230 protein-coding genes, 2 tRNA genes and 2 pseudogenes (1 of these 234 running past the window's edge) are annotated in these 225,872 nt (G+C 71.8%); 75 read left to right on the forward strand and 159 right to left on the reverse strand.

Annotated features, from left to right (window positions below; genetic code table 11):
- Together KV557_RS09760 and KV557_RS09765 are read left to right on the forward strand one after the other, a co-directional pair.
- Nucleotides 1–225: pseudogene (locus KV557_RS09760) on the forward strand (M56 family metallopeptidase); the annotation flags it as partial.
- 190 nt (nt 226–415) lie between these two features.
- Nucleotides 416–1,924 carry a helix-turn-helix domain-containing protein gene (locus KV557_RS09765; RefSeq protein ID WP_218199407.1) on the forward strand — a complete coding sequence of 503 codons (1,509 nt, stop codon included), beginning with the start codon at nt 416–418 and terminating at the stop codon, nt 1,922–1,924.
- Here KV557_RS09765 and KV557_RS09770 read toward each other — a convergent pair.
- A complete protein-coding gene (locus KV557_RS09770; RefSeq protein WP_218199408.1) occupies nt 1,843–2,343 on the reverse strand; it encodes an SsgA family sporulation/cell division regulator in 501 nt (166 codons plus the stop codon). The genes KV557_RS09765 and KV557_RS09770 overlap by 82 nt on opposite strands.
- Nucleotides 2,344–2,651: 308 nt before the next feature.
- Here KV557_RS09770 and KV557_RS09775 point away from each other — a divergent pair, with 308 nt between their 5' ends.
- The 4 genes from KV557_RS09775 (at nt 2,652) to KV557_RS09790 (ending at nt 6,515) form a co-directional block, all read left to right on the forward strand.
- On the forward strand, nt 2,652–3,800 hold the full coding sequence (locus KV557_RS09775; protein WP_218199409.1) for a hypothetical protein: 1,149 nt from the start codon (nt 2,652–2,654) through the stop codon (nt 3,798–3,800).
- Nucleotides 3,801–3,969: 169 nt separating this feature from the next.
- Complete coding sequence (locus KV557_RS09780; RefSeq protein ID WP_308129832.1) at nt 3,970–5,178, forward strand: TerD family protein; 1,209 nt, start codon at nt 3,970–3,972, stop codon at nt 5,176–5,178.
- Nucleotides 5,179–5,268: 90 nt separating this feature from the next.
- The gene (locus KV557_RS09785) at nt 5,269–5,757 is read left to right on the forward strand and encodes a GNAT family N-acetyltransferase (RefSeq protein ID WP_218199410.1); all 489 of its coding nucleotides are present in this window, start codon (nt 5,269–5,271) and stop codon (nt 5,755–5,757) included.
- A 164-nt stretch (nt 5,758–5,921) separates the two neighbouring features.
- The gene (locus tag KV557_RS09790; RefSeq protein WP_218199411.1) at nt 5,922–6,515 is read left to right on the forward strand and encodes a Uma2 family endonuclease; all 594 of its coding nucleotides are present in this window, start codon (nt 5,922–5,924) and stop codon (nt 6,513–6,515) included.
- A gap of 653 nt (nt 6,516–7,168) precedes the next feature.
- Here KV557_RS09790 and KV557_RS09795 read toward each other — a convergent pair.
- Entirely contained in the window at nt 7,169–7,675 is a 507-nt protein-coding gene (locus tag KV557_RS09795) for a hypothetical protein (protein ID WP_218199412.1), read from the reverse strand.
- Between the two features lie 141 nt (nt 7,676–7,816).
- A complete protein-coding gene (locus KV557_RS09800; protein WP_218199413.1) occupies nt 7,817–8,950 on the reverse strand; it encodes a helix-turn-helix domain-containing protein in 1,134 nt (377 codons plus the stop codon).
- Between the two features lie 409 nt (nt 8,951–9,359).
- Here KV557_RS09800 and KV557_RS09805 point away from each other — a divergent pair, with 409 nt between their 5' ends.
- A complete protein-coding gene (locus tag KV557_RS09805) occupies nt 9,360–9,602 on the forward strand; it encodes a helix-turn-helix domain-containing protein (RefSeq protein WP_218199414.1) in 243 nt (80 codons plus the stop codon).
- A 261-nt stretch (nt 9,603–9,863) separates the two neighbouring features.
- On the opposite strand, the gene KV557_RS09810 is transcribed toward KV557_RS09805, so the two are convergent.
- The 3 genes from KV557_RS09810 to KV557_RS09820 form a co-directional block, all read right to left on the reverse strand.
- Entirely contained in the window at nt 9,864–10,358 is a 495-nt protein-coding gene (locus KV557_RS09810; protein ID WP_218199415.1) for a hypothetical protein, read from the reverse strand.
- An 814-nt stretch (nt 10,359–11,172) separates the two neighbouring features.
- On the reverse strand, nt 11,173–12,357 hold the full coding sequence (locus KV557_RS09815; RefSeq protein WP_218199416.1) for a helix-turn-helix domain-containing protein: 1,185 nt from the start codon (nt 12,355–12,357) through the stop codon (nt 11,173–11,175).
- Nucleotides 12,358–12,456: 99 nt separating this feature from the next.
- On the reverse strand, nt 12,457–13,086 hold the full coding sequence (locus KV557_RS09820; protein ID WP_218199417.1) for an HAD family hydrolase: 630 nt from the start codon (nt 13,084–13,086) through the stop codon (nt 12,457–12,459).
- Nucleotides 13,087–13,144: 58 nt separating this feature from the next.
- On the opposite strand from KV557_RS09820, the gene KV557_RS09825 reads away from it, so the two are divergent.
- Nucleotides 13,145–13,405 (forward strand): hypothetical protein, encoded by a 261-nt coding sequence (locus KV557_RS09825; RefSeq protein ID WP_218199418.1) that lies wholly within the window; start codon nt 13,145–13,147, stop codon nt 13,403–13,405.
- A 292-nt stretch (nt 13,406–13,697) separates the two neighbouring features.
- Nucleotides 13,698–13,994 (forward strand): hypothetical protein, encoded by a 297-nt coding sequence (locus tag KV557_RS09830; protein ID WP_218199419.1) that lies wholly within the window; start codon nt 13,698–13,700, stop codon nt 13,992–13,994.
- 260 nt (nt 13,995–14,254) lie between these two features.
- Here KV557_RS09830 and KV557_RS09835 read toward each other — a convergent pair whose 3' ends face one another.
- The 9 genes from KV557_RS09835 to KV557_RS09875 form a co-directional block, all read right to left on the reverse strand.
- A complete protein-coding gene (locus KV557_RS09835) occupies nt 14,255–14,488 on the reverse strand; it encodes a hypothetical protein (RefSeq protein ID WP_218199420.1) in 234 nt (77 codons plus the stop codon).
- Nucleotides 14,485–14,736: a hypothetical protein gene (locus tag KV557_RS09840; RefSeq protein WP_218199421.1), complete on the reverse strand. Its 252-nt coding sequence runs from the start codon at nt 14,734–14,736 to the stop codon at nt 14,485–14,487. The genes KV557_RS09835 and KV557_RS09840 overlap by 4 nt, the downstream gene beginning before the upstream one ends.
- 1 nt (nt 14,737) lies before the next feature.
- Nucleotides 14,738–16,171 (reverse strand): GH25 family lysozyme, encoded by a 1,434-nt coding sequence (locus KV557_RS09845; RefSeq protein ID WP_218199631.1) that lies wholly within the window; start codon nt 16,169–16,171, stop codon nt 14,738–14,740.
- Nucleotides 16,171–16,551, reverse strand: coding sequence for a DUF1003 domain-containing protein (locus KV557_RS09850; RefSeq protein ID WP_218199422.1), 381 nt, complete (start codon nt 16,549–16,551; stop codon nt 16,171–16,173). Before KV557_RS09850 ends, KV557_RS09845 begins: the two co-directional genes overlap by 1 nt.
- Nucleotides 16,551–17,015, reverse strand: a complete 465-nt coding sequence (locus KV557_RS09855) for a hypothetical protein (RefSeq protein ID WP_218199423.1) — start codon at nt 17,013–17,015, stop codon at nt 16,551–16,553. Before KV557_RS09855 ends, KV557_RS09850 begins: the two co-directional genes overlap by 1 nt.
- A 67-nt stretch (nt 17,016–17,082) precedes the next feature.
- Nucleotides 17,083–17,547, reverse strand: coding sequence for a hypothetical protein (locus KV557_RS09860; protein WP_218199424.1), 465 nt, complete (start codon nt 17,545–17,547; stop codon nt 17,083–17,085).
- On the reverse strand, nt 17,547–18,080 hold the full coding sequence (locus KV557_RS09865) for a hypothetical protein (protein ID WP_218199425.1): 534 nt from the start codon (nt 18,078–18,080) through the stop codon (nt 17,547–17,549). The genes KV557_RS09860 and KV557_RS09865 overlap by 1 nt, the downstream gene beginning before the upstream one ends.
- A gap of 12 nt (nt 18,081–18,092) precedes the next feature.
- Entirely contained in the window at nt 18,093–20,942 is a 2,850-nt protein-coding gene (locus KV557_RS09870; protein WP_218199426.1) for a hypothetical protein, read from the reverse strand.
- Nucleotides 20,943–20,951: 9 nt separating this feature from the next.
- On the reverse strand, nt 20,952–23,753 hold the full coding sequence (locus KV557_RS09875) for a phage tail tape measure protein (RefSeq protein ID WP_218199427.1): 2,802 nt from the start codon (nt 23,751–23,753) through the stop codon (nt 20,952–20,954).
- A gap of 234 nt (nt 23,754–23,987) precedes the next feature.
- Between KV557_RS09875 and KV557_RS09880 the strand changes: the two genes are divergently transcribed.
- Nucleotides 23,988–24,275 carry a hypothetical protein gene (locus tag KV557_RS09880; RefSeq protein WP_218199428.1) on the forward strand — a complete coding sequence of 96 codons (288 nt, stop codon included), beginning with the start codon at nt 23,988–23,990 and terminating at the stop codon, nt 24,273–24,275.
- Here KV557_RS09880 and KV557_RS09885 read toward each other — a convergent pair.
- The 33 genes from KV557_RS09885 to KV557_RS10040 form a co-directional block, all read right to left on the reverse strand.
- Nucleotides 24,272–24,730, reverse strand: a complete 459-nt coding sequence (locus KV557_RS09885; protein WP_218199429.1) for a hypothetical protein — start codon at nt 24,728–24,730, stop codon at nt 24,272–24,274. The two genes, KV557_RS09880 and KV557_RS09885, sit on opposite strands and share 4 nt — an antisense overlap.
- The gene (locus KV557_RS09890) at nt 24,723–24,944 is read right to left on the reverse strand and encodes a hypothetical protein (RefSeq protein ID WP_218199430.1); all 222 of its coding nucleotides are present in this window, start codon (nt 24,942–24,944) and stop codon (nt 24,723–24,725) included. The genes KV557_RS09885 and KV557_RS09890 overlap by 8 nt, the downstream gene beginning before the upstream one ends.
- A 26-nt stretch (nt 24,945–24,970) precedes the next feature.
- Nucleotides 24,971–25,312 carry a hypothetical protein gene (locus KV557_RS09895; RefSeq protein ID WP_218199431.1) on the reverse strand — a complete coding sequence of 114 codons (342 nt, stop codon included), beginning with the start codon at nt 25,310–25,312 and terminating at the stop codon, nt 24,971–24,973.
- Nucleotides 25,313–25,422: 110 nt separating this feature from the next.
- Nucleotides 25,423–26,595 (reverse strand): phage tail tube protein, encoded by a 1,173-nt coding sequence (locus KV557_RS09900; protein ID WP_218199432.1) that lies wholly within the window; start codon nt 26,593–26,595, stop codon nt 25,423–25,425.
- A gap of 3 nt (nt 26,596–26,598) precedes the next feature.
- On the reverse strand, nt 26,599–26,826 hold the full coding sequence (locus tag KV557_RS09905; RefSeq protein WP_218199433.1) for a hypothetical protein: 228 nt from the start codon (nt 26,824–26,826) through the stop codon (nt 26,599–26,601).
- Nucleotides 26,827–26,894: 68 nt separating this feature from the next.
- Nucleotides 26,895–27,395: a hypothetical protein gene (locus KV557_RS09910; RefSeq protein WP_218199434.1), complete on the reverse strand. Its 501-nt coding sequence runs from the start codon at nt 27,393–27,395 to the stop codon at nt 26,895–26,897.
- Nucleotides 27,392–28,066, reverse strand: a complete 675-nt coding sequence (locus KV557_RS09915) for an NUMOD3 domain-containing DNA-binding protein (protein WP_218199435.1) — start codon at nt 28,064–28,066, stop codon at nt 27,392–27,394. The genes KV557_RS09910 and KV557_RS09915 overlap by 4 nt, the downstream gene beginning before the upstream one ends.
- Before the next feature lie 45 nt (nt 28,067–28,111).
- Nucleotides 28,112–28,780 (reverse strand): hypothetical protein, encoded by a 669-nt coding sequence (locus KV557_RS09920; protein ID WP_218199436.1) that lies wholly within the window; start codon nt 28,778–28,780, stop codon nt 28,112–28,114.
- Nucleotides 28,781–28,783: 3 nt separating this feature from the next.
- Complete coding sequence (locus tag KV557_RS09925) at nt 28,784–28,990, reverse strand: hypothetical protein (protein WP_218199437.1); 207 nt, start codon at nt 28,988–28,990, stop codon at nt 28,784–28,786.
- 71 nt (nt 28,991–29,061) lie between these two features.
- Entirely contained in the window at nt 29,062–30,444 is a 1,383-nt protein-coding gene (locus tag KV557_RS09930) for an SU10 major capsid protein (protein WP_218199438.1), read from the reverse strand.
- 137 nt (nt 30,445–30,581) lie between these two features.
- A complete protein-coding gene (locus tag KV557_RS09935; RefSeq protein WP_218199439.1) occupies nt 30,582–32,084 on the reverse strand; it encodes a DUF6582 domain-containing protein in 1,503 nt (500 codons plus the stop codon).
- 2 nt (nt 32,085–32,086) lie between these two features.
- A complete protein-coding gene (locus KV557_RS44025; RefSeq protein ID WP_218199440.1) occupies nt 32,087–32,470 on the reverse strand; it encodes a hypothetical protein in 384 nt (127 codons plus the stop codon).
- Between the two features lie 12 nt (nt 32,471–32,482).
- Nucleotides 32,483–33,286 (reverse strand): hypothetical protein, encoded by an 804-nt coding sequence (locus KV557_RS09945; protein ID WP_218199441.1) that lies wholly within the window; start codon nt 33,284–33,286, stop codon nt 32,483–32,485.
- Complete coding sequence (locus KV557_RS09950; RefSeq protein WP_218199442.1) at nt 33,283–33,552, reverse strand: hypothetical protein; 270 nt, start codon at nt 33,550–33,552, stop codon at nt 33,283–33,285. Before KV557_RS09950 ends, KV557_RS09945 begins: the two co-directional genes overlap by 4 nt.
- Nucleotides 33,553–33,563: 11 nt before the next feature.
- Nucleotides 33,564–33,725 carry a hypothetical protein gene (locus KV557_RS09955; protein ID WP_218199443.1) on the reverse strand — a complete coding sequence of 54 codons (162 nt, stop codon included), beginning with the start codon at nt 33,723–33,725 and terminating at the stop codon, nt 33,564–33,566.
- Entirely contained in the window at nt 33,682–35,280 is a 1,599-nt protein-coding gene (locus KV557_RS09960; RefSeq protein ID WP_218199444.1) for a phage portal protein, read from the reverse strand. Before KV557_RS09960 ends, KV557_RS09955 begins: the two co-directional genes overlap by 44 nt.
- On the reverse strand, nt 35,259–36,857 hold the full coding sequence (locus KV557_RS09965) for a terminase family protein (RefSeq protein WP_218199445.1): 1,599 nt from the start codon (nt 36,855–36,857) through the stop codon (nt 35,259–35,261). The genes KV557_RS09960 and KV557_RS09965 overlap by 22 nt, the downstream gene beginning before the upstream one ends.
- Nucleotides 36,781–37,239, reverse strand: a complete 459-nt coding sequence (locus KV557_RS09970) for a hypothetical protein (protein WP_218199446.1) — start codon at nt 37,237–37,239, stop codon at nt 36,781–36,783. Before KV557_RS09970 ends, KV557_RS09965 begins: the two co-directional genes overlap by 77 nt.
- An 18-nt stretch (nt 37,240–37,257) precedes the next feature.
- Entirely contained in the window at nt 37,258–37,563 is a 306-nt protein-coding gene (locus KV557_RS09975; protein ID WP_218199447.1) for a hypothetical protein, read from the reverse strand.
- Nucleotides 37,564–37,597: 34 nt separating this feature from the next.
- On the reverse strand, nt 37,598–37,873 hold the full coding sequence (locus KV557_RS09980) for a hypothetical protein (protein WP_218199448.1): 276 nt from the start codon (nt 37,871–37,873) through the stop codon (nt 37,598–37,600).
- A gap of 249 nt (nt 37,874–38,122) precedes the next feature.
- Nucleotides 38,123–38,524, reverse strand: a complete 402-nt coding sequence (locus KV557_RS09985; protein ID WP_218199449.1) for a DUF6221 family protein — start codon at nt 38,522–38,524, stop codon at nt 38,123–38,125.
- Nucleotides 38,521–38,748, reverse strand: coding sequence for a hypothetical protein (locus tag KV557_RS09990; protein WP_218199450.1), 228 nt, complete (start codon nt 38,746–38,748; stop codon nt 38,521–38,523). Before KV557_RS09990 ends, KV557_RS09985 begins: the two co-directional genes overlap by 4 nt.
- Nucleotides 38,749–38,805: 57 nt before the next feature.
- Complete coding sequence (locus KV557_RS42445) at nt 38,806–38,937, reverse strand: hypothetical protein (protein ID WP_256177191.1); 132 nt, start codon at nt 38,935–38,937, stop codon at nt 38,806–38,808.
- Nucleotides 38,938–39,027: 90 nt separating this feature from the next.
- A complete protein-coding gene (locus KV557_RS09995) occupies nt 39,028–39,198 on the reverse strand; it encodes a hypothetical protein (protein WP_218199451.1) in 171 nt (56 codons plus the stop codon).
- Nucleotides 39,195–39,389 carry a hypothetical protein gene (locus tag KV557_RS10000; protein WP_218199452.1) on the reverse strand — a complete coding sequence of 65 codons (195 nt, stop codon included), beginning with the start codon at nt 39,387–39,389 and terminating at the stop codon, nt 39,195–39,197. The genes KV557_RS09995 and KV557_RS10000 overlap by 4 nt, the downstream gene beginning before the upstream one ends.
- On the reverse strand, nt 39,386–39,565 hold the full coding sequence (locus KV557_RS10005) for a hypothetical protein (protein ID WP_218199453.1): 180 nt from the start codon (nt 39,563–39,565) through the stop codon (nt 39,386–39,388). Before KV557_RS10005 ends, KV557_RS10000 begins: the two co-directional genes overlap by 4 nt.
- A gap of 132 nt (nt 39,566–39,697) precedes the next feature.
- Nucleotides 39,698–40,489, reverse strand: coding sequence for a hypothetical protein (locus KV557_RS10010; protein ID WP_218199454.1), 792 nt, complete (start codon nt 40,487–40,489; stop codon nt 39,698–39,700).
- Nucleotides 40,489–40,899, reverse strand: a complete 411-nt coding sequence (locus KV557_RS10015; protein WP_218199455.1) for a hypothetical protein — start codon at nt 40,897–40,899, stop codon at nt 40,489–40,491. The genes KV557_RS10010 and KV557_RS10015 overlap by 1 nt, the downstream gene beginning before the upstream one ends.
- Nucleotides 40,900–40,913: 14 nt before the next feature.
- Nucleotides 40,914–41,585, reverse strand: a complete 672-nt coding sequence (locus KV557_RS10020; RefSeq protein WP_218199456.1) for a hypothetical protein — start codon at nt 41,583–41,585, stop codon at nt 40,914–40,916.
- A 2-nt stretch (nt 41,586–41,587) separates the two neighbouring features.
- Nucleotides 41,588–41,734, reverse strand: coding sequence for a hypothetical protein (locus KV557_RS10025; RefSeq protein WP_218199457.1), 147 nt, complete (start codon nt 41,732–41,734; stop codon nt 41,588–41,590).
- 11 nt (nt 41,735–41,745) lie between these two features.
- A complete protein-coding gene (locus KV557_RS10030) occupies nt 41,746–42,729 on the reverse strand; it encodes a hypothetical protein (RefSeq protein WP_218199458.1) in 984 nt (327 codons plus the stop codon).
- A gap of 44 nt (nt 42,730–42,773) precedes the next feature.
- Nucleotides 42,774–43,247 carry a hypothetical protein gene (locus KV557_RS10035; protein ID WP_218199459.1) on the reverse strand — a complete coding sequence of 158 codons (474 nt, stop codon included), beginning with the start codon at nt 43,245–43,247 and terminating at the stop codon, nt 42,774–42,776.
- 54 nt (nt 43,248–43,301) lie between these two features.
- Nucleotides 43,302–43,715 carry a hypothetical protein gene (locus tag KV557_RS10040; protein WP_218199460.1) on the reverse strand — a complete coding sequence of 138 codons (414 nt, stop codon included), beginning with the start codon at nt 43,713–43,715 and terminating at the stop codon, nt 43,302–43,304.
- A 93-nt stretch (nt 43,716–43,808) separates the two neighbouring features.
- Between KV557_RS10040 and KV557_RS10045 the strand changes: the two genes are divergently transcribed.
- On the forward strand, nt 43,809–44,090 hold the full coding sequence (locus KV557_RS10045) for a hypothetical protein (protein ID WP_218199461.1): 282 nt from the start codon (nt 43,809–43,811) through the stop codon (nt 44,088–44,090).
- A 124-nt stretch (nt 44,091–44,214) separates the two neighbouring features.
- Here KV557_RS10045 and KV557_RS10050 read toward each other — a convergent pair whose 3' ends face one another.
- The 29 genes from KV557_RS10050 to KV557_RS10185 all read right to left on the reverse strand — a co-directional run bounded on the left by KV557_RS10050 (nt 44,215) and on the right by KV557_RS10185 (nt 58,555).
- A complete protein-coding gene (locus tag KV557_RS10050) occupies nt 44,215–44,850 on the reverse strand; it encodes a hypothetical protein (protein WP_218199462.1) in 636 nt (211 codons plus the stop codon).
- A 67-nt stretch (nt 44,851–44,917) separates the two neighbouring features.
- The gene (locus KV557_RS10055; protein ID WP_218199463.1) at nt 44,918–45,112 is read right to left on the reverse strand and encodes a hypothetical protein; all 195 of its coding nucleotides are present in this window, start codon (nt 45,110–45,112) and stop codon (nt 44,918–44,920) included.
- Nucleotides 45,109–45,528, reverse strand: a complete 420-nt coding sequence (locus tag KV557_RS10060; RefSeq protein ID WP_218199464.1) for a DUF6221 family protein — start codon at nt 45,526–45,528, stop codon at nt 45,109–45,111. The genes KV557_RS10055 and KV557_RS10060 overlap by 4 nt, the downstream gene beginning before the upstream one ends.
- Nucleotides 45,525–45,665 carry a hypothetical protein gene (locus KV557_RS10065; RefSeq protein ID WP_218199465.1) on the reverse strand — a complete coding sequence of 47 codons (141 nt, stop codon included), beginning with the start codon at nt 45,663–45,665 and terminating at the stop codon, nt 45,525–45,527. The genes KV557_RS10060 and KV557_RS10065 overlap by 4 nt, the downstream gene beginning before the upstream one ends.
- Entirely contained in the window at nt 45,662–46,054 is a 393-nt protein-coding gene (locus KV557_RS10070; protein WP_218199466.1) for a hypothetical protein, read from the reverse strand. The genes KV557_RS10065 and KV557_RS10070 overlap by 4 nt, the downstream gene beginning before the upstream one ends.
- Nucleotides 46,051–46,473, reverse strand: coding sequence for a response regulator transcription factor (locus KV557_RS10075; protein WP_218199467.1), 423 nt, complete (start codon nt 46,471–46,473; stop codon nt 46,051–46,053). Before KV557_RS10075 ends, KV557_RS10070 begins: the two co-directional genes overlap by 4 nt.
- Nucleotides 46,470–46,634: a hypothetical protein gene (locus tag KV557_RS10080; RefSeq protein WP_218199468.1), complete on the reverse strand. Its 165-nt coding sequence runs from the start codon at nt 46,632–46,634 to the stop codon at nt 46,470–46,472. The genes KV557_RS10075 and KV557_RS10080 overlap by 4 nt, the downstream gene beginning before the upstream one ends.
- Nucleotides 46,631–48,115: a DNA cytosine methyltransferase gene (locus KV557_RS10085; protein ID WP_218199469.1), complete on the reverse strand. Its 1,485-nt coding sequence runs from the start codon at nt 48,113–48,115 to the stop codon at nt 46,631–46,633. Before KV557_RS10085 ends, KV557_RS10080 begins: the two co-directional genes overlap by 4 nt.
- Nucleotides 48,116–48,140: 25 nt before the next feature.
- Nucleotides 48,141–48,329, reverse strand: a complete 189-nt coding sequence (locus tag KV557_RS10090) for a hypothetical protein (RefSeq protein ID WP_218199470.1) — start codon at nt 48,327–48,329, stop codon at nt 48,141–48,143.
- Nucleotides 48,326–48,565, reverse strand: a complete 240-nt coding sequence (locus KV557_RS10095) for a hypothetical protein (RefSeq protein ID WP_218199471.1) — start codon at nt 48,563–48,565, stop codon at nt 48,326–48,328. Before KV557_RS10095 ends, KV557_RS10090 begins: the two co-directional genes overlap by 4 nt.
- A 77-nt stretch (nt 48,566–48,642) precedes the next feature.
- A complete protein-coding gene (locus KV557_RS10100; protein ID WP_218199472.1) occupies nt 48,643–48,984 on the reverse strand; it encodes a hypothetical protein in 342 nt (113 codons plus the stop codon).
- 88 nt (nt 48,985–49,072) lie between these two features.
- Nucleotides 49,073–49,714 carry a hypothetical protein gene (locus KV557_RS10105; RefSeq protein WP_218199473.1) on the reverse strand — a complete coding sequence of 214 codons (642 nt, stop codon included), beginning with the start codon at nt 49,712–49,714 and terminating at the stop codon, nt 49,073–49,075.
- A 3-nt stretch (nt 49,715–49,717) separates the two neighbouring features.
- The gene (locus tag KV557_RS10110) at nt 49,718–50,029 is read right to left on the reverse strand and encodes a hypothetical protein (RefSeq protein WP_218199474.1); all 312 of its coding nucleotides are present in this window, start codon (nt 50,027–50,029) and stop codon (nt 49,718–49,720) included.
- Nucleotides 50,026–50,526 carry a DUF6011 domain-containing protein gene (locus KV557_RS10115; protein ID WP_218199475.1) on the reverse strand — a complete coding sequence of 167 codons (501 nt, stop codon included), beginning with the start codon at nt 50,524–50,526 and terminating at the stop codon, nt 50,026–50,028. Before KV557_RS10115 ends, KV557_RS10110 begins: the two co-directional genes overlap by 4 nt.
- Entirely contained in the window at nt 50,523–50,774 is a 252-nt protein-coding gene (locus tag KV557_RS10120) for a hypothetical protein (RefSeq protein ID WP_218199476.1), read from the reverse strand. The genes KV557_RS10115 and KV557_RS10120 overlap by 4 nt, the downstream gene beginning before the upstream one ends.
- Nucleotides 50,771–51,025: a hypothetical protein gene (locus tag KV557_RS10125; RefSeq protein ID WP_218199477.1), complete on the reverse strand. Its 255-nt coding sequence runs from the start codon at nt 51,023–51,025 to the stop codon at nt 50,771–50,773. The genes KV557_RS10120 and KV557_RS10125 overlap by 4 nt, the downstream gene beginning before the upstream one ends.
- Nucleotides 51,022–51,249 (reverse strand): hypothetical protein, encoded by a 228-nt coding sequence (locus KV557_RS10130; protein WP_218199478.1) that lies wholly within the window; start codon nt 51,247–51,249, stop codon nt 51,022–51,024. The genes KV557_RS10125 and KV557_RS10130 overlap by 4 nt, the downstream gene beginning before the upstream one ends.
- 10 nt (nt 51,250–51,259) lie before the next feature.
- The gene (locus tag KV557_RS10135) at nt 51,260–51,961 is read right to left on the reverse strand and encodes a hypothetical protein (protein WP_218199479.1); all 702 of its coding nucleotides are present in this window, start codon (nt 51,959–51,961) and stop codon (nt 51,260–51,262) included.
- Entirely contained in the window at nt 51,958–52,839 is an 882-nt protein-coding gene (locus tag KV557_RS10140; RefSeq protein WP_218199480.1) for a hypothetical protein, read from the reverse strand. Before KV557_RS10140 ends, KV557_RS10135 begins: the two co-directional genes overlap by 4 nt.
- An 83-nt stretch (nt 52,840–52,922) precedes the next feature.
- Nucleotides 52,923–53,138 (reverse strand): hypothetical protein, encoded by a 216-nt coding sequence (locus KV557_RS10145; protein ID WP_218199481.1) that lies wholly within the window; start codon nt 53,136–53,138, stop codon nt 52,923–52,925.
- A gap of 139 nt (nt 53,139–53,277) precedes the next feature.
- Nucleotides 53,278–53,481, reverse strand: a complete 204-nt coding sequence (locus KV557_RS10150; protein WP_218199482.1) for a hypothetical protein — start codon at nt 53,479–53,481, stop codon at nt 53,278–53,280.
- Nucleotides 53,481–54,365, reverse strand: coding sequence for a hypothetical protein (locus KV557_RS10155; protein ID WP_218199483.1), 885 nt, complete (start codon nt 54,363–54,365; stop codon nt 53,481–53,483). Before KV557_RS10155 ends, KV557_RS10150 begins: the two co-directional genes overlap by 1 nt.
- The gene (locus KV557_RS10160; protein ID WP_218199484.1) at nt 54,362–55,081 is read right to left on the reverse strand and encodes an exonuclease domain-containing protein; all 720 of its coding nucleotides are present in this window, start codon (nt 55,079–55,081) and stop codon (nt 54,362–54,364) included. Before KV557_RS10160 ends, KV557_RS10155 begins: the two co-directional genes overlap by 4 nt.
- Nucleotides 55,078–55,605: a hypothetical protein gene (locus KV557_RS10165; protein WP_218199485.1), complete on the reverse strand. Its 528-nt coding sequence runs from the start codon at nt 55,603–55,605 to the stop codon at nt 55,078–55,080. Before KV557_RS10165 ends, KV557_RS10160 begins: the two co-directional genes overlap by 4 nt.
- Nucleotides 55,602–56,642, reverse strand: a complete 1,041-nt coding sequence (locus KV557_RS10170; RefSeq protein ID WP_218199486.1) for a hypothetical protein — start codon at nt 56,640–56,642, stop codon at nt 55,602–55,604. The genes KV557_RS10165 and KV557_RS10170 overlap by 4 nt, the downstream gene beginning before the upstream one ends.
- Nucleotides 56,643–56,694: 52 nt before the next feature.
- A complete protein-coding gene (locus KV557_RS42450) occupies nt 56,695–56,826 on the reverse strand; it encodes a hypothetical protein (RefSeq protein ID WP_256177192.1) in 132 nt (43 codons plus the stop codon).
- On the reverse strand, nt 56,823–57,347 hold the full coding sequence (locus tag KV557_RS10175; protein WP_218199487.1) for a hypothetical protein: 525 nt from the start codon (nt 57,345–57,347) through the stop codon (nt 56,823–56,825). The genes KV557_RS42450 and KV557_RS10175 overlap by 4 nt, the downstream gene beginning before the upstream one ends.
- The gene (locus KV557_RS10180) at nt 57,344–58,207 is read right to left on the reverse strand and encodes an ORF6N domain-containing protein (RefSeq protein ID WP_218199488.1); all 864 of its coding nucleotides are present in this window, start codon (nt 58,205–58,207) and stop codon (nt 57,344–57,346) included. Before KV557_RS10180 ends, KV557_RS10175 begins: the two co-directional genes overlap by 4 nt.
- A 102-nt stretch (nt 58,208–58,309) precedes the next feature.
- The gene (locus KV557_RS10185; protein WP_218199489.1) at nt 58,310–58,555 is read right to left on the reverse strand and encodes a helix-turn-helix domain-containing protein; all 246 of its coding nucleotides are present in this window, start codon (nt 58,553–58,555) and stop codon (nt 58,310–58,312) included.
- A gap of 515 nt (nt 58,556–59,070) precedes the next feature.
- On the opposite strand from KV557_RS10185, the gene KV557_RS10190 reads away from it, so the two are divergent.
- The 3 genes from KV557_RS10190 (at nt 59,071) to KV557_RS10200 (ending at nt 61,540) form a co-directional block, all read left to right on the forward strand.
- Entirely contained in the window at nt 59,071–59,493 is a 423-nt protein-coding gene (locus KV557_RS10190; protein ID WP_218199490.1) for a hypothetical protein, read from the forward strand.
- Nucleotides 59,494–59,630: 137 nt separating this feature from the next.
- The gene (locus tag KV557_RS10195) at nt 59,631–59,936 is read left to right on the forward strand and encodes a hypothetical protein (protein ID WP_218199491.1); all 306 of its coding nucleotides are present in this window, start codon (nt 59,631–59,633) and stop codon (nt 59,934–59,936) included.
- A gap of 14 nt (nt 59,937–59,950) precedes the next feature.
- A complete protein-coding gene (locus KV557_RS10200; protein WP_218199492.1) occupies nt 59,951–61,540 on the forward strand; it encodes a tyrosine-type recombinase/integrase in 1,590 nt (529 codons plus the stop codon).
- A 131-nt stretch (nt 61,541–61,671) separates the two neighbouring features.
- On the opposite strand, the gene KV557_RS10205 is transcribed toward KV557_RS10200, so the two are convergent.
- From KV557_RS10205 to KV557_RS10220, 4 genes are all read right to left on the reverse strand, one after another.
- Nucleotides 61,672–62,601 carry a proline dehydrogenase family protein gene (locus KV557_RS10205; RefSeq protein ID WP_218199493.1) on the reverse strand — a complete coding sequence of 310 codons (930 nt, stop codon included), beginning with the start codon at nt 62,599–62,601 and terminating at the stop codon, nt 61,672–61,674.
- A 168-nt stretch (nt 62,602–62,769) separates the two neighbouring features.
- A complete protein-coding gene (pruA, locus tag KV557_RS10210; RefSeq protein WP_218199494.1) occupies nt 62,770–64,398 on the reverse strand; it encodes an L-glutamate gamma-semialdehyde dehydrogenase in 1,629 nt (542 codons plus the stop codon).
- Between the two features lie 204 nt (nt 64,399–64,602).
- A complete protein-coding gene (locus tag KV557_RS10215; protein WP_218199495.1) occupies nt 64,603–65,829 on the reverse strand; it encodes an FAD-dependent oxidoreductase in 1,227 nt (408 codons plus the stop codon).
- Nucleotides 65,826–66,422, reverse strand: coding sequence for a PadR family transcriptional regulator (locus KV557_RS10220; protein ID WP_218199496.1), 597 nt, complete (start codon nt 66,420–66,422; stop codon nt 65,826–65,828). The genes KV557_RS10215 and KV557_RS10220 overlap by 4 nt, the downstream gene beginning before the upstream one ends.
- Nucleotides 66,423–66,565: 143 nt before the next feature.
- On the opposite strand from KV557_RS10220, the gene KV557_RS44030 reads away from it, so the two are divergent.
- Nucleotides 66,566–68,167 carry a PucR family transcriptional regulator gene (locus tag KV557_RS44030; RefSeq protein ID WP_305148978.1) on the forward strand — a complete coding sequence of 534 codons (1,602 nt, stop codon included), beginning with the start codon at nt 66,566–66,568 and terminating at the stop codon, nt 68,165–68,167.
- Nucleotides 68,168–68,189: 22 nt separating this feature from the next.
- On the opposite strand, the gene KV557_RS10230 is transcribed toward KV557_RS44030, so the two are convergent.
- Nucleotides 68,190–69,383 carry a hypothetical protein gene (locus KV557_RS10230; RefSeq protein WP_218199497.1) on the reverse strand — a complete coding sequence of 398 codons (1,194 nt, stop codon included), beginning with the start codon at nt 69,381–69,383 and terminating at the stop codon, nt 68,190–68,192.
- A gap of 137 nt (nt 69,384–69,520) precedes the next feature.
- On the opposite strand from KV557_RS10230, the gene KV557_RS10235 reads away from it, so the two are divergent.
- Nucleotides 69,521–69,964 (forward strand): VOC family protein, encoded by a 444-nt coding sequence (locus tag KV557_RS10235; RefSeq protein ID WP_218199498.1) that lies wholly within the window; start codon nt 69,521–69,523, stop codon nt 69,962–69,964.
- A gap of 15 nt (nt 69,965–69,979) precedes the next feature.
- On the opposite strand, the gene KV557_RS10240 is transcribed toward KV557_RS10235, so the two are convergent.
- A complete protein-coding gene (locus KV557_RS10240; RefSeq protein WP_256177193.1) occupies nt 69,980–71,605 on the reverse strand; it encodes a hypothetical protein in 1,626 nt (541 codons plus the stop codon).
- Nucleotides 71,606–71,917: 312 nt separating this feature from the next.
- Between KV557_RS10240 and KV557_RS10245 the strand changes: the two genes are divergently transcribed.
- Nucleotides 71,918–73,249 carry an MFS transporter gene (locus KV557_RS10245; RefSeq protein WP_218199499.1) on the forward strand — a complete coding sequence of 444 codons (1,332 nt, stop codon included), beginning with the start codon at nt 71,918–71,920 and terminating at the stop codon, nt 73,247–73,249.
- Between the two features lie 79 nt (nt 73,250–73,328).
- Here the strand turns inward: KV557_RS10245 and KV557_RS10250 are convergent, their stop codons facing one another.
- The 10 genes from KV557_RS10250 to KV557_RS10295 form a co-directional block, all read right to left on the reverse strand.
- A complete protein-coding gene (locus KV557_RS10250) occupies nt 73,329–74,069 on the reverse strand; it encodes an AfsR/SARP family transcriptional regulator (protein ID WP_218199500.1) in 741 nt (246 codons plus the stop codon).
- Nucleotides 74,070–74,163: 94 nt separating this feature from the next.
- Nucleotides 74,164–74,817, reverse strand: a complete 654-nt coding sequence (locus KV557_RS10255) for a hypothetical protein (protein WP_218199501.1) — start codon at nt 74,815–74,817, stop codon at nt 74,164–74,166.
- Nucleotides 74,818–75,000: 183 nt separating this feature from the next.
- Nucleotides 75,001–75,384, reverse strand: a complete 384-nt coding sequence (locus KV557_RS10260; RefSeq protein WP_218199502.1) for a metal-sulfur cluster assembly factor — start codon at nt 75,382–75,384, stop codon at nt 75,001–75,003.
- 21 nt (nt 75,385–75,405) lie between these two features.
- Nucleotides 75,406–75,858 carry a Fe-S cluster assembly sulfur transfer protein SufU gene (gene sufU, locus KV557_RS10265; RefSeq protein ID WP_218199503.1) on the reverse strand — a complete coding sequence of 151 codons (453 nt, stop codon included), beginning with the start codon at nt 75,856–75,858 and terminating at the stop codon, nt 75,406–75,408.
- Between the two features lie 19 nt (nt 75,859–75,877).
- Nucleotides 75,878–77,125 carry a cysteine desulfurase gene (locus KV557_RS10270; protein WP_256177209.1) on the reverse strand — a complete coding sequence of 416 codons (1,248 nt, stop codon included), beginning with the start codon at nt 77,123–77,125 and terminating at the stop codon, nt 75,878–75,880.
- A 23-nt stretch (nt 77,126–77,148) separates the two neighbouring features.
- Nucleotides 77,149–77,913, reverse strand: a complete 765-nt coding sequence (gene sufC, locus KV557_RS10275) for a Fe-S cluster assembly ATPase SufC (protein ID WP_218199505.1) — start codon at nt 77,911–77,913, stop codon at nt 77,149–77,151.
- Nucleotides 77,914–77,919: 6 nt separating this feature from the next.
- Nucleotides 77,920–78,237: a bifunctional 3-phenylpropionate/cinnamic acid dioxygenase ferredoxin subunit gene (locus KV557_RS10280; RefSeq protein WP_153463212.1), complete on the reverse strand. Its 318-nt coding sequence runs from the start codon at nt 78,235–78,237 to the stop codon at nt 77,920–77,922.
- 5 nt (nt 78,238–78,242) lie between these two features.
- Entirely contained in the window at nt 78,243–79,502 is a 1,260-nt protein-coding gene (gene sufD, locus KV557_RS10285) for a Fe-S cluster assembly protein SufD (RefSeq protein ID WP_218199506.1), read from the reverse strand.
- A 55-nt stretch (nt 79,503–79,557) separates the two neighbouring features.
- Nucleotides 79,558–80,973 (reverse strand): Fe-S cluster assembly protein SufB, encoded by a 1,416-nt coding sequence (sufB, locus tag KV557_RS10290; RefSeq protein ID WP_218199507.1) that lies wholly within the window; start codon nt 80,971–80,973, stop codon nt 79,558–79,560.
- A 9-nt stretch (nt 80,974–80,982) separates the two neighbouring features.
- Nucleotides 80,983–81,825: a helix-turn-helix transcriptional regulator gene (locus KV557_RS10295; RefSeq protein ID WP_218199508.1), complete on the reverse strand. Its 843-nt coding sequence runs from the start codon at nt 81,823–81,825 to the stop codon at nt 80,983–80,985.
- A gap of 164 nt (nt 81,826–81,989) precedes the next feature.
- On the opposite strand from KV557_RS10295, the gene KV557_RS10300 reads away from it, so the two are divergent.
- Together KV557_RS10300 and KV557_RS10305 are read left to right on the forward strand one after the other, a co-directional pair.
- Nucleotides 81,990–82,931: an ABC transporter ATP-binding protein gene (locus KV557_RS10300; RefSeq protein WP_218199509.1), complete on the forward strand. Its 942-nt coding sequence runs from the start codon at nt 81,990–81,992 to the stop codon at nt 82,929–82,931.
- Nucleotides 82,932–82,978: 47 nt separating this feature from the next.
- Nucleotides 82,979–83,713 carry an ABC transporter permease gene (locus tag KV557_RS10305; protein WP_256177210.1) on the forward strand — a complete coding sequence of 245 codons (735 nt, stop codon included), beginning with the start codon at nt 82,979–82,981 and terminating at the stop codon, nt 83,711–83,713.
- A gap of 86 nt (nt 83,714–83,799) precedes the next feature.
- Here the strand turns inward: KV557_RS10305 and KV557_RS10310 are convergent, their stop codons facing one another.
- On the reverse strand, nt 83,800–84,504 hold the full coding sequence (locus KV557_RS10310; protein WP_218199511.1) for an LAETG motif-containing sortase-dependent surface protein: 705 nt from the start codon (nt 84,502–84,504) through the stop codon (nt 83,800–83,802).
- 424 nt (nt 84,505–84,928) lie between these two features.
- Between KV557_RS10310 and KV557_RS10315 the strand changes: the two genes are divergently transcribed.
- Complete coding sequence (locus tag KV557_RS10315) at nt 84,929–85,849, forward strand: COX15/CtaA family protein (protein WP_218199634.1); 921 nt, start codon at nt 84,929–84,931, stop codon at nt 85,847–85,849.
- A gap of 70 nt (nt 85,850–85,919) precedes the next feature.
- On the opposite strand, the gene KV557_RS10320 is transcribed toward KV557_RS10315, so the two are convergent.
- Nucleotides 85,920–86,258, reverse strand: a complete 339-nt coding sequence (locus tag KV557_RS10320) for a hypothetical protein (RefSeq protein WP_218199512.1) — start codon at nt 86,256–86,258, stop codon at nt 85,920–85,922.
- A 72-nt stretch (nt 86,259–86,330) separates the two neighbouring features.
- On the opposite strand from KV557_RS10320, the gene KV557_RS10325 reads away from it, so the two are divergent.
- Entirely contained in the window at nt 86,331–86,972 is a 642-nt protein-coding gene (locus KV557_RS10325) for a DUF2461 domain-containing protein (protein ID WP_308129833.1), read from the forward strand.
- Nucleotides 86,973–87,062: 90 nt separating this feature from the next.
- On the opposite strand, the gene KV557_RS10330 is transcribed toward KV557_RS10325, so the two are convergent.
- Complete coding sequence (locus KV557_RS10330) at nt 87,063–88,010, reverse strand: heme o synthase (RefSeq protein WP_218199514.1); 948 nt, start codon at nt 88,008–88,010, stop codon at nt 87,063–87,065.
- A 451-nt stretch (nt 88,011–88,461) separates the two neighbouring features.
- On the opposite strand from KV557_RS10330, the gene tkt reads away from it, so the two are divergent.
- From tkt to pgl, 5 genes are all read left to right on the forward strand, one after another.
- Nucleotides 88,462–90,561, forward strand: coding sequence for a transketolase (gene tkt / locus KV557_RS10335; protein ID WP_218199515.1), 2,100 nt, complete (start codon nt 88,462–88,464; stop codon nt 90,559–90,561).
- A gap of 86 nt (nt 90,562–90,647) precedes the next feature.
- Complete coding sequence (gene tal, locus KV557_RS10340) at nt 90,648–91,787, forward strand: transaldolase (protein ID WP_218199516.1); 1,140 nt, start codon at nt 90,648–90,650, stop codon at nt 91,785–91,787.
- A 64-nt stretch (nt 91,788–91,851) separates the two neighbouring features.
- Nucleotides 91,852–93,402, forward strand: a complete 1,551-nt coding sequence (gene zwf, locus KV557_RS10345) for a glucose-6-phosphate dehydrogenase (RefSeq protein ID WP_218199635.1) — start codon at nt 91,852–91,854, stop codon at nt 93,400–93,402.
- Complete coding sequence (gene opcA, locus KV557_RS10350; protein ID WP_218199517.1) at nt 93,399–94,475, forward strand: glucose-6-phosphate dehydrogenase assembly protein OpcA; 1,077 nt, start codon at nt 93,399–93,401, stop codon at nt 94,473–94,475. The genes zwf and opcA overlap by 4 nt, the downstream gene beginning before the upstream one ends.
- Nucleotides 94,472–95,260, forward strand: coding sequence for a 6-phosphogluconolactonase (gene pgl, locus KV557_RS10355; protein ID WP_218199518.1), 789 nt, complete (start codon nt 94,472–94,474; stop codon nt 95,258–95,260). Before opcA ends, pgl begins: the two co-directional genes overlap by 4 nt.
- Nucleotides 95,261–95,407: 147 nt before the next feature.
- Here pgl and KV557_RS10360 read toward each other — a convergent pair whose 3' ends face one another.
- The 11 genes from KV557_RS10360 to uvrA all read right to left on the reverse strand — a co-directional run bounded on the left by KV557_RS10360 (nt 95,408) and on the right by uvrA (nt 108,479).
- Nucleotides 95,408–95,743, reverse strand: coding sequence for an RNA polymerase-binding protein RbpA (locus KV557_RS10360; protein WP_035841977.1), 336 nt, complete (start codon nt 95,741–95,743; stop codon nt 95,408–95,410).
- 157 nt (nt 95,744–95,900) lie between these two features.
- A complete protein-coding gene (gene secG, locus KV557_RS10365; RefSeq protein WP_218199519.1) occupies nt 95,901–96,137 on the reverse strand; it encodes a preprotein translocase subunit SecG in 237 nt (78 codons plus the stop codon).
- An 87-nt stretch (nt 96,138–96,224) separates the two neighbouring features.
- Nucleotides 96,225–97,010, reverse strand: coding sequence for a triose-phosphate isomerase (gene tpiA / locus KV557_RS10370; RefSeq protein WP_218199520.1), 786 nt, complete (start codon nt 97,008–97,010; stop codon nt 96,225–96,227).
- 5 nt (nt 97,011–97,015) lie between these two features.
- Entirely contained in the window at nt 97,016–98,221 is a 1,206-nt protein-coding gene (locus KV557_RS10375) for a phosphoglycerate kinase (protein WP_218199521.1), read from the reverse strand.
- A gap of 154 nt (nt 98,222–98,375) precedes the next feature.
- Nucleotides 98,376–99,380 carry a type I glyceraldehyde-3-phosphate dehydrogenase gene (gene gap, locus KV557_RS10380; protein WP_218199522.1) on the reverse strand — a complete coding sequence of 335 codons (1,005 nt, stop codon included), beginning with the start codon at nt 99,378–99,380 and terminating at the stop codon, nt 98,376–98,378.
- Between the two features lie 299 nt (nt 99,381–99,679).
- Nucleotides 99,680–100,660: a DNA-binding protein WhiA gene (gene whiA, locus KV557_RS10385; RefSeq protein WP_218199523.1), complete on the reverse strand. Its 981-nt coding sequence runs from the start codon at nt 100,658–100,660 to the stop codon at nt 99,680–99,682.
- The gene (locus KV557_RS10390) at nt 100,651–101,748 is read right to left on the reverse strand and encodes a gluconeogenesis factor YvcK family protein (RefSeq protein WP_218199636.1); all 1,098 of its coding nucleotides are present in this window, start codon (nt 101,746–101,748) and stop codon (nt 100,651–100,653) included. The genes whiA and KV557_RS10390 overlap by 10 nt, the downstream gene beginning before the upstream one ends.
- 64 nt (nt 101,749–101,812) lie before the next feature.
- A complete protein-coding gene (gene rapZ / locus KV557_RS10395) occupies nt 101,813–102,697 on the reverse strand; it encodes an RNase adapter RapZ (RefSeq protein WP_308129834.1) in 885 nt (294 codons plus the stop codon).
- Nucleotides 102,698–102,815: 118 nt separating this feature from the next.
- Entirely contained in the window at nt 102,816–104,873 is a 2,058-nt protein-coding gene (uvrC, locus tag KV557_RS10400; RefSeq protein ID WP_218199524.1) for an excinuclease ABC subunit UvrC, read from the reverse strand.
- Nucleotides 104,874–104,945: 72 nt separating this feature from the next.
- On the reverse strand, nt 104,946–105,392 hold the full coding sequence (locus tag KV557_RS10405; protein WP_218199525.1) for a Rieske (2Fe-2S) protein: 447 nt from the start codon (nt 105,390–105,392) through the stop codon (nt 104,946–104,948).
- 138 nt (nt 105,393–105,530) lie between these two features.
- Nucleotides 105,531–108,479, reverse strand: a complete 2,949-nt coding sequence (uvrA, locus tag KV557_RS10410) for an excinuclease ABC subunit UvrA (protein ID WP_218199526.1) — start codon at nt 108,477–108,479, stop codon at nt 105,531–105,533.
- Between the two features lie 266 nt (nt 108,480–108,745).
- Between uvrA and KV557_RS10415 the strand changes: the two genes are divergently transcribed.
- Together KV557_RS10415 and KV557_RS10420 are read left to right on the forward strand one after the other, a co-directional pair.
- Nucleotides 108,746–109,480: a maleylpyruvate isomerase family mycothiol-dependent enzyme gene (locus KV557_RS10415; RefSeq protein ID WP_218199527.1), complete on the forward strand. Its 735-nt coding sequence runs from the start codon at nt 108,746–108,748 to the stop codon at nt 109,478–109,480.
- 45 nt (nt 109,481–109,525) lie between these two features.
- Nucleotides 109,526–110,179 (forward strand): MBL fold metallo-hydrolase, encoded by a 654-nt coding sequence (locus tag KV557_RS10420; RefSeq protein ID WP_218199528.1) that lies wholly within the window; start codon nt 109,526–109,528, stop codon nt 110,177–110,179.
- A 69-nt stretch (nt 110,180–110,248) separates the two neighbouring features.
- Here the strand turns inward: KV557_RS10420 and KV557_RS10425 are convergent, their stop codons facing one another.
- The 7 genes from KV557_RS10425 to zapE form a co-directional block, all read right to left on the reverse strand.
- The gene (locus KV557_RS10425; protein ID WP_218199529.1) at nt 110,249–111,229 is read right to left on the reverse strand and encodes a TerC family protein; all 981 of its coding nucleotides are present in this window, start codon (nt 111,227–111,229) and stop codon (nt 110,249–110,251) included.
- A 198-nt stretch (nt 111,230–111,427) separates the two neighbouring features.
- Complete coding sequence (locus tag KV557_RS10430; RefSeq protein WP_218199530.1) at nt 111,428–112,006, reverse strand: TerD family protein; 579 nt, start codon at nt 112,004–112,006, stop codon at nt 111,428–111,430.
- Between the two features lie 253 nt (nt 112,007–112,259).
- A complete protein-coding gene (gene uvrB / locus KV557_RS10435; protein WP_218199531.1) occupies nt 112,260–114,350 on the reverse strand; it encodes an excinuclease ABC subunit UvrB in 2,091 nt (696 codons plus the stop codon).
- 44 nt (nt 114,351–114,394) lie between these two features.
- Nucleotides 114,395–114,703, reverse strand: a complete 309-nt coding sequence (locus KV557_RS10440) for a helix-turn-helix domain-containing protein (protein ID WP_218199532.1) — start codon at nt 114,701–114,703, stop codon at nt 114,395–114,397.
- Nucleotides 114,700–115,077, reverse strand: a complete 378-nt coding sequence (locus KV557_RS10445; RefSeq protein ID WP_218199533.1) for a type II toxin-antitoxin system RelE/ParE family toxin — start codon at nt 115,075–115,077, stop codon at nt 114,700–114,702. The genes KV557_RS10440 and KV557_RS10445 overlap by 4 nt, the downstream gene beginning before the upstream one ends.
- A gap of 57 nt (nt 115,078–115,134) precedes the next feature.
- The gene (locus KV557_RS10450; RefSeq protein ID WP_218199534.1) at nt 115,135–115,599 is read right to left on the reverse strand and encodes a hypothetical protein; all 465 of its coding nucleotides are present in this window, start codon (nt 115,597–115,599) and stop codon (nt 115,135–115,137) included.
- Entirely contained in the window at nt 115,596–116,666 is a 1,071-nt protein-coding gene (gene zapE, locus KV557_RS10455; RefSeq protein WP_218199638.1) for a cell division protein ZapE, read from the reverse strand. Before zapE ends, KV557_RS10450 begins: the two co-directional genes overlap by 4 nt.
- Nucleotides 116,667–116,753: 87 nt before the next feature.
- Between zapE and KV557_RS10460 the strand changes: the two genes are divergently transcribed.
- The 4 genes from KV557_RS10460 (at nt 116,754) to msrB (ending at nt 119,998) form a co-directional block, all read left to right on the forward strand.
- Nucleotides 116,754–117,545: a pyrimidine reductase family protein gene (locus KV557_RS10460; protein WP_218199535.1), complete on the forward strand. Its 792-nt coding sequence runs from the start codon at nt 116,754–116,756 to the stop codon at nt 117,543–117,545.
- 51 nt (nt 117,546–117,596) lie between these two features.
- The gene (locus KV557_RS10465) at nt 117,597–118,058 is read left to right on the forward strand and encodes an indole-3-glycerol phosphate synthase (RefSeq protein ID WP_218199536.1); all 462 of its coding nucleotides are present in this window, start codon (nt 117,597–117,599) and stop codon (nt 118,056–118,058) included.
- A 127-nt stretch (nt 118,059–118,185) separates the two neighbouring features.
- Nucleotides 118,186–119,568 carry a UDP-N-acetylmuramate--L-alanine ligase gene (gene murC / locus KV557_RS10470; RefSeq protein ID WP_218199639.1) on the forward strand — a complete coding sequence of 461 codons (1,383 nt, stop codon included), beginning with the start codon at nt 118,186–118,188 and terminating at the stop codon, nt 119,566–119,568.
- Between the two features lie 22 nt (nt 119,569–119,590).
- Nucleotides 119,591–119,998 (forward strand): peptide-methionine (R)-S-oxide reductase MsrB, encoded by a 408-nt coding sequence (gene msrB, locus KV557_RS10475; RefSeq protein ID WP_218199537.1) that lies wholly within the window; start codon nt 119,591–119,593, stop codon nt 119,996–119,998.
- 58 nt (nt 119,999–120,056) lie between these two features.
- On the opposite strand, the gene KV557_RS10480 is transcribed toward msrB, so the two are convergent.
- From KV557_RS10480 to KV557_RS10520, 9 genes are all read right to left on the reverse strand, one after another.
- On the reverse strand, nt 120,057–121,247 hold the full coding sequence (locus KV557_RS10480; RefSeq protein ID WP_218199538.1) for a cytochrome P450: 1,191 nt from the start codon (nt 121,245–121,247) through the stop codon (nt 120,057–120,059).
- Entirely contained in the window at nt 121,244–121,939 is a 696-nt protein-coding gene (locus tag KV557_RS10485; RefSeq protein WP_374106611.1) for a GTP-binding protein, read from the reverse strand. The genes KV557_RS10480 and KV557_RS10485 overlap by 4 nt, the downstream gene beginning before the upstream one ends.
- A complete protein-coding gene (locus KV557_RS10490) occupies nt 121,917–122,270 on the reverse strand; it encodes a DUF742 domain-containing protein (RefSeq protein WP_218199539.1) in 354 nt (117 codons plus the stop codon). The genes KV557_RS10485 and KV557_RS10490 overlap by 23 nt, the downstream gene beginning before the upstream one ends.
- A complete protein-coding gene (locus tag KV557_RS10495; RefSeq protein ID WP_218199540.1) occupies nt 122,267–122,698 on the reverse strand; it encodes a roadblock/LC7 domain-containing protein in 432 nt (143 codons plus the stop codon). The genes KV557_RS10490 and KV557_RS10495 overlap by 4 nt, the downstream gene beginning before the upstream one ends.
- A complete protein-coding gene (locus KV557_RS10500) occupies nt 122,695–124,515 on the reverse strand; it encodes an ATP-binding protein (RefSeq protein ID WP_218199541.1) in 1,821 nt (606 codons plus the stop codon). Before KV557_RS10500 ends, KV557_RS10495 begins: the two co-directional genes overlap by 4 nt.
- Before the next feature lie 64 nt (nt 124,516–124,579).
- On the reverse strand, nt 124,580–125,599 hold the full coding sequence (locus KV557_RS10505; RefSeq protein WP_218199542.1) for an MBL fold metallo-hydrolase: 1,020 nt from the start codon (nt 125,597–125,599) through the stop codon (nt 124,580–124,582).
- A gap of 219 nt (nt 125,600–125,818) precedes the next feature.
- A complete protein-coding gene (locus KV557_RS10510) occupies nt 125,819–126,157 on the reverse strand; it encodes a hypothetical protein (protein WP_218199543.1) in 339 nt (112 codons plus the stop codon).
- Between the two features lie 374 nt (nt 126,158–126,531).
- Nucleotides 126,532–127,980, reverse strand: coding sequence for an IS1380 family transposase (locus KV557_RS10515; RefSeq protein WP_218199544.1), 1,449 nt, complete (start codon nt 127,978–127,980; stop codon nt 126,532–126,534).
- A 154-nt stretch (nt 127,981–128,134) separates the two neighbouring features.
- Nucleotides 128,135–129,064: a GNAT family N-acetyltransferase gene (locus KV557_RS10520; RefSeq protein WP_218199545.1), complete on the reverse strand. Its 930-nt coding sequence runs from the start codon at nt 129,062–129,064 to the stop codon at nt 128,135–128,137.
- Between the two features lie 291 nt (nt 129,065–129,355).
- Here KV557_RS10520 and KV557_RS10525 point away from each other — a divergent pair.
- The 3 genes and pseudogenes from KV557_RS10525 (at nt 129,356) to KV557_RS10535 (ending at nt 132,614) form a co-directional block, all read left to right on the forward strand.
- A pseudogene (locus KV557_RS10525) lies at nt 129,356–130,632 on the forward strand (DUF692 domain-containing protein).
- A gap of 32 nt (nt 130,633–130,664) precedes the next feature.
- Nucleotides 130,665–131,753 carry a TIGR04222 domain-containing membrane protein gene (locus tag KV557_RS10530; protein ID WP_218199546.1) on the forward strand — a complete coding sequence of 363 codons (1,089 nt, stop codon included), beginning with the start codon at nt 130,665–130,667 and terminating at the stop codon, nt 131,751–131,753.
- Between the two features lie 78 nt (nt 131,754–131,831).
- Nucleotides 131,832–132,614, forward strand: a complete 783-nt coding sequence (locus KV557_RS10535; protein WP_218199547.1) for a TIGR04222 domain-containing membrane protein — start codon at nt 131,832–131,834, stop codon at nt 132,612–132,614.
- A 50-nt stretch (nt 132,615–132,664) separates the two neighbouring features.
- Here KV557_RS10535 and hemQ read toward each other — a convergent pair whose 3' ends face one another.
- From hemQ to hemE, 4 genes are all read right to left on the reverse strand, one after another.
- Nucleotides 132,665–133,390 carry a hydrogen peroxide-dependent heme synthase gene (gene hemQ, locus KV557_RS10540; RefSeq protein ID WP_218199548.1) on the reverse strand — a complete coding sequence of 242 codons (726 nt, stop codon included), beginning with the start codon at nt 133,388–133,390 and terminating at the stop codon, nt 132,665–132,667.
- Entirely contained in the window at nt 133,387–134,820 is a 1,434-nt protein-coding gene (gene hemG / locus KV557_RS10545; RefSeq protein ID WP_218199549.1) for a protoporphyrinogen oxidase, read from the reverse strand. Before hemG ends, hemQ begins: the two co-directional genes overlap by 4 nt.
- A gap of 33 nt (nt 134,821–134,853) precedes the next feature.
- Nucleotides 134,854–135,426, reverse strand: coding sequence for a Uma2 family endonuclease (locus KV557_RS10550; RefSeq protein ID WP_218199550.1), 573 nt, complete (start codon nt 135,424–135,426; stop codon nt 134,854–134,856).
- A gap of 136 nt (nt 135,427–135,562) precedes the next feature.
- A complete protein-coding gene (gene hemE, locus KV557_RS10555) occupies nt 135,563–136,576 on the reverse strand; it encodes a uroporphyrinogen decarboxylase (RefSeq protein WP_256177220.1) in 1,014 nt (337 codons plus the stop codon).
- A 236-nt stretch (nt 136,577–136,812) separates the two neighbouring features.
- On the opposite strand from hemE, the gene KV557_RS10560 reads away from it, so the two are divergent.
- The 5 genes from KV557_RS10560 to KV557_RS10580 all read left to right on the forward strand — a co-directional run bounded on the left by KV557_RS10560 (nt 136,813) and on the right by KV557_RS10580 (nt 143,667).
- The gene (locus KV557_RS10560) at nt 136,813–137,475 is read left to right on the forward strand and encodes a DUF3000 domain-containing protein (RefSeq protein ID WP_218199552.1); all 663 of its coding nucleotides are present in this window, start codon (nt 136,813–136,815) and stop codon (nt 137,473–137,475) included.
- Nucleotides 137,476–137,796: 321 nt separating this feature from the next.
- On the forward strand, nt 137,797–138,513 hold the full coding sequence (locus tag KV557_RS10565) for a response regulator transcription factor (protein ID WP_218199553.1): 717 nt from the start codon (nt 137,797–137,799) through the stop codon (nt 138,511–138,513).
- 278 nt (nt 138,514–138,791) lie between these two features.
- Complete coding sequence (locus tag KV557_RS10570; protein WP_218199554.1) at nt 138,792–140,036, forward strand: HRDC domain-containing protein; 1,245 nt, start codon at nt 138,792–138,794, stop codon at nt 140,034–140,036.
- A 236-nt stretch (nt 140,037–140,272) separates the two neighbouring features.
- Nucleotides 140,273–141,517, forward strand: coding sequence for a thiolase family protein (locus KV557_RS10575; protein ID WP_218199555.1), 1,245 nt, complete (start codon nt 140,273–140,275; stop codon nt 141,515–141,517).
- Nucleotides 141,518–141,519: 2 nt separating this feature from the next.
- Entirely contained in the window at nt 141,520–143,667 is a 2,148-nt protein-coding gene (locus tag KV557_RS10580) for a 3-hydroxyacyl-CoA dehydrogenase NAD-binding domain-containing protein (RefSeq protein WP_218199556.1), read from the forward strand.
- Between the two features lie 85 nt (nt 143,668–143,752).
- Here KV557_RS10580 and KV557_RS10585 read toward each other — a convergent pair whose 3' ends face one another.
- The 3 genes from KV557_RS10585 to KV557_RS10595 all read right to left on the reverse strand — a co-directional run bounded on the left by KV557_RS10585 (nt 143,753) and on the right by KV557_RS10595 (nt 148,780).
- Nucleotides 143,753–145,279 carry an ArnT family glycosyltransferase gene (locus KV557_RS10585; protein WP_308129835.1) on the reverse strand — a complete coding sequence of 509 codons (1,527 nt, stop codon included), beginning with the start codon at nt 145,277–145,279 and terminating at the stop codon, nt 143,753–143,755.
- A 147-nt stretch (nt 145,280–145,426) separates the two neighbouring features.
- On the reverse strand, nt 145,427–147,367 hold the full coding sequence (gene dxs / locus KV557_RS10590) for a 1-deoxy-D-xylulose-5-phosphate synthase (RefSeq protein WP_218199557.1): 1,941 nt from the start codon (nt 147,365–147,367) through the stop codon (nt 145,427–145,429).
- A gap of 219 nt (nt 147,368–147,586) precedes the next feature.
- Nucleotides 147,587–148,780 (reverse strand): ROK family transcriptional regulator, encoded by a 1,194-nt coding sequence (locus KV557_RS10595; RefSeq protein WP_218199558.1) that lies wholly within the window; start codon nt 148,778–148,780, stop codon nt 147,587–147,589.
- A gap of 342 nt (nt 148,781–149,122) precedes the next feature.
- Here KV557_RS10595 and KV557_RS10600 point away from each other — a divergent pair, with 342 nt between their 5' ends.
- A complete protein-coding gene (locus KV557_RS10600; RefSeq protein WP_218199559.1) occupies nt 149,123–150,928 on the forward strand; it encodes an outer membrane protein assembly factor BamB family protein in 1,806 nt (601 codons plus the stop codon).
- A 159-nt stretch (nt 150,929–151,087) separates the two neighbouring features.
- A complete protein-coding gene (gene pepN / locus KV557_RS10605) occupies nt 151,088–153,682 on the forward strand; it encodes an aminopeptidase N (RefSeq protein ID WP_218199560.1) in 2,595 nt (864 codons plus the stop codon).
- A gap of 90 nt (nt 153,683–153,772) precedes the next feature.
- Here the strand turns inward: pepN and KV557_RS10610 are convergent, their stop codons facing one another.
- Nucleotides 153,773–154,003 (reverse strand): hypothetical protein, encoded by a 231-nt coding sequence (locus tag KV557_RS10610; RefSeq protein WP_218199561.1) that lies wholly within the window; start codon nt 154,001–154,003, stop codon nt 153,773–153,775.
- A 165-nt stretch (nt 154,004–154,168) separates the two neighbouring features.
- Nucleotides 154,169–156,250: a 4-alpha-glucanotransferase gene (gene malQ / locus KV557_RS10615; protein WP_374106613.1), complete on the reverse strand. Its 2,082-nt coding sequence runs from the start codon at nt 156,248–156,250 to the stop codon at nt 154,169–154,171.
- 438 nt (nt 156,251–156,688) lie between these two features.
- Between malQ and KV557_RS44035 the strand changes: the two genes are divergently transcribed.
- Nucleotides 156,689–160,669: a beta-N-acetylglucosaminidase domain-containing protein gene (locus KV557_RS44035; protein WP_308129836.1), complete on the forward strand. Its 3,981-nt coding sequence runs from the start codon at nt 156,689–156,691 to the stop codon at nt 160,667–160,669.
- Nucleotides 160,670–160,775: 106 nt separating this feature from the next.
- Here KV557_RS44035 and KV557_RS10625 read toward each other — a convergent pair whose 3' ends face one another.
- Entirely contained in the window at nt 160,776–161,420 is a 645-nt protein-coding gene (locus KV557_RS10625; RefSeq protein WP_218199563.1) for an HNH endonuclease, read from the reverse strand.
- A gap of 426 nt (nt 161,421–161,846) precedes the next feature.
- Here KV557_RS10625 and KV557_RS10630 point away from each other — a divergent pair, with 426 nt between their 5' ends.
- The 12 genes from KV557_RS10630 to KV557_RS10685 all read left to right on the forward strand — a co-directional run bounded on the left by KV557_RS10630 (nt 161,847) and on the right by KV557_RS10685 (nt 175,168).
- Complete coding sequence (locus KV557_RS10630; RefSeq protein WP_218199564.1) at nt 161,847–163,016, forward strand: mechanosensitive ion channel family protein; 1,170 nt, start codon at nt 161,847–161,849, stop codon at nt 163,014–163,016.
- Nucleotides 163,017–163,281: 265 nt separating this feature from the next.
- Nucleotides 163,282–164,472, forward strand: coding sequence for an ROK family transcriptional regulator (locus KV557_RS10635; RefSeq protein ID WP_308129837.1), 1,191 nt, complete (start codon nt 163,282–163,284; stop codon nt 164,470–164,472).
- Between the two features lie 129 nt (nt 164,473–164,601).
- Complete coding sequence (locus KV557_RS10640) at nt 164,602–165,957, forward strand: ABC transporter substrate-binding protein (protein ID WP_218199565.1); 1,356 nt, start codon at nt 164,602–164,604, stop codon at nt 165,955–165,957.
- Between the two features lie 49 nt (nt 165,958–166,006).
- On the forward strand, nt 166,007–167,005 hold the full coding sequence (locus KV557_RS10645) for a carbohydrate ABC transporter permease (RefSeq protein ID WP_218199566.1): 999 nt from the start codon (nt 166,007–166,009) through the stop codon (nt 167,003–167,005).
- 57 nt (nt 167,006–167,062) lie between these two features.
- Nucleotides 167,063–167,974: a carbohydrate ABC transporter permease gene (locus KV557_RS10650; RefSeq protein ID WP_218199567.1), complete on the forward strand. Its 912-nt coding sequence runs from the start codon at nt 167,063–167,065 to the stop codon at nt 167,972–167,974.
- Entirely contained in the window at nt 167,974–169,287 is a 1,314-nt protein-coding gene (locus KV557_RS10655; RefSeq protein WP_218199568.1) for a 6-phospho-beta-glucosidase, read from the forward strand. Before KV557_RS10650 ends, KV557_RS10655 begins: the two co-directional genes overlap by 1 nt.
- Nucleotides 169,288–169,411: 124 nt before the next feature.
- A complete protein-coding gene (locus KV557_RS10660) occupies nt 169,412–170,431 on the forward strand; it encodes an N-acetylglucosamine kinase (protein ID WP_218199569.1) in 1,020 nt (339 codons plus the stop codon).
- A 173-nt stretch (nt 170,432–170,604) separates the two neighbouring features.
- Nucleotides 170,605–171,183 (forward strand): hypothetical protein, encoded by a 579-nt coding sequence (locus tag KV557_RS10665; RefSeq protein ID WP_218199570.1) that lies wholly within the window; start codon nt 170,605–170,607, stop codon nt 171,181–171,183.
- Nucleotides 171,184–171,195: 12 nt separating this feature from the next.
- The gene (locus tag KV557_RS10670) at nt 171,196–171,816 is read left to right on the forward strand and encodes a hypothetical protein (protein WP_218199571.1); all 621 of its coding nucleotides are present in this window, start codon (nt 171,196–171,198) and stop codon (nt 171,814–171,816) included.
- Between the two features lie 29 nt (nt 171,817–171,845).
- Complete coding sequence (locus KV557_RS10675) at nt 171,846–173,066, forward strand: MFS transporter (protein ID WP_218199572.1); 1,221 nt, start codon at nt 171,846–171,848, stop codon at nt 173,064–173,066.
- 85 nt (nt 173,067–173,151) lie between these two features.
- Complete coding sequence (locus KV557_RS10680) at nt 173,152–173,643, forward strand: hypothetical protein (RefSeq protein ID WP_218199573.1); 492 nt, start codon at nt 173,152–173,154, stop codon at nt 173,641–173,643.
- A 436-nt stretch (nt 173,644–174,079) separates the two neighbouring features.
- Nucleotides 174,080–175,168: a hypothetical protein gene (locus KV557_RS10685; RefSeq protein ID WP_218199574.1), complete on the forward strand. Its 1,089-nt coding sequence runs from the start codon at nt 174,080–174,082 to the stop codon at nt 175,166–175,168.
- A gap of 101 nt (nt 175,169–175,269) precedes the next feature.
- Here KV557_RS10685 and KV557_RS10690 read toward each other — a convergent pair whose 3' ends face one another.
- Both KV557_RS10690 and KV557_RS10695 read right to left on the reverse strand, forming a co-directional pair.
- Entirely contained in the window at nt 175,270–175,929 is a 660-nt protein-coding gene (locus tag KV557_RS10690) for a response regulator (RefSeq protein ID WP_218199575.1), read from the reverse strand.
- Nucleotides 175,926–177,098, reverse strand: coding sequence for a sensor histidine kinase (locus tag KV557_RS10695; protein WP_218199576.1), 1,173 nt, complete (start codon nt 177,096–177,098; stop codon nt 175,926–175,928). The genes KV557_RS10690 and KV557_RS10695 overlap by 4 nt, the downstream gene beginning before the upstream one ends.
- 134 nt (nt 177,099–177,232) lie before the next feature.
- Between KV557_RS10695 and KV557_RS10700 the strand changes: the two genes are divergently transcribed.
- Together KV557_RS10700 and KV557_RS10705 are read left to right on the forward strand one after the other, a co-directional pair.
- Nucleotides 177,233–178,150: an ABC transporter ATP-binding protein gene (locus tag KV557_RS10700; protein WP_218199577.1), complete on the forward strand. Its 918-nt coding sequence runs from the start codon at nt 177,233–177,235 to the stop codon at nt 178,148–178,150.
- The gene (locus tag KV557_RS10705; protein WP_218199578.1) at nt 178,147–179,013 is read left to right on the forward strand and encodes an ABC transporter permease subunit; all 867 of its coding nucleotides are present in this window, start codon (nt 178,147–178,149) and stop codon (nt 179,011–179,013) included. Before KV557_RS10700 ends, KV557_RS10705 begins: the two co-directional genes overlap by 4 nt.
- Nucleotides 179,014–179,052: 39 nt before the next feature.
- Here the strand turns inward: KV557_RS10705 and KV557_RS10710 are convergent, their stop codons facing one another.
- The 3 genes from KV557_RS10710 to KV557_RS10720 all read right to left on the reverse strand — a co-directional run bounded on the left by KV557_RS10710 (nt 179,053) and on the right by KV557_RS10720 (nt 180,950).
- Complete coding sequence (locus KV557_RS10710) at nt 179,053–179,622, reverse strand: DUF4291 domain-containing protein (RefSeq protein ID WP_218199579.1); 570 nt, start codon at nt 179,620–179,622, stop codon at nt 179,053–179,055.
- On the reverse strand, nt 179,619–180,089 hold the full coding sequence (locus KV557_RS10715) for an NADAR family protein (protein ID WP_218199580.1): 471 nt from the start codon (nt 180,087–180,089) through the stop codon (nt 179,619–179,621). The genes KV557_RS10710 and KV557_RS10715 overlap by 4 nt, the downstream gene beginning before the upstream one ends.
- 129 nt (nt 180,090–180,218) lie before the next feature.
- Nucleotides 180,219–180,950: a tyrosine-protein phosphatase gene (locus tag KV557_RS10720; RefSeq protein ID WP_218199581.1), complete on the reverse strand. Its 732-nt coding sequence runs from the start codon at nt 180,948–180,950 to the stop codon at nt 180,219–180,221.
- Nucleotides 180,951–181,113: 163 nt separating this feature from the next.
- On the opposite strand from KV557_RS10720, the gene KV557_RS10725 reads away from it, so the two are divergent.
- Complete coding sequence (locus KV557_RS10725; RefSeq protein WP_218199582.1) at nt 181,114–181,947, forward strand: GntR family transcriptional regulator; 834 nt, start codon at nt 181,114–181,116, stop codon at nt 181,945–181,947.
- 290 nt (nt 181,948–182,237) lie between these two features.
- Complete coding sequence (locus KV557_RS10730) at nt 182,238–183,092, forward strand: class I SAM-dependent methyltransferase (RefSeq protein WP_218199583.1); 855 nt, start codon at nt 182,238–182,240, stop codon at nt 183,090–183,092.
- 146 nt (nt 183,093–183,238) lie between these two features.
- Here KV557_RS10730 and KV557_RS10735 read toward each other — a convergent pair whose 3' ends face one another.
- The 5 genes from KV557_RS10735 to KV557_RS10755 form a co-directional block, all read right to left on the reverse strand.
- Nucleotides 183,239–185,734, reverse strand: coding sequence for a protein kinase domain-containing protein (locus tag KV557_RS10735; protein WP_218199584.1), 2,496 nt, complete (start codon nt 185,732–185,734; stop codon nt 183,239–183,241).
- Between the two features lie 2 nt (nt 185,735–185,736).
- Complete coding sequence (locus KV557_RS10740; protein ID WP_218199585.1) at nt 185,737–187,956, reverse strand: protein kinase domain-containing protein; 2,220 nt, start codon at nt 187,954–187,956, stop codon at nt 185,737–185,739.
- 551 nt (nt 187,957–188,507) lie between these two features.
- Nucleotides 188,508–190,172, reverse strand: a complete 1,665-nt coding sequence (locus KV557_RS10745) for an FAD-dependent oxidoreductase (RefSeq protein WP_218199586.1) — start codon at nt 190,170–190,172, stop codon at nt 188,508–188,510.
- A 66-nt stretch (nt 190,173–190,238) separates the two neighbouring features.
- The gene (locus KV557_RS10750; RefSeq protein WP_218199587.1) at nt 190,239–191,180 is read right to left on the reverse strand and encodes an AurF N-oxygenase family protein; all 942 of its coding nucleotides are present in this window, start codon (nt 191,178–191,180) and stop codon (nt 190,239–190,241) included.
- A 240-nt stretch (nt 191,181–191,420) separates the two neighbouring features.
- A complete protein-coding gene (locus tag KV557_RS10755) occupies nt 191,421–192,467 on the reverse strand; it encodes an alpha/beta hydrolase (RefSeq protein WP_218199588.1) in 1,047 nt (348 codons plus the stop codon).
- A 344-nt stretch (nt 192,468–192,811) separates the two neighbouring features.
- Between KV557_RS10755 and KV557_RS10760 the strand changes: the two genes are divergently transcribed.
- Entirely contained in the window at nt 192,812–193,099 is a 288-nt protein-coding gene (locus tag KV557_RS10760; protein WP_218199589.1) for a hypothetical protein, read from the forward strand.
- Here the strand turns inward: KV557_RS10760 and KV557_RS10765 are convergent.
- Together KV557_RS10765 and KV557_RS10770 are read right to left on the reverse strand one after the other, a co-directional pair.
- Entirely contained in the window at nt 193,091–194,329 is a 1,239-nt protein-coding gene (locus KV557_RS10765) for an RNA polymerase sigma factor (protein WP_218199590.1), read from the reverse strand. The two genes, KV557_RS10760 and KV557_RS10765, sit on opposite strands and share 9 nt — an antisense overlap.
- Nucleotides 194,326–194,706 carry a YciI family protein gene (locus tag KV557_RS10770; RefSeq protein WP_218199591.1) on the reverse strand — a complete coding sequence of 127 codons (381 nt, stop codon included), beginning with the start codon at nt 194,704–194,706 and terminating at the stop codon, nt 194,326–194,328. Before KV557_RS10770 ends, KV557_RS10765 begins: the two co-directional genes overlap by 4 nt.
- A 282-nt stretch (nt 194,707–194,988) precedes the next feature.
- Between KV557_RS10770 and KV557_RS10775 the strand changes: the two genes are divergently transcribed.
- Nucleotides 194,989–196,368, forward strand: a complete 1,380-nt coding sequence (locus KV557_RS10775) for a hypothetical protein (protein WP_218199592.1) — start codon at nt 194,989–194,991, stop codon at nt 196,366–196,368.
- A gap of 244 nt (nt 196,369–196,612) precedes the next feature.
- Here KV557_RS10775 and KV557_RS10780 read toward each other — a convergent pair.
- Nucleotides 196,613–196,696: transfer RNA gene (locus KV557_RS10780), tRNA-Leu, on the reverse strand.
- A gap of 58 nt (nt 196,697–196,754) precedes the next feature.
- Entirely contained in the window at nt 196,755–196,955 is a 201-nt protein-coding gene (locus KV557_RS10785) for a DUF397 domain-containing protein (RefSeq protein ID WP_218199593.1), read from the reverse strand.
- Nucleotides 196,956–197,427: 472 nt separating this feature from the next.
- Here KV557_RS10785 and KV557_RS10790 point away from each other — a divergent pair, with 472 nt between their 5' ends.
- Nucleotides 197,428–197,994 carry a hypothetical protein gene (locus KV557_RS10790; RefSeq protein WP_218199594.1) on the forward strand — a complete coding sequence of 189 codons (567 nt, stop codon included), beginning with the start codon at nt 197,428–197,430 and terminating at the stop codon, nt 197,992–197,994.
- Nucleotides 197,995–198,323: 329 nt separating this feature from the next.
- On the opposite strand, the gene KV557_RS10795 is transcribed toward KV557_RS10790, so the two are convergent.
- The 3 genes from KV557_RS10795 to KV557_RS10805 form a co-directional block, all read right to left on the reverse strand.
- On the reverse strand, nt 198,324–199,106 hold the full coding sequence (locus tag KV557_RS10795; RefSeq protein WP_218199595.1) for an alpha/beta fold hydrolase: 783 nt from the start codon (nt 199,104–199,106) through the stop codon (nt 198,324–198,326).
- A gap of 249 nt (nt 199,107–199,355) precedes the next feature.
- The gene (locus tag KV557_RS10800; RefSeq protein WP_218199596.1) at nt 199,356–199,886 is read right to left on the reverse strand and encodes a hypothetical protein; all 531 of its coding nucleotides are present in this window, start codon (nt 199,884–199,886) and stop codon (nt 199,356–199,358) included.
- A 32-nt stretch (nt 199,887–199,918) separates the two neighbouring features.
- Complete coding sequence (locus tag KV557_RS10805; RefSeq protein WP_308129838.1) at nt 199,919–200,710, reverse strand: SDR family oxidoreductase; 792 nt, start codon at nt 200,708–200,710, stop codon at nt 199,919–199,921.
- A 117-nt stretch (nt 200,711–200,827) separates the two neighbouring features.
- Here KV557_RS10805 and KV557_RS10810 point away from each other — a divergent pair, with 117 nt between their 5' ends.
- Nucleotides 200,828–201,742, forward strand: a complete 915-nt coding sequence (locus KV557_RS10810; protein WP_308129839.1) for a sigma-70 family RNA polymerase sigma factor — start codon at nt 200,828–200,830, stop codon at nt 201,740–201,742.
- A gap of 62 nt (nt 201,743–201,804) precedes the next feature.
- On the opposite strand, the gene KV557_RS10815 is transcribed toward KV557_RS10810, so the two are convergent.
- Both KV557_RS10815 and KV557_RS10820 read right to left on the reverse strand, forming a co-directional pair.
- On the reverse strand, nt 201,805–202,323 hold the full coding sequence (locus KV557_RS10815; RefSeq protein ID WP_308129840.1) for a DinB family protein: 519 nt from the start codon (nt 202,321–202,323) through the stop codon (nt 201,805–201,807).
- A 38-nt stretch (nt 202,324–202,361) separates the two neighbouring features.
- The gene (locus KV557_RS10820) at nt 202,362–202,937 is read right to left on the reverse strand and encodes a nucleosidase (protein ID WP_256177197.1); all 576 of its coding nucleotides are present in this window, start codon (nt 202,935–202,937) and stop codon (nt 202,362–202,364) included.
- A gap of 310 nt (nt 202,938–203,247) precedes the next feature.
- On the opposite strand from KV557_RS10820, the gene KV557_RS10825 reads away from it, so the two are divergent.
- The 10 genes from KV557_RS10825 (at nt 203,248) to KV557_RS10870 (ending at nt 216,760) form a co-directional block, all read left to right on the forward strand.
- Nucleotides 203,248–204,720 carry a hypothetical protein gene (locus KV557_RS10825; protein WP_218199599.1) on the forward strand — a complete coding sequence of 491 codons (1,473 nt, stop codon included), beginning with the start codon at nt 203,248–203,250 and terminating at the stop codon, nt 204,718–204,720.
- Nucleotides 204,721–204,735: 15 nt separating this feature from the next.
- Nucleotides 204,736–205,695 carry a glutamate ABC transporter substrate-binding protein gene (locus KV557_RS10830; RefSeq protein WP_218199600.1) on the forward strand — a complete coding sequence of 320 codons (960 nt, stop codon included), beginning with the start codon at nt 204,736–204,738 and terminating at the stop codon, nt 205,693–205,695.
- 214 nt (nt 205,696–205,909) lie between these two features.
- The gene (locus KV557_RS10835; protein WP_218199601.1) at nt 205,910–207,262 is read left to right on the forward strand and encodes a hypothetical protein; all 1,353 of its coding nucleotides are present in this window, start codon (nt 205,910–205,912) and stop codon (nt 207,260–207,262) included.
- 5 nt (nt 207,263–207,267) lie between these two features.
- Nucleotides 207,268–209,817, forward strand: a complete 2,550-nt coding sequence (locus tag KV557_RS10840; protein ID WP_218199602.1) for a serine/threonine-protein kinase — start codon at nt 207,268–207,270, stop codon at nt 209,815–209,817.
- Between the two features lie 3 nt (nt 209,818–209,820).
- A complete protein-coding gene (locus tag KV557_RS10845) occupies nt 209,821–211,143 on the forward strand; it encodes a protein phosphatase 2C domain-containing protein (RefSeq protein ID WP_218199603.1) in 1,323 nt (440 codons plus the stop codon).
- A 140-nt stretch (nt 211,144–211,283) separates the two neighbouring features.
- Nucleotides 211,284–212,639, forward strand: a complete 1,356-nt coding sequence (locus KV557_RS10850; protein ID WP_218199604.1) for a vWA domain-containing protein — start codon at nt 211,284–211,286, stop codon at nt 212,637–212,639.
- A 350-nt stretch (nt 212,640–212,989) separates the two neighbouring features.
- Nucleotides 212,990–213,829, forward strand: coding sequence for an FHA domain-containing protein (locus KV557_RS10855; RefSeq protein ID WP_256177199.1), 840 nt, complete (start codon nt 212,990–212,992; stop codon nt 213,827–213,829).
- Between the two features lie 162 nt (nt 213,830–213,991).
- Nucleotides 213,992–214,909 carry an ABC transporter ATP-binding protein gene (locus tag KV557_RS10860; RefSeq protein ID WP_218199606.1) on the forward strand — a complete coding sequence of 306 codons (918 nt, stop codon included), beginning with the start codon at nt 213,992–213,994 and terminating at the stop codon, nt 214,907–214,909.
- A 177-nt stretch (nt 214,910–215,086) separates the two neighbouring features.
- Nucleotides 215,087–216,253 carry an ABC transporter permease gene (locus KV557_RS10865; protein ID WP_256177200.1) on the forward strand — a complete coding sequence of 389 codons (1,167 nt, stop codon included), beginning with the start codon at nt 215,087–215,089 and terminating at the stop codon, nt 216,251–216,253.
- A gap of 102 nt (nt 216,254–216,355) precedes the next feature.
- Complete coding sequence (locus KV557_RS10870; protein ID WP_218199607.1) at nt 216,356–216,760, forward strand: globin; 405 nt, start codon at nt 216,356–216,358, stop codon at nt 216,758–216,760.
- A gap of 10 nt (nt 216,761–216,770) precedes the next feature.
- Here the strand turns inward: KV557_RS10870 and KV557_RS10875 are convergent, their stop codons facing one another.
- The 5 genes from KV557_RS10875 to KV557_RS10895 form a co-directional block, all read right to left on the reverse strand.
- Entirely contained in the window at nt 216,771–217,463 is a 693-nt protein-coding gene (locus tag KV557_RS10875; protein WP_218199608.1) for a hypothetical protein, read from the reverse strand.
- A 38-nt stretch (nt 217,464–217,501) separates the two neighbouring features.
- Nucleotides 217,502–218,020 (reverse strand): acyl-CoA thioesterase, encoded by a 519-nt coding sequence (locus KV557_RS10880; RefSeq protein ID WP_218199609.1) that lies wholly within the window; start codon nt 218,018–218,020, stop codon nt 217,502–217,504.
- 109 nt (nt 218,021–218,129) lie between these two features.
- Nucleotides 218,130–219,794 carry an energy-dependent translational throttle protein EttA gene (gene ettA / locus KV557_RS10885; protein ID WP_218199610.1) on the reverse strand — a complete coding sequence of 555 codons (1,665 nt, stop codon included), beginning with the start codon at nt 219,792–219,794 and terminating at the stop codon, nt 218,130–218,132.
- Nucleotides 219,795–220,012: 218 nt separating this feature from the next.
- Complete coding sequence (locus KV557_RS10890; protein WP_218199611.1) at nt 220,013–221,455, reverse strand: Cys-Gln thioester bond-forming surface protein; 1,443 nt, start codon at nt 221,453–221,455, stop codon at nt 220,013–220,015.
- 354 nt (nt 221,456–221,809) lie between these two features.
- Entirely contained in the window at nt 221,810–222,427 is a 618-nt protein-coding gene (locus KV557_RS10895; RefSeq protein ID WP_218199612.1) for a single-stranded DNA-binding protein, read from the reverse strand.
- Between the two features lie 634 nt (nt 222,428–223,061).
- Here KV557_RS10895 and KV557_RS10900 point away from each other — a divergent pair.
- Nucleotides 223,062–223,137: transfer RNA gene (locus tag KV557_RS10900), tRNA-Arg, on the forward strand.
- 300 nt (nt 223,138–223,437) lie between these two features.
- On the opposite strand, the gene KV557_RS10905 is transcribed toward KV557_RS10900, so the two are convergent.
- Nucleotides 223,438–224,061: a TetR/AcrR family transcriptional regulator gene (locus KV557_RS10905; RefSeq protein ID WP_218199613.1), complete on the reverse strand. Its 624-nt coding sequence runs from the start codon at nt 224,059–224,061 to the stop codon at nt 223,438–223,440.
- A 102-nt stretch (nt 224,062–224,163) separates the two neighbouring features.
- Between KV557_RS10905 and KV557_RS10910 the strand changes: the two genes are divergently transcribed.
- A complete protein-coding gene (locus tag KV557_RS10910) occupies nt 224,164–224,712 on the forward strand; it encodes a GNAT family N-acetyltransferase (RefSeq protein ID WP_218199614.1) in 549 nt (182 codons plus the stop codon).
- A gap of 65 nt (nt 224,713–224,777) precedes the next feature.
- Here the strand turns inward: KV557_RS10910 and KV557_RS10915 are convergent, their stop codons facing one another.
- Nucleotides 224,778–225,872 carry the 3' portion of an MFS transporter gene (locus tag KV557_RS10915; protein WP_374106612.1) on the reverse strand. Its footprint extends 426 nt past the window's final position, so only the last 1,095 of its 1,521 coding nucleotides appear in the window; its start codon lies off the right edge, out of view — the gene reads right to left on this strand; it ends in the stop codon at nt 224,778–224,780.

Raw genomic sequence — 225,872 nt, forward strand, 5'->3', positions numbered from 1 at the left:
CCCGCCCGGCCCCGGCTGGTCGCCGCCGCCCACTCGGGACCGGTCCCGCGCCGGGTCGCTGCCCTGCTCCAGCCCCGCCCGGCAGCCGCCCCCACCCGGCGCCGCGCGGTCGCGCTGGCCCTGGCCGCCTGCCTGGCGCTGAGCACCGCCGCCACCCTGGAGGCCACCGCCGACCTGCACCACACCGTCGAGGCGGCCCAGCGCGGCGCCGGCGCGGAGCGCTGACGGCCCGCAGCACGTCGGACGCCGGGTCAGTCATGGCCCCCTTTAGCCATAGCTACTTGGCATGTCCACTCTCATATCGCCCGGTATGCCGAGTTGGCAGACCCCATCCCCAGAAACCCACCGCACCCGTACTCTTTCGTCAGTGCGTCAGCCCTGGCGCGACCTCGATCGGCGGCGAGGAGCAACCCGAGTGCGGCAGACCGGACGGCAGACCCGACGACCAGAACGTCGAACCCCGCCGACCGCGGCCGAACTGGCCAAGGTCCACGACCGCACCCTCGCCGAAGCCGCCGCCCGCGAACTCGCCCGCGACGGCCGGCCCGAACCCGCCGACACCGGCCTGCTCGAACCCCGCCCCGAGATCGGCGACTCCTGGGCCCGGCTGCGCCGCCTCGGCCTCGACCCCGACTCCGGCGCCGCCGCCGTCCACCTCGGCCCCGCCGAGATCGAGCTGCGCCGCCGCGCCAGCGGCCTCCAGGCCGTCATGCCGGTCCTGCGCGAGACCCTGGTCCAGCCCGTCGACGAGGCCCCGCTGATCCTCGCCATCGCCGACGCCGACGGCCACGTGCTCTGGCAGGAGGGCGAACGCGCCCTGCGCCGCAGCGCCGACCGGATCGGCTTCCTGGTCGGCGCCCGCTGGGCCGAGGAGAGCGTCGGCACCAACGGCATCGCCGTCGCCCTGCGCACCCAGCGCCCGATGCAGGTCCACTCCGCCGAGCACTACCTGCGCAGCCACCACTCCTGGACCTGCGTCGCCGCCCCCGTCCACGACCCCGGCACCGGACGGCTGATCGGCGCCATCAACCTCAGCGGCCCCGCCCACAGCGTCCGCCCCTACCTGCTCCAGCTCACCACCACCGCCGCCCGGCTCGCCGAGACCGAACTGCGCGCCCACCGGCTGGAGTCGCTGCACCAGCTGCGCACCCTTGCCGCCCCGCTGCTCGCCCGGGTGGCCGGCCCCGCCCTGGTCGTGGACGCGGCCGGCTGGACCGCCGCCGCGGCCGGCCTCCCGCCGCCCACCCGGCTGCGGCTGCCCGCCGAGGGCTGGGGCGGCACCGCCGTCCAGTGGGTCCCCGGCCTCGGCGAGTGCGTCCTCGAACCGCTCGCGGACGGCTGGCTGGTCCGGCCCGTCCGGCCGCCCGACGAGGACGGCTCCGGCGCGCCGGCCGCCGAACAGGCCGAGGGCGCCCGGCTCCGGCTCGACCTGCGCCGCCCCGACCGCCCGGAGCTGTCCGTCCAGGGCGCGGCCGGCGGCTGGTCGCACCCGCTGAGTCCGCGCCACGCCGAGCTGCTGCTCCTGCTCGCCACCGGGCGCGACGGCAGCACCGCCGCGCAGCTCGCCGACGCCCTGTTCGGCGACCCGGCCAGGACCGTCACGGTCCGCGCCGAACTGTCCCGGCTGCGCCGCTACCTGGGCGGCCTGCTGGCCCACCGGCCGTACCGGTTCACCGAGTCGGTGCTGGTCACCGTGCTCGGCCCGGACGACCCGTACGACCTGCTGCCGTCCTCCTCGGCCCCGGCCGTGCGCCGACTGCGGGCCGGGCTGGCCGCCGGAACGGTCCGGCTGCCGGGCGCGCCGGTGCCCGCCCCACGCGGCCCGGCGGACGCGACGGCGCCTCAGCCGCCGGCGAGCAGCGCCGCCAGCTGGGCGTCGGTCGGGCCGAAGGCGCGCTCGGCCTCCTCGGAGACCAGCGCGTAGGTCCGGTCCAGCCAGTCCTGCACCCGGGGCTTGGAGACCTCCAGCAGGGCGCTGCCGTGCGGGGACTCCAGCGCGAGGTGCAACGTCGAGCCGTGGCACGGGCAGTACGCGGGCCACAGCTTGACGTCGCCCTGCCCGCTCAGCATCCGCAGGCCGTCGCGCAGCAGCTCGCGCGAGAACACCCAGTCGGCCTCGTCCGGCCGGCCCAGATGGAAGGTCAGCAGCACCTCGTACGGGCGCGCGGCCTCGAACCGGAAGCGGGTGCGGACCTCGCCGACCACCTCATCGCCCAGCGAGATCCGCAGGGTCAGCACCTCCTCCACCGCCGCCGGGGCGGCGGTGGAGCCTTCCCCATCGCCGCCCGTGGGGGTGGCGGCGAGGGGTGCACTGGAGGCTGCGGACAGCGGGTCGGGCGGCATGACGGTCTCTCCGGGACGGCGTGGGATGCCCTCCAGCCTGCGCCACCTCCGGCCGGGCGGGCAAGGGTTGCAAGGAGGTTGCAATCATCACCTTCCGGCCGCCACGCCCCTTACCGGCGGCCGCCCCGCGACTGTCGGACGGTCCGTCAACTTCCGTACGGCGAACGGATGTCCACGAAATGGATGGAATCCGTCCGAACCGTGGCCGCCCGCTGGTACGCTCACCCCCTCCCGGCGCGGACCCGGTGCGGCGGCCCATGGGAGAATACGGCGACTGCGACGGCGACTTCGGGGAGGGAGGGGTCCGGATGGCTGTGCGCGAGGACGCGGTAAAGGACGCGGTACGGGACGTGTGCCACGAGCCCGCACCGCACGGCCGACACGGCCGGCCACGCCCGTTCGGCGGCCGGCTCCGGCTGCCCACCCTGCGCTTCTCCGGCGCCGCGATGGCCATGTCCACCGTCGTCGGGATCAGCATCGCCACCACCCTGCTCCTCCACGAGCAGGCGGGCATCGGCCGACGGGCCGGGGTCGCCCGGGTCGGCACCACCCCGCCGCCCACCCCGACCGGCAGCGAGCAGACCGAGGCCTCCGCCGAGCGGACCCCGGACGCTCCCCCGACCGGCGGACGGCCGTCCGCGACCCGGCCCGCGGGGCCGAAGTCCGGGACGGCCTCGCCCGACGCCTCCGCGACCCGGAAGTCCCAGCCCGAGCCGGGCGGCGAGGCCACCGCCGGACACGACGCGGGGCATGACGCCGGGCATGACGCGGGGCACTCCTCCGGGCTCGCCTCCACCGACGACCCGTCCGCCCAGGCCCGCGGGGCGGCGACGGCACCTCCGGCGGCCCAGCAGCCAGCGCAGCAGCCCGTCCAACAGCCTGCACAACAGCCGCAGCCGTCCGGGCAGCCGTCGCCCTCGCCGCACGCAACCACGCCGTCCCTCGGCGAGCCGTTCGCGCCGAAGCTTCCGACCGTCCCGCCCGTTCCCGCCGCCCCGTCAGCCACGTCCGTCCTTGACGACGCCAACGCGCCGGAGGCGGGCGCCGACCCGGAGGCCGACCAGCCCCTGACCGGCAGCGCGCTGGTCACACCGCTCGGGCGCCACGGCACCCGGCACGTGCTCGGCCTCAGCGTCACCGAACCGGTCACCGCCCTGCAGGCCGAGTTCCGGCTCGCCCCGGGCGAGTTGGCCCCCGGCAGCGGCACCGCGTGGACCGACCTGCCCGGCGCCGTCGTCACCGCCCAGCAGGAACGCGGCACTCTGGTCTACCGGTTCACCACCCCGACCGGCACCGACGTCCGCCCGGGCCACTACACCTTCGGCGTGCGCGGCTCCCGCCCGGCCGTCCCGGCACCGCGCAAGGCCGCAGCGGAGACCTGGAACGCCGCCGCCTTCGGCATCACCCATCCCCGCGCCGTCGCCGCCCTCGGCTCCTTCGCCGCGGCCGCCCGCTGACCCGACGCCCCGACAGCCGCCCGACCGGGCCGACGGCCCGTCACCACAACAGCTCACCCCACAACCCGGGCTCGTCCCCCCGATCCCGTTCGTTACTGTGGGCAGCACTCGGCACGGCGGCCCGACCGGCCCACCGCACGGCCGTGGTTCCGCATCCGAGGAGGAGTCCGTGTCCACCGTCCTGACCCAAGGCGGCAACGCACCGCTGACCGCCCCGCGGGTGACCGTCGAGGTCACCGCGCCCAAGGCGCTGGACGTCTCCGGTCTGCTGCTGACCGACTCCGGCAAGGTGCGCTCGGACGCCGACTTCGTCTTCTTCAACGCCCCGCACGGCCCCGGCGTCAGCCACCGCCCGGCCGGCGCCGGCGCCCCGGACGCGATCACCGTCGACACCCGCGCCGTCCCGGCCGGGATCACCAAGGTCGTGGTCACCGCCAGCCCCGCCGACCAGGACAGCACCTTCGCCGGGATGGAGCCGACCGCGACCGTCCGCGACGCCGACACCGGCCAGGTCCTGGCCTCCTTCACCCCGCCACCGCTCGGCCGCGAGACCGCCCTCATCGTCGTCGAGGTCTACCTGCGCAACGGCGCCTGGAAGGTGCGCGCGGTCGGCCAGGGCTACGCCAACGGCCTCGCGGGCATCGCCACCGACTTCGGCGTCACCGTGGACGACGCCCCGGCCGCCCCCGCCACGCCCGCCGCCCGGCCGATGCCGCCCACGGCCCCGGTCGACCCCCGGATAGCCCTCGCCTCCGCTCCCCCGATGCCCGCGATGCCGCCCGCACCCCCCGCAACGCCCCCGAAGGTCACCCTGGACAAGGGCCGCGTCAGCCTGGTCAAGGGCAGCTCCGTCTCCCTGGTGAAGAACGGCCGCCCGTTCCTCTCCTCGGTCCGGATGGCCCTCGGCTGGGAGCCGGCCGGCCGCGGCCGCAGCATCGACCTCGACGCCTCCTGCATCGCGTTCGACGCCGGGCGCCGGAAGCTGGAGACGGCCTGGTTCATGAAGCTCACCGTCTTCAACGGCGCGATCGCCCACTCCGGCGACAACCTCACCGGCGACGGCACCGGCGACGACGAGTCGATCACCGTCCACCTGGAGGGCCTGCCGCCCGAGGTCACCGGCCTGGTCTTCGTCGTCAACTCCTTCTCCGGCCAGCGCTTCACCGAGGTCCAGAACGCCTACTGCCGCCTGCTGGACGCCCGGACCGAGCAGGAACTGGTCCGCTTCGACCTCACCCACTCCGAGCCGAGCACCGGCGTGGTGATGTGCAAGCTGATCCGCCAGACCTCCGGCGAGTGGGTGATGACGGCGCTCGGCGAGTACGTCGACGCCAGGACCGCCCGCGCGATGATCGAACCGTCCGCCGCCCTGCTCTGACCCACTGTTCCGGCCCACCGCCCTCACCCGCGCCGACCTGTCGGAGGAAAACCGGTAGCGAGTCCTCCCCGCGAGGCCGATCCTGTGCGCATGCAGATCAGAGAAGCCACCCCCGAGGACTGGCCGGCCATCTGGCCCTTCTTCCACGCCATCGTCGCCGCGGGCGAGACGTTCCCCTACCCGCTGGACCTCTCCTCCGAGCTCGGCCGGGAGTGGTGGCTGCTCCCCGCACCCAACCGCGCGGTGGTCGCGGTGGACGACGCGGGGACGGTCGTCGGCACCGCCAACATGTGCCGCAACCGCCCGGGCAACGGCTCGCACGTGGCCAGCGCCAGCTACATGGTCGACCCGGCCCACCACGGGCAGGGCATCGGGCGGGCCCTGGTCGAGTACACCCTCGACTGGGCCCGCCAACAGCGCTACCGTGCCATGCAGTTCAACGCGGTGGTGGCGAACAACCAGTACGCCGTGAAGCTGTACGAATCCCTCGGCTTCACAGTCGTCGGCACCGTCCCCGAGGCCTTCCACCACCCCACGGACGGCTACGTCGGCCTGCACGTCATGCACCGCCCGCTGTAGGGCACTTACTCCTCGGTCTACTCCTCGATCCCAACACCGCAGTTCACCAGCACCGAGATCCTGTGCGCGGCCCCAAACTCACACCATCGAGTGAAGTCCGACCGTGCGCTGCATTACCCGGATCGGCTCGCACTAGCGTGACGTCCATCCGAAGGAGGGGCATCATGAGTGCTGTGGCGCATGAGAAACCGGTCTCCGTCTCCCCATCGCAGGCCGACATCCTGCTGGAGAGCTTCCTGACCCTGCACTCCCCCGAAGGCTTCCGGGCTGAGCTCATCGAGGGAGAGATCATCGTGGCACCACCGCCGGACGGCGATCACGAGGACTACATCGACCTGCTGATTGACCAGGTGAAAGCCAAATCCAAGGTCCACATGCAGGTATCCGGTGGGAAGGGCCTCCGCTTGGTGAGCGGCGGTCTCTGCCCGAAGAACCACGTCATCCCGGATGCGACCTTCGCACCGAGAGAACTCCGCCTCTTCCGCGGCGCCCCGCCCTGGATGGAGCCGGACGGTGTGGCGATGGTCGCCGAAGTCACTTCCAGCAAACCTGACCAGGACCGCATCACCAAGCGCCACTGCTACGCCCGTGCCGCGATTCCGTTCTACCTCCTCATCGACCGGGAGAAGTCGCAGGTCAGCCTCTTCAGCAAGCCGCACCGCGAGGAATACACCGAGGTGCACCTCGCCGCCTTCGGTGAGCCGCTCATTATGCCCGCACCCTTCGAGTTCGAGCTGGACACCAAGGACTTCCTCTAGCGACACGCACACGCGAAACGGCCCGCACCCCCCCTTCCACAAGGGGTGCGGGCCGTTCGTGTCGTCGTGCGCAGCGCGTCAGTTGCGGGTGGCCATGGCGCGCAGGAAGAAGGTGAGGTTGGCCGGGCGCTCGGCGAGGCGGCGCATGAAGTAGCCGTACCACTCTATGCAATGCCCACCTCATGCTCGGGCGATGTCATTGATCATGACGCCGAGCGCGCAGAATGGCTTTGACCTGCTGCGATGCAGTGAGACGTTTTGAGATGTAGTACTACCGCACTGTGACGACTGGGCCCCTACGAGGGCCCTACGAGGGCCTCCACTCTACGTAGGCTCTACGGCGATTGCTCCCCGGGGACATACGGCCAGCCGTACCGCTCGGCCGCCATCTCACGCAAACGCTCCAGGTCAACAGTGCATGGCTCGCACGCGCGAACCGGCACGTCACGCTGCTGCTGGACCAGGCGCCCAACCACGGCCGTCCGATCAGTGCTCCGCCGGCATCGGTAGCACTTGCCTGGCGACCACTCGTAGGTGGCAATCACCTCGCTACGGGATGTGAGGCTCAGGTCGCGCACTTGTCTGTCCCTTCGGTTCCGTGCTTAAGCCGCGTGGCCAAGGTGCATGATTGCGAGATCGCCAGCCAGGTAGTCCTAGGACGTGGGAACCGCGAGATCGCCAAACTGAGCCTCCAGGCCGACGAGGCCGAGCTCGGGCCGGCTGCTGCGGATGACGAGGTCGACGGCGGCGCGAAGGATCGGGTCACACACCAGCCGGCTGTGGAGGTCGAGGACGGCGGGCACAGCCGCGATGAGGACGCCGCGGAGCTCCGCGAGCGGGGCAGCGATGCGCGTCACGCCGCACTGAGCCGCCCGGGCGATCATGTGGGTGTTGTCGTGGGCGGCCGGGCTGAGGTCGAGCCAGTAGGTGCCGGCGCCCATCGCGGGCAGCGCATCGGCCATGGCGGCCGACATGGCGGTGGCCGAGTCGAATGAGGTGAGGACCACGATGGCGTCGGCCACGGCCTCCCGCGCCGTCGCGGCGGACATGCCGTCAGTGGCGGGGAGGCCGTGGGTGCGTACGGTGTGGCTGGCGCGGGCGAGGCGGGTGGTGATCTCGATGGTGTGGGGGTTGTTGCCGAGGACTGCGAGCGTGCTCACCGATGCCTCCAGGCTGGCTGAGATTCGTTGATCTCCTGCGCGGGAGGTCTACGGTAGGGCGCACGCCCGGCGCACGAAACGGCAAAAGTGCACCGATTTTCCAGGGCGAGCACAACATGTGTATCGATTGTCAGTGCACTTTCACATCCGGAACCCCGGAATCGGCCACTCCGACACTGCGACCTCACCCAGGACTGCGGCTGCCAGGAACACCTCACCACTGCCGACTACTCCGCGGTCGGCCATCTCGGGTTCGTTCTCTGGCAGAGCCCCGAGGAGCCGTCGATGGAGGAGCGCTTCGGCGGCCTTCAGGTGGGTGCGCACTGTTGCATCTCCGAGCGTCAGCGCCTCGGCGGCGGCGGTCACATGGCCGTTGTGGGCCAACCAGGCGATCACGGTGCGGCGCAGCGGGCGGTTGTCGGCGTCGAGGCGCCCCAGCAGTGAAGCGGCCCAGGTGCGGACGTCGGGGGTGCTGAGGAGGTCGGCGAGCGCCAGGAACTCGCTCGGCGGCCCGCAGTCTGCGCGGGCGTCGACTGCGAGGGCGAGGTCGAGGATGGCTCGGTCGCGGAAAGAATCCAGGCTCAGGTCCAGGAGCTCGCCGATCCGCTTCATCCGGTTGGCGACAACGCTCCGGCTCGTGCCGAGTAGCGTCGCGACGGCTGAGTGGTTGAAGGCCAAGGCGAGGCTGGCGGTGTCCGTCAGCAGGTCGCGTCGGTTCTCGGCCTGGTGGTGGAGCGGTCCGAGGAGGCTTGCGGCCCAGGCCTGGGCGCGTCCGCCGAGGATGTGTACGAGGCGGATGTCAGACGAGTGGAGGGCGGCTCGTTCGGTCAGGTACCGGGCGCTGAGGAGGGCGTTGGAGGCGTCGCCGTAGGCCTGGGCGGTGTGGGTGAGGGTGGAGATTCCGCTGCCGCCGAGGTGCCAGTCCGGGCGCGGGTCTGTGACGGTCCTGAGGCGAAGGCCGGTCAGGTCCCAGCCGCTGGTGACGGCGTGGGCCGGCAGCGGTGCGACGACGATGATGTCGGAGTCGTAGATCGGGCAGCGGGTAACCAGCGCCCTGCCGTGGACCGCTTCCCGGCATGCCGCGAGGACTTGGTCGCGTTCGGCCGCTGGGCCGCGGGCGATGTAGACGCGGCAGGTGTCCGATTCGAGCGCGCCGTCGTCCAAGAGGGGGCCGAAGATCCGCTGGAAGTCGGCCACGTGCCCGGTCATGAGGTACTGGAGGGCTGAGACGTGGATCTGGTCGATTATGGCGTGGAGGTCTGCGGGGCGGTGCATGGTGCTGTCGTCCTGTCTGGCCAGAGGGTTTCGGTCTCCTGCGATGGCGGGGTTAAGGAGCCGCTGGCCGGCCAGATGGTGCTAGGTGCGGTTGTGATGGCTGCGGCGTGAGGGGGTCTGCAGCCAGTTGGCACGGGGCCTCCTGGGTCGGGTGGCGAGTGGGGCGTCCTTGGCGGGCTGGTCGATGTTGGCGACGGTTGGCATATGCCAGGGATTGAGCGGATGTTTCCACATTGGTCTGACGATTATTCGAACGAATGATCAGGGATTTGGTTACGACTTGGGCTCGCCGGCTCCGGAAGTCGAGAGGTGGTCGAGGTGGGGGTGGCGGAGTCAGGTCGAACAGGTTAGCGATTAATGGCGTTGCGCCAGTACAGACTTTTGATCATGGAGCGGCAACCGTCAAGGGGTGCCGCCGCGAACCACCCCCAACGACTACCAGCAGGCCGTACGCCGCGAGGTCGGTGCCCGGGTCCTCTCCCTCCGGCGGCAGGCCGGGCTCAGCCAGGAGGACCTCGGGGAGCATGCGGGGATGGACCGGCGAACCATCGGCCGAATCGAGAACGGCACCGTCGCCGGCACGCTCGACCAGCTCAGTGCGATTGCGCGGGCGATCGGCGTTCCGCCCTGGCGCCTACTCAGAGACGAGTAGGCCCTGGCCAGCCGCATCGCCATGCGGTCGGCCAGGGAGCTGTGCGCCTACTCGGTGGGCGGCGGGGGCGTCACGAGCCGAGGCCGTCCGGAAGGTGTCGACTACGAACACCGTCCGCAGGTTCGCCAGTGCACCCGCGGTGGTTGCGGATCGTGTCCGAGTGGCTGTTGAGCGGGCCGTTGTAGGTGCCGCGCCCGTAGTCGCCGCACACCACGCAGTACCCGCGGCAGTCGTCCTTGACGGGCTTTCCGCCGGCGGCGCTCACTCGGTGCCCGCGAGGTGCCGTGTGCTGCGGTACCCGGCGAGGTTGACCTGCCGGCCGATCCATCCCCGGGCGCTGTCCTCGATCGCGAAGTGCACCACCTGGCCCTCCTCGCTGACGAACTCGCCGGACTGGGTGTCCCGCACGGCCCACAGTCCAGGCACACCTCGGCCGGGGGCCTGCACCTGCTCGGGGACGTACCGGGCGGCGATTCGCTGGCTAGCGGTGAGACCGTCACCCCGCCACACCCGGACAATCACCCCAGCACCGTCGGCCAGGACGAGTGGGAAATCAACCTGGCCACCGCCGAACAGCAGCCGCTCCATGTCCGACGTGGTGCCGCTGCCCAGCAGCCGCTCCATCGCGCCCAGCTGGTACTCGCCGATCGGCAGATCGCGCACCGTCTGCCAGAGGATCTCCAGGGCCTGCAAGGCCGGCGCGGTGACGGCATTCAGGTGCCCGTCCACCGCGACCGTCAGGTCACTCTCAATCATCGTCGTCTCCCATGGGTTCGGGCAGAGTCCACGGACGGGGCCAGGTGTCTCTGTCCCAGTCGGTTGCTGAATCGTCAGGGTTGGGCCAGATCACAGGCCCCGCACGGCGGGGCTCGGGTTCCCACCGGCCCGTCCACAGCGGCGCCGTCACGACGTACCCCCGTACATCGCGTCCGCCGCGATGGTGCACGGCCACGTGCTGTCGCAGCGCACGCATCGGCCGTCGTCGCTTCGGTGTTCGTCGAGCAGTATTCGGGTCCTGGTCGCGGCCGCGTGGGCGCGAGTGTCCTGGCGCGGCGGCCGGCGGCCACGAGGGTCGATGTTCACGAGCTCGGCGGTGCCCACTCGGCTCCTCCAGACAGGTGCCGGCTGCACGCGCAGCCGGGGACAAGGCAGAGACAGATGAGAACGGCGGCGCGGGCCTCGTCGCGGATGCCTCCCGGGCATCCCCAGTGGGCGTCGAGCTGGCACTCCGCGCTGACGTACCGTCCGCTGGGGCGGACGTCGACGCGGATCACAATGGCGCCTGGTGGCGGTGGCCAGCTTGCGATCGCGGTCACGACTTGCCCTCGATGCACGTGGGGTGCGCAACGACAGCCCACCCAAGCGGGGCATGGCTTTGGCCTGTCGCCGTGTAGACGTGGCCAGCCGCAACCAGCGGCGGCTCTGGAGAGCCGCAGCTAATGCACGCTTCCCCATGGAGCCGCGCCGGGCTGATGGACCCCGGATCGGCTCCGATCGGGGTTGGTGTTCCTGTCACGCCTCTAAGCGTCCCTGGCGGCTACCCCCGAAAGTGCCACAACCTGTGGCACCCCTACACGGCCTTGGCCCACCGCGCGAACTGAAGCAGCTGCTCGTCCCGGCCGCGCGAGAGCCGAACCATCGTGGACAGCTCCGCCCGCACCTGCCCATGCTCGCGCACATGCTGGGGCGCGATCTGCCGCGCGACCAGCAGGCTCTCCTTCGCGTGCTGAGGCTGGCCCAACAGCATCTGAGCCCGGCCGAGGTCGATGTAGTAGTGCGACCGCCTCTCCGCAGGCAGATCCCGAGGAGGCGCCCACCGGGCAGCCGCGTCGACCGCCTCCAGCAAGTCCCTGTGCTCGCCGATCTCCACCGCTACCGCCAGCCGGTGGATCTCCAGGCTGTCCGGGCCTACAGCCGTGCCGTCGTACAGCCGCTCCCGGACGCGCGCCGCGAGCACCTCGGCGTCACGGAGGTGCTCGCGGGCCTCATCCGGACGCCGCATTCGGCCAGCTGCGACCGCTGCTCGCATGTGGAGTGCGGCGGCTGCAGCCGCAAGCGGCTCCGTCGTCGGTGCTGGCATCCGGTCCACGGCGGCCCGCAGCGACCGCAGGCCTGGGACAAGCTGGTCGGCGGAGAAGTAGGTCTCCATGCGGACGTACGCGGCGGCGGCTTCCAGGGCCGGATCATCGGCGAGCGAGGCGGCCCACCGCATCAGTTCGACCAACCTGGCCGACAGGTCGCGGTAGCCGTACTTGTAGGCCACCGCGTCGGCCGACCGGATGGCCAGCGCGAGGTGGCGGGCTACCTGCTCACGGTCGGAGCCGCGCGCCTGGTCTACCGCACGGAGCAGCTCCTCCAGCAGCGGCGGCATCTGCTCGGCGAGTCGCGCGTACTGCGACTGCACCCGATCCTCGACTGCCAGATCAACATCGGCTGCGAGCTGGGGCAGGGGCCGGACCGGGCCGTCGTCTGGCAGGTCGTACGCGGCGATCACCCGCTGCAGCTCGGGGATGGCGTGATGCACCCGGCTGTCAGTGCGACGAGGGCCGTCCAGCAGTTCCTCCGGCGTGGCCCGAACTGCTCGGGCCACGGCATCGAGCACCGAGTCGGATGGCCAGCGCTCGCCGCCCTCCATCTTGCGGAGCATGCTGAGGCTCACACCGGAGGCGTCGCACACCTGGCGGCGCGTCAGCCTGGCTGCGTGGCGGGCGGTTTCGATTCGCTGACCGAGTGCGGCGGCGGTCGCTCCGGGCATAGTCTGGCTCCGTTCCGTGGTCGCACTCGGAACGGTACCGGCGCCCGCGCGGACGCCGGGCGGAATCGCCCCGGCGGGACAGCCGTCGGGGCGATCCCGCTACTGGCCTACGAGCAGGTCGGCCAGCTCGGTGAGCGAGTTCACCGTCCAGTCCGCGTCCGGCGCGCTGGTCGTGAGCCCGATCGGGCCGCGGCGAAGGTGCGCCGCCCGGAGCCGTGCCGCTCGGGCAGGGGCGACGTCGTTCGCCGGATGATCGCCGACGTACACGATCTCGTGGGGCTCGCCTGGGGCCCACGCCTTCAGCTGCTCAAAGAAGGCGGCGCTCGGCTTGGACACCCCCCACTCACCCGATGTGGCGATGCCGTCGGCGGGCAGGTTGAGCGCGCGCAGCAGCTCTGTGACCGCCGCGTTTTGGTTCCCGGCGATCCCGACCCAAAGGCCTGCCTCTTGCAACCGAGCCAGCGCTGGACGGACGTCGGGGTAGAGGTCGGACTCGTCCAGGGCATCGCTCTGGCCGGCCGCCTGCCGTGCCCGCCACTCTGCGGCGACGTCGGCGCCCGGTCGGATGATGCGGATCGCGTCCGCGTTGTCCCGGCCTTCGGCCAGTACGGTGCCGACTAGCGCCGACATGGTGTGTGTGGGGACACCCAGCCATCGGGCCCAGTCGCCCCAGTAACGCGTGTCGCTGGTCAGCGTCTCGCCGATGTCGAAAACCACCGCACGAATCATGCCCGCAGCCTAACGGGGTGACGGCGTCCTGTCGGGGTCCTCTTCTACGATGGAACACATGGCCGACGCACCTGAACTCCCGGACGACCTGTTGCCCCTGCACATTGCCGCGTTGCGGGCGGACCGGGCCATGACGACGGCGCGCGAGCAGGGCGGCGACGTTGATGCGGCCCGCGAGGAGTACGTCACGGCAGCGCTCGCCCTCCGGGCGCATCCGATCTGGGAGCAGGGCCGGCAGGACGGGCAGCACCACAAGCTGTGGCAGGCCAGCCTCGACGCCGCGAAGGCCGCGCTCGACGGCGAGTCGACCGCTGCCTGATCCCAGACACGACGAAGCGCCCCCGCCCTCCCGGAGGAGAGCGGGGGCGTTCTGCTGCCCGCGAGCGCGGGTTCGACGTGCTGGTGAAACAGGGCCACGGGCCATCCCCGCGAGCGCGGGGCCAACAACGAGTCGCCTGTGCGGAGCTGGGCCACCGTCGAGCCATTCCCGCCAAGGCGGGACCGATGCCCTGACTGTATCGGATGCGGCCGGCACGGTGCGCCCTCTTGCAACTTCGCCGTATGTACGGCAAAGTTATCTGTGTCGCAGCCACCACCTACTGGAGGACGCCATGAGCACCGACATCTACAGCCACACCGGCGGCCGCACCATCGCCACGTACCCCCTCCTCACCGAGGTCCAGACCCTCACCGGCCTCAACCGCGATGAAGCCCACAACTTCATCCACGCCACCCTCGACCAGCTCATCGCCGAGGACGGCGAGGAAAACGTCGTTGTCTCCCAGCGTCCCGACCGCCCCGGACTCCTCGCCAACAACCCCCTCGACCTCACCGTGGATCACTGGACCACCATCACCGACGACGCCGCCGAGTTCATCCGCGCCACCGCCACCGAGCACGCCGAGTGACCGTCGAACTCTGGACCATCGACCAAGTGGCCGACTACCTCGGAGCAGCCTCCGCCAAGTCCGCCAGCAGGACCCTTTCGCGGTGGGGGGTCAGCGCCGTGGACTACGTTCCGCACCCCGTCAGTGGGCGCCCCCAAGCCCGCTACCCGGCCGATGCAGTACGGGACGCCAAGGCCGCGCGCCCAGGCCGAGGCAGCCGCACCGACCTCCGCTGACAACGAAGCGCCCCCGCCCGGGTGTCCGGGCGGGGGCGTGGTGGTTCAGTGGCCTGCGGCCTGCCATACGAGAGCTACCGCAGCGACTACGGCGGAGATGATGTTGAGTGCCGAATGCGGGAGCCGCCGCTCCTCCAGATGACGGAGCCGGCTCTCGTGATCGGCGAGCTGCGTCTTGTGCTCGCTCAGGCCGTCCAGCTTGCCGTCCACACGGATCAGCGCCTCGCGGATCTGCTGGATCTCCCGGTAGACGTCCAGGGCCGGGGGCGGACTCGTCACGGCGCCTCCTGCTGAACAGCCTGCAGCGGCGCCTTCGGCGGGGCCATCCGCAACCAGGACGGCAGCCAGCCGTCCACCACCGGCAGGGCCATCGCCCTGGTGATCGCCCCGGCCACCGCCAGCACGGTACCCAGTCCGGGCAGGGTGCTCGGCAGACCCGCGGTCTGCACCAGGAGCGGCAGGCCCGCGGCGATGCCGAGGACGAGCGCGAAGACCGTACGGACCGTACGACGGGCAGCATCGGACATGTCAGTTTCCCTTCGGAGTGGCGGCGGGGGCGACGGTGACCTGCACGTGCAGGGTGCCGTCGGCGAGAGCCTGTCGGATCTGCTCGGGCGTAAGCCCGACCTTGGAGACCGCATCCATGAACTGGGCGTGGAACACGTCCTGCCAGACGAGCCACCAGAACGCCTCCTTGCTGGAGCCGTCCCGCCCCCACGAGCCGTCGGCCTGCTTGACGATGTTGGGGAGCGGGTGGTTCCAGACCTGATCGGGCAGCGCGGTCGCAGTGACCTCCTCGCGGATGAAACGGCGGATGTCGGCTTCGGTGAATGGCATGTCGTCCTCCTGAGACGCGGGGCGTGGGGCGCCAGCAAGCACCCACGAGTACAGGGGCCCTCCAGGACAATCGGTGCTGTAGCCGTCCCTGTGGCCCTTGATTTCGGGGCCGGCAGCGGCGTTGTGCCGGTAGTCCTCGATGGCGTCCCGCAACCCATTGAGCTGGGCGTCCGTCGGGGTCGTGGAACCGGTTGAGCCCAGCAACGCGCAGATCGCGTAGTGCTGAGAGTTGAGGGTCTGGTCGCCATTAGCACCGGACCGCACGTCGTGGCCGCGGCCCTCGAAGCGCACCCCGTGCTCACAGACCAGCTCGTTGTAGGCGATGTCGACCCAATGCTCGCTGGGGTTGGCCATGTGGGCTGCCTGGACCTTGCGGACGTACGCCGCGCACGTCGAGTGGTCGCTGAACTGGTAGTCCTCGCCCAAGTAGTGGATCTTGATGCCCAGGGCGCCCGTCATCGGCGTGTAGGAACCCGACGGTGCGGCGGCACCCCACTGATCCCGTGTCACGCGCGCTGGAGTGGTCCACGACGCCGAAGGGCCCGGCGCCAGCGCGGGCGCGGATGCCGCCGCCCCGACCCAGGCCCGGAGGTCGTCAACGGTGCCGTTGTACACGTCGCTGTCGAGTGGACTGTCCGTCCACTGGTGGAAGCGCCACGCCGCCTGGATCCGAGGGCTTCCGGCGGCCACATAGTCGGCGATCCAGAGGAAGTCGGCTGCGTTGTCGTCGGTACGGTGCCACCAGTCGACGCTCGTGTACAGGCCGACCCGGTTGTTCGGGTAGCGCGCCTTGACCGCCGCCAGCCACGCGTTCTTCGCCGCCGTCGCCGCGCCGTCGGCGACCGGCTGACCGTACGGCTCGAAGTCGAGCACCAACAGCTCGCCGGCCGGGACGTTGCCGACCACCCGGCAGAAGTGGTCGACCTCGCCCTGGACGTCGTTCTCAGCGTGCAAGAAGTGGTAGTGGCCGAGCACTATCCCACGGGACCGGGCCTCGTCTCGCTTTGCCGTGTAGTCGGCCTGCTCGGTGCGGGCACCCTCGCTGGCCTTCACGATCACGAACTCGGCGTCATCCGGAATGCTGCCCTGGTAGTCGCTGACGTCGTAGCCATGCGCGAGCGCCATCACGCCTCTCCCTTCACGGCTATGTCGATGCCGAGGTGAGCCGCGATCTGGTCTGCGCGCTGGGCGATGTAGGTCATGGCCATGTGGTCGGCGTCCGCCTTGGCGTTTCGTTTCGCGTCGGCCCGGTTCTGCGTGTTGCCGAGCACGGGCAATGCCCAGAGCTGGATCAGGTTCGAGAGAAACAGCAGGAACGCGAACGGGTACCTGTCGCCCTTGAACAACCAGATCCCGGCCTCGGCGAGGACCATCCAGCCGACCTGCCAGAGAACCAGGATCCAGAACGTCGTCATTGATCCGAACGCGCCAGAGATCTTGTCGCCAAGACGGTTGTTCAGCGACTCGTGCGGATGCTGTACCGCCGGGTGCGCTGCGGTGGCCATTACGCCTCCTTCTTGCCGGTGACAACCTCCGCCGGCGGTGCCATGTCGTGCCGCCAGACCCGCAACGGCTCCCACAGCGGGCCGGGCAGGACGTGAACGCCAAGGTGGGTGCGGTGGTGCACCGGGCATAGAGGCTCCAGGTTGCCGGGGCTCTCGACCCAGGCGGCGAAGTCGTCGTCGCTCTCGAAATGCTGGCCGAACGCCTTGGACGCGAGTTCCAGGTCGACCCCGCCGGTGAGGGAGAACTCGAGGTGAGTGTGGTGGAGCTCGATCGGTCCGGGGAACGTGCAGCCGGGGATGGCGCACTTCAGCAGGCCAAGGCGGCGCATCCGCTCCTTCGCGGCGTGGAACAGGTGGTAGTGCGGATCGCCTTCACGGGGTTCGTGGGCAGGTACGTGGGCGATCCAGTGGGCGGATCCGGCTTGGTCGTGTGCTGCGACCTCGTCGTGCTGGTGAGCGGTCATGGCGGCTCCGGGCATGGGAAAGCCCCCGGCTGTCGGCACGGGGGCGTGAGCAGGTGAGGGGTTGGGGCTACGGCAAGGTGGCTGGCCCGGACGGCTGGACCAGGGGCGGCGTCGGTGGCGACGGCACCGTGGGTACGGCCGGGACGGTCCATCCGGTCGCTAGCGTCGTCATCGCCACCTGACCCGTCGACGGCGACGAGGCCACAGGCTCCGGCGTGCAGCAGTTGGTGAGGTGCGCCGGGTCCGGCGCGAGACAGGCCGCGCTGTGCACCAGGGCCGCCGCCGCCAGGGTCACGTGGTGCTTGGTGCACCCATAGACAGAGATGACGACGTCCGCCGCGGTCGGCAACGGTCCGAACTGAGGCGTGGGCAGAGCGGGATCCGCGAGAAGCCGAGCCTTGTCCCGCCGGGCCTGCTCGGCACGGACGATCACGTCGAGTTCTGCGGCCGTGGGTCGGCGGCGCCACTGCACAACCGGAACCGCGCCGCACCCCGGCGAACCACAGATAGTCGCCTGCATGAGCACCTCCATCAGGCGTGAATGAACCAGACGACCATGCCGCTGCCCTGACCGCCGCCGACCGCCGTGTTGAGCGCGGCTCCAGAAAACTGGTAGGCGACGGTCTCGACGTAGTCACCAACCGCCATCAGCACGGGCACGGCGGCACTGACGGTCGTGTAGTAGGCGCTGTTGCCGATATTCGAGCCGAAGCCACCGTTGACCGTTGAGCCGTTTTTGGTGATGGCCGCCGTACGGATACCGGTGCCGTTGGTCGAGTACGAGATGTTTCCGTAGACCCAATACCAGCCGGGTGCTTGTGCGGTGTACCTACTGCTATTGGTGACGTTCGAGTGGCCGCCGTACGTGTCGAGATTGGTCGAGTCGAAGGAGATCGAGGTGTTGGTGGCGTTGGGGATGGACTGCGCGGCGTTCTGCCACACACTGCACAACGGCCTGTTCAACAAGAACGTCAAGCCGTTGTAGACGTTGCTATTCCACAACGCTCCAGTGATGAAGTTCCCAGGTATCTCGCTGGCAGGAACCGGGACGGCAAGTCCGGTCACGCGGACCCCCTTTCAGTAGGAGAAGGCGGCGGAGTCGAACTTGGCGGAGGCGTCCCAGGTCGTTGGGTCAGTGGCGCCAGCCGGCAGGGGCTCACAGACCGTGTCTCCGCCGGTGTGGGCCTTGGTAGTGGCTGCGGTGAGAGTGATGACGGCGGTGGTCCACCCGGCCGAGGTCGCGCCGACGGACTGGACGGTGACCGTCTCCTGAGTCGCGGTACCGAGGCCGAGTACCAACTGCTGGCCCTGACCGATTTGAGCCGCGGCAGGATTCGTTGTGTCCGCCCCGGCGTTGATGGTGATGGTGGTCGCACCGGCCGCAATTGTCCCGCTACCGGCAAGGCTGGAATGGAACGAGGCGACCACCCCGTAAGGGGTAAGGTCAGCCGGGCTGCACTGCAAGATGACGAAGGCGTCGCCGTTGTCGCTGAACTCCCAGCTGATGCTCTCGATGAAGCATTCGGTCTGGATGGTCACGGCCGGAGCCGGCGGACGCCGCATCACACGCACGCGGGCACCAAGCTCAAGCCCCAAGCACACCGGCCAAAAGACCGACGGGTTGGCGCTCGGGTGAATCCTGATGGATGACACCCGGGTCGCCGGGTTCTTGTAGCGCGACAGGAGGTAGTTCGCCGCATCCTGGCATTCCTGCGATGACGAGGCGTTGGTAGTCCGCGCGAGGGACCGAGGGAAGTAGAACCTCTGGGACTTGCTGTCGGTCGCCGTGAATGCCTGGTTCGTCGCTGCCTGGGTGACCTTGACGATGTTCGCCAACCGTGTCGGGTCGTCGTCGAGGTCGCATTCTTCGTAGGGAATTTCTCCCAGATCGGATCGCTCGCCGAACGTACACACTGGCGTCAGCGCGTTGTACCGGGCACTTCGGGACCGAAAGACAATGCCGCCGTCGGCGGACATGAAATGCTCGCCGTTCTCTGTATCGACAACGGACTGGAGAGCCGTCATGGCGTCCTGGCCCGACACGGCTGCTGGCCCCATACTCCTCGTGAGGCCGGACTGAATGGTCTTCGGTCCGGTGTATCCGGCCCATCCGAGGATTCGGGTGTAACGGGTATCCGAGGAGTCGCCGGTAAAGCTGTTCTTCCAGGCCGTGTAAACCGCAGTGATGTCGCTGCCGCTGAAGGCGAACGGCCATTCCGCGACGTAACTGATGTCGCCCTGAAAGTTCCAGAGAGTTTCGTTCCCGTAGACGGGGTCAGCCCAGTTCCCCACCGAGTCGAACTGCAACCCAGTCGGCGTGATGGACGCCGGAACGCCGAAGTAGTAGGACGCGAGAGCGCCGTCCTGGGAAACCATGACCGTGTTGGCTGACTGGGAGTAGCTGAAGAGGAGCAAGTGCCAGTTGCCGTCGACACAGTTGGTGGCACCCCCGGCCGTGTAGTTTGTCGCGGATCCGTTTGGTCCGGACAGGTACATTCCGGGCTGGCCGGACGAGTTCAATGCAACGGTGATTTGCGAGCCGGCGGGAAAATGTCCGGACCGCTGACTGTCGGTGGAGCACCAGAGCGTGGCGTGATCCGCCGGGAGCGGACCGGTGTACCGGAACGCGATCATGCGCGTCCACGCGGCTGGACTGGCAGGGCCCTTGATGCCGGCCTGGTCGAGGCTGATTAGCGTGGCGGGGTTGTAGGCGAAGGCGCCGGCGCCGGGGTTGTTGATGGTGACGACGGTGGCGGTGCTGCCGATGTAAGTGCCACCGGCCGTCGTTGAGGTGATCTGGTTGCCGAAGGTCAGGCTGCCAGCGCCCGACTTCGAGATGATCAGCGGCGCCGGAGGATTCGAACCCACCGCGTCCGCACAGGACTGCGACCCTTGGGGGTCGCTGAGGGTGAAGTTGAACCGGGGACCTCGGGAGTTGATCTCCTCCACCAAGGGGTCGCGCAGAACCCGCTGGCTCAGCAGGCTGAGGGCATCGACCCCTGTCGTCCGGACAGTGCCATAAGTGCCAGACATCCTCCACGAGGAGGTGTATCTCTCCGCGAACCCGGCGAAAACGGGATACCAAACCCCGGGAGCCGTCCACGTAGTCGCGGTCGATCCCCGCTCGATCTGCCAGCCGTCCAGCTGGACGTTCAGCGCAGCCGTCGCCGCGGACATGGTGGTGAGGCCGAGCACCATGTATGCGGTGGCGTTGGGGAGAGTGGCCGTCAGGGTGAGTTGGGTCCAGGGGGCGGATGTCGAGCCGGTAAGGGCCACTGCCGTGCCCTGGATGCGCGTTTCGACTGAGTTGGCAGTACCCCAGGAGATGTACAACGCGACCTGGACGGACGTCGACGGCGTGATGTTCCTGACCTGCACCTGCATGGTGTAGGTGACAAGCCTCTCCCCGGGCACTATATCGGTGAGTGCGAATGCAGTGCCGGAGGCGGTGCCGTTCGGCACCGCGAACTGCAGGACACGGGCGCCCTGCCAGGCTGTCGCAGAGCTGACGATCTGGCCGTTAGAACTGTCCGTTAGGGAGTAGACGCCGATGCCCGATTGGGAGTTCACTGTGCCCACCGAGAAACCGCCGAGGTCACCTCCTGTGGCGAGCACCTGCGTCAGGAGGTTCTGTGTCGGCGGCCACTGTGCCCGAATTCTGAGAGGCTCATAGGGAAGTACGTTCCCGACCCAGGGTCCCGACGTGTTGAGGGAGTCAAGACTCCCGTCCGTGTTGACGAGCTCCAGGTCTAGGGTGCCCGCCCGGATCTGGTCGAGCTCGTACTGCCTGCCCCGCTGGACCGAGACTCGGCCACGGCTACGGGAGGTGACGTCGGCCAGCTGCTCGGACGGAGTTGCCGCGCCGTTCACGGTCCACGCCGGACCCCAGCTGTACTGCATGACCGGCCAGTTCGGGTTGATCGCCACCAGGGCCTCCTATCGGCGCGCGTAGGGCTGCCACGTCATCGAGTTGCGCATCCCGACCCTGTACATCTGCTTCTCGACGACATCCCGCAGGTCGGACTCGGCGAGCACGCTGCCCTGCACGGTTACGTTGACGACGTATGTCGGCGTGCCACCGCCGCCCGCGGCCACAGCAAGACCCGGGATGCTGCCGTCCGCGCCGGGACCCACCGCAAGCGCCGCCGCGCCTGCGAGCCGGCTGGAGGCCTGGGCGACGGTGCCCGCCGAGGAATGCATGCCGTCCGCCAGCATCGTGCCGATGTTGCGGCCCGCGATGTCCATGCTTCCGCGACCCGATAGTGGACCCGTCTTGGCCGGCGAGAACGGCCAGAAATCGCGGACGGTTTGAGCGACGTCGGAGATCGTGGATTTCACCCCGCCGACGGCCGACTTGATGCCGCCGATCAGGCCGTTTATCAAATTTCGACCCGCATTATAAAGAAGGGATCCGAAATTCCCGGCGAAATCGGAAATGACTTTCCGGGCATCGCTCAGGCCCTGCCAGGCCAGATTTTTCAGAGACGCCCAGGCTGCACCCCAATTTCCGGTCAGCAAATTCAAAAAGAATGAGATCAGATTTTCGAGAAAGTGAACCGCCATCGTCACGTTGTCCCGGATCAGATCGAAGGCGGTACGCGCGGCGTCCCGGATCAACCCCCAGCCGAAGCGCCAGGCGCCGACCATCACTTGGAGGCCGGTCGAGATTACGTCGAACACGAATCGTGCCTGGTCGGCGACCCGCGACCAGACTGACGACCAGACATGGTGGAACTGCTCGGAGTTCGAGCGCCACCAGGCGACGAGCTCGACCACCCGCGCCACGATCCAGTCGACGACGTGCGTCTTCCACCAGACCGCAGTGGCGTAGACCTCGTCGAACACGGCGTGCCAGGCCGCGGCGAACTCGGCCTTGTGGGCCTGCATCCACGCCCAGAGCTCGCCAATCCGCGCGATCAGCCAGTCCACCACGGTCGACTTGAACCACACGGCGACCGCGGCGACGGCCTGAGCCATGACCCGCCACGCCGCCGCGAACTCGGCCTGGTGGGCCTGGAACCAGCCGATCAGCTGCTGGATGCCGGCGATGACGTGCGGCAGCACGCTCGCGCGGAACCAGTCAACGGCCTGACCGGCCATGCGCCAGGCCGCCGCGAACGCGGTGGACAGGTAGCGGCCGAGCGCATCGACGGCATCGTGGAAGGCCTTGACGTGTTTGTAGGCGTAGACGACGGCGCCGACGATCGCCATGACCGCCCCGGCGAGCAGCAGCTCCGGGCCGATCGCGGCAGCCGCAGCACCGGCGAGGGCCAGCAGCGCGGCAACGAGCGTCGTGCCGATCACAGCCGCCGCGACCTGCACAGCCGCCTTGTGCTGGGTCAGCCAGTCGATTCCCGTCTTCAGCCAGGCGATGAACCGCTCGGCATACGGCATCAGGGCTGTTCCGAGCTTAATGGCGAGGGTGATGACGGTCTGCTTCAGCTGGTCGAGCTTGAAGTTGAACGTGGCCTGGATCTCTGCCCAGCCCTCGACGTCGCTCCCGCTGTGCTTCGCTGCCTCGCCGACCGCCGCGACGTTGTTGCGGAAGTCCGTCATATTCTCGCCGCCGAGCATCAACGCGGTGTTGAGGCCGGTCGCGCCGCCGAGCATGCGTCCCATCGCGTCGTTAAAGGACTGCTCGGCCGGGCCGCCGGCCTTCAACTGCTGGTTGAACCCTTCGCTCTTGTTGATCAAGGTGGCGAACTGGCTGGCCAAGTTGGCCTGGTCGACGGGCAGTTCTTTCAGAGCCTTCCGCCAGTCACCCATCGAGATCTTGCCCTGCTGGAACTCCTGGGCCAGGCCCTGGAGGCTCTTCGGCATCGCGGCGATCATGCGGTTCGCGTTGTCCGCGGCTTGCTTGCTGCGGTTGAACACGTCCAGCAACACGGTGCCGGCCGGGCCCATGTGCTGCATGATCGCCTGCTGCAGGAGGTCGATAGTGCCAGTCAACCCGCGCTCGCCGAGATGCTGCTGGATGTCGATCGAGGAGAGCCCGAGCCTCTGCATCTCCTGGACCGCAACACCGTTCGGCTTCTGCAGGTTGCGGATGGTGTTGGCCAACTCCTGGGTGGCCTCGCGTGCCGAGGTGCCGTGGTTGGTCAAGGTGGCGATTGCGCCACCCACTTCAGCGAATGACAGGCGGGCCGAGGAGGCGATCGGCAGCACGGTTGACAGGGATCCGGCGAAGTCGCCGAACGTCATCTTGCCGTGCCCTACGGCCTCGATCATCTGGTTGGTCATCGTCGTCGCCTGGTCAGCGCCGAGGTGGTACGACTTGAGCGCGGACGTGACGGCGTTGCTGACCTCGGCGAGCGGAGCCTGCTCAGCACGCGCGCCCTCGGCAGCGGCCTTGAGGACGGTCAGGGCCTGGGCCCCGTGGAACCCAGCCGACTCGACCATGTAGAGGCCATCGCTGAGCTCCTTGGTGCTGGTGCCCGTGTCGCGTGCCAGCTGCAGGACGCCGTCCGACACCGCCTTCAGCGCGTTCTGCGACTCACCTGCCGTCGACACCAACTTCTGCATGCCGGCCTGGAAATCGCCGGCCATCTTCACCGACGCGACAGCAACCCCGACCCCGACCGCGCCCGCCGCCACGCCGATCTTCGACAGAACGCCCAACGGGCCCGCCATCCGGCCGCCAAACGCCTCGCCTTCCTCACCGGCAGCCCGCATGCTGGCGAGAAATGGCGCGGTCTCCGCCCGCAGGACAACGAAGAGATCTGCCACCTCGGAGGCCATGAGTCACCCCCGAGCGATCTACTCCGAAACGGAGACGGGAAGTTGGGATACGCGCTACTGTCGCGGGCCATGAGACGGACAACAGGTGTGGCCTTGGCTGCCGCGACCGCCATCACGCTCGGGGCCTGCTCCAGCAGCGCCCAGCACACCGCGGCCTCTGCGGAGAGCTCGAAGGTGGCTGCGGCGGCAACAACGCCAGCGGCGCCACCTACCACTCAGGCGGCGCCAGCTCCGGTGAGGACGACCTCGACGCCTACGCCTACGCCGACGAAGGCGGACCGGCCCCCGGCCGAAACCTTCTGGGTCGACGACAAGAAGGCGGCCGACCACCCCGACCTCGACACCTACCGCACCAAGTGGGCCTACCTGGAGCAGGAGTGCACCGAGCAGGGCCAGGAGCTCGCCGACATCGTCATCAAGACGCAGGCCCGTCAGAAGTCGGCCAGCAGGTGGGAGGCCATGAACTACATGTCGGCGCTGCTGTCCGGGCCGCCGTCGGAATGCGCCCCGTTCGCTGGTTAGGCCAGTCGCTTCCAGCCCTCGCCGTACGCCTTGCGGTAGATCGCGGGAGCGGCAACGTGGACGCCGAAGTTGAACGCGGTGCTCAGGAACGGGTACTTGGCGCCGTTCTTGAGCCCTTGCTCCAGGTAGGAGCCGTACTTGCTGCTCGGGGTCCGACCGTACGGCGGCGTCATACCGGGCTGGGTTCCCACGCGGACCTCGGCCCCGGTCACGGTGCGGTTGACCGATGTGCGCGCCAGCGACTTCACCAGGGTCCCGGAGATCTTTGCCGGGCCCTCGCCGGGGCGGGCCGGTGTGGGGGATCCCCATGCGTGCGTGCCGTTGCTGGCGTTGGTCTTGGCCTGCTTGAGGATCGCGTCCGCCAGCTCGGCGAGGGCGATCGGTCCCCGGGCTACACCCTCGGCCGCCAGCTTCATGAAGGTCGCAGACATCACGCCGGGTCGGAGCTCAGGCACCGCTCCTCCTGCTCGCGCGTTCCTGGGCGTCCTGCTCGGCCTGACGGCGGGTGAGCATCAGGTCCCAGGTGTATCGGCGCACATACCACGGCGTCTCCTGCAGCTCCTGCCACGTCCAGCCGGTAGCCAGCATCAGCTCGAAGTCCACGACCTCGTCCGGTGGCGGGCCGGACGACCACGTCCCGTCATAGATGCTCTCGGCTGCCCAGAGCACGTCGACCAGGTACGGGTCATCCGGCCCTAGGCCCCCGCGCCGCTGACCGCCGTCAGCTCCGCCGCCATCCGGTTCTGGATCTCCATCGGCAGCTTCGCGACGAGCTCCGCTGTCGCGGGTAGCGGGAGCGGCGGCTGGTGGATGTCGGTACTGGTCGCGTCGTAGACGTGCCAGGCCTGGACGAGCCGTGCCAGGACCGTGAGTCCTGCCCTGAAGGCCTCGTCGGGGGTGGCGTTCTCGGGGGTGTCGGCCATCAGCTCCTGGGCCGGAACCGTCTTCGGGTTGCGCATGACGATGTGGATGTCGTCGCCGGGTTCGGACAGTTCGGGGAAGCTGAGCCGAATGACGCGGTTGGCGTAGCCAGCCATCTGTACTCCTTGAGGGGGTTGGGGAGGGGGTCCCGGCGCGGCGTGGACGCGTCCCCGCGCCCTCAACGCTCGCGCGCCCGGGCCGCGCCGGGACGTTCGAGGAACCGCCATCAGTAGGCGGTGACCTGCCAGTTCAGCAACGTCGCCTGCACCGCGCCGCCGTCCGTGCTGTTCCAAACGCCGCTGATCGAGAAGTCCGCCTGCGCGTAGCTGCCGGACATGTCGCGCTTGCCCTTGTGCCAGACCGTCTTGGAGGCGGTCAGCGTCAGGGACTGGCCGCCTCGGGTCAGTGGCTGCTGCACGCTCGCGGTCAGCGGCAGCTGGCTGTTGTTGAGGAACAGTGCCAGGTCGGTACTGTTCTCGAAGATCGCCTTCAGCGTGGCGTCATACTCCAGCGCGCCAGCGAACACTTCACGCGGAACCTGCGTGCCGTCGGAGGACTCGATCGCCTCGACGGCGCGCTTGATCGTCGCATCCAGGGACTTGCCGCGGGTGCTGGAGGCACCGGCGTTGGTGAGGGTCCAAGACCAGCCGAGCAGGGGGTCGTAGCTGGAGTAGGTCTCGCTGACCGTCGAAGCCGCAACCGACGGGAAGGAGGTGGCCTTGGTAGACAGGGTCACCGCGCCCTTCGGGTCGATCTTGATCTGCAGCTCGGAGAACCGGGCCCACGAGCAGCTGACGTAGCTGACCGTGTCGTAGTAGGTCAGCGAGTACGTCGGGAGCGGGCTCGTGCTTTGCTTGAACGTGTGGGTCGTCGCCCCGAGGACAGGGTCCAACGAGGAGTGCGCGGACGCGAGGCCCACACGGTTCACGCCCGTCTTGCCCAGCACGGTGGTGACGTTGCTGGTGTAGGGGCCGGTGCCGGTTGCGGCGCCGTCGGTGATCGCGTACTCGATCGCCGCGCCGGTCCCGATCTTGACGACCGTTCCGGCGGCAAGCGACACCGCGGTCTGGATCGCCGTCGCCCCGATGGTGGTGGAGGCGGACAGGGTGGTGCTCGTCCCGGCGGTGACGGTGTCCGGGCCGATCGTCGCCGCGAGGAAATGACCGACGAGGTCGGGGTAGGCCAGGCAGTCGATGGTCCACTCCGCGTGCGCCGGACCGGCGTACGAGCCTTGCAGGGCAGTGTCGTTACCCCTGATGCTCTCGTCCTTGATCTGGGCGATCATGTCCTCGAAGCCGGACGAGCCGGTGTACGGGATACCGACGGCGGGCGCCACGTACGTGCCGGCCGTCGTCTCCTTGGCGAGGCCGAGGGTGCCGAAGCGGGCGAGCTGGGTCATGGTCTACTCCTCGCCGGCCGCGGCGGTCCGGGCCCGGGTGGTCTTGGCCGGGGCGTCCGGCACGGGGGCGGCAGGCTCTGGGGAGGGGGCGTCCTCGGGGACGGGCTCGAAACCAGCGATCGGGATGTGCCAGGCCACGGACTCGCCGGGGCCGACGGTCGCCGGGATCGCGGGCACGTCCACCGGATCCGACCCGGGATTGCGCTGCAGGTAGGGGGCCGTGTCAGGCACGGAGGGCCTCCGGGAATGACGAAGGCCCCCGTGCGATGCCGGGGGCCGGGGGCGGTGGGGGTGGCGGGTCAGGCCGTGAAATCCGCGTCGTCAGCGGAGTAGGTGACAGTTGCCGTCAGCGCACCAGCCACGGTGATGCCGTGGACCGGGTCGCCGTACTCGACGACGATCTCCGCGCCGACCGGGGCCTCCGCGACGGCCAGGAACCGGCCGCCATGGGAGTGGTCGGTCGCGAAGCCGCGGATCCGCTGGAGCAGGAGGTCGACCGCGGCGTCGAGGTTGGCCTGCTCGGTCTCGGCGATCCCGCTGGCGATGGTCGTGGCGCCAATCGGCCACCACAAGCTGAGATGGAACTGGTGGGTGTCGATCTTACGCGGGGCAGCGATCCGGTTCTCGGTGAGCCGACGCCGCAGGACGTAGAGCTGCTTCTTTGCGGTCGCCGGGGTGCGGGGCATGTACGCCTGGATGACGTCCCAAGGACCGCCGTGCGCGGCTGTCAGGGACGGCAGCCCGTCCCCGAAGGCGTTGAGCCACGCGGTCTCGCGGGCCACGGCATCGGCAGTGCTCACCGGCGCCTCCTGGTCTGCTTACGGGGGTGAGCACGCCTGGTCGCCGCGGCCTTGGCGCGGGCTGCAGCAGACACCGGGTGCCCGCGGTGATGCCGGCCGCGCATTCGAGCGGACATCTTGGCCTTCGCGGCGGCGGACATCGGCTTACGGTGGCCTGGCTTGTGGTGGCGACCGCGCATCCTCGCGCTCAGTTTGGCCCGTGCGGCCGGGCTCAGCTTGCGGTGAGGTCCCGTGCGCTTGCGGCCCTTCATCCGCGCCGAGAGCTTCGCGCGGGCAGCAGCGCTGAGGGGCTTGTGCTTGCCCTTCAGCTTGGCCCGAGCGGCAGCCGACAGGGTGTGGTGCTTCCCCTTGAGCCGTGCCGACATCTTGGCCTTCGCCGCCGCCGACATCTTGTGGCCCGGGTGGTGCTTGCCCTTCAGCTTCGCGCTGAGCTTGGCCTTCGCGGAGGCGGACAGCTTGTGACCAGGGTGGTGCCGGCCCTTCAGCTTGGCTGCGATCTTCGCTCTGGCTGTGGCCGACATCCGGTGGCCGGCGTGATGGCGGCCCTTGAGCTTGGCGCTGAGCTTGGCGCGGGTAGCCGACGAGAGTGCGTGCCCGCGGTGAGGCCGCTTCCGGCCCTTCATGCGAGCGCTGATCTTGGCCTTGGTCGCAGCGGACAGGTGCCGCTTCACCGACTGCCGGGCCGGCGATGGCTGTGGAGTGCCCCACATGACCGATCAGCCCTGGTAGTCGGCGCAGATGGCGTGTGCGTCTGCGGCGAGGATGTCCGGGTCGTGTCCGTGGCCGGCCATCGTCGGGTCCAACTCCCGGACGGCGATCGAGGCCGCCATGTACTTGCAGGCCCGCACGAGGTCGGCCGGGACGGTGGCGTAGCCGCCGCCGTACACGTACGTCACGAAGCTGCCGATCGGGAGGAAAGTCCCGATCGGGTACCAGATGTGGCCGGTGTCCGGGTCCGGGCCGCGGACGTTGGCCAGGTTCACGACCTGGTCGCCGCCGTAGGACCGGTGGATGGTGATCGACTGCAGGTTGTACGACCAGTACTCCGGGTAGTGCGGGGCGAACTGCTGCAGCCAGCCGTGTCGGACGAGGCTGGTGGTGCCCATGGCGTAGGAGTAGGAGCGGCCCAACGTGCCGGCCAGGTCGAGCGGTACGTTCCCGGCGTCGATGTACTCGTCCGGATCGATGCCGGTGGACCGCTCGGTCTCCGTGAGGTTGGTGAACGGGGCGAGTCGGCGCCCGGCCGCCCGCTCACAGAGGCGGGTCGCCTCGATCATCAAGTCCTGCTGCACCTGGGAGGAGGCGTAGGAGCGTACGAGATCCGCGAATGCGCCCTCCTGGAGCTGCGCGAACGTCGCGAGCGGAGTTGGCGTGTCCGCGGTCATCGGCTACTCCTCCACGACGCTCTCGGCCAGCGGGGCTGGTGCCACGTAGGCCTTGGCGCCCTTCGGGAGTTCGGGCAGCGCCTCGAACTCGCTGGGGGAAATGGTGACGAGCTCGTGGGCGTGGTCCGCAGGCATCTCGACCCACTCGCCGCCCTTCGGCCACTGGTAGCCGTGCGAGCTGCCGCCCGGCCCCTTCTTGGTAACGAACACAATGGCTCCTGGAGGCGTGGCGGCCTGGCCGTCGCGTGGAGTAGGCGCGACGGCCAGCCCGGTAGGGGCTGTTACAGGGTCGGGGCGACTCGGGCGAGGCGGCCGACCCACTGCGGGCCACGGACCGCGAGGCAGGTGTCGGACACGACCGCGAACGGCATCGAGTCGGGGCTGCTGGTGGTCGGGTAGACATCCTTGGGCTGGATGTCACGCACGTACGGCCGGAGGATGTTGTTCCGGTCGCGGGACATCAGGTAGATGTCCTCGTAGCCCACCGACCGCGGCTTGAGGCCCGTGTTGGTGCCGACGTACGCGGCCGGGGACTGGGCCGGGACCGTCGAACCGTTCTGCGGCACGAGGGTCGCGCCAGTGTCGACGATGCTGGTGGTCAGGATCGGGGTGACGCCATCGGCCTGCAGGCCCACGGTGGCATCCACGACGCCCAGCAGGGTCTCGGTGCCGGTCGCCCCGCCGAGGGCGGTCCGGTAGACCATGTAGTGCTGCGGCGAGCTGGACTGGAAGCCCGACGGGGTGGAGAACGACAGGGTGATGGTGCTGGTCGAGCCGGTCGTGGTCACGGACACCTCGCTGGAGGCGGCGGCCTCGCCCTGGCGCGACATCACCGGGGCGACCACGTACTTGTAGGTGCCCGCGGCGAGGGTGCCGCCGGTGGTGGCGGTGCTGCCGGTGACGGTGCCCATGGCATTGCCTCGGGTGCCCAGGTACGAGGACCGGACGATCGGCGTGTTGCGGTACGACGGCACGACCAGGCCGGGCACGATCTCGACCTTGTCGACGAACCGCTGCTGGTTGGTCAGCAGCGACGCCAGTGCGCCTTCGGCGGTGGAGCTCATGACGAGCATCCAGTCGTTGTTGGTGACCTGCTCGGCGGTGTAGGTCTCCACGAGGTCCATGAGCTGGTTGAGCAGGCTGATGGAGATGTTGGCGCCGGCTGCGTCGATGGCGTTCTGGCCGGCGTTGTTGCCGCCGGAGAACGTGTTGATCAGGGAGGCGAGGCCGTCGAACTGCGGGTACGGGCCGTACTGGGTCGCGCCGGCGTTGCCGGCGACGAGCATCTGCTCGGTATCCCAACGCAGGCTGCGGATGGCGCCCATGATCTCTCGGGCTCGCAGGTCTCCGATGACGTCGGCGGTGACCTCCTCGGCGAAGCCGGTGACGGCGCCGACCACCTGGAGGTTCTTGACGGTGAACGAACTCTGGACGTAGTTGCCGACGCTGACCTGGCGGGCGCCGCCGTCGGTGACCGCGCCGCCGCTGCTGAGCTGGTTGCGGGTGTTGAAGTAGTACGTGGTGGTGTTGATCTTCTGGCTGGGCAGGGACTCGATCAGCGGCGAGTACCGCTGGAGGAGCTCGAACAGGTTCGGGTCGATGACCTTCGGGACAAGCGCGGATGCGCCAGCCGCGGTCAGTGCCTCGCGGAGCTCGGCAGACATGGGGGTGCCTCCATGGCGGGGAGATGGGCATGAGAAAGCCCCCGGCGCTGGGCGCTGCGGGGGCGGTGACCATTCCTGCCGTGGCCGGCACCACCCGGCTGCGGGTGGCGGTCAGAAAGCCTGAGGTGCGACGAGGGTTAGTCGTCGAGGGAGTAGCGGCCGTTCGAGACCCAGCTGAGGAGGGCCTGGTTGCGCTCGCGGCGGATCTCCTCGTCCGGGCGCTGGTCGGCGCTCTCGCCGACGGCCGGGCCGCCGGGCGTCTCGGTGCGCATGCCCTTGCGGGCGGGGCCCTGCTGACGGACCTCGTTGCGCAGGGACTCCAGCATCTGCTCGCGCTGGGCGGCGATGCCTTCGGCGACGAGCCGCTCGACGCGCTGGGCCTCGGTCTCCTCGACCGGCGGCGGGGGCGCCGTCTCGGTGGCTGGGGCCGCGGTGGTTCGGTTGAGGAGCTGCTGGAACTGCTCCTGGGTCAGGGTGATGGTCGGGGTGGGGGTGGCGGCCGTCTCGGCGGCCGGAGTGGGCTGCTCGCTCACGGCGGGCACCTCCAGGGTGGTGGCGGGCTCCCCGGCCGGCTGGCTCGGGGCGGTTTCGGCGAGGGGCGGGGCGGGCGCGGTCTCCATCTGGTCGTCGTCCGGGCGTCGGGTCTCCACGTCGCCGTCGCTGTCGGCGTTCGGGGCGCCGGGGATGTCGATGTCGGCGTCCATGTCCGGGTCGAGGCACTGCAGGGCGTCGACGGCGGCGTCCATGGCGGCTGCGGCTATGACCCGCAGTTCGGCCGGGTCGATGCCGCAGCCGCGGACGGTCACGCTGATAGGGCCGTTGTAGGCGTCGATGCAGAACCCGCCAGCCGTGCCTGCGGCCTCGTCCCCGTAGAACTCGGTCACGTCGCCGAAGCTGGTCGTCTCGGACACGGTCACTCCGAATCGCTTGAGGGCCGCTTTGATGCGCGAGCGGATCCGCTTGAGCTGCTGGGGGGTGTAGCCGGCGGCGTTGGAGGCCTTGTTGATGTAGGACCAGGCGGCGCGGGCGTGCTTGACGGTGTCGATCGGGTACCGCTTGACGCTGTCCCGGTAGCCGGGGTCGGCGTACCGTACGGCGCCGTATGGGGTTTTGACCTTGGCTGCGGTGGCCTCGGCAACGGACTCGTAGACGAGCCGTCCAGGCTCGCTGGACTCGGTCGGGGTCGCGCCGCGTTCGATCCGGGCGGCCAGTACGCCGGGCGTCTTCGTGAAGTCGAGGCCGAACAGGTCGAGGTCATCGGCGGTCTCGACCGTGCGGTCCTCGTGCTTCTCACGGCGGACGAGGCCACGCCAGGCTCCGCGGATGCTGACGCCGTCGAGAAACGGCTCGTCGCCGGTGACGAGGGCGGCGATGTCGCGGCCGTGCGCGGTGTCGGCGATCTCCGCCTCGAACGCGACGGAGCCGTCCTCGCGCTGGGTGAGGGAGGTGACGCGGCCGACGATGCGGGTGGAGTCGTCCTCGGCGCCGTGGTGGGTCAGCATCGTGTGCGGTTCGCCGCGGGCGATCGCGGCGTTGGCCCGCTCGACGGCCCGGCCGAGCAGTTCAGCGGTGTACAGGCGGCCGTTGCGGGAGACCCCCGGCGCGATAGCCGTGCCCCGGATCGTGGCGATGGCTGCCACCGTCACCTCCCGATCAGCGACATCGTGACCCCGGTGAAGCTCGGGGTGGTGCCGGAAACGACCCACCGGACACGGCCGGTGCCGGTGATCAGGTAGCCGCCGGAGCCGGGGCCGATCTCGGCGAACGCGAAGTTGGGGCCGGAGGTGATCGCGGTGAGGGTCGCAGTGGTGATCCACTGGCCCGCGGCGTCCTGCACGTCGAAGTAGACGGCCAAGCTCGGGGTGGTGCCGGTGGCGCCAGCCACGAACACCGACAGCAGGGCAGCCGCGATGCCGGAGGTGTTGAGCGCGCCGGAGTCGCCGCTGGCCGAGATGGCCTGCGGGCCGGTGACGTACACGACCGTCGGGTCGGGAGGCTGGGAGGTGACCAGCGGTGCGCGTGCCATGGTGGCCTCCGGTCAGGTGGCGCGGGTGGGTTGGAGGGTGCAGCGGCAGCGCGGGTGCAGCGGGGGCAGGGGCGCCGAGTTGGCCGGCCAGGGGCTGCGGTCCTCGGCGTTCGAGCAGGTGGGGCACACGCGGCCGTCCCCGGCGGTCACGTAGTCGAGCTGCTGGACACCGCGACGCAGGTAGGCATCGACCAAGCCGGTCGTGAATGCGGCTGCCGACGCGGTGACGGCGGCTAGGGACCAGGCCGTGCCGGCGGTGAGGCTGGCGTCGGCCTGGCCTTGCATCGCCCGCTCGTCGTCCCCCTGCTCGACCCCGGAGAGGAGGGTGCCGGCGATGGTCTGTGCGGTGCCGCGCAGGGCGGCGGCGGTGACGGTGTAGGCGGCGGCGGTGTCCTCGGCCGGGTCGCCGTCGTCTGGCACTTCGCCGTCATCGTCGGCGAGTTGGTCGGGGTCGTCGTCCATGACGGCGTGCCCGGCGTGGCGTCCGGCCGCGCGGCCTTGGCGCAGGATCGCGGTGAGCGCGGCGATCAATGCGGCCCATGCGGGGCGCCGCGTCAGCGCGGCGAGCTGCGCGAGGACCGCCGCTGCGGTGACCTGCTGGACGTGGCGGCGCCGCTCGGCCGCCGGGCTGGCCTCGCCGAGTTGCTGGCGCAGGGCCGTCATGACGGCCGTCAGGTCCAGGTCGGCGGCCAGCAGGCGCCACGCGGCCAGGACCTGCTCGGCAGCAGCAGCCTCCAGCCGGTCCCGGTGCCGGTAAACCGCCGCCCACACGCCCTCCAGCGCGGCGAGAGGGAGCGTCGGCAGCCGGTCGGTCACGCGCGGGGCGGCCACAACCAGGTGCCGTTGTCGTCGCCCGCGGTGCGGGAGGTGACCCACAGCTGGGCCTGGCCGTCCAGCAGCACCTGGAGATTGACCGCTGAGTCGGGCCGGTTGCCCCAGGCCCGAACGATGACGGCCGGGTAGACCTGCCCGGCCTGGACCGGGTTGAGGTGGACGGTGGGGAGCGCGCGGATCTGGCTGACGTCGTGCTCGGCGAGGCGGTAGTGGACGATGCGGCCAATGGTCGGGGAGAGATGGGACATGCGACTGCTCCTCAGAAGATCTGCTTGCGGATCAGTGGCCAGGCGCCGGCGGCGGCGAGTGCCCCGCCGGGTGCCTGGCGGTCGCCTTCGCGGGGCGGCTCGGGCCGGTCGCTGGTCGGGCCGGGCGGATCAGGCGGCTGCGAGAGCACGCCGGAGTCGGGAGGAGAACTCATCGGGCTCCTCCCCGCCGCTGCCGGTCATCGCCTCGTAGTAGGTCTGCCAGTCGTACGCCTCAGCGGTCGGGCCCGGCGGTACGGCTGGCTGTCCGGGCGCCGGACGCTGGCCGTCGGCCATCGCCGCAGCATGGGCGGCGAGTTCCGGCGGCACGGGCTGCGGATCGGGTTCGGGCTTCATGTCGATGCCGTCGATCAGCGCGCCGGCCTGGAGTCCAGGGGCCGCGGCCTTGGCGATGATCGCCTTGGACATGACGGCGATGTCCTTCCAGAGGACCAGGTTCTGGCGGTCGATCAGGACGGCATCGTCGCCGCCCTCGACCGGCGGCTCGCCGATGTCGGCTCGGCCGCGGTTGAGGAGCCACAGGCCGTTGCGGATCCGCAGGTCGCGGATCTGTTCGACCTGTAGCGAGTCGCGCATGTCGACCTCGCGGAGCTTCAGCGTCCAGCCCTCGATGCCGAATCCCTGCTTGGTCAGGTGGAAGTTGAGCTTCTCCAGGATCAGCCCTGCGACGGGCCCGCAGGTGTTCGTCATGAACATCTTGCGTTGGCTGTCACCGGTACCGCCGCCGAGGTTGCCGGACTCGATCACGCCGACCTGTGCTGGCGGGACGCCGTACTCGGAGAGGATCTCGTCACGCGCCTGGTCCTTGGTGGCGTGCAGGTCGGGGACGCGGGAGGGCTGCAGCTCAGTGACGTGCGCACCGCCGGATGTGACGATCGGCTCGCCCTTGTTCTTCGGGCCGAGGATCCTCACCCGGAACTGCTGCAGCCACCGCTTGATCGCGTTCTCGCTCATGCTCTCGGGCATGTCGATGTGCAGCAGCGGCGGGTCGCCCTTGCGCATCGTTTCCTTGAGCAGACCGGACGCGTAAAGCCACGTCGTGATCGGCAGCAGCGCCTTCTCCGTCGGGCTGGTTCCGTGGAGGCCGGACCGCGGGGTGTCCATGGTGATGTGGATGATCTCGTGTGGCTCGAAGTAGGCCTTCTGGCCGTCCTCGGTGACCTGCACGAACTGCGTGACCTGGCCGTGAGGGTCGGAGATGATCCGCATCGACGCGGCGTCGAGGGAGTACAGGGCGATCGGCTCGCCGAGGAACCACACGACCTCGATATAGGCATCGGCGGCTACCTCAAGGTCGGTGACAGCTCCGCGCAACAGCTGCCGCATGTCCTCGTACGGGTTGCAGTAGTCGATCAGCTGCTGCAACCGCTGGACGTTGGCCGGCCGGGACGGCGCCTTCTTGGAGCCCTCCAGGTCGTCGCTGGCCCAGTCGATGTACAGGCCGCCGGCAGTGACGGTGCGCGCGATCGCGTCCACACAGGCCGACGCCCAGGTGCAGGTGTTGTAGACCTGGTAGAGCTGCTGAAGGAGCTCGCGCCGATCGTTGCCGAGGTCGCCGCCGCCCTGGTTGTTCTCGGTCGTGCCGCCGCGTGGGATGCCGTACTCGTAGCCGCGGCGGGCGACTTCCTTCGGCGCCGGGGCGGCCGGAGCCGGCGTGGTGGTTGCGGCCTCGGCAACATCGCGGCCGGTCAGGCGGGACCAGAAGCCCACGGGGACCTCCTCACCGCCCCACGCTCGGGAACGTCGTCGTCGTGGTCGGGATCGTCGGGCGCTGGCTGGTGGGCGAACACGCTGGCGAACGGCGCCTTCAGCGTCTCTGCTGCTGGGTGCGGCGCGGGTTCGTCGAAGACTGGGAACTTCGGTCCGCTGCCAAGGTTGATCAGTGCGTACCTGAGGGCGTCGGCGGCGTGGTCGGAGGCGGTGCTGTCGACGTCCTCGGGGTCGCCGCTGGTGGCGAAGGGGAGGGCGGGGATCTCGCGGATCAGGTTCTCGCAGGTCCGTAGGACGTGGAGGCGCGGGCAGGTGTCCCAGCCCTGGGCGCGGTGGTGCGGGCAGGCGGGGCCGTCGGCGAGGTAGGAGCGTAGGCGCTGCCAGCCGGCGACTCGGCCGCCTTTGCCGGCCTCGGTGAGGTGGACGCCGTGGTCTGCGTAGACGCGGGCGATGGGCTTGGCGTCGCCGCGGGTGGCCCACATCGCGTCGTCCGCCCACCGCGGTCCGACGGTCTCGCCGGCCTCGGTCGCGAGGATCCGTTCGGCCTGCTGCTGTTCTCCGACCTGCCGCTGGTACAGCTCCCGGTACACCCAGACGCGGCCGTCCTCGTCGACAGCGAGCCACAGAGCCGCCCACGGGGCCGCGTAGCCCCAGTCGATGCCCATGACGCGCCGCCACTCGGCGGGGATGGTGATCGGGTCGAGGGTGTGCCGGTCGTGGGACCACTCGGCGAAGGCCTGGCCCATGAAGCTGTCCCAGTCCCCGTCGAGGAAGGCTTTGCGGAGCTGTTCGGGGAGGTTCCGCAGGTCGTCGGCGTATTCGGCGTTGACGTGCGGGTTGTCCGCGAGCTTGGACGGGATGAAGCGGACCTTCCGTCCGCGCTGGTCGGTGATGACCTTGGTGCCGTAGGCGGTCGAGTCGATGTAGCGGGCCTTCACAGTGCCGTGGCCGGGGCCGCCGGGGTTGGTGCCCGACCGGATGCCGAGCACCGGAACGTCCGCCCGGCCGGACCGCACGCGGCTCTCCAGGAACGCGCAGACGTCCGGTGAGGTGAGGGTCCGCTCGTCGAAGAGGACGAGCTGGTACTGGCCGCCCTGGCGGCGGGTAGCGTCCTTGAGGGACTCGGCGTACCGGAACATCAGGATGCTGCGGTTGGGGAAGCGCAGTTCGTACTCGCTGGCGTTCCACACGGCGCCGAGTGCTACGGCGTACTCGGCCTGGGCAAGTTCGGCGAGCAGGCTCTCCTTCAGCTCCGGGTAGGTGCGGCGGAACGCGCCGACCCGCAGACCGGGGTAGCGAACGCAGGCCCTGATCCCCTCCATCAGCAGTGCGCGGGTCTTGCCGCCGCCGGCCGCACCGCCGTAGAGGACGTCGAACTCGGTGGCGTCGTGGAACTCTCGCTGCCGGGCGGTCGGTTCGTAGCCGAGGAGAGCGAACACGTCGACGTTGCGGAGGCGTTCCGCGTTCAACCGGTCCCGCTCGGCGATCAGCCGGCGGAGCTCAGTCAGCCGGTTCAGCTTGTGTTCGAGCAGCGTCGACCTGGGCTGTGAGTTGGGCGATGCTGGCGTCGATGACATCGAGGCTCAGCACCCCCTCGGTGCGGGTCGGCGCGTCGAGTCCGAGGAGCTTGGCGCGGCGGTCCATGAGGCGGAGGGCGGTGTCGATGGCCCGGGTGTCGCCGTCGAGGACCTTCGGCCAGAGGGCGTCTTGCATGGCGTCGAGCCGGTCGAGTTCGAGCTGCCGGTACTCCTCCAGCGGCAGGGCGAGGTCCGTGACCGCCTTCTGCAAGGCACGGCTGACGTCTTTGCAGGCGCCGCCTTTGGAGTCGTAGCCGAGTAGGTCGGCAATCTCCTGCCACGTCTTGCCAGCGATGCGGAGTCGAACGGCGTCGCGTCGGCGTTCAGCGAGCTGGACTTGGTGGGCGTCGCGGCGGTTGGCGGGTAGTCGGCGAGCGACCATGGGCTCACCTCACCTTGGTCAGGCCTGCGGGCTGGGCTTTGCGATGTCGGCCACCGTGGTCTTGACGGCGTCGGCGGCCTCGGCGGTCATGGCCTTGGCCTCCTGGGCGACGTCCTCGCCGATGGATGCGGCGTCGGCCTTGACCTCGGCCACGACGGGGCCCGCGTCGATCGCCACCTTGTGGGCGTCGGCGCCGACCTCGGTCACGAACGCGCCCTCGTCACCGCGGAGGCGCTCCCAGAGGCGGTGGGCCTCGTCGGCGAGGTGGTGGCCCTCGGCGCGGAGGCGGGCGGCGAGGGCGTGGTAGTCGTCGGCGAGCGACATGGGCGTCTCCTGATCGGTGAAGGCGAGGGGAGGGTTAGGCGGCGACCTGTCCGGGTCGCCAGCCGGGTCGGCGTCCGCCGCGTGCGGCCCGGTCGGCGCCGTGCTGCCAGGCGCGGTACTCGGCGCGGGCGGCGGTCGGCAAGTGGTACAGCTGCGGGCCGCCGGGGATCGGCAGTGCTTCGATGAGACCGGTGTGGACCCACCACTTCACGGTGCTCTCGCTGACGCCGAACGCGGCGGCGGTGCCGACTCGGTCGGCGAGGTCGTCCGGTCTGATGTCGGTGAGCGGTGGGTTCGGGTAGACGGGCACGGCACCTCCCCGGGGAAGCAGAACGGCCCCGGGTGCGTCAACACCGGGGCCGTGCGGGCCTTTCGGTACCCGCTCCGTCGCCTCGCCGGGTCACCCTGACGCGGGGAGAGCCAGCGACACGGTCCGGAAATCTGACGGCGAAGGCCCCGCAGCGATGCTGACGGGGCCTTCGGGTTGTTTCTGGGCAGGGGCTACCTGCTGCGTTTTAGGTTAGGACGGGCGCCGATCATGCGCAAGCGGCATGACCGATCAGGCGTCGGGTGCCCACTCGGGCCGGTAGTCGGGGTGGTCGCGGTACGGCAGGGCGAGCAGGCTGAGGATGCTGTCGGCCATCGACAGCATGCCGCGGCTGTCGTGGTTCACCGCGCCCTCGCACTCGTCGATGATGCGCCGCTTGGCGTCGACCTCGGCCAGTACCCGGGCCGGGTCGTGTCGGGCGACGTGTTGCGCCTCGGCCGGATAGACATCCCTCGCCCGGCTTCTGCCGCCATCGGCGTCTATGAGGCCTCGCCCGTTCAGCGTCACCTGCCATCGCTGGACTGGCTTCCCTCGGAAGCGGCCGATGTTAGCTGCTGGCGTGAGGGTATCGACCGCAGCCCTCTCGTCCTCGTCGAGGCGGGCGCGGAGGAACGTCACCAGGTCGGCGGTCATTCGTTCATCTCCGGATACAGGTTGTCCAGCGTGCCGTCGGCCTCCTGGAGGTCCGGGTGCCATCCGAACATCATGTCGGCTTGGACCTGCTGAATCGCAGCAAGGAATGGGCTCACGTCAGTTTCGAGGCTGACGGTTATGCCAGCAGTCGCAGCCCTGTTCGGCCGGTGTCGCCACAGCTGGTGGAGAGCCCGGTTGCGGTCGGGGAAGGGACGGTGACTCATACCTCATCCTCTCGCGGGAAGGCCCGCCCCGTCGATCGAGCGGGGCGGGCGGGTTGGTCAACTGGTGGGTTCGGCCGGGGGCTGGGGCGCGGGCTGGGGCCAGTGGATGCTGATGCCGCCTCCGCGCTCGACGACGCGCGGTTCGGGCTGCGGCTGGGGCTGCTGGGCGTCGCCGTTGGCGTAGGCCATGATGGGCTCTCCTCTGCTGCTCTGGTGGGTGGTGGAGGGCCCGGGGCGGCCGGCTGTGCTGGCAGGCTGGACGGCCGCCCCGGGGCGTGGTCATGTGGTCGGCTGGAGGGTGGACAGGCGGTCGATCTCGCGGCGGGTGGCGACGATCTGGTCGTAGATTCGGCCGCGCTCGTCGGCGTCGAAGTCGCACTCGACGAACCGCTGTTGCAGCTCGGTGAGCTTGGCCTCGGCGGCGTCGAGCTGCTGGTCGATGGTCTTCACGGTCGGACCTCCGGGTAGGTGTGGCCGGGGGGCGGGTAGGTGCCGTCGTAGCGGCCGGCGTAGCCCTCGGTGAGCGCGTTCTTGATCAGCTCGGCGAACTCGGCGGGGATGCTGTCGGTGTCGGTGCCGAACCGAATGTCGACGAGGAGTCGTTGGGTGCGCTGGTCGTCGTCTCGGCGGGGGTCGGTCACTGCCCGCTCGCCTCGCGCTGGCGGCGCATCTCGGCCTTGATGTCGTCCTCGGTGGCGCCGAGGGCCATCGCGTCGTCCATGGCGCGGAGCGCGATGTGCGGGTCGGTGAGGCAGGCGGGTCCGCCGTGGGCAAGGACCTCGCGGGCGGCCCGGGTGATCGCTTCGTCCTTGGTCATCTGGGCTCTCCTGTCGGTAGCTCTGGGGTAGTTGGGCCTGGTAGGGCGGGCGGTAGGCGTGCTCTGACCTGCGGTTCCTACCGCCTACTTGGCGGCCATGGGGTGGAGCGCGGGCGGCTCGGGGGACACGGCTCACGCGGCGCCCTGGACGATGGCCGGGACGGGCGCCGGGTCGGCCTCGGGGAGGGCAGCGAGGAGAACCGCCGCACGGTTGTACTGGCGCCCCCCGATCGTGAGCTTCTTCTGCTCCACCACGGGCACCCTGTAGGAGGCCAGTTCCTCGGCCAGATCGGAGACCGTCCAGTCGGTCATCTCGCCGCGTTTGCGGGCCTCTTCGAGGATGGCCTGGAGGTGGGCGGCAGTGCCCTGCTTGGTGAGGCCGGCGGTGTGCCGGATAAGGGCCCACAGGACGGCCTCGTCGGGCGAGTCCTGGATCCACTCGCCGTCGTCCTCCGGGGCAGTGGCGGGGGCGGCCGGCGCGGTGGTCTCGCGTTGCTCGGGGGCCGGAACCTCCTCCCCGGCCCGAGGGGCGTGCATCATCGCGGCGATGCCCCACAGGCCGAGGCCGGACCAGACAGCGGCGGGTACCCACGGGCCGACCACGGACCAGGTGACGGGGCCTCCGATAAGGGCGACCACGACCGCGGCCCCGACGGCGTCGGCCCGCTTGCTCCAGCGCTCCTTGTGGACGGTCCGGTCTTCGTCGGCGTGGGCCTTCTGGGCGGCCTCTCGGGCGGCGCCGGTCAGCTTGGCCAACTGCGCGACTCGGGCGTCGGCCTTCGCCTTGTCGGCCTTGGCGCCTTCCTCTGCTGCAGTGGCTCGGCGTTCGACGGCCGGGGCGACCAACCGGCGGGCGAGGACGGGCGATCCGTCGAGGACGGCCCTGACCGGGACCATGATCCCTGCGACGGTGCGGCTGGCCATCAGGCGCCGACCAGGGCGCGAAGGAGCGCACCGAAGATCGTGACAGGCAGCGCCCACAGGCCGCCGGCAGCGGTGAACACGGTCGGGGCGATGGCGCCGAGCGGGACGTCCTTCCAGGGCCGCGCCTTGAGGCCGAAGATGGCGATCGTGAGGACGGCGGCGGTGGCACCGACCTTCCACTCGCCGAGGCCGTGGGCCTGCTGGAATGCCTGGTTGAACTGGTTTCCGACTTCGGGGATTCCGTCGAATGCGGTGCCTCCGGCGGCGGCGATGAGACCGATGCTGAACGACCAGTACGGCACGTCCTCCTTGTCGATCTTGAGCTTGTTGTTGCCCCTGACGCCCGCGAGCAGGGCGAAGGAGCCGACCAGTGCGGCGCCGCCGGCGCCGAGGCTTACGAGCCCGTCCATGAAAGGTGCTCCTGTCAGTGCGAGAGATGGACGACGTTGAGGAGGGCGTCGGCGTGCAGAACGCCGGTCAGAGCGGAGGCGACGGGGATGCGCGCGATCGTCAGGAGGATGAGGGGTGCCGCGCCTCGGACCGCGGTGACTCGGGTGGGGCCGCGGCCCTGTCCACGCCTGTCGATGACGAGGCCGCGCACGCGCAGGTCCAGGGCCCAGCCACCAATGAGGGCTGCGGTGCCGACGGGTAGCGGTAGGTGGGCGACGAGCTGGACCAGGCCGACGGCGTATCCGGCTGAGGCGGACATGGCGGTGACAATGCACCAGCGACGGAATCGCTTGGCGCGCTCGGTGCCGTCCTGGTGTCGCAGCGCGGAGGCCTTGCGCTTGCGGGCGATCGCCTCCCGCTTGTGGCGGGCTTTCCGCTGTGAGTCGGTCTCCCCCGCAGCCGCGTATCGGGCCTCGCGATCGGCCTGAATGCGGGCCTCACGCTCCTCCGAGGTTTCGCTGATCAGGGTGCCGATGGTGTGGCCCAGGCGGTCGGCGATGGCGTTCCAGTCGAGCGGCTCGGCAGCCGTCGGGGCGGGCTCGGTCTCGGCGTTGGTGGTCTTGGTGAGGCCGACGGCCTCGGGCTCCTCGACGGCGGCCGGCCCGATGGTGGGCGGGTAGGTCGGCGGGGGCGGGATGGTGGTCATGGTCAGCTCCTGAGGATCAGGGCGAACGTGAGGGCGCCGATGGCGCAGGCGCCGGTGAGGCGCAGGGTGAGGCGGATGGTGTGGTCCCCGGCGAGGTAGAGGCCGGCGTAGGCCAGCACGGCGGGGACCGTCCACAGCAGTGCGGACACGGGGCGTCTCTTCAACCGACGCGTTGTGCGAGGCGGCGGACAGTGTCCGGCTTGACGTCGTCGCCGTGGACGTAGCGGACGAGCGTGACGAGCGCGTCGTCGTCGGTGACGCCCTTCCGGACAAGGTGCCGGACAGTGTCCGTGAGGCTGTCCGACTCGCGGCGGGCGTCGAGGTCATGCAGGGTAGCTGACCTGCTGTCCGCCTGTCCGGACACGGCCCGGACAGTGTCCTCGTCAGTCGTGATGCGGGCGTGGACGAGCTGATCGACGATCTCGCTGGGGGTCGCGCCGGGCATGGTCGCGATGGCGGCGAGGATGGCGCCTCGGACAACCGGGTCGATGTTGTCCGGACGCTGCCCGCGGGGCTTGTCCGGGTCGGGTCCGTCGTCGGCGACGGTGGCGTAGTGGGCGGCGATCTGGGCACGGTCGCGGGCGAGGCGCCGGTTGATGCCGGCGAGGGCGAGCTGTCCGCCGACCTCGTCCATCTCCTGCTCGACCCACGCCTGGGTCAGCGGGTCGAGGCGGCGGGCGTGGCGGGCCAGGACGAGGGTCCACAACCGCTTGACGCCGATGGAGATGAAGGCGCCGACGATGCCTGCGGCCATGTGCATGCCGGTGTATCCCTCGACGAGGAGCGCGGCGACGGCGATGGTCAGGCAGAGCAGGCCGGCACTGCGGGCGGCGGCGGCCTTGGCGGGCTCGTAGCGGGCGAGCCATTCGAGGCCGAGGCAGGCGATCCAGAGGGTGTCGAAGACGGCGGCGCCGCCGTAGGCGACGGGGGCGGGCGCGGCCTGGGAGAGCAGGGTGCCGATGCTGCTGGTGGACCAGGCGATGCAGCCGGCGCCGACTCCGATGGCGGCGGTGGTGATGCTGCCGAGGATGATCTGGTCCCAGTCGCGGGGCGCCGCGGGTGCGGTGTAGTCCTGGGGTACGAGCCGGGTGCGGCCGTTGACGGTGTGCTCGACGTAGCGGGTGGCCTGGGCGAGGCGGGTCATGGAGGGGCTCCGGGGAAGCGGGGCGGGGTGGTCACGGGGATGGGTCAGGCGGTGGTGTGCCAGCGGTTGACCCAGTCGGCATGGATCGCGTCACGGTGAGCGCGGTCGGCCGCCGGACAGTCCTCCCACCTGCGGCAACGGGGGCAGTCGGCGGGCGGGTGCGCCAGGTCGGCAGTGGCCTGGATGGCCTCGGCGGCGAGGCGGGCCTGGGTGCGACGCTGGTAGCGCTGCTCGGTGGTGGGAACGAGGTAGCCGTAGGCGGCGAGGAGCCGGTCCTCGGCGGCGCTGGCAAGCAGCAGGCGGCGGTCCAACTCGGCGGCGCCATAGTGCTGCCAGGTGGGCAGCCAGGCGGTGGTGCGCCGGATGAGGGCGAGGTCGGCGGCCACGTCGGGGTCCTGCTCGTACGGGGCGGTGGGGTCAATGGCGCGGCGGGCGGCCCGCACGTCGGCCGGGTCGAGCGGGGCGAGGGTGAGGAGCGTGCCGGTGACGTTCATGGCGAGGGCGAGGGCGGGCGTCATGCGGGTGTCCTTTGTGGTGGTGTGCGGGTGGCTGGTCGGGGCGGCGAAGTTGGTCTACGCGGCCTCCGTGAGGTCGGCGGCGGTGACGACCGCGCGGGTGGCCTTGTACGACCACAGGCCGGCGGTGAGGGCGGGCGCGTCGGGGGCGTAGACGTGGACGGCGATCCAGCGGCCGGTGGTGCGGTGCTGGACCCAAGCGCGGGGCGCGTCGTGGCCGGTGGTGGTGCGGTGGGCCTTGGCGACGTGCCGGCCGTACCAGGACTGCTGGCCGTCGGGAAGCTGGATGCCGAGGCGGTCGAGGTGGTCGCCGGTGCGGGTGATCTCGCCTCGCTGGAGCATCGCCTGGTAGCGGCCGTTGAGGGTGGCGTACTGGGTGGCCCGGTTGGTGTCGCGGGCGGTGCGGAGCTTGGCGGTGACGCGCATCGGGTTCCTCCCCTGGGGGTGGCGCTGGTGCCTGCCTTCACTCATATTTGCATCATGAAGTTGCAACGTCAAGATGCATCACGAGGTGGCAGGTGTCGGCTCTATCAGCGAAGGAACAGGGCGTGGCATCATCGGGGCATGACCAGCACTGACGATCAACAGGCGGCACGCGACCGGCTCGCCGAGCTCAGTGCTGCCTACACGGAGGCCGAGGCCAAGCTCGAAGCAGCCCGCGTGGCACTCAACGCCGGCATCGTTGACGTACTCAAGGCCCGCACGCTTGGCCCATCCGAGGTGACCCGCATAGTCCCCTACGAGCGGCAGCACGTCGGCCGCGTCGCCAAGGCTGGCGGAGTCCCGCCGCTGCGCGAACGCACCGTCGTCAGCGCCAAAGCCGTCCCCGAGCCTCCGACCGCCTGACGTATCACCACGCATCACGGCCCCACCCGAGCATCCGGGTGGGGCCGTTGTCATGCCGATGACCTGCGGCGCATCCGCCGCGCATCAGGGCGCATCAGCGGTTGGCCCGGCGCTGGTTGGCAAGTCACGCCGCGGCGAGTTCGGCGATGACCTGCTCGGCGCGGTCCGTGTACTCCTGCGTGCTGAGGACGGCGCGGCAGTCGAGGGCGGAGCACTCCCGCATGCCGTCCGGGCGGACGGTGACGGTCATGAGCTGGCAGCGGGGGCAGACCTGCCGGGCATGCCGGGTCGGGGCGATGGGCCAGCCGGTGACCCGGTTGAGGTGACGGTGTAGGGCACTGACCTCGTCGGCCAGTTCACGGGCGTATGGGCGGGTGGCGGCGAACTCGGCGTGGAACAGCAGGTAGCGGGTGGCCAGGCTGACGGTGGCCTCGTGATCGCTTCCGGGCAGACGGGTCCAGGCGGTCCAGTCGTTGGCGCGGCGTCGGTCTTCAAGGACGACCTGGCACCAGCCGTGCAGGATGCCGAGGCTGGGCTCGGCGATCTGGTCGCCGTGGTCGTCGTGAACGGTGGCCGCGGTGGGGCCGAGGAGGGAGAGCACGTCCACGCGGCACGGGAGCGGGGCGGTGCGGGTGGCGCCGGAGACGCGGGCCCCGCGCTGGCCGGAGCCGGGCAGGAGCGCGAGGTGCGCGAGCGTTATCAGCTCGGGCACCTGGGCGAGCTGGGTGCGGAGGCGGTCGACGATCGGGGCAGGGAGCATGTCCGGTCTCCTGGTGCGCGGTGCGGGGTGTTGTGGGGCGGGCTCGGAGGTGGCGCGTCTAAGGCGCCTACAAGAGGTCGGGTTCGTAAGCGAGGAGGTCGTGTCCGCGCTGCTCGTACCAGCCGGTGAGCGCGGCAGCCATCACGTCTCGAATCTCCTGGACGACGTCGTCGGCGTACATCTGCTGGCCGTCCTTGGCGGGAAGGTGCTCACAGTCGAGGACGGTGACGGTCACCTCGACGTGGCGGAGTTCGCGGCTCACTGCGGTTCCTCCCAGCCGTAGCCCTCGGCGAGCAGCCGCACCGTCCGGCATGGCACCTGGAAAGAGCCGCAGATGGCGCACGAATCCTGCCAGTCCGCAGCCCAACCAAGAACCCGAACTATCTTGTGCTCGGCGAGGATCCGCCGGTCGGCTGCCACCCGGCGCAACACCGACTGCGGGTCCCACAGCGAGATGTGCCGCGCCTGTGGACCCGTCGGCGTGCCCTCGTCGTACACCAGCGGGCCGCCGCCCGAACCCGAGATGATCCAGTAGTCACCGGGGTTGTAGGTCCACACCGGCCCGTCCGCTACGGCAGCCGCCTGGGCGATCTGTTCCACTCGGTCCAGCTCCGACTGCAGCCAGGACGCCACGTCGCTAGGCATCGACTTGGGCCGCTTCTGCTGGTCGTTGGTCATGCGGCTCTCCTGGGCTGGTAGTCGTCGATGCCGCGGATGACGTCGATGGTGGGTCGGCTGGCGGGGAGAGGTTCCCAGTCGTCGGGGTCGAGGTCGGCGAACAGGTCGTCGTCCCACTCGTCGTCGGGGCAGGTCAAGGCGTGGTCCGGTCGAGGACCTCGTCGATGCGGTCGGCGTAGTCGACGGCGATGCCGTGCGGGCTGCACCAGGTGCGCATGTCGGCGGCGAGTGCCCGGACGGCGGCGATGCAGACCTCGGCCTGCTCGGCGCGGGTCAGCTGGTCGTGGGCGATGCGTGCGAGGTCGTCGGAGCCGCGTTCGGCAGCGGCGATGGTGTGGTCGAGGCTGGCGCGGTAGTCGGCGGCTCGACGGCAGGCGGACCACCAGGCCGTGCGGCTGCGGATGACGCGGGCGCGGGTGGCGGTGAGCTCGTCGGCCAGCTCGGCGACCTGTCGGCGGCGGTGGCCGAGTTCGTCCTCGGCGGCGCGGAGTTGCTGAACGAGCTGATGCTGGTAGGCGCTGGTCATGCTGCTGCCTCCGTGGTGTCGAGTGCGCGGGCGGTCTTGCACGGCCAGGGGGCGAGGAGGCCGGGGCGGCTGCAGGTGGGGCAGACCTGGCGTCCCGGGTCGCCGGACGGGCGGTGGAGCTGGCGGATGGTCTGCAGGGCGGTTTCGGCGGTGCGGGCCCGGTCGCGGATGGCGTTGAGGAAGCGGGAGGCGTCGACGTCGCCGGGTCTGAGGATGCCGACGCGGAGGGCGAGGGCGATGGCGTGGCCGCGGCTGGAGACGCCGAGCTTGTCGAAGATGCTCTTCCATCGGGAGTTGATGGTGTAGTCGCTGACGTGGAGGGCGCGAGCCATGGTGGCGTTGGTCTGGCCGTTGGCGCCGCGGCGGAGGACGTCGAGTTCGGGTGCGGTGAGGGGTTCGCCGATCTGGGGGTGGCTCATGTGGTGGTTCCTTGTCTGGGGATGAGGCCGCTGTCCTCGGCCTGCTGGCGGGTGTCGGGTGGCTGGTCGGTGCGGCCGGTGGGGTGGAGGGCGAGGAGGATGGTCCCGAGGCCGGCGCCGAGGAGGGCGCCGGCCAGGACCAGCCACGGGCTGACGGTCACGCGGCGGCCCTGGAGGCCGCAGCCGCAGGCGCCGCCGCGTACCGTTCGATGTCCTCGCCGGTGATCGCCTCGACGAGGGCGCAGATGATGACCTCGGAGACGTTCGGCGTCACGGCGTTGCCGTACTGCCTCACCCGCTCCCGCTTGTTGCCGAGCACGGTGTAGTCGCGGGCGAATGCCATGCCCCGGCCGATCTCGTGGGGCTCCAGCATCCGGAACAGCGCGTCGTCGAGGTCGACAGCGCCGGACACCAGGGCGTACCGGTCCCGGGTGGTGAGGGCGCCGATGGGGTCGGTGACGCGGCGGGCCGTGCCGTTGCCGTAGTAGGGCACCAGCAGGTGTTCGCTGGTGCCGGCCGGAGCAACCAGGCCGTGGTGATTGCCGGACGCGGTGACGGTGGCGAGCGCCTCCAGCACGGGGCGGGCGACGGAGCCGCCGCCGCGCAGCTCGGCGATGAACGGCAGCCACGCCAGGCCGGTCTCGTTGCGGGCGGTCTGGGTGCGTAGTGGGTCGTTGGCGGTACCGGCTTCCTTTCCGTCACGGCCCTCGACGGGAACCATCAGCGGCGGGACGAGCTGGTCGCCGCCGGGGATGGGGCGGGCGAACTTTCGCAGACCGGCCTCGATGCGGGCGAGGGTCTTCGGGGCGAGGGGCTTGGCTCGGTCCCCGATGCGCTGGCCGGGCAGGGACCAGTCGATCGCGGCAGCGGCCGGCAGGACGTCAGGCTCCACTATCCGGTTGCGGCAGGTGACCTGGGGGCAACGGTAGACGTACTGCTGCCGGTAGGAGCCCATGTCGGTGCCAGGGCGCTTCCACACCTGCACGGCGGAGACGACCTGATCGCAGTCCGGGCACCAGGCCCGGGGCCGGAGCCACTTGTCCCAGTCGGGGGTGCGGCCGACGGAGCGGTGCAGGTAGCCCATGTAGAAGCGGTTGCGGGACTGCGGGGCCTGTTCTGTGCTGCGCGGGTCGGCGTGCATCGAGTTGAGGGCGATCAGGCGGGTGGAGTAGCCGAGTTTGTGGAACTCGCCGCGCCACCGGTCGAACTGGTCCCAGGCGCGGACGTCGACGACGTTCTCGACGACGCCGGCGAGGACCAGGCCGCCGCGGTCCTGCACGCCCCTCAAGTACAGGGGGACTTCCTCCATGAGGGCGCGGGAGCGCTCGACTTCCTCGGCCGGGGCGCTCTCGCCGAACAGGTCGTCCTGCAGAGAGGTGGCGAAGTCGCGGCGCTTACCGCGGGCGTTGGACCACTGGGGGCACTCGGGACTAGCCCAGAAGATGTCGGCGACGGGCCAACGCTCGACGGGCGCCTCGCGGATGTCGCCGCGGTAATGGGCGGTCTGGGGGAAGTTCGCGGCGTGGGACTCGATGGCGCGCTGCCAGTGGTTCGCGGCGAGGGAGACGTCGACGCCGGGGACGGCGTGTGCGCCCTGGCTGCTGCCGCCGGCGCCGCAGAACCAGTCCATCAGTCGCAGCATGGTGGGTGTTCTCCTCGGTCGGTAGTCAGCTGGTCGTGGTGCGGGCGGCGGCCCGCTGCTGGCGCTCGTAGCGCAGGTCGAGCAGTTCCTCGCAGAGCTGGTCGAACCGGTCCCGGGCGAGGTTCAAGGCCTTGCGGGCGTCCTGGATGTCGGCGCGGAGCCGGCGTTCGCGCTCGTTGAGGTCGGCGTTGGTCGGCGGCGGGGTGTCGGTCACCGGTCGCCCCCGGCGGGCTCCTGGACGATGACGTCGGCGCGGACGTCGCCGATCTCCTCGACCGCGCCCCAGCTGTAGCGGACGCGGATCCGGCCGGTCTCCCAGTGGCCGGTTTCGTCGTCGCCCCAGGGCGGAGAGGCGACGTCGACCAGGGTGACGGGCAGGTTGCTGTCGACGGTGAGCTCGTCGCCGGGCTGGACGGGTGTGCCGTCGTAGCGGGTGACGGTGTAGCGCATGTGGGTCTCCGTGGTGGGTGTGTGCGGCGGGGCTGTGCGGGGCGGCCGGTGGGTGCCGGCCGCCCGGGGGTGGGTGGTCAGTCCTCGGGCTCGTCGTCGCGCTCGTAGGCGGTGACCCAGACGGCGACTCCGTCGATCTCGGTGATCGCGCGGTGCTGAATGGACAGGAGAACGTCACGGGTGACCGTGACGTCGGCACCGGCGGCGTGGGCCCAGTCAGTGACTGCGCTGGTGGCGCCGTCGACCAGGACCAGTTCCAGGAGTGGTTCGGTGCTGCCAGTGCCGTCGGCGCCGCAGGCGTGGATCAACTCGACGGGCAGCGCGGGGTGCTGGGCGAGGACCCGGTCGGCGAGGCGGGCGGCGGTAAGGGAACGTTCGGCGTCGGCAAGGAGGTCGCCGGGAGTGGTGGCGGTGGCCATTGGTGGCTCCTGTGGTTGGCGTGGCGGCCCGTGGACGCCCGTTCGGGCGCTCGGGCGGGTCGTGGTCCGGTGCGGTGCTGTTCGGCCGTCAGGCGGGCGTCTGCGGGCCGCTGGGGGCGGGCTCGTCGGGGTGGGGGCCGAACACGTCCTGGCGGGCGACGAACACGCCGGTGTGCTCGCCGTCGTCAAGGAGTTCGAGGCCCCACGCGGTCTCGTGCCAGCCCGGGACGAATCCCTCGGGATGGTCGCTGCCGTCGTACTCGGATTCGGACCAGATCTGGATGGCGGCGGCCCGGGCGTCGGTTTCGGTGGTGCAGAGGGTGCTGTCGCCTTCGTCGGCCCAGGCCTGCCAGACGTGCCGGGGCGAGTAGGAGCTGCGGGTGGCCCGGTCGAGGGCGGCCTCCAGTTCCCGGACCCGGGCGAGCAGAGCGGGCACGTCAGCGCGGGCGGCGGCGGCGAACACGGCGTCCTCATAGCTGAGCAGCGGTCCCTCGTCGCACGAGGTGAGCGGGCGGCCGAAGTCGTTGTTGCCGCTGGGGTGCTTGGCGACGAGGTCGTCACAGTGCAGGGCCTGCGGGTGGGTCACGGTCCAACCGACGACAGGGTCGTAGCAGGAGAGGCAACGGCAGCCGCTGGCGCCGTGTTCGTGCGAACGGGCCTCCCAGGGGCCCGGGGTTGCGGCGGCGGTGCGGGCCTGGATGGCGTCGAGGTCGAGGGGCGCGTCGGTCATGGTTCAGGCCTCCTGGGCGGCGTGGTAGGCGGTGATCCAGTCGGGGTGGAGGGGGCCGTCGAGGTACGGGCCGACATTGCCGGCGATGCCGGCGGGGTCCTGGCTGACGTCGACCGCGGCGAGGGTCTGCTCGATGAGCCAGAGGCGGACGGCGGCGGTCTCGGCCTGCTCGGTGAGGTGTTTGACCTGCGCTTCGTAGTCGTCGATGACGGTGATGCAGTCGGTGTCGCCGCGCTGGCCGGCGAAGTTGAGGACGCTCTCGACGTCGCGCCAGTCGGGCCCGGCGGCCGGGTCGAGGGGCTGGGGCTGGTTCATCGGATGGTCTCCTCGGAGACGGCGGTCAGGGCGGCGTGGGCCCGGCCGACCTCGGCGGTGCGGATCTGGGCGAGCCATGCCGGGTCCATGGCGCCGCGGCAGTCGGGGCCGACGGCGTAGAGCTTCGACTCGGCGTCGCGGAGTGGTCGGCCGCATTGCGAGCACTTCGTCCGCAGGTCGGCGAAGCGTCGGGCGGCAGCGGCCGGGTCTGCGAGGACGGCGGTGAGGATCCGCTGGTGGTAGGCCGTCGCGCGGTCGCTCCAGGCGTCGAGGATGGCCTTCCACTCGGCTCGGTCATCGGGCATCTCGGAGCGGCGGGGTGGGCGGGGCCCGTACGCGGCCTTGGCGGGCCAGCGGGTCAGGGCGTTGGTGGTGCTGGTGGTCGTGCGGCGCCAGTAGGTCATCAAGGCGGGGTCGTTCGGGCAAGGGACGGCGTAGTAGCCGTCGGGGATCTGGGCGAGCGCGGCGTCGAGGTCGATGGTGGTGGGCTGGCTCATCGGGCGGTCTCCTCAACGGTCTGGTTGAGGTCGATGTGGTCGAGGTCGATGCCGCCGGCGTAGCCGTCGACGGCGACGACTGGGGTGCCGTGGCCGAGGTTCCAGGCGTGGCTGCGGGTGCGGGTCTCCAGGCGCGGGCAGCTGGTTGACCCGATCTGGGCGGCGTACTCGGGGCGGATGCCGGGGTAGGCGGTCACGGGCGTGCCGACCAGGTAGCGCTCGTTCCACTGCTCGGCGGTCAGGTTCATCGAACGGCCCCCTCGGCGTGCTGGACGGTCCAGGTGCCGTTGGGCTGGCGGGTGATGGTGTCGCCGTAGCGGGCGACGGTGCGGGGCATGCCGTTGTGGGCCCAGATGGTGAGGCCGTCGATTTCGACGCTGAGGTCGTGGGGGCCTGCGGGGATGCGCGGCGCGTAGTGCGGCTTGGACGGCTCGATGAGCTCCATCAGCTCGATGAGGTTGTTCCGGGTGAGGGTCCAGGTGGGTCGGGGCTCGGTCACCGGGTGGTCTCCTCGGTGTTGGCGCGGGTGATCCATCCGGCGATGGGGGCGACGGTGGCCCACTCCCAGGAAGCGAGCCAGGTGATGATCTGCTCGTCGTAGGTGCCGAGTTGGACGCCGGCGGTGGTGAGGGCGGCGCGGAGGGCGGTCTCGTTGTCCTGGGCGGGCCGGAATCCGCGGGGCGGGGTGTCGATGGGGCCGGTGGGGATCGGGAAGTCGGTCACGGCGGTCTCCTCAGGCGGCGGTGCGGGCGGAGTTGGCGGCGCGGCGTTCGGCTTCGGCGCAGATCGCGGCGAGTTGTCGGTAGCTGGGCGACCGGTTGGGCCGGCCGTCCTGGATCTGGTCGGTGCCGAGGCCGCCGTTCCAGCAGTCCGGGCGGGCGTAGGCCAGCGGGGGCTTGGTGAGCTCCTCGGCGAGATCGGGGTAGCCGAGGACGAGGCGCTTGCGGCGCTCGCACTCGGCCTTGGCGCGGGTGTTGCCGTCCTTCAGCATCCGGGCGAGGTCCTGCTGCTGACGCAGGGCTCGGACGTCGTCCTCGGTGAGGTCGGGCACGCCGCGGGCCGGGGCGGGCCGGCCGCTGATGGCGGCGATCGCGGCGCTGGCGGTGACGGGCTCACGATGGGCGGCGCGCCGGTTAGCCGCGAGCTGGCGCCGGTACTCGACGGGATCGCCGGTGTCGGGGATCGGGTCGGGCTGACCGGCGGTCTGCCGAATGTGGGCCTTCCACAGGTCGGTGATGTCGGACGGCCGCACCTGGTAGGGGCTCTTGGCGTAGTGGACCGCGATGGCGTTGACGGCGAACTCAAAGGGGATGTCGGCCATGGCGACGGCCCACAGGGCGGTGGTGGCGGTGGCTTCGGCTTCGTCGGTGGGGAGGATGCGGATGTCGGTGGCGGCGGCGCGGATGAGGAATGGGCCGATCTCATCGGGAGTCACTGGGAGCCTCCAGCGAGTCGGGCTGCGGCCTGGTCGAGGAGGCTGCGGCCGATCTGGTTGCGGGTCATGGGGCCGGTTGGGGTGCCGGCCGGGGGTACGGCGCGCAGGGCGGGGACACCTGCGGGGCCTTCGGCTGGGCGGTCCGGCATGTTCTGCCAGATCTTGGTGAGGTAGCGGGCTGTCTGGGGCGGGTCGTTGTGGTTCCAGCGGGCTCGGGTGAAATCGACGATGAACGGGATGTCGCAGCGCTTGATGTGCGCGTGTACGACGAACCACTCGGCTTCGGAGAGGCTCCAGCTGACGACCATGCCGGCGGCGGTCATCTGCTGGACGAGGTCGTTGGCGAAGGAGGGGATCAGCGGTCCGACGGGGGCCGATCGTTCGATCGATCCACCCTTGGTGGAAGTGGGTTGGTAGTGGGGTCCGGTTTCCGGACCCTTATCGGTCCGGTTTCCGTACCCATGGGGTCCGGTTTCCGGACCAAGAGGCTCATCCGTCTCGGTCCGGTTTCCGGACCCAGAGTCATCGCTAGGGGTCCGGTTTCCGGACCTAGGGCCTTCTGCTGTCGGTCCGGTTTCCGTACCGAGAGCGCCACGCTGGGGGCGCTTGAACCCGACCGCGAACGGCATCACGTACATCGCCGCGCGGCTCCCCGCCGCCGGACGGACGATCTTCAACTCGCCCGACTCCAACAGCTTGTCGACCGCCGTCACGACGGACGACTTGGCCGCGTTCGACCACTGCATGAACTCAGCCGTGCTGACCGCCGCCGTGCAGTCCTCCCCGATCGCCTTGTTGGCGACCGCAAGCAGGCAGTGCCGGCCGGTCCCCTTCGACTGGGAGTGGAGCCACACCCAGTACATGGCGTCGAGGGTCACGTTCGGCCTTCCGATAGTGCGGGTGGTGAGGGTTGGTGGCCTGGGGCGGGGGACGGTCACCCCGCCCCAGGCAGTCAGGCGGGTCAGGCGCCCGGGGTGAGGTCCTCGCCGCACTTCGCGCACTGGGAGTGGGCGCCGAGGAGGCCGCCCATGGCGTCGTGGAGGTGGATGAGGTGGACGTCGCCGCCGCAGCCGGCGTGCTCGACGCTCTCGGCGCGGTAGGTGTGCTCCGGGCCGCCGCCCCAGTCCTCGGTGTGGATGTGGGTCCACTGGATGGCGTCGGGGTCGATCTCGCTCATGGCAGGTCTTTCGGGTCTGGTGGTTCGGGGCGTCCGGCCTGCGTGGCCGGGGTGTGCTCGGGGCAACGGGGCCCCGGCAGGTAGGGCCGGGCGGGCTGCCCGCAGTACTTGCGGACTGCGGGCAGCCACTGCCGGCAGGTCACCGGCGGCCGACCTGGGCGGCGATCTCGGTGCGGTCGCCGAGGCCGAGCAGGTCGAGCAGGTGAGCCAGGTCGTCCACGCCGGTCGCCATGTCCGCGACCTTGAGGCGGGCCCGGGCACGCTCCTCCGGATCGACCTGCCGGAGCGTCAGCGAGCTGATCGTGGCGTCCGGCCGGGCGGCGGGGTCTCGGTAGTGCGACATCACGCCACCGCCGAGGCCGTGTTGAGGATCGCCGGCACGGGCACCCCGGCCCGCTGGTGGGCCCGGTGGACGGCCTCCCAGCCGATGCCGAGCCGGGCGGCGATGACCTGCCGGGTGCAGCCCTGGTTCGCCAGCTCGGCAGTGTCCTCGATGATCGCCTGCCGACGGTCACCTGCCGACGGGCTGGAGTAGCGGCGGCCCTCCGGCAGGCCTGGCTTCGCATCTGGGTCGTCGATGTCGCTGTTGAGCCAGCAGTTCGGCGCCGCCCAACCCTCGCCGACCGCCCAGGCCATGGCCCGGCGCATGGACTCAGCGGGGATGCCGTGCCGCCGCGGGTCCTGGTCGTGCAGGTCGTCGTACACCTCGGCGACCGCCGCCCGGGTGGCGTCCTGCACGCCCTGCTGGCGGCTGGTGACCATAGCCAGGGTGTGCCGCGCAACTCCCGACCGCGCGGCCAGGGCCGACAGCGGCCAGCCGATCGCCCGCAGAGCTTGCAGCCGACGGGCGGTCCCGATCGCGGGCACCAGGCCCTTCGGGGTGCCCGGAGACGGGTCGAACCGAATCGACAGCAGGAGCTCGGCCCGCTCAGGCCGGATCCGCTCCGTGCGCGGCTTGTTGCCGAGCGGCATCCGCAGCCGCCTCAGCTCCTCGACCAGGACGCCGGACACGCGGGCGATCTGCTCCCACGACATGCCCTGTGCGTGCAGGGCTTCCAGGTGCTCGCGCGCCGGCGTGGCGTCGACCAGCGGTTGCCACGTGCCGTAGGCACGCTTCCGGTAGCGGGTGCGCTGGTAGGTGGCGTACGCGTTGCAGCAGGCCAGGCACTTGCAGCCCCGGTACTTGTAGCCGGTCACCGTGCCGTGCTCGAAGACGGTGGTCTTCACGACGTCACCTCCTGCCGGGGGATGAGCGGCCAGTGGCCGTCGACGACCGCAGTCGGGTCGCCGTTTCGGCGCTTGTACGCCTGCCGGGCCGCCGCACGCTCCACCGCCCAACCGACCTGCGCCTCGTGGACCTCCGCGAGGGTCATGGCCTGCAGCTGCGGGAAGCGGCTGACGATCTGGTACGCGACGGCGGCCGCGGCGGCGGCGTCGGCGTCAGCCCGGTGCGGGCCGTCGTGCTCGACCTCGTAGTACCGGCACAGGTCTTCCAGCCGGCGCCGGCCGTCACGGAACGGGTCGAGCTTCCAGTCCAGCAGCAGCGGATCCAGGACCAGCAGGGGCATACGGGTCCGGATCTGCCGCCACCTGTACGAGGCACGGGCGAGCTCGCAGGAGAGCATCGTCAGGTCGTACGGGGCGTTCGCCACCACGATGGGCAGTCCGTCGTCGGCGGCCAGCGGCAGGAGCTCGGCCACGGTGTGCGCCACCAGCCCGGCCGGCTGCCCATACTGGTGGGCGTGCCGGGTCGTCACCCCGTGGATCTTGGTGGCTTCGGCCGGGATCGTCTGCTTGCCCGCGTCGGCCAACCAGGTCCGGGTTTCGAACGGAACCCCGCGAACGCACCACACCGCTGCGGCGGTCACGATCCGGTCGGTCTGCGGGTCCAGGCCAGTGGTCTCCAAGTCCACCGCCAGCCACTCACGCGTCCACCAGCTCACTCGGCACCCCCTGCGGTCAGCTCCGGCAGGACCAGCGCGGCCAACTCGCCCGACCGCCACGCCTCGGCGACCGCGTCCCGGCCAGCCTTGTCGAACCGGACGGAGTGCGAGCGGGCCCGGGTCGCCCGGATCTCCACGCCCGGCACCGTGTGCACCTCACCCGTCTCCGTGTTGCACCACTGGGCTACGCCGGCGGCGGTCATCTCCGCCAACAGCGCGGCCTGCGTGGCCGGCCGGACCTCAAGCACGAACCGGCGGGTGACCGCCTTCTCGTCGGGGTGGTGGTCACGGACCCAGGCGACGAACGCCTCCGGGTCGGTCACCACGGCGGCGGGCGCTGGGTTGGTCAGGCTGACCTTCGCGACCTGCCGGCCGTCCGGCAGGACCGCCGCGACCTGCTGCACGCCCCGGTTCGCGTCCAACTCGGCCTGCACCGCGGCGCGGACCGCCTTGAGTTCGTCGCCGATCGCGTCGGCGACGGCCTTCAGCACCGCCTCGCGGGCGGCCAGATCGGCGAGGCTCATGCCGCACCCCGCAGGAGGCTGGTCATCTCGGCGAGCTGCTCGACCGTGGCGTCCGCGATGGGGACGCCGTACGACTGCGCAAAGTCGGCCTCGATGGTGGCGGCCACGCCAGCCGCGAGCGCGGCACCCCGCAAGGAATCGACGGCGACCGTCCGCTCGTCGTCCTCGACAACCTCGGCGTCGACGATGGAGGGCGCCTGCGTCTGCGCGGCCTGCTCCGGAAGGGAGTTCGCGACCCTTGTCAGGTAGGCGCCCAGAACCTCGGGCTCCTTCGTGTCCGGGGCCAGCACGCCCACGTTGATGATCTCGGCAGCCTCGGCCCACAGGACCTTGATTGCGGCCTTGCTCTTGGCGTCCTTCGCCCGGTCCGCGATGCCCTGGCCGACCGGGTGCGGGGTGAACGGTTCAGCGGCAGCCGTCACGTTCTCGTTCGGAACGGCCCGAAGCGGCTGCACCGGGGCGTCGACGGGGTTTCCGTCCTGGTCGACGTACGCGCCCAACTCCTCGGGCGTGTAGTGCAGACCGAACAGCACGTCCTCACACGCATCCCGCGCAACTTCCGTGATCGCACGGGCCTTGAGCATCGCCGCCGGGTACTTCTCCCAGGCCGTCGGCTTGCCGTTCCGGTCCCGGGCGTACGGCTTGCCGTCGCGGATCTGGCAGAGCCCAGCCTGCTCGGCCCGCTCCAGGTCCCACGTGCACTCGTACGTCCACTCCGGGTCGTCAGCCCGGATGATCTGGGCGGAGGCCGAGCGGCCGTCGCCCTTCACCCGAAGCTTGTGGCCGGCCTGCCGGACGAGTGCCCCGATGAGCCCGGAGCTGGCGGAGGGCTTGCCCTCGATGACGTGGATGCCGGTCAGCGCGGCAAGGGGGGTGATGCCCAGCGTGCGGCCGTACTCCATGGCGTACAGCACGTTGGCGGGCCGGCCCGCGAAGCCCTTGGGCAGCATGTCGGCCTGAGCGAGGTGTTCGGCGTACCGGACCATGTCCGGCAGGTTGGTGGCGACCGGCGTCGCCCGCACGATTTCAGTGCTCAACGTCTTCTCCGTTGGAGAGCGGCCGGGGCGGGCAGGCCCCGGCCGGGGTTGATCAGTTCTTGGGGTTCGGGAGCCGGCAGATCAGCCAGCCGCGGCCGTCGGGCCGGACGAGCTCCAGGGCCGGGAACGGCCAGTCGCAGCGCACGAAGCGCAGGGCGGTCAGGGCGCGGAGGCGGCGGATCACCGGTCGTCCTCCTCGAAGCGGGCGTACACGTACCGGATCTGCTCCGGCGTCACGTCCTCCGCCCGCACCGACCGGACCCGCCGGCGCGACCTGCGCTCAGCCGCCACCACAAGCAGCACCAGCACCTCGGGCAGCGACACCTGCCACCGCAGGCCACCCAGCGCGTACAGCTGACCGTCGATCCGCCGCTCGCACCGGCCCCCGGCCGACGCCGACGCTCGGCTGACCGCGTCGTACCAGTTCGACAGGTGGCGCACCGACCACACCGTCAGCTCCACCTCCGAGCCATCCGGCGACACGACCGCCTCGGCCACGTCCACGCCCGGGAACTCAACCCGGGCCACGAGTGCCCGCAGGCCCTCACGCAGCCGGTACTCCGCGACCAGCCGCTCCGTCTGCGGCGACCACGCCGGCAGATCCACGACGCCGGACACTGGCCCCTCAACCACCAGCACCTCGACCGGCACAGCCAACTCCGCGCGCAGAGCGTCGATCAGCGTGTTCAGCTCCAACTCGCTCACGCCGCACCCCCGGCGATGCTCAGCTGGGTCGGGGCCTGCGGGAACTGGGCCGCGTAGTAGCGGTTCCACGTCTCCTCGAACACCGGCAGCGCCGCGTACGTCCACGCCACCGTCTCGCGAACCGAGCCGCGCTCCGTGTCCTCCGTCCGCATTCCCGGCCGCTCACCGTGCTCCGCCTCGTACAGCGCCGCCGCACGCCGGCCGAACCACGACTGCACGGACAGGACGTCGGCCTTCTTCAGCCCCTTGCCGCGCAGGAAGTCCGGCACGTACAGCGGCCGGTCCTCCGGCGCCACCTCCGGCTCCTCACCCAGCGCCCGCGCCGCCACGTGGCGAGCCTTCAACTCCAGCCACTTCGCGTCGACGATCCCGCCGGCCGCCGCCAGCACCCGCATCTGCAGGGCCGCGAACTCTGCCCGGTCCACCGCCTCCGACCTGGCTGCCGTCGACGCGGACTCCTCGACGTTCAGCAGGTACTCACGCACCCGGTGCGCGACCTCCGAACCGGTCAGCAACTGGCCGACGTTCAGCACCGTCCGACGGGTGAACAGGGTGAGCGCGTTGATCCGCTCCGACAGAGGGACATCCTGTCCCTCCGTGGACTCCTTGAAGGCCCGCAGCTCGGGGCCGCGAACGACCCGCATTCCGTTCTCGGTGAGCTCGTCGCGGTTGCGCTGGACGAGCTTCTTGATGGTCTCCGCGTCGACCTCGTAGAAGCCGGCGACGAGCTCCGTCGTCGCGTGCACGCCGTCCGGGAGCAGGGCGAGCGCCTTCACCTTCGTGAGGACGTCCGTCCGCTCAACCGTCGCCGCACGCATCGTGCGGGACTCGGTCAACACCTGCTCGGTGTTCTCTGCCAAGATGGACACAGTCCACCTCTCCGTTCTTGGGTTCGATTGCTGGTGGGCGAGGGCCTTCGTCCGGGTGCCACCGGGTGGGGGCCCGACCCATGTCGGGGGTGATCAGGCGGCGACGGCCGGCCGCAGCGCTCGGCGCGGGGCGGGCTGAGCGGCGGCCACGAGCGCCCTGAGGTAGTCCTCGATGGTGGTCTTGGCGTACATCAGTCGGCCCGCATGGCGGACGGGCGTCGGTCCGATGCCGCGGTACCGCCACTTGTAGAGCGTGCTGACCTGGACGCCGAGGGCCAGCGCGGCCTCGTCGATCCACATGAATCCGGCCGGAGCCGGGGTTCCCGTCTTGGCGGGCATATGCCACTTCCTTCGTCGTGATCGAGCTATCCGGTCGTTTCGTCGAGATCCGTAGACGATGAGGGTGCGAAAAGCGCAGACAGCTCACAGCCGAGCGCCTCCGTGATGCGACGTGCAGTGTCTTCGCTGGTCCTCCGGTACCGACCGGACAGGAGGTGTCCGATAGTGGCCGGATTGCACCGTGCTGCGATAGCCAAGGCGCGAACTGAGAAGGGGGTGCCGCGCCCGGGGTGCTTCATAATCCACCGAAGTGTGGCCGGATCGTGGAGCGGTACACGGGTCGGCAAGGTCGTCTCCAGACTTGGACGTTCCGTCTCTCGATGCATCCATGCTTGCATATATTGAGACGTCTCGTCTACCGATCTGGACGATTGCATGGGGGTGATTTCAGGCCCACCTAGGGTGACGGTCTCGCTGTATAGCCAAGGCGTCTCTAGACTGGGATGCCAGAGCGTCCATGGCCTGCGACGATTCGACTCGAACGCAGGCGCTATGCGCATACAGGAGAGGTGGCTGTGACTGGCATCAACGCCAAGTCGGGGCAGGTGCTCGGCAAGCTGTCTGACATGGTCGCGGCGGCACAGCAGGCCGGCACGTCCTACGGCAAGATGGCGGCCGACTCCATCGGGCCGGCTGGCGAGCGCGGAATGTCCAAGGCCTTCTTCCAGCGGCTCGCGACAGGCGGAGTCCTAACCGCACCCAAGCCTGAAGAGCTTGAAGCGATCGCCCGGGGTATCCGCGGGCCGATTCGCCTCGTGAAGGAGGCGGCGGCCAGCCAATGGCTGGAGTGGGAATCGGTCGAACTCTCCGGCTACGACGACGACATGCGGCACATCATCATTCGCGCGGCAGCCATGGACCCTCGCGACCGCAGGCGCCTGCGGGTCATGCTCGACGCCGCAGAAGAGGCCGAGCGTGAAAGTCCGGCCGCCAGCTAGCGGAACTAGCCATGCCGCATCCCTTAAGAGCCTCTTTGTTGACATTTCTCCTAAGCCTTGTTGTAGCGCTCCAGTGTGACTAGTGTGCGTCTCTCCGCACACGTGAATGCCGGGAGAGCACAGCACAGGAGTGGCGCGTGATCACGGTCAGGTATGAGCTGGTGGACCCCGAGGAGATCGAGGGCGTCGGCATCGATGTATCGGAGGACCGGGGGAGCCTCCTGCTGAAGATCAGCCGCTTGCTCACTCCCGAAGAGATAGTGAGCGCACTCAACGAGGCCTCGAAGTCCATCCTTGCCGGTGGCCATTGGTTCCAGGAATGGAAGGGCGACATCATCTCCGTCGACCCCTCCGAGGTCCGCGGCGCGGACGAACCGCGCTCCATCCCGGCTCAGCGCCCTACCCTCTATGACGTCAACGACCCACAGAGCGGCGCCGCGTAGCAACAGGGGAGTTCATGCCCGGGTACATCGAAGACCGGTGGATGAGGAAGAAGCCGCACCCCGTCACAGGCGAGATGAAGAAGTCGACCTACGGCGTCGGCATGCGGTACCGGGTCTGCGGGATCCCCGGCGTCAAGGACGAATCGTTCGTCAAACTCAAGGACGCCAAAGACTGGTTGGCCTCGGCCCAGACAGACTCCCGTCGAGGCGTCTTCGTCGACCCGGAGCTCGGCCAGATCCTGCTCGCGGAGTACTTCACCAAGGTCTACTGGCCCGGCGTGTCGGTGGCCCTTGGCACCGAGCGAACGATGAATCAGAAGATCCGCTCCCACGTGCTCGCGCACCTTGGTCACCTGCCGATCGCCGCCATCGACGAGGAGCACCTAAGGATCTGGGTGGCCACGCTGCTGAAGAAGCTGGAGCCGTCCACGGTCCGCGTGATCTACGACTACCTGTCCGCGATCCTCAACAGCGCGGTCCCGAAGCGCATCACCCGCAACCCCTGCTCGACCCGCGGGATCAAGCCGAAGGCGCCGGAGGTCAAAGCACGGGCCTTCACCCGGTCCCAAAGTGGCGGCGTACGTGAAGGCCTGCGCTTGCGCAACCGGATCTCCTTCGACCTGGGCGTGGGCGCAGGCCTCCGTCAGGGCGAGGTATTCGGCTTCTCCCCCGTTGATGTAGACGAGGCGGCCGAAGAGCTTCATATCCGCCGCCAGCTGCAGATCGACAGCCACGGACGCCCGTACTTCAAGCTCCCCAAAGGCGACAAGGAGAGAAGTGTTCCACTGTCCTCCGGGCTCGCACTCGCTCTTGATGAGTATGCGGACAACTTCACACCAGTGAAGGTGACGCTCCCCTGGCGTGGGCCCGGCGGGCCCGACAGCGGCGAGCTGACCGCGACGCTGTTGATGACGACCCGGTTCGGCAACCCAATCAACCAGTCGTCGTGGAACTACGACGCCTGGAAGCCGGCCCTGTGCAACGCGGGCCTGATCGAACCGTGGGACAGCACGCGCGCGTCGCACCACCGGGGCGGCTGGGAGGCAGCACGCGAGTTGGGCTTCCACATCACCAGGCACACATACGCCTCCGTCCAGTTGCAGGGCGGCGAGTCGATCGTCGCCCTGTCTCAGTGGCTCGGCCACGACGACCCCGGATTCACGCTCCGCCGCTACACCCACTTCATGCCGGAGGACGGCCGCCGGGGCCGCTCGGCGGTGGACGCGTGGCTCGGCCTGGGGCCAGCGGCGAGCGCGCCTCCGTTCGAGGTTCTGGAGCCCTTGAACGGAAGCGAGCGCGTCGTGGCCGGCGACTTGGCCATGCTGTACCTGGTCGCGGTCCCTTCTGGCCAGGACTGGACGGTGTCACTGCTGCGCGGGCCCGGGGAGCGTCCGCTCGGTAAGATTCTTGTGCGTCGGGGAACGGCCGAGCAGGTGCTCGCCTCGGCGGCGTCCTGGCTCCGGGGGAACGTCTCCGCGCTTGGCGGCCAGGTCGTCGAGGTGAAGAATATGGACATCCCGTCGCAGCGTGGCGGGGCGGCTCTGGGCCGTGTGGTCCTGGCAGCCGACGTGGCTGGCGACTTCCTCGCATCCCTCGCGGCGTGAGTTGAAATGGATCTCTATCAGCGCTCTACCAGGCGCTTTTGACTCCCTCACGCCGTGAACTGGCATAGACCTGTTGACACATCAAGCGGCGGAGCTGAAATCAGCTCCGCCGCTGGTCATGTGGCTTACGGTCAGTTGCGGGTGGCCATGGCGCGCAGGAAGAAGGTGAGGTTGGCCGGGCGCTCGGCGAGGCGGCGCATGAAGTAGCCGTACCACTCCTGGCCGTACGGCAGGTACACGCGCATGGTGTTGCCCTCGCCGACGAGGCGCAGCTGCTCCTCGGGGCGGATGCCGTACAGCATCTGGTACTCGAAGGAGTCGCGCTTGCGGCCGTTCCACTGGGCGAGCTGGCCGGCGATCTTGATCATGTTGGGGTCGTGCGAGGCGATCATCGGGTAGCCCTCGCCGGCCATCAGGATCTTCAGGGCGCGGACGTACGCGAGGTCGACCTCGTGCTTGCCCTGGAAGGCGACCGACTCGGGCTCCTTGTAGGCGCCCTTGCACAGGCGCACGCGCGAGCCGGCGCCGGCGAACTCGCGGCAGTCGGCCTCGGTGCGGCGCAGGTAGGCCTGGAGCACGACGCCCAGCCACGGGAAGTCGGCCCGCAGCTCGCGCGCGATGGCGAGGGTGGAGTCGGTGGTGGTGTGGTCCTCCATGTCGAGGGTCACCGTGGTGCCCGCGTCGGCGGCGGCCTCGCAGATGCGGCGGGCGTTCTCCAGCGCGATCTTCTCGCCGTCCACCGGCAGGAACTGCCCGACGGCCGACAGCTTGACGGACACCTCGGCGCCCGCCGCGAGGCCGGTCTCCTTGAGCGCCTTGAGCAGGTGCTCGTAGGCCTCGGCGGTGCCGGCGGCCTGGGCGGCGTCCTGGGTGTCCTCGCCGAGGTGGTCGAGGGTGACCTTGCGGCCGGTGGCGACCAGGTCGTCGCAGGCGGTGATCGCGGCGTCGAGGGCCTCGCCGGCGACGAAGCGTTCGACTATCGCGTGGGTCGGCGGGAACTTCTCGACCACGGTCCGGACCTGCGGCGAGCGGGAGGCCGCGAGGAGGGCGGAACGGAGCATCGTGACTCCTGGAGCTGGTGCTTCTAAGGGTGGCAGAAGGGCCGGGGCGGCGGATACGGGGGTGAGTCCGCCGCCCCGGCGGGGCGACGCCCGGCTGCGGGGCCGGGCGTCGCGGGTGACCGGATGGTCAGGGGTGACCGGATGACCGGGTGGTCGGGGGTGGGGCACTCAGCCCATGTGCGGGTAGCGGTAGTCCGTCGGCGGGACGAAGGTCTCCTTGACCGAACGGGTCGAGGTCCAGCGCGCCAGGTTCTGCTTGGCGCCGGCCTTGTCGTTGGTACCGGAGGCCCGGCCGCCACCGAAGGGCTGCTGGCCGACGACGGCGCCGGTCGGCTTGTCGTTGATGTAGAAGTTGCCGGCCGCGAAGCGCAGCTTCTCCATCGCGTGCTCGACGGCCGCGCGGTCCTGGGAGATGATCGAGCCGGTCAGGCCGTAGGCCGACACGGACTCCATCTGCGCCAGCATCTCGTCGTACTTCTCGTCCTCGTAGACGTGCACGGCGAGGATCGGGCCGAAGTACTCGTCCCTGAAGTACTCGCTCGCCGGGTCCTCGCAGACCAGGACGGTCGGGCGGACGAAGTAGCCGACCGAGTCGTCGTACGTGCCGCCGGCCAGGACCTCGACCTTCGGGTCCGCCTGGGCCCGGTCGATGGCGGCCTTGTTCTTGGCGAAGGCGCGCTCGTCGATGACGGCCGACATGAAGTTCGACAGGTCGGTGACGTCGCCCATGGCGAGGCCGTCGACCTCGGCGGCGAACTCGTCCTTGAGGCCGGCCCACAGCGACGCCGGGACGTACGCCCGCGACAGCGCCGAGCACTTCTGGCCCTGGAACTCGAAGGCGCCGCGGGTCATCGCGGTCTTCAGCACGGCCGGGTCGGCGGACGGGTGGGCGACCAGGAAGTCCTTGCCGCCGGTCTCGCCGACGATCCGCGGGTAGGTGCGGTACTGCGAGATGTTGGTGCCGACCTCGCGCCACAGGTGCTGGAAGGTGCCGGTGGAGCCGGTGAAGTGGATGCCGGCGAGGGCCGGGTGCTTGAGCGCCACGGCGGAGACGTCCAGGCCGTCGCCGGTCACCATGTTGATGACGCCCTTGGGCAGGCCGGCCGCCTCCAGCAGCTGCATGAGCAGGTGCGCGGAGAACTGCTGGGTCGGGGACGGCTTCCAGAGCACCACGTTGCCCATCAGCGCGGGCGCGGTCGGCAGGTTGCCGGCGATCGCGGTGAAGTTGAACGGGGTGATCGCGTAGACGAAGCCCTCCAGCGGGCGGTGGTCGCTGCGGTTCCACACGCCGTCCGAGGAGATCGGCTGCTCGGCCATGATCTGGCGGGCGAAGTGGACGTTGAAGCGCAGGAAGTCGACCAGCTCGCAGGGGGTGTCGATCTCGGCCTGCTGGGCGGTCTTGGACTGGCCGAGCATGGTGGCGGCGGCCAGGGTCTCGCGCCAGGGGCCGGCCAGCAGGTCGGCGGCCCTGAGGAAGATCGCGGCCCGCGAGTCGAAGGAGAGCGCCTGCCAGGCCGGGGCGGCGGCCAGGGCAGCGTCGATGGCGTCCTGCGCGTCGGCCTGGGTGGCGTTGCGCAGGGTGCCGAGCCGAGCCGCGTGGTTGTGCGGCTGGACGACGTGGATCTCGGCGCCGCCGCCCATACGGCGCTCACCGTTGATCGTCATGGTCAGCTGGACCGGCTCCTGGCCGCCCAGCTCCTTCAGCTTGGCCTCCAGACGGGCCCGTTCCGGGCTGCCGGGGGCGTAGCTGTGGACCGGCTCGTTCACCGGCGCGGGGACCTGGGTCACAGCATCCATGAGCGCACGCTCTCCTTCGTTGGTGCAGGGGGGATGCCGGCGCGGGTCGCACGCCGGCCACAGCACGAACGCTATTCCTGCACCCGGCGCCACTTGATTGGCCGGGCGGCTAAATTCCCCCGTACGGCGTTGTCCGGGCCGACGAAGAACGTCACGGCGCGGTCACGGACCGTCGCCCTGCGCCCCTCTTTCACCAGCCGTCGCTCACACGGAGGAGGAGACCCGCCGGTCCCAGTCGATCCGGTACCCGTGCACCGGCCGGAGCATCTTCTCCGGGCTCATGAAGGTCCGCATCGCGATCGGCGCGAGCACCCGGAACATCGCCCGGGCGACCGGCCCGGAGGCCTTCTGGTTGTTGGTGCGCTCCGCGTTGGCGGCGATCTTCTCGACCCGCGGCCGGCGCAGCGCCTCGTACGCGGCGAAGGCGGCGGTGTGGTCGGGTAGGTCCCGCAGGCAGCGGGCGAGTTCGACGGCGCTCTCGACGGCCAGCGAGGCGCCCTGGCCGGAGCTGTTGGACGGGGCATGCACCGAGTCGCCGACCAGCACCATCCGGCCGCGGTGCCAGTGCGGGACGGACGGCATGATCTCCAGCCGCGGGAAGACCTCCATGGTGTCGGCGTCGGCCACCCGCAGCACGTCCCGGGCGGGCACGTCGTCCGCGTGCAGCTCGCGGAGCCGGCGCAGCCACTCCTCGTTGGTGACGGCGCTGACCTGCTCGTAGGTCAGCTGTTCGGGCTGCGGGACGTTGCTGAACCAGGCCGTCCCGGCGCCGTCCGGCAGCCCCCAGTAGCCGAAGAAGGCGCGGGCGCCGTTGGCGAAGTGCACGCTCTCGCCGCGTCCGGCCCGGCCGGGCAGCAGGTACGGGCTGTAGCCGCCGATGCCGAGCAGGCCGGTGTACCGGGCGCCGGGCGCGGCCGGGTCGATCAGGGTGCGCACGGTGGAGCGGGTGCCGTCGGTGCCGATCAGCAGGTCGCCGGTGGCGCTGCTGCCGTCGGCGAAGCGGGCGGTGATGCCGTCGGCGCCCTCCTCGGCGCCGATCAGCCGTTTGCCGTACCGGACTTCGATGCCGGTCTCGCGCAGCCGCCGCTGCAGCACCTCGTACAGGTCAGCGCGGCGCATGAGCCGCCCGTGCGGCAGGTCGGCGAGGCCGGCGAACTCGGCCAGCACGGCACCCTTGCCGTCCTCGATCACCATCGGCCCGACCGGCTGCCCGATCCGGCCGACCTCCGCATCCAGCCCGACGACCGCGAGCGCGCCGAGCCCGTTGGGGGCGATCATGAAGGTCCCGCCGATGCCCTCGGCGGAGCTGTCGTAGGCCTCGAGGACGACCGGGTCGATGCCGGCCCTGCGCAGCGCCAGCGCCGCCACCGGGCCGGCGATCCCGCCGCCGATGACCAGGGCCGTCTTCGTGGTGGTGCGGTTCGTGCTCATTCCAGGCTCCTCAGGAACTCGTGCAGGGTCCGGGTGAACTCCGGATCCCCGAGCTGTCCGATGAGGTTCTCGGTGAAGCGCCGCTCGGCTTCCAGCCGCGCGAGGGCGTACTCCTCCTCGACGACGAACATCGGGTGGACGCCCATCTCGGCGCCCTTCCGCAGCAGGCCGCGCGAGGCGTCGATCCGCTCGTCCAGCAACTCCAGCCGCCGCCGGAGCAGTTCGATCGACTCCGCGGTGTCGAGCACCACGAGCAGGCTCAGCGCGACGCCGTACCCCGGGTACTCGTCCTGCGGCTCGGCCACCAGTTCGCGCATCCAGTCGTGGAGCTCCGTCCGGCCCTCGGGCGTGATGGCGTAGACGGTGCGCTCCGGCCGCTGGGTGTCGCGGACGGTCTCCTGCTCGGCGACGAACCCGGCCTTCCGCAGCTGCTCCACGACCATGTACAGCGAGCTGCGGTTGTACTTGATGTTGCGGTCCTTGCCGTGCTCCTGGAGCCGGCGCCCCATCTCGTACGGGTGCATCGGCTCGGCCGTGAGCTCGGCCAGGACCGCGAGGGCCAGCGGGTTCGACACCTTGCGTCGCTTCGCCACGAGAACTTCCTCATCTCTTGGTCAGCACTGACTATCCACTCCCGAATAGTCAGGGTCAACTATCTACGAATGATGGGCCGCAACTCTGTCCGCCCGGCTAAAATCAACCACACGGCATTGTCCGAGCGGATGAAGGAGGCCCGATGACAACCCCCGGCCTCCCGCTCCGGCAGCTGCTGATGTCCCTCGGCGAGCCCCTGGTCGAACTCCAGGCCGCCCCCCAGGGCCTGGACGTCCCCGTGCGCGACGTCGCGATCCTCGACCCGGAGGACCCCCCGACCGCCGCCCCCGGCGAACTCGTCCTCGCGATCGGCGCCCGCGGCCGGGCCGCCCTCCCCGCCCTGCGCGCGGCCGGCCGGGCGGGCGCGGCCGCGGTCGCGGTCAAGCTGGACGCCCCCGGCCAGGCGGACGCCCTGCGCGAGGCCGCCACCGACGCCGGCGTCGCCCTGCTCTCGGTCCGCCGCGAGACCCGCTGGGAGCACCTCGACTCCCTGGCCCGCGCGATCATCGCCGGCCCCGACGCCCCGGACACTCCCGGCACCGCCGAGCACAACGCGGGCGACCTGTTCTCCCTGGCCCAGACCGTCGCCGTGCTCACCAGCGGCATCGTCTCGATCGAGGACACCTCCAGCCGGGTGCTGGCCTACTCCCGCTCCTCCGACTCGGACGAGGTGGACGACCTCCGCCGCCTCTCCATCCTCGGCTGGCAGGGCCCCGAACCGTACCTGTCCAAGCTCCGCGAGTGGGGCATCTTCCAGCACCTGCGCACCTCGGACGCCCCGATCGCGGTCGAGCCGCACCCCGAACTCGGCCTGCGCCGCCGCCTCGCGATCGGCATCCGGGCCGGCGCGCAGCCGCTCGGCACCATCTGGGTGCAGGAGGGCGCGCAGCCGCTGGCCCCGCTCGCCGAGCAGGCCCTGATCGGCGCCGCCCGCGTCGCCGCCGCCCAACTGGTGCGCCGCCGCCGGGAGTTGTCCGCCGACGTCCGACTGACCCAGACCCTGCTCACCGGCCTCCTGGAGGGCTCGACCGGCCCGCAGTCGCTCGCCACCCACCTGGGCCTGGACCTGCGCCGCCCGGCCACCGTCCTCGCATACAGCACCCGCACCACCGAGGCGCTGCACCGCTCCGACGTCACCGGCCTGATCTCGGTGCACACCGCCGCCCGGCACCGCACCGCGCTGCTCGCCCCGATCGAGTCCCGGGTGTACGTGCTGCTGCCCGAACTCCCGCCCGGCCTGCCGATGACGACGGTCCGCGACTGGGCGTCCGAGGTGGTCGAAGCGGCCCGGGACCACCTCGGGGTACCGCTGCGCGCCGCGATCGGCTCGACCGTGGACGGCCTCGCCCAGGTGCCGGACTCCCGCGCCCAGGCGGACCGCATCCTCGACGCGATGGGCCGTGGCGGCGTCGAACTCGACGTCGCGGCGCTGATCGATGTCCAGGCCGAGGTGCTGGTCAGCGAGATGCTCGCGCTGCTCCAGGAGCGCACCGGCCTGCGCGACCCCCGGCTGACCGCGCTCACCGCCTACGACCGGCGGCACGGCACCCGCCTCGCCGAGTCGGTGCTGGCCTGGCTGGACGCGCTCGGCGAGGTCCGGGTGGCGGCCGACGCCCTGCACATCCACCCCAACACCCTGCGCTACCGGGTGCGCCGCGCCGAGCAGTTGACCGGCATCGACCTCGCCCAGCCGCAGCAGCGCCTGCTGGCGATGCTCCAACTGCGGCTGCCCGCGGACGAATAACAGCGGGCACCCTTGACGAGAGTCACCCCACCCGCGCGGCCCGCCACTGCTCCCACGCCGACAGCCACAGCTGCTCGGCGAGCCGCTGCTCCTCCCACGCCTCCGGCCCGCCGCCCGCCCGGTCCCGCCACAGCTGCTCCCAGGCCCGCTGCGCCGGCAGGCTCGCCACCTCGCTCGCGAACACCGTGTACCGGACGGCCTCCTCGACGGCCGCCGCCCCCTCCGGTGTCCCGACCACCCAATGCGTCTGCTGCGCAAGCCGGTTGAAGTGGTTGACCATCGACGTCACCGCCGCCAGCGCCTCCTCCCGGGTCTCCGAGGCGAGCCGCATCTGCTGCCGCACCGCGGCCTCCCAGCTCACCGCGCGCGCCTCCCCGCGCAGCCCGCGGGGCAGCCGCGGCGGACGTCCGGCCCGCACCTGCGCATCGATCGCCGCGGACTCCGCGATGCTCTGCCCGATCAGCGTCCGGTGCGCCTCCAGCCCGCTGACCGGCGGCAGTTCGCGCTCCTCGACCGGCACCCGCAGCGCGTGCCGGGAGGCCAGCCCGCGCAACAGCTCGCTCCGGCCGCGCAGATACCGCTCGACGTCCCCGATCCGGCCCAGCTCCAGCCCGCCGGGCGCCACCCCGCGCCCGCACACCGTCACGGTCAGCCCGTCGATCCTCAGCCGCCCCGCCCAGACCGGCCCGGCCCCGCCGCTCACCGGCGCCCCCGGCCAGAGCACCGGCCGGTCCTCGTGCACCTCGACCGCGCACGGCTCGCCGTCCACGGTGATCCACTCGCGCAGCGCCCGCACCCGCCCGGGCCCGTCGCCCTCGTCGACCCCCAGGTGGTCGTAGACCCGGTCGCGCTCGTCCTCGACCACGTCCTCCAGCTCGGGCAGGACGACACAGCGCTCGGCGCCCGGCCGGTAGGTGCGCACGGTGACGTACGGGCCGGTCACCGAGCTCCAGTCGCCGGACTGCACCTCGACCCAGTCCAGTTGCCCGCCGCTGGTCTCGAACGCGGCCAGCGCGTCCCCCTCGCGGCCGAGCCCGGCGACGACGCCGTACACCGGGAAGTCGGCGGCGGCCAGGGTCCGGCGCGTGAACTCCTCCACGCGGGCGAAACGATCCTCCCGCTCCTCCCGGTCCGGGACGTACCGGCCGGCCGGCCGTGGTGCGCCCCGCCACTCCTGCGGCCTGCCGTCGCTCTCCCGCACCATCCTGTGCCGCACCCCCGAGTCCTCGCGCCCGCACCGCCTCCGCCACCTTACGTGCCGGGGACCTGCCGGGTCATCAGCTCCGCTGTCCCGCAAGGACCTCGGCCGCGTCAGGGCGCGCGGTTGTCAGCCGCCCTCCCTACCCTGGCGGCATGACAGCACAGAGCACCTTCCCCGCCCGGATCAGCATCGTCACCCTCGGCGTCTCCGACCTCGACCGCAGCGCCCGCTTCTACGAGAGCCTCGGCTGGAAGCGGTCCTCCGCCTCCAGCCCCGAGATCGTCTGGTTCCGCACCGCCGACTCGGTGCTCGGCCTGTTCCCGAGCGACGAGCTGGCCGCCGACGCGGGCATCCCGGCCGGCGGCGAGCCGTCCTTCCGCGGCGTCACCCTCGCGGTGAACCTGGAGTCCCCCGCGCTGGTGGACGCCGCGCTGCAGACGGCCGTCGAGGCCGGCGCCGCGGTGGTCAAGCCGCCGACCACGACCAGCTGGGGCGGCTACTCCGGCTACTTCGAGGACCCGGACGGCCACCTCTGGGAGCTGGCCCACAACCCGTTCTTCCCCTTCACCGAGGACGGCTCGCTGGACCTGCCCTAGCCCTTACTTCAGCCCTTACTTCTTGGACCGCGCCTTGAAGGCCGCCTTGCGCGCCTCCTTGGCCACCGTGCGGTCCGTGTGCAGCTCCCCGATGGCCTCCAGGACGTCCGCCGTGTACGGGTGGTCGACCCGCCACAGCTCGCCGAAGTAGGATGCCGGATCGCCGATGGCCGGCAGGTCGGCGATCAGCTCGCGCAGCAGCTCGGCGTCGCCGCCGCTGTCGAGCAGCTGGGCGGCGAAGGTGTCGACCACCGTCCACAGCGCCATCGCCCGCTCCGGCACCGGCACGTCCGCCGCGCCGAGCGCGGTCAGCCAGGCCCGGGCGCCGCCGCCCAGCTCGGGGTCGTCCAGCACGTCCCGGACGGCCGGCTCGGCGGGCGCGCCCAGCATGTTCAGCGCCGACACGCAGAGCATCCGCCGCAACGGGGCGTACGCATCACTGCCGCGCGCCGCCGCCAGCAGCTCGCGCGCCGCCGCCACCGGCTCCCGGCCGGCGATCCAGACCTGCAGCTCCTCCTCCGGCAGGACGTTGACGGACTCGCACACCCCGCGCAGCAGCTCGGCCGCGTCGCCCTGGGCCAGCTCGCCGACCAGCGGCGCGTCGTAGCCGTCCTCCAGCAGCCACTGCCGGATGCCGTACTGGCCGAGCGGGGTCAGCCGGACCAGCCCGAAGCGCGCCGACTCCTCCTCGTCCAGCGGAGCCTCGCCGACGACGGCGCCCTCGGCCTCCGGGCCCTCCTCCTCGTCGAACAGCTCCGGGTCGATCGGACGGTAGTCCAGCAGGCCCAGCTCGGCGAGGTCGCCCAGCATCGGGTCCAGGGTGACCATCACGTCGGTGATGTCACCCAGCAGCTCCTCGCTCGGCTCCTCGCCCTCCGGCACCACCAGCAGCGCGGCCAGCACGCCCAGCGGCACGGTCTCGTTGCCCGGATCGGCGAAGGCCGTGGTCTCGTACAGCACCTGGAGGGCCTCGTCGAGCAGCTCGGCGGCGGCGTCCCGGGCCTCCTCGACCTCGGAGAGGCCGTCCTCGCCCTCGTCCTCCTCCGCAACCTCCGCAACCTCCGCGGACTCCTCCTCCGGCAGCGAGTCGGCCTCCACGGCCAGCTCCCGGACGATCCCGGCCGCCGTCAGCCACAGCTCCAGGACGGTGTCCGGATCCCCCTCTTCCGCGGGCTCCAGGTCCGGGCCCGGCACGGCGACGTGCTCGCCGGCCGCGGTCGTCCCGATCTCCACCAGGTCCAGGTCACAGGCCAGCGACCAGGCCCGCATCGCCTCGATCTCGGCCTCCTCCGGCGCCTCTCCCTCGGCGGGGGCCAGGCCCAGCAGCTGCGCCGCCGGGGCCCGGTCCGGGACGGTCAGGTCGCCGAACTCGTCCACCGCCCGGTGCGGGGCGGCCCAGCGGGCCAGCGCCAGCGCGTACCCGAGCATCGGGACGGCCTTCGCCTGCTCCGCGAGCTCGCGCTCGGCGGGCAGCTTCACCGGCGGCACCAGGACGGCCGCGTCGTCCAGGTCCTCGTCGTCCAGTCCGTGCGCGGCGAACGCCCCGTAGAGATCCTGGAGCTCCATGTCGGCGGGCAGGACCGCTTCGGCCGCACCTTCCCCCGCCGAAGCCCCTGCGTTCTTGCGACGTCGTCCGGCCATCGTTGTGCGCTCTCCCTCAGCCAGCGGTCCGCCCATCAGCTCCGCGTACCGATCCACTCCCTCAGCGTATAGGCCGGGCACCCCCGATGCTTGGCCTCCAGGGGCGCGCGCCGCGACCGTGCGCCCACCCCTTATCCTTCGCATTGGCGCCGTGCACACCCCGCGCGGGCCACCGGGCAACGAAGCCCCCTTGCCACACTCATCCGCTCCATCAGGGAGCCCGCACCGCGGCCACCACCACAGCGCCTCAGGACGGGCGCGCCGGCACACCCAGCCGCCCCCGGTGGGCCACAGCCACAGGAGACCCCTGAAATGGCGGACCTCTCCCCCGCCGGCTCCGGCCTGCGCACCGCGCAGCTCGACGGACGCCGACTGTCGGAGGCCCTGCTTCCCCTGGAGCTCGCGCCGCGCGCCCAGCTCCAGCTCGCCGCGATCAGCCGCTGGAACGCGATGCGCGGTGTGCGCGTCGGGCTGGTCGCCGCCGCCCTGCTGCTCATGCTGATCGGTGCCAACCTGGCGACGCCGATCTACCCGCTGATCCAGCAGCGCCTCGGCCTCACCGCGCTCGACACCTCGATCCTCTTCACGATCTACGTGTTCGCGCTGGTCCCGGTCCTGGCCGTGGTCGGCCACTGGTCCGACCTCCTCGGCCGACGGGCCCTGATCCTGCCCGCCGTCCTGCTGGCCGCCGCGGGCGACGCGGTGTTCGCCACCGCCGGCAGCTTCTGGCAGCTCGCCCTCGGCCGGGCCGTCCAGGGCATCGCCGTCGGCCTGTCCACCGGCGCTGCCGGGGCCGCCCTCGGCGACCTCCTGCCGGACCACCCGACCCTGGCCGCCAAGCTCACCCTGGCCTGTTCGGCGGGCGGCGTCGCGCTCGGCCCGGTGGTCGGCGCCCTGCTGGCCGGCGGCTCGGACCCGCTGCTGACGCCGTTCCTGGTGCACGCCGTCGCCCTGGTCGCGCTCTGCATACCGCTGGCCGTCGTCCACCCGCGAATGCCCGGCCGCAGCCGCCCGCCGGCCTCCCCGCCGCGCATCACCACCCCGGCCCACCTGCGCCCGCGCCGGCTGGCGCTACCGCTCACCGGCCGCCGCGAGTTCCTGCTCGCCGCCACCGCCGGGTTCATCTCGTACGCGGTGTTCGGCGTCTACCTGAGCCTGGCGCCGTCCTTCGCCGCCAAGCTGCTGCACACCGACTCCCACCTGACCGGCGCCGTCGTGGCCGCCCTGCTGCTCGGCTCCTCCGCGACCGCCCAGCTGCTCGTCCCGCCGACCTCCGACCGCCTGGTCATCGCCCTCGGCATGACCGGCCTGGCCGCCGGCCTGGGCCTGGTGGTCGCCGCCGAGTACACCGGCACCCCCGCCCTGCTCTTCATCGGCAGCGTCCTCGGCGGCGCCTGCCAGGGCGTCGCCTTCCGCTCCCTCTTCACCAGCGCCGTCGCCGCGATGAACCCGGAACGCCGGGGCTCCGAGCTCTCCTCCCTCTGGGTCATCGTCTACCTCGGCAGCTCCCTCCCCATCGTCCTGGTCGGCGCCCTCGTCCAGCACTACGGCCTCCTCCCCGCCGTCAGCGGCTTCGCCACCATCGCCGCCGCCCTCTGCGCCGCCCTGGCAGTAGCCGTGGCCCGCAAGCCGAGGACGGCCTGACCACCACGGAACACGCCGCTGCCCGGGACGGATCCCCGTCCCGGGCAGCGGCGCATCCGCCTGGCGCCACGCCCCGGTGCTACCCGGCCTCGGCCACCAGACGCCACAGCCGCGCCGGGGCCGGCAGCCCGAGTTCGGCGCGCAGGCGCCGCTCGTAGCGCTCGACGTCCTGCAGGGCCTCGCCGGGGTTGCCCTCCGCCAGGTGCGCCCGGATCAGGCAGGCCTGGCTGCTCTCGCGCAGCGGGTCGGCGCGGACCGCGGCGCCGGCGGCGGCCACCGCCTCGGGGAAGCGGCGGGCTCCGACGAAGGCGCAGGCCAGGGCCTCCAGCGCGTGGACGCGCAGGCGCCGCCAGTTGTCCGCCTCCAGCACCGTCCAGTCCTCGTACCAGCCCGGCAGGAGGTCGGTCGAGAGGCCCTCGACGGCCGCCAGCCCGAAGCCGGACCGGTCGGCGGACGCGCCGGGGGCCAGGATCCGGTGGGCCAGCGTCCTCGCCTCCCGGACGTCCACGCCGACACCGTCGGCCAACCTCAGCTCGGTCGGGCCGACCTCCAGCGCCTCCCGGCCCGCCGCCGGGAGCCGGGACAGCGCCGATCGCAGGCTCGCGTACGCGCAGCGCTCCGTGGCGTCCGGCCAGAGGGTCCCGGCAACCAACGCGCGCGGCACCTTCCCGTTGCAGCGCAGCGCCACGAACGCGAGTAATCGCTCCGCCCCGGCGGAGACGGCCACCGACGCGTCGCCGGCAGAGAGGCCGAAGCCGCCGAGCAGCGCGAGCCGCACGCCCGCGCCGGGAGCCGAGGAGCGCCGGTCGCCACAGGCCATCGAACCACCATCTCTTCGCTCACGGACCAACCCCTTCTCCATGCTGCGCCGCCCGCTCCGAGCCGGCGACCGCGCCCGGCGCACGAGTGGCGACTCAGAAGTTGAAGCAGAACCCGACCGGGACCCAGGCGGTGACCCGGCCGGAGGTCAGGTCCGTCGCCCGCGCGACGGCGTTCTTCGTCGCACAGCCGAACGGGTGCCCGGTCAGCACGCCGAAGCTGCCGCCCGCGAACCCGTCGTGCCGCGTGGCCGTCACGGTCCGCGTCCACTGCACGCTGCCGGCGGGGTTCAGCCTGATCTCGACCCGCACCTGCCCGCCGATGTTGAAGTGGTCGCCGCTGATCTCCAGGGTGCCGTTGCTGTCACCGTCCCAGGCGCGCACCGCCAGCCTCCGGTCGTCGGCCTGGCCGTTGTCGGACGCCGCGTCGCTACGGTGCTGCGGGATCACGCAGACGTGGTCCCCGGACCATGCCTCACGCCAGACGAAGCTCGACACGCAGAATCCGTTCTGCAGGGTCCGCACCGCCACCTGGCTGTTGTCGGACGCCGCGTCGTCGCGGTGCTGCGGGATCACGCAGACGTGGTCCCCGGGTCGGGCATCGCGCCAGACGAAGCCCTGGCGGCAGGTGTCCGGGCCGAAGTCCTGGGCCTGGGCCGACGACGGCCCCAGGGCGGCGGCGCCACCGAAAGCCAGGACCGCGGCCATCGCGGTGGTCACACCGGAACGCAGGATCCGTCGGGTAGTCATCTCCGTACCTCCTCGGAAAGGCTGATCCCATGGCTGCGCCCAGCATGCGACGGCTGCCGTCACCGGGGCGTGACAGGTCGGCGACCGTGCGAAAACGCCGCCGCCCGGGACGGATTTCCGTCCCGGGCGGCGGCGTTGGTGCGTGCGGATCTCAGACGTTGAAGATCTCAGACATTGAAGATCTCAGACGTTGAAGCCGAGGGCGCGGAGTTGCTCGCGGCCGTCGTCGGTGATCTTGTCGGGGCCCCACGGCGGCATCCAGACCCAGTTGATGCGCAGGTCCTGCACCAGGCCGTCGGTGGCGGTCTTGGCCTGGTCCTCGATGACGTCGGTCAGCGGGCAGGCCGCCGAGGTGAGCGTCATGTCGATGGTGGCCACGTCGGACTCGTCGATGTGGATGCCGTAGATCAGGCCGAGGTTGACGACGTCGATGCCCAGTTCGGGGTCGACGACGTCCATCAGGGCCTCGGTCAGGTCCTCGACCGAGACGGTGCCGGCGGTGGTGCCGACGATGCCGCCCTGGCCGTCCTCCGCGGCGGGGGACGTGGGCTCGGTGGTGTCACTCATGGTCTGTCCTCCTTCGCGGGATCAGTCGTTCACGGCGGGCTGCTGGGCGAGCGCCTTGGCGGTGGCGTCCTTCCAGGCCATCCAGCTGAGCAGGGCGCACTTGACCCGGGCCGGGTACTTGGAGACGCCGGCGAACGCGACCGCGTCCTCCAGCACCTCCTCGTCGCCCTCGCCCTGGCCCTTGCTCTGCATCAGCTCCAGGAAGGCCTCCTGGACGGCCTGCGCCTCGCCCACGGTCTTGCCGACCACCAGGTCGTTCAGCACCGAGGCGCTGGCCTGGCTGATCGAGCAGCCCTGGGACTCGTACGAGACGTCGGTGACCTTCGAACCGTCGAGCTTCACCCGCAGGGTGATCTCGTCGCCGCAGGTCGGGTTGACGTGGTGCACCTCGGCGTCGCCCTCCCGCAGCCCCTTGCCGTGGGGGTTGCGGTAGTGGTCCAGGATGATGTCCTGGTACATCGAGTCGAGCTTCATGATCGTCCTGCCCCGTCCGTCAGCCGAAGAAGTTCCGGACGTGGTGCAGGCCGTCGATGAGCGCGTCGACCTCGCCCGGCGTCGAGTACAGATAGAACGACGCCCGCGTGGTCGCCGGAATTCCGTACCGCAGGCAGACCGGCCGCGCGCAGTGGTGGCCGACGCGCACGGCGATGCCCTGCTCGTCCAGCACCTGGCCCACGTCGTGCGGGTGGATGTCGCCGAGGGTGAAGGAGATCGCGGCGCCGCGGTCCACGGCCGTGCGCGGGCCGATGATCCGCAGGTCCGGGACCTCCAGCAGGCGCTCGACCGCGTACGCGGTGATCGCGTGCTCGTGCGCGGCGATCTTCTCCATGCCGACGCCCTGCAGGTAGTCGATGGCCGCGCCGAGCCCGACCGCCTGGGCGATCGGCGGCGTGCCGGCCTCGAACTTGTGCGGCGCCGGAGCGTAGGTGGACGAGCCCATGGTGACGGTCTCGATCATCTCGCCGCCGCCGAGGAACGGCGGGAGGTCCTCCAGCAGCTCCTGGCGGCCCCAGAGCACGCCGATGCCGGTCGGGGCCAGCATCTTGTGGCCGGTGAAGGCGACGAAGTCGGCCTCCAGCGCCTGGACGTCCAGCACCATGTGCGGGGCGGCCTGCGAGGCGTCGATCACGACCAGCGCGCCGACCGACTGGGCCTTGCGGACGATCGTCTCGACCGGGTTGATGGTGCCCAGCAGGTTGGAGACCAGGGTGAACGAGACCACCTTGGTCTTCTCGGTGATCAGCTCGTCGATGTTGGAGAGGTCGAGCCGGCCCTCGTCGGTCAGCCCGAACCACTTCAGCTTCGCGCCGGTGCGCTGCGACAGCAGCTGCCACGGGACGATGTTGGAGTGGTGCTCCATCTCCGTGATGACGATCTCAGAGTCGGCGTCCACCCGGTACGGCTCGTCGGCCCAGCCGAGCATGTTGGCCACGAGGTTGAGCGACTCCGAGGCGTTCTTGGTGAAGATCACCTCGTTGCGGCTCGGCGCGTTGACGAACGCCGCGACCTTGTCCCGGGCGCCCTCGTACAGCGCCGTGGCCTCCTCTGCGAGCACGTGCACGCCGCGGTGGACGTTGGCGTTGTGCCGCTCGTAGTAGGCGGTCAGGGCCTCCAGCACCTGCCGGGGCTTCTGCGAGGTGGCCGCGTTGTCCAGGTAGACCAGCGGCTTCCCGTCGTGCAGCACCCGCTGCAGGACCGGGAAGTCCTTGCGGATCGCATCGGTGTCGAGCAGGCCCGACAGGACCGACGGCTCATGGGCATGGGTCACTCGGATGCGCCACCCTTCACGTACGACTCGTAGCCCTCTTCCTCCAGCTTGTCGGCCAGCTCGGCACCGCCGGACTCGACGATGCGGCCGGCCGCGAAGACGTGGACGTAGTCGGGCTTGATGTACCGCAGGATGCGGGTGTAGTGGGTCACCAGCAGGGTGCCGACCTCGCCGGTCGAGCGGACCCGGTTGATGCCCTCGGAGACGATCCGCAGCGCGTCGACGTCGAGGCCGGAGTCGGTCTCGTCGAGGATCGCGATCTTCGGCTTGAGGAGCTCCAGCTGAAGGATCTCGTGGCGCTTCTTCTCACCGCCGGAGAAGCCCTCGTTGACGTTGCGCTCGGCGAAGGCGGGGTCCATCTGGAGGGCGGCCATCGCCTCCTTGACCTCCTTCACCCACAGACGCAGCTTCGGGGCCTCGCCGCGGACGGCGGTGGCGGCGGTGCGCAGGAAGTTGCTCACCGAGACGCCCGGGACCTCGACCGGGTACTGCATGGCCAGGAAGACGCCGGCCTTGGCGCGCTCGTCGACGGACATCTCCAGGACGTCCTCGCCGTCCAGCAGCACCGAGCCACTGGTGACGGTGTACTTGGGGTGGCCGGCGAGCGAGTAGGCCAGGGTGGACTTGCCGGAGCCGTTCGGACCCATGATGGCGTGGGTCTCGCCCTGCTTCACGGTCAGGTCGACGCCCTTCAGGATCTCGCGCGGGCCGTTCTCGGCTTCGACGGAGACGTGCAGGTCGCGGATTTCAAGGGTTGCCATGTGTACTCAGGACTCCTGGTTGACGGAGACGAGCACATCGTCCCCTTCGATCTTTACGGGGTAGACAGCGACCGGCTTGGTGGCGGGCAGGCCGGACGGCTTGCCGGTGCGCAGGTCGAAGCTGGAGCCGTGCAGCCAGCACTCGATCATGCAGTCCTCGACCTCGCCCTCGGAGAGCGAGACGTTCGCGTGCGAGCAGATGTCGTTGATCGCGAACACCCCCTCGTCGGTGCGGACGACCGAGACCGGCACGCCGTTGAGGTCCACGCGCTTGGGCACGTCCTCCTGGAGGTCGCTCAGCGCGCAGGCACGGAGAAAGGTCATCGGGATCAGACCGCCGCTTCCAGCTCGGCCTCGATCTTCTCCATGAGCTGGTCCTGGACCTCGGCCACGCCGATCTGCTGGAGCAGCTCGGCGAAGAAGCCGCGCACGACCAGGCGGCGGGCCTCGTCGGCCGGGATGCCGCGGGCCTGCAGGTAGAACAGCTGCTCGTCGTCGAAGCGGCCGGTCGCGGAGGCGTGGCCGGCGCCGACGATCTCGCCGGTCTCGATCTCCAGGTTCGGGATCGAGTCGACCCGGGCGCCGTCGGTGAGCACCAGGTTCCGGTTGAGCTCGTAGGTGTCGGTGCCGAGCGCGGCGGCGCGGATCAGCACGTCGCCGACCCAGACCGCGTGCGCGTCCTGGCCCTGCAGCGCGCCCTTGTACGCCACGTTCGACCGGCAGTGCGGCGTGTCGTGGTCGATGATCAGGCGGTGCTCCAGGTGCTGGCCGGCGTCGGCGAAGTAGAGGCCGAACAGCTCGGCCTCGCCGCCGGGGCCGGCGTAGTTGACCCGCGGGTGGAGGCGGACCAGGTCGCCGCCGAAGGTGACGACGACGGACTTGAACGAGGCGTCCCGGCCGACCAGCGCGTTGTGCTGGGAGACGTGGACGGCGTCGCGGTCCCAGTCCTGGACGGAGACGAAGGTGAGCTTGGCGCCGTCGCCGACCAGCAGCTCGACGTTGGCGGCGCGGGTGCCGGTGCCGACGTGGTTGAGCACCACGACGGCCTCGGCGAACGGCTTGACGTCGATCACCACGTGGGCGAAGCGGACCCCGCCCTCGGCGCGCACGTCGATCCTGACCGGCTCGGGGAGCACCGCGTCCTTGGGCACGGTGACCACGAGGGCCTGCTCGAAGGCGCTGAACGCCTGGGCGGCGACCCGGTCGACCGGCTTGCCGGCCTTGCCCAGGCGGGCGTCGTCGCGGCCGACGGTCTCGGCGGTGACGCCGTCCGGCAGCACGAACTCGACCTTGTCCGTACCGGCGCCGTCTCGCTCGGCGATGGCGGCCGCGGTGCCGTCGTGCAGCCCGCCGAGGCGGTGCAGCGGCGTGAACCGCCAGTCCTCCTCGCGGCCGTTCGGCACCGGGAAGTCGTTCACGTCGAAGGACGGCTTGACCGCGACGCGCGCGTCGATCGGCTGCTGGACCGCGGTCCGGCCGGTGCCGGGGCCGGCGAGCTGCGCGCCCGCGCCGGCGGTACCGACCTCGATCGAACCGGCGGTGGTCGAGCCGGCGGTGTTCACTGCGGCATTCAAAGGCGTGTCAGCCATGGCTGTTCGTTGTGCTCTCTTCCTCAAAAGTCGGTGGGCGGTAGGCGGTCGGGGGTCAGCCGACCGCGCCCTCCATCTGCAGCTCGATCAGCCGGTTGAGCTCCAGCGCGTACTCCATCGGCAGCTCGCGCGCGATCGGCTCGACGAAGCCGCGGACGATCATCGCCATCGCCTCGAACTCCGTCATGCCCCGGCTCATCAGGTAGAACAGCTGGTCCTCGCTGACCTTGGAGACGGTCGCCTCGTGGCCCATGGACACGTCGTCCTCGCGGACGTCCACGTACGGGTAGGTGTCCGAGCGGGAGATGGTGTCCACCAACAGCGCGTCGCACAGCACGTTGGACTTGGCGCCCTTGGAGCCCTCACCGATCTCGATCAGACCGCGGTAGGAGGTCCGGCCACCGCCGCGCGCCACCGACTTGGAGACGATGTTGGAGGAGGTGTTCGGCGCCATGTGCACCATCTTGGCGCCGGCGTCCTGGTGCTGGCCCTCACCGGCGAAGGCGATCGACAGGGTCTCGCCCTTGGCGTGCTCGCCCATCAGGTAGACGGCCGGGTACTTCATGGTGACCTTGGAGCCGATGTTGCCGTCGACCCACTCCATGGTCGCGCCCTCGTACGCCACGGCGCGCTTGGTGACCAGGTTGTAGACGTTGTTCGACCAGTTCTGGATGGTCGTGTAGCGGCAGCGGCCGCCCTTCTTGACGATGATCTCCACGACCGCGGAGTGCAGCGAGTCGGAGGAGTAGATCGGCGCGGTGCAGCCCTCGACGTAGTGGACGTAGGCGTCCTCGTCGACGATGATCAGCGTCCGCTCGAACTGGCCCATGTTCTCGGTGTTGATCCGGAAGTAGGCCTGGAGCGGGATGTCGACGTGGACACCCTTCGGCACGTAGATGAAGGACCCGCCCGACCACACGGCCGTGTTCAGCGCGGCGAACTTGTTGTCGCCGGCCGGGATGACGGTGCCGAAGTACTCCTTGAACAGCTCCGGGTGCTCGCGCAGCGCGGTGTCGGTGTCCAGGAAGATGACGCCCTGCTCCTCCAGGTCCTCGCGGATCTGGTGGTAGACGACCTCGGACTCGTACTGCGCGGCGACACCGGCGACCAGGCGCTGCTTCTCCGCCTCCGGGATGCCCAGCTTGTCGTAGGTGGCCTTGATGTCCGCGGGCAGGTCCTCCCAGGACTCGGCCTGCTTCTCGGTCGAGCGGACGAAGTACTTGATGTTGTCGAAGTCGATGCCGGACAGGTCCGAGCCCCAGGTCGGCATGGGCTTCTTGCCGAACAGCTTCAGGCCCTTGAGCCGCAGGTTCAGCATCCACTCGGACTCGTTCTTCTTCGCGGAGATGTCGCGCACGACCTCCTCGCTGAGCCCGCGCTTGGCCGCGGCACCTGCGGTGTCCGGGTCGGCCCAGCCGTACTCGTAAGTGCCCAGGCCTTCGAGCTCGGGGTGCGAAACGGTGTCAGTCATGCGAGCTTCCTAACGCGCGGACGCTGAATCTTCGGTGGACGTACCGGCAATCGGCACGGCATCGGAGCCCGGGCCCGCGCTGCGCAGGGTGGGCGACGATGCGGCACCGGGTGCCGGCACATAGGTGGTGCAGACCCCGTCGCCGTGGGCGATGGTGGCCAGCCGTTGCACATGGGTGCCCAGCAGCTGGGAGAAGACCTCGGTCTCCGCCTCGCAGAGCTGCGGGAACTGCTCGGCGATGTGCGCGACCGGGCAGTGGTGCTGGCAGAGCTGGGCGCCCGCCGGGGCCTTGGCCGCGGCCGACGGGACCCGCCGCACCGTGGCAGCGTACCCGTCCGCGCTCAGCGCCTGGGCGAGCGCCTCGGTGCGCTCCCCCGCCTCGGCCAGCCGCAGGGTCTCCAGGTACTTCTCGCCCTGCTTGCCGAACCGGGCCCGGGCGAAGGCGGCGACCGCCTCCTCGCCCGCCTTGCCGCCGCCCACCGAGTCGGAGATCCAGCGCAGCGCGTCGGCCGCGATCTGGTCGTACGCCTGGTAGAAGGCGTCCCGGCCACCGTCGGTGAGGGCGAAGACCTTGGCCGGACGGCCCCGGCCGCGGCTGCCGTAGACCCGCTGTTCGCGGGACTCGACCAGGCCGGCGGCGACCAGCCCGTCGAGGTGGCGGCGGACGGCGGCGGCGGTGAGGCCGAGCCGGCTCGCCAGGTCGGCGGCGGAGGAGGGGCCGTGGTCGAGGATCGACCGGGCGACCCGGTCCCGGGTGGCGCGGTGGCCCTCCAGCAGCACCTCGGCCGCCGTCACGGGCACGTCACAGCCGGGGGCCGACTCGGCCTCCTGCTGCGGGGCGTGCTCGCGCATGTTTTTCACAACACCAGTGTTGCGTAATTCCCTCCGAAGGGACAAGCCGTGATGCAGACCTCACCCGTGGCATCTGTCACGCAGGTAAGCCTTACCTGACCTGCGGAAACGATCACGCAGGGCGGCGTCCGGCATGGTTGTTCGGCCCTCTTAGACTCGCCGGTATGCACTCCGAACCCGCGGTCCAGATCGCCGGGCTGGTCAAGCGCTACGGCACTGCGTTCAACAACCGCGTGCCCGCGGTGGACGGCCTCGACCTCACCGTCGCACACGGCGCGATCACCGCCGTCCTCGGCCCCAACGGCGCCGGCAAGACCACCACCATCGAGACCTGCGAGGGCTACCGCCGCCCCGACGCGGGCACGGTCCGCGTCCTCGGCCTCGACCCGGTCACCCAGAACGCCGAGCTGCGCCCCCGGATCGGCGTGATGCTGCAGTCCGGCGGCGTGTACGCGGGCGCGCGCGCCGTCGAGATGCTGCGGCACACCGCCAAGCTGCACGCCCACCCGCTGGACGTCGACGCGCTGGTCGAGCGGCTCGGCCTCGGCTCCTGCGGCCGGACCACCTACCGCCGCCTCTCCGGCGGCCAGCAGCAGCGGCTCGCCCTGGCCATGGCCGTGGTCGGCCGCCCCGAGCTGGTCTTCCTCGACGAGCCCACCGCCGGCCTCGACCCGCAGGCCCGCCGCGCCACCTGGGAGCTGGTCCGCGACCTGCGCCGGGACGGCGTCACCGTGATCGTCACCACGCACCACATGGACGAGGCCGAGCAGCTCGCCGACCACGTCGCCATCGTCGACCGCGGCAAGGTCATCGCCACCGGCACCCCGGAGGAGCTGTGCCGCGGCGGCGCCGAGGACGCCCTGCGCTTCGACGGCCCGCCCGGGCTCGACCTCGGCCCGCTGCTCAAGGAGCTGCCCGAGGGCGCCACCGCCACCGAGACCGCCACCGGCAGCTACCGCGTCGAGGCGACCGTCGACCCGCAGCTGCTGGCCACCGTCACCGGCTGGTGCGCGGCCTCCGGCATCCTCCCCGAGCGGCTGGCCGTCCAGCGCCGCAGCCTCGAAGACGTCTTCCTCGACCTGACCGGACGGGACCTGCGTTCGTGACCACGACTGACTACTCCCCCAAGCCCGGCGCGGCCCCGGTCGGCCGGATGCTGCTCGCGCAGACCGCGTTCGAGACCCGGATGCTGCTGCGCAACGGCGAGCAGCTGCTGCTCACCGTCGTCATCCCGACCGTCCTGCTGGTGCTGTTCTCCGCCGTGGACATCGTCGCGGTGGACGGCCCCGGCAAGCGGGTCGACTTCCTGGCCCCCGGCCTGCTGGCGCTGGCCGTGATGTCCACCGCCTTCACCGGCCAGGCCATCGCCACCGGATTCGAGCGCCGCTACGGCGTGCTGAAGCGGCTGGGCGCGAGCCCGCTCCCCCGCTGGGCGCTGCTGACCGCCAAGACCGGCTGCGTGCTGGTCACCGAGGCGCTCCAGGTCGCGCTGCTGACGGTGATCGCGCTGGCCCTCGGCTGGTCCCCGCAGGGGCTCGCCACACCGCTAGGGGCCCTGACCGTCGCCGCACTGCTCGTCCTCGGCACGGCCGCCTTCTCCGGCCTCGGCCTGCTGATGGCCGGCACGCTGAAGGCCGAGGCCACGCTGGCCGCCGCGAACCTGGTGTTCATCCTGCTGCTGCTGGCCGGCGGGGTGATCGTGCCGCTGAGCAAGTTCCCGTCCGCCGTGCAGTCGGCGCTGGAGCTGCTGCCGATCGCCGCACTCTCGGACGGCCTGCGGTCCGTCCTGCAGACGGGCGCCGGGGTGCCGTGGTCGGACCTGGGCATCCTGGGCGGCTGGGCCGTCCTCGGCCTGGCGGCCGCCGCCCGCTTCTTCCGCTGGGAGTAGCCCTCCGGAGTAACCCCGGCCGCGAACGCGCAACGCCCCCTGGCCACTTGAGGCCAGGGGGCGTTGGACGTTCAGCCGACGATACGTCAGCTCTGGCTGCCGCCACGGCGCTTGCGGGCGAACAGCACGATCGCGCCGCCGAGCAGCAGCACACCGCCGCCGGCCGCCGCGATGACGGGGGTGGCCGAGCTGCTACCGGTCTGGGCGAGCGCCGGGGCGCTGGTGCTGGGCGCCGGGGCCGGGGTCCTGCTCGGGGTGGGCGTCACCGACGGGGTCGGGGTGACCGACGGGGTGGTGCTCGGGGTCGGCGTCACGCTCGGCGTCGGCGTCGGGGTGGACGTCGGAGTCGGCGTGGGGGTGGGGGTCTTGGTCGGCGTGGGAGTCGGCGTCGGCGTCGGCGTCGGAGTCGGAGTCGGCGTGTGGCACGGCTTGATGGACTCGGACTCGTTGATGTTCCAGCCGGGCTCCGCCGGGGTCTCCGTGGTCTTCACCACGAAGGTCGCCGTGATCGGCGCGTTGTGGTCCTTCACCGGGAAGGTGCCGTGGAACTCCTTGCCGAAGGTCTTGTCCAGCACCTTCTCGCCGTCGATGGTGAGGGTGACGGTGTTCGTCACGCCTTCCTTGTCGCTGTACTTGACCAGATCGATCGCGATCTTGTCGCAGTCCACCTTCCACGCCGGCACATGGGCCGAGGCGGTGCCGGCCAGGGCCAGGGGCAGCAGAAAACCGGCCGCCGCCGTACCGGCAAGTGCCGCTGCTCCGAACCCGAAGTGCCGCTGCTGTCGCGCCATTACGCTGTTCCCCTCCGAACGGTCTTGTGCAGCAGGCATGTTGAGTGTTTCGCGGTGGCCCGCTACGACTGTCCGGGGGACTCTACCGGCACTCCCGTACCTCGCCACACCCCGCCGCACGACCGGAATTCGTCTGTCGGTCTCATCTCGGATGTGCATGACCAACCCATCACAGCCGCCACCTCGCACAACGCGGATTCGGCAAACCTGAATGAACTTCGTCACCTGACAGGAAGAACGGCGCCCGCGGTGATCAGGTTCAATCACCGGGGGCGCGGTTTCGATCAGCCGACGATCAGTCGACGAACCTTCGGCCTTCCCGGCCGGGCGCCCCGCCCCAAGATCGCCTGTAAGGCCGCCTACGATTGACCCCGTGCCTAACCCCTTCTCCCTGCTCGCCGACCGCTGGCAACCGTCCGCCGCCATGGTCCGGCGCGCCGCGTTCGCCGCGCTGGTGATGAGCGTGGTGATCGTCGTCACCGGCGGCGCCGTCCGCCTCACCGCCTCCGGCCTCGGCTGCACCACCTGGCCCCGCTGCACCTCGGAGAGCCTGACGCCGACGCCCGAGATGGGCTTCCACGGCGTCGTCGAGTTCACCAACCGGATGCTCACCTACGTGCTGAGCGCCGCGGTCGGCTGGGCCATCCTGGCCGCCCGCTGTCACCGGCCCTGGCGGCGCGGCCTCACCAGGCTCGGCTGGGCGCAGTTCTGGCTGGTGATGAGCAACGCGGTGCTCGGCGGCATCACCGTGCTGACCGGCCTCAACCCGTACACCGTCGCCCTGCACCTGATCGCCGCGATGGCCCTGGTCTGGGTCGCGCTGCTGATGTGGGAACGCGCCAAGGAGGGCGACGGCCCGCCGAAGCTCGCGGTGGCCCGTCCGATCCACCAGCTGTCCTACGTCCTGGTCACCGTGATCGGCCTGCTGGTCGCGGCCGGCACGCTCGTGACCGGCGCAGGCCACCACCCCGGCACACCCCAGGACAACAAGATCGTGCCGCGCATCCCGATCGACTACGACCGACTCGCCCAGGCGCATGCCGACCTGGCCTTCGTCTCGGTCGGCCTGGCCGTCGCGGTGATCTTCGTGTTCGCCGCGGTCAAGGCCCCGCAGCCCGCCCGCGCCCGGGCCAAGGAACTGCTCGCGGTGCTGCTCCTGCAGGGCGTGCTCGGCTTCGTCCAGTACTTCACGGACGTCCCGGAGCTGCTGGTCGGCCTGCACATGTTCGGCGCCACGCTGACCTGGATCGCCGCGCTGCGCATCCCGCTCGCCCTGCGCACCCGCGAGGACGAGGCGCCCACCGCGCCGCAGCCCGCCCGGACCCCGCAGACCGCGGCGGCCTGAGGCCCCGGACACCGAACGGCCCGGTTCCCCCACATGGAGGAACCGGGCCGTCGTCGTTCGCGCCGGGCGGTCAGCCGCCGAGCTGGAGCCCGGCCATCCGCTTCCACTCGTACGGGCCGGTCTTCACCCTGAGGGCCAGCTCGCCCTCGAAGGCGTCGTGCAGGGTCAGCCCGGCCAGCTCGGCGGCCCGGCGGCCGACCGCGTAGCTCGGGGCCACCTGGTCGCCCCAGGCGCCGTCCTTGCCGACCACGACGATCCGGGTGGCCACGGCGCCGACGTACTCGACGACCGCGTCGGCGCTGCCCCCGTGCTGCCGGGCGAAGCTGGTGAGGTTCTTGGCGATGCGCTTGGCGCGGCGCTCGGTACGGGCGTCCGGCGCGGCGGCGGTGGAGGTCTCTGCGCTGCTCATGACCGCATGCTACCCACCGGTAGAGGCGCTGGCGACGGGAGCGGACTGTGCACCGGGCCACATACTGAAGGGGTGATCTTCCAAGGCTGGCCGGCCGAGGCGCTCGACTTCTACGAGCACCTGGAGGCCGACAACTCCAAGACCTTCTGGCAAGCCCACAAGGCGCAGTACGACGACGCCGTACGCGCGCCCATGGAACTGCTGCTGGCCGACCTGGAGCCGGAGTTCGGGCCGGGAAAGATCTTCCGCCCCAACCGCGACATCCGCTTCAGCGCCGACAAGTCCCCGTACAAGACGCACATCGGCGCGCACCTGGAGGCCGGCGGCTACATCCAGCTCTCCGCCGACGGCCTGGCCTGCGGCAACGGCTTCTACCGGCTCGCCCCGGACCAGCTGGAGCGCTACCGCGCAGCCGTCGCCGAGGACGTGAGCGGCGCCGAACTGGAGCGCGTGATCGCCCGGGTGGAGAAGGACGGCCCACAGGTGTTCGGCCGGGACACCCTCAAGTCGGCCCCGCGCGGCTACCCCAAGGACCACCCGCGGATCGGGCTGCTGCGTCACAAGGGCCTGGTGGCTTGGCAGGAGTGGCCGCCCGCGAAGTGGCTGGGCACCCGCTCCGCCTACACCCGGATCACCGCCTTCCTGCACACCTCGCAGCCGCTCAAGGACTGGCTGGACGGCCACGTCGGCCCGTCCGAACTCCCCGCCCGCTGAACGCCGCTGAACGCACAGCGAGAACACGAGAGCCCCGGTCCACCGGACCGGGGCTCCTCCGCACGTACTACAGATGCCGTTCTACAGGCGCTACTTCACGAACGGGTCTATCGCCGTCACCACGAACAGCAGCGACAGGTAGGTGATCGACCAGTGGAACAGCCGCATCTCCTTCAGCTTCGCGCCCACGACCCCGGCCTTGGCCCGGCCGTACAGCGCGTGCGCCTCCCGCAGCCAGGCCACGCCGAGCACCACCGCGGCGACGGGGTACAGCCAGCTCATGTGCCCCAGCGGCCACAGCGTCAGCGAGACGGCCACCATGACCCAGGAGTAGACGACGACCTGCTTGGCCACCGCCAGGTTGCCCTTGATCACCGGCAGCATCGGCACACCGGCGCGCTCGTAGTCCTCGCGCACCTTCATCGACAGCACCCAGGTGTGCGGCGGGGTCCAGAAGAAGACCACCAGGAACAGCACCAGGGCCGACCAGGACAGCGAGTTGGTGACCGAGGCCCAGCCGACGAACACCGGCATGCAGCCGGCGATGCCGCCCCAGACGATGTTCTGCGTGGTGCGCCGCTTGAGCCCCAGCGTGTAGACGAACACGTAGAACAGCAGCGCGCTCAGCGCGAGCCCGGAGGAAAGCCAGTTGACGGTGAGGCCCAGCAGCAGGGTCGAGCCGATCGCGAGCGCGATGCCGAACACCAGCGCCTCGCGCGGCGACACCATGCCGGTGACGATCGGCCGCCGCTCGGTGCGCGCCATCAACGCGTCGATGTCGCGGTCGATGTACATGTTGAGGGCGTTGGCGCCGCCCGCCGAGAGGTAGCCGCCGATGACGACCTTCAGCACCAGCACCATGTCCGGAACACCCTGCTGCGCCAGGAACATCACCGGCACGGTGCTCATCAGCAGCAGCTCGATGATGCGAGGCTTGGTCAGTGCGACGAAGGCGCCGACACGGGCCCCGAGCGGACGGTGCGCAGGCGTCGCCCCGGTGACCCCGGCGGGACGGGTTTCGACGGCGGTCACTAACACCCCAACTGAAGATGAATCTTCGCAGGCGTCCACGGGAACGAAGGCCCCGAACTCGTCCGCTCTGCGCGTACCACGACACCATAGACGTTCCATATCTCCCCACCGGCTCCGGGGTCCCCCGGCGAGGCGGAACGCACACCCCTGGGTGAACCCACGAAGTCGGCCCGGCGCGACACCGCTCCCCCGTCCTGCTCATCGGAGGGGCAGGGCGCGACAAAACAGGAGAGCCTGGGACAAAGCCGCCCACAGCACTCTAGTGGGAATCGACATACGGAAATCAAGGTTCTCTCAGCACGGAGGGTGAGCCCCGGCCCGGACGGTAGGCTCGCACGCAGAAGCGGGATCTACCCTCCGTGACCGGCACCACCCAAGCGTCGGGACCACAGCGCCGTGGCCGACCCGGTCCCCTTCACGGGGTCACTCTTCACAACGGAAGGAGCCCTGAGACAGGGTGAGCACGACGCCGACGAACGTATTCGAGTGGTCCGAGCTGGATGAGCGCACGGTTGACACGGCGCGCGTCCTGGCCATGGACGCGGTCCAGAAGGTCGGCAACGGACACCCCGGGACGGCCATGTCGCTGGCCCCGGCGGCGTACCTGATCTTCCAGCGTTTCCTGCGCCACGACCCGACCGACCCGTCCTGGGTCGGCCGCGACCGCTTCGTCCTCTCTCCCGGGCACACCAGCCTGACGCTCTACACCCAGCTCTACTTCTCCGGCTACGGCCTGGAGCTGGACGACCTCAAGGCCTTCCGGGTCGCCGGCAGCCGTACCCCCGGCCACCCCGAGCACGGCCACACCGCGGGCGTCGAGACCACCACCGGCCCGCTCGGCCAGGGCATCGCCAACGCGGTCGGCATGGCGATGGCCGCACGCTACGAGCGCGGCCTGTTCGACGCGGACGCCCCGGCCGGCGAGTCTCCCTTCGACCACACCATCTGGGCCATCGTCTCCGACGGCGACCTGGAGGAGGGCATCTCCGCCGAGGCCTCCTCGTTGGCCGGCCACCAGCAGCTGGGCAACCTGGTCGCCCTCTACGACGACAACCACATCTCGATCGAGGGCGACACCGAGACCGCCTTCTCCGAGGACGTCCTCAAGCGCTACGAGGCGTACGGCTGGCACGTCCAGCGGGTCGCCCCGAAGGCGAACGGCGACATCGACGCGGCCGCCCTGGCCGACGCGCTGGCCGCCGCCAAGGCCGAGACCTCCCGCCCGTCGATGATCGCTATGCGCACGATCATCGCCTGGCCGGCCCCGGACGCCCAGAACACCGCCAAGGCCCACGGCTCCGCGCTCGGCGCGGCCGAGATCGCCGCCACGAAGAAGGTCCTGGGCTTCGACCCGGAGAAGACCTTCGAGGTCAGCGACAAGGTCATCGAGCACGCCCGCCTGGTCATCAAGCGCGGCAAGGCCGCCCGCGACCAGTGGCAGCAGTCCTTCGAGGCCTGGCGCGCCGCCCACCCGCAGCGCGCCGCCGAGTTCGACCGCATCCAGGCCGGCGAGCTGCCCGAGGGCTGGAAGAAGTCCGTCCCCTCCTTCCCGGCCGGCAAGGAGGTCGCCACCCGCAAGGCCTCCGGCGAGACCCTCAAGGCGCTCGGCGCGGTCATCCCGGAGCTGTGGGGCGGCTCGGCCGACCTCGCGGAGTCCAACCTCACCACCATCGACGAGGACAGCTCCTTCCTCCCCGAGGGCAACCCGCTGAAGTCCGCCGGCCCGTACGGCCGGACGATCCACTTCGGCATCCGCGAGCACGCCATGGGCTCGACCATGAACGGCATCGCCCTGCACGGCAAGACCCGCGTGTACGGCGGCACCTTCCTGGTCTTCGCCGACTACATGCGCCCGGCCGTCCGCCTGGCCGCGCTGATGAAGCTGCCGGTCACCTACGTCTGGACGCACGACTCGATCGGCCTCGGCGAGGACGGCCCGACCCACCAGCCGGTCGAGCACATGGCCTCGCTGCGCGCCATCCCGGGCCTGGCCATGGTCCGCCCGGCCGACGCCAACGAGACCGCCGTCGCCTGGCGCACCATCGTCGAGCGGCAGACCAGCCGCCCCGGCCCGGTCGGCCTGGCGCTCACCCGCCAGAACGTCCCGACCTTCGACCGCGAGGTCTTCGGCTCCGCCGAGGGCACCGCGAAGGGCGGCTACATCCTGGCCGAGGCGTCCAACGGCGACCCGCAGCTGATCCTGCTCGGCACCGGCTCCGAGGTCCAGCTGGCCGTCAAGGCCCGCGAGGTCCTGGAGGCCGAGGGCATCGCCACCCGCGTGGTCTCGCTGCCGTCCTTCGAGTGGTTCCAGGAGCAGGACCAGGCCTACCGCGACAGCGTGCTGCCGCCGTCGGTCAAGGCCCGGGTGTCGGTCGAGGCCGGCATCGCCCAGGGCTGGCGCGAGCTGGTCGGCGACCACGGCCGGATCGTGTCGCTGGAGCACTTCGGTGCCTCCGCCGACTACAAGGTGCTCTTCGAGGAGTTCGGCCTGACCGCCGAGCGCGTGGTGGCCGAGGCCCACAACGCCCTCCGCTCCCTCGAAGCCGTCAACCGCTAGCTTCCTGAGCCGCGTACTCGCCCGCACGCGGGTACGCGGCCTCTCTGACGACCCCACGCAGACAGCAGAAAAAGGACTGAAGCACCATGACTGACGCACTGAAGCGCCTCAGCGACGAAGGCGTTGCGATCTGGCTGGACGACCTCAGCCGCACGCGGCTGAACTCCGGCAACCTGGCCGAGCTGGTGCAGAACAAGCACGTGGTGGGTGTCACCACCAACCCGACCATCTTCCAGAAGGCCATCGGCGGCGGCGACAGCTCCTACGACGGCCAGCTGCGCGACCTCGCCGTCCGCAAGGTCACCACCGACGAGGCGATCCGCATGATCACCACCTCGGACGTGCGCGACGCGGCCGACGTGCTGCGCCCGGTCTACGACGCCTCCAACGGCCGCGACGGCCGGGTCTCCATCGAGGTCGACCCGCGCCTGGCCCACGAGACCGCCGCCACCGTGGCCGAGGCCAAGCAGCTGTGGTGGCTGGTCGACCGCCCGAACGTCTTCATCAAGATCCCCGCCACCAAGGCCGGCCTGCCCGCGATCAGCGAGGTCATCGGCAAGGGCATCAGCGTCAACGTCACGCTGATCTTCTCGCTGGACCGCTACAAGGGCGTCATGGACGCCTACCTGACCGGCCTGGAGTCCGCCAAGGCCAAGGGCCTGGACCTCTCCCAGATCGAGTCGGTCGCCTCCTTCTTCGTCTCCCGCGTGGACACCGAGATCGACAAGCGCCTCGACAAGATCGGCGGCGACGCCAAGAACCTGCGTTCCAAGGCCGCCCTCGCCAACGCCCGCCTCGCCTACCAGGCGTACGAGGAGGTCTTCGGCAGCGTCGACGGCAAGACCGCGGGCAGCGCCCGCTGGAAGGCACTGGAGGCGGCCGGCGCCAAGCCGCAGCGTCCGCTCTGGGCCTCCACCGGCGTCAAGGACCCGGCCCTGCCGGACACCCTGTACGTCACCGAGCTGGTCGCCCCCGGCACCGTCAACACCATGCCCGAGGCCACCCTGGACGCCACCGCCGACCATGGTGTGGTCACCGGCGGCACCATCGTCCCCAACTACGCCGACGCCAAGGCCGTGATGGACGCCATCGCCGCCGCCGGCGTGGACTACGACGACGTGGTCCAGGTCCTGGAGGACGAAGGCGTGGAGAAGTTCGAGCAGTCCTGGACCGAGCTGCTCGACACCGTCACCGCCTCGCTGGCCTCCTTCGCCGCCGAGAAGTGACACCTCGCTCACACAGCCAGCGCACGAAAGCGGAGCCCATCAAGTGAGCACTGATTTCCCCGAGTTGACGCCGGAGTCGGACGATCTCCCGCCGGCGCCCGTCAACCCGCTTCGTGACCCGGCCGACCGACGGCTCCCGCGCATCGCGGGGCCGTCCGGTCTGGTCATCTTCGGAGTCACCGGCGACCTGTCCCGCAAGAAGTTGATGCCGGCGATCTACGACCTGGCCAACCGCGGCCTGCTGCCGCCGGGCTTCTCGCTCGTCGGCTTCGCCCGCCGCGAGTGGGAGGACGAGGACTTCGCCAAGGAGGTCCACGACGCGGTCAAGGACCACGCCCGGACCCCGTTCCGGGAGGAGGTCTGGCAGCAGCTCGCCAAGGGCATGCGCTTCGTCCAGGGCACCTTCGACGACGACGACGCCTTCGACAAGCTGCGCCAGACCATCGAGGAGCTGGACAAGGCCCAGGGCACCAGCGGCAACTTCGCCTTCTACCTGTCCGTCCCGCCGAAGTTCTTCCCGACCGTCGTCCAGCAGCTCAAGAAGCACGGCCTGGCCGACCCGCCGCAGGGCTCCTGGCGCCGCGCGGTCATCGAGAAGCCGTTCGGCCACGACCTGGAGAGCGCCCAGGAGCTGAACAAGGTCGTCCACGAGGTCTTCCCCCGGGACGAGGTCTTCCGGATCGACCACTACCTGGGCAAGGAGACCGTCCAGAACATCCTGGCGCTGCGCTTCGCCAACCAGATGTTCGAGCCGATCTGGAACCGGTCCTACGTCGACCACGTGCAGATCACCATGGCCGAGGACATCGGCATCGGCGGCCGGGCCGGCTACTACGACGGCATCGGCTCGGCCCGTGACGTCATCCAGAACCACCTGCTCCAGCTGATGGCGCTCACCGCCATCGAGGAGCCGGCGTCCTTCCACCCGAAGGCGCTGGTGGCCGAGAAGCTCAAGGTGCTCAGCGCCGTCAAGCTCCCGGCCGACCTCGGCAAGCACACCGTGCGCGCCCAGTACGCCTCCGGCTGGCAGGGCGGCGAGGAGGTGGTCGGCTACCTGGACGAGGACGGCATCAACCCCGAGTCCAAGACCGACACCTACGCGGCCATCAAGCTGGAGATCAACAACCGCCGCTGGGCGGGCGTCCCGTTCTACCTGCGCACCGGCAAGCGGCTGGGCCGCCGGGTCACCGAGATCGCGGTGGTCTTCCAGCGCGCCCCGTACCTGCCGTTCGACTCCTACGCGACCGAGGAGCTGGGGCAGAACGCCCTGGTCATCCGGGTCCAGCCGGACGAGGGCGTGACGGTGCGGTTCGGCTCCAAGGTGCCGGGCACCTCCTTCGAGGTCCGGGACGTCACGATGGACTTCGCCTACGGCGAGTCCTTCACCGAGTCCAGCCCGGAGGCGTACGAGCGGCTCATCCTCGACGTGCTGCTCGGCGACGCCAACCTGTTCCCGCGTCACCAGGAGGTCGAGCTCTCCTGGCAGATCCTCGACCCGATCGAGAAGTACTGGGACACCCACGGCAAGCCCGCCCAGTACCCGGCAGGGACCTGGGGTCCCGTCGAGGCGGACGAGATGCTTGCACGAGACGGCAGGAGCTGGCGCCGGCCATGAAGATCGACCTCACCAACACGACGTCGAGCAAGATCAACGCCGCACTCATGGAGTCGCGGCGGGCGAGCGGTTCCACCGCGGCCGGCATGGTGCTCACCCTGGTGATCGTGACCGACGAGGGCAGCGCGTACGACGCCCTCAAGGCCGCCAACGACGCCTCCCGCGAGCACCCGTCGCGCACCCTCGCGGTGATCAAGCGCGCCGGGCGCTCGCCCCGGGCCCGCGCCGAGACCCGGCTGGACGCCGAGATCCTGGTCGGCACGGACGCCGGCTCCGGTGAAACGGTCATCCTGCGCATGCACGGCGAACTCGCCGCGCACGCCCAGTCGGTCGTCCTGCCGCTGCTGCTGCCGGACGCCCCCGTCGTCGTCTGGTGGCCGGACAACGCGCCGCTGCACCCGGCGCAGGACCCGCTGGGCTCGATCGCCCAGCGCCGGATCACCGACGCGGTGACCGCCGAGTCCCCGGTCGGCCAGCTCGCCCAGCGGGCCCAGAGCTACACCCCGGGCGACACCGACCTGGCCTGGACCCGGATCACCGGCTGGCGCTCGATGCTGGCCGCCGCGCTGGACCAGCGCCCGTCCAAGATCACCTCCGCGGTGGTCGAGGGCGAGTCGTACAACCCCAGCGTGGAGTTGCTCGGCCTCTGGCTGCACAACCGCCTCCACGTCCCGGTCGAGCGGGTCGTCACCGGCGGCCCCGGCATCACCGCGGTGCACCTGTGCACCAAGGACGGCGACATCACCCTGGACCGCCCGGACGGCCTGATGGGCACGCTCTCCATGCCCGGCTCGCCGGATCGCCAGGTGGCACTCAAGCGGCGCGAGACCTCGGAGCTGATCGCCGAGGAGCTGCGCCGGCTCGACCCGGACGACATCTACGCGGCGGCCGTGCGCACGCCCGTGGAGCGGCTGCGCGAGCCCGCCGGCGCCGAGACGGCGGCGGCGGAGCGGGTCGCCCAGACGGTCGCCGACGCGGCCGTGGCCAACCCGGCCCGGGTGACGGCCGAGAGCGCGGAGGCGAAGCCCGCCGCGAAGAAGGCCACCAAGCGCACCGCCAAGGAAGGCGCATGACCAACGCCATCCCGCAGCTCGTCGTCCACCGCGACAAGGAGCTGATGGCCCAGGCGGCCGCGGCCCGGCTGATCACCCGGATCGTGGACGCCCAGGCCACCCGCGGCACCGCCTCGGTGGTGCTCACCGGCGGCCGCAACGGCAACGCCCTGCTGGCCGCGATCGGCGCCTCCCCGGCGCGCGACGCGGTCGACTGGGCGCGGCTGGACCTGTGGTGGGGCGACGAGCGCTTCCTGCCCGCCGCGGACGGGGAGCGCAACGCCGTCCAGGCCCGCGCCGAGCTGCTGGACGCCGTCCCGCTCGACCCGGCGCGGGTGCACGAGATGCCCGCCTCGGACGGCGTGGACGGTTCGGACGTGGACGCCGCCGCCGCCCGCTACGCGGAGGAGCTGGCGAAGGCGGCCGGGCCGGGCGACCGGCTCGGCGTCCCGGCCTTCGACGTGCTGCTGCTCGGCGTCGGCCCCGACACCCACGTCGCCTCGCTCTTCCCGGAACACCCGGGCGTGCGGGAGACCGAGCTGACCGTGGTCGGCGTGCGCGGGGCCCCCAAGCCCCCGCCGACCCGGATCTCGCTCACCCTCCCGGCGATCCGGGCGGCGCGCGAGGTCTGGCTGCTGGCGGCGGGCGAGGACAAGGCGGGCGCGGTCGCGCTGGCCCTGTCCGGCCCCGGCGAGCTCCAGGCGCCCGCGTCGGGCGCGTACGGCCGCAGGCGCACCCTGTGGCTGCTGGACCGGGCCGCCGCGGAGCGGATCCCGCCGCAGCTGTACCCGCCGGCCTCGGCCTGAGTCACCCAATGAGGAAGGGCGCCACCGTCATTGACGGTGGCGCCCTTCTCGTCGTCCTGCTCTCGTCGTCCTGCCCTCTCGTCGTCCTGACCGGAGTCGCCCTGACCGGAGTCGCCCTGACCGGAGTCCTGACCAGAGGCGTCCTGATCAGATCTCGCCGCGCAGCTTGGCCAGCGCCTCGGCGAGGATCGCCTCGCCGTCGGCGTCGGTGCGCCGCTCGCGGACGTAGGCGAGGTGGGTCTTGTACGGCTCGTTGCGCGAGGGCGCCGGCGGGTTGTGCTCGTCCTGCCCGGCCGGGAAGCCGCAGCGCGGGCAGTCCCAGGTGTCCGGGATGACGGCCTCCGCCGCGAAGCTGGGGCGGGTCTCGTGCTTGTTGGCACACCAGAAGGAGATCCGGTTGCGGGGGGCGGACTCGCCGCGCTCCGCCTCACCCATCGGGCCCGCTCCGACCCTGCTGCCACGGATGGCGTTGCCACTTGCCACGGTCTGACTCCCTGCGTGCTGGTACGCCGACCCTCCGCGGTGCGCGTCGGTGGCGAAAGTCGTCCTAGTGTAAGCAGGAGTTAAGGGTCCGCCACCATCGCCTCCGCCTCCGACCGTCCCAGGATAGGCGCTCGGGCGACGGGGCGTCAGGGTTACGTCAGCTCTTGTACTTCAGCAGCAGGCTGAGCACGATGATGCAGGCGAACCAGCCCAGGCCGATCACGATGGTGATGCGGTCCAGGTTGCGCTCGGCCACCGCGGAACCGCCGCCGGTCGACATCGCGCCGCCGCCGAACATGTCGGACAGGCCGCCGCCCTTCCCCTTGTGCAGCAGCACCAGGAGGATCATCAGCAGACTGAAGATGATCAGGGCAATCGAGAACCCGAGAACCACGACGGGACCAACTCTCTCGTATCTTCGGCGAAGGGGCCGGGCCGCGTACGGCGGTCCGGCCCCAAAGCCTACGTTGCTGCGGCGGCGTTAGCCTACTGCCTGCTCACGGTAGCGCACGATCTTGACGAACTCGTCGGCGTCCAGCGAGGCACCGCCGATCAGGCCACCGTCGATGTCGGGCTTGGCCATCAGGCCCGCCGCGCTCGACGCCTTGACCGAACCGCCGTACAGCACGCGGACCTTGTCGGCCAGCTCGGCGTCGTACAGCTCGGCGATCCGCCGGCGGATGGCGGCGCAGACCTCCTGCGCGTCCTCCGGGGTGGCCACCTCGCCGGTGCCGATCGCCCAGACCGGCTCGTAGGCGACGACGATGGACTCGGCCCGGACGGCCGGAATGTCCTGGAGGGCGCCGTCGAGCTGGGCCAGCGTGTACTCGACGTGGGTGCCGGCCTTGCGGATCTCCAGCGGCTCGCCGATGCACAGGATCGGGGTGATCCCGGCCCGGTAGGCGGCCTTGACCTTGGCGTTGACGATCTCCTCGTTCTCGCCGTGGTACTGGCGGCGCTCCGAGTGGCCGATCACCGCGTAGGTGCACTTGAGCTTGGCCAGCATCGGGCCGGAGACCTCACCGGTGTACGCACCGGAGTCGTGCTGCGAGATGTCCTGCGAGCCGTACTTGATCTTCAGCTTGTCGCCGTCGACCAGGGTCTGCACCGAGCGCAGGTCGGTGAACGGCACCAGGACGGCGACCTCGACGGCCTCGTAGTCCTTGTCGGCGAGCGCGAAGGTCAGCTTCTGGGTGTGCTGGATGGCCTCAAGGTGGTTGAGGTTCATCTTCCAGTTGCCCGCCATGAGCGGGAGACGTTCGGTCATTGCTTTCAGCCTTCCAGGGCGGTGAGACCGGGGAGCTGCTTGCCCTCCAGGTACTCCAGGCTCGCGCCACCGCCGGTCGAGATGTGCCCGAACTTCGTCTCGTCGAAGCCCAGGATGCGGACGGCCGCGGCGGAGTCGCCGCCGCCGACCACGGTGAACGCGTCGCTGTCGACCAGAGCCTGGGCGACGGCCTTGGTGCCCTGGGCGAAGGTCGGGTGCTCGAAGACGCCCACCGGGCCGTTCCAGAACACCGTCTTCGCGTCGGCCAGCTTCGCCGCGAACAGCTCGCGGGTCTTCGGGCCGATGTCCAGACCCTCCTTCGTCGCCGGGATCCTGTCCGCGTCGACGATCTCGAAGTCCTCGACGGGCGCGTGCGTCTTGGTGTCGGGGAAGTTCGCGGAGACCGCGACGTCCAGCGGCAGCACGAACTCGACGCCGCTCTCCTCGCCGCGCTTCAGGTAGTCCAGGACGACCGGGATCTGGTCCTTCTGCAGCAGCGAGATGCCGACCTCGTGGCCCTTGGCCGCGAGGAAGGTGTAGGCCATGCCGCCGCCGATCAGGATGCGGTCGGCCTTGCCGAGCAGGTTGTCGATCACGCCGACCTTGTCGGAGACCTTGGAGCCGCCGAGCACGACGACGTAGGGGCGCTCGACCTCCTCGGTGAGGCGCTTGAGCACGCCCACCTCGGTGGCGATCAGGTCGCCGACGGCGTGCGGCAGCAGGGCCGGCAGGTCGAACACCGAGGCGTGCTTGCGGTGCACGGCGCCGAAGCCGTCGCCGACGTACAGGTCGGCGAGGGCGGCCAGCTGCTCGGCGAAGGCCTTGCGCTCGCCGTCGTCCTTGCTGGTCTCGCCGGTGTTGAAGCGCAGGTTCTCCAGCAGCGCGACCTCGCCGTCGGCCAGCGCGGCGACGGCGGCCCGGGCGCTCTCGCCCACGGTGTCGGTGGCGAAGGCGACCTGCTTGCCGAGGATCTCGCCGAGGCGGACGGAAACCGGCGCGAGCGAGAACTGCGGGTCGGGCTCGCCCTTCGGGCGGCCGAGGTGGGAGGCGACGACGACCTTGGCACCGCGCTCGACGAGCTTGGCGATGGTCGGGGCGACGGCGCGGATCCGGCCGTCGTCGGTGATCTGGCCGCCCGACAGCGGGACGTTCAGATCGGCGCGGACGAACACGCGCTTGCCGGCGACGTCGAGGTCTTCGATGGTCTTCACGGGTTCTTCGGACTCCTGGGGAGATGGTCGATGCGCAGAGAGGCGGCACGGCGCAGGGGCCGCCTGAAAGGTGCGATATGCGCAGAGCGAGGGCCCGGGTGGCAGTGTCCGCCAGCCGGGCCCTCGCCCCTACATCACGTCAGCTCCCGCTGCGTCAGAGCCGGCCGCCGACAAGGGTGGTCAGGTTGACGAGGCGGTTCGAGTAGCCCCACTCGTTGTCGTACCAACCGAGCACCTTGACCTGGTTGCCCTGGACCATGGTGAGCTGGGAGTCGAAGATGCAGGAGGCCGGGTCGTTGACGATGTCCGAGGAGACGATCGGGTCCTCGGTGTAGGCCAGGATGCCCTTGAGCGGGCCCTCCGCGGCCTTCTGGAACGCGGCGTTGACCTCGTCCTTGGTGACCTCGCGCTCCAGGGTGACGACCAGGTCCGTGATGGAGCCGGTCGGGACCGGGACGCGCAGCGAGGTGCCGTCCAGCTTGCCCTTCAGCTCCGGCAGGACCAGGGCGGTCGCCTTGGCGGCACCGGTCGAGGTCGGGATGATGTTCTGCGACGCGGCGCGGGCGCGGCGCAGGTCCTTGTGCGGGAAGTCCAGCGTCACCTGGTCGTTGGTGAACGCGTGGACGGTGGTCATCAGACCCTTGACGATGCCGAAGCTCTCGTTCAGCACCTTGGCCATCGGCGCCACGCAGTTGGTGGTGCAGGATGCGTTGGAGATGATCGTGTGGTTGGCGGCGTCGTACTTGTCGTCGTTGACGCCCATCACGATGGTGACGTCCTCGTCGGTGGCGGGCGCCGAGATGATGACCTTCTTCGCGCCGGCGGCGAGGTGCTTCTTCGCGGCCTCGGCCTTGGTGAAGATGCCGGTGGACTCGACGACGATGTCGGCGCCCAGGGCGGCCCACGGCAGGTTCGCGGGGTCACGCTCGGCCGTCACCTTGAAGGTGTGGCCGTCGACGGTGATGCTGTCCTCGGTGTGCGAGACCGCGCCCGGGAAGGTGCCCAGGGTGGTGTCGTACTTGAGCAGGTGAGCCAGGGTCTTCGTGTCAGTCAGGTCGTTGACACCGACGATCTCGATGTCCGCGCCCTGGGCCTTGACCGCGCGGAAGAAGTTGCGGCCGATGCGGCCGAATCCGTTGATGCCTACCCGGATCGTCACGAACCGATCTCCTCGTTAGGTACGCCGGAGCTAAGCCGACGGGGGTGAGATTTGGGAAGTCCCCGACCGCCTATGACCCTACCCCTCTCAGGCCTGGGAGGGCACATCGCGCCACCTGCCACGACCTGGCGTGGCGCGATTCCGGGCCGTCCGCCCTTGGCCGTACGGGCAGTTGATCCCGGCCAGTGGTCTCGACCAATTTCGGCAGGACGGACGCGCCCGGCACCCCGGCCGGACACGCCGGCGGCCGGTGCCCGGAATCCGGACACCGGCCGCAATTCGGTCGCGGACCGCGATCGTCAGTTGAGCGCCATCTCGTCGGTCAGATTCGCCTCGGTGCTCGGCAGGCCGAGCTCGGAGGCGCGCTTGTCGGCCATCGCCAGCAGGCGGCGGATCCGGCCGGCCACCGCGTCCTTGGTCAGCGGCGGGTCGGCGAGCGCGCCCAGCTCCTCCAGCGAGGCCTGCTTGTGCTGCATCCGCAGCTGACCGGCCGCGGCCAAGTGCTCGGGCACCTCGTCGCCGAGGATCTCCAGCGCGCGGGCCACCCGGGCGCCGGCCGCCACCGCGGCCCGGGCCGAGCGGCGCAGGTTGGCGTCGTCGAAGTTGGCCAGGCGGTTGGCGGTGGCCCGGACCTCGCGCCGCATCCGGCGCTCCTCCCAGGCGAGCACCGACTCGTGCGCGCCGAGGCGGGTCAGCAGCGCGCCGATCGCGTCACCGTCGCGGATGACCACCCGGTCCACGCCGCGGACCTCGCGGGCCTTGGCCGGGATGCCGAGCCGGCGGGCCGCGCCGACCAGGGCGAGGGCGGCCTCGGAGCCGGGGCAGGTGATCTCCAGCGAGGAGGACCGGCCGGGCTCGGTGAGCGAGCCGTGCGCCAGGAAGGCGCCGCGCCAGGCCGCCTCGGCGTCGCAGGTCGCGCCGGAGACGACCGCCGGGGGCAGGCCTCGGATCGGACGCCCGCGTCCGTCCACGAGACCGGTCTGGCGGGCGAGCAGCTCGCCGTCCTTGACCACCCGGACGACGAAGCGGCTGCCGCGCCGCAGCCCGCCGGGGGCCATCACCACGAGGTCGGAGGAGTGTCCGAAGATCTCCAGGAGGTCCTTGCGCAGCCGCCGCGCCGCCGCCCCGGTGTCGAGCTCCGCCTCGATCACGATGCGGCCGCTCACGATGTGCAGTCCGCCCGCGAACCGCAGGATCGCCGACACCTCCGCCTTGCGGCAGCAGGCCCGGGTGACCGGGAGCCGGCTGATCTCGTCCTTCACCGCTGGAGTCATCGCCATGGCCCGATCCTTCCATGTGTCCGGAAAATCCGGTCGTACGCTGCCGCCAACAGCTCCGGGTCGTGTCGCGGGCTGCCGTCGGTGCGGGCAACCCGGCCGAGCACCAGCGCGGCGCCCATCCGTTCGGCGGCCTTCTCCAGTCCGTCCAGGTCGGCCTGGCCGAAGGCGCCGCCGGTGACGGCCCGCTCGTCCACCAGGATCGCGTCCACGGCGAGGCCGGGGGCGTGGTCGGCGATGACCTCCAGGTGGCGCTGCGGGGTGAAGCCCTCGGTCTCGCCGGGCTGGGGGGCCAGGTTCAGGGTGAGCAGGCGGCGGGCGCGGGTCTCGACGAGCGCCTTGGCCAGCTCCGGCACCAGCAGGTGCGGCAGCACGCTGGTGAACCAGGAGCCGGGGCCGAGCACCACCCAGTCCGCCTCCCGGACGGCCGCGACGGCCTCCGGGACGGCGGGCGGCTCGTCCGGCAGCAGCCGGATCGACTGCACCGTGCCGGGGGTGACCGCGACGCTGGCCTGGCCGCGGACGGCCGTCACCTCGCCGGGGCGGGCCGGGTCGTGGCCGCGGACGGTCGCCTCGATGTCCAGCGGCACCGCCGACATCGGCAGCACCCGGCCCTGGACGTTCAGCAGCCGGCCGACCCAGTCCAGGGCGGCCACCGGGTCGCCGAGCTTCTCCCACAGGGCGACGATCAGCAGGTTGCCGACGGCGTGGCCGCCGAGCTCGCCGCTGCCGGTGAAGCGCTGCTGGATCACCTCGGACCAGGTGCGGCCCCAGTCGTCGTCCCCGCACAGCGCCGCCAGTGCCTTGCGCAGGTCGCCCGGGGGCAGCACGCCCAGCTCGGCGCGCAGCCGGCCGCTGGAGCCGCCGTCGTCGGCGACGGTGACCACGGCGGTCAGGTCGCTGGTGAGCCGGCGCAGCGCGGACAGTGAGGCGGACAGGCCCTGGCCGCCGCCGAGCGCGGTGATCCGGGGGGCCGGGTTGGCCCGGGCTGGGCTGCTGCGCGGCCGGCTCGGCGCCGGGGTCCGTGCCTGGCCCCCCGACCGGTCGCCGGTCCTGTGCTGCGGCTGTCGCCCGGGCACGTATCCCGCCACACCCACCTCGCGTTCCTCTTCGCCCGCCGCCGGCCCGGCCGGCGGTCCGGCAAGGAGGCGGCGGTTACTCCCGTCCCATGTCTCGGTGGACCAGCACCGTCTCCACGCCGTCGGCGATGAGACGCTTGGTCAGGCGCTCGGACATCGCGACGCTGCGGTGCTTGCCACCGGTGCAGCCTACGGCAAGCGTCATGTAACGCTTCCCCTCCCTGCGGTACCCCTCGGTGATGATGCGCAGCAGCTCGGCGTAGCCGTCCAGGAACTCGTTGGCACCGGGCTGCTGGAACACGTAGTCGGCGACGTCGGCGTCGGTGCCGGTGCGGGCACGAAGCTCGGGGACCCAGTGCGGGTTGGGCAGGAAGCGGCAGTCCACCACGAGGTCGGCGTCGACCGGCAGGCCGTACTTGAAGCCGAAGGACATCACGGTGGCGCGCAGCTCGGGCTCGTCGTGGTCGGCGAACTGGGCGTCCAGCTTGGCGCGCAGTTGGTGCACGTTGAGGTTGGAGGTGTCGATCACCAGGTCGGCTTCGCCGCGCAGGTCGCGCAGCAGGTCGCGTTCCTGGGCGATGCCGTCGACGATCCGGCCGTCGGCCTGGAGCGGGTGCGGGCGGCGCACGCTCTCGAAGCGGCGGACCAGGGCATCGTCGGAGGAGTCCAGGAAGACGACCTGGAGCCGGACGCCGCGCTTCTCCAGCTCGTCCAGCGAGGTGAGCAGGTCGTCGAAGAACTGGCGGCCGCGGACGTCCACGACGGCGCCGATCCGGGCGACGTTGCCCTGGGAGCGCGCGCCAAGGTCGACCATGGTCGGGATGAGGGCCGGCGGCAGGTTGTCCACCACGAACCAGCCGAGGTCCTCCAGGCACTTGGCGGCGGTGGAGCGGCCGGCTCCGGACATCCCGGAGATGATCACCAGCTCCGGCGCGTTCTCGGCCACGTCTGACACGGTCACTTCGGTTCCCCGCTCTCGGTCTTTCTGCTGGGGAGCACGCGCATGGCGCGGCCGCGCCGGCCCGGCCCGCTCGGGCGGCCGGCGGCCGGGCGCGCCGGCTGACGGGCGGCGTCGGCCGTCATGGCGTCTCCTGGGATGGTGCGGTCGTGGATGCTGCGGCCACCGGCGCGGCGGCCTGGTCGGCCCCGTCCTCGATGACCTCGCCGGTCGCGGTGTTGACCGCGGGTGCGGCGGGTGTACGGGACGACAACGCCGCCGCAACGGTTTCCGCCGTCCGGCGTCCGATGCCGGGTACGGCGCAGAGTTCGTCGACGGTGGCGGCCCGGAGCTTCTTCAGCGAGCCGAAGTGCTTGAGCAGCGCCTGGCGGCGAGTCTCGCCGAGGCCCGGGACGGAGTCCAGTTCCCCGGCGGTGAGTCGCTTGGAACGCTTGCTGCGCTGGTACGTGATCGCGAAGCGGTGGGCCTCGTCGCGGACGCGCTGGAGCAGGTAGAGGCCCTCGCTGCTGCGCGGCAGGACCACCGGGTCGTCCTCGCCGGGCAGCCAGACCTCCTCCAGGCGCTTGGCGAGGCCGCACAGGGCGACGTCGTCGATGCCGAGCTCGTCCAGGGCCCGCCTGGCGGCGGCGACCTGGGGCTGGCCGCCGTCGACGACGAGCAGCTGCGGCGGGTAGGCGAAGCGCTTGGGACGGCCGTCCTCCGTGCGGTGCCCGTCCTCGGCGGGGCTCCCGTCGTCCTCCTCGGGGACGGCCCACTCGCCGGTCTGCTCGCGCTCCTGGAGGTAGCGGCGGAAGCGCCGGCTGATCACCTCGTGCATCGAGCGGACGTCGTCCTGGCCCTCGAAGCCCTTGATCTGGAAGCGCCGGTACTCGCTCTTGCGGGCCAGGCCGTCCTCGAAGACGACCATCGACGCGACCACGTCCTCGCCCTGGAGGTGGGAGATGTCGAAGCACTCGATGCGCAGCGGGACGGAGTCCAGCTCCAGCGCGTCGGCGATCTCCTGGAGGGCGCGGCTGCGGGTGGTGAGGTCGGAGGCGCGCTTGGTCTTGTGCAGCGCCAGCGCCTGCTGGGCGTTGCGCTGCACGGTGGCCATCAGGTCCTTCTTGTCGCCGCGCTGCGGGATCCGCAGGTCGACCTGGCTCCCCCGGAGGCCGCTGAGCCAGTCCCTGATCGGGCCGTCGGGCTGGGGCAGCGCGGGCACCAGCACCTCGCGCGGGACGGACTCGTTGCGCTCGTCCTGGTTGGCGCCGCCGTAGAGCTGCTGGAGCGCGTGCTCGACGAGGCCGGCGGTGTCGACGTCCTCGACCTTGTCGGTGACCCAGCCGCGCTGGCCGCGGACCCGGCCGCCGCGGACGTGGAAGATCTGGACGGCAGCCTCCAGTTCGTCCTCGGCGACGGCCAGCAGGTCGGCGTCGGTGGCGTCGGCGAGCACGATGGCGTTCTTCTCCATCGCGCGCTTGAGGGCGCCGATGTCGTCCCGCAGCCGGGCCGCCTTCTCGTACTCCATGTCCGCGGCGGCCTCCTGCATCTGCTCTTCCAGCCGGCGCAGGTAGTTGCCGGTGCGCCCGGCCATGAAGTCGCAGAAGTCCTCGGCCAGCGCCCGGTGTTCGTCCGCCGAGACCTTGCCGACGCAGGGCGCCGCGCACTTGCCGATGTAGCCGAGCAGGCAGGGCCGGCCGACCTGCCGGGCGCGCTTGAAGACGCCGTTGGAGCAGGTGCGGACGGGGAAGACGCGCAGCAGCAGGTCGACCGTCTCGCGGATCGCCCACGCGTGCCCGTACGGGCCGAAGTAGCGCACGCCCTTCTTGTGCGCCCCGCGCATCACCTGGACCCGGGGGAACTCCTCGTTGAGGGTGACCGCGAGCTCCGGGTAGCTCTTGTCGTCGCGGTACTTGACGTTGAACCGCGGGTCGAACTCCTTGATCCAGGAGTACTCCAGCTGGAGCGCCTCGACCTCGGTGGCCACCACCGTCCACTCGACCGACGCGGCGGTGGTGACCATGGTCGCGGTGCGCGGGTGCAGGCCTGCCAGGTCCTGGAAGTAGGACGACAGGCGCGGCCGCAGGCTCTTGGCCTTGCCGACGTAGATGACCCGGCCGTGGGCGTCACGGAACTTGTAGACGCCCGGCGAGGTCGGGATCGCGCCCGGCGCCGGCCGGTAGGTGCTCGGGTCAGCCATGGCTCCACCGTACCGACTCCGGCCGGGGCCGCGGCGACCGGTCGGAGATCACTTGGGCGGGGATCAACTGCTTCAGCTCGGGGTGACCTTGAGGTTCCCGCCCTCGACCGTGACGGTGTAGGCGGGCAGCGGGGAGGGGGCCGGGCCGTCCTGCACGGCGCCGTCGGCGACGGCGAACCGGCTGCCGTGGCACGGGCACTGGATCTGCTGGTCCTTCACCTGGTCGACGACGCAGCCGGCGTGCGTGCACTTGGCGCTGAACGCCTTAAACTGCCCCGCGGTCGGCTGGGTCACGACGATCTTCTGCTCGCGGAAGACCTTGCCGCCGCCCTCCGGCACCGCCGAGGCCGGGCCGAGGTCCACCGGGCCCTTGGTGGCGCTGCTCTCGCCGGAGGAGCCGGAGGTGGTGGAACCGCAGCCGGCGACCGCCATGGTGCCACTGGCCGCCAGGACGGCCGCGGCGCCGCACAGCAGGGTGCGGCGGGAGGTGGCGGGGCTGCTCTCGGGGGCCTCTGACATCGGTGCGCTCCTGCGGTTCGGCTGCGGTGCTCGCGGCGTTGGGACGTCGGAAAGTCTATGCGGCACGCGCCCCGCCGCTCCCGGTGGGCGGGAGCGGCGGGGCGGTGTCCGGCTGCCTCTTCGGCCTGCTTCTGCGCGCTACTTCTTCGCGGCGGCGGCCCGCTTGCGCGGCGTCGCCGTCTTGGCCGGGGCCTTCGCCCTCGACCGGGCCGGGGCCTTGGCCTCAGCGACCGGGGCGTCGGCGAAGTCGCCCGGGAGGATGTCCCGGAGGAACTTGCCGGTGTGGCTCTCCGGGACGGCGGCGATCTGCTCCGGGGTGCCCTCGGCGACCACACTGCCACCGCCGGAACCACCCTCGGGGCCCATGTCGACGACCCAGTCGGCGGTCTTGATCACATCGAGGTTGTGCTCGATGACGATCACCGTGTTGCCCTTCTCGACCAGCCCGCTGAGCACCTTGATCAGCTTGCTGATGTCCTCGAAGTGCAGGCCGGTGGTGGGCTCGTCGAGCACGTAGACCGTCCGCCCGGTGGAGCGCTTCTGCAGCTCCGACGCGAGCTTGACGCGCTGCGCCTCGCCGCCGGACAGCGTCGGCGCGGACTGGCCGAGCCGGACGTAGCCGAGGCCGACGTCGTTGAGCGTCCGCAGGTGCCGGGCGATCGGCGGGACGGCCTCGAAGAAGCCCAGCGCCTCCTCGATCGGCATGTCCAGCACCTCGGAGATGGACTTGCCCTTGTAGTGCACCTCCAGCGTCTCCCGGTTGTACCGGGCGCCGTGGCAGACCTCGCACGGCACGTAGACGTCCGGCAGGAAGTTCATCTCGATCTTGATGGTGCCGTCGCCCGAGCAGTTCTCGCAGCGCCCGCCCTTGACGTTGAAGGAGAACCGGCCGGGCAGGTAGCCGCGGACCTTGGCCTCCTGGGTCTCCGCGAAGAGCCGGCGGACGTGGTCGAACACCCCGGTGTAAGTGGCCGGGTTGGAGCGCGGAGTGCGCCCGATCGGCGACTGGTCGACGTGCACCACCTTGTCCACCAGCTCGGTGCCGGTGATCCGGGTGTGCCGACCGGGAACGCTGCGGGCGCCGTTCAGCTCCCGGGCGAGGTGGGTGTAGAGGATGTCGTTGACCAGCGTCGACTTGCCGGAGCCGGAGACGCCGGTGATCGCGGTGAAGGTGCCGAGCGGGAAGCCGACCGTGACGTCCTTGAGGTTGTGCTCGCGGGCGCCGTGGACGGTCAGCTGGCGCTTCTTGTCCCGGTCGCGGCGGGCGGCCGGGATCGGGATGGACTTCTTGCCGGACAGGTACTGGCCGGTCAGCGACTCCTTGTTGCCGAGCAGCTCCTTCAGCGAGCCGGAGTGCACCACCTTGCCGCCGTGCTCACCGGCGCCCGGGCCGATGTCGACCACCCAGTCCGCGGTCTTGATGGTGTCCTCGTCGTGCTCGACGACGATCAGGGTGTTGCCGATGTCGCGCAGCCGCACCAGCGTCTCGATCAGCCGGTGGTTGTCCCGCTGGTGCAGGCCGATGGACGGTTCGTCCAGCACGTAGAGCACGCCGACCAGGCCGGAGCCGATCTGGGTGGCCAGCCGGATGCGCTGGGCCTCGCCGCCGGACAGGGTGCCGGCCGCGCGGTTGAGCGAGAGGTAGTCCAGGCCGACGTCGACCAGGAAGCGCAGCCGCTCGTTGACCTCCTTGAGGACGCGCTCGGCGATCTGCTTGTCCCGGTCGTTGAGCTTCATCGCGCCCAGGAACTCGGCGCAGTCGCTGATCGACATCGCCGAGACCTCGGCGATCGAACGGCCCTCGACGGTGACCGCGAGCACCACCGGCTTGAGCCGGGTGCCATCGCAGGTCGGGCAGGGCACCTCGCGCATGTAGCCCTCGAAGCGCTCGCGGCTGCTGTCGCTCTCCGCCTCGGTGTGCCGGCGCTGGATGAACGGGACGGCGCCCTCGAAGCCGGTGCTGTACGAGCGCTCGCGCCCGAAGCGGTTGCGGTAGCGGACCTCCACCTGGTGCTTGTGCCCGTACAGCAGCGCCTTCTTGGCGCGGGCCGGCAGCCCGGCCCACGGGATGTCGGTGCGGAAGCCCAGCTCCGCGGCGAGCGCGTCGATCAAGCGCTGGAAGTACTCCTTGGCGTGGCCGGCCGACCACGGGTGGATGGCGCCCTCGTCGAGCGAGCGCTCCTCGTCCGGGACGACCAGCTCCGGGTCGACCTCCATCCGGTTGCCCAGGCCCGAGCAGTCCGGGCAGGCGCCGAACGGCGAGTTGAAGGAGAACGAGCGCGGCTCCAGCTCCTCGAACGACACGTCGTCGTACGGGCAGTAGAGGTGCTCGGAGTACATGCGCTCGCGCTCCGGGTCGTCCTCGGGGAGGTCGACGAAGTCGAGCACGACCATGCCGCCGGACAGCCGCAGGGCCGTCTCCACCGAGTCGGTGAGCCGCCGCTTGGCGCTCTCCTTGACGGTCAGGCGGTCGATGACCACCTCGACGGTGTGCTTCTCCTGCTTCTTGAGCTTCGGCGGCTCGGCGAGCTGGATCGTCGCACCGTCCACCCGGGCGCGGGAGTAGCCCTTGGACTGGAGGTCGGCGAACAGGTCGACGAACTCGCCCTTGCGCTCGCGCACCACCGGGCTGAGCACCTGGAAGCGGGTGCCCTCGGCGAGCTCCAGCACCTTGTCGACGACCGCCTGCGGCGACTGCTTGGCGATCGGCCGGCCGCAGTGCGGGCAGTGCGGCTTGCCGATCCGGGCGAACAGCAGACGCAGGTAGTCGTAGACCTCGGTGATGGTGCCGACGGTCGAACGGGGGTTGCGGTTGGTGGACTTCTGGTCGATCGAGACGGCCGGCGAGAGGCCCTCGATGAAGTCCACGTCGGGCTTGTCCATCTGCCCGAGGAACTGGCGGGCGTACGAGGACAGCGACTCGACGTAGCGGCGCTGGCCCTCGGCGAAGATCGTGTCGAAGGCGAGCGAGGACTTGCCGGAGCCGGAGAGGCCCGTGAAGACGATGAGGGAGTCGCGGGGCAGGTCGAGCGAGACGTTCTTGAGGTTGTGCTCGCGAGCACCGCGGACGATGAGGCGGTCGGCCACTGCTTCTGGCGCCTTTCTCCGGGGCGGAGGGCTTGCGGTGTGGGGTGTGCTTCTTCCAGGATGCGGCAGCCAGCCTATAGCTCAGACGTTCGAATCTCGACTTTGTCCAGCGGGGTCCACCCGAACGAGTGAGGGCGACCCCGGGACCGTCCGTACCCGGACCGAAAAAGGCCCTGCTCAGGGGCCGGATTCGGCGGTAGCGTCGGCTGGTCAACGAGCGAAGCCCCCCGCGGGCAACGCACCGACTCCCACAGAAGGCAGATTCGATGACCGACCCGCAGTCCGCCGCCGCCCTCGCCGCCAGCCGGCTGAGCCTGGTCGAGGAGAGCACCCGGCACCTGCTGCACACCGTCTCCGAAGTGAAGCCCGAGGCCGTCGCCGAGCCCTCCGCACTCCCCGGCTGGACCCGCGGCCATGTGCTGGCCCACCTCGCCCGCAACGCCGACTCCCTGGTCAACCTGCTGAACGGCGCCCGCACCGGCACCGACATCCCGCAGTACGCGAGCAACGAGGCCCGCGACGAGGAGATCGAGCGCGACGCGCCCCGCCCGGTGGACGTCCAGCTCGCCGATCTGGCGGCGAGCCACGAGCGCTTCGCGGCGGCCGCCGCACTGCTGCCCGCCGAGGCCTGGACGGCGGACGTCCGCCACCGCAGCGGCTACATCTTCCCGGCCTCCGACATCCCCTGGAAGCGCCTGATGGAGGTCGAGTACCACCTGGTTGACCTGGACGGCGGCTACACCCCCGCGCACTGGCCGGAGGAGTTCGCCGTCGCCGAGTTCCGCCGGCTCGCCGGCAAGCTGGCCGGCACCGACCTGGCCGCCGTCGAGCTGATCGCCGACGACACCGAGGACCGCGGCACGATCGGCACCGGCGAGCCCGGCCTGGCCGTCGAGGGCCCCGTCCGCTCGCTGCTCGCCTGGCTCTCCGGCCGCTCCGACGGCGCCGGCCTCCGGCTCACCCCCCACGCCGAACTGCCCCAGCTTCCCCCGCTGGGCTGACGGCGCGAGGATGATCCCAGGACCGACACGACAAGGAGCGGACGGATGACGTACCACGGAGCGGTCAAGGTCGGCGGACCGCCGGACGTGCGCGAGCTGGCCCACCTGATCATCACCAAGGTGGCCGTCGGCCCCTACGACAACAACGCCTACCTGCTGCGCTGCCGGGCCACCGACGAGCAGCTGCTGATCGACGCGGCCGCCGACGCCCCGGTGCTGCTGGAGACCGTCGGGGACGAGCTGGCCACCGTGGTCACCACCCACCGGCACCACGACCACTGGGGCGCGCTCGCCGCGGTCGTCGCGACCACCGGCGCCCGGACGGCGGCCGGGGAGCACGACGCCGAGGGCATCGACGTCCCGACCGAGCTGCTGCTTGCCGACGGCGACAAGCTGCGCGTCGGCCAGGTCGAACTCACTGTCCGGCACCTGGTCGGCCACACCCCCGGCGCGATCGTCCTGATCTACGACGACCCGCAGGGCCACCCCCACGTCTTCACCGGCGACTGCCTCTTCCCGGGCGGCGTCGGCAACACCTGGGGCGACGCGGAGGCGTTCAAGACCCTCTTCCGGGACGTCAACGAGAAGATCTTCGACGTCCTCCCGGACGAGGCGTGGGTCTACCCCGGCCACGGCAACGACACCACCCTCGGCGCCGAGCGCCCGCACCTTCCCGAGTGGCACGGCCGCGGCTGGTAGCCGGCCCTGCCCCGGACATGGCGAGGCCCCCGCGACCGATCCCGGTCGCGGGGGCCTCGCCGTACGGGCTCAGGCGTCCAGCTTCTCGGGCTCCTGCTCGGCCTGCTCCTGCTTCTTCGAGGCCATCAGGCTGGTCACGGTGGTGACGGCCAGCACGACCACGATGAAGCCCAGCGAGAACGGGATGCCGATCTCCGGCACGTGCGCCCCGGCCTCGTGCGCCGCGTGCAGCACCAGCTTCACGCCGATGAAGCCGAGGATCACCGACAGGCCGTACGACAGGTGGACCAGCTTCTTCAGCAGACCGCCGATCAGGAAGTACAGCTGGCGCAGGCCCATCAGGGCGAAGGCGTTCGCGGTGAAGACGATGTACGGGTCCTGGGTCAGGCCGAAGATGGCCGGGATCGAGTCCAGCGCAAACAGCACGTCCGTGGTGCCGATCGCCAGCATGACGATCAGCATCGGGGTCATCAGCCGGCGGCCGTTCTCCCGGACGAAGAGCTTCGTGCCGTGGTACTTGTCGGTCGACGGGAAGCGCTGCTCGATCGACTTGAGCAGGCGGTTCTCCTCGAACTCCTCCTCTTCCTCGCCGGCCCGGGCCTCCTTGATCAGCTTCCAGGCGGTCCAGATCAGGAAGGCGCCGAAGATGAAGAACACCCAGGAGAACTGCGCGACCAGGGCCGCGCCGCCGGCGATGAACACCGCCCGCAGCACCAGCGCGATGATCACACCGAACATCAGCACGCGCTGCTGGTAGATCCTGGGCACCGCGAACTTGCCCATGATCAGGATGAACACGAAGAGGTTGTCGACACTGAGCGACTTCTCGGTGATGTAGCCGGCGAAGAACTCACCGGCCGGCTGCGCACCGGAGTGCCCCCAGAGGAACCCGCCGAAGAGCAGCGCCAGCACGATCCAGACCGCGGTCCAGATCCCGGCCTCCTTGATCGAGACCTCGTGCGGCTTGCGGCCCCCGATGAAGAAATCGGCCACGACAAGTGCGATCAGCACACCGATCGTGGTGACCCACGTGGTTACGGAAACGTCCACTACTGCTCCTCCGGCAGCTAGGCGAGACAGGTCGTCACTGCCGGAGGTCTCTTCCGCCCGTCGGGCCAGCGCCCCGGGGTGCCAGGACGGGCACCCGTGATGACGGGGTCGGCTGTCGAGGAATACTCCCCTCCGCTGCCATCGAGAGTAACAGGGAAGGCAAAGAAAGGTAAAGAAGGTAAAGAAGGTAAAGGATCGTCAGAGGAACGGCTCGATCGCCGGGAGCAGGTCCTGGAAGGTCCGCCCCTTGGCCGGCGCGCCGATCGCCTGCATCTCCCAGCCGCCGTTCCCGTCCCGGAACACCTTCGCCATGATCTGGCCGGTGTGCGGGCCTCCCCCGGCCAGCTCGTAGCGGGCCAGCTCCACCCCGGTCGTCTCGTCCACCAGCCGGCAGTGCGCGTTGCGCACCTCCGCGAAGGTCTGCCCGGTGTACGAGCTCACCGTGAACACCACCTGGGTGATGTGCGCCGGCACGTGCAGCAGGTCCACCAGGATCGCCTCGTCGTCGTCCGCGCCCGAGCCGCCCTCCAGGTTGTCCCCGGTGTGCCGGACGGAGCCGTCCGTGCTCTCCAGGTGCTGGAAGAACACCACGTCGGACGGCGTCCTCTCGGCGTACAGCAGCGCCGAGGCGTCCAGGTCGATCTTCCGGGTACGGCTGCCGAACAGGCCCCGCTTGGGCGCCGCCTGCCAGCCGAGCCCCATCCGGACCACGGTCAGCGTGCCGCCCGAGCCCTTCTGCAGGCTGACCCGCTGCCCCTTGGCAAGGTTCACCGACACGACGTTGTCCTCTCTGCCCGGCCGCGCGGTCGGTCACCGCACAGCGCTCCGCTGGACACCCCGTCGCCGTCCCCCGGCTGAGGCCCCCTCTTTCCGGCCCGTCACCCCGTCCCGAGGGCACGATGCCGCAGGCCAGCCTAGGGCCTGCGGCACCCGCCACTCCCCGGCGTTTGCCGGTTTGTGGCAATGCTGAGACACCGTCGGGCTTGACCGGTGTCAAACCGGCCAAGCCCGACGGAACCCGCGCGTCACCTCAGGCGACACCCGCCTCGCGCATCTGCCGCAGCTCCTTCTTCAGCTCCTTCACCTCGTCGCGCAGCCGCGCCGCGACCTCGAACTGGAGGTCGGCGGCGGCCGCGTGCATCCGGTCGGTCATCTCCTGGATCAGCTCCGCCAGCTCCGCAGCCGGCATGGACTTGGCGGGCTTGCGCTCCGCGCCCAGGGCCGGCACCGGGGCCTTGCCCTTCCCCGCGCCCCGGTAGCCGGTGGAGAGCAGCTCGTCGGTGTCGACGTCCTCGCGGGCGAGGGTGTCCAGGATGTCGCCGATCTTCTTCCGCAGCGGCTGCGGGTCGATCCCGTGCTTCTTGTTGTAGGCCACCTGCACGGCGCGGCGGCGGTTGGTCTCCTCGATCGCCTTCTCCATCGAGGGGGTGATCCGGTCCGCGTACATGTGCACCTGGCCGGAGACGTTACGGGCGGCGCGCCCGATCGTCTGGATCAGCGAGGTGCCGGAGCGCAGGAAGCCCTCCTTGTCCGCGTCCAGGATCGCCACCAGGGACACCTCGGGCAGGTCGAGGCCCTCGCGGAGCAGGTTGATGCCGACCAGCACGTCGTACCTGCCGGCCCGCAGCTCGCGCAGCAGCTCCACCCGACGCAGCGTGTCCACGTCGCTGTGCAGGTACCGGACGCGGATGTCCAGGCCGAGCATGTAGTCGGTGAGGTCCTCGGCCATCTTCTTGGTCAGCGTGGTGACCAGGACGCGTTCGTCCCGCTCGACCCGCTTGCGGACCTCGTGCACCAGGTCGTCGATCTGGCCCTCGGTCGGCTTGACGATCACCTCGGGGTCGATCAGGCCGGTCGGGCGGATGATCTGCTCGACCTGGCCGTCGCCGCGGGACAGCTCGTACGGGCCCGGGGTGGCCGACAGGTACACCGTCTGGCCGATCCGCCCCAGGAACTCCTCCCACTTCAGCGGGCGGTTGTCCATCGCGGACGGCAGCCGGAAGCCGTGCTCGACCAGGGTGCGCTTGCGCGAGGCGTCGCCCTCGTACATCGCGCCGATCTGCGGGACGGTGACGTGCGACTCGTCGATGACCAGGAGGAAGTCCTCCGGGAAGTAGTCCAGCAGGGTGTTCGGCGGGGAGCCGGGCTCGCGGCCGTCGAAGTGCATCGAGTAGTTCTCGACGCCCGAGCAGGTGCCGATCTGGCGCAGCATCTCGATGTCGTAGGTGGTGCGCATCCGCAGCCGCTGGGCCTCCAGGAGCTTGCCCTGCTTCTCCAGCCTGGCGAGCGTCCCCTCCAGCTCCTTCTCGATGCCGGTGATCGCCTTCTCCATGCGCTCCGGGCCGGCCACGTAGTGCGAGGCGGGGAAGACGTAGACCGACTCGTCCTGGCTGATGATCTCGCCGGTGAGCGGGTGCAGGGTGTACAGCGCCTCGATCTCGTCGCCGAACATCTCGATCCGGACCGCGAGTTCCTCGTAGACCGGGAAGATCTCGATGGTGTCGCCGCGCACCCGGAAGGTGCCGCGGGTGAAGGCGACGTCATTGCGCGCGTACTGGATGTCGACGAAGCGGCGCAGCAGCACGTCCCGGTCGATCTCCTGGCCGACCTTGAGCGGCACCATCCGGTCGACGTACTCCTGCGGCGTGCCCAGGCCGTAGATGCAGGAGACCGAGGCGACCACGATCACGTCCCGGCGGGTGAGCAGCGAGTTGGTCGCCGAGTGGCGCAGCCGCTCGACCTCCTCGTTGATCGAGGAGTCCTTCTCGATGTAGGTGTCCGTCTGCGGGACGTACGCCTCGGGCTGGTAGTAGTCGTAGTACGAGACGAAGTACTCGACCGCGTTGTTCGGCAGCAGCTCGCGGAACTCGTTCGCCAGCTGCGCGGCCAGCGTCTTATTCGGCGCCATCACCAGGGTGGGCCGCTGCAGTTTCTCGATCATCCAGGCCGTGGTGGCCGACTTGCCGGTGCCGGTGGCGCCGAGCAGGACGACGTCCTTCTCCCCGCCCCTGATCCGCCGCTCCAGGTCGGCGATCGCCGCCGGCTGGTCCCCGTTGGGCTGGAAGGGACTGACGACCTCGAAGGGCGCCACTGACCGCTCAATACTCGTGATGGGTCGCACGAGTCCACCGTACGACCCACCACCGACAACCGGTGCCGCTTCGCTCAGGCCGCGTGCGCCTCGAACCTCATGGCGGGCTCCCGGGCGGGGTCGATCCGGACCGTCGAGTCGAAGGCGGCGGCCAGCCGCTCGATCAGCGGCAGCGTCGGATCGACTCCGCTCTCCTCGATGCTCTCGACCGTCTCCTCGCTCAGCCCGGCCCGCTCCGCAAGCTCGGCGGGCGTCCAGCCGAGGGCGGAGCGGCGGGCGTTCACGGCCTCGGCCAGCGCCATCCGCCGCCCGGCCGCCCGGTACTCCTCGGTCTCCCGGTGGTCCGGCGGTACGACCCAACGGGTGTGGTAGCCGCTGCTCATCGCTGCTCCTCCCGGTCGTAGACCTCGTGGTCGGCGGCGGGCAGGTGTTCCGCCTCGCAGACCTGCTGGGCCCGGTGTGCCCGCTCGACCTGATCGGTCTCGCGGTTCCCAGTCCTACGGAAGACCGTCAGCAGCACAGCCCTCCGGCCGGGTGCGAGCCAGTACGTGATCCGCATCGGCCCGACCCGCAGTTCCCGCAGCCCGCCGCCGAGGTGGCTGGAGAGCGGGAACGACAGGAGTTCGCCGTCCTCGGCCAGTCGGTCCGCCGCACGCTCGACCGCACGGTACTCCGGGAGCGGGCACTGCTGCAGCCACTCGCGTACCTCGGGTTCGATCTCGATCGAGTAGCCCGCTCCGGGCCCGCCACCGGCCATGCGTCCCCCCTCTGCTCCGCAAGGGAGCAACGCCTGATCGGGGCGGAGGTTACGGGCTCAGCCTCGGCCGCAGAGGACGCAGGCGGGGTACCAGGCGAGGGGGGTGAGGACGCGGTGGCGGATGCAGGAGGCGGCCATGATGTCCGTGGGGTCCGCCGGGGGGACGGGGGCCGGGCGGGTGGCCTCGACCATCAGGCGGAAGGTCCGCAGGTAGCCCTCGGCGTACGGCGGGTCGTAGCCGAGTTCGTCCCAGCGGTGGCGGGTGAGGGCCAGGTCGACGACGGCCAGGGCGAAGGCGCGGCCCCGCTCCGGGTCGGGACCCCAGTCCAGGTCCTCCAGGCGCAGGCCCACCACCCCGCGGCCCATCAGGTTCTGGTCCTGGCGGGCGAGTTCGGCGGCGAAGGCGTAGTCCCAGTCCTCGCGGGCCAGGGCGGTGACCGCGAGCATCAGGACCTCGACCAGCACCTCGGTGGCACCGTTCCTCAGCTCCAGCTCGTGGCCCCCGCCCTCGAAGACGTTCACCCGAGCCCGAGCTTCTCGCTGTCGCGGGCCAGGGCGACGAGGCGGGAGACGGCGCGGAGGTACTTCTTGCGGTAGCCGCCGCGGAGCATGTCCTCGGGGAAGACCTGGTCGAAGGGGAGGCCGGAGGCGGTGATGGGGAGCTCGCGGTCGTACATGCGGTCGGCGAGGACGACCAGGCGCAGGGCGGTGGACTGGTCGTCGACCTGGCGGACGTCGCGCAGGCAGACGGCGGTGACGTCGTCCAGGAGGGCGCCGTAGCGGCTGGGGTGGACGGCGGAGAGGTGGGCGAGCAGGGCGTCGAAGTCGTCGAGGGAGGCGCCGGGGGTGCGGGCGGCAACGGCGTCGACGGTCTCGTCGGGGTAGGGCGGCGGGGCGTCCGGGAGGCCGCGGTGGCGGTAGTCCTGGCCGTCGATCCGCATCGGGCGGAAGTGCGCGGACAGGCCCTGGATCTCGCGCAGGAAGTCGGCGGCGGCGAAGCGGCCCTCGCCGAGCTTCTCCGGCAGGGTGTTGGAGGTGGCGCACAGCTTGACGCCGGCGTCGACCAGGCGGCCGAGCAGGGTGGAGACCAGGACGGTGTCGCCCGGGTCGTCGAGCTCGAACTCGTCGATGCAGAGCAGCGTGTGCCCGGAGAGGGTCCGGACGGCCTGCTGGAAGCCGAGCGCGCCGACCAGGTTGGTCAGCTCGACGAAGGTGCCGAAGGCCTTGGGGCCGGGCGCGGCGTGCCAGAGCGAGGCGAGCAGGTGGGTCTTGCCGACGCCGTAGCCGCCGTCGAGGTAGACGCCGGCCGGGCCGGTGGGCGCGGGGGCGGAGCGGCGGAACCAGCTGCGCTTGGGCGCAGAACCGTTTCCTCCGCCGAGGGTGCCGGCGAACTGCTCCAGGACCTGGACGGCCTCGTACTGGCTGGGCTGGGTCGGGTCCGGAAGGTACGTCCCGAAGCTCACGTCGGCGAACCGGGGCGGCGGCACCATCTCGGCGACGAGCCGCTCGGCGGGCACGACGGGGCGACGGTCGGTGAGGGCGATCGGGGAGCCGACCGCGCTCGCGGTGGCTATGGACTCGGTCGCGATGGCGGGGCGGGGAGCTGCGGGCACGTTAGTAGAGGGTACGCCTGGTCCCCGCCCGCTCAGGACGGCCGCCGGTGGAAGACTGGCGGTATGCAACAGTTGATCAGCCCGCTGACCGAGCCGATCGCCGACCCGGCCTCACTGGAATCGCTCGCGGCCGTCTACGCGTACCCCGACCAGGTGAATCGGGGCCGCCCCTGGCTGCGCGCGAACATGGTGGCCGGCCTGGACGGCGGGGCGAAGCTCGACGGTCTGTCCGAGGGCCTCTCCGGGGACGCCGACAAGCGGATCTTCGGGGTGCTGCGCGCGCTGTCGGACGTGGTGCTGGTCGGTGCCGAGACGGTCCGCGCGGAGGGCTACCGCCCTGCCCGGGCCCGGGCCGAGTTCGCGGCGGCGCGGGCGGCGGCCGGGCAGGCCCCGGCCCCGGCGATCGCGATCGTGAGCCGGTCGCTGACGCTGGACCTGAGCGCGCCGCTGTTCGCCGAGCCGCCGGTCAGGACGGTGGTGATCACCACCGCGGACGCCCCGGCCGAGCGCCGCCGGGCGGTGGCCGAGGTGGCCGACCTGGTCCTCGCCGGGGAGGGCTCGGTGGACCTGCGGGCGGGCGTCGCCGCACTGGTGGAGCGGGGCTGGACGCGGTTGCTGAGCGAGGGCGGCCCGCGGCTGCTGGGACAGCTGGCGGCGGCGGGTCTGCTGGACGAGTTGTGCCTGTCGCTGGCCCCGTTGATCACGGGCGGCGACGCGCCGCGCATCATCCACGATGCGGAAATGCCTGACGTGCAGCGGATGCGGCTGGTCTCATTGATCGAGCAGAAAGGATTCCTCTTCACCCGTTACCTGCGTCACCTGCGTCCGGATGACCCCGTGACCCCCGGGTCGTGATCCCGTTATGCGATGCCGGGGCCCGGGGGCCGGCCACTGGAAGGGACTCACGTGTTCAAGACGGTACTGATGATCGAAAAGGCTCTCTCCGACGCGGATGTGGAGCTCGTCACCACGCTCCACAGCGACGAGAAGGTCTCCTTCGTCGTCCTGATGCAGCCGCGCGGCAAGCAGGACGAGCTGCTGCGGGCGCTGGACGACGTCGCCCTCGGCCACCTCGACAAGGTGGTGCACGAGCACGACGAGTCCGAGACCGGGCCGACGGTGGCGACCGAATCGCTCGAACACAGCCTGCGCCACCTGCGCGAGGCCGGGGCCGAGGCGGTCGGCGAGCTGGTCGAGGAGAAGCCCCTGGACCGGCTGCGCGCGGTGGTCCAGGACCAGGAGGCGGACGAGGTGGTGGTGCTCACCTCCCCGCACTTCGTGGAGGAGTTCTTCCACCGCGACTGGGCCTCCCAGGCCCGGCACAAGGTGGGCGTCCCGGTGCTGCGGCTGTTCGCCAGCGACTCCTGAGCCGGGCCCGCCGTGGTGCAGAATCGTCCTTGCGGTCCGCCCGCGAGGACGATTCGCATCTGGTCCGCCGATCCTTTTCCAGCCCCCGCCCCTACGGAGCCCCGCCTTGAACGACGCCGCGCACGACCTGCACGCCCCGCACTTCATCGGCATCGGCGGCGCCGGGATGTCCGGCCTGGCGAAGATCCTCGCGGTGCGCGGCGCCAGCGTCTCCGGCAGCGACTCCAAGGAGTCCGAGACCGTCCTCGCGCTGCGCGCCCTCGGCGCGACGGTGCACGTCGGCCACGCCGCCGAGCACGTGCCGGACGGCACCAGCAGCGTGGTCGTCTCCAGCGCGATCCGCGCCGACAACCCGGAGCTGGCCGCCGCCCGCGAGCGCGGCATCCCGGTGGTGCACCGCTCGGACGCGCTGGCCGCGCTGATGGGCGGGCGCCGGGCGCTGGCCGTGGCCGGCACCCACGGCAAGACCACCACCACCAGCATGCTCGCCGTCGCCCTCGGCGAGCTGGGCCTGGACCCGTCCTACGCGATCGGCGGCGACCTCGACGCGCCCGGCTCCAACGCCCAGCACGGCACCGGCGAGATCTTCGTCGCCGAGGCCGACGAGAGCGACCGCAGCTTCCACAAGTACGCGCCCGAGGTGGCGATCGTGCTCAACGTGGAGCTGGACCACCACGCCAACTACGCCTCGATCGACGAGATCTACGAGTCCTTCGAGACCTTCGTCGGCCGCATCACCCCCGGCGGCACCCTGGTGGTCTCCGCCGACCACGACGGCGCCCGCGAGCTGACCGCCCGGGTGGCCGCCCGCGAGGGCCTCCACGTGGTCACCGTCGGCGCCGCCGAGGACGCCGACCTGCGCGTCCTGTCGGTCGTCGCCCGCGGCATGACCAGCGAGGTCACCGTCCTGCTGGACGGCGCCGAGCTGTCCTTCACCGTCTCGGTGCCCGGCCGGCACTACGCGCACAACGCGGTCGCCGCGCTGGCCGCCGGCGTCGCACTGGGCGTCCCGGCCGCCGACCTGGCCAAGGCGCTCGGCGCCTACACCGGGGTGCGCCGCCGGCTCCAGCTCAAGGGCGAGGCGGGCGGCGTCCAGGTGATCGACTCCTACGCCCACCACCCGACCGAGATGGCCGCCGACCTGGAGGCGATCCGCGAGGCGGCCGAGGGCCGCGTCCTGGTGGTCTTCCAGCCCCACCTGTTCAGCCGCACCCAGCAGCTCGCCGAGGAGATGGGGCAGGCGCTCGCGCTGGCCGACGCCTCGGTGGTGCTGGACATCTACCCGGCCCGCGAGGACCCGATCCCGGGCGTGACCAGCGAGCTGATCATCCACGCGGCCCGCCGGGCCGGCGCCGACGTCACCGCCGAGCACGACTTCGCCGCCGCCCCCGCCGTGCTGGCCGGCCTGGCCCGCCCGGGCGACCTGCTGCTCACCATGGGCGCGGGTGACGTCACCAACCTCGGTCCAGAAATTCTGAAGCACGTCGCCAACGTTGCTTCCAACGTCTGACGTTCGCCGACCGGGAGCCGTGATGAGCTACGAGATCGAGAAGACCGAGGCCGAGTGGCGGGCCGAGCTTTCCCCGCAGGAGTACCACGTCCTCCGCGAGGCGGGCACCGAGCGTCCGTTCGCCGGTGAGTACACCGACACCAAGACCGTCGGCGTCTACAGCTGCCGGGCCTGCGGGGCGGAGCTGTTCAGCTCCGAGACCAAGTTCGACAGCCACTGCGGCTGGCCCTCGTACTACGCGCCGCTGGCCGAGGACCGGGTCGAGTACATCGAGGACACCACGCTCGGCATGCGCCGGGTCGAGGTGCGCTGCGCGCGCTGCGGCGGGCACCTGGGCCACGTGTTCGAGGGCGAGGGGTACGGCACGCCGACGGACCAGCGCTACTGCATCAACAGCATCTCGCTGACGCTGAAGCCGATCGAGGGCTGATCATCCGGCGAAGAGGGCCCGGGCATCCGTGGTGGGATGCCCGGGCCTTCGTGCGCGCTCAGACGACCGGCGCGAAGCGGACCGGGAGGTGCACCAGGGCGCGGTGGAACGGACCCGGGCGCCAGAGCAACTCCTCGGTCGGCAGGGCGAGTTCGAGATCGCTCAGGCGGCTGGTCAGCTGCTCGATCGCGGTGATCGCGATCAGCAGCGCCGGATCCCGGGCCGGGCAGGCGTGCGGGCCGGCCGCCCAGGCCAGGTGGGCGCTCTCGCCGCTGCGCAGCTCGGGGCCGTCGGTCGGCGGCGCGGCCTGGGAGTTGGCCGCCGCGTAGGAGACCAGCAGCAGCGAGCCGGCCTTGATCTCGCGGCCGTGGAAGGTGATGTCGTACCGCGGGTAGTGGGCGGAGAGGTTGGCCAACGGCGGCTCGTGCCACAGCACTTCGTCGATCGCCTGGTAGGCCGTCATCGCGCCACCGAACAGCGAGCCGGCGTAGCGGGCGTCGGTGAGCAGGCGCAGCAGGGCGTTGCCGATCAGGTTGGTGGTCGGCTCGTGCCCGGCGATCATGGTGAGGGTGATCTGCCGGATCACCTCGTCGTCGTCCAGCCCGGCCGGGTGGGTGACGAACCAGGAGGCGAGGTCGTGCCGGGGGCGCTCGCGGCGCTCGGCGACCATGGCGGTGACCACGGCGAGGAGGTCCCCGTACGCGGCGACGGCCTTCTCGGTGGACTCGATCATCCGGGAGATGCCGGCCACCAGCCGGGCGCTGTGCTCCTCGGGCACGCCGAACCACGTGTTGAAGACGAACACCGGCAGCTGGCGGGCGTACTCGGCGATCAGGTCGGCGGTGCCGGCCGCCTCGAAGCGGTCGATCAGCTGGTGGGCCACCTCGGCCACCCGGCGCTGCAGCACGTGCGGTTCGAGCAGGGCGAGGCCGTCGGTGATCACCGCGCGGTAGCGGTCGTGCACGTCGCCGTCGCTGAACAGGGCGGTCGGACGGTAGCCGAGCACCACCAGGAGCGGGGAGTCCGGCGGGACGGTCTGCTGCCAGGCGCGGGAGTCCTTGGAGAAGGTGTCGGTGTCGCGCAGGAGGTCGAGCGCGGCCTGGTAGTCGGTGACCAGCAGGGCCTCGACGCCGGGCGCGAGCTCCACCGGGGCGATCGCGCCGTAGCGGCGCAGCCGGTCGTAGACCAGGTGCGGGTCGGCGGCGAAGACCGGGCCGTAGATCGGGGTCGGTCGGGTCTCGGTGGTCACGGCTGCTCCAGGGCGACGGCGGCGTCGGAGGCATCAGGGGCGTCAGTGACGTCCGGGGCGTCGGGGCCGGCGGGCAGGCCGTCCAGGACGTGCTCGGTGAGCGCGATCAGCGCGTCGAGGCTGGCGCCGCGCTCGCGGGCGTCGCAGAGCACCAGTGGGGTGGCGGGGTGCAGGTCGAGGTGGGCGCGCAGGACGTCGACCGAGTGCGCCGGCGCGTCCGGGAAGCAGTTGACGGCCACCGCGTAGGGCAGGCCCTGCTCCTCGACCATGTCCATGATCTCGAAGGAGTCGGCCAGCCGGCGGGTGTCGGCGAGCACCAGGGCGCCGAGCGCGCCGCGGGCGATGTCCTGCCAGAGCGGGAAGAAGCGGCGCTGGCCGGGGGTGCCGAACATGTAGAGCACCACGTTGCCGGGCAGGGTCAGCCGGCCGAAGTCGACGGCGACCGTGGTGGTGGTCTTCTCCGGTAGGTCGGCGAGGTCGTCGACCGGGCGGCCGGTCTCGGTCATCGCCTCCTCGGTGTGCAGGGTGGCGATCTCCGAGAGGGTGCGGATGAGCGTCGTCTTGCCGACCCCGAACGGGCCGGCCACCACGAGCTTCATCAGCGTCTGGTCCCGGTCGGGCAGGTAGCCCACCCGGCCGGGCCGGTCGGCCGGGCCGCCGGGGCCCGGGCTACCGGAGCGTGCGGAGTCCAACGAGGAGCCTCTCGACGATGGAGCGGTCGGTCTGCTGGGCGCGCGGGATCGGCGCGCGGGCGTTCAGGCAGCCCGCCTCGACCAGATCGGCCGCGAGGAAGACGGTGGCGCTGACCGGCAGGCGCAGGTGCGCGGCGGCCTCCACCACGGTCAGCGCGCCGGGGCGCAGCAGCTCCCAGAGCCGTCCGTGTTCGTGTTCCAGCCCCTGCGGCGGTTCGGCACCGACCGCGTACAGCACGGTCAGCCGCTCGAAGCCGGGGGTGTTGGGGCGGCTGCGGCCGCCGGTGGCCAGGTAGGCGGGCACCATCCGCCTGCGGGGTACGGCGGTCATGACCGGGCGGTGCCGTCCGGCTGCCGGGCCGGGCTGGCGAGCGCGCGGCCCAGGGCGGCGACCTGGACCTGCATCTGGTAGGCCACGTTGCCGAGTTGGGCGTCGGGCGTGGTGAACACGGCGAGCGAGGTGTTCTCCCCGGCCGGGACGACGATGGCGTAGCCGAGGTCGGACTCGACCACGGTCTGGGCCAGCCGGGGCCGGTCGGTGTCGGTGAACGCGGTGGTGAAGGCGCGGGCGGCGGCGTGCACGGTGGCGGTCATCGCGGCGACCCGCTCGGCGGAGGCGCGGCCGAGGCCGTCCGAGGCGCCCTCGACGAGGCCGTCCCCGGTGGCGATGACCGCGTGCAGCACCCCCGGGAGCTGCAGCAGCGGGGTCAGCACCCACGAGATCTCGTCGGTGGCGGTCGGGCTGGGCGTGCTGCTCACTGCTCGGCTCCTTCGGAGGTCTGGGCGGCGGGGCGGTGGCCGGTGTCGGCGGCTGTGCCGGTGGTGTGGACACCGGTCTCGCGGGCGGCTCCGGTTTCGCGGGCGGCCTCCGCCACGGCGGCCCGGCCGTCGCCGGTGCCCTGCTGGAGGGCGCGCCAGTGGGCGGCGGCCCGCTCGGGCGTCCGGGCGGACGGCGTGGCCGCCTCGGCCTGCCGGTGCTCGGCGGTACGGGCGGGCGCGTCGGCGGTCCCGGCCTCCGGTGCGGCCAGCGGCTGCCGGCGGCGCCGGCTGGGCAGGCCGCTGCCGTCGTCGGGTCGTCCGGCGCCGGCGGGCCGTCCGGTGGTGCCGGCCGGCACGACGTGCATGGCGGGCGCCGGGTGCGGGCCCGGCTGGTGGTGCCGGTCGGCGAGCGGCGGCACTCCGCCGTCCTCGTCGGCGTCGCGCATCGGCGGGACGGCCTGGACGGTGGGCGCGGGGGCCGGTCCGGCGCCGGCCCGCAGCGGCAGCGGGGTGAGCACCGACAGCGGCTGCTCGTCGCCGACGATGGTCACCAGCGCGGCCGGGATGCGCAGGATGGTCCGCATGCCGCCGTACGGCGAGGGTTCGATGTGGCAGGAGAAGCCGTACTGGCGGGTCAGCTTGCCGATCACCGCGAAGCCGGTCTTGGGCGGGTTGCCGAGCTCGGTGAGCAGCACCTCGGGCGGGCCGGCCAGCAGCCGGCGGGCCCGGCGCAGCTGGTCGGCGTCCATGCCGATGCCGCTGTCGTCGATGATCACCAGCGCGCCGCGGCCGCCCTGCTGGACGGTGACCGGGATGTCGGTCTCCGGGTGCGAGTAGGCGGTGGCGTTGGCGAGCAGTTCGGCGACGGTGATGGCGAGCGGCTCGGCGGCCCGGGCGACCACGGCGAGGCGCTGCTCCCGCAGGTGGTTTGCGACCTTGATCCGGGCGTAGCCGGGCACCCGGGAGAGCGCGCCGACGACCACCTCGGCGAGCGGGGAGTCGGTGCGGGCCAGGCCCGGCCAGGCCTCGCAGAGCACGGCGATGGTCTGGATCCGGCGCAGCGCGACCTCGTTGCGGAAGTCGACCTCCAGCAGCCGGGGATCGTCGTTGTCGTCCTGGAGCTGCTGGACCAGGCTCTGGATCTGGTAGAGCAGCGTCTGGATCTTGGAGGTGGCGCCGCGCATGGCGGCCCGGGCCGCGGCATCGACCCGCTCGCGCTCCTCGGTGACAGCCGCGGCGGTGGCGTCCAGCACGGCCTGGAGCGCCGCGACGGCCTCCGGGCCGACGGCCGGCGCGGCCAGCGGGCCCGCCACTGGGGCGTTGGCGTGGCTGAGCCGTACCGCCGTGGCCTGCACCCGCTCCTCGGCGAGGTGACAGATCTCGGCGAGCAGCGCGGTGGCGTGCTCCTCTGCGGCGGCGAGCCGGCGCTCGGCCTCGGCGGCCCGGGTGTCGGCGGCGGCGGTGCGCCCGTCGGCGGCGCGATGGGCGTCCTGCGCTTCCCGGACCGCGTCGTGCGCCTCGCGGGCGGCGTCCTCGGCGGCGCGGGCGCGCTGCTCGGCCTCGCGGGTGCGTTCCTCGGCGGCCCGGTAGCGGTGCTCGGCGTCGTCGGCGGCCTCCCGGGCGGCGGTCGCCGCCTCGTGCAGCATCCGTTCGGCACGGGCCAGCCGGCCCTCGGCGGCGCGGGCGCGCTCGTCGCCGTGCGTCCGGGCGGTCTCGGCGGCCACCGCCCGGGTGACGGCCCGGGTCCGGCCGCGGGCCAGCACGCCCGCCGTCACGGCGGCGACCAGCGCCAGGGCGATCAGCGCGATCTGCGTCATCGGTGTCCTCGGATGTCCTCGCTGTGGGCGGGTGTCTGGCGTGTTCGGCTCGGACGGGCCGCGGTCAGACCGAGTAGCCGACGTCGGGGAAGAGGCGCCGGGCGTGGGCGGCGTCCTCGGCGAGCTCGCGGGCGACCAGGGCGACCTGGCTCATCGCCTCCAGGACGTTCGGCGCCTCGCTGCCGTCCAGGTGCCGGTACTCGGCCGCGACGGTGAGCACCAGCCGCTCGGGCAGGCCGAGTTCGGGGTGGCGCTGCTCGGCGATCACCCGCCGGGCGGCGTCCAGCGCGGGTATCCCGGCGGCGTGCAGGGCGTGCGCGCGCTCCCGGACGTACTCGAGGTACGCGATGTGGGCGCGGACGCCGTCGCGGTCGAGGACCGGGCCGTGGCCGGGGACGATGATCTCGGCGCCGGTGTCCAGGATCCGCTCGCAGGCGGCGATGATGTTCTCCAGCGGACCCGCCCAGTGCGACGGGTGGTCGCCGGGCTGCTCGGGCGTCGAGCCGAAGATCACGTCACCGGCGAACACAACGCTCTGGCGCGGCAGATGGACGATCAGGTCGCCGCCGGTGTGGGCCGAGGGCAGGCTGGTCAGCTGGACCGGGTGCTCCCCCACCGTCAGCTCCAGCTCGCCGGTGAAGACGGTGTCCGGGTGCACCGGCTCGGTGTCGGACCAGTCGAACCCGCCGAAGTGCTCCTGGAGGTAGCTGCCGAGCGGGGAGTCCGGGTCGCCGCCCGAGACGAGCGCGTGCTGCTGCTTGGGGGTGGGCTCGTAGTGGATGTGCTCCAGCGCCTCGCGGGTGGAGATGACCTCGGCCTCCGGGACGACGCCGGCGCCCCACAGGTGGTCGCCGTTGGCGTGCGTGACGATCACCCGGTCGACGGTGACGCCGTCGGCCAGCAGCCGGCGGCTCGCGGCGAGGAACTCCGAGGCCAGCGCGGGGTCGTACGGGGTGTCGATCCAGAGCGCGGTGGTCGCCGAGGCCAGCAGCCCGCAGTTGGCCAGGCCCCAGCCCCGCTTCGGGGGGAGCCACACGTAGAGGTCCTCGGCGATCGCGCTCACGTTGGCGCGGTTGATCGTCATGGGCGCGATTATGCCGACGATGTGTCAGGAGCGGGGCAAAACCGTTGTGCTCGTCGAGAGCTCCTGCCCCGGAACCTCCCGAACCGTCCACTTTCGCGCCCCCTGGTCGAGACCAATCGTCTCAGCGAGCGGGACAGCACGTGGACCCCTCGAACGGTCGGGGACACCGCTCCGGCCGCGAGCCCGGTACGCCGGACTCGCGGCTGGAGCGAATGCGCATCAGCAGGTGGTGAGCCCCTTGAGCATCGGCAGGTTGGCGAAGCCGGGGTCGAAGACGAACAGGTCCTGGCTCTGGCCGGGAGCGAGAGTCAGGCATCCGTACGGCTGGTAGGTGCCGAGGTCGAAGTTGTAGACGAGCTTGAAACTCTGGGTCGTGGAACAGCCATTGGTCACCTTGGCCTTCGCGTAGTCCATCCAGTAGTCGAGGTTGGTGTAGGTGACGCAGCTCGGCACCGCCTGAGCCGTCGCCGAGGTCGAGGCCTGCGCAGTCCCCTGCACCGCACCGATCAGGGCGATTGCGCCCAGGGCCGGGGCAGCGATCTTGATGAGCTTGTTCAACAGTCTCTCCTTTGTGTCCATGCGCCAGGGAGCATGGCGGCGTAACACTCCCGAGAATTCGCACCACCATGGTGAACTGGCTGGGGAATTCCGCCGGTTACGCTACGCTGCCGAACCGGCGGCGCCGGGGAACAGTCCGGAGGAACGGCAGGATCCTGCAATCCTCGATTGCAGGATCCTGAATTCGGTAAAATATCCGGAACATTCTGACCCGAATCCGCAGGTAATGGCCGACGGCTAGTCAGTTGATCTCTGTGCTGGCCGTTGGTGGCGTTGTGGTGTGTCCCGGGTAGGCCAGCGGCCCGGCTGTCGTGCCGGGTGGGCGGCTTTCCAGGGCGGTGGCGGGGTGGTTCGGGGCCGGTCGGGCGGGTCGGTCAGGCGGGCTGGAGGTCGCGGTGGGTGCGGATGCGGGCCAGTGCCTGGGCGATCAATTCGGCCGCTGCGGCGGTGAAGTGGAGCTCGTGGCGGCGGGCGGTCGTGGTCCAGCGGGCGGCGCGGCGGATCAGCAGCCGTCGCACGGTGGCGATGCGGCGGCGGGCGGTGCCGATGGGGGCGAGCATCTGCAGCCAGGCGGACAGGTTGTAGGCCAGCAGCGCGCCCCACATCCACATGCTGTTGACCGTGTGCGAGGCCGAGGGGAGATGGTTGAGCCCGGCGCCGTGGGCGGTGTCGCGAAACAGTTCCTCGATCCTGGTGCGGCGGCGGAACTCCCACTCCGCCGCCGCGATCTCCTCATCCAGGTCCAACTCCTCGTTGGTGGCGATGAACGAGTAGGCGTATGCCTGTTCCTCCAGGCCCTCCAGGACCAGGGCGAGCTGGTCCTTGCCGACGGTGCGCGAGCGGCGCGAGCGCGGGTCGGCGGACAGGGCGGCGGCCTCGTAGCGCACCCGGCGGGCGATCACGCGGGTGCCCTCGGGCCAGCCCGGCGGGGCGTAGTCCAGCGCGGCGACCTGCGCGGTCGGGTAGTCCAGGGCCTCGATCCAGTCGTCCTCGTGCACGGCGGCAACCGCCCGCCACAGAGGCTGGCTGCGCGGGACGCCGAGCCGGAACAGGCATCCGCGAACCGTGATCTTCTCGGCGACCTTCCCGGCGTAGTAACCCGTATCGCCCTGGAACAGGACTGGACCGGTGGCTCCGGCCGTACGCACGGCGTCCACCGCCCGGTCGATCTGGCCGGGGGCGTGGGTGCGGCCGTCCGAGCGGCCGTCCAGGAGGTCGGCGACCAGCACCGTGCCGGCCCGGCCCCAGTGCGCCGCGTGCACCCGCCCCGAGACCTCGCCCTTGTAGGAACGGATGACCTGCTCCTTGCGGGTCGAGTAGACCTCGACGTCCTTCGCGTCCAGGTCGATCGTCACCCGCCCGGCCAGGACCCGGGCCCGCTCGCCCACCGGGAGCGCGGCCAGCGCACGGGCAGTGACCTGCGCGCAGGCCCGCTCGACACCCTCGCGCCGGACCTGATCGAACCGGGCGGCGAGCGTGGCGGCCGTCGTGGACGGCGGGACGGGCGCGGGCAGCAGACCCTCACCGACCACATCCGCCCGCAACCGGTCGAAGCCAACCAGGTGGTCCTCGCCGGTCAGCTGCACCGCAGCCATGGCCAGTGCGAACTCCCCGCCCGAAAGTCCCCGCTCACGTGCCTTGACCGGGCCGACCGCCAAATCCAGTGCGGCGGTGACGCCCAGCGCCCGGTCCAGTTCCGCGACCAGCATCAGGCCGCCGTTCTCGGTCAGTGACCCGTCCACTCCGCCCAGCTGGGCGTTCAGCCGGGTCCAGCGCCTACCGGGCGTGCGGAAGGCGGTACGGCGACGCGATATCTTGTTCACCTGGCAGGTGTCCTTGCTGGTAGAGCGATCAGGCGTAGAGAACCTCGATCATCTCAAACCGGCACGGACACCTGCCGTCGTATCAGCTACCGCCGGCCGCCACTACCTGCGGATTCGGGTCAGAGCCCTCCGCCGACCACCGGTCGGCAGCCCGTCAGGTGATCGTCAGCGGCTTGATGCCCTTGAACTCCCCCGCGCAGCGCTCGTACCCCAGCCACGCGTTGACCGCCAGCATCGGCGCGTTGGTGGTGTCGTTGCTGGTGTACGCGTTCCGGTAGCCGGCCGCCGCAGCGAGCCGCAGCGACTCCAGCTTGGCCAGCTTGGCCAGGCCGCGGCCGCGGAACTCCCGGCGGCAGGCGGTGAACGCGGACCAGTAGCGGTCCACGCCGTCCGTGTGCACCAGGCTGAACGCGGCCGGTTCGCCGTCCACCACGGCCACCACGGAGAGCGCCCGGTCCAGGTCCGGTCGGCTCCACACGCCCCGCCGCCAGTCCTCGAACTCGGCGGCGTCCAGCACCACCTCGCCGGGCTCGTCGCGGCTCGCGTCCTCGTCGACCACGAACAGCGGGCGCGGGTCCGCCGCCCAGTCGCCCGCCGGACGCAGCTCGACGCCGGCCGGCCGCACGGGCTCCTCCGGCAGCGGGAGCGTCAGGTCCCGCGCGGAGAACTGCCCTGCCCGCCCGATCGCGAAGCCCCGGGCCCGCGCGAAGGCCGGCGATCCGGGCGCGTCGTCCACCCAACTGTGCACCTCGGTGGCGCCGTGCTCGGCGAGATGCCGCTCGGCCGCCGCGAGCAGGCCGGTGAACGCGCCGCGCCGCCGGAACTCCGGCAGGACGCTGCCGTTGGCGTAGCCGACGCCCACGGTCGTCGTCCCGACCGCCATCGCGCAGCGCACGGAGCCGACCACCCGGCCGTCCAACTCGGCGACGAACGTGCGGAAGTGCTCGCCCGGCAGCTCCAGGGTGTTCAGCCAGACCAGCGTCTCGGCGGTCATCACCAGGTGCTCGCGCCCGGCCCGGTGGGCGGCCACGGCGGCCTCGGCGTCGTCGGGGCGGAAGTCACGGACCGTCAGTGTCGTCGTCATGGGTGCGCACGCTAACGGCTCCCGGGCCGGGGCCGCCTCCGAATTTCCCTCCGCACCAGGGACCCCACCTGCAGTGATGCCTCCGGCAGGGGATTAAAGTCCCTCACGACCGGACCGACAAGCTCAAATAATGCTCTGAGAAGACCGGGTGAGGCTTGGCAGCCACCCCGCCCGGGGACATCCTCAGCAACACGGCCCACGGGCGGTCCCGGCGACGGCGCCCGCACCACCCGACGGCCTCCCACCCAGCCCTCCGAAGGGGGCGTACCGATGACTTCCCCTGCACTGAACCTGCCCGCGCGGGCGGCCACCGGTGCCGTCGCCCCGACTGCCCCGACACGCCTCGGCGTCGGCCTCGGCTGGCGCAGCGAGATCGACACCGTGGTGGAGCGCCAGCCCGGCCTGGACTGGGTCGAGGTCGTCGCGGAGAACGTCTGCGCCGACCACCTGCCCGCGTCCCTGCAGGTGCTCCGCGCCCGCGGCGTCACCGTCGTCCCGCACGGCGTCTCGCTCGGCCTCGGCGGCGCCGACCGGCCCGACCCGGACCGGCTCGCCCGGCTCGCCGGGACGGCCACCGCGCTCGGCTCGCCGCTGGTCACCGAGCACCTGGCGTTCGTCCGGGCCGGCGGCCTGGAGGCCGGCCACCTGCTGCCCGTGCCGCACTCGTGGGACGCGCTGCGGGTGATCGCCGAGAACGTCCGGATCGCCCAGGACCAGCTCCCGGTACCGCTCGCGCTGGAGAACATCGCCGCCCAGCTGGCCTGGCCGGACGACGAGCTGACCGAGGGCCAGTTCCTCGCCGAACTCGTCGAGCGCACCGGCGTCCGGCTGCTCGTCGACGTCGCCAACCTGCACACCAACCGGGTCAACCTCGGCCTCGACCCGGCCGCCGAACTCGACCGCCTGCCGCTGGAGGCACTCGCCTACGTGCACGTCGCGGGCGGCACCATGGTCGACGGCGTGTGGCACGACACCCACGCCCACCCCGTCACCGAACCGGTGCTGGAGGTCCTGGCCGAACTCTGCGCGCGGGTCGCACCGCCCGGCGTCCTGCTCGAACGGGACGCCGACTTCCCGCCGCCCACCGAACTGGCCGGTGAGCTGGACGCCATCCGCCGGGTGCTGGAGGGGAGCACCCGCGCATGACGGACCGCCGCACGGAAGACCGGGACCTGGCCACAGCTCGCGCTGAACTGGCGCGCCGCCAGGAGGAGTTGCTGGCCGCCCTGGTGGCCGGCGGGCCCGTCCCGCCCGGTTTCGACCCGGCGCAGGTCCGCGCCCAGTCCACCGGCCTCGCCGCCAAGCGGCGGGACACCGTCGCCCGGGTCGCGCCCGAGCTGCCCCACCTGCTCGGGCCGCGGTACGGGCCACTCTTCCTCGCCTACGCCCGCACCCACCCGCAGACCGACGGCTACCGCGCCGACGCCCGCGCCTTCGCCGCGTGGGTGCTCACCCACGGCCGTCCGCTCGCCGCCGACCAGCGCCGGGCCCTGGAGCAGTGGCTCCACCCGGCGCCCGCCCGGACACCGAGCCGGCTCGCCCGGCTGCGCCGGGCCCTGCGGCGCTAGAACCTTCACGCACACCTCGGGGGAATCCGCCCATGTGGCACAACACCTACTTCCTCATCCCCACCGCACTCGTGGTGGCCGCCGTCCTGTACGCGGAGCACACCGCACGGCGGGTCAAGCACGTCGCCCACCCCAAGGGCCTGCCCGGCCGCGGCCTCTCGCTGCTCAGCGCCGCGTTCCTGTCCGGCGGCCCGGGCCGGGTCTTCGACACCGCCCTGGTGCGGATGCACCTGGCCGAGCGCGCGGTGGTCAGCCGGGGCGGCACGGTCACCCTCACCCACGACAAGCCGCACGACGCCGTCGACCAGGCGATCATGGACGCGGTCGGCCCGGCCAAGAGCCGCAGCGTCGCCGCCCTGCGCGCGGACGTGATGCGCTCCCCCGCCGTCCAGGCGCTCGGCGACGACCTCGCCGACCGCGGCCTGATGCGCCACCCCGGCCGGCTGCGGGCCGCCCGGAAGGCCCGCCGGCTGCTCTGGTTCGCGATGCTCGCCGTGCTCGTCTTCGTCGTCCTGGGCGCCCTGCTGGACGACGGCCGCGGCGACCGCCCGTCCGCATGGATCCCGGTGGTCCTGTTCGCCGTCGGCCTGATCACCCTGCTCGCCACCCGCCCGCCCAAGGGCCGGATCACCCCGGCCGGGCAGCGCCAGCTCTCGCTGATGGACACCGGCAAGCCGTGGACCCCGCCCGCCGGCCTGTACCCGCGGGCGACCGGCGGCGCGCTGCTCGGCGCGATCGCGATCGGCGGACTGGCCGTCGCCGGGGCGGAGCTCGCGAACGACGAGCTGCAGGAGGCGCTGATGGGGGCGGCGGCCCAACAGGCGGCGATGAAGGGGGCGTTCGGCGCCTCCTCCTCGGGCTCGGACTCGTCGACGTACGTGAGCTCGTCGTCCTGCTCGTCGAGCTCGTCCTCGTGCGGCGGCTCCGCGTCCTGGTGCGGCGGGTCCTCCGACTCCGGGACGTCCTCCGGCTGCGGCTCGTCCTCCGGCTGCGGCTCCTCGTCGTCACACAGCTGCAGCTCGTCCTCGCACAGCTGCGGCTCGTCCTCCCACAGCTGCGGCTCGTCCTCCAGCTGCGGTTCGAGCTGCGGCTCCAGCTGCGGCAGCAGCTGTGGTTCCTGACCTCCCCGACGTCACAGTTCGGTATCGCGGACCGGGAAGCCGTTCCCCGGGCCGTCGGCGGCGGCATACAACAAGCCCATGTGGTTGCTGTTCCTGATACCGGCGTGCGTCGCGGCGGTGCTCTCCTGTCTCCGGCTGGTCCGGATGACCGCCGCCGCCGACGCCCTCGCCGGGCAGGACGGGCCGCGCCCGCCGGAGGCCGTCGGCATCGGGCTCTACGAGACGGCCTACCTGGCCGGCGGCCCGGACCGGGTGGTCGAACTCACCCTCGTCCTGATGGCCGGCCGGGGCCGGCTCCACCTCGCGCACACCGGCTGGACGACCGTCGTCGACCCCAAGGGCCGCAGCCGGCTGGAACGCGCGATCATCGCCACCGTCGGCCCCGACGGCCAGTGCCGCACCGACGACCTGCGCCGCGCGATGGGCGAGCACCCCACCGTCCTGGAGATCGGCGCCCGGCTCTCGCTGGCCGGCCTGGCCACCCCGGCGCTGGTGCAGCGCAACACCGTCGTGGTGGTCCGCCAGGTCCGGCACGCGCTGCTGCTGTCCGTCCTGCTGCTGGCCGCCGCCCTCGCCGTCGGCTGCTTCACCGACGGCGACGCCCTCGCCCCGCTCGCCTGGTTCTCGCTGCCGCTGGTGCTCACCTCCGGCACCCTGCTGATGGCCCGCGTCGACGTCTACCCGTACACCCGGTGGGCCTCCCCGATCGGCCAGGAGGTCCTCCGCGAGGTCCGCCCCGCCCGCCAGCGCGGCCTCGCCGATGACGAGGAGCGCGAACTCCTCACCGCCGTCGCCATGAACGGCCCCGCCGCCCTCCCCGACGCCCGCCTCCGCGCCGCCCTCCGTCCCCACCGCACCTGAAACGCGAAACGGGGCCCGCCGAAGCGGACCCCGTTCGCGGATGTCCCGCGTCAGGCCAGGCCGTTGAGCAGCTCGCTGACCGGCTTGCGGCGGCCCGTGAAGAACGGGACCTCCTCGCGCACGTGGAGACGGGCGCGGGACGGGCGCAGGTCGCGCATCAGGTCGACGATGCGGTGCAGCTCGTCGGCCTCGAACGCGAGCAGCCACTCGTAGTCGCCGAGCGCGAACGAGGCGACCGTGTTGGCCCGCACGTCCGGGTAACCGCGGGCCATCTGGCCGTGCTCGGCGAGCATCGCGCGCCGCTCGGCGTCCGGCAGCAGGTACCACTCGTAGGAGCGGACGAACGGGTACACGCAGACGTAGTCGCGCGGGCGCTCGTCGGCGAGGAACGCCGGGATGTGCGACTTGTTGAACTCGGCCGGGCGGTGCAGCGCCATGTTCGACCAGACCGGCTCCAGCTGACGGCCCAGGCCGGTACGGCGGAAGCGGTTGTACGCCTCCTGCAGGTCGTCCGAGTCGGCGGCGTGCCACCAGACCATGATGTCGGCGTCCGCGCGCAGACCGGACACGTCGTACGTGCCGCGCACGGTCACGTCCTTCGCCGCCAGCTGCGCGAACAGCTCGTCCACCTCGGCGGCCAGGGCGGTGCGGTCCTCGGGCAGGGCGCCCTTGAGCTTGAACACCGACCACATGGTGTAGCGGATGACCTGGTTCAGGTCGCGCGCCTTCTTCTTCTCGGGCTGCTGCTCCGGCTGCCGCTCAACGGTCTCAGTCATGCGCCCATTGTCCTCTCCGTGGAACCTTCCCCGGTCGCCGGGGTCAACAGTTTGTCGATCGCCGCCACGGCGGTGGCCGCGGAGGCGATGCACGCCGGGATCCCCACGCCCTCGTACGCGGCGCCGCACAGCGCCAGCCCGCCCGCCTCGGCGACCGCCGCCCGCACCCGGGCCACCCGGTCCAGGTGGCCCACCGGGTACTGCGGCAGGCCGGCCCGGAAGCGGGAGACGGCGGTGTCGTACGGCCGCGCGGTCAGCCCGATCGCCTCGCCGAGGTCGGCCAGCGAGCGGGCCACCAGCTCCTCGTCCGGCAGGTCCAGCGCCTCGTCCTCGCGGTACCGGCCCAGCGAGGTGCGCAGCAGGAACGCGTCCGGGGCGGAGCGCTCCAGCCAGCCCCACTTGTTGGAGGAGAAGGTCGACGCCTTGATCTGCCGCCCGTCCACCGGCGGCACCAGGAAGCCGCTGCCCTTCGGCGGCTCCGGCAGGTCGGCCCGCCGGAATGCCAGGGTCACCAGCGCCATGCCCGCGTACTCGACGGCGTCCAGCTCGGCGGCGGCCGCCGGCACGTCCGCGCGCAGCAGCCGGGCCGCGGCCGGCGCCGGGACGGCCAGCACGACGGCGTCCGCCGCCAGCACCTCCCCGCCGCCGGTCACCACGCGCCAGCCCTCGGGCGTGCGGCGCAGCTCGTCGACGGACGTCCCGGTGCGCAGGTCCACACCCGCCTTCACGCAGGCCGCGGCGACGGCCTCCGGCAGGGTGCCGAGGCCGCCGCGCAGCCCCTGGAACACCGGCGTGCCGACGACCGTCGGGCGCGAGGCCAGCTCGTGCACCCCTTTAACCAGCGAACCGCCGCCCCGCGCGATCGGCAGCAACTGCGGCACGGCGGCGCGCAGCGAGATCTCGTCGGCGTGCCCGGCGTAGACACCGCCCAGCAGCGGCTCCACCAGCCGGTCCACCACCTCGCGGCCCAGCCGGTCGGCGACGTACCGCCCGATCGCCACGTCCTCGCCGACCTCGGTGACGCCCTCGTGCCGGACCCGCTCCAGCCCCTCGGCGGTCAGCACCCCCGAGGCCGCCAGCGCGTCCAGATCACCCGGGACGCCCATCACCTGCCCACCCGGCAGCGGGCGCAGCGCGCCCCGCGTCCAGATCGCCGCCTTCGCGGTGGTCGGCGGCTCCAGCTCGCCCCCCAGCCCGACCGCCCGCGCCAGCTCCACCGCCTCCGGCCTGCGCGCGAGCATCGACTCGGCCCCGAGATCCACCCGGACCCCGCCGACCTCTCCCCCGTACAGCTTCCCGCCGACCCGCGCCGACGCCTCCACCAACGTCACCCGCGCCCGCGCCGGCCCCCCGGCCGCCCCGCTCAGAAAGGCAGCCGCAGCCAGCCCCGCGATCCCGCCACCGATGACGACGACATGTGCATCCGACATGCCCGCAGTCTCGCAGGTCCTTACACGAATGCCTCAACCCGCCAGTGCATTCAGGTCGATCATGATCGGAAACGGCACCGGCCGTTCCAGCGTGCCCCGGAAGATCCCGGCGGGCGCGTACGTAGAGGTCGCTTGGTCCAACTCGTAGACATGTACGGCCGGCTGGCCGCCCTCTTCCTCCTCGACCACCCAGTAGTGCGGGATCCCGGCCTCGGCGTACTTGCGGATCTTGACCCTACGGTCGCGGTGTGCGGACTCCGGCGAGACGACCTCGACGGCGAGCAAGACCTCGTCGGGCGTGAACTGCGTGCGCCTCCCCTCGAATTCGGCCTTGACGACGAGAACGTCGGGCTCGGGGCGGTTCCGCTTGTCGAGCTTGATCGACATCTCCCGCCCCACCCTGGTACCTGTCGGTACCTGGGCCAGCAGCGCGATCTTCAGGTTGTCGACAACCTCGCCGTGCCACCAGCGCTGCGGGGACATCATGAAGACCAGTGCTCCATCGATCAGTTCCGTGTGCCGCGGCGCCTGCGGCAGGTGGTCGAGGTCGTCGGCAAACCAGCCCTCGTCTCTGGGCGCGTACATCCAGTCCGGCAGCTCGCTCATGGTCCCACGATAGCGAGTTCCGGGGCGCGGAGAGCCGCTGCTTCGGGGGTGTGGTATGGAACCGATCTTGGCGGGTACGGATCGAGGTGGAGGCCGGGTGGCGGAGCGCCGCCCGGCCTCGGACACGACCTCGGGGTCAGCGCGCGCTGGCCTCGTGCACGAAGGCGACGAGCCGGCTGAGTGCGTCCGGGTCCATGCTGGGCAGCACGCCGTGGCCGAGGTTGAAGATGTGGCCGCTGTCGCCGAGCGCCTGGGCGGCGTGCAGCACCTCGCGGGCCTTGGTCTCGACGACCTTGGTGGGCGCGAACAGCACGGCCGGGTCGAGGTTGCCCTGCAGGCCCTTGCCGGGGCCGACCCGGTCGGCGGCGACGTTCAGCGGCACCCGCCAGTCGACGCCGACGATGTCCGCGCCGGCCTGGCCCATCAGGCCGAGCAGTTCGCCGGTGCCGACGCCGAAGTGGATTCGCGGCACGCCGTAGTGGGCGACGGCGTCGAAGACCTTGGTGCTGGCCGGCATGACCGAGCGGCGGTAGTCGTCGGGGGCGAGCGAGCCGACCCAGGAGTCGAACAGCTGGATCGCCGAGGCGCCGGCCTCGATCTGCACCTTCAGGAACGCGGAGGTGATGTCGGCGAGCCGGTCGACCAGGGCCGCCCACAGCTCGGGCTGGCCGTACATCATGGCCTTGGTGTTCTCGTGGTTCTTGGACGGCCCGCCCTCGACCAGGTAGCTGGCGAGGGTGTACGGGGCGCCGGCGAAGCCGATCAGCGGGGTCCCGCCGAGCTCGTCGACGAGCAGGCCGACGGCCTCGGTGATGTAGGGGACGTCGTCCGGCTCCAGCGGGCGCAGCCGCTGGAGGTCCTCGAAGGTGCGGATCGGGTCGGCGATGACCGGGCCGACGTTCGGCTTGATCTCGACGTCGATGCCGACGGCCTTGAGCGGCACCACGATGTCGCTGAAGAAGATTGCCGCGTCCACCTTGTGCCGGCGGACCGGCTGCAGGGTGATCTCCTTGACCAGCTCGGGCCGCATGCAGGACTCCAGCATGGGGATGCCCTCGCGGACCTTCAGGTACTCGGGCAGCGAGCGGCCGGCCTGGCGCATGAACCACACGGGGGTGTGCGGCACCGGCTCGTGCCGGCAGGCGCGCAGGAACGCGGAGTCGTGCGCGGCGCCGCGGCGCGCGGGGGTGGTCCGGCCGTCGGGGGTGGCCGCCGTGGTGTCTGCCGTAGTCTCGCTCACGGTGCAAATCTTCGCATGCGCCCCGGGCGGGACTTCCCGGCCGGCCCCGTCGGTTCCTCCAAGATGTGACCGGGTTTGCCGTTCCGGCACGCCGCTCGGACGGAAGTTGCGGCGATAACCCGGGTTTTCGACCTAGTCTTCGGGTCATGGCAGCGGTCGGCGGGCACCCCGCACAGGGTGGCGGAGCAGGTGGCGGAACGGGTCGGGAGGGGGCGCCGAGCGAGTTCCGGGCCGCCGTGGCGGCGTTCGACGGGGCGCGGCTGCGGCCCGAGGTGCAGCTCTCCCCCGCACCGGCGCCGCGCCGGCTCGCCCCGTACGCGTTCGCGGTGACCGCCGCGGTGGAGGTGGACGGCGAGGAGCTGGCGGACGGCCGGCTGGTGCTGCTGTACGACCCGGCGGGCCAGGAGGCCTGGAACGGGGAGTTCCGCGTGGTCACGATGACCCGGGCCGAGCTGGAACCGGAGATGGCCGGCGACCCGATGCTGTCCGAGGTCGGCTGGGCCTGGCTGCTGGACGCCCTGCAGGCGCACGGCGCCGGGTACGCGGAGCCGTCCGGCACGGTGACCAGGTGCGCCTCGCAGTACTTCGGCGGTCTCGCGGACCGCCCGTCCTCGACCGAGATCGAGATCCGGGCCTCCTGGACGCCGTCCGACGGCCGGTTCGAGCGGCACCTGGCCGCCTGGGGGGACCTGCTCTGCATCAGCGCGGGCCTGCCGCCGGTCGCCCCGGGCCCGCAGGCCCCGGCCGACGTTCCGTCACTCGGTGGGGTGGTCCCGATGCCCGCCCGACGGCGCCCGCGCTCGCACTGAGGAGTGGCCGTCCGGCCGGTACGGCACCGGCGGGCCGGACGCCACCCCCAGGACTGACGAAGTGTGACTTCGGACCCGCTCTGCGTCAATTAACCGGTCAAGACCGACCGATCCGCTTCGGATCTGATCGATTTTGTGCGAATTCCAGGCATGTCGCATCAATCATTTGCGCGATTTGTCCGTATTGCTACTCACTAGATCGTGATCTTTCGCTAAAGCCGGACACGGTAGCTGCCGAAGCAGACTGTGACCCTTTCCGAACGCGGAACACTCCGACCGCCCCCATCGGGGTTCCGTCCGCCACTCCCCGCAGGAGGCCTGGTGTCGGTCCTTCTTGAGCACCCCGCAAACGTGGTCGCCTACCGCCCGACCAAGCCCACCGCCATGGTGGTCATCGCCGATCCCCGCGTCCGAAACACCGTCACCCGCCACCTGTGGGCGCTCGGCGTCCGGGACGTGATCGAGGTGTCCTCGATCGCCGAGGCCCGCCCCCGGGTCTCCACCCCGCGCGACATCTGCGTCGCCGACGTGCACCTGCCGGACGGCTCCGGGCTGACCATCCTGGCCGAGACCCGCGCCGCGGGCTGGCCCAACGGCCTGGCGCTCTCCGCCGCCGACGACATCGGCGCGGTCCGCAGCGCGCTGGCCGGTGGTGTGAAGGGCTACGTCGTCACCGGCACCCGCACCAACGTCGCGATGCCCGGGCGTCCGGGCCTGCCGCTGGGCGCCGCCGGGCTGGCCGGGCGGATGCGCCGCCCCGGCATGCCGGGCGTACCGGGCACGGCCGGAGCGCCGGGTGCGCCGGGAGCCCCCGGTGCGCCAGGTACGCAGCAGGCCGCCTACCGCGAGCTGTCCGGCCGTGAGGTCGAGGTGCTGCGGCTGGTGGCGGAGGGCCAGTCCAACAAGGCGATCGGCGTCGCGATGGGACTGTCCGCGCTGACCGTCAAGAGCCACCTAGCCCGCATCGCGCGCAAGCTCGGCACCGGCGACCGGGCCGGGATGGTCGCGGTCGCGCTGCGCACCGGGATCATCCACTGAGCCGATCGAGCCGGACCGCTGCGGCGGCTCAGGAGGAACGTTCCTTCTGAGCCGCCGCAATGCTGCTGACGGAGGAGCGGCCCGCCCCGAGCCGAAGGGGAGCGCCGGTGCCGAAAGGGAGGGAGCGAGGAGGCCCCGAGGGACGAGGGGTCTCGGAGCGATGACCGTCGGCACCGGGTCCGAGCGGACCGGAGGCGAGCGGGCGAGTCACAGTCACGGACGCGGTCTGACCAGTCCGACAACACTCCCGGCTTCGAGGACCGTCGTACCCTTGGTGGGTGACCGACGCCGTAGCAGCCATCCCAGAAGAAGCAGCCCCGGTCCCGCTCCTTGAGCCCAAGGAAGGGATCCCGCCAGTCGTGGCGGACGAGCGGGCGCTGGCCGCCACCGTCGCCGCCTTCGCCGCGGGCACCGGACCGGTCGCCGTCGACGCCGAGCGGGCCTCCGGCTACCGCTACGGGCAGCGCGCGTACCTCATCCAGCTGCGCCGCGCGGGCGCCGGCACCGCGCTGATCGACCCGATCGCCTGCCCCGACCTCGGCGGGCTGGGCGCCGCCCTCGCGGACACCGAATGGGTGGTGCACGCCGCCACCCAGGACCTGCCCTGCCTGGCCGAGGTGGGCATGAGACCGCAGCGGCTGTTCGACACCGAGCTGGCCGGGCGGATCGCCGGCTTCGCGCGGGTCGGACTCGGGCCGATGACCGAGAGCGTGCTCGGGCTGAGCCTGGCCAAGGAGCACTCGGCGGTCGACTGGTCCACCCGCCCGCTGCCCGAGCCGTGGCTGCGCTACGCCGCTCTGGACGTCGAGGTGCTGGTCGAGCTGCGCGACGCACTCGAACAGGAGCTGGACGCCCAGGGCAAGCTCGACTGGGCGCTGGAGGAGTTCGCCGCGATCGCCGCCGCGCCCCGGCCGGCCCCGCGCACCGACCCGTGGCGCCGAACCTCGCAGCTGCACAAGGTCCGCCGGCGCCGCCAGCTGGCCGTGGTGCGCGAGCTGTGGCTGGCCCGGGACCGGATGGCGCAGGATCGCGACGTCTCGCCGGGCCGGGTGCTCTCGGACGCCGCGATCGTCAACGCCGCGCTGGCCATGCCGCTGAACATCGCCGCCCTCCAGGCCGTCCAGGGCTTCGGGCCGCGGGTGCACCGGCGCCAGCTGGAGCAGTGGCTGTCCGCCGTGCAGCGCGGGCGGGAGGTGCCGGAGAACCAGCTGCCGCCGGCCGCCGCGCCGCACGACGGTCCGCCGCCGCCGCGGGCCTGGGCCGAGAAGGACCCGGTGGCCGCCGCCCGGCTGTCCGGCGCCCGCAGCGCGGTCAGCGAGCTGGCCGAGCGGCACAACCTGCCGGCCGAGAACCTGATCACGCCCGACCTGGTCCGCCGGGTCTCCTGGGAGCCGCCGGCCGACGCGAGCGCCGAGGGCGTGGCCGCCGCGCTGCGCCGCCTCGGTGCCCGGCAGTGGCAGGTCGACCTGGTGGCTCCGGCGGTCGCCGCCGCGTTCGCCACCGCGATCGCCGCGCAGGGCTGACCGAGCAGAGCCGAAGCGACCGAAGGGGATGCCGTCGTACGACGGCATCCCCTTCGGCGTTCCCTGGAGACACCGCACTGGTGAGACGTGTCGCGGGACACACGAGGTGAACCCGCCGAGGGGCCTGGGCAGGTTGGTTACCGACCGGTAGCATGGCGGTGAAGCGGCGCCGCTCGGATCTTCGCCGGCGGCAGCCTGCCCACCTCGAACTGTTGGTCCCTGGGAGGAGAGCCCCCGTGCCTCGTACCGCGAGGGATGTCGTCTTCGTTGATGGCGTCCGCACCCCGTTCGGCAAGGCCGGCCCGAAGGGCATCTACCACGAGACGCGCGCCGACGACCTCGTCGTCAAGTGCATCCGGGAGCTCGTGCGCCGGAACCCGAACCTGCCCGTCGAGCGCATCGACGAGGTCGCGATCGCGGCCACCACGCAGATCGGCGACCAGGGTCTGACCATCGGACGCACCGCCGCCCTGCTGTCCGGCCTGCCCAAGTCCGTCCCGGGCTACTCGATCGACCGCATGTGCGCCGGCGCGCTGACCGCCGTGACCGCCACCGCCGGCGGCATCGCCTTCGGCGCGTACGACGTGGTCGTGGCCGGCGGCGTCGAGCACATGGGTCGCCACCCGATGGGCGAGGGCGTCGACCCGAACCCGCGCTTCGTCTCCGAGAAGCTGGTCGACGAGTCCGCCCTGTTCATGGGCATGACCGCGGAGAACCTGCACGACCGCTTCCCGCACCTGACCAAGGAGCGCTGCGACGCCTACGCCGTGCGCTCCCAGGAGAAGGCCGCCAAGGCGTACGCCAACGGCGACATCCAGCCCGACCTGGTGCCGATCTCGATCCGCAACACCAACCCCGAGGTCGGCGAGACCGGCTGGGGCCTGGCCACCGTGGACGAGCCGATGCGCCCGGGCACCACGATGGAGAGCCTGGCCGGTCTGAAGACCCCGTTCCGCCCGCACGGCAACATCACCGCGGGCAACTCGGCCGGTCTGAACGACGGTGCCACCGCCTCGCTGCTGGCCGCCGAGGACGTCGCCGAGGAGCTCGGCCTCCCGGTCAAGATGCGCCTGGTCTCCTACGCCTTCGCGGGCGTCGAGCCCGAGGTCATGGGCATCGGCCCGGTGCCGGCCACCGAGAAGGCGCTGGCCAAGGCCGGTCTGACCATCGACGACATCCAGGCCTTCGAGGTCAACGAGGCCTTCGCCGTCCAGGTGCTGTCCTTCCTGGACCACTACGGCATCGCGGACGACGACGAGCGGGTCAACCCGTACGGCGGCGCGATCGCCTTCGGCCACCCGCTGGCCTCCTCCGGCGTGCGCCTGATGAACCAGCTGGCCCGCCGCTTCGAGCAGCGCCCGGACGTCCGCTACGGCCTCACCACGATGTGCATCGGCTTCGGCATGGGCGGCACCATCATCTGGGAGAACCCGCACTGGAGCGGAGCGACCCAGCAGGCCGAGTTCGAGGGTGGTAAGTGACCATGAGCACCACGACTGAGCTGCTCCAGCACGGCGCCGAGCTGTTCCCGGACGAGGTCGTCACGACCGCGCACGTCCGCCACCTGGACCTGCCGCTGCAGGCCGGCAAGCTGGCCCTGATCACCCTGGACAACGGCTTCGACCACACCAAGCCGACCACCTTCGGCCCGGGCTCGCTGCTGAAGCTGTCCGCCGCGCTGGACCAGGTCGAGGCCGAGGCCGCCGAGGGCAAGATCGCCGGTGTCGCGATCACCGGCAAGCCGTTCATCTTCGCGGTCGGCGCCGACCTCAAGGGCGTCGAGCTGCTCAAAGAGCACGCGGACGCGCTGGCCATCGGCAAGGGCGGCCACGACGTCTTCAAGCGGATCGCCGCGCTGCCCGTTCCGTCCTTCGCGTTCTACAACGGCGCGGCGATGGGCGGCGGCGTCGAGGTCGGCCTGCACTGCACCTACCGCACGGTCAGCTCGGGCGTTCCGGCGTTCTCGCTGCCGGAGGTCTTCCTGGGCCTCGTCCCGGGCTGGGGCGGCTGCACCATCCTGCCGAACCTGATCGGCCCGGCGAAGGCCGTCAAGGTCATCGTCGAGAACTCGATGAACCAGAACAAGCAGCTCAAGGGCAAGGACGTGTTCGAGCTGGGGATCGCCGACGCGATCTTCGAGCCGGCCGACTTCCTGGAGCAGTCGCTGCTGTGGGCCGCCAAGGTCCTCAAGGGCGAGACCGTCGTCGAGCGCGAGGCGATCGACCGCGGCAAGGCCTGGGACGATGCCGTCGCCTGGGGCCGCCTGGTCGCCGACGGCAAGGTGCACGGCGCCGCGCCGGCTCCGTACAAGGCGCTGGACATCATCCAGCTGGTCAAGGACGCCAGCCTTACTGATGCAGCCAGTCTGCAGGCGGGCTTCGACGCCGAGGACGTGGCGCTGGCCGACCTCATCGTGAGTGGCGAGCTGCGCAGCGGCATCTACGCCTTCAACCTGGTGCAGCGCCGGGCCAAGCGCCCGGTCGGCGCGCCGGACAAGTCGCTGGCCCGCCCGGTCACCAAGGTCGGCGTCGTCGGCGCCGGTCTGATGGCCTCGCAGCTGGCGCTGCTGTTCGCCCGCCGTCTGGAGGTGCCGGTGGTCCTCACCGACATCGACCAGGAGCGCATCGACAAGGGCGTCGGCTACGTCCACGCCGAGATCGACAAGCTGCTCGGCAAGGGCCGGATCGGCCAGGACAAGGCCAACCGCCTCAAGGGCCTGGTCAGCGGCTCGCTCGACAAGGCCGCTGCCTTCGGCGACGCGGACTTCGTCATCGAGGCCGTGTTCGAGGAGATGGGCGTCAAGCAGACCGTCTTCGCGGACCTGGAGAACGTGGTCTCGCCGACCTGTGTGCTGGCGACCAACACCTCCTCGCTGTCGGTCACCGAGATGGCCTCGAAGCTGAAGCACCCCGAGCGGGTCGTCGGCTTCCACTTCTTCAACCCGGTCGCGATCCTGCCGCTGCTGGAGATCGTCCGCGGCGAGCAGACCGACGACGCCTCGCTGGCCACCGCCTTCGGCGTCTCGAAGAAGCTGAAGAAGACCTCGGTGCTGGTCAAGGACGCCCCGGCGTTCGTGGTGAACCGGATCCTGACCCGCTTCATGGGCGAGATCCAGAACATCATCGACGAGGGCACCCCGATCGCCACCGTCGAGAAGGGCGTCGAGCCGCTCGGCCTGCCGATGTCCCCGATCGTGCTGCTGGAGCTGGTCGGCCCGGCCATCGCGCTGCACGTCTCGGAGACCCTGCGCGGCGCCTTCCCGGAGCGGTTCACCGTCTCCGAGAACCTCGGCAAGGTGGTCAAGGCCGGCAAGCGCGGCTTCTACACCTGGGTCGACGGCAAGCAGGTCCTCGACCCCGAGGTGCTGGAGCTGCTGTCCTTCGGCGACTCGGTGCTCACCGAGGAGCAGGTCCTGAACCGCGCCCTGGAGGCCGTGGCGCAGGAGATCGGCCTGATGCTGGAGGAGGGTGTCGTCGCCGAGGCGCAGGACATCGACCTCTGCATGATCACCGGTGCCGGCTGGCCCTTCCACCTGGGCGGGATCACCCCGTACCTGGACCGTGAGGGCGTCTCGGAGCGGGTGAACGGCAAGACGTTCCTCGCCCCCGGCGTGGCCTCGGTGCCCGCGTAAGGCGTAGCGGCTGCGTTCGGCGGAGCCCCGGTGACCTAAGGACAGGTCACCGGGGCTCCTTCGTGTGTGGAAGGGGAAGGCGGGCTCAGCGCTTGAGGCGATAGACGACGGTGTCGCCGATGACGCCGATCATCTCGTAGTGGGTGTCCAGCAGGGCCTCGATCCGCGGGACCAGCACCGGCTGGTACGGGGCGATGCCGGAGTCGTCCACGAAGACCTCGGGCAGGCCGTTGGCCAGCTCCTTGTCGAAGGTCTGCCAGGCGTTGTTGACGCTGAACTGCTCGCCCACGTTGGGGCTGCCGTCCTTGCCGCCGCTGTAGTTGGTGAGGAAGCCGGCCGTCAGGTAGCGGGTGGCGGGCTTGCGGCCGGCCAGCCAGTACAGCTCGGGGTGCATGCCCCAGACCAGCACGGTGTCCTTGGGGGTGGTCTGGGCGGCGACGGCGGTGGCGACCTCGGTGGTGCGGTCGAGCCGCTCCCCCGGCCAGGCCAGCGCCAGGCCCCAGAAGACGGTGGCGGCCGCCGTCGTGTACGCCAGCACGGGCTTCCAGCGGATCGCCGAGGTGGCCACCGCGCCGGTGCCCAGCAGCACCAGCGGGGGGATCAGCTGGAGGTAGTAGTGGCCGAAGAAGTGGAAGCCGACGCTGACGGCGACGACGGAGGAGAGCAGCCACACCCACAGGTCGGCGGTGGAGCCGTGCTCCTCGCCCGCGACCGGCAGCGGGCGGTGGCGGTACTTGAGCCAGAGCCGGCGCCCGACCGGGAGCAGGAAGCCCAGGCCGGCCGCGGCCAGGATGGCCGAGTTGCCGAGCGCGCGGCCGATCATCTGCAGCCAGGCGCCGCTGAAGGAGGCGTAGTCGCCGCTGCCGGTGACCACCCAGAAGAGGAAGCCCTTGGGTTTGGTCAGGATGACCGCGACCAGCGCTATCGGCAGGGTGAAGCCGAAGCCGATCTTGAACAGGGCGGGCGGCCAGGCCACCCCGCGCCGGCGGGCGTCCTGGAAGAGCATCCACAGCACCGGCAGCAGCACCGCGCCGCCGGTCTGCTTGGTGAGCGAGCAGAGCGCCACCGCGATGCCGGCGGCCAGCCAGCGGCGGCGCTCGGCGTACCGGAAGGCGGCCACCATCGCGGGCAGCATGAAGACCTCGAAGGTCGCCGCCTGGGTGTCCTCCGGGGAGAGCCCGATGGAGACGAGCAGGTAGAGCAGCCCGGCGCCGGCCCCGGCCCGGTTGCCCCAGCGGCCGCGGGCGATGGAAGCCAGCAGGATCGCGGTGACCAGGTGGGCGACCACCGCCAGGGTGCGCAGCGGCCACAGCGAGGCCGAGCCGAAGACGGCGAAGCAGGCCTGGTAGAGCCACGGCAGCAGCGGCGGCTTGCGGTCGACCACGGTGTCGTACAGCACTCCGCCGTCGGCCAGCATCCGGGCCTGGGTGGCCAGGAAGCCCTCGTCGGGGCTCCAGACCGGCCGGGCGAAGGACGGGATGTGGGTGAGCAGCGCGACCAGCGCCAGCACCGGCACCAGCCTGGTCCAGTACCCGGTGAACACATGGGTACGGACGCGCTCGGGCAGGCGCTCGGCCAGTCCGGCGAGGCGGGAGTGGGTGGGGGTCGGCACGGTGACAACCTACCGGGCGGGATCGGCGCGGGCAGCGCCGGTCCCGCCTTTCGGTGCGATTATCAGCTCGTACGGTGACGAGCTGTTACAGACTTGCGGCAAACGGCCGTCGGCCGGCGCCGCAAGGTCTGCGGTCGGGCCTCGGGATCAGGCGTCGACGGAGGCGTCGACGGTGGCCTTGACGGTGACCTCGGCGGAGGCCTTGTCCAGGCCGGCGACCACGGCGGTCACCTTCCGGGCGATGTCGGGGCCGTTGAGGCCGATCTCGGCCAGGATCTCGCCGCGGCTCGCGTGGTCCAGGAACTCCTGCGGGATGCCGAAGTCGCGGACCGGCAGGTCCACCTCGGCGTCGCGCAGCGCCTGGGCGACGGCGGCGCCGACGCCGCCCACCCGGCCGTTGTCCTCGATCGTGACGACCACCCGGTGCTCGGCGGCCAGGCCCGGCAGGGCCGGGTCCACCGGCTTGACCCAGCGGGGGTCCACCACGGTGGCGGTGATGCCCTGGGCGGCCAGCAGGTCGGCGACCTCCAGGCTGGTGCCGGCCATCGCGCCGACCGAGACGATCAGCACGTCGGCGTGGTGCGCCCCGGCCGACTCCTCGGCGGCGCGCAGCACGTCCATGCCGCCGACGCGGCCGACCGCGGGGACGGCCGGGCCGACCGTGCCCTTGGAGTAGCGGACCACCGTCGGCGCGTCCTTGACCTCGACGGCCTCGCGCAGCTGGGCGCGGACCTGGTCGGCGTCGCGCGGGGCGGCCAGCCGCAGGCCCGGGACGACCTGGAGGATCGACATGTCCCACATGCCGTTGTGCGAGGCACCGTCCGTGCCGGTGACGCCCGCCCGGTCGAGGACGAAGGTGACGCCCAGCTTGTGCAGGGCGACGTCCATCAGGACCTGGTCGAAGGCCCGGTTGAGGAAGGTCGCGTAGACCGCGAACACCGGGTGCAGCCCGTTGGTGGCCAGGCCGGCCGCGCTGGTGACGGCGTGCTGCTCGGCGATGCCGACGTCGAAGATGCGGTCCGGGAAGGCCTGCGCGAAGGGAGCCAGACCGACCGGGTGGAGCATCGCGGCGGTGATGGCGACGATGTCCTCGCGCTCGTGGCCGAGCGCGACCATCTCCTCGCCGAAGACGGAGGTCCAGTCCTTGCCCGAGTTCTTGACCGGCAGGCCGGTGTCCGGGTGGATCACGCCGACCGCGTGGAAGCGGTCCTCGTCGTTGTTCTCGGCGGCGTGGTAGCCGCGGCCCTTCTCGGTGAGGCAGTGCACGATCACCGGGCCGCCGAAGCCGCGCGCCTTGGTCAGCGCGGACTCCAGGGCGGTGAGGTCGTGGCCGTCGATCGGGCCGATGTACTTGAGGCCGAGGTCCTCGAACATGCCCTGCGGGGCGATGAAGTCCTTGAGGCCCTTCTTGGCGCCGTGCAGGGTCTCGAACAGCTGCTGGCCGACCACCGGGGTGCGCTGCAGCGCGTCCTTGCCCCAGGACAGGAAGCGCTCGTAGCCCTGGGTGGTGCGCAGCGTGGCGAGGTGGTTGGCCAGGCCGCCGATGGTGGGGGAGTAGGAGCGCTCGTTGTCGTTGACGACGATGACGACCGGCAGGTCCTTGGCGTCGGCGATGTTGTTCAGCGCCTCCCAGGCCATGCCACCGGTGAGCGCGCCGTCGCCGATGACCGCGATGACCGGGTCGGCCTTGCCCTGGATCTTGTTGGCCTTGGCCAGGCCGTCGGCGTAGGAGAGGACGGTGGAGGCGTGCGAGTTCTCGATCACGTCGTGCTCGGACTCGGCGCGCGAGGGATAGCCGGACAGGCCCCCACTCATCTTCAGACGGGAGAAGTCCTGGCGGCCGGTGAGCAGCTTGTGCACGTAGCTCTGGTGGCCGGTGTCGAAGAGGATGCGGTCGCGCGGGGAGTCGAAGACCCGGTGCAGCGCGATGGTGAGCTCCACCACGCCGAGGTTGGGGCCGAGGTGGCCGCCCGTCTTGGAGACCTCGGTCACCAGGAAGGTCCGGATCTCCTGGGCCAGTGCGGCCAGCTGTCCGGGCGTGAGCCGGTCGAGATCGCGCGGTCCCCGAATGCGGGTCAGCAGGGCCACCCGTTCCTCCTCGTTCGTATTCGCGGACCGCGGGCGGTCCGACGGGCGTCGCTGCCCGGTGCGCCGGCGCGCTCTGACGGTCCGCTTCAAGGGTCGCGGTCCGTGCCGACCGGTCGAGTCTAATGTCCGCCTGCCGGACACCGAGCGGCGCGCCCGGTGCCACCGGCCGGTCACCGGCGATCCCCGAGGTGACAGGGGTCCGGGCCAGGCGCGGTCGCGTCAAGCCCGGTTGACGGAGGCGGCGGCGAGCGCGCCCGACTCCCCCATCTCGCTCATCACCAGCGCCAGCGCGCCGAGCACCTCCGCGCGGCCGCCCAGGGTGCCCGGGACCACGGACAGCTGGCGGGCGGCGCTGGGGATCGCGTACCGGGCCACCGAGTCGCGGATCGGGGCGAGCACCAGCTCACCGGCCTCGGCGAGGTCGCCGCCGAGGATCACCCGGCGCGGGTTGAGCAGGTTGCAGAGGGTCGCGACGCCGGTGCCGATCTGCCGGCCGGCGTCCGCGATCACCCTGCGGCAGCCGAGGTCGCCCTGGTGGGCCAGCTCGACCACCTTGGGCAGTGTGAGGTCGGGGCCGAGGGTGGAGGTGAGCAGGGAGAGCAGGTAGCGGGAGCCGACGAAGGTCTCCAGGCAGCCGCGGTTGCCGCAGCGGCAGACCGGCCCGGCCTCGTCCAGGGTGATGTGCCCGATCTCACCGGCGGTGCCGCCCGGGCCACGGTAGATCTGGCCGTTGACCACCAGGCCGGCGCCGACGCCGCTGGCGATCTTGATGTAGGCGAGGTCGCTCAGCCCGCGGCCGGCGCCCCACACCAGCTCGCCGAGCGCGCCGAGGTTGGCGTCGTTGTCCACGTGCACCGGCATGCCGAGCCGCTCCGCGAGCTCACGGCCGGGGGCGATGCCCGTCCAGCCGGGCAGGATCGCGGTGGAGCCGAGCGCGCCGGTCTCCACGTCGATCGGGCCGGGCACGCCGAGACCGACGCCGATCACCTTGTCCGGGCGGAAGCCGGCCTGCTCCAGCAGCCGCGCGACCATCGCCTCGGCGCGGTCGAAGCCCTGCGCGGCCGAGACGTCCACGTCGATCGGGGCGCTCTCCTCGGCGAGCACCCGGTGCGCCAGGTTGCCGACGGCGACCCGCAGGTGGGTGTGGCCGAAATCGATGCCCACCACGATGCCGGCGTCGCCGCTGAGCGAGACGCTGCGGGCCCGGCGGCCGCCGGAGGAGGTGTCGGCGACGACGACGGTGCCGCTCTCCTTCAGCTCCCGCACGATGTTGGAGACGGTGGCGGCGGAGAGGCCGGTGCCGCGGGCGATCTCGGCCTGGGTCAGCGAGCCGGCCATCCGCACCGCGCGCAGCACCCGCTCCAGGTTCGCCCGGTGCAGCGATGACTGAGAGCCAGGTGTGTCCGTCGCCATGATCCACCATCCCAAGGGGGCGGGGACCCCTCCGCCGGGCGTCCCCTTCAACTCCTGAAGCCTACGGCTCCGGGTGGGGGGTGGGGGTGCTGGTGGGGAGATCGGGGGACGGCGGGACGGGTGAGGGGGCCGGGCGGGCAGGGGGGCGGCGGGCCGGGGACGGTCCGGGGCCGTCGTGCGCGAAGGGGTGACGGGGAGATCCGGAGGGGGTCCCGGGGGGCTTTCGGGCTCCTGTCGGCAACCGAAAACCAGTCACCACTACCATGGTGCCCAATCTCACCCGTCCCACCGGAACCGGACGATACCGGCAGGGGGACGAATCCAGACATGACGGGGAATCAGATGGCAGGGGATCACCCTACGCCGGGGACAGGCGAAACGCCCGGCAGCGGCCCGCAGGACAACCGGGGCGTCTCGTTCGGGCGCCAGCCCGGCACGGACCCGGCCGCCGTCGCGGACCAGATGACACAGCTCGACGGCTCGGCGATCCCGGGCCCGGCCGCGCCGGCCGGTCCGCCGGCCCAGCCGCCCGCACCGCCGGCCGCTCCGCCGGGCGGGGGCGCCGCCTACGCACCGACCGCGGCCGCCTTCCCGTCCCAGGCCCCGCCGCCGCCCCCGGCCGGCGCGCCCGTCGGCCCGTACGACCCGATGCCCGGCGCCTCGTACGCCGCGCCCGACGCCGGCCAGACCTTCGGCGGCGGCTACGGGTACCCGCAGGAGCAGCAGCAGGCCGGGTACACCTACCCGACCACGCCGGTGCCGGCCGTGCCCAAGCAGCGCAACCCCGTGATGATGTGGGGCGGCATCATCGGCGGCGTGCTGGCCGTCGCCATCGTCGCCGGGCTCATCGTGCTGTTCACCCAGAAGGACAACCCCGACAACCCGACCGCCAGCTCCGGTGGCACCACCAGCACCGGCGGCACCAGCGGCGACGTCACCGACGCCCCGACCATCGCGGGCTCCAGCAGCGGCGGCAACACGGGCGGCGGTGGCGGCGGCGGTGCCTCCTACAACGTCGCCTGGAACGCCCCCAAGGCCACCACCGGGGACGGCAGCGCGCAGATTCTCGGCATCTGGGGCACCGACAAGGTCACCGTGCGCGCCGACAGCACCGGCATCCGGGGCTTCAACGTCACGGACGGCAAGGAGGCGTGGAACATCCCGGTGCCCTCCGGCGCCAAGGAGCTGTGCGCCGCCTCGTACAGCACCAACTCCAAGAACGTGGCCGCCGTCGCCTTCAACACCGGTGACAGCGACTGCTCCACCATCGGCGCCGTCGACATCAGCCAGGGCAAGCTGCTCTGGAGCGCCAAGGTCTCCAACGACCGGGTCTCCTACCCGACGCTCAGTGTCACCGACAAGGTGGTCGCCATCGGCGGCAACCTCGTCGGTGCGGTGAACATCGACAACGGCAGCCCGGTCTGGCAGTTCCAGCCGCGCGACAAGGACTGCAGCCTGTACGGCCGGGCGGGCGGCAACCAGATCGCCGTCAGCGACCGCTGCTACCTGACCAGCGGCCCGAAGTCGCAGCTGGTGATCGTCGACGCCGACACCGGCAAGACCACCAGCTCGCCGATCACCCTCCAGGGCAGCATCGAGCGGGTCGACAAGGTCGTCTCGGACCAGCCGCTGGTGCTGCTGATGAGCAGCGGCCCGAACGGCGACTACGTCCTGCCGTTCGACAAGAGCAACAAGCCGGGCAACCCGATGTCGGTCAAGGAGCCCGGCTCGGACAGCCTGCGCCTGTCCGGCGAGTCCGACGCGATGACCCAGAACGTGGTCAGCGGCAACATCCTGTACGCGCAGATCACCGGCTCCAACTCGGCCGTCAACGCGTACGACCTGACCACCGGCAAGCGGATCTGGTCGGCCGCCGCCGACTCCAACCAGGACATCCGGCTGGTGTCCGGCTACGACAAGGACGGCAAGGTCCGCGTGATCATCAGCCAGGGCTACAAGAAGCCCGCCCGGCTGGTGACGCTCTCGCCGACCGACGGCAAGATGACCGACCTCGGCACCCTGGCCATGCCCGACGGCCTCGACATCGGCATGAGCCTGTCCGAGTACGTCATGGCGCCGGACGGCAACTCGGTCTACGCCTTCAGCCGCGGCAGCACGAACGCGCCGGTGACCAAGTGGAAGAAGTGACGGTGAGCCTTCGGGGCTGACAGCCGGGCTGACGTCCGGTGTGCAGGCGGGGCGGGTACGGGCTTTCGGCCCGGCCCGCCCCGCCTGCGATGATTCGGCGGGCTCGTCCGTTGGGCATGGGAGGATGCGAAACACCAGCCCGACGAAGGAGTTCAGCGAGTGCCCGGCACCAACCTGACCCGTGAGGAGGCCCGCACCCGGGCCGACCTGCTGCACGTGGACGCGTACGACATCGAGCTCGACCTGAGCTCGGCCCGCGAGGGCGGGACCTTCCGTTCCACCACCGTGGTCCGGTTCACCGCCACCACCCCCGGCGCGGACAGCTTCATCGACCTCGTCGCCCCGAGCGTCGAGGAGATCACCCTCAACGGCGCCCCGCTCGACCCCGCGAGCTTCGCCGACAGCCGGATCCCGCTGCCGGACCTCGCGGCCGAGAACGAGCTGCGCGTCGTCGCCGACTGCGCCTACACCAACACCGGTGAGGGCCTGCACCGGTTCGTCGACCCGGTCGACGGCGAGACCTACCTGTACACCCAGTTCGAGGTGCCGGACGCCCGCCGCGTCTTCGCCTCCTTCGAACAGCCCGACCTGAAGGCCACGTTCGCGTTCACCGTGACCGCCCCCAAGGGCTGGGTCGTGGTCTCCAACTCGCCCACCCCGGTGCCGGCCGGCGACGGCACTGCGTCCAACGGTCAGGATGTCCAGGTGTGGACGTTCGAGCCGACCGGCCGGATCTCCAGCTACATCACGGCGCTCGTCGCCGGCCCGTACGTCGGCGTCTTCGACAGCTACGAGAACGGCGAGCAGAAGGTGCCGCTCGGCGTCTACTGCCGGCCCTCGCTGCGCGAATTCCTCGACGCCGACGCCGTGTTCGCGGTCACCAAGCAGGGCTTCGACTACTTCCAGGAGAAGTTCGACTTCCCCTACCCGTTCGCGAAGTACGACCAGCTGTTCGTCCCGGAGTTCAACGCCGGCGCGATGGAGAACGCGGGCGCCGTCACCCTGCGCGACCAGTACGTGTTCCGCTCCAAGGTCACCGACGCCGCGTACGAGTCCCGCGCCGCGACGATCCTGCACGAGCTCGCCCACATGTGGTTCGGCGACCTCGTCACCATGGAGTGGTGGAACGACCTCTGGCTCAACGAGTCCTTCGCCACCTTCGCCGAGGCCGTCTGCCAGGCCGAGGCCCCCGGCTCCAAGTGGCCGCACTCCTGGACCACCTTCGCCAACCAGATGAAGACCTGGGCGTACCGGCAGGACCAGCTGCCGTCCACCCACCCGATCATGGCCGACATCAACGACCTGGAGGACGTCCAGGTCAACTTCGACGGCATCACCTACGCCAAGGGCGCGTCGGTGCTCAAGCAGCTCGTCGCCTACGTCGGCCAGGACGCCTTCTTCCAAGGCGTGCAGGCCTACTTCAAGCGCCACGCCTGGGGCAACACCCGGCTCGGCGACCTGCTCGGAGCCCTGGAGGAGGCCAGCGGACGCGACCTCAAGGCCTGGTCCAAGGCCTGGCTGGAGACCGCCGGCATCAACGTGCTGCGGCCCGCGATCGTCCTGAACACGGACGGCGAGATCGAGTCCTTCACCGTCCTGCAGGAGGCCCCCGCGCTGCCCGCCGGTGCCAAGGGCGAGGCCGTGCTGCGTCCGCACCGCGTCGCCATCGGCCTGTACGAGCTCGTCGACGGCACGCTCGTACGCACCGACCGGATCGAGCTCGACGTCGACGGGCCGCGCACCGAGGTGCCGGAGCTCGTCGGGCGGCACCGGCCGGCCGTCGTCCTGCTCAACGACGACGACCTCTCCTACGCCAAGATCCGGCTCGACGAGGACTCGCTCGCCGTCGTCACCGAGCACCTCGGCGGGTTCACCGAGTCGCTGCCGCGCGCCCTGTGCTGGGCCTCCGCCTGGGACATGACCCGCGACGGCGAACTCGCCGCCCGCGACTACCTGTCGCTCGCCCTCTCCGGCATCGGGCGCGAGACCGACATCGGCGTCGTCCAGTCCGTGCAGCGGCAGGTCAAGCTCGCCCTCGACGCCTACACCGACCCCGCGTGGCGCGAGCAGGGCCTCGCCCGCTGGGCCGCCGCCGCCGAGGAGCACCTGCGGGCCGCCGAACCCGCCGGCGACCACCAGCTCGCCTGGGCCCGCGCCCTCGCCGCCGTCGCCCGCACCGACGGGCAGCTCGACCTGCTCGCCGGGCTGCTGGACGGCACGGTGGAGGTCAAGGGCCTCGCCGTCGACACCGAGCTGCGCTGGACCCTGCTCACCCGGCTCGCCGCCACCGGCCGCGCCGACGAGGTGGCCATCGCCGCCGAGCTGGAGCGCGACAACACCGCGGCCGGCCAGGAGCACGCCGCCACCTGCCGCGCCGCCCGGCCCACCGCCGAGGCCAAGGCCGAGGCGTGGGCGGCGGTCGTCGAGTCGGACACGCTCACCAACTACGTCCAGGAAGCGACCATCGCCGGCTTCCAGCAGGCCGACCAGCGCGAGCTGCTCGCGTCGTACGCGGCGAAGTACTTCGCGGCCGTGAAGGAGGTCTGGGAGACCCGCAGCCACGAGATCTCGCAGCAGATCATCGTCGGGCTGTACCCGGCGCTCCAGGTCACGCAGGAGACGGTGGACGCGACGGACGCGTGGCTGGCCTCCGCCGAGCCGGCGCCGGCGCTGCGGCGGCAGGTCGTCGAAGCGCGGGCCGGGATCGAGCGGGCGCTCAAGGCGCAGGCCGCCGACCGGGCGGCGGGTCGCTGACGCCGTAGGAATGCCCGAAGGGGCGCCGGACTCGGGTCCGGCGCCCCTTCGGGGTTTGCGGGTCTTGGTGGACGGCCGTCGGACCGTCGGCTACTTCTTCTTGCCCTTGTTGCCGTACGGCAGGCCCGCGAGGGCGGCGATGATCGCGAAGGCCACGATCGGGATCAGCACGTACAGGCCGATGGTCTGGCCGACGCTCAGGCCGGCGCCCGGGTCGTCGCCATCGTCCCGGGTGAGGGCCATGGCGGGCGACGACAGCAGCATCATCAGCGTGACCGTTGCGGAGACCGCGCCGGCTCGCAAAGCGTTCCTCTTGTCCACGATTTCCAACTTACCCGCCGCTTATGGACCCCCGCGCGCCGGGGTCGGCCTTCCGGGAGGTGGCGGGCCGGGGGTGGGGGCCCTGCGGGACGGGGGGCGGCGGGAGCGGGCTGGCCGTGGTGGGATGGCCCGGCACGCCTGGGGGTGTGCCGGGCAGGGTAAGGGTCAGGCCGGGCGGGGTGGGGTCGGGGCCAGGAGGTGGGCGAGGAAGGGGGCCGCCGGGGTCGTGGCCAGGGTGTCGAGGGTGACCGGGTGGCCGGCGCCGTCGGCGATCGGGAGGCGCCAGTTCGGGTACTGGTCCCAGGTGCCGGGCAGGTTCTGCGGGCGCGGGTCGCCGACCAGGTCCGGCAGCCAGACGCCGACCAGCCCCGCCCCGGTGGCGGCCAGGAAGCGGTACAGCACCGGCATCGACAGCGGCTCGTCCGGCGCCAGCAGCCCCAGCCTGGTCAGCGCGGCACGCCAGTCCGCCAGCTCCCCCGCCGCCTCCGCCTGCTCCTCCCCCAGCGGGCGGGCCAGCAGCCCCAGCCGGTGCCGCAGCTCGACGTGCTCGCCGGAGAGGCGGGCCGCCGTACTCGGCAGGTCGTGGGTGGTGAGGGTGGCCAGACAGCCCGTCCGCCAGCGGTCCGGCGCCAGGATCTCCCCGCCCGCCGGCCAGTCCCGCTCGAACCAGAGGACGGACGTCCCGAGGATCCCGCGCGCCGCCAGCTCCTCGCGGACCCCCGGCTCAACCGTCCCCAGGTCCTCGCCGATCACCGCCGTCCCCGCCCGGTGCGCCTCCAGCGCCAGCACCCCGAGCATCGCCTCCGCGTCGTAGCGGACGTACGCGCCCTCGGTCGGCGCGTGCCCGTCCGGCACCCACCAGAGCCGGAACAGACCCATCACGTGGTCGATCCGCACGGCCCCCGCGTGCCGGGCGGCGGCCCGCAGCAGCTCCGCGTACGGGGCGTAGCCGGCCGCGGCGAGCGCGTCCGGGCGCCAGGGCGGCAGGCCCCAGTCCTGGCCGTGCGCGTTGAAGGCGTCCGGCGGGGCGCCGACCGAGATGCCGCCGGCCAGCACGTCCTGCAGCGCCCAGGCGTCCGCGCCGTCCGGGTGGACGCCGACGGCGAGGTCGTGGATCAGCCCGACCGGCATGCCGGCCTCCCGGGCCGCCGCCTGGGCGGCGGCGAGTTGCTGGTCGACCTGCCAGGCGAGCCAGCGGTGGAACTCGACCCGGTCGGCGCACTCCTTCCGGGCGCGCTCCACCTGCGACCCGTCCGGGTGGCGCAGCCCCTTCGGCCAGGCGTGCCAGTCCGGGCCGTGCACCTCGGCGAGCGCGTTCCAGAGGGCGTACCGCTCCAGCCACTCGCCCTCGCGGCGCCGGTACGCCCGGTACGCGGCCTCGCGGCCGGCCCCGCGCGGCACCTCGTGCAGCAGCTCCAGCGCCTCGCGCTTGAGCGTCCAGACGGCGTCCCGGTCGATCAGGCCGTCGTGCGCCAGCACCTCGGCGCGGAGCCGGGCGGCCCGGCGGCCCAGTTCCTCGGCCTCGGCGCGCTGGTCGCCGGCGAGGTAGGCGTACTCGGGGACGGCCTCGACGCGCAGGTGGACGGGGTCTGCGAAGCGGCGGGAGGAGGGGCGGTAGGGGGACGGGTCGGAGGGGGCGCCGGGGAGGCCGGCGTGGAGGGGGTTGATCTGGACGAAGCCTGCGCCGAGGTCGGCGCCCGCCCACTGCGCGAGGTCGGCGAGGTCGCCGAGGTCGCCCATGCCCCAGGAGCGGCCGGAGAGGACGGAGTACAGCTGGGCGAGGAACCCCCAGCTGCGGCCGGGGAGTTGGGGGAGCTTCGCGGGGGCGACGATCAGTGCCGCCTGGGCCTTGCCGCTGCTCGTCTCCGCTTTGAGGACGTGCCGCCCGAGGGGGAGATCGGCCGGCAGCCAGTGCGAGTGGCCGCGGGGGAGCTCCCAAGCGCCGCCGTCCTCCAGCTCCACGTGCAGGCGCGCATCGGCGGGCACGTCCAGTGCCGTACGGCGCCCTTGGCGGACTACGACGCACGGTGGCAGCAACCGGGCCTGCAGCTCGGCCCGGTGACGCTCCAACACCTCCCGCACCTCCTCCGGCGTCCCCGCCGCCACCCCGAGCGCCCCCAGCACCGCCACCAGCGTCCGCGCCCCCACGGGCACCCCGCCCGGCCCCGGATCCCGCGTATCCACCCCGTACGCCTGGGCCAGCGCCACCAGCTCGGCGGGAGGTGCCGGCGCGTCCTGCGTCGGCACCTTCAGCCCGTCGGCTCCGTCACGGTCGAGATAAGCGGCCACTCGCGGCTCCTACGATGTCTCGGCAACGCCTGGTCAGGACGACCACAGTCCTACCCGCGTGACGACCCGATGACCCAGCGCGACACGTGTGCGACCCCGGATCGGCTGCCGCCCTCCCGGGGGGAGGGGGCAGGGCGGGGGGCCGTCGGGCGGGGTCAAGGGCTGGGGGACGCGAGAGGGGGGAGGTCGACGGGTGGGCGGGGGCAGGGCGGGCGCGGGGCCGATGTACGGGGAGTGAAGGCCGACGGTACGTCGGGGGCAAGTCGGGGCCCGGGACGGTGGAGGCCGGGAGTGATCAACGGGGCAAAGTGGACATACCTGACGGCGACGTTGACACCGGGTTGGGTAGCTGGTGGGGTTGCGGCGATGTGGTCCAGGCCTGGCGAGGAGGCTCCTGTGCAAGCCCGAGTTTCCGTTGTGGCCGGGCGGCGGCTGCGGCAGCAGTTGGAGCAGAGCCCGGCGTTGCGGGAGGTGCTCTACCACCCGACCGCGTTGGCGGCGCGGCGGGCCACGGCGCGGACGTGCCGTCAGCTGGCGCCGCGGACGGCGGACCGGCTGATCGCGGATCTGAAGGGGACGGAGCCGCTGCTGGCGTCGGTGCGCGCGGAGCGCGCGCCCGGGCGGCCGGGGCGGCCGGGGCGGCCGGGGCGGCGGACGATGCAGATCGCGGCGGGTGTCGCGGCGGCCGCCGTGGTCGGCGGGCTGCTGGCGGGGCCGGTGCCGTCGGCGGCGGCGTACGCGGCCGCGTCGGGGCCGGACGTGGTGAGCACCGCGCCGCAGACGCCGCTGGGAAGTGTGACGAACCCGCAGGTGTTCCCGCGGCCGCAGGAGCAGACGGTGGCGGGCAAGCCGGTCGCAGTGCCGGCGGAAGTGACGCTGGTGACCACGCCGAAGGCGGATCACGGCGCCGTTGACGCCGTCCGCGATGTGCTCGGGATCGCCGGGGCGACGGCCATCACGCCGCAGGTGGACGCGGGCACCCCGGCCGCGGGCTCGCTGGTGGTGTACATCGGCGGGCCGGCCGAGGGGGCGGACGGCACGGTGGACCGGGCGCTGCGCGACCTGGCGGCCGCGGCCGGCGGCAAGGACGCGCCGTCGCTGATCGGGCTGCCGATCGGCGGCTACGTGCTGTCGGCAGGTCAGCTGCCCGCCCAGGGCAGCGGGACGTACGGCGCGGTGGTGCTGGCCGGCGCGGACGCGGCGGGCACCTTCTACGCGGCGCAGAGCCTGCGCCAGCTGCTGGCCGCCGTACCGGCCGGGCAGGGGCAGGCGCCGGGTGCGGCGGGGCTCGGGCTGCCGGGCATCACGCTGCGCGACTGGCCGTCGGGGGCGCCGGTGCGGGGTACCGCGGAGGCGTTCTACGGCACGCCGTGGACGGCGCAGCAGCGGCTGGACCAGGTGGACTTCCTCGGCCGCTCCAAGCAGAACTTCTACCTCTACGCGCCTGGTGACGACCCGTACCGGCTGTCGCGCTGGCGCGACGCCTACCCGGCCGAGAAGGCCGCGGAGCTGCGGGCGCTGGGCGGCCGGGCGGCGCAGAACCACGTCACGCTCGGCTACGCCGTCGACCCGGGGCAGTCGTTCTGCTTCAGCTCCGGCAAGGACGTGGACGCGCTGGTGGCGAAGCTGGACGGGCTGCGCGCGCTCGGCTTCACGGCGTTCCAGCTGCAGTTCCTGGACGTCAGCTACGACGAGTGGCACTGCAGCGACGACCGCTCGACGTACGGCACCGGGCCGGCCGCCGCCGCCAAGGCGCAGGCCGCGCTGGCGGCCAAGGTGCAGGACCGGCTGATCGCGAAGAACCCGGGCCTGGCGCCGCTGTCGGTCGTCCCGACCGAGTACCACCAGTCCGGGTCCACGCCGTACCGCAAGGCGCTGGCGGACGCGCTGCCGGCCGGGGTGCAGGTGGCGTGGAGCGGGGTCGGGGTGATCCCGGAGAAGATCACGGGCGCTCAGACGGCCGACACCGCGGGCCTGTACGGGCATCCGCTGGTCACCATGGACAACTACCCGGTCAACGACGCCAGTCCGGACCGGCTCTTCCTCGGCGCCTACACCGGCCGCGACCCGGAGGTCGCGACCCGTTCGGCGGTCATGCTGACCGGAGCCATGCAGCAGCCGGTGGCCTCCCGGATAGCCCTGGCCACGGCCGGCGACTTCGCCTGGAACCCGGCCGGGTACAAGCCGGACGAGTCCTGGCAGGCCGCGCTGCGCTCGCTGGCCGGCCCGACCGGCGCCGCGGCCACCCCGGCCGGGACGGCCCTGTCGGCGGTCACCGCGCTGGCCGGGAACAGTTCGTCCTCGCCGCTGTCGAAGCAGGAGTCGGGCTATCTGACGCCGCTGCTGGACAAGTTCTGGGCCACCGCCGAACCCACCTCGGGCGCCGGTCCCGACCTCGCCAGGCTGATAGAGGCCGCGGCCCCGCTGCGGGACGCCTTCGGCGCGATGGCCAAGGCCCAGGAGACCCTCACCGACACCCAGGCGACGTCCGCGCTGGCCGCCGAGGCCGCGCCGTGGCTGGCGCCGCTGAGCAACTACGGGCTGGCCGGGCAGGCCGCCCTCGACATGCTGCTGGCCCAGCACGGCGGCGACGGCGCCGCCGCGTGGAAGGCCCGGGTGGAGCTGAACCGGCTGCGCGAGCAGCTGGCCCAGAGCCCGGCGACGATCGGCGCGGGCGTGCTCGGCCCGTTCCTGGAGCGCGCGGTGAAGGCTGCCGACAACTGGGCCGGCGTGGTCAGCAGCGGCCTCATCCCGACGACCACCATGGGCACCGCGCACGACCACCTGCCGGCGCTGATGACCGACGGCGTGTCCGACACCTTCTACTGGAGCTCCGCTCCCCCGCAGCCGGGCGACGCCGTCGGCGTGGACCTCGGCGCCGGGCGCCCGGTCGGCAGCGTCACCGTGCTCATGGGCGGGTGGGGCAACGGCCCGGACGCCCAGACCGCGGTCGACGACTACATCCGCGACGGCGTGCTGGAGTACACCACCGGCGAGGGCGGCTGGCAGCAGCTGGCCGTGGTCAAGAACCAGAAGACGGTCAGCGCCCAGCTGCCCGCCGGCACGGTGGTGCGGGCGGTGCGGCTGCGCGCCACCGCCGCGCAGAAGACCGCCGTGGCGGTGCGGGAGTTCACCGTGACCGCGCCGGACGACTCCCCGGCCAGCGTCAGCGGCGGCCCGGCCGCGCTGCCCGGCTCCTCGCCGGCCGCGGTGCTGGACGGCAACCCGGACACCGCGTACCGGGCGGCCCAGCCGCCGACCGCCCAGGACGAGCCGCTGACCGTCGAGCTGGGCGCCGCCCGGCCGCTGGACCGGCTCACCGTGCTGACCGACCCGAGCGTGCGGGCCATCGCGACCGTCTCGCTGCGGCGCCCGGACGGCACCTGGGTCGAGATCGGCACCGTGAACCCCGGCTACAACGAGCTGCCGGCCGGCGGGCAGAGCGCCGACGCGTTCCGGCTGGCCTGGAAGCCGGGCGGCGACCCGCCGGTCGTCAACCAGGTGATCCCCTGGTACGCGGACGCCCCGGCGGCGCGGCTCAGCCTGTCCGACCCGTCCCTGGACGTGGTGACCGGCGCGGCCGCGCCCACCCAGACCCGGGCGACGGTCGAGGCCGGCCGCCCCGAGGGCACCACCGGGACCCTGCAGGCCGACGTGCCGGCCGCGGCGAAGGGCCTGACCGTGACCCCGGCGTCCGGGGTGACGGTGCCGCGCGGCGGCCGGGTCGGGGTGCCGCTGCTGGTCGGCGCGGCCGCCGGGACGCCGTCCGGGACGTACCAGGTGCCGGTTCAGTACGTGGCCGGCTCGACCGTCGTCAAGCAGGTGCTCCAGGTGCACGTGGTGCCGCCGACCGGCGGCGCGGACCTGGCGCTCGGTGCGAAGGCCATCTCCTCGGGCGACGAGACGCCGAACTTCCCGGCCTCGGCCGTGGCGGACGGCGACCCGAAGACCCGCTGGTCCTCGCCCGCGCGGGACGACGCCTGGGTGCAGCTGGAGCTGCCGCAGGCCGTCCACCTGGGGGCGGCGGTGCTGCACTGGCAGGCCGCGTACGCCTCCTCGTACAAGATCCAGACCTCGGCGGACGGGGTCACCTGGACGACCGCGGCGAGTGTGGACAACGGCAAGGGTGGCGACGAGACGGTGCGCTTCGACGCCGCGAACGCGAAGTTCGTGCGGATGCAGGGCGTCTCGCGGGCGACCAAGTACGGCTACTCGCTGTGGGGCATCGAGCTGTACGCGGTGACACCGCCGGCGACGCCGCCGCAGCCGCCGGTCGCGCCCCCGGCGCAGCCGGGCACGCCGGGCACCCAGCCGGGGACACCGGCCGCGCCGCCGGCTGCGGGAACGCCAGCTGCGGGAACGCCGCCGAAGCAGTAGCCGGCGAGGCCGTGAACACGGCGGGCCGCCGTGCTCCCCGGTGGGGTGCGCGGCGGCCCATGAGGCGTACCGAGTGATATGACGGGCAAGCCCTTGTGGAGCGGGGTCAGGCGGAGAGCGGTTCCGGCTGCTCGCCGCGGCGGACGGGGGTCGAGTGGGCGCCGTGCGCTCGGCCGAGCGGCACGGAGTGGTTCGGCTCGGTATGGTCGTGGTGCTCGTACTCGCCCCACTGTGGGGCGCGCAGCTGGTCGCCGCCGCCGTACGGTTCCAGGTAGGGCCGCCAGCGCGGGTCCTTGATCCCGGTGCCGATGATCCGCCAGGCAAGGCCGGAGGGCGGTGCCGGCGGGCGCTTCATGCGCCAGCCGAGTTCGGTGAGGTGGCGGTCGGCCTTGGTGTGGTTGCAGCGGCGGCAGGCCGCCACGACGTTGTCCCACCGGTGCTGGCCGCCCCGGCTGCGCGGGATGACGTGGTCGACGCTGGTGGCGGCGGCCCCGCAGTAGACGCAGCGGCCGTGGTCGCGGGCGAACAGCGCCCGGCGGGTGAGCGGGACGGGCCCGCAGAACGGGACCCGGACGAAGCGGGTCAGGCGGACGACGGACGGCGCCGGTAGGGCGCTGGTGGCGCTGTGCAGAGTGACTCCCGAGTCCTCCAGGCTGACCGCCTTGTGGTTGAGGACCAGGATGAGTGCGCGGCGCATCGATACGACGCCGAGTGGCTCGTAGGACGCGTTGAGGACCAGGACATGCGGCACGGATGCCTCCTTGGACGCCTGCGGCGCGTGGCTCGCGCCGGGACGAGCGGTTGGATCACCCAACGGGTGAGTGATCTCCCCCAGTGTCGCCTTACGCCTTTGTACGGCGCCACCACTCCTGTGTAACGGACCCAACAGGATCTCCGGGTGTGCTTTCCGTCATACCCGGTATGCCCGGACGAAGGTCGGGTTGCACTCGGGTGCCCCTCCGGTGCCCTCCCGGGGGACGGATCGGCCGGTCGGAGCAGTGCCGGGCGGGGTGTCGCGGGGGCGCACCGGGGCTTTGACGGGGCGTCCGGCGCGTTCCGTGCGCCCTCCGGCGTGTCCGGGCGTGTGTTCGGGGCCCGATAGGCTAGGCCGACGGTCCGCGGGCCGAGCTTGCCGCGGCGCGGGACCGCCACGCCCCCTGCAAGGAAGGTCCCGCACGTGTTCCGCTCCGGCGCCACCGGTCTCGCCGACGCGTCCCCGGCGCTCACCTCCGCCCCGGCGACGCCGTCCCCCAGCCCGACCGCGCCGCAGCTGCCGCAGCTGGATCTGCGGCTCCCGACCAGCGCGCACGAGGTCAGCGACACCACCAAGCAGGCGGCCAGCTGGTTCGACACGCACTGGCAGGCCTGGCTGGCCACCGGAGTGCGGATCGTCTTCATCGTCGTCCTGGCGCTGGTGCTGCGGGTGGTGGTGCGCAAGCTGATCACCCAGCTGATAACGCGGATGGCGCGCGCGCACGAGAGCCACGAGGAGCACGGCCGGATCGGCGGGCTGCTCGCCAACACCGGGGTGGTCAACCCGGAGCGGCGCCAGCAGCGGTCGGAGGCGATCGGCTCGGTGCTGCGCAGCGTCGCGTCGTTCACGATCCTGGGCACGGCGGCGCTGATGGTGCTCGGCGCGCTGGGGGTGAACCTGGCGCCCCTGCTGGCGAGTGCCGGTGTGGCCGGTGTGGCCATCGGTTTCGGCGCCCGCAACCTGGTCACGGACTTCCTGTCCGGGGTCTTCATGATCATGGAGGACCAGTACGGCGTCGGCGACGAGATCGACACCGGGGTGGCCAGCGGCACGGTGCTGGAGGTCGGCCTGCGGGTGACCAAGCTGCGCGGGGCCAACGGCGAGATCTGGTACATCCGCAACGGCGAGGTCAAGCGGATCGCCAACATGAGCCAGGGCTGGTCGACCGCCACGGTGGACGTCCAGATCGGCTACAAGGAGAACCTGGTCCGGGCCGAGGACCTGATCAAGGAGACGGCCGAGGCGCTGTCCAAGGAGTCCCCGTACGACGAACTGGTCTGGGAGCCGGTGTCGGTGCTGGGCGTGGAGTCGGTCGCGGCGGACTCGGTGATGATGCGGGTCGAGGCCAGGGCGGCGCCGGGCAAGGCGCCGGTGGTGGCCCGGGCGCTGCGGCAGCGACTGAAGGCGGCCTTCGACCTGGCCGGGATCAAGGTCAAGGAGGATGCGACGACCGGGGGCACCGGGGTCGCACTGGCCCCGGCCGCGGATCCGTCGCCGCCGTCCTCGCTTGCCGATCCCGCCTCGGCGCGCTACAGGGCGACCGAGCCGATACCGCAGCCGAAGCCGCCGATCGACGACCTCACCAGGCCGTAGCGCTTATAGCGCAGTCAGAGCCGACAGAGAATACGGACGAAGCCCCGCTCCCACCCAAGCGCTGTGGGAGCGGGGCTTCGTGCTGTCCGGTAACGCTTCGGCATCCACCGGGCGGAGGGCCATTGACACTCCGCCGACGCGGACCGTACGGTCCTTCCCAGGCCGACTGGAAACTTTCCTAACAGTTCGCCCGGGAGCCACCCCGGTACCACTCCGGTACCACCCTGGTACTCCCCTCACCTGCCGGAAGAGGAGGATTCTGCGCGTGACCAAGACGACCGCCAAGGCCCCCCTCGCCGGCACCCCCAGCCTCCTGCGGGCCATCAACGACCGCGCCGCCCTCGAACTGCTGCTGGAGAACGGGCCGCTCTCCCGCACCCAGATCGGCACCCTCACCGGGCTCTCCAAGCCCACCGCCTCCCAGCTGCTGGCCCGCCTGGAGGCGGCCGGGCTGGTCCTGCCGGTGGGCACCACGGCGGGCGGCCCCGGCCCCAACGCGCAGCTGTACCAGGTGAATCCGGCCGCCGGCCACGTCGCCGGGGTGGACGTCACCACCAGCGAGATCCGGGTCGCCGTCGCCGACATCACCGGCACCACGCTGGCCGAGCACGTCGTCCCCGCCAAGGGCACCCCGGCCGCCGAGACGGTCGCCCGGGTCGCCTCGGCGGTCGCCGAGGCGGTCCGCGAGGCCGGGCTCGCCGACGGCGCCCTGCACACCGTGGTGATCGGCGTCGGCGGCGCGCCCGACCCGGTCAGCGGCAAGCTGCGCTACGCCTCCCACCTGCCCGGCTGGCACTCGCCGCGGCTGGTCGAGGAGCTGTCCGAGGCGATCGGCGCGCCGGTGTCGATCGAGAACGACGTGAACCTCGCCGCCGTCGCCGAACAGGCCTCCGGCGCGGCGCGGGGCTTCGAGGACTTCGTCCTGCTCTGGGCCGGTGCGGGCACCGGCGCCGCGATCGTGATCGCCGGGCGGCTGCACCGCGGCTTCACCGGCGGCGCCGGGGAGGTCGGCTACATGCCGGTGCCCGGCTCACCGGTCGTACGGGACCTGCGCCGCCGCAATTTCGGCGGGTTCCAGGACCTGGTCGGCGCACCCGCCGTCCGGGCGCTGGCCCGCGAGCACGGGCTCGGCGCGCCCACCGCCGAGGAGTCGATCGCCAAGGCCCTGGAGACCCCGGGGGCCGGCGACGCGTTCCTCGCCGAACTGGCCGGCCGGCTCGCCGTCGGCCTGGCCGTGATCGCCGCCGTCGTCGACCCCGAACTGGTGGTCCTCTCCGGCGCGGTCCCGAGCGCGGGCGGCGAACGCCTGCGCGCTCTCGTCGAGGACGAACTGGCCCGGATCTCCATCGGCCGGCCGGAAGTCCGCAGCAGTGCCCTGTCCGGCTCACCCGTCCTGCTCGGCGCCCTGCAACGAGCCCTGGCCACCGCCCGCGAGGCGGTCTTCTCCACCCACTGACGTCCACCCACCGACGCTCCACGACGCTCCCACCGGCACCACCGCTTCCTGCACCCACCTCTCCCCCAACCCCGAACGCGGGCGACGAGGCAATGACGCCTGCCCGCGCACCCCCAGGAGGACCTCGAAGTGCACTCCACCACCTCCCGCAGAGGCCGCCGCACGATCGCCGCCGTCACCGGCAGCGCCGTCCTCGCCCTGCTCGCCACCGCCTGCACCGGCAGCAACGACGCCGGCAGCACCGACGACTCGGCCGGCGGCAAGGACGTCACCATCACCTTCTGGCACGGCTGGAGCCAGGACAACGAGGTGAAGGCGATCAACGACAACATCGCCGCCTTCGAGAAGCTCCACCCGAACATCCACGTCAAGGCCGTGGGCAACATCGCGGACGACAAGGTCAACCAGGCCCTGCGGGCCGGCGGCGACGACGCCCCGGACGTGATCTCCTCCTTCACCACGAACAACGTCGGCATGTTCTGCTCGACCAAGGCCTTCGTCGACCTCAAGCCCTTCCTGCAGAAGAGCAACATCGACGCCGCCAAGACCTTCCCGGCCGCGATGCTCAACTACACGCAGTTCCAGGGCAACCAGTGCTCGCTGCCGCTGCTCGGCGACGCGTACGGCCTCTACTACAACAAGAAGGCCTTCGCCGCAGCCGGCATCACCGCCCCGCCGAAGACCTTCAGCGAGTTCGCCGACGCCGCCGCCAAGCTCACCATCGCGGACGGCGACGGCTTCAGGCAGCTCGGCTTCCTGCCGAACTACCACGGCTACGAGACCACCACCGAGCACTTCCTCGCCCAGTACGGCCCGGCCTACTTCGGCTCCGACGGCAAGTCGGGCATCGCCACCGACCCGAAGGTCGCCGCGATGCTCACGTGGCAGAAGGGCCTGATCGACAAGCTCGGCGGCTTCGACAAGCTGGAGAAGTACCGCTCCACCTTCGGCGAGGAGTTCAGCGCCAAGAACCCCTTCCACACCGGCCAGGTCGCGATGGCCCTGGACGGCGAGTGGCGCACCGCCTCGCTGGCCGACAACAAGCCCGACTTCGACTGGGCCACCGCCCCGTTCCCGGTGCCGGACGACCAGGCCGCCACCTACGGCCGCGGCTACCAGACCGGCACCATCGTCGGCATCGCCCGCACCAGCAAGAAGCAGGCCGCCGCCTGGGAGCTGGTCAAGTACCTGACCACCGACACCGACGCGGTCGTCGGCTTCGCCAACGCGATCCACAACGTGCCGAGCACCTTCGACGCGCTCAACTCGCCGAAGATCACCAGCGACCCGAACTTCAAGACCTTCCTGGACATCGCCAGGAACCCGAACTCGGGCACCACCCCCGCCAGCGCCAACGGCGGCGCCTACATCGTGTCGCTGCAGAACCTCGGCTACGCGTACGAGTCCGGCAAGCAGACCGATCTCGCAGCCGGCCTCGCCGCCACCGCCAAGGAGATCGACGCCGCCATCGCCCAGGCGAAGTAACCCGTCGCCCAGGCGAAGCAACCGGCCCGGCACGGCATTCGGAGCACCCATGTCACTCGCGTTCGACACCCGCAGGGGCACCGGACCGACCGACCCGGCGGCGCCATCCACGCAGCACCTGCTGCGCCGGAAGCGCCGCCGGGAGGCGGCCCGCACCCTCGCGTTCCTCTCCCCCTGGCTGATCGGCTTCGGCGTCTTCTTCCTGTACCCGCTGATCTCCACCGTCTACTTCTCCTTCATGAAGTACGACGGCTTCTCGGCCCCCACCTTCAACGGCCTCAAGAACTGGGACTACGTCTTCAACGACTACCCGTTCTTCTGGCAGGGCCTGCGCAACACCCTGTGGCTGGTCGTCATCATGGTGTCCCTGCGAGTGGCCTTCGGCCTCGGCATCGGGCTGCTCATCACGAAGATCAAGAGCGGCGTCGGTTTCTTCCGCACCGCCTTCTACCTGCCCTACCTGGCCCCGCCGGTGGCCGCGACGGTCGCCTTCGCGTTCCTGCTCAACCCCGGCACCGGCCCGGTCAACCACTTCCTCGGCGACCTCGGGCTCCCGCAGCCCGGCTGGTTCGCCGACCCCAACTGGTCCAAGCCCGCGCTCACCATGCTCGCCATGTGGGGCATCGGCGACCTGATGGTCATCTTCATGGCCGCCCTGCTGGACGTGCCGAAGGAGCAGTACGAGGCGGCCGAACTCGACGGCGCCGGACCGTTCCAGCGCTTCCGCTACGTCACGCTGCCGAACATCTCGCCGATCATCATGTTCGCCGTGGTCACCGGCGTGATCCAGACCATGCAGTACTACACCCAGGCGATCGTCGCCGGGAAGGTCGCCGGCGGCATCGCGGGCAACTCCGGGCAGCAGTTCGAGCCCGGCTACCCGCAGGGCTCCACCTGGACCCTGCCGCAGATGGTGTACAACCTCGGCTTCCAGCGCTTCGACACCGGCTCGGCCTGTGTCGTCGCCCTGGTCCTGTTCGCCATCGCGATGGCCGTCACCTCGATCCTGCTCCGCCGCCGCTCCGGCTTCATGGCGAGCGAGGACTAGCGGGAACAGCGGACACAGCGGACACAGCGGACACAGCGGACCAGTGAGGACCCTTCCATGACTCCCAGCACCCCCACACTCGCCAAGTCGGCCACCTCGCCCGGTAGTTCAGCCGTCTCCGGGGCCGCTCTTCGCGCCGCCCGCCGGCGCGCCGCGCTCAACTGGGTGGCCGTCCACGCACTGGGCATCGCCGCCGCCCTGTTCTTCCTCCTGCCGTTCGTCTTCGCCTTCCTGACCTCGGTCATGACGGACAGTCAGGCCCTCACCACTGATTACTGGCCCAGCTCCTGGCAGTGGGGCAACTACCTCAAGGTGTGGGAGGCCCCCGGCTTCCTCACCTGGTGGCGCAACACCCTGATCTACGCCGGCCTCGGCACGCTGCTGACCGTCGTCTCCAGCCTCCCGGTGGCCTACGCGCTCGCCAAGTTCCGCTTCCGGGGCCGCAATCTGGCGCTCATGGCGGTCATCTCGATGATGATGCTGCCGCCGCAGGTCACCGTCATCCCGATGTACCTGTTCTGGGCGAAGCAGATGCACCTCACCGGCACCCTGTGGCCGCTGATCATCCCGATGGCCTTCGGCGACGCCTTCTCGATCTTCCTGCTGCGCCAGTTCCTGATGACCATCCCCAAGGAGTACATCGAGGCGGCCCGAATAGACGGCTGCGGCGACCTGCGCACCCTGCTGCGCGTCGTCCTCCCGATGGCCAGGCCGGCCATCGCCGCCGTCGCCCTGTTCCAGTTCTTCTACTGCTGGAACGACTACTTCGGCCCGCAGATCTACGCCAGCGAGAACCACGCCGCCTGGACCCTCTCCTACGGCCTGGAGTCCTTCAAGGGCGCGCACCACACCAACTGGAACCTCACCATGGCCGCCACCCTGCTCGTGATGGCGCCGGTGATCATCCTCTTCTTCTTCGCACAGAAGGCCTTCATCGAAGGCGTGACACTGACAGGGGTCAAGGGCTGATGTCCGCACTGACGTCCGCAAGCAAGTCCGCACTCAAGTTGGCCATCGTCGGCGGCGGTTCGACGTACACCCCGGAGCTGATCGACGGCTTCGCCCGGCTGCGGGACACCCTGCCGATCGGCGAGCTGGTGCTGATCGACCCGGCCGCCGATCGGCTCGAGCTGATCGGCGGACTGGCCCGGCGGATCTTCGCCAGGCAGGGACACCCGGCGGTCGTCTCCACGACGACCGATGTGGTGGCGGGCGTCGCGGACGCCGACGCCGTCCTGCTCCAGCTGCGCGTCGGCGGGCAGGCCGCCCGCAACCAGGACGAGACCTGGCCGCTGGAGTGCGGCTGCGTCGGCCAGGAGACCACCGGCGCCGGCGGGCTCGCCAAGGCTCTGCGCACCGTCCCCGTGGTGCTGGACATCGCCGAGAAGGTGCGTCGGACCAACCCGGACGCCTGGATCGTCGACTTCACCAACCCCGTCGGCATCGTCACCCGGGCGCTGCAGAACGCCGGGCACAAGGCCGTCGGCCTGTGCAACGTCGCCATCGGCTTCCAGCGCAAGTTCGCGGGCCACCTGGGCGTGGACCCGGAGCTGATCCGGCTCGACCACGTCGGGCTCAACCACCTCACCTGGGAGCGCGGGGTCACCCTGCTCGACGCCCCGGGTGCCGCCGGTGGGCGAGAGGTGCTGCCGTCGCTGCTCCGCGACTTCGGCAAGGAGATCGCCGAGGACCTGCACCTGCCGCAGGCCGTCATCGAGCGGCTCGGCGTCGTACCGTCCTACTACCTGCGCTACTTCTACCAGCACGACGCGGTCGTCGAGGAACTCAAGGCGCAGGGCTCGCGGGCCGCGCAGGTCGCCGAGATCGAACGGCAGTTGCTGGAGCTTTACGCCGACCCGGCCCTCGACACCAAGCCCGAACTGCTCGGGCAGCGCGGCGGGGCGTTCTACTCCGAGGCTGCCGTCCAGCTGATCGCGGCGCTGCTGGGCACGGGGGGCGGGACGTCCGTCCAGGTCGTCAACACGCGCAACGACGGCGTGCTGCCGTTCCTGCCCGACGACGCCGTCATCGAGGTCCCGGCCGAGGTCGACGCCGCCGGCGTCCGCCCGCTCCCGCAGCGGCCCGTCGAGCCGCTGTACGCCGGGCTCATCGCCGCCGTGACCTCGTACGAGCACCTCGCCCTCGACGCCGCCCTGCGCGGCGGCCGCGACCGGGTCTTCGACGCCCTGCTCGCCCACCCCCTGGTCGGCCAGATCGAACTCGCCGGCCAGCTGACGGATCGGCTGCTCGCCCACAACCGCGAGCACCTCGCCTGGGCGTGATCCGCCCGGCCCGCAAGCCGCCCGGCCCGCGATATGAGGGTGTCGCGGGCCGGGCTCTGCGAGGAGACCGACCCATCCCCGGCCGCCGACCACGGCCGGGCCACGTACGAGCCGCGGGGACCTGATGACCCACCAGCCCGAACCACTCCTGCCCGGCGTACTCGCCATCGACGCGGGCAACTCCAAGACCGACGTCGCCCTGATCGGCGCCGACGGCACCGTCCGCGGCACCGCCCGCGGCGGCGGCTTCACCCCGCAGAAGATCGGCGGCGCGGCGGCCGTCGCCGGCCTCGCCCCGCTGGTCGCGGAGGCTGCCGCCGCAGCCGGGTACCCGTCCTGGAACGGCGTCCTGACCAGCCACGTCAGCGCCTGCCTCGCCAACGCCGACCTCCCGGTCGAGGAGGACGCGCTGCGCAGCGCGCTCGAATCCCACCCCTGGGGCGCCACCAACACCGTCGTCAACGACACCTTCGGCCTCCTTCGCGCCGGCACCGACGGCCCGCGCGGCGTCGCCGTCGTCTGCGGCGCCGGCATCAACTGCGTCGGACTCCTGCCGGACGGCCGCACCGCGCGCTTCCCCGCCCTCGGCGAACTCACCGGCGACTGGGGCGGCGGCTCCGGCCTCGCCGGCAACAGCATGTGGCACGCCGTCCGGTCCGAGGACGGCCGCGGCGGGCCCACCGCCCTCGCCCGGGCCATCGCCGAGCACTTCGGGCTGCCCAGCGCCGGCGCCGTCGCCGAGGCCGTCCACCTCGGGCACCTGCCGACCACCCGGCTGCACGAGATCGTCCGGGTGCTGTTCGCCGTCGCGGGTGACGGGGACGCTGTCGCGCTGGAGCTCATCGACCGGCAGGCCGACGAGATCGTCCGGCTCGCCGTCGTCGCGCTCACCCGGCTGGAACTGCTGGACGCGCCCGCGCCGGTGGTGCTCGGCGGCGGGGTGCTCGCCTCCCGGCAGCCGCTGCTGCTCGACAACCTCACCGCGCGGCTCGCCGAGGCCGCGCCGCTGGCGGAGCCGCGGGTCGTCGTCGCCCCGCCGGTGCTCGGCGCTGCGCTGCTCGGGCTGGACCACCTCGGGGCGGGCGAGCGGGCGCAGGCGCGGCTGCGGGAGGCGTACGGGGCTTCGCGGCGGGTTGCGGCGTAGGGCGGGTTGCGGCGTAGGGCGGGTTGCGGCGGGGGGCGGGTTGCGGCGGAGGCCCCCCTTGTTCTCTCGTCCCCGTCAGGTCCGCACACCCGGCGGGGACGGGAACCACGTCCCATCCGGCACACGTGTACCCGGGTGTCCGCGTCCGCCACACCGCCGGGGAGACTGGTGCCATGGCCGCGCCCCGAATCCTGCTCGCCACCCTGCTCTCGTGCACCGCCGCGGTCGCCGCCGTGACCGGCCTCGCCGCCTGCACCCCGGCGGACTCCGATCCGACCGTGGTGACCGCCTCGGCCGAGGTTGACGAGGCGGACGACGACGGCCTCGGGGACCCGGCGGACGCAGCCGACGGTACGGTCGAGGCCGCTCCGCCGGCGCCGTCCGTGCCGACTGCGCCGTCCGCTCCCGGCGGCTGCGCGGTGGTGGGCGAGCACCCCGGGCACCGCGTCCTCCAGGTCGTCGCCGTCGACTCCGGTGAGCTGACCGCGCTGGCCACTCGGTACGTCTGCGGTGACAAGCGCTTCGAGGCCGTGGGCAGCCCCGCGCGCTACGGCTTCGCCGCGGCCGGCGTCGACGCCACGCTCGTCGACGCGGCGCAGCCCGTACCGCTGTCCGACCTGCTCACCCACCTCGACGACTGCCTGGCCAACGGCCAACCCGCCCGCCCCTACGGCTGCTTCGGCAACACCTACGACGTCGTCCTCGACTCGCACGGCCGCATCATGCGGATCGCCGAACTCGCCCGCCCGTAGCCGCTTTGGCACGTGCGCGCAGACCAGTCGGACGGCCCCGGTGCCGGCGCCGCTGCCGGGCCGGACCGCTCGCCGGAACGTTCGCCCGGCCTCTCGCCGGACCGTTCGCCCAACCGTGCCCGCGCCATCGCCGACAAGATCGGCCACCTGATCGCCCGCGAGGCCGCCCGGGCCGGCGGACGCGCCCCCACGTACCGCGAACTCGCCGACCGGATCAACACCCTGGCCGGCCGCGACGTCATCTCCAAGGACACCGTCCGCAACCTCCACCACGGTGTCACCCAGAAGGGGCAGAGCCCGAACCCGACCGTCGACACCCTCGACCGGCTCGGCCGCTGCTTCGGCATCCGGCAGGGCGCGGCCTACTTCCTGGACGACCGCAGAACCGCCGACGTGGACGAACAGCTCGACCGGCTGGACAAGTTCGGCGACCTGCGGCAGGCCCTCGGCAACTCCGAGGTGGTCAGCCTGGTCAAGCGGGCCTCCGGCCTGTCCGACGGCAGCCTGCACATGCTCCTCGCGCTCGCCGACCGGCTCAAGAGCCTGGAGGAAGGCGCGCCCGGCCGGGCCAACCCCGGCGTGGCGAACGGGAAGCGGCCGGGGACCCGTCCATCAGGTAGACGCCCCTGCTGAATCTGCAGTTCATCGGGTTGGCTGCCTGTATGCGTGAGGAACAGGGTGGCCGGCAGCGGTGGGTGGTGTTGGCCGTTGGGATGGCGGCGATGACGGCCGGGTGTGCGTTTCAGTTCGGGTTGCCGTATCTCATACCGGCGTTGCGCGACGGCGGGTTGTCGCTCGGGCAGGCCGGGCTGCTCGCGGCCTGCCCGACCGTTGGGCTGGTGCTGACGCTCACCGCGTGGGGGGCGGCGGCCGATCGGTGGGGTGAGCGGTGGGTGCTGGCGTCGGGGCTCGGGGTGGGCGGGTTGGTGCTGCTCGGGGCGACGGCGGTGCACGGGACGGTCGGGTTGGGGGTGTGCTTCCTGCTGGCGGGGGCCGCCGGGGCGTCGGCGCATGCGTCGAGCGGGCGGCTGATTCTCGGGTGGTTCCCGGCGCGGGAGCGCGGGCTCGCGATGGGCTTGCGGCAGACCTCACTGCCGCTGGGGGTCGCGCTGGCGGCGTTGCTGCTGCCCCCGTTGGCGGTGCACGGGCGGGCGGTGGCGCTGGCGGTGCTGGGGGCGCTGAGTGTGGGGGCGGCGCTGCTGGTGGTGCTATTCGTCCGCGATCCGGCGCGGCCGGAGGCCGGTACGGGTGCGGGGGCGGGGAATCCGTACCGGACGTTGGTGCTGTGGCGGCTGCACGGGGCAGCGACGCTGCTGGTGGTGCCGCAGTTCACGGTGTCGGTGTTCGCCTTCGTCTTCCTGGTGGACGAGCGCGGCTGGTCCCCGTCGACTGCGGGCCCGGTGCTGGCGTGCGTGCAGGTGGCGGGTGCGGGCGCTCGGTTGGCGGCGGGCCGCTGGTCGGACGTGGCGGGCAGCCGGACGGGCCCGATGCGGCGGCTGGCGTTGACGGCTTCGGCGGTGCTGGCCGTGCTCGCGGTGGGGGCGTTCGCGCATTCGGTGGCGGCCACGGCGGCGCTGATGGCGGCGGGGGTGGTGACGGTCTCGACGAACGGCCTGTCGTTCACGGCAGTGGCCGAGTACGCGGGCGGCGCGTGGGCGGGCCGCGCGTTGGGGGTGCATACGACCGTGCAGAACGCGGTGGCGGCCGGGGTGGCCCCGACGGCGGGTGCACTGATCGGGGCGGCGGGGTACGGGTGGGCGTATGCGGTGGTGGTGGCGTTTCCGCTGGTTGCGGCCTTGGTGACACCGGTGCGAGTGGAGGCGGCGAGCAGGCCTACTCCCCCGCGCGGGGGACGGATCGCCCCGGAGTCGGGACTCAGGTAGGACGGCCCGGCCGCCTCGCGTGGATCACTGTGGAACCACCGGACGGCAACCGTTGGCTCGCGAGGAGACCGGGGAGGAAACGGACATGACGCACGCGCCGACGCTGGTGGCAGCGCAGAGGGTCGTGGCGGTGGGAGGTGCTCTCACCGTGCCGTACATCGCAGTCAAGACCTACTGGGCATCGGGCGGCAGGGCGGGGCTCTCGGACGGGTACGACCTGGCGGGCGAGTTCACGAAGAACGGTGCGCCCGATGCGCTGGTATGGCTCGAACGGCACGGCGTCGACTTCACTGCCGTGCTCGCACTGACGGGGCTGATCGCGGCATCAACGCTCGTCCGGCCGTGGGCGCGGAGGCTCCCCCGGAGACTGCTGCTCGTCCCGGCCTGCGCGGCAACGCTGCTGGTCTCCTACGGACTCCTGACCGCGGTCACCGCCATCAGCGAGGACGGCGGCCATGCGGAAACACCGATCACCGGGTGGATCGTGCCGGCCGGAGTCTGCGCCTTCCTGGGAATCGGGACAGCCCTGGGTGCCGGCGCCTGGTCGCGCCTGTACCGACGCACTGGCGCGGATTAGTCGCACACGAGCTTGACCTCAAGGGTGCTTGAGATTGTCGGATGGTCATGTCCGACGATGTGTGAGCGCATGACCGTGCCGGAGATCTCCACTCGGGGTTGGTACAAGAGCAGCCCGGCCGGGGCTGCGGTGTCCCGTCGGAGGGTTGAGGGTCCGAATACTGTTCAGGAACTCCCCTCTAACTGTTGATAGACGGCTGCACTACGCGCATCGACGTCCCCCGACCTGCGCGTTTTTGAACTTCGCTACGGTTTGCCTGGGTTCCCTTTACGCCCGCCCTCGTTGACCCGCTTTCAGCGGCTCTGCTTTGCTTCGGGCCGTCGACGTCACACCAGGTCACCCCAAACCCCTTGCCGTCGACGCCCCTTCGTCCCACGCACTGCCGCCGCTCCCCACACACGTGCGTCGGCAGGAGAGAGGAACCCTCACGATGGGCATGTCCCCCACCCCCCGCAAGGTCCTGACCGGCCTGTCCTCGCTGGTGCTCGCCGCCGCCGGGTTCGCGGCCGCCGCTCCCGCCCAGGCGGACCAGCCGGTCAGCGAGTTCGCCGGCCCCAGCCACCCGTACCGGCACGGCGCCGTCCCCACCAAGGAAGCGAGCACGGCCACCGCCGGGAAGCGCACCTCGAACCTGAAGTTCGGCGGCAGCGTCGACGGCATCGGCGTCACCACGGGCGCCCCGAAGGTGTACGTGATCTTCTGGGGCTCCCAGTGGGGCACGCAGGGCACCGACGCCAACGGCTACACCACCCTCTCCGGCGACCCGAGCGGCGAGGCCGTCCGGGCGCAGCAGCTGTACAAGGGGCTCGGCACCAACGGCGAGACCTGGTCCGGCATCCTGACGCAGTACTGCGAGGGCGTCGCCACCGGCTCGACCTCCTGCCCCTCCACCGCGAGCCACGTCGGCTACCCGACCGGCGGCGCGCTGGCCGGTGTCTGGGTCGACGAGTCCGCCGCCGCCCCGAGCCAGGCCACCGGCAACCAGCTGGCCAACGAGGCCATCAAGGGCGCCGGTCACTTCGGCAACACCACGGCCGCCTCCAACCGCAACGCGCAGTACATCGTGCTCTCCCCGACCGGCACCCACCCGGACGGCTTCAACACCACCTCCGGCTCGTTCTGCGCCTGGCACGACTGGAACGGCGACACCACGCTGTCCGGTGGCGCCGCCGCGTCCCCGTACGGTGACGTCGCGTTCAGCAACAACCCGTACGTCACCGACATGGGCTCGTCCTGCGGTCAGAACTACGTCAACAGCGGCAGCGCCGGCCTGCTGGACGGCGTCACCATCGTGTACGGCCACGAGTACGCGGAGACGCTCACCGACCAGAACCCGGCGGGCGGCTGGACCGACTCCTCGGGTGCCGAGAACGGCGACAAGTGCGCCTGGAAGGGCACCGGCGGCGTCGGCGGCGCGCAGAACGTGACCTTCGCGACCGGTTCGTTCGCCATGCAGGGCACCTGGGCGAACGACTACAACGGCGGCGCGGGCGGCTGCGAGATCTCGCACCCGATCGTTCCCTGATGATCTGACGGTCCGATGACCGTCCGACTGTGAGCGCCGGGGTGGGCTGTGCGGGCCCACCCCGGCGCTCACGCGTGTCTCGGCGGCCACCGCCCCGGGGGTCAGCTGGGCGCCACGAGGCCGAACTCGTAGGCCTGGATGACCAGATGGACCCGGTCCCGGGCATCCAGCTTGGTGAACAGCCGGGCGACGTGTGCCTTGGCGGTGGCCACGCTGATGGTGAGCGCCTCGGCGATCTCGGCGTTGGACAGCCCCCGGCCGACCAGCGTCAGCACCTCGCGCTCGCGTTCGGTGACGCTCTCGACGACCGGGCGGCGCGCCGGGGCGGCCTGCTGCGGGCGGGCGGCGAACTCGCCGATCAGGCGGCGGGTGATGCCCGGGGCGATCAGGGCGTCCCCGGCGGCCACGACCCGGATGCCGTCCAGGATGGTCTCCAGCGCGAGGTCCTTGACCAGGAAGCCGCTCGCCCCGGCGCGCAGCGCGCCGTACACGTAGTCGTCGTCGTCGAAGGTGGTGAGGACGAGGACGTGGGTGGCGACGCCGGGGTCGGCGGTGAGCCGGCGGGTGGCCTCGATGCCGTCCATGCCGGGCATCCGGATGTCCATGACGGCGACGTCCGGGCGCAGCCGGGTGATCAGCTCGACGGCCTCGGCGCCGCTGCCGGCCTCGCCGACCACCTCCAGGTCCGGGGTGTCGGCGATGAGCACCCGCAGTCCGGTGCGGATGAGCGGCTGGTCGTCGACCAGGACGACACGGATCACGGTCCCACCTCCACGGGGAGCGGCAGTCGGGCGGCGACGCGGAAGCCGCCTTCGGGGCGCGGGCCGGCGCTGAACTCGCCGTGGAGCAGGCTGACCCGCTCGCGCATGCCGGTGATTCCATAGCCGGGGACGCCGGGTGCGGCACCCGTCCCCAGGTCGACGACGGCGACGGCGACCTCGTCCGGGCGGTAGTCGACGGTGACGTGGCAGTCCCGGGTGCCGGAGTGCTTGACCACGTTGGTGACGGCCTCCTGGACGATCCGGAAAGCGGCGAGGTCGACGTCGGACGGCAGCGCGCGGGGTTCGCCGTTGCGGGTGAGCGCGACGCGGACGCCGGCGCCGGCGGTCTTCTCGACCAGCCGGTCCAGTTCGGCCAGCCCGGGGGCGACTTCGAGCGGCGCGGATTCCTGCTCGCCCTGCCGCAGCGCGCCGAGCATCCGGCGCAGCCCGGCGAGGGTCTCCCGGCTGGTGGCCTCGATGGCGTTGAGCGCGTTGCGGGTCTCGGCGGGCTGGGTGTCCATGACCCGGCTGCCCATGCCGGCCTGGATCGCGATGATGCCGATGTTGTGGGCGACCATGTCGTGCAACTCGCGGGCGATGCGCAGCCGTTCGGCGGTAACGGCCTGCTCGGTGGCGCGACCGCGCAGGGCCTCGGTGTGGGCCCGGCTCTGGTGGATCGTGTTGCCGACCAGCCAGGCGATCACGACGGTCGCGGCGAAGCCACCGAAGGCCATCGGGTTGACGGGGTACCCGTGGACGGCACCCCAGATCAGCATCGTGGCGACCATGGCGACCGGCATCCCGGCGGCGCACAGCGAGACGAGGCGGGAGCGGGTCGCCGCGCAGTAGCCGACGATCGCGTCGGCGATCAGGAACTGCAGCACCGCCGTCTCCGGGACCTCCCGCATCCCGAGGGTGTAGACGCAGCCCGCGAGCGCCACCGCGACGGCGGCCGGCGGCAGGCGGACCAGCAGCAGCGCGACCAGGGTGGTGACCACCGCGGTGACCACGAGCGGCATGTCCTCGATATTGCCGTTGTACTCGAAGAGATGGTGCAGCTCGTTGTCGCGGGTGAACACCCGGAACACGATGACGCTCAGCCAGAACGCCGCCACCCACACGCCCGGGGGCAGGCGCCTGAGCAGGGGCGGACGGGATTCGGTGATCATCGCCCGATCGTATCGGCCGCTCTTCCGACGACGCATTGGCCTGCGGGACTAATCCCCCGGGCCACTCCCCCGGCCCCCGGTTGTGGCCCGCGGCCCGATGCCCGCGTACGGCCCCGACCGGCACCGTTGTCCCCGTGATCGAGATCGAGCAACTGAGCAAGCGCTACGGCGCCACCGTGGCCGTCGACAACCTGACCTTCACCGTCCACCCGGGCACCGTCACCGGCTTCCTCGGCCCCAACGGCGCCGGCAAGTCCACCACCCTGCGGATGATCCTGGGCCTGAACACACCCACCGAGGGGTCCGTCATCGTCGACGGCATGCCCTTCGCCGGCCGGCCGCGCGGCCTGCGGCACGTCGGCGCCCTGCTGGACGCGCAGGACGTGCACGGCGGGCGCAGCGCCCGGGCGCACCTCCAGGCGCTGGCCCGCAGCAACCGGATCCCGCTCGGGCGGGTCGACGAGGTGCTCGCCGAGGTCGGGCTCGGCAAGGCCGCCGGGCGCCGCATCGGCGGGTACTCGCTGGGCATGAAGCAGCGGCTCGGCATCGCCGGCGCGCTGCTCGGCGACCCGCCGGTGCTGCTCTTCGACGAGCCGCTGAACGGGCTCGACCCGGAGGGCGTGCTGTGGGTGCGCGGGCTGTTCCGGCGGCTCGCGCAGGAGGGGCGGACGGTGTTCGTCTCCAGCCACATGATGGCGGAGATGGAGCACACCGCCGACCGGCTGGTGGTGATCGGGCAAGGGCGGCTGATCGCCGACGAGAGCCTCGCGGACTTCTCCGCCCGCAACGCCGTCACCGGCGTGAGCGTGCGCACGCCCGAACTGGACGCGCTGACCCCCGTGTTGAACGCCGAGGGCGGGCAGGTCCGGCGGGAGGGCGCGGACCCGGACGCCGGCCTGGTGACCGGGCTGCCCGCCGATCGGATCGGCGAACTCGCCCTGCGGCACGGCCTGGTGCTGCACGAACTCGCCACCCGTACGTCCTCCCTGGAGTCGGCGTTCATGGCGCTGACCGCCGACAGTGTCGAATACCTCGCCGGAGCAGCCCGATGACCACCACGACCCTCTCCCCCGCCCGGCCGGCCACCCGCCCGGCCGCCGAGCCGGCACCCCGGTTCACCGACCTGCTCGCCGCCGAGTGGATCAAGCTGCGCTCGCTGCGGTCCACGTACCTGGTCCTGGCCCTGGCCGTGCTGGCCGCGATCGCGATCAACCTGAACGCCGTCCACACCGACCTCACCTACATCGACCAGCCGCACCCGCAGCTGCCCGGATTCCCCCCGTACAAGTACGACCCGCTGTACCACGGCCTCAACAGCATCTCGGGTGCCCTCATGGCGCTGGCCGCCGGCAGCTTCGGCGCGATCACCGTGTTCGGCGAATACACCACCGGGATGATCCGCACCACCTTCGCCGCCGTGCCCGACCGGCGCGGCGTGATCGTGGCCAAGGTGACGCTGGTCACCGGGATCACGCTGGCCGCCGGGACGATCGTGTCGGTGACGTCCTTCTTCGGCTCCAACGCCATGCTGGCCTCCCGGCACGTCGGGCTCTCCATCACCGACGACGGCTGCCTGCGGGCGGTCGTCGCCTACGCGGTGCTGGTGCCGGTCTGCGCGCTGATCGGGATGGCGCTCGGCGCCCTGGTGCGGCACGCCACGGCCTCGATCGTGTCGCTGGTGATGCTGCTGTTCATCGTGCCGATGCTGTTCGGCGGCGACCGCTACCGGTGGCTGAAGGAGATCGGCAACCACCTTCCGCTCGCCGCCGAGGGCCGGCTGGCAGTCAACCCCAACTCCTACACCACGATGGGCAAGTACGCGCCCACCCTGCTGGACTGCTGGATCACGCTGGGGGTGTGGGCAGTCGTCGCGACTGTGGCGGCGGTCGTCGTGGTGCGGCGGCGGGACGTCTGAGCGGTCGTCCCCACGGCGGTCGGACCCGCGGCGCCTGGCTCAGCCTCCGCTGATGCCCAGGCGCCGCGCCGTCGCGGCGGGCAGCGGGTACGGCCGTTCGGGCGGCAGCAGGCGCTGGGCCTGCGCCGCCCGGCCGCCCCGGACCAGGGCGGCGATCCGGTGCACCTGCGGGGTCAGGTCGGTGAGCTCGGTGGCCCACTCCTCGGCGAAGGTCCGGATCAGCGAACGGCCGATACCCACCTGGATGCTGTAGTGGTTGAGCGCTCCCCCGCGCAGCGCACGCTCCGGATCCCACTGGACGTGCACCTCGGCCCCCGCCACCTCGGCCGGGTCCGCGGTGGTGAGAACGGCCCGGGCGAGCGCCTCCTCCCAGCCCTCCCGGGTGATCCGGACGGCCAGGACCCGGGTCTGGCCGGGCTTCTGCGCCCAGTTGCTGCGGTGCATCAGCCAGCGGAACGACGGCTTGATCCAGGTCATCCGGTGGAACGAGAACGGCGGCACGAACCGGCCCGCCGCCAGTGCCGGTTCGGCGACGGCCGGGGCGTACGCCTGGTAGAGGACGATCGTCCGCTCGTCGTGGTCGGCGCGGATCTCGCGCAGCGCGGTCACGTCATCGCCCTTCCGTGCCTTCCGTGTTCCTCTGCGGCCAGGCGGTGGCGGGTGCGCATGAGGATCCTGCCGAGCATGTTCTTGCCCGTCCCGGTGCGGCCCCGCCCCCAGTAGTGGTCTCCGCCGGTGTTCTCGACCAGCTCCTCGGTGCCGGTGGACAGCAGCACCGCCCGAATGTCCTCGTGCGTACGGAACTTGGCCTCCACCACGCGCCGCATCACCTCGTCCTTCACGTGCTCCCAGTCGCGCCGCAGCGGCTTCGTACGCTCCCGGCCCAGCTGGGAGGCGCGCAGCGGGGTGGGTGCCCGGAGGATCGCCTCGGCGTGCCGGGTGCCGGCGAACTTCTGGGCCTGGAAGTAGTGTTCGGCCGTCGGCCAGGACCGGCCGTCCAGCTCCACGCCGTGGGCGGAGAAGTTGGAGAAGCAGCCGTACGGGACTTCGTCGGCGCCGTAGAAGTAGATGGTCACGTGCGTGGTCGTCCCAGCCTCGTGTGAAGTGGCGGCGGAGGAAGCGACGTTGCCAGGGGGCGGTGGGTTGTCGCAACGGGTTTAGGGACGGCCCGCCCCCGCGTCCGGCGGCGGACGCGGGGGGAGGGGTCAGCCGGCTATGAGGGCGGCCTTCGCGCGGAACGCGATCAGCGTTTCCTGTGCGACGCCGCACGTGGGGAGGAAGGAGGCGGCGCCGCCGTGGCGGGTGCGGACGATGTCGAGGAAGACGGTCATCGCCTCCGCCGGGGCCTCCAGGAGGGGGGCGGGGATGTGCAGGTCGCGGCGGTCGTTGAGGGCGGTGCGGTGGCGCTCGGCGAGGCCGGCGAAGATCTGCGGCAGGGCCTCGGCGGTCCGGATGTAGTCGGCGACGATGCGCTCGGCGGGCACGTCGAGCAGGTCGAGCAGCAGCGCGGTGAGCAGGCCGGTGCGGTCCTTGCCGGCGGCGCAGTGCAGCAGGACGGCGCCGGGCCGGGCCGCGGCCTCGACGGCGGCGGCCACGGCGGTGGGGGCGGACTCGGCCATCAGCACGTAGAAGTGACCCAGGTCGGCAGCCGTGGCCATGGTGCGCATCCGCTCGGCGAGGCCGTCGGTGACGGGGTTGACCGGGGCCGCGACGACCGCGATGCCGGCGGTCTCGGCGGCGGCCCAGTCGGCGGGGTCGGTCTCGGAGGTGTCGCGCAGGTCAACGATGGTGCGGATGTCGCAGGCGCGCAGCTGGGCGACGATGGCGGCGTCGGCGGCCGGGAACGGCTGGGCGGACCGGTAGAGCACGCCGGGGCGGACCCGTCGGCCGTCGGGGTCGCCGAGGACGGCGGGGTCGCGGAAGTTGACCAGGGACATGCGAGGCCTTTCGGGACGACATCTAGACGTCTAGATGTGTAACCGCTTCCGGGGGTGGCGGGCAAGCCGCAGCTGCGTGCGCTACCCTCCATCCCACCTCTGGGGAGGGGAATCGTCGACCGGGGAGGACGGCGATATGCCCGGGCTCCGTAGGATCGGGCGTGTGGCGACGAATCCTCCCAACACCCCCCTCTACCGCCGCCTGGCCCGGCAGCTGCAGGAGCGGATCGACGCCGGCGCCTACCCGGCGGGCGCGCGGCTGCCGAGCGAGCCGGAGCTGAGCGCGGAGTTCGGCGTGAACCGGCTCACCGTCCGGCAGGCCGTGGCGGAGCTGGAGCGGGCCGCCGTCGTGGAGATCCGGCGCGGGGTGGGGACGTTCGTCCGGCCGCCGGCGGTGCGGGTGTCGATCACGGTGGATCCGCGCAGCCAGCGGTTCGATCTGGGCAGCGTGCACGCCGCGCTGCCCGGCGCGGACGACCGCGGGGACGACGATCGCGGGGACGACCGCGGGGGCGACGATCGCGGGGACGGCGAGTTCGTGGTGGGCGCCCCGCCGGTGGCCGGGTCGGCGGAGGACGAGGAGGCGGCCCGGCAGCTGGGCCGGCCGGTGGCGGAGCTGTCCCGGGTGGACACCGTGATCCGGCTGGGCGGGCGGGCGCGGGCGGCGTGCAGCTACTGGGTGCCGTTCGGGCCGCTGCCGGCGGAGCTGGTGCGGCCGGGCCGTCCGGGCAACCTGGTGCTGGACCTGGCCCGGGCGGCCGGCGTGGAGCTGGAGTACGACTGGCGGGCGTTCGGCGCAATCGGCGCGGACCTGGCCGACGCGGAGCTGCTGGGCGTCCCGGCGGGCACGCCGCTACTGGTGCGCGAGGGCGTCAGCTGCACCCCGGACGGCGCCCCGGCGCTCTACGTGCGGCGGCGGATCGACGGCAGCAGCGCCCGCTTCGTCCTGCACTTCCGCGAGCCCCGACCGGACGCCCCGCAACCGTTCGTCCCGTAAGGATCCTGCTGAAGTTCCGCGCCGGAACGCCGGATCAGCACCGGCGAAGCACACCTCACGGGGACTCGGGGGGACAGAGTGCCGAAGGGCAGGTCGGGAGGCATGCCCCGGGGGGAGCGTCGGTCACGTCGGTCACGGTGTCGGGGGCTCCGCGCCGACGCGACCGGCCGGACGTCGTTGTAGGGCACGGTTGTAGGGCGCGTCATCATCAGCTGATCAGCTTGCCGTACGACCGAGCCCCGTGCGTGGCGCGCGGGTCCGCGCCTCGTGCGCGGGGCTAGCTTGTCCGCATGGGCGCTCAGGAACTCGATCTCGCCGGGCTGCGCCGGGTCTACGGCCGGCCGGGCAGCCGGCTGTTCTACACCCGGGTGGCGCGGAACGCCCGGCACTGGGGGTGGACCGAGCCGGGGCAGTCGAAGTGGCGGCTGTGGCGGGCGCAGCGGCAACTGGAGGGCGTGCTGGGCCGCAAGCTCGCACTGCCGCCCGGGTCCCGGGTGCTCGACGCGGGCTGCGGCGCCGGGGTGGTGGCACGGGAGTTGGCGGCCCGGTTCGGGCTGATGGTCACCGGGGTCGACGCGCTGGACTTCCACGTCGACGAGGCCCGCCGGCTGAGCGCCCGCACCGGAATGGCCGGGCGGACCACCTTCTCCTGGGGCGACTACCACCAACTCCCTTTTCTCGACCGGACGTTCGACGGCGCCTACTCGATGGAGACCCTGGTCCACTCCTACGACCCGCCGCGCGCCCTGGCCGAGTTCCACCGGGTACTTCGCCCCGGCGGGCGGCTGGTGCTGCTGGGCCCGATGAGCACCGTTCCACTGGACGAAATGGCGCCGCAGGCAAGGGCGTTGCTCGAACCGTACCTGGACGCGATGGTGATGACGGGCGCGAAGATCTACCACGCCCGGAACCTGCCGCGACTGCTGGCGGAGGCCGGCTTCGACGTCGAGGAGGCACTCGACGCGACGCCGTACTACTCGCCCACGACGGAGGCGGTGCACGCCTACTTCCGGCTGCCGTGGGCCGTGCTGCGCCGGTTCGGTGATCCCGCGCGCTGGCTCAACCTCCGCTCCACCGTGGAGATGTACGACGTGCGCGAGTACGTTGCCTGGTACGTCCACACCGCCGTCAAGCCGCAGAGGTGACCCCCGCCATGGACGGACGATCCGCCCCATTGCCGTACCCGAGCGGCTGGTTCCGTGTCGGCCTCGCCCGCGATCTGCCGCCCGGCCGGGTGCGGACGGCCCGGCTGATGGGCGATCGGCCTGTTCCGGCGCTGGGCCCGGCAGTTCTACCCTGACGCGCCGACGGACGGAGCCGACTGGCTCCGCGCCGGTTTCCCGTCCGCCGCGAGTGCGGTCAGCCCCTTGTCCGTCGGCCCGTACACCCGGCCGCCGCCGGCCCAGAACGGCACCGAGGTCGCCGTCTCGGTGCTGGGCTGGAAGTCGAACGTCCACCGGGCGTTGCCGGTGTCCGGGTCGAGCGCCCACACGCGGCCGCGGGTCCAGACGTAGACGTTGCCGTCCACACAGAAGACCGCGATGTTGCCGACCGACCCGTACTGCAGCGAGCCCGACCAGCGGACCTGGCCGCTCTTCGCGTCGAAGGCCTGCACGGCCACCACGTCCTTGTCGGGGGCCTGCCCGGCCGCGTAGACGACGGTGCCGTCCGGGTTGGCCGCCGCCGACTGGAAGCCGAGCTGCCCGGGCGACTTCCAGGCCACCGTGCCGCCCGCCGAGTCAAGGGCGTAGAGGCGGTCGGTGAGGAAGAGGAAGTCGCCGCCGGCCGAGCTGTGCGGGCCGTCGGAGAAGGCGGGGAGGTAGGTGAGGCTGGTGAGGGTGGCCCCGGCGCCGGGGGCGGGCTGCTCCCAGACGGTCTTCCCGCCGTCGTTGACGTCGAGCGCCGCCAGCTTGGACAGGGTGCGGTCGGCGCTGGCGGTGTTCCACAGCAGGCGGGTGCCGGAGGAGGGCACCAGGAGCTGGCCGAAGATCGGCGTGGTGTGCTGGTACGTGGTCTCCCAGCGGATCGCCCGGGTCGCCGGGTCCACCGCCCAGACGAAGGCGGCCTGGTGGTACTCGAAGGGCGACGACGGGTTGCCGCTGGTCGAGGTCACGGTCCTGTCGCCGTGGACGTAGACGATACCGCCGAGCAGGCCCGCCACGGAGGCGCTCTGGAGAGAGTAGTGCGGCCCGGCGATCTTCCAGGCGACGTTCCCCGTGGCGAGGTCGACGGCCTTGAGCGAGAAGTCGAGGTCGGTCTGGCTGTTGAGGCCGCCGATGTAGGCCTTGCCGCCGCCGACCGCCATCGCGCTGGCGCCACCGCCGACCCACGACCGGGCCAGGTAGTTCGACAGCGGGCCCCACACGGGCTTGCCGGTCTTGTCGAAGGCCCGGACGCCCTTCATTCCGGCGACCAGGACGGTGTCACCCTCGCCGACCAACTGGACGGCGGGATCGTCGAGTTGGACGGTCCAGAGCGGGGTGGCGGCGACCTTGGTGTCGATCGGGCGGGTGAGGTCGGTGGGGGCGGGGGTGGGAGCGGCTTGTGGCTGCTGCTGGTTCCCGGAGGACTTTCCGGAGGACGGGAGGCCGAAGTAGAGCGCGGTGCCACCGCCGGCCGCGGCCACCGCTCCGCCGGCCAGACCGAGCAGCAACTTGCGGCGGCTGGGGCGGAGTTCGGGCGCGGACTCGGGAGCGGCAACGAGCGCGGGCTCGGGGCGGCGGAGGTGGACGGTGGGCTGTCCGGTGGCGTCGCGCGGGGCGTCGTACGGCGGTACAGGCGGCGCGTCGTACGGCGGGCCGGCCGGGGGTGGTGCGTCGTACGGCAGGCCGGACGGCGGCGCGGGCGGGGCGTCGTGCGGCGGTGCGGACGGGGCCGGGGGCGGCGGCACGGGCGGGGCCGCCGAGGGGGCCAGGACGGCTGCCGCCTTCTCGATCGCCGTGACCAACATCGGGTGCAGCCAAGGCCCTTGGACCAGCGGGCCCGCTTCCCCCGCAAGCGATTCCATGACCTGCCGCGGCGTCGGCCGGTCCGCCGGGTCCTTCGCGAGGCAGGCCGCGACCAGGAGCCGCAGCCCGCCGGGCACCGCCGACAGGTCGGGCTCCTCGTTCGCCACCTTCTGCAGGACCGCCAGCGAGTGCCCGCCGTCGAACGGCCCGCGCCCGCCGGAGGCCGCGTAGACCAGCGTCGCGCCGAGCGAGAACACGTCGCTCGCCGGACTCACCGTCCGTCCCAGCGCCTGCTCGGGGGACATGTAGGCGGGCGTCCCGAAGATCGCGCCCTCGGCGGTCAGCACGGTGCCGTCCGCCGCCCGCGCGATGCCGAAGTCGATGACGTGCGGGCCGTCCAGCGCCAGCAGCACGTTGCTGGGCTTGAGGTCGCGGTGGGTGAGCCGGGCGGCGTGGATGTTGCCCAGTTCCTCGGCGATCCCGGACGCCAGAATGCGCAGCACGTGCTCGGGGAACGGCCCGACCAGCATCACCGCCTCGTCCAGCCCGATGCCCGGCACGAAGGCGGTGGCCAGCCACGGGATCGGGCCGTCCGGGTCGGCGTCCACGACCGGGGCGGTGAACGCGGAGGACGCGGCGCGGGCCGCCCGCACCTCGTGCCGGAACCGGGCGCGGAAGCTCTGGTCCCCGGCCAGTTCGGCGCGGACCAGCTTGACGGCGACGGTCCGCCCGCCGGTCGACCGGCCCAGGTACACCACGCCCATGCCGCCCGCGCCGAGCCGGCCGAGCAGGGCGTACGGGCCGATCCGGGGCGGGTCGGTAGGGTCCAACTGCCGCATGTTCAGGCTCCGTTCGCGTGCAGGGCGGTGACAGTGTGGGCGCTCGTGTCGGAGACGCAGAGCCGTCCGTCTCCGGCCGTCCAGGCCAGGTTCATCGGGTCCGCGCCCTTCAGTCCGGAGTGCTTCCAGCGGGGCTTGCCGTTCGCCGGGTCGAAGGCCCACAGGACGGCGTCCGGGCCCATCCGGTAGAGGGTGCCGTCGGCGAACAGCAGGCGGGTGCCGACGTACTTGGCGTCGGCCGGGTCGGCCGGCAGCGGGGTGCGCCAGCGGGGCTTGCCGTTGCCGCTGTCCAGGGCAGCGAGCGAGGAGCCGCCGTCGGAGTCGGTCAGCAGGCAGTACGCCGTGCCGCCGTCCGCGGAGACCGCGAACCCGTCGCCGTACGGGGACGGGCCGACGACGTCCTTGACCGACCACCCCGGGTTGCCGGAGGCCGGGTCCAGGGCGGTCACGGTGGTCTTGTCGGGCACGAGGTAGTGGCCGCCGGCCGCGCCCAGGCCGAAGGACTGGGTGGTCCGCTCCCAGGCGATGCCGCCCTTGGCGTCCAGCATCTTCAGGGTGTTCTGGGTGGAGACCGCCACGTGGTCGTCGCCCGGCAGCAGCGCCAGCGCGATCGGGAGCGTCTGGTCGCCGTGGAACCAGGCGGTGCGGCGGCCCACGAGGTCCACCGCCCAGATGTTGTTGCCGGTGTCGGCGATGCCGCGGTCCTCGCCGTCCCCGAGGCCGACCAGGTAGGCCTTGCCCGCCCGGATGCCGGCGAAGAGCAAGACGCCGGTGGCGTGCGGGTGGTCCTGCTGGAACCGCCAGTCGACCGAGCCGTCCGCCGGGTTGATGCTCACCAGCTCAGCCTTCATCAGGCCCGCAGTGGTGGTGGCCGTGCCGGCGGCGTAGAAGCGGCCGCCGTCCACGGCGCCGTAGTTCCGCGGCAGGTTACCGACGGCGAACGAACCGTTCACCGTCCACTTGGTCTTGCCGCTGTCGTCCACACCCCAGATCTGGCCCAGGGCGATGCAGGCCGTCACGCCGCCCGCGGTGAGGAGTTGGAGGCAGGCGGCGGGCATGGTCGTCGTCCAGGCCGGCTTCGCCTCGAGGACGTCGGCGGCGGAGGGGCGGACGGGCGGAGCGGGGGCTGCGCCGGTGCCTTTGGAGGTGCCGTCGGAGCCGTTGGTACGCAGTAGGGCAATGGTGGTGGCGGCGCCGCCTGCCGCGAGGACGCCGCCGCCTATGCCGAGCAGCAGCGCGCGGCGGCTGGGGCGGCGCGGCTCGGGTGGTAGCGGTTGGGGCGGGCTCAGGGGGTGGGGCGACGCGTCGGCGAGCGGCGGGGCCCAGGGCGCGGGAGGTGTGGGTGGTCCGGGCGGTGCCGGCGGTACGGGTGGTGCGGGCGGCGGCTCGGGGAGGGCGGTCAGGACGCCCCGCACCGCGATCACGTCCGTCGCGACGGCCGGCGGGAGCCAGCCGCCGGACGTCTCCGAGCGGCCGATCCGCTCGACCAGCTCGACGAGTTGGCGCGGCGCCGGCCGGTGCGCCGGGTTCTTCGCCAGGCAGGCGGCCACCAGGTGCCGGAGGCCGTCCGGCAGGGCGCTCAGGTCCGGCTCGGTGTTGACGACCCGGAACAGCACGGCCGCCCCGGCGCCCTCGCCGAACAGGTGGCGGCCGAGCGCCGCGTACGCGACCGTCGACCCGAGCGAGAACACGTCGCTCGCCGGGGTGAGCGGCTCCCCCAGTGCCTGCTCCGGCGACATGTACGGCGCCGAACCGATCACCGCACCGGTGGTGGTCAGCCCGGTGCCGTCGGCGGCCCGGGAGATGCCGAAGTCGATGACGTGCGGGCCGTCCAGCGCCAGCAGCACGTTGCCCGGCTTGAGGTCCCGGTGGATCAGCGCGGCCCGGTGCACCTCGTGCAACGCCTCGGCGAGCCCGGCGGCCAGGGTCCGGACCGTCCCCTCCGGCAGCGGCCCGTGCCGGGACACCGTCCGCTGGAGCGGGACGCCGACCACGAAGGAGGTGGCCATCCAGGGGGTGGCGGCCTCGGGGTCCGCGTCGACGACGGGCGCGGTGAACGCCCCCGACACCCGGCGCGCCGCCGCGACCTCCTGCCGGAAGCGGGCGCGGAACGACCCGTCCTCGGCCAGCTCCGGCCGCACCACCTTCACGGCGACGGTCCGCCCACCCGCCGACCGGCCCAGGTACACCGCCCCCATGCCGCCGGCACCCAGCCGGCCCATGAGTGTGTACGGTCCGGCCTGCCGCGGATCCGTGGGTCCGAGTCGCTCCACCGCTTCCCCCTCCCGTGAGCCCTCAAAGGCTAGGGCGAAGCAGGCGGCCGTGACAGTGGATCACCGGGGTTTTGCACAGAACTCGCGCGGTGGATCGCCGTTGGGCGTCACGTATCCCTGGGAAGGCCGACGAGGCCCTCCCACGCCGGATCCGGCAGCCCCGGCACCGCCCGCCCGGCCTCCAGCCAGAGCCGCGCCAACTCGGCATAGATCGGCACCTCCGGATCGGGCGCCAGTGGCGGCTGCACGGCATGCAGGAACGTTTCTTTGCCCGACCCCCAACGCGGAGCCGGCATCACCCCAGGACTACTCACACCCGCCCAACGCAACTCACCCATACCGGGACACGGCCGCGTCAACCGGGCGGCGCGACGTCAGCCGGTGGAGCGGCGGACGCGTCGCACAGAAAGTCGGCGGGTCCGACTTCCTGCGCGTGCTCGTCCCCCAGCGCGGCCGGCGCGGCCGCCGAATCAGTAGACCGACCTACATATTCGCCCCGCCTACCCCTTCCTCCGCCCCGCCGCCAGCAGCTCCGGTACCGTCGCGAGCTTGACCCGGGGGCGGCCTTCGGCTTCGCCTCGGGTGCGTTCGGCGCGGTCGACGGCCCGCAGCTCCTTCAGGCCGACGGCGTCGGGGCGGCGACGGCGGATGAGGCGGTCGAAGTCCTTGCGGGTGGCCGCCGGGGTGGGGAGGGCTCGGGCGGTGGCATCGTCGAGGAATGCGTCCACCGTTTCACGGGCGCAGGCGCGGTTGGCGCCGATACCGCCGGACGGGCCGCGCTTGGCCCACCCCACCACGTACGCCCCGGGCAGGGCGAGCCCGGTGGACGGGTCGATCACGCGGCCGCCGCGGTGGGCGACGGTGGCCGCCGCCTCGTCGAAGGGGAGGCCCGGGACCGGTACGCCCCGGTGGCCGATGGAGCGGACGACCAGGCCGGCCCGGATCACGTCCTCCTCGCCGGTGAGTGAGGCGCGCTCGCCCGCGAGAGTGGTCCGCCCGACGGTCACAGCAGAGACTCGCCCCTCCCCCGTCAGCGCCGTCGGCGCCGACAGGAACCGCAGCACGATCCGCCGCCCCGGCCCCGGCTCCGCCTCCCCGTCGAACCGTTCCAGCGGCAGCCCGGCGAGCAGCGCGGCCCGCGAGTCCGGCGCCGCCGCCCCGATCGCCGCCCGCACCTCCGGGTGATCGTCCACCACCACGTCCACGCCCGGCAGTTGGCGCAGCGCGAGGAACTCGGACCGGGTCCACGCCGCCTGCTCGGGCCCGCGCCGGGCGAGCAGCACGACCTCCCGTACCCGGCTGCCGCGCAGCGCCGCCAACGCGTGGTCGGCGATGTCGGTGGCGGCGAGCCGGTCCGGGTCCGTCAGCAGAATGCGCGCGATGTCGACGGCGACGTTGCCGTTCCCGACGACGACCACCCGCTCGGCACCGGCAGCGGACAGCGCCACCGCGTCGGCCGGCACGGTCGGTTCGGCGTTGTACCACCCGACGAAGGTGGTGGCGGGCAGGCTGCCGGGCAGGTCCTCGCCGGGTATGCCGAGCCGCCGGTCGGCCGCCGCGCCGACCGCGTACACCACCGCGTGGTGGTGGACGGCGAGTTCGTCGTGCGTGACGTCCGTCCCGACCTCGACGTTCAGGTGCACCCGCAGCCGGGGGTCGTGGAAGACGCCCGCGAAGCTCTCCGCGATCCGCTTCGTCGACTGGTGGTCGGGCGCGACGCCGTGCCGCAGCAGGCCGCCGGTGACGGGCAGCCGGTCGATCATGGTGATCTCGGCGCCGGTGCTGCGCAGCAGTTCCTGCGCGGTGTACCCGGCGGAGGGCCCGGTGCCGACGATGGCGATCCGCAGCTGCCCGCGGCCGTCGGGCAGGCTGCGCGGAAAGGCGGGCGCGCCCCAGGCGTGGTCGCTGGGGTGGTCGCGGTACCAGTCCCGGTTGAGGTCGCCGAACACGGTGTCGGGCCCGCGCAACCGGTCGACCGGGAAGACCGCGTCGACCGGGCAGGCGTCCGCGCAGGCGCCGCAGTCGATGCACGCCGCCGGGTCGATGTACAGCATGTCGGTGGTGCCGAACTCGGGTTCGTCCGGCGTCGGGTGGATGCAGTTGACCGGGCAGACGGACACGCACGAGGCGTCGTTGCAGCAGGTCTGGGTGATCGCGTAGGCCATGGCCGGGGTGGGGTCCTCGCTGCGTGGGGGATATCCGAGGGGGCGATCTCGATCTCTGACGTGACGTCAGAGCATGTGGATGCGCCGGTAGATGGACGCCGAGCGGCTGGTGAGCAGCCCGGCCTCGGCGAGGAAGGCCATCAGGTGCCGGGAGCTGGTGCGCATCATCACCCTGCGGTGCTCGCTGGACCGCACCTCGGCGAGCGCCCGCGCCACGTCGAGCCCGGCTGCCTTGTACACACCCGGGTGGACCATGCTGCTGACGATGACGTACGCGCCCATGGCGATGCCGGTCGCCGAGGTGCGCCGGCGGACGGGGCCGGCGTACCGCAGGCGTTCGCGGATCTCCTGGCGGGCGAACTTCATGTGCCGCGACTCCTCGACCACGTGGATCCGGGAGGTGCCGCGGACGATCTCCAGGACGTTCTCGCCGCGCATCCAGTCGCGCTGCATGACGTCGAGCACCTCTTCGGCCACCAGGATGCCGCCGTAAGCGAGTTCGCCCTTCGCGAGCGCCTTGAACGCCCGCCCGAACTGCGCGATCACCTTGTTCGGCCGGTACGCCGGGACGCCCATCTTCTCGCAGGCGCGCGCGAACATGATCGAGTGGCGGCACTCGTCGGCGATCTCGGTGAGCGCGAAGCGGAACTCGGCGCCGGCCGGGTCCTTGAGGTACTGGTCGCGGAGCACCATCTGCTGGAGGATCATCTCGAACCAGATGCCGGTGTTCATGATCGAGCAGACCTCGTGGCGGGTGAGGGTCACCCGCTGTTGCTCGGTCATCTCGCCCCACAGCCGGGTGCCGTAGAGCGTGCTCCACTCCGGGTTCAGCCCGTACTGCCCGTCCGGGAGGGGCGCGGCCCAGTCGATCTCGGTCGAGGGGTCGTAGGAGAGCATGGCGGCCGACTCCAGCAGCCGCTTCGAGACGTTGTCGTCGTCGGCGGTGTGGCCGTGGGCGTCTGCGCGTCCATGGTCACGCCTTCGCGCCGCCGGGTCGGTGAGAGCCATGGCTGCCTCCAGGTGCCTACTCCTGCGGGTTCCCGCTCACCCGCTTATTAGACGGACAGTACAATAAGAGCCCGCCCCCGAGAACCCCCCGTGCCGCAGACCGGGGGCGCGCACGACAAGGGCCCGCGCCCCCGGGTGCGGAGCCAGGAGCGCGAGCCAGGAGCGCGAGCCTCGCGCCGAGCGCTCGCCGGCAAAGCGCTCGTCAGCGAGCAGAACGCCCGACTCCAAGCAGAGCCCTCGTCAGCCAAGCGCCTTCCGCAGCGCCCCCGCTGCCTCCGCCGTCGCCTCGCGGAACCGGTGCCCGATGCCGAGGTAATGGGCGTACCCGTGGATCAGGTCCGGCTGCCGGCTCAGCTCCACCGCCACCCCCGCCGCCCGCAGCGCCGCCGCGTAAGCCTCGCCCTCGTCCCGCAGCGGGTCGAAGCCCGCCGTACCGACGTACGCGGGCGGGAGGCCGCCCAGGTCCTCGGCGAGCAGCGGCGACAGGCGCGGGTCCGTACGGTCCACGGGCTCGGGCGCGTAGTGGTCCGCGAACCAGTCCATGTCGTCGCTGGTCAGGAGGAACCCGTCCGCGAAGAGGCCCCGCGAGGGCCGCCGGGTCGACGCGTCCGTCGCCGGGTACAGCAGCAGCTGGAAGACGGGCGCCGCCCCGCCCCGGCGCACCGCCCGCTGGGCGACGACGGCGGCCAGGTTGCCGCCCGCGCTGTCCCCGCCGACGGCTATCCGCTCCGGATCCGCCCCCAGGTCGCCCGCCTTGGCGTGCGCGAAGTCGAACGCGGCCAGCGCGTCGTCCGCCGCCGTCGGGAACACGTGCTCGGGCGCCAACCGGTACTCCACCGACAGCACCCGCACCCCCGCCCGCTTCGCCAGGAACCGCGCGACGTGGTCGTGGCTCGCCCGGGAGCCGATCACCCAGCCGCCGCCGTGGAAGAACACGAGCAGCCCTGCGCGATCCCCCAGCCCGGCCGGCGTGTACAGAGTCGCCGCCAACTCGCCGTGCTCCGAAGGGATTCCGACCTCCCGGACGGCCACCGACCCGATCGTCGGCCCGCCCACCAGGAAGCGCGCGTACTCCATCGCCGCCCGCGACGGCCCGACCCCGCCCGGCAGCACCAGGTGGGACTTCGACAGCCGTTGCAGCTTCAGGATCAACTGCGCGTCCAGCGCGAGCGTCTGCCCGTCCCGCACCACCGGCGCCCCCGCGATCGCCCGCCGCACCCCCTCCGGCAGCGCGTACGCGCCCCGGACGACGGCGGCCTGGATCCGGACGGGGAGTGGGATCGTCATCTCTGCCTCCTGGGCGCTCTCTGGGGAGCCCCCATGATGGGCGCCACGGCCCGCTGTGAGAAGACCCGTCAACAAGCCGCCGCGAGGGCCCGGTCGTCGGCCCAGCCCCTCCCGCCCGTGACAGTGCAGTGGGAGGATGTGGCATCCATAGACGTCCGTGCGTCGACGAGCGGCTACGGCACGACCAGGACCGTACGACTGACGACCGGCGACGGGCGGCGGGCGACGGGCGGGCATTCCGCCTCCGGCCTTGGAGGACGGAGCCCGCAAGCAAGATCCGGACTTCGACGAGAAGTGCGAGCAGACAGTTGAGTTCTGGGAGCGCTACGCCTGATCGTGGGCACGTGATCAGCCACCTTGAGGACGACAGGCATCAGCCGACGCTCGACGAGATCGAGGAGCGTTTCGTCGCGCTGCTCGAAGGCCGGCTGAGCCGGGACGACGCGGACCGGTGGGCCTGCCGCCGGCTGGTCGACGACCGGTTGGAGTGGGGTGAGTTGGAGGGGTGGGCGCTCGACCTGCTGGCCGGGATCGACCTCCGACCGGGCCCGACGGCCGGCTACCTGCACGACGACGAGCAGGTCCGCGGGTGGCTGCACGAGCTACGGGCGCGCCGGGCAGCATCACGTTAGGCCCTCCAACCGCCGCGCCCGCCCGGCGAGGTGCCGCCGCTCGGGCGCACTCGCCGTACGGGCGGCAGCCTCCCGGTAGGCGCGGGCCGCCTCACCCAACTCCCCATCCAACTCCAGCAGATGGCCACGCACGGCAAGCAGCCGGTGATGGCGGGCGAGCCGCTTGTCGCCCTCCAGTTCCGCGAGCAGCCCGAGCCCGGCGGCCGAACCGTGGACCATGGCCACGGCGACGGACCGGTTGAGAGCAACCATCGGGTTCGCGTCGAAGCGCAGCAACACGTCGTACAGGGCGAGGACTTGCGGCCAGTCGGTGGCGTCCGCGCGCTCGGCCTCACCGTGCACGGCCGCGATCGCCGCCTGCACCTGGTACGGCCCGGCCCGCCCGCCCGGCAGCGTCCGCTCCAGCAACTCCACGCCCTCCGCCAGGAGTTGACGATCCCACAGCCCCCGGTCCTGCTCCGCGAGCGGCACCAGCTCGCCGTACGCCCCGGTGCGCGCCGGGCGGCGGGCGTCGGTGAGCAGCATGAGCGCGAGCAGCCCCGCCGTCTCGGCGTCCTCGGGGACGAGGCGCAGGAGCATCCGGGCGAGGCGGATCGCCTCCGCCGACAGCTGCGGTGCGGTCAACTCCTCGCCGGCGGTGACGGTGTAGCCCTCGTTGAAGACCAGGTAGAGCACGTGCCGGACCTCGGCAAGTCGGTCAACAGCCCCCGCATCCAGGGGCAGCCCTTTGATCGTCTGTTTGGCTCGGCTGATCCGCTGCGCCATCGTCGCCTCGGGCACGAGGAACGCGGCGGCGATCTGCGCCGTGCTCAGACCGCCGACCGCGCGCAGCGTCAGCGCGATCCGACTCGGCACGGACAGCGCCGGGTGGCAGCAGAGGAACAGGAGAGCAAGCGAGTCGTCCCGGTCCGGAACCGAGGCGTCGGCCGCGGGCGCGAGCAGCGCGGACTGCGGGGTGGCGAGCGCCAGCGCCTCCTCGCGGCGCCGCCGCGCCGACTCGCTGCGCACCTGGTCGACCAACCGGCGGGAGGCGACGGTCACCAGCCAGCCGCGCGGGTTCTCCGGCACCCCGCCCTCGGGCCACTGCAGCGCGGCGGCCAGCAGCGCCTCCTGCACCGCGTCCTCGCACGCGTCGAATGCGGAGCCGCCGTGCCGCCGAACGAGCACGCCGAGGACCTGCGGCGCCAGCTCGCGCAGCAGGTCCTCGACACCGTGGTTCAGCGGGCTCACGCGTCCGCCGCGTTCGACGGGTTCGACGGGGACTCGTGCAGTATGGGCCACAGTTCGACCGGCTCCGCGTCCGCGAACGGGAAGTCCGCAGCGATCTGCTGGGCGCGCTCCAGGCTCTCGCAGTCGAGGAGGTAGAAGCTGGCCAGGTACTCCTTGGTCTCCAGGTACGGCCCGTCGGTGACGACCGGCGCACCGTCCGCCCGGCGCACCAGCTGGGCGGCCGCAGCGTCCGCGAGACCGTACGCACCGAGCAGCTCGCCGCTCTCGCGGTACTTGGCGTTGAACGCCTCGACCTTGGTGATCGCCTCCGGCCACGCCTCGGCAGGGAAGGCGTCCCACTTCTCCTGGTTGCCGTAGATCATCGCGAGGTACTTCATGTCGGGTGTCCTCTCCGTGCTCGCGCGCCGTGCACCGGCGCGCTGTCACCCTTCGGTCGGAGCGGGGGCCGGGTCCTCGACATCCGCCGACAGCATTATCTTCGGACCTTCCGCGCCGACCCTGACGGCCCCACCGCACAGCCGAGCCGACTCGCCCACTTCCAGCCAGGATCGAACCGCCCGTTGACCACGGGAGGCACCCGACGATTGGCTCTCCCCCGAACCCACCGACAGGGGAGCAGGGGTGGGTCGGGCAAGTCCATCAGGGGAGGACGAATCACCATGCAATCGGCCAACCGAACAACCCGCATCGCACGGGCCGCCTGCGCGCTCGCCGCCGCAGCAGCCCTCGCCGCCACCGCCACGCCCGCCCAGGCCGACCCGGCGTGGGGCCTGACCAGCCAGGTCGACGTCGGGGTGAACGGCGCCCGGCCCGACCACCAGTCCACCGCCCTCGGGGTCAGCGCCGACGGCCGGTACGCCCTGTTCAGCTCGGAGGCGACGAACCTGCTGCCCGGGACCGGGACCGGCACGATCACGTTCGGGCTGTACGTCCGCGACCTCCGGAACGGCCGGACCGAACTCGTCAGCCTGGCCGACGACGGCACCCCACTGGCCGGCGTCGGCGAGGCGGCGGGGATCAGCGGTGACGGCCGCTACGTCGTGTTCAGCAGCGGCGCCGCCAACGCGGTGCCCGGGCAACCCGCCAAGGGCTGGGGGAACGTCTACGTCCGCGACCGCGCCACCGGCCACACCCAGCTGGTCACCGCCGGCACCGCGAGCGGCGGGGACCAGACCCGCAACGGCGCCTGGGCCCCGTCCATCAGCGCCGACGGCCAGTACGTCGCCTATATGTCCACCCGCACCGACCTCGTGCCCGGAGCCGCCACCAAGCCCGACGCGCGGAACGTCTACGTCACCGACCGCAGCACCGGCACCACCCGCCTCGTCACCACCGGCGCGGACGGCAATCCCGCCAGCGCCGACTCGGGCAACGCGGTGATCAGCGCGGACGGCAGCACGGTCGGCTTCAGTTCCAAAGCCTCCAACCTGATCCCACCGGCCCAGGGGGCACCCGACGCCGAACTGCTCCGGCTGCGGTACACCAGCCTCTACACCTACGACCTGGACAGCGGCCGCACCACCCTCGCGAGCCTCGACGCCACCGGCGGGTCGGGCTCCGCAGCCCCGGCCATCCGCCTCAGCCCCGACGGGCGCTACGCCGTCTACGCCCTCGGCGCCACCCCGCTGCCCGGCGGCAAGGCCCGCACCGAGCTCTTCATCCACGACCTGTGGACGGACGACGTGAAGAGCATCAGGACGTCGGCCAACCCAGCGGCCGTCTGCTGGGCGGACCCGTCGGCCGCCATCACCGCCGACGACCAGTGGATCTACTTCTCCGGAGGCTGCTCCGACACGGTCATCCCCGCCAACAAGGCCCGGTACGACCTCTACCGCCAGGATCTGACGACCGGACACACCGAGCCGATCAGCACGGCCCCCGACAGCGCCGAGGAAAACGGCAGCGCGTACGGCCCGTTCCCGGCCGACGACGGGGCGACCGTGGTCTTCACCTCCACCAGCACCAACCTCGTCCCGGGCAGCAGCGGCACCGGCTCGGGCAGCTGGCAGGTCTACGCCCGCACGCTGAGCGACGACTGACCGGGCCCGGAGCGGCGATCTCCCCGAGGTGGCGGTGGGGGCGGGACAGGTGCGGAAGGGCTCCACCGTGGACAGTCTTGCGGGAGCGGTCCTGAACCCGTCCGCCCCGCAGCACTGACCAGCGGAGACGCAGATGGCCCCTCACGAAACCGTGAGGGGCCATCTGCGTTCTCGGCCATCAAAACGGCCGGTCAACTCGACATGGTGTCGGGTTGACCGGCCGAATTGGGTCGGTTGACCTATGTGCGCGAGGGGGGAGTTGAACCCCCACGCCCTTTCGGGCACTGGAACCTGAATCCAGCGCGTCTGCCTATTCCGCCACCCGCGCATCTGGGTGATGGGTAAATAGTAGACCATCGGGAGGGGCGCTTCTGACCACCCCCGGGCTACGCCGGGAAGTCGCCCTCGCGGACGGCGGCGACGAAGGCCTCCCAGGCCGGGGCAGGGAAGACGAGGGCGGGGCCGGACGGGTCCTTGGAGTCACGCACCGGGACGACGCCGGGGAATCCGGGGGCTACCTCGATGCAGTTGCCGCCGCTGTAGCTGCTCTTTCGCCAGGCGGTCGCGGCGAGCTCGTTCCTCGTCATCTCTGAACCCTTCCAGCGCATCGGCGATCAGCGCGAGCGAGTCGGCCGCTGAGAGTGCCTCCTCGTGGAGCAGATCATAGCTGCGGCGATGCCTCGCCACGATCTCCGGATCATCACTGGAATGCCCGCGATCGAGGCTCTCGGAGTACATCTTCGCCAACGCCGTCCAGCACTCCGACGCCCCCGCCGACCGGCTCGTCGAGATCCGCTTCTCGCTCGTCAACACCCACCTCCGCCTCGAAGTCCACGACGCCGGCACCGGCCGCCCGTCCCTCCGCCCCTCCTCCCCCCCCAGGACGAGAACGGGCGCGGCCTGTTCATCGTCAACGAGCTTGCCGAGCGTTGGGGTTGCTGCCCGCGTGCAGGCGGGATCGGCAAGTTCGTGTGGGCCCTGATCGCCCCCGCGCCCGGCTTCACCGACCTCATCTTCGGCAACGCCCCGACCGTCCTCGCCGTCTGAAGGTAAGCCCCGATGCAATCGCCCTCCCCCGTCACCATCGCCCGGCACGCGTTCGACACCGGCGCCACCCCCGCCGAGGTCTACACCACCCTCGCCCGCCGCACCCGCGAACCCGCCGGCTCCGCCCGCGCCGTCTGCCGCGCCCTCGGCATCCCCGCCGACGAGACGTCCTGCCGCCTCGACGACTGCTTCGACGCCCTGCTCGCCAACGCCCGCCCCGGCGGCGAGGCCGACACCGGCGAACTCCTCGAAGCGCTCGGCGTGTTCGACGTCCCCAAGTCCCTGGACGCCCACGACCTGGCCGTCGTCGACCAGTTCCTCGCTGCCATCGACGCCATGGGCGGCATCCGCGCCGGCCACCAGCACGGCCTCACCCGCTGGTTCGTCACCGGCAACCTGACCGCCGCGTTCCTCTCCCTCGCCGCCACCCAGCCCCGCCCCGGCACCGGCGACCCCACCCACTACTGGACGGCCCTGATCACGGCCGGGGAACTCCTCGCCTCCCGCACGCCGCCCGACCCCCGCATCAAGCCCGCCCTGGACCGCTGCCGCGAGCGCGCGCGAACCACCCAGCCGTGACACACAGCTGCGCGCAGGAAGTCGACCCAGCCGACTTCCTGCGCAGGGGCAGCCCGCCTCACCCGGGATACTGAGCCCAACAACCCAGCACGACTGGCCCGTTGGGGGAACCGTGTTCCACGCTCCTCGCCCGCACGACTTCCACCTCCCCACCCCTCGCGAGACCTCCGAGACACCGTCGCCGACCTCGTTCTCCGTCCACCGACCGCGTTCTGAGGTTCACCCCAAGGTGGGGTTTGACTCAACGAACTACCGTCCGGCTGCCGAGAAGCCAACGGGGGCGGCGGCGCTGAGGGCCGCCGCCCCGCCGCACTCCGCTCATACGATGCTCACACGGTCGCGAGGAACTCCCGCACGGCGTCCCCGAATTCGACGGGGGCGGTGGTGACGAGCAGGTGGTCGGCGTCCAGCTCCGCCAGCACCGTGCCGGGGCGGCCAGTGATCATGGCCTCGACCTGCTCGGCGGGGATGACCCCGTTGGTCGCCCGGATCAGCAGGGCGGGGCAGCTGCTGCCTGTCCAGTCCGCCCGGTGGTCGCCATGCACCTGCTCCTCCGAGTCGTACATGTCCTGCGGGTGGAACGGCAGCCGCCAGCTTCCGTCGTGGCTCTCGCGCAGCCGGTCGGCGAAGTACGGAGCGGCGGGGCCGAGTCCGGCAACGAGCGCGTCGCGCGTGGGCGCGTCGTAGGGCATCTCAAGGACGAAGCTCAGCGGGTTCGGCCCCTCCAGTCCGAACACCACGGGCGCGTCCACGTTGACGAGCGCGCCGACCCGCTCGGGGTGGCGGGCCGCGAACTGGTAGGCGTTGATGCCCCCGAGGGAGTGGCCGAGCAGCACGACGCGGTCGAGCCCGAGGTGGTCCAGCAGCGCCAGGACGTCGGCCAGGTATCCCTCCCGCGAGTAGTCCCCGGCCCGGTCCGAATCGCCGTGTCCCCGCTGGTCGAGGGCGATCACCCGCCACTCACCGCCCAGCGACGCGGCGAGCTGCGCGAACATGGCCCCTTCCCCCAGATGCCCGTGCAGCGCGACGAGCGGACGGCCGGTGCCGCCGAAGTCGAGGTAGGAGAGCCGGCGGCCGTCGATGGTCAGTTCGGAACGGATGGCGTCGTTCATCGCTGTTCCCCCTGTGGAGTGGCTGACGAGAAGACCATATCCAGAACTCAGACGTACGTGCAATACAAACGTCCAAGACGCTCGTCCGTCCCGTGGGCGGCGCAGGAAGTCGGCCGGTCCGACTTCCCGCTCAACCCCTCCGCGCCACGGTGAAGTACTCGTACAGGCACAGGTCAATCCCGGCGGCGGCCCCGGCGGAGGTCCACAGGCCACCGCCGCCGGTGAACAGCACCTCCGGGTCGGCAACCCTCAGCCGGTGATCAGCGGCTCGTAGGCGCAGCCCTCCTCGGCGTTGAGGAGGACGTAGGCGCGGCCGGGGCCGGTGGCGACCTCGCGGAGGCGGGTGAGGGCCTCCGCCTCGGTGGGGAGGTCCAGGCCGAGGGCGCGGGCGGCGGCGTCGCGGTCGGCGTACAGGTCCGGCTCGTCCTCCAGGTACTGCTCGGCGGCCTCGGCGCTCTCCTCCGCGGTGAGGTTGCGGCAGTCGCGCCACCAGGGCACGGTGAGCAGCAGCCGGACCAGCTCGCGGAAGTCGAGGGCCATGAGCGCCGCGCCGCCCTCGGAGTCGGCGTACAGGACGGGACGCGCCTCGCCCAACTCGGTTTCGCCGCAGAAGAAGAAGGTGCCGCCCGCGCCGTCCTTGGCCACCGGCTCCAGGGGTTCGCCGGAGGCGAGGACGACCTCCTCGACGTGCGGGTAGTGCTCCAGGTCGAAGTCCCCCGGCCAGAGCAGGTAGTCGAGGGCGGCGGGGTTGGCGCGGATGGCGGCGAGCAGCGACGTCATGGCGGCCACCCTAACCGGCACCTGCGGCAGGGTCAGGACGCCAGCCGCTCGGCGAGGAAGTCCTCCCAGGTGCGGTGGCCCTGCTCGGCACCGGCGAGGGTGAGGTTGGCGCCCGAACGGTAGGCGCGGCCGACCTTGCCGGGCACCCGGACGGGCAGGTGCGGGCGGGTGCGGCCGAGCGCGCGCAGGTAACCGCGGGTCAGCTCGCCCATGGCGTACACCTCGGGGCCGGCCAGGTCGGGGACCAGGCCCGCGGGCTCGTTGAGGGCCAACTCGACCAGCCGGGCGGCGACTTCGCGCGCGTCGACGGGCTGCCAGCGGACGCCGCCGGGGACGGGGACGAGCGGCAGCTTCGCCATCTTCTCGACCACGGTGAGCGCCAGGTCGTGGAACTGGGCGGCGCGCAGGATCGTGTACGGCACGCCGGAGTCGGCGACCGCCTCCTCTGCAACGTGCTTGGCGCGGAAGTAGCCGAGCGGGATGCGGTCGGCGCCGATCACCGAGATGTAGACGAGGTGCCGCACCCCGGCCCGGCGGGCCGCCGCGACGAGGGTGCGGGTGGCGGCGTCGTCGCCCTTGGGGCCACCCGCGAGGTGCAGGACGGTGTCGACGCCCTCCAGCGCGTCCGCCAGACCGGTCGCGTCGCCGAGCAGGTCGCAGCGCACGTACGTCACACCGTCGGCGGCCTCGGAGGCGCCGTCGGCGGCAGCGCCGCCGTGTCGGCTGAGGACGCGGACGTCCCGCCCGGCGGCGCGCAGCAGCGGGACGACGTGGCGGCCGAGGGTCCCGGTGCCGCCGGTCACGAGTACGGGGGTGTTCGTCACGAGAGTCTCCGATTCGTCCGGGCCACAGCCGGCCCGGGAGTTGATCTCCGGGCCACAGCGGCTAGGTTGCGTGTGCCTCTGCTGCTCTGACCCACGGCGACGAAGGAATGTGACACGGTGGACGAGAACGTTGTGCCGGCCGGACGGACCGCCCTCTTCGAGGAGCACCGGGCCCATCTGCGCGCCGTCGCGTACCGGATGCTCGGCTCGCTCGCCGAGGCCGAGGACGCCGTCCAGGAGGCGTGGCTGCGGTACGACCGCACCGACACGAACGAGGTGTCGAACCTCGGCGGCTGGCTGACCACGGTGGTCTCGCGGATCTGCCTGAACCTGCTCCGCTCGCGCGCGCAACGGCGGGAGGAGCCGCTGGACGCGGGACCGTCGGGCGAGCCGCGCATCCCGGACCCGGTGATCGGGCCGGCGGGGGTGGTGGACCCCGAGCAGGAGGTGATGCTCGCGGACTCCGTCGGACTGGCGCTGATGGTGGTGATGGAGTCGCTGTCGCCGGCCGAGCGGGTCGCGTTCGTGCTGCACGACATGTTCGCGGTGCCGTTCGAGGAGATCGCCCCGCTGATCGAGAAGACCGCCGCCGCGACCCGTCAGCTGGCCAGCCGGGCCCGCCGCCGGGTGCAGGGGCAGGCGCCGGCGCCCGACAAGGACCTCTCCCGCCAGCGGGAGGCGGTGGACGCGTTCTTCGCGGCGGCCCGCAACGGCGACCTCGACGCGCTGGTGGCCGTGCTCGACCCGAACGTGGTGCTGCGCTCGGACGGCGGCGCCCTGCGCGCCCGGCACTCGGTCGTGTTCGCGGGGGCCGCCACGGTGGCCGGCCAGGCCGTGCTGTGGGGCAAGCTGTCGCCGTTCGCCCGCCCGGCGCTGATCAACGGCACGGCGGGCGCGGTGGTGATCGGCCCCAACGGGAAGCCGCTGTCCGTCATGGCGTTCACGGTCGTGGCGGGCGCGATCGCCACGATCGAGGTGCTCACCGACCCGGAGCGCCTGAACGCGCTCGACCTCTCGCTCTTCGACGCCTGAAACGCCTGAGCGCCTACGGAACAGCGGGCGCGCTCCCCGGGGAGCGCGCCCGCCTCCCCAGGTCAACGCCCGACCGCACCGTCCAGTTGCTCGCGGATGATGTCCGCGTGCCCGGCGTGCCGCCCGGTCTCCTCGATCATGTGGACGAGCACCCACCGCATCGACGGCGCCTCGCCGTCCGGCCGCAGCGAGCGCACCCCCGGCCGGTCCAGCTCGGCCCCGACGGCGGCGGCCACGACGTTCGCCCGGGCGATCACGTCCCGGTACGCGGCGACCTCCTCCGCCACCGTGGCCCCGTCCAGCGGCACGTCGTCGGACTCCGCCGGCTTGTCCCCCACGCCCTGGTAGGCCCACTCGAACCAGTGGAGCTCGACCAGGGTGAGGTGCCGGACCAGCCACAGCAGGCTGGTCCCGGAGGCGACGCCGGGCCGCCGCGCGTCCTCGTCCGAGACGCCGGCGAGCTTGCCGATCACGGCTTCGCGCAGGTAGTCGAGGAAGGTCAGCAGCGTGGTCGGCTCATCGGCGTTGACGCCGGGCGGACGGACATCGGAGCGCTTGAGCGGCGCGGTGTTCTCGGTCACCGCGCCACTCTAGGGCCCGCGAAATACCTGAGGAACCGTCACCAGCCCTGGGCGGCGACCCAGTCGGCGAGGTGGCGGGCGCAGGTGTCGACGGACTCCTGCCAGGTGTGGACGGCGCCGGCGCCGGCCTCGTCGCTGACGTGCTTGACGAGGCGGACCGGGACGCCGGCGCGGAGGGCGACGGTGGCGACCGCGTAGCCCTCCATGTCGACCAGGTCGGCGTGCTCGGCGAGGCGGTCGCGGGCGGCCGGGTCGGAGACGAAGAGGTCGCCGGTGGCCAGGATCGGGCCGTCGCCCTTGGCGATCACCAGCGGGGCGCCGTAGCTGCGGCCGGTGAGGGCGAGCAGGGCGGGGCTGTCGAGGTCGTGCTGGATCACCTGGGTGACGTGGTGGGTGCCCTCCCAGCCGGGGCGCAGCGCGCCGGCGGTGCCGAGGTTGATCACCTCGGCGGGCTTCTCGCCCTGGGCGAGGACGGTGGCGAGTGCGGCGGCGGCGTTGATCTTCCCTATCCCGGTGAGCAGCACGGGCAGCCGGTCGTCGAGGTGGGCGGCCTCCTCGCGGACGGCGACGACGAGCAGGGGGCGGTCGGGTGTGATCGTTCCAAGCAGGCGCATGGTCCCCATCGTACGGAGCACGGGCACGGACGCCCCGACGGCGACGGCCGGACGGGCGTCGCGCCCGCGTCACCACGACGACCCCGGGGAACCGCACAGGGTGCAACCCGCGTCGGACCGATCGCCACCCGCCTCCGCCCGGCAGAGCCCGGCGGACACGTGAAGACCGAGCGGAGGCGGCGGGCCCCAACTGTGCACGGCGAAGCTCAAGATCGGCGCAACTCGGGTGTGGCCGGGGGGACTGACGGCCATACTGCTGGCATCGGCCGGACCCTCGACGACGGGCCGGCCCCAGGGGAGGATGAGGCGGGTGGCGACACCAGTAGGTAACGGCGCACCGGGCGCCGTGGTCCCGGGACGGCCGAACCGTCCACCGGCGCCACCGCCCCGGCCGGGCGTCCCGGCGCAACGGCCCGGCGCAGCACCCGCGAGCCGGCCGCCCTCGGCCCTCACGCCGTCCGGCCTGAAGGCCCGGCTGACGCGCGCCTCGCGGACCGCGCCGGGCCGGCTGCGGCTGGCCGGGGCGGTGCTGGCGGTGCTGACCGTGGCGTTCGGGGGGCTGACCGCCTGGCAGCTGGAGACCAGGGCGCAGGCGGCCGAGCGGGTGGTGTCGTACAGCCAGCCGCTGAGCCGGGACGCGGCGGACATCCATCGCTCGCTCGCCGACGCGGACACCACCGCGGCGACCGGCTTCCTGCTCGCCGGCGCCGAGCCGAAGGCCGTCCGGGACCGCTACGAGCAGGACCTGTCGACGGCCGCCCGACTGATCGCCGAGGCCGCCGCCCGGACCACCGCCGCCTCCCCCGCGCAGGGCTCGCTGGCCAGGCTGAACCAGCAACTGCCGGTCTACGCAGGGCTGGTGGAGAGCGCGCGGGCGGACAACCGGCAGGGCTTCCCGCTCGGCGGCGCCTACCTGCGCTACGCCTCCGACCAGATGCAGAACGTGCTGCTGCCGGCCGCCGCCGAGCTGACGGCCGCCGAGAACCAGGAGCTCGCCGACGACTACGCCGCGGCCAAGGCCGTGCCGTGGGGGGCGTACGCGCTGGCGGTGCTCACCGTCGGCGCGCTGGTCTGGGTGCAGGTGGTGCTGTTCCGCCGCACCAACCGGGTGTTCAACCCGGGCCTGCTCCTCGCGACCGCCGCAGTGCTGGCCGGCGCGTTCTGGCTGGCCGTCACCAGCGCGTCCACCGGCACCGCGCTGAAGGACAGCGACCGCAACGGCGCGACCCCGCTGCGCGCGCTCAACACCGCGCGGGTGGACGTGCTGACCGCCCGGCTCGCCGAGAACCTGCACTACGTCGCCCGCGGCTCCACCACCAAGTACGCGGAGCAGTGGTCCAAGACCACCAATGGCCTGGCCGTGCCGGCGCAGAAGGATCTCCCGATGCTGCAGCGCGCCGGCTCGCTGCCCGAGGCCGTCAACCTCGCTCCCGCGGTCGCCGACCGGACGGTCCGCGATGCCGCCCAGCAGTACGACACCTGGTACGAACGGCACGACAAGGCCAGGAAGTCGGAGACCGACAACGCGGACTACCAGGGCGCCCTGGACGCGACCGTGACGGCCGACCAGGCCAAGGCGCCGGGCACCGCCGACGCCGCATTCAACGCCACCGACCAACTGCTCGCGAAGGCCGCCGACATCGAGCAGCAGGAGTTCCGCAAGGCCGCCGAGGGCACCGACGGGGACCTGCGCACCGCGGCCGTCGCGGTCGCGCTGCTGGGCCTGGCGGCCGCCGCGGCGGCGCTGCGCGGCCTCGGCCGCCGACTGGCCGAGTACCGGTAGAGGGGGAACGGACAGATGCGCAAGGGGACCGTACGGACCCGGTCGGTGACGGCGCTGGCCCTGCTCGCGTCCTGCGCGGCCGTGCTCGGCGGGGGCGGGCCGTCCGGCGCCGCACCGCTCGCGGCCACGGCACCACAGGGCATTCAGCAGGGACAGCAAGGGCAGCAGGACCAGGCCGCACCCTGCGACGTGTACAAGAGCGTCCCGCCGAGCAGCGAGGACGGCCCGGCGGTGAAGGCCATCAAGGCCAAGCGCAGCCTGGTGATCGGCGTCGACCAGAACAGCTACCGCTGGGGCGCCCGCAACCCCAACACCGGCCAGATCGAGGGCTTCGACATCGACCTCGCCCGGGCGATCGGCACCGCCATCATCGGCGACCCGGACAAGGTGGTGCTCAAGCCGGTCGCGACCGCCGACCGGATCGACGCCATCAACCTCGGCCGGGTCGACCTGATCGTCCGCACCATGACGATCAGCTGCGACCGGATGGAGAAGGTGGCCTTCTCCAAGCCGTACTTCAACATCACCCAGCGGGTCCTGGTCCCCCGCGCGTCCCCGGCGAAGAGCATCGACGAGGCGATCAACGGCAAGACGGTGTGCGCCGCGAACGGCTCCACGGCCCGGAGCGTGCTGGACGCCAAGAAGACCGCGAAGCAGATCGTCCCGGTCGAGAACCACCTGGACTGCCTGGTCCTCATGCAGCTCGGCAAGGTCGACGCCACCATGACCGACGACGGCCTGGCGGCCAGTCAGGCCGCCCAGGACCAGACCGTGCGTGTGGTGGACGGCGAGGTGCAGCCGGAGGTGATCGGCGTCGCGATGCTGAAGACCAGCCCCGATCTCACCGCACGGGTCAACCAGGTGCTCGCCGACTACTACGCGAGCGGCGCCTGGCGCAGCTCGTACGAGCGGTGGCTCAAGCCGTACATGCTCAACGAGGCCGACCACTACTGGCCGGGTTCGGCGGCCCACTGACGGGCCGCCGACCACGCATCGAACGCAGACGGGCCCTAGGGGCACGGACAGCGCACAAGCGGCCCGTTGACGCCGTCTTGACGCCCCGCGCCCGTAACGCCAGAAGGAGCACCGGCTAGGGTTCGGGACGATCACCACGGGGAGACCCGTCGTGCACGGGGAGATCCGGCGCTTGTCACGGCCGGGTCGGAATGCAGGGAAAGGAAGGACGGCAGTGGCATCTGCTGGCCCGGTACTGAGCCGGGAGGAGGTGGACCGCGCGCTGGCGCGCCTCACCGCGGAGCGCGACGCGGTCGAGATGGCGCTGCTGGCCCTGCAGGACCACCCGGGCCTGCGGCTGCTCGACGGCGCCGAGCTGACCGGGCGGACGCAGGAGCGCTGGGCCGTCGCCGGCCAGGGCCTGCCGCTGCTGTGGGCGCTGTTCGACCGCTACTCGGAGGCGCTGGCCTCGGCGCGCGCCGTGCGGGCCCGCAAGGGCAAGCTCGGCGGGCCCGAACTCGCCGAGCTGAGCGAGCTGTTGACCGGCGACGCGGTGACCGTCCCGGGCGGCGCGCTGCCGGAGGTCCCGCAGCTGCTCGGCGCGCCCGCCAAGCTGGTCGAGCGGATCAGCCTGGACGCGTTGGTGGCCCGGATGAACTCCTGGTACGCCAGCGTCCTGGAGGTGGTCAGCGCCGCCGACGCGGTCTGGTCCGCGCTGCCGGCCCGGATCGACCTGCTGCTCGCCGAACTGCACCGGGTCCAGACCCTGGCCGCCTCGCTCGGCGTGCACCCCGGCAGCCACCCGCTGGGTGACGACCTGGCCGGGCTGGACGCCGACCTGACGGAGCTGCGCACCGAGGTGCGCAGCGACCCGCTGGCACTGTGGCGCCCGGCCCGGGTGCCCGCCCAGCGCGGCACCGTGCCGGAGGGCAGCGCGTTCGCCTCCCCGTCCGGGATGGTCGACACCGAGCGGTTCGACCGGGCCGGGCGGGCGCTGGACGGCGTCCGGCTGGAGCTGGAGAACCTGCTGCGGCTGCGCGACGACGCCGAGGAGCGCCTGCAGGGCGTCGGCGACCTGCTCCAGCGGGCCGATGCCACGCTGGCCGAGGCCCGCCGGGCGCGCGGCGAGGTGCTGGCGAAGATAGCCGCCAGCGACGTGCCGGCCGTGCCGGGGCCCGCCTCGGCGCTGCGCGAACGGATCGTCGTGGCACTGGAGTTGCGCCAGGGCGGGCAGTGGGGCCGGCTGGCGCCGCTGCTGGACGCGCTGGAGGACGCCGCAGCCAAGGAGCTGGCCCGGGCCCGGCAGTCGCTCACCGAGGTGACCCAGCCGCTGGCCGTACGGGCGGAACTGCGCGGCCGGCTGGACGCATACAGGGCGATGGCCGGCCGGCTGCGGGTCTCCGAGGACCCCGAGGTGATCGAGCGGTACGAGAAGGCGCGCTGGCTGCTGTGGAGCGCGCCCTGCGACCTGCGGGCGGCGGCCGCCGCGGTGGCCCGCTTCCAGCAGTCGCTGCGGCCGGCGCACGCCGAGCCCGCACACGAGGAGACCGGCCAGACGCCGGTCGACGGACAGGTACAGGGGGGCTGAGGTTGATGGGCGAGGCGTGCGTACGGCCGGACTGCACCGGCACGGGGACGATCGACGCCGACGGCTACTGCGACGAGTGCGGGCTGGCTCCGGCGGGCGGCGGTAGCACGAAGACCGCGACCGCCGCTCCCCCGAGTCCCGCGAATCCCTCGAAGGCGCCGGCGGGCCCCGGCTCCCCCTGCCCGCGCGACTGCTCCGGCACGATCGACGCGGACGGCTACTGCGACGAGTGCGGCCTCACCGCGCCCGGCGGCGACACCGGGCTCACCCAGCCGTACGTGCCCTCGGCCCGGGTCTCCGGGGAGTCGGCGCGCAGCGGCTCGGTGCGCTCGACGCGCACCGGTTCGTCCCGTTCGATGTCCGGCCGCTCCCGCTCGCACCGCTCGACCCGCACCGGCAGCAGCCGCTCGGTCTCGGTGCGCAGCACCCGCGGCAGCGGCAGCGCGGGCACCCGCAACCGGCTCGGCGCCGGCCTGGTGACCGTCCCGACCGTGGAGACCGCCGACCCGTCGCTGGCGGTGCTGGAGAACCCGGAGGTGCCGGAGCGCAAGCGCTACTGCGCCAAGTGCGAGTCCCCGGTGGGCCGGGAGAAGAACGGCCGCCCGGGCCGCCCGGACGGGTTCTGCACCAAGTGCGGGACGGTGTACTCGTTCACGCCCAAGCTGCGCCGCGGGGACCTGGTCGGCGGCCAGTACGAGGTGGTGGGCTGCCTGGCGCACGGCGGCCTCGGCTGGATCTACCTGGCGGTGGACCGCCGGGTCAACGACAAGTGGGTCGTGCTCAAGGGCCTGCTGAACACCGGGGACGAGGACGCGCTGGCCGCGGCCGTCGCCGAGCGGCGCTTCCTGGCCGAGGTGGATCACCCGAGCATCGTCCGGATCATCAACTTCGCCGAGCACCTGGACATGGGCAGCGGCTCCACCGACGGCTACATCGTCATGGAGTTCGTCGGCGGCAAGTCGCTCAAGGACATCGCCAACGAGCGCCGCACCGCGGACGGCCGGCGCGAGCCGCTGCCGGTGGAGGTGGCGATCGCGTACGCGCTGGAGGCGCTGCCCGCGCTCGGGTACCTGCACAGCCGGGGCCTGATCTACTGCGACTTCAAGATCGACAACGTGATCCAGAGCGGCGACACGCTCAAGATCATCGACATGGGCGCGGTCTGCCGGCTCGACCACGACGGCCCGATCTACGGCACCGTCGGCTACCAGGCCCCGGAGATCGCCGGCGTCGGTCCCTCGCCCGCCTCCGACCTCTACACCGTGGCCCGCACCCTCGCGGTGCTCACCTTCGACTTCCAGGGCTACAGCACCACCTACCGCGACTCGCTGCCCGGCCCCGAGGACGTCGAGGTCTTCGCCCGCTACGAGTCCTACTACCGCTTCCTGGTCCGCGCCACCGACCCGGACCCGGCCCGCCGGTTCGCCTCCGCCGAGGAGATGGCCGACCAGCTCACCGGCGTGCTGCGCGAGATCCTGGCCCTCCAGGACGGCCGGCCCCGGCCCGCGCTCTCCACCCTGTTCGGGCCCGAACTGCGCGTCGTCGACACCGAGTTGGTACTGCCCACCGAGCAGGCCGGGCAGCTCCGGGTGGCCGCCCTCGACCCGGCCGCCGCCGCCCTCGCGCTGCCCGTCCCCCGGGTCGACCCCGCCGACCCCAACGCCGGCTTCCTCGCCACGCTGCTCGCCACCGACCCCGAGGAGGCGCTCGCGGCGCTGGCCGGCGCGCCGTCCGACTCCGTCGAGCGCCGGCTTCGCGAGCTGCGCGCCCAGCTCGAACTCGGCCGCCGCACCGAGGCCGTGGCCGCGCTCGCCGCGCTGGAGCAGGACCACCCGGACGACTGGCGGGTGGTCTGGTACCGCGGCCTGGCCGCCCTGGTCGGCGCCGCAGCCGGCCCGGACGGCCCCGGTGCCCCCGACGCGTCCTCGCTGCGCGCCGCCGCCGAGGCCTTCGACGCGGTCTACGACGCCTTCCCCGGCGAGAGCGCACCCAAGCTGGCCCTCGCCATCTGCGCCGAACTGCTCGGCGACGCCGGCGACGCGGCCGAGTTCTACCGGCTCGTCTGGACCACCGACCAGTCCTACCTCAGCGCCGCCTTCGGCCTCGCCCGGGTCCGCCTCGGCGAGGGCGACCGGCCCGACGCCGTCCGCGTCCTGGAGTCCGTCCCGGCCACCTCCAGCCAGTACACCGCCGCCCGGATCGCCGCCGTCCGCGCCCGGCTGCGCGAACGGGACGCCACCGAGCCGCTCGGCACCGACCTCGCGGCCGGCTCCGACCAGCTGACGGCGCTTCGGCTGGACGACCGCCGCCGCGAGGAGCTGTCCGTCGAGGTGCTGCACGCGGCCCTCGGCTGGGTCACCGCGGGTTCCGCCGGCTCCGGCGGGCCGTCCGGGCCCGCCCGGCCGACGGTGCTGGGACGGCCCGCGGACGAGCGGGAACTGCGCTTCGCCCTGGAACAGTCCTACCGGGTACTCGCCCGGTTGGCCGACCGGGCCGAGACCAGGATCGAGATGGTGGAGCGGGCCAACCGCGCCCGCCCCAGGACGTGGGTGTAGCCGATGCCGCAGCAGACCGTGTGCCCGAGCTGTTCCGAGCCGCTGGACCCGGAGGACGCCTTCTGCGGCGCCTGCGGGACCGGCCGGGACGGCCGGCCCGCCCCGGGCGCGATGCCCGCGAGCTGGGCCGCAGCCCACTCCGAGGCCGTCCCGTCGCAGCACGGGCCGGTCTGCGTGCACTGCGGCCTGCCGCAGGTCACCGCCGACGGCTACTGCGAGGCCTGCGGCGGCGCCCAGCCGCGCCCGCGCGACCACATGGAGAAGGCCCTCGGGGGCGTCGCCGGGGTCAGCGACCGCGGCGTGCGCCACCACCGCAACGAGGACTCCTTCACCGTCGCCGCCACCTCGCTGCCCGGCGGCGAGCCGGTCGTCATCGCCGTGGTGTGCGACGGCGTCTCCTCCTCCGACCGCCCGGACGAGGCCTCCGAGACGGCCGTCGACGCCGCCTCCGAGTCGCTGCTGAGCGCCCTGGAGGCGGGCCGGGAGCCCGGCGCCGCGATGCGCCGGGCAATCGCCGACGCCGCCAAGGCGGTCGCCGACCTCGCCCAGGACGGCGCCGGGCCCGCCCGGCCCGACCTCAACGCACCCGCCTGCACCTTCGTCAGCGCGATAGCGGCCGGCGGCCGGGTCACCATCGGCTGGGTCGGCGACACCCGGGCCTACTGGATCCCGGACGACCGGGCCGCCGCCGAGCCGTTCCGGCTCACCCAGGACGACTCCTGGGCGGCCCGGATGGTCGAGGCCGGGCTGATGGGCGAGGCCGAGGCCTACGCCGACCCGCGCGCCCACGCGATCACCGGCTGGCTCGGCGCCGACGCCGAGGAGGTCGTCCCGCACACCCTCGACTTCACCCCGCACGTCCCCGGGGTGCTGCTGATCTGCACCGACGGCCTGTGGAACTACGCCGAGGCCGCCACCGACCTGGCGTACTACGTCCGGCCGGACGCCCGCACCGAACCGCTCGCGGCGGCGCAGACCCTGGTGAAGTTCGCGGTCGCCGCCGGCGGCCACGACAACATCACGGTCGCGGTCCTGCCGATCGACCCGCCCGCGGACGCGGCGTCGCTCGCCGAGGCGGAGCAGACGCCGACCGCGCTCGACCTGCCGGTGATCACCCCGGCGGGCGCGGCACCGAAGCCCGCGGGCGGCACGGACGACGGCACCGGTGACGACGGCGACGACTACGCGGACTACGAGCCGACCCTGCCGGACCTCCCGGTGATCGGCTCCCCCGCCGCCCCGCTGCCCCCGGCCCCGCCCGCACCGCCGGTGCCCCCGGCGGTCCCGGCCGTCCCGCCGCAGCCGCCGCACCCGCCGACGGCCTGACGGCACCCGCAGTCCCGCCGCCGCTTCCGCCGGCACCCGCCCGCCGGAAGCCCCGGCACCCACGGCCCGCCGGCCCGACCGGCGGGCCGCCCACCGACCGATCCGTACCGACCCCTCATCCCGACGGGAGCCACCGACCCATGGCAACACTGGCTAAGCCGAACCTGCCCAGGTTCGACGTGGACATCTTCCAGAACGAGTTCCTCGCCGACGGCGCCCGCGAGGTCAACGCCATCGTCACCGTCACCGCGACCGGCGGCGGCACTTCCGGCGGCCGTCCGCTCGGCATCACCGACGCCGGGCCGCAGGGCGCCGGCGCCTCCGCCGCCGTGGTGATCATGGTCGACTGCTCCGGCTCGATGGACTACCCCAAGACCAAGATCAACGGCGCCCGGGAGGCCACCGCCGCCGCCGTCGACGCGCTGCGCGACGGCGTCGCCTTCGCCGTGGTCGCCGGCACCCACGAGGCCCGCGACATCTACCCCGGCGACGGCACCCTCGCGATCGCCTCCGCCACCACCCGCGGCCACGCCAAGGAGGCGCTGCGCCGGCTCACCGCGGCCGGCGGCACCGCGATGGGCACCTGGCTGGCCAAGGCCGACAAGCTCTTCCTGACCCGCCGCGACATCGCCATCCGGCACGCCATCCTGCTCACCGACGGCAACAACGAGCACGAGTCGGCGGCCGACCTGGAGCGCAACATCGAGCGGGTCACCGGCCACTTCACCGCCGACTGCCGCGGCGTCGGCACCGACTGGCGGATCGACGAGCTGCGCAAGATCTCCTCCGCGCTGCTCGGCACCGTCGACATCGTCGCCGAACCGGGCGGCCTGGCCGACGACTTCCGCTCGATGATGGCCGGCGCCATGGGCAAGCAGGTCGCCGACGTCGCCCTGCGGATCTGGACCCCGGCCAACGCGAGCGTCAAGTTCGTCAAGCAGGTCGCCCCCGCCGTCGAGGACCTCACCGCCCGGCGCGCCGAGGCCGGACCGCGGGCCGGCGACTACCCGACCGGCTCCTGGGGCGACGAGAGCCGCGACTACCACGTCTGCGTCGAGGTCCCGGCCGCCTCCATCGGCAACGAGATGCTCGCCGCCCGGATCAGCCTGGTGCTGCCCTCGCAGTCCGGCGGCGGCACCCCCGAGGTGCTCTCCCAGGGCCTGGTCAAGGCCGTCTGGACCGACGACCTCGCCTCCTCCACCCGGATCAGCCCGCAGGTCGCCCACTACACCGGGCAGGCCGAGCTCGCCTCCTCCATCCAGGAGGGCCTGGAGGCGCACCGCGCCGGGGACGTCGACACCGCGACCGCCAAGCTCGGCGCCGCCGTCCGGATCGCGCACGCGACCGGGAACGAGGGCACCTACAAGCTGCTCCAGAAGGTGGTGGACGTCGTCGACGCGAAGGAGGGTACGGTTCGGTTCCGTAAGAACGTGAGCGAGGCCGACTCGATGACCCTTGAGACCCGGTCGACCAAGACGGTACGTGTGAAGAAGTGACCGCCGAAAGTGACCGCTGAAGACGTGACCGGGCCGCGACCCGGCGCGACCGCCGCCCCAAGCCGGCTCGTATTGAGGGGGACCTGATGCCGATCTGCCCGAGGGGCCATGAGTCGCAGGCCGAGGACTGGTGCGACTTCTGCGGCTTTCCGATGACTCCGCCGCTCCCGGCGCCGCCCGGGGCCCACCCGGGGGCGCACGGAGGCATGCCCGCGCCCGGAGCACCCGCCGGGTACCCGGAGCACGGGGGCGCACCGTACGGGTCGCCCATGCCGCCTCCGCCGATGCCGCCGGGCGCGGTGCCGCCGCCCGGCACGATGCCGCCCGGGGCCGTGCCGCCGCCTCCGCCCATGCCGCAGGGTCTCACCGAGGGCCTGGTGGTCTGCCCGATCTGCCGCAGCCCGCAGACCGGCCGGTTCTGCGAGGAGTGCGGGTACGACTACGACCTGTCCACGCCCTCGCGGCGGCAGGCCCCGGCCGCGGGTACCGGCGCCCCGGTGCCGCCGCCGGTCCAGCCGCCGGCCCCGCTGAACATCCCGGCGGCGTACGGAGGCACCGCCCCGCCGGCGCAGCCGGACGGCCTCCAGCGGCAGCCCATGCCCCCCGCGCACACCTACGGCTACCCTCCGCCGGAGGGCGCGTTCCCGGAGGCCCCGGTCCGCGAGGACTCCGGGCCGGTCTATGCCGACCCCGGCAACCGCGACTTCGGCACCTCGTTCAACCTGGCCCCGCCGATGCCTCCGCAGTCGCACGCGGAGGCCCCGCAGCCGGAGCCGGTGCGGACCAACTGGATCGCCGTGGTCGCGGCCGACCGCGAGTACTTCACCGAGATGATGGCCCGTAGCGGCCCCGAGGCGGCCGGCCTGTTCTTCCCGCCGTACTGCCCCGAGCGGCGCATCCCGCTGACCGGCCGCGGCCAGCTGCGGATCGGCCGGCGCAGCCAGCACCGCGGCACCGTGCCGGAGATCGACCTGTCGGTGCCCCCGGAGGACCCGGGCGCCTCGCACCAGCACGCGCTGCTCGCCGAACAGGCGGACGGCAGCTGGGTGCTGGTCGACCAGGACTCGACCAACGGCACCACGATGAACGGCGGCGCCGAGCCGGTCGCCCCGCACGTCGCCATCCCGCTGAACGACGGCGACCGGATCCACATCGGCGCGTGGACCACCATCACGGTGCACCGCGCCTGACCGTACCTCGCCTGACCGCACCGCGCCTGAGTGGCCATCAGCAGGGCCGGGCGGACTTCAACGTCCGTCCGGCCCGAGCTGTTCCCGTCAAGGCAAGATGATCTTCAAAAAGCTTGCCCCGAGTCTGCCCAGGGCCTTTGAATACCCGTAGGCTCAGGCCACATGACTGCAGCTATATCCGCTGACGGCATCCGCCAGCGGTACGGGGACGTGCAGGCTGTCGACGGGGTGTCACTCACCGTCGAAGCCGGCGAATTTTACGGAATCCTGGGCCCCAACGGCGCCGGGAAGACCACCACACTGGAGATCCTGGAAGGGATCCGCAAGCCGGACGAGGGCCGGGTCGAGCTCCTGGGGATGGCCCCCTGGCCCCGCAATCCGAAACTGCTGCCGCGCATCGGCGTGCAGTTCCAGGCCTCCGCCTTCTTCCGGAAACTGACGGCCCGGGAGACCATCCGCACCTTCGCGTCGTTCTACGGGACCGGTCCCAAGCGGGCCGACGCGATGCTGGAGCGGGTCGGCCTGGCCGACAAGGCCGGGTCGATGACCGAGGAGATGTCCGGCGGCCAGGCCCAGCGCCTGTCGATCGCCTGCGCGCTGGCCCACGACCCGGAGCTCGTCTTCCTCGACGAGCCCACCACGGGCCTCGACCCGCAGGCCCGCCGCAACCTCTGGGACCTCCTGCGGGACATCAACCGCGAGGGCCGCACGGTCGTCCTGACCACCCACTACCTGGACGAGGCCGAGGTGCTCTGCGACCGGGTCTCGATCATGGACCACGGGAAGATCCTGCACACAGGCGCCCCGGCGGCGCTGATCCGTGAGCTCGACGACACCGTCCGGATCACCGTCGAGTCCGGCCAGCTGGCCGTCGACCGGGCGCGCGAGCTGCTCACCGCGGCGGGCGCCGAGATCGCCGCCCTGGAGGACGACGGCGTCTCGCTGTCCGTCTCCACCCGCCTCCCCGCCCCGATCCTGGCCGTCCTGGCCGAGCAGAACGCGCTGCGCGGCCTCGAAGTGCGCGGCGCCACCCTGGAGGACGTCTTCCTCCAGCTGACCGGGCGGGAGTACCGCGCATGAGCGAGCGACGGGGGTACCCCCGGCCAAAGGCTGGGGGAGAGTTCATCATCAAGAGGTGTACATGGGCGAATGCCCCTGCCGAGCGAAGCGAGGTAGGAGCATGAGCGAGCGGAGCGAGTTCATCATCAAGAGGTGCGTACGGGCGAATGCCCCTGCCGAGCGAAGCGAGGCGGGCGCATGAGTCCCACCACGTCCACCGAGCCGAAGGTGCCCGCCCAGCGCGGCGGTTCGGCCGGCAACGGCGCCGACGCCGGCCGGGAGCGGGTCAGCGCGTTCTGGAGCCTGTCCCGGGCGATGCTGCTGTCCTTCCGCCGCGACCGCAGCGCGCTCTTCTTCGTCATGCTGTTCCCGCTGATGTTCCTGCTGCTGTTCGGCACCCTGCTCAAGGGCGCCACCAGCCCGCACGCCAAGGTCGCCCAGGTCGGCGCGGTGCAGGTGCTGGACTCGGTGCAGGGCGAGGGCCGGACCGAGCTGGAGAAGGTCCTGCAGATCAGCAAGGTCGACGACGAGTCGGCCGCGCTGACCAAGGTCCGCAAGGGCGACCTGGACGCGGTGATCAAGCAGGACCCGGACGGCAGGATCGAGCTGCGCTTCAGCACCGCCGACCAGGTCCGCGCCGGCTCGGTCCAGGGCATCCTCAACTCGATCGTCCAGCAGGCCAACCAGGCCGCCTACAAGGAGGCCACCGGCAAGCCGCCGGCGTTCACCCTGGACGCGACCCAGGTCGAGGACCAGTCGCTCAAGCCGATCCAGTTCCTCACCCCGGGCCTGCTCGGCTGGGCCGTCGCCACCGGCGCCGTGTTCGGCGCCTCGCTGACCCTGGTCGGCTGGCGGCAGAAGAAGGTGCTCCGCCGGCTGCGGCTGGCCCCGGTGAGCGCCTTCTCGGTCATCGCCTCGCGGGTCGTGGTGTCGACGGTGACCGCGCTCGCCCAGACTGCCATCTTCCTGGTGGTCGCCACCACGCCGTACTTCGGGCTCAAGCTCACCGGCAACTGGTGGCTGATCATCCCGCTGGTCATCTGCGCGACGATCGCCTTCATGTCGATCGGTCTGCTGGCCGGCTCGATCGCCAAGACCGAGGAGGCGGCCAACGGCATCTCGCAGATCATCGTGCTGCCGATGTCGTTCCTGTCCGGCTCCTTCTTCAAGATGGACGACGCGCCGACCTGGCTGAAGACCATCTCGGAGGCGCTGCCGCTGCGGCACCTGGTGGACGCCGCCGGGTCCGTGCTGAGCCGGGGCGGCGGTGTCATGGACGCCCTGCCGACCATGGGCATCCTGCTGGGGTTCGCGGTCGTGCTGACGCTCATCTCGGCGAAGCTGTTCAAGTGGGACGACGTGTGACCGACGCGCTCCGGCCGCTGAGCCCCTGACCGCTGTGCCCCGCGGGGTCGTACGCCTTTGGTCCCGGTGTACGGCCCCGTCGACGTCTGCGACCATGGTCGGGTGAACGAGATCCGGCGTGGCACGCTCAGCGAGGAGACCTTCTTCGACCAGGTCGGCGGCGAGCCGACCTTCCGGCGGCTGGTGCACCGGTTCTACCAGGGCGTCGCCGAGGACGAGTTGCTGCGGCCGATGTACCCCGAGGAGGACCTCGGCCCGGCCGAGGAGCGGCTGGCCCTGTTCCTGATGCAGTACTGGGGCGGCCCGCGCACCTACAGCGAGCACCGCGGCCACCCGCGACTGCGGATGCGGCACGTCCCGTTCAAGGTGAACCGCGCGGCGCACGACGCCTGGCTCAGGCACATGCGGGCGGCGGTGGACGACCTCGCCCTGCCCGCCGAGGCCGAGCGGCAGCTCTGGGACTACCTCACCTACGCCGCCGCCTCGATGATCAACACCGAGGGCTGAACCAGCCGAACTACCGGACGGGGCTGAGCCCCAGCCCCGCGCCCGGGGCGGCCGCCGTGCGGACCGCCACCGACCCGGCCGGGGCGCTCAACCGCAGCCAGCCGCCCGCCCGGTGCACCGTCAGCGGGGCGTCGGGCTTCAGGAAGCCGATCACGTAGGCGGCATGGACGGCCCGCAGCGGCAGCTCCGGCAGCGCCGAGACCGGGCGGGACCAGATCTCGTCGGCCAGCTCGTCCAGCACCGCACGGCTGCGGTGGTGCGCCGGAACGGCCTCGCTGCGCTCGCGGAACTCCCGTACGCCGGCCATCAGTTCGGGGTACACCCGGTCCACCGGCGGCTCGCCCAGCGGCCGCCAGCCGGTGCGCGGCGGCAGCAGCCCGGCCCAGGCCGGGCCGGTCACCGGCGCGGGCAGGGTGACGGTGCCCGCCTCGCCGTCCACGCCGTCCAGCAACTGGCCCGCCGACACGGTCAGGTCGACCGGCTCGCCGAGCCCGGTCACCCGGGCGGTACGGATCGCCAGCGCGCCCGAACCGCCCAGCGGCAGCCGCCCGAAGACCGCCACCACGCCGTCCCCCTCGACCGGGGCCACCGCCCGCAGCCGCACCGCCGCCGCCTTGTCGAAGCGCAGCAGGCGCAGCAGGAAGGCGGCGAGGTCGGCGGCCTCGCCGGCGTCGGTCAGAGCGAGACGGGCGGTGCTGGTCAACGCGGTTCAGCTCGAATCGGTAGGTGTGTGCAGTCGGCTCAGGCAGCGGCGACAGCCGGCTCCTCGTCCATGCTGCGTTCGTCCATGCTGCGATCTTCCATGCTGCGATCTTCCATGCTGCGTTCGTCCATGCTGCGTTCGTCCATGTACTGGCTGAGGAACTCCCGCTCCACCTCGGAGATCCGGCGCGGGCGCTGCTCGGCCAGGTCGTAGGGGACGACCACGGTGGACGCCCGGACGTAGACGAGGTCGCTGCCGTCCTCGGCGGTGTCCTTGATCTCGTACGACACGGTCAGCGAGGCGACGCCGATCTTGGTCACCCAGGTCTCGATGGTGACCGGCTCCGGGCGGTGCACCAACGGCCGCTTGTAGTCGATCTCGTGGCGCGCCACGACCGACCCGCCCGCGAACTCCCCGGCGCCGGCCGCGGCGGCCTGGGTGAACATGAAGTCGATCCGGGCCTCCTCCAGGTAGCGCACGAAGACCGCGTTGTTGACGTGCCCGAAGGCGTCCATGTCGGACCAGCGCAGCGGGCAGGCGTAGATGTGGCGGGCCACAGGTGTTCTCCTCGGTGTCCAATCACCCGCCGCCGGAAGGTGGCGGCGGGCCGCGGCCCGGCAGGCCGCCCCGGAGGGCAGTCTGCCGGGCCGTCGTGACAGCTGGATGTCAGCCCCGGGTCAGCTTCTTGTAGGTGGCCCGGTGCGGGCGGGCGGCGTCGGCGCCCAGCCGCTCGATCTTGTTCTTCTCGTACGACTCGAAGTTGCCCTCGAACCAGAACCACTTGCTCTCGCCCTCGTAGGCGAGGATGTGGGTGGCCACTCGGTCGAGGAACCAGCGGTCGTGGGAGATGACCACGGCGCAGCCGGGGAACTCCAGCAGGGCGTTCTCCAGCGAGGAGAGCGTCTCGACGTCGAGGTCGTTGGTCGGCTCGTCGAGGAGCAGCAGGTTGCCGCCCTGCTTGAGGGTGAGCGCCAGGTTCAGGCGGTTGCGCTCACCGCCGGAAAGCACGCCGGCCGGCTTCTGCTGGTCCGGGCCCTTGAAGCCGAAGGCGGACACGTAGGCGCGGGACGGCATCTCGACCTGGCCGACGTTGATCCAGTCCAGACCGTCGGAGACGACCTCCCAGAGGGTCTTCTTCGGGTCGATGTTGGCGCGGGACTGGTCGACATAGCTGATCTTGACCGTGTCGCCGACCTTGACCTTGCCGGAGTCCGCGGTCTCCATGTCCTGGAGCATCTTGAACAGCGTGGTCTTGCCGGCGCCGTTGGGGCCGATGATGCCGACGATGCCGTTGCGGGGCAGGGTGAAGCTGAGGTCGTCGATCAGGATCTTCTCACCGAAGGCCTTGGAGAGGTTCTCCACCTCGATGACGACGCTGCCCAGGCGCGGGCCCGGCGGGATCTGGATCTCCTCGAAGTCCAGCTTCCGCATCTTGTCCGCCTCGGCCGCCATCTCCTCGTAGCGGGCCAGACGCGCCTTGGACTTCGCCTGGCGGCCCTTGGCGTTGGAGCGGACCCACTCAAGCTCTTCCTTGAGTCGCTTGGCGCGCTTGGCGTCCTTCTGGCCCTCGACCTTGAGACGGGACTGCTTGCTCTCCAGGTAGGTGGAGTAGTTGCCCTCGTACGGGTAGGCGCGGCCGCGGTCGAGCTCCAGGATCCACTGGGCGACGTTGTCCAGGAAGTACCGGTCGTGGGTGACGGCGACGACGGTACCGGGGTACTTGGCCAGGTGCTGCTCCAGCCAGTTCACCGACTCGGCGTCCAGGTGGTTGGTGGGCTCGTCGAGCAGCAGCAGGTCGGGGGCCTCCAGCAGCAGCTTGCAGAGCGCGACGCGGCGCTTCTCACCACCGGAGAGCTTGGTGACCGGCCAGTCGCCGGGCGGGCAGCCCAGGGCGTCCATGGCCTGCTCCAGCTGGGCGTCCAGGTCCCAGGCGTTGGCGTGGTCCAGGTCCTCCTGGAGCTTGCCCATCTCGTCGAGCAGCGCGTCCGAGTAGTCGGTGGCCATCAGCTCGGCGATCTCGTTGAAGCGGTTGAGCTTCCCCTTGATCTCCTTGACGCCGTCCTCGACGTTCTCCAGGACGGTCTTGGTCTCGTCGAGCGGCGGCTCCTGGAGCAGCATGCCGACGGTGAACCCGGGCGAGAGGAAGGCGTCGCCGTTGGAGGGGTGCTCCAGGCCGGCCATCATCTTCAGAACGGTGGACTTACCCGCGCCGTTGGGGCCCACGACGCCGATCTTCGCCCCGGGGAGGAAGCTGAGCGTCACGTCGTCAAGGATGACCTTGTCTCCGTGAGCCTTGCGCACCTTGCGCATCGTGTAGATGTATTCCGCCACGTGAGATCGCTCCGGCGTCGTCGGGAGTATTCGGCTTGCAGCCTTCCATTGTGCCGCACCCGGCCGGGAGCCCCGAACCGCCCGGGTGCCCCTGGGGGGTATCCGGGACACGGCGGTGGAAGAGGACGCGGCGGTGGAAGGCCGACGGCCCGACCCCCCGCAGCGGGTGCGGGGAGCCGGGCCGTGGCTAGGGGTTACTGCTGGTCGGCGCTACCGGTTCAGGCGGCGTTGCCACCGTGGCGGCCACGGCGACGCAGGAAGAAGACCGCGGCACCACCGGCGATGACCAGGGCGCCGGCGACGCCGGCCAGGATCGGGGTGTTGCTGCTGGCACCGGTCTGGGCCAGACCGCCGGTACCCGGGGCCGAGCTGGTGACGGCCGGAGCCGGGGCGGTGCTGGACGACTTGGACGGGGTGCCGGCCGGGGTGGTCGGCGCGCCGGAGGCGCCCGGGGTGGACGGGCCGGACGACGGCGTCACCGGGGTGGTGGCGGACTTGCAGTCCAGGATGCCCTTGAAGTTGTTGGTGTAGCCGTTCGGGCCGGTGACGGTGATGTCGTAGGCGGCCTTGTTGGCGACCGTGAGGAGCAGGCTCTCGGTCTTGCCCGGCTGGACGGTCAGGTCCTTGCCCGGCTTCACCGTGACGGTGGCGGCCTCGTCACCGCCGTTGGCGACCGAGACACGGACGCCGCTGTTCTCGCACTCGACCTGGGCGATGCTGTCGATCAGCGCGCCCTTGCCCTGCTTCCAGTTGGCCTTGGCGTTGGCGCTCACGCTGAGCTTGCTGGAGCCGGCCAGGATCATGGTCTGGCTGTGCTTCTCGGGGGTGTAGCCCTCGCTGAGGAAGACCCGGCCGCTGGGGACGACGGTCTCGGCGGAGGCGGTGAGGACGGCCCCGCCGTCCGGGGTGCCGGCCGGGACGTCCAGGAAGAGCTGGGTGTCCTTGGCGATGGGGCCGTTCAGGGCGTCGCCGACCGGCTTGCCGTCCTTGTCGAGCACCTTGATCTTGTCGGCGGAGTTGCCGTTCACCGCCAGCTTCACCTGGCCGGCGCTGGAGTTGAGCGTGAACGGGCCGAGCTTGCTGCCCGACTTGCCGGAGACGTCCGGGGCGAGGGTGAGCGAGGGCTTGGGCTCGGCGGCGATGCCCTTGTTCTTGTCGCCGATCAGGTAGTCGCGCAGTTGCCTGGCCTTGGAGTTCTGCGGGACGGCGTCCTTGCCGTCCGAGAACTTCCAGATCGCGGCCTGGGTGCCGGCCGCGGCGTCCTCCTTGCTCAGCTGACCGTCGACGGCGGCGTCCTTGGACAGCTTCTCCAGGTCGGTGACCTGCGGGTAGGAGTTCTCCAGGATCCAGCGGATCTTGGAGGCGTCCTGCGCCTTGTCCTTGCGGCCGAGCGAGCTCGACTTCCAGTCCGACTCCTGGTACTTCGCCTGGCTGTCGAGGTACACCGGGTTGCCGAAGTCGATGCAGTAGGTCTGGAGCTCACCACTGGACGTCTTCAGGGTGAACAGACCGCCCTCGACGGTGCTGCCACCGTCGACATCGATCTTCTCGCCGAGCATCGTGTTCTCGACGACGGCGGTCACGCCGGCACCCGGTGCGGCCGCAGCCGCCGCACCGGCCGCAAGCAGACCCCCACCCAGCGCCAGGCTGGTCGTGAGCATGACAGTTGCTATGCGGGGAAGACTCCGCCCCTGCATCTGGAACATCTGGTTTCCCTCCGGGCCGGGCCGTGCCGATGGGCAGCCCGCCGACTTGCCTTGCCGCGGGCGCCCCCTGTGGCGCCGCTGCGGGGTATGAACCAGACGAATCCTATTGAGCCCCAGGGGCCCGCAAACCCCCATGCCAAATCAGGACGATTCCGTATCTGTATCGTTATCAATCCTCCCAGTTTCCACACAAGCTGACGATCGGCCAGAAACTCTCCGGCACTTTCCGTTAACCGGGCGGGATTGCGCGTGCGGGCGCAACAACCGCCTCGATCTACATATTTGTCGACAGTTCCGGTCGACTCCCAGTCAGATCAGCGCCGCCTGCGCGCCACCTCCACTTCCCTTTCCGGACACTCCGTCACCTTCACCGGACGCCACGGCCGCCCCAGCCGCCACCCCCGCCGGCTCCACACCCGACTCCCCCGGGCCTGACCCCGAGGCCAGCGCGGACGCCTTGCGCGCCGCCAGTGCGTCCGCGATCCACCCCGGCACCGCCTCGCCATCGCCCTGCCCGCCGGGCTCGCCGCCGACCGCCCCGGCACCGGTCGACGGATGCCCCCGCGCGCCCGACGCCCAACGGAACGCCGAGGTCCCACGGGTGAGATCGTGCCCGACCCATCGAGCGTCGATCTCGACCTTGGCACGCTTGACCTCCCCCTCACCCCACTCCCGCATCCGCAGCCGGCCGCTCACCACGACCGGATCCCCCTTGGCGAGCGAGCCGATCAGATTCACCGCCAGCGCCCGCCAGGCCGTCACCGACAGCCACTGGGTGTCACCGTCCACCCAGCACTCCCGCTGCCGGTCGTAACGCCGCTCGGTGGACGCGAGCCGAAAGCTGGCCATCGGCACACCACTGCCCGTTTCGCCGTAGGTCACCTCCGTCGCGACATTGCCGATGACCGTCACCTGAGTCTCGTTCACAGCGCACTCTCCGTTCTCGCCGATGCACCGTACGGAATCGACCGGTGCGAGTTGAGAGTGCGCTTCCCCGGAAATCCCCGCCAACAAGTTCCGAAATCCTGTGGACAACTCCGCCTTGTGGAAAACCCGTGTCACTCGCGGGGGTGAATTTCGGCCTTCCGACCCCCCTGACACCCCGACTCTTCGCGGCCATGACAACAATCCGGCCGCTTCCCGCCGCCGCCCGTACACCCCGGAACGCGGTCCGGCCGCCGTCCACGCACGTCATCCGACCGAAGGGACCCGAATACGGCCCCCCACCCGCGCCGGAAGCGGTACTTTCTCCGTGCCGAATCCATAACGGGTGAGGCGGCAGCCCCGTAACGACTGCACAACGTCCGGCACGGAACACTGCCAGACCGCTGCACACACGGCGTTCACCTGCGATTATCGGACCGCCCCTCCGGGGCCGACACACCAACGGCGGTGCTGTCGAACCCGGCCGAGGAACTGGACACCCTTATCCTGTCCCCGACAGGGCGAGGGCCCGCCAACCCCCACCCCCACCCTCAGGTACGGGGCCGGACACGGGCGCCCCACGCGCTCGTCGCCCGATCCCGGCAACGGTCGCGCCCACCCGGGCGCCGTCCGTCCCGCCCCCATAGCTCAGCGGATAGAGCACCCGCCTTCTAAGCGGTAGGTCGCAGGTTCGAATCCTGCTGGGGGCACCACCTGCCATTTCCCGCCGGCCCTCGCCGCGGCGGACGCATTGGCGGCCCCGCGGCGGCCGGGGAAATCCCCGCACACTCACCGCACATAACCCGTGACAATGCGTGTCATGGTCCGAGCAGAAACTCCACTCGGGCAATCGGCGCCGGTTCGGGACCAAACGCACCACGCCCGCCGAACGACGGAAATCCGGGGCGAATCCCCCTCGGATCCCTCCCCGGGGACCCGGGCCCACCGCCCAGCACGCGGCCGACCCAGCACGCGGCCGACCCACCGCGCGGCCGACCCACCCCGCGGCAGACTCAGCCCGCGGCCGGCCCGGCCAGCCCCGCCAGGTAGGCGTCCAGGAGCGCGGTCTGCCGCTTCGGCGGGAACTCCCCCGGCGCGAACAGCGCCTGCACCACCAGCCCCAGGACGAAGGCCTGCGCGCCCGCCGCCAGCGCGGCGGCGTCCACCCCGGCCGGCAGCTCGCCGAGCCGCTGGGCGTCCGCCACGTGCGCCGTCAGCGCCTCGCGCGAGCGCCCGTACCGGCCCGCGTGGGCGGCGGCCAGCTCCGGGTCGGCGAGGGCGACGTCCCAGGAGCCGACCCAGATCCGGTTGCCGGCCACGGCCGCCTCGTCCAGCGGCAGGACGTCGAGCAGCGCCGCCCGCAGCCGGGGCAGCCCGGCGGGCGGCGGCGGGGTGCCGTCGGCCGGGTCGGTGCGCCGGGGCCGGGAGAGGGAGCGCCGGTCGAGTTCCTCCAGTGCGTGGCCCAGCAGGGCCCGCTTGTTGGGGAAGTAGTGCGTCAACAGACCGGTGGAGGCACCCAGTTCGGCGGCCACCGCACGCAGCGTCAGCCCCTCGAACCCGCGGGTGGAGAGCACCCGCCAGACCCCTTCGGAGACTTCGAGGCGGCGGGCGTCATGGTCTCCACGGGCCGGTGTCATGGGGGCTATCGTACATACCAAACGTTTGTTATGAATGGTCTCCGGAACGACCCGCCTGCCGGTTCGCTCCCCCGACACCGCGCACCACGGAAAGGCCCGCCCTTGTACGCCGTACCGCTCGCCGAGAACGCCGAACTGCGCCCGCTGGAGCCGTGGCAGGCCCCCGAGTTCCTGGCCCACATCGACCGTGCCCGGGCCCACACCGACCCGTGGATCCCGTGGGCCACCTTCTCGACCGACCTCGACTCGGCCCGCGCCACCCTGCAGCGCTACGCCGACCGGCTGGCCGGCGACAGCGGCCGCATCTACGGCATCTGGCGGGACGGCACGCTGGTCGGCGGCGTGATGTTCGTGAGCTTCAGCACCCAGACCGGCATCTGCGAGATCGGCGCCTGGACGGAGGCGGCCGGCGAGGGCGGCGGGCTGATCACCGGCGCCGTCCGGCTGCTGCTCGACCACGCCTTCACCACCCGGGGCCTGCACCGCGCCGAGTGGTGGTGCTCCTCCGCCAACGCCCGCAGCCGGGCCGTCGCCGAGCGGGTCGGCATGAGGCTGGACGGCACCCTGCGCGAGTGGTTCCTGCACAACGGCGTCCGCCACGACAAGGAGATCTGGTCGATCCTGGCCTCCGAGTGGAAGCCCCAGGCCTGAAGCCAAACGTGACAGGGCCCGGTGGACGATCCCCCGTCCACCGGGCCCCGCGCCGTACCGAGTGCTCAGGCCGCGAGCATCGGCTGCTCCGGCGCCTGGGCGTCCGGCACCTCCACGTCCGCCGGGCGCAGCCGCAGCGCGAGCAGCACCACCAGCGCCATCACCCCTCCCGCCGTCAGGAAGACCACGTCGACGGCGTCCGTGAAGCTGCGCACCGCGTGCTCCCGGGCCGCGCCGGTCAGCGTCCGGACCGCGCCGAGCGGGCGGCCGGGCTCGCCGGCCGCGAAGACCCGGGCCAGCACGGTGCCGAAGAACGCGGCGCCGAGGGCGCTGCCGAGGGTCTGGAAGAACCGGATGCCGGTGGTCGCGACGCCGAGCTGGTGCCGCGGGGCGGCCTCCTGCACCACCGTGATCAGCTGCCCGATCAGCTGGCCGAACCCGGCGCCGAGCAGGGCGAGTTCGGCACCCACCGCCCACAGGCCGGTGTCCGGCCCGCTGAGCCCGAGCAGCGCCAGGGCGAGCGCCGCGCAGCCGCCGCCGGCCACCAGGAAGGTGCGCGGCGAGTGGCCGCGGGCGGTCAGCCGCCCGACCAGCAGGCCGATCGCGGTCATCCCGGCCGCCATCGGGATCAGGTAGAGGCTGGCCGAGGTCGGGGCGATCCCCCGGGCGATCTGCAGGTAAATCATCACGTACATGATCGCGCCGGTCATGCCCATCCCGGCCAGGCCCTGCACGGCGAAGCCGAGCCGCACCACGCGGATCCGGAACAGCGAGAGCGGCAGCACCGGCTCGGCGGCGGTGGCCTGGCGCCACAGCAAGAGGCCGAGCGCGGCCAGCGTGCCGGCGGCCGTGCCGAGGATGACCGGGGAGGTCCAGGCGTAGTCCTTGCCGCCCCACTCGGTCACCAGCAACAGCCCGGTGGCGAAGGCGGCGGCGAGGGCCGCGCCCGGGAAGTCGAGCCCGCGGCGGCCCGCGGCCGGCGGCAGCTTGATCGCCAGGGCGGTGCCGACCATGACGAGCACGCCGAGCGGCAGGTTGATGTAGAAGATCCAGCGCCAGCTCACGTGGTCGGTGAACAGCGCCCCGATCAGCGGGCCGATCGCCATCCCGAGGCCGGCGACGATGCCGCCCATCGCACCGCCCTTGCCGGGGCCGCGCAC

The organism is Kitasatospora aureofaciens, assembly GCF_019192735.1.
Lineage (GTDB): Bacteria > Actinomycetota > Actinomycetes > Streptomycetales > Streptomycetaceae > Kitasatospora > Kitasatospora aureofaciens_A.

Excerpts from the sequence above, each read along its gene's own strand:
- KV557_RS09770 (WP_218199408.1), bottom strand. The coding sequence starts at position 2,343 with ATGCCGCCCGACCCGCTGTCCGCAGCCTCCAGTGCACCCCTCGCCGCC.
- KV557_RS09775 (WP_218199409.1), top strand. The coding sequence starts at position 2,652 with ATGGCTGTGCGCGAGGACGCGGTAAAGGACGCGGTACGGGACGTGTGC.
- KV557_RS09785 (WP_218199410.1), top strand. The coding sequence starts at position 5,269 with ATGCAGATCAGAGAAGCCACCCCCGAGGACTGGCCGGCCATCTGGCCC.
- KV557_RS09790 (WP_218199411.1), top strand. The coding sequence starts at position 5,922 with ATGAGTGCTGTGGCGCATGAGAAACCGGTCTCCGTCTCCCCATCGCAG.
- KV557_RS09800 (WP_218199413.1), bottom strand. The coding sequence starts at position 8,950 with ATGCACCGCCCCGCAGACCTCCACGCCATAATCGACCAGATCCACGTC.
- KV557_RS09810 (WP_218199415.1), bottom strand. The coding sequence starts at position 10,358 with ATGATTGAGAGTGACCTGACGGTCGCGGTGGACGGGCACCTGAATGCC.
- KV557_RS09815 (WP_218199416.1), bottom strand. The coding sequence starts at position 12,357 with ATGCCCGGAGCGACCGCCGCCGCACTCGGTCAGCGAATCGAAACCGCC.
- KV557_RS09820 (WP_218199417.1), bottom strand. The coding sequence starts at position 13,086 with ATGATTCGTGCGGTGGTTTTCGACATCGGCGAGACGCTGACCAGCGAC.
- KV557_RS09825 (WP_218199418.1), top strand. The coding sequence starts at position 13,145 with ATGGCCGACGCACCTGAACTCCCGGACGACCTGTTGCCCCTGCACATT.
- KV557_RS09830 (WP_218199419.1), top strand. The coding sequence starts at position 13,698 with ATGAGCACCGACATCTACAGCCACACCGGCGGCCGCACCATCGCCACG.
- KV557_RS09840 (WP_218199421.1), bottom strand. The coding sequence starts at position 14,736 with ATGTCCGATGCTGCCCGTCGTACGGTCCGTACGGTCTTCGCGCTCGTC.
- KV557_RS09845 (WP_218199631.1), bottom strand. The coding sequence starts at position 16,171 with ATGGCGCTCGCGCATGGCTACGACGTCAGCGACTACCAGGGCAGCATT.
- KV557_RS09850 (WP_218199422.1), bottom strand. The coding sequence starts at position 16,551 with ATGGCCACCGCAGCGCACCCGGCGGTACAGCATCCGCACGAGTCGCTG.
- KV557_RS09855 (WP_218199423.1), bottom strand. The coding sequence starts at position 17,015 with ATGACCGCTCACCAGCACGACGAGGTCGCAGCACACGACCAAGCCGGA.
- KV557_RS09860 (WP_218199424.1), bottom strand. The coding sequence starts at position 17,547 with ATGGAGGTGCTCATGCAGGCGACTATCTGTGGTTCGCCGGGGTGCGGC.
- KV557_RS09875 (WP_218199427.1), bottom strand. The coding sequence starts at position 23,753 with ATGGCCTCCGAGGTGGCAGATCTCTTCGTTGTCCTGCGGGCGGAGACC.
- KV557_RS09895 (WP_218199431.1), bottom strand. The coding sequence starts at position 25,312 with ATGGCTGGCTACGCCAACCGCGTCATTCGGCTCAGCTTCCCCGAACTG.
- KV557_RS09900 (WP_218199432.1), bottom strand. The coding sequence starts at position 26,595 with ATGACCCAGCTCGCCCGCTTCGGCACCCTCGGCCTCGCCAAGGAGACG.
- KV557_RS09920 (WP_218199436.1), bottom strand. The coding sequence starts at position 28,780 with ATGACCGCGGACACGCCAACTCCGCTCGCGACGTTCGCGCAGCTCCAG.
- KV557_RS09930 (WP_218199438.1), bottom strand. The coding sequence starts at position 30,444 with ATGTCTGCCGAGCTCCGCGAGGCACTGACCGCGGCTGGCGCATCCGCG.
- KV557_RS44025 (WP_218199440.1), bottom strand. The coding sequence starts at position 32,470 with ATGGCACGCGCACCGCTGGTCACCTCCCAGCCTCCCGACCCGACGGTC.
- KV557_RS09950 (WP_218199442.1), bottom strand. The coding sequence starts at position 33,552 with ATGTCCCATCTCTCCCCGACCATTGGCCGCATCGTCCACTACCGCCTC.
- KV557_RS09955 (WP_218199443.1), bottom strand. The coding sequence starts at position 33,725 with ATGAGTTCTCCTCCCGACTCCGGCGTGCTCTCGCAGCCGCCTGATCCG.
- KV557_RS09965 (WP_218199445.1), bottom strand. The coding sequence starts at position 36,857 with ATGTCATCGACGCCAGCATCGCCCAACTCACAGCCCAGGTCGACGCTG.
- KV557_RS09970 (WP_218199446.1), bottom strand. The coding sequence starts at position 37,239 with ATGGTCGCTCGCCGACTACCCGCCAACCGCCGCGACGCCCACCAAGTC.
- KV557_RS09975 (WP_218199447.1), bottom strand. The coding sequence starts at position 37,563 with ATGTCGCTCGCCGACGACTACCACGCCCTCGCCGCCCGCCTCCGCGCC.
- KV557_RS09985 (WP_218199449.1), bottom strand. The coding sequence starts at position 38,524 with ATGACCGCCGACCTGGTGACGTTCCTCCGCGCCCGCCTCGACGAGGAC.
- KV557_RS09990 (WP_218199450.1), bottom strand. The coding sequence starts at position 38,748 with ATGAGTCACCGTCCCTTCCCCGACCGCAACCGGGCTCTCCACCAGCTG.
- KV557_RS42445 (WP_256177191.1), bottom strand. The coding sequence starts at position 38,937 with ATGGCCTACGCCAACGGCGACGCCCAGCAGCCCCAGCCGCAGCCCGAA.
- KV557_RS10005 (WP_218199453.1), bottom strand. The coding sequence starts at position 39,565 with ATGACCAAGGACGAAGCGATCACCCGGGCCGCCCGCGAGGTCCTTGCC.
- KV557_RS10010 (WP_218199454.1), bottom strand. The coding sequence starts at position 40,489 with ATGGCCAGCCGCACCGTCGCAGGGATCATGGTCCCGGTCAGGGCCGTC.
- KV557_RS10015 (WP_218199455.1), bottom strand. The coding sequence starts at position 40,899 with ATGGACGGGCTCGTAAGCCTCGGCGCCGGCGGCGCCGCACTGGTCGGC.
- KV557_RS10020 (WP_218199456.1), bottom strand. The coding sequence starts at position 41,585 with ATGACCACCATCCCGCCCCCGCCGACCTACCCGCCCACCATCGGGCCG.
- KV557_RS10030 (WP_218199458.1), bottom strand. The coding sequence starts at position 42,729 with ATGACCCGCCTCGCCCAGGCCACCCGCTACGTCGAGCACACCGTCAAC.
- KV557_RS10035 (WP_218199459.1), bottom strand. The coding sequence starts at position 43,247 with ATGACGCCCGCCCTCGCCCTCGCCATGAACGTCACCGGCACGCTCCTC.
- KV557_RS10040 (WP_218199460.1), bottom strand. The coding sequence starts at position 43,715 with ATGAGTGAAGGCAGGCACCAGCGCCACCCCCAGGGGAGGAACCCGATG.
- KV557_RS10045 (WP_218199461.1), top strand. The coding sequence starts at position 43,809 with ATGACCAGCACTGACGATCAACAGGCGGCACGCGACCGGCTCGCCGAG.
- KV557_RS10050 (WP_218199462.1), bottom strand. The coding sequence starts at position 44,850 with ATGCTCCCTGCCCCGATCGTCGACCGCCTCCGCACCCAGCTCGCCCAG.
- KV557_RS10060 (WP_218199464.1), bottom strand. The coding sequence starts at position 45,528 with ATGACCAACGACCAGCAGAAGCGGCCCAAGTCGATGCCTAGCGACGTG.
- KV557_RS10070 (WP_218199466.1), bottom strand. The coding sequence starts at position 46,054 with ATGACCAGCGCCTACCAGCATCAGCTCGTTCAGCAACTCCGCGCCGCC.
- KV557_RS10075 (WP_218199467.1), bottom strand. The coding sequence starts at position 46,473 with ATGAGCCACCCCCAGATCGGCGAACCCCTCACCGCACCCGAACTCGAC.
- KV557_RS10085 (WP_218199469.1), bottom strand. The coding sequence starts at position 48,115 with ATGCTGCGACTGATGGACTGGTTCTGCGGCGCCGGCGGCAGCAGCCAG.
- KV557_RS10095 (WP_218199471.1), bottom strand. The coding sequence starts at position 48,565 with ATGCGCTACACCGTCACCCGCTACGACGGCACACCCGTCCAGCCCGGC.
- KV557_RS10100 (WP_218199472.1), bottom strand. The coding sequence starts at position 48,984 with ATGGCCACCGCCACCACTCCCGGCGACCTCCTTGCCGACGCCGAACGT.
- KV557_RS10105 (WP_218199473.1), bottom strand. The coding sequence starts at position 49,714 with ATGACCGACGCGCCCCTCGACCTCGACGCCATCCAGGCCCGCACCGCC.
- KV557_RS10110 (WP_218199474.1), bottom strand. The coding sequence starts at position 50,029 with ATGAACCAGCCCCAGCCCCTCGACCCGGCCGCCGGGCCCGACTGGCGC.
- KV557_RS10115 (WP_218199475.1), bottom strand. The coding sequence starts at position 50,526 with ATGAGCCAGCCCACCACCATCGACCTCGACGCCGCGCTCGCCCAGATC.
- KV557_RS10120 (WP_218199476.1), bottom strand. The coding sequence starts at position 50,774 with ATGAACCTGACCGCCGAGCAGTGGAACGAGCGCTACCTGGTCGGCACG.
- KV557_RS10145 (WP_218199481.1), bottom strand. The coding sequence starts at position 53,138 with ATGAGCGAGATCGACCCCGACGCCATCCAGTGGACCCACATCCACACC.
- KV557_RS10150 (WP_218199482.1), bottom strand. The coding sequence starts at position 53,481 with ATGTCGCACTACCGAGACCCCGCCGCCCGGCCGGACGCCACGATCAGC.
- KV557_RS10165 (WP_218199485.1), bottom strand. The coding sequence starts at position 55,605 with ATGAGCCTCGCCGATCTGGCCGCCCGCGAGGCGGTGCTGAAGGCCGTC.
- KV557_RS10185 (WP_218199489.1), bottom strand. The coding sequence starts at position 58,555 with ATGCCCGCCAAGACGGGAACCCCGGCTCCGGCCGGATTCATGTGGATC.
- KV557_RS10200 (WP_218199492.1), top strand. The coding sequence starts at position 59,951 with ATGCCCGGGTACATCGAAGACCGGTGGATGAGGAAGAAGCCGCACCCC.
- KV557_RS10205 (WP_218199493.1), bottom strand. The coding sequence starts at position 62,601 with ATGCTCCGTTCCGCCCTCCTCGCGGCCTCCCGCTCGCCGCAGGTCCGG.
- pruA (WP_218199494.1), bottom strand. The coding sequence starts at position 64,398 with ATGGATGCTGTGACCCAGGTCCCCGCGCCGGTGAACGAGCCGGTCCAC.
- KV557_RS10215 (WP_218199495.1), bottom strand. The coding sequence starts at position 65,829 with ATGAGCACGAACCGCACCACCACGAAGACGGCCCTGGTCATCGGCGGC.
- KV557_RS44030 (WP_305148978.1), top strand. The coding sequence starts at position 66,566 with ATGACAACCCCCGGCCTCCCGCTCCGGCAGCTGCTGATGTCCCTCGGC.
- KV557_RS10235 (WP_218199498.1), top strand. The coding sequence starts at position 69,521 with ATGACAGCACAGAGCACCTTCCCCGCCCGGATCAGCATCGTCACCCTC.
- KV557_RS10240 (WP_256177193.1), bottom strand. The coding sequence starts at position 71,605 with ATGGCCGGACGACGTCGCAAGAACGCAGGGGCTTCGGCGGGGGAAGGT.
- KV557_RS10245 (WP_218199499.1), top strand. The coding sequence starts at position 71,918 with ATGGCGGACCTCTCCCCCGCCGGCTCCGGCCTGCGCACCGCGCAGCTC.
- KV557_RS10250 (WP_218199500.1), bottom strand. The coding sequence starts at position 74,069 with ATGGCCTGTGGCGACCGGCGCTCCTCGGCTCCCGGCGCGGGCGTGCGG.
- KV557_RS10255 (WP_218199501.1), bottom strand. The coding sequence starts at position 74,817 with ATGACTACCCGACGGATCCTGCGTTCCGGTGTGACCACCGCGATGGCC.
- KV557_RS10260 (WP_218199502.1), bottom strand. The coding sequence starts at position 75,384 with ATGAGTGACACCACCGAGCCCACGTCCCCCGCCGCGGAGGACGGCCAG.
- sufU (WP_218199503.1), bottom strand. The coding sequence starts at position 75,858 with ATGAAGCTCGACTCGATGTACCAGGACATCATCCTGGACCACTACCGC.
- sufC (WP_218199505.1), bottom strand. The coding sequence starts at position 77,913 with ATGGCAACCCTTGAAATCCGCGACCTGCACGTCTCCGTCGAAGCCGAG.
- KV557_RS10280 (WP_153463212.1), bottom strand. The coding sequence starts at position 78,237 with ATGACCTTTCTCCGTGCCTGCGCGCTGAGCGACCTCCAGGAGGACGTG.
- sufD (WP_218199506.1), bottom strand. The coding sequence starts at position 79,502 with ATGGCTGACACGCCTTTGAATGCCGCAGTGAACACCGCCGGCTCGACC.
- sufB (WP_218199507.1), bottom strand. The coding sequence starts at position 80,973 with ATGACTGACACCGTTTCGCACCCCGAGCTCGAAGGCCTGGGCACTTAC.
- KV557_RS10295 (WP_218199508.1), bottom strand. The coding sequence starts at position 81,825 with ATGCGCGAGCACGCCCCGCAGCAGGAGGCCGAGTCGGCCCCCGGCTGT.
- KV557_RS10300 (WP_218199509.1), top strand. The coding sequence starts at position 81,990 with ATGCACTCCGAACCCGCGGTCCAGATCGCCGGGCTGGTCAAGCGCTAC.
- KV557_RS10305 (WP_256177210.1), top strand. The coding sequence starts at position 82,979 with ATGCTGCTCGCGCAGACCGCGTTCGAGACCCGGATGCTGCTGCGCAAC.
- KV557_RS10310 (WP_218199511.1), bottom strand. The coding sequence starts at position 84,504 with ATGGCGCGACAGCAGCGGCACTTCGGGTTCGGAGCAGCGGCACTTGCC.
- KV557_RS10315 (WP_218199634.1), top strand. The coding sequence starts at position 84,929 with ATGGTCCGGCGCGCCGCGTTCGCCGCGCTGGTGATGAGCGTGGTGATC.
- KV557_RS10320 (WP_218199512.1), bottom strand. The coding sequence starts at position 86,258 with ATGAGCAGCGCAGAGACCTCCACCGCCGCCGCGCCGGACGCCCGTACC.
- tal (WP_218199516.1), top strand. The coding sequence starts at position 90,648 with ATGACTGACGCACTGAAGCGCCTCAGCGACGAAGGCGTTGCGATCTGG.
- opcA (WP_218199517.1), top strand. The coding sequence starts at position 93,399 with ATGAAGATCGACCTCACCAACACGACGTCGAGCAAGATCAACGCCGCA.
- pgl (WP_218199518.1), top strand. The coding sequence starts at position 94,472 with ATGACCAACGCCATCCCGCAGCTCGTCGTCCACCGCGACAAGGAGCTG.
- tpiA (WP_218199520.1), bottom strand. The coding sequence starts at position 97,010 with ATGACCGAACGTCTCCCGCTCATGGCGGGCAACTGGAAGATGAACCTC.
- whiA (WP_218199523.1), bottom strand. The coding sequence starts at position 100,660 with ATGGCGATGACTCCAGCGGTGAAGGACGAGATCAGCCGGCTCCCGGTC.
- uvrC (WP_218199524.1), bottom strand. The coding sequence starts at position 104,873 with ATGGCTGACCCGAGCACCTACCGGCCGGCGCCGGGCGCGATCCCGACC.
- KV557_RS10405 (WP_218199525.1), bottom strand. The coding sequence starts at position 105,392 with ATGTCAGAGGCCCCCGAGAGCAGCCCCGCCACCTCCCGCCGCACCCTG.
- KV557_RS10415 (WP_218199527.1), top strand. The coding sequence starts at position 108,746 with ATGACCGACCCGCAGTCCGCCGCCGCCCTCGCCGCCAGCCGGCTGAGC.
- KV557_RS10420 (WP_218199528.1), top strand. The coding sequence starts at position 109,526 with ATGACGTACCACGGAGCGGTCAAGGTCGGCGGACCGCCGGACGTGCGC.
- KV557_RS10440 (WP_218199532.1), bottom strand. The coding sequence starts at position 114,703 with ATGAGCAGCGGCTACCACACCCGTTGGGTCGTACCGCCGGACCACCGG.
- KV557_RS10445 (WP_218199533.1), bottom strand. The coding sequence starts at position 115,077 with ATGGCCGGTGGCGGGCCCGGAGCGGGCTACTCGATCGAGATCGAACCC.
- KV557_RS10460 (WP_218199535.1), top strand. The coding sequence starts at position 116,754 with ATGCAACAGTTGATCAGCCCGCTGACCGAGCCGATCGCCGACCCGGCC.
- msrB (WP_218199537.1), top strand. The coding sequence starts at position 119,591 with ATGAGCTACGAGATCGAGAAGACCGAGGCCGAGTGGCGGGCCGAGCTT.
- KV557_RS10490 (WP_218199539.1), bottom strand. The coding sequence starts at position 122,270 with ATGACCGCCGTACCCCGCAGGCGGATGGTGCCCGCCTACCTGGCCACC.
- KV557_RS10500 (WP_218199541.1), bottom strand. The coding sequence starts at position 124,515 with ATGACGCAGATCGCGCTGATCGCCCTGGCGCTGGTCGCCGCCGTGACG.
- KV557_RS10505 (WP_218199542.1), bottom strand. The coding sequence starts at position 125,599 with ATGACGATCAACCGCGCCAACGTGAGCGCGATCGCCGAGGACCTCTAC.
- KV557_RS10520 (WP_218199545.1), bottom strand. The coding sequence starts at position 129,064 with ATGACGACGACACTGACGGTCCGTGACTTCCGCCCCGACGACGCCGAG.
- KV557_RS10530 (WP_218199546.1), top strand. The coding sequence starts at position 130,665 with ATGTGGCACAACACCTACTTCCTCATCCCCACCGCACTCGTGGTGGCC.
- KV557_RS10535 (WP_218199547.1), top strand. The coding sequence starts at position 131,832 with ATGTGGTTGCTGTTCCTGATACCGGCGTGCGTCGCGGCGGTGCTCTCC.
- hemQ (WP_218199548.1), bottom strand. The coding sequence starts at position 133,390 with ATGACTGAGACCGTTGAGCGGCAGCCGGAGCAGCAGCCCGAGAAGAAG.
- hemG (WP_218199549.1), bottom strand. The coding sequence starts at position 134,820 with ATGTCGGATGCACATGTCGTCGTCATCGGTGGCGGGATCGCGGGGCTG.
- KV557_RS10550 (WP_218199550.1), bottom strand. The coding sequence starts at position 135,426 with ATGAGCGAGCTGCCGGACTGGATGTACGCGCCCAGAGACGAGGGCTGG.
- KV557_RS10560 (WP_218199552.1), top strand. The coding sequence starts at position 136,813 with ATGGCAGCGGTCGGCGGGCACCCCGCACAGGGTGGCGGAGCAGGTGGC.
- KV557_RS10580 (WP_218199556.1), top strand. The coding sequence starts at position 141,520 with ATGAGCACCACGACTGAGCTGCTCCAGCACGGCGCCGAGCTGTTCCCG.
- KV557_RS10595 (WP_218199558.1), bottom strand. The coding sequence starts at position 148,780 with ATGGCGACGGACACACCTGGCTCTCAGTCATCGCTGCACCGGGCGAAC.
- KV557_RS10600 (WP_218199559.1), top strand. The coding sequence starts at position 149,123 with ATGGCAGGGGATCACCCTACGCCGGGGACAGGCGAAACGCCCGGCAGC.
- KV557_RS10645 (WP_218199566.1), top strand. The coding sequence starts at position 166,007 with ATGTCACTCGCGTTCGACACCCGCAGGGGCACCGGACCGACCGACCCG.
- KV557_RS10650 (WP_218199567.1), top strand. The coding sequence starts at position 167,063 with ATGACTCCCAGCACCCCCACACTCGCCAAGTCGGCCACCTCGCCCGGT.
- KV557_RS10655 (WP_218199568.1), top strand. The coding sequence starts at position 167,974 with ATGTCCGCACTGACGTCCGCAAGCAAGTCCGCACTCAAGTTGGCCATC.
- KV557_RS10660 (WP_218199569.1), top strand. The coding sequence starts at position 169,412 with ATGACCCACCAGCCCGAACCACTCCTGCCCGGCGTACTCGCCATCGAC.
- KV557_RS10665 (WP_218199570.1), top strand. The coding sequence starts at position 170,605 with ATGGCCGCGCCCCGAATCCTGCTCGCCACCCTGCTCTCGTGCACCGCC.
- KV557_RS10675 (WP_218199572.1), top strand. The coding sequence starts at position 171,846 with ATGCGTGAGGAACAGGGTGGCCGGCAGCGGTGGGTGGTGTTGGCCGTT.
- KV557_RS10680 (WP_218199573.1), top strand. The coding sequence starts at position 173,152 with ATGACGCACGCGCCGACGCTGGTGGCAGCGCAGAGGGTCGTGGCGGTG.
- KV557_RS10685 (WP_218199574.1), top strand. The coding sequence starts at position 174,080 with ATGTCCCCCACCCCCCGCAAGGTCCTGACCGGCCTGTCCTCGCTGGTG.
- KV557_RS10695 (WP_218199576.1), bottom strand. The coding sequence starts at position 177,098 with ATGATCACCGAATCCCGTCCGCCCCTGCTCAGGCGCCTGCCCCCGGGC.
- KV557_RS10705 (WP_218199578.1), top strand. The coding sequence starts at position 178,147 with ATGACCACCACGACCCTCTCCCCCGCCCGGCCGGCCACCCGCCCGGCC.
- KV557_RS10720 (WP_218199581.1), bottom strand. The coding sequence starts at position 180,950 with ATGTCCCTGGTCAACTTCCGCGACCCCGCCGTCCTCGGCGACCCCGAC.
- KV557_RS10730 (WP_218199583.1), top strand. The coding sequence starts at position 182,238 with ATGGGCGCTCAGGAACTCGATCTCGCCGGGCTGCGCCGGGTCTACGGC.
- KV557_RS10735 (WP_218199584.1), bottom strand. The coding sequence starts at position 185,734 with ATGCGGCAGTTGGACCCTACCGACCCGCCCCGGATCGGCCCGTACGCC.
- KV557_RS10740 (WP_218199585.1), bottom strand. The coding sequence starts at position 187,956 with ATGGGCCGGCTGGGTGCCGGCGGCATGGGGGCGGTGTACCTGGGCCGG.
- KV557_RS10745 (WP_218199586.1), bottom strand. The coding sequence starts at position 190,172 with ATGGCCTACGCGATCACCCAGACCTGCTGCAACGACGCCTCGTGCGTG.
- KV557_RS10750 (WP_218199587.1), bottom strand. The coding sequence starts at position 191,180 with ATGGCTCTCACCGACCCGGCGGCGCGAAGGCGTGACCATGGACGCGCA.
- KV557_RS10755 (WP_218199588.1), bottom strand. The coding sequence starts at position 192,467 with ATGACGATCCCACTCCCCGTCCGGATCCAGGCCGCCGTCGTCCGGGGC.
- KV557_RS10770 (WP_218199591.1), bottom strand. The coding sequence starts at position 194,706 with ATGAAGTACCTCGCGATGATCTACGGCAACCAGGAGAAGTGGGACGCC.
- KV557_RS10775 (WP_218199592.1), top strand. The coding sequence starts at position 194,989 with ATGCAATCGGCCAACCGAACAACCCGCATCGCACGGGCCGCCTGCGCG.
- KV557_RS10785 (WP_218199593.1), bottom strand. The coding sequence starts at position 196,955 with ATGACGAGGAACGAGCTCGCCGCGACCGCCTGGCGAAAGAGCAGCTAC.
- KV557_RS10790 (WP_218199594.1), top strand. The coding sequence starts at position 197,428 with ATGCAATCGCCCTCCCCCGTCACCATCGCCCGGCACGCGTTCGACACC.
- KV557_RS10795 (WP_218199595.1), bottom strand. The coding sequence starts at position 199,106 with ATGAACGACGCCATCCGTTCCGAACTGACCATCGACGGCCGCCGGCTC.
- KV557_RS10800 (WP_218199596.1), bottom strand. The coding sequence starts at position 199,886 with ATGACGTCGCTGCTCGCCGCCATCCGCGCCAACCCCGCCGCCCTCGAC.
- KV557_RS10820 (WP_256177197.1), bottom strand. The coding sequence starts at position 202,937 with ATGCGCCTGCTTGGAACGATCACACCCGACCGCCCCCTGCTCGTCGTC.
- KV557_RS10830 (WP_218199600.1), top strand. The coding sequence starts at position 204,736 with ATGCGCAAGGGGACCGTACGGACCCGGTCGGTGACGGCGCTGGCCCTG.
- KV557_RS10840 (WP_218199602.1), top strand. The coding sequence starts at position 207,268 with ATGGGCGAGGCGTGCGTACGGCCGGACTGCACCGGCACGGGGACGATC.
- KV557_RS10845 (WP_218199603.1), top strand. The coding sequence starts at position 209,821 with ATGCCGCAGCAGACCGTGTGCCCGAGCTGTTCCGAGCCGCTGGACCCG.
- KV557_RS10850 (WP_218199604.1), top strand. The coding sequence starts at position 211,284 with ATGGCAACACTGGCTAAGCCGAACCTGCCCAGGTTCGACGTGGACATC.
- KV557_RS10855 (WP_256177199.1), top strand. The coding sequence starts at position 212,990 with ATGCCGCAGGGTCTCACCGAGGGCCTGGTGGTCTGCCCGATCTGCCGC.
- KV557_RS10860 (WP_218199606.1), top strand. The coding sequence starts at position 213,992 with ATGACTGCAGCTATATCCGCTGACGGCATCCGCCAGCGGTACGGGGAC.
- KV557_RS10865 (WP_256177200.1), top strand. The coding sequence starts at position 215,087 with ATGAGTCCCACCACGTCCACCGAGCCGAAGGTGCCCGCCCAGCGCGGC.
- KV557_RS10890 (WP_218199611.1), bottom strand. The coding sequence starts at position 221,455 with ATGCTCACGACCAGCCTGGCGCTGGGTGGGGGTCTGCTTGCGGCCGGT.
- KV557_RS10905 (WP_218199613.1), bottom strand. The coding sequence starts at position 224,061 with ATGACACCGGCCCGTGGAGACCATGACGCCCGCCGCCTCGAAGTCTCC.